The organism is Kluyvera sp. NPDC087067 (assembly GCF_044745165.1).
GTDB lineage: Bacteria > Pseudomonadota > Gammaproteobacteria > Enterobacterales > Enterobacteriaceae > Kluyvera.
Genome location: NZ_JBIUZS010000002.1, coordinates 1 through 230686, shown reverse-complemented (window position 1 = coordinate 230686; position 230686 = coordinate 1). Strand labels below are relative to the sequence as shown.

Here is a 230686-nt window from a genome sequence, read left to right as displayed (position 1 = left end):
ATGAAAAAGTGGTGGTGATGCAGACGGTGCGCGACCAGATTGGTCAGCATGTGTTTACCGCCCATCGCCTCGACCGTCCCACTTCGGGCGTCCTGCTAATGGGCCTTTCAAGCGAGGCGGGCCGCCGCCTATCGCAACAGTTTGAGCAACATCTTATCCAAAAACGCTATCACGCGGTTGTGCGCGGCTGGCTTACCGACGAAGCCGTGCTGGATTATCCGCTGGTGGAAGAACTGGATAAAATCGCCGATAAATTTGCGCGCGAAAACAAAGAAGCACAGCCTGCGGTAACCCATTATCGTGGCCTGGCGACCGTTGAAATGCCGGTGGCAACCGGTCGTTATCTGACAACGCGCTATGGGCTTGTGGAGATGGAGCCGAAAACGGGTCGCAAACATCAGCTTCGCCGCCACATGCGTCACCTGAATCATCCGATGATCGGTGACACCAAACATGGTGATTTACGCCAGAACCGCAGCGCGGCCGAGCATTTTGGCTGTAACCGGCTGATGCTGCACGCCAGCCAGCTCTCGTTAACTCACCCGTTTACCGGTGAACCGCTGGTCATTCGTGCCGGGCTTGACGATGTCTGGATGCAGGCTTTATCACATTTCGGCTGGCGCGGGCTTCTCCCTTTAAATGAAAGGGTTGAGTTTGTTGCCGACTGCGGTCAGGATGAAGCTATCCAGAAGTAAACAGGGAGTTAAATCATGGCTGAAATCGGGATTTTTGTTGGTACCATGTACGGCAATTCGTTACTGGTGGCAGAAGAGGCGCAAACTATTCTTGCGGGCCTCGGTCATCAGGCAAAAGTATTTGAAGATCCGCTGGTGGCCGATTGGGAAAGCTACACCGGGAAGTACGTTCTGGTGGTGACTTCCACAACCGGGCAGGGGGATTTGCCAGACAGTATTATGCCGCTGTTCAAGGATCTTCAGGATATGTATCAACCGCATTTACGCTACGGCATCATTGCGCTGGGTGATAGTACCTACGCCAATTTCTGCGGCGGCGGTAAGCGATTTGATACGCTGCTCCAAGAACAGGGCGCGCAGCGCATCGGTGAGATGCTGATGATTGATGCCTCTGAAGACCCGGAGCCGGAAAGCGTGTCGAATCCGTGGGTTATGCAGTGGGCGACGTTGCTTAAATAACAGGGTAGCCCTCTCCCTACGCAGAGGGCCTCCTTGCTCTTGCTGATAGCCAGTCCGTTGCAACAACGACGGTTTATCATACCAGGCCATCCTCGCTTTCCCTTCGGGCTTATGCCTGTAATGCGCTTCTTCCTATGACTTTTTCCCGGGCGTTTCCACAACGTCAAGTGAGCGCATTCACGTTCTTTCTCCAAAGGGTTAATAACTGGTGACCGTTTCAATTTCCGTGAGCCATTGCCCAGTACCCTGGACATATGTCGAAAAACACCGGTAAAAACCACTAAAATAATGTGCGTTTGAACGGTGAGTCTCAAACCTCCTCTTTTTATACTTTCCCTGCCAGTAACAAAAAAAGCAGTCGCATCATGACTGACTGCTAAAAACACAAATACGTCATTCTGATTACCCTACAGGTTGTGCTGTTCAGAATAGATGTAGCGAAAAGCTATATTTCAGGAGTACAACAATGAGTTCATTAAGTCATTCGGCGAGCGCCGTTGAAAAACGGACTAATGCTCGCTACTGGATAGTGGTGATGTTGTTTATCGTCACGTCATTCAACTACGGCGACCGCGCGACGCTCTCGATAGCCGGTTCGGAAATGGCCAGAGATATCGGGCTTGACGCGGTGGGGATGGGTTACGTTTTCTCCGCGTTTTCATGGGCCTATGTTATCGGCCAGATCCCGGGCGGCTGGCTGCTTGACCGTTTTGGTTCAAAACGCGTCTATTTCTGGTCAATCTTAATCTGGTCCGCATTTACCCTGCTACAGGGCTTTGTCGATATCTTCAGCGGCTTTGGCATCATTATTGCCCTCTTTACGCTGCGCTTTTTGGTCGGTCTTGCCGAATCACCTTCCTTCCCGGGTAATAGCCGCATCGTCGCCGCCTGGTTCCCGGCGCAGGAAAGGGGAACGGCAGTGGCTATCTTTAACTCCGCACAATACTTCGCCACCGTTATTTTCGCGCCAATTATGGGTTGGCTGACCCATGCCGTAGGCTGGTCGCATGTCTTCTTCTTTATGGGCGGACTGGGCATTATCATCAGCTTTGTCTGGCTGAAAGTTATCCATGAGCCTAACCAACACCCTGGCGTCAATAAGCAGGAGCTGGAGTACATCGCCGCCGGTGGTGCGCTTATCAATATGGATCAGAAAGGCACGGTCACTAAGGTGCCGTTTAGCCAGAAGTGGGGGCAGATTAAACAGCTGCTGGGCTCCCGTATGATGATCGGGATTTATATCGGCCAGTACTGTATTAACGCCTTAACTTACTTCTTCATTACCTGGTTCCCGGTCTATCTGGTACAGGCGCGAGGAATGTCGATTCTGAAAGCCGGTTTTGTCGCATCGGTTCCGGCTATCTGCGGCTTCGCGGGCGGCGTGCTGGGCGGGATTATCTCCGACTGGTTAATGCGCCGTACCGGCTCGCTCAACATTGCGCGCAAAACCCCTATCGTACTGGGCATGCTGCTGTCGATGGTGATGGTGTTCTGCAACTATGTGAACGTCGAATGGATGATCATTGGATTTATGGCCATGGCGTTCTTCGGTAAAGGCATCGGCGCGCTGGGCTGGGCGGTGATGGCGGATACCGCACCGAAAGAGATTAGCGGTCTATCCGGCGGTCTGTTCAATATGTTCGGTAACATCTCCGGTATCGTGACGCCTATTGCTATCGGCTACATTGTCGGAACTACCGGCTCTTTCAACGGCGCGCTGATTTATGTTGGTATCCATGCGCTGGTGGCGATTTTAAGCTACCTGGTGCTGGTCGGCGATATTAAACGCGTAGAGCTGAAACCGGTGACAGGAGCCTCATCATGAGTATGCAGGCAAGCCCGATTATTACCGATATGAAGGTGATTCCCGTCGCCGGACACGACAGCATGCTGATGAATATCGGCGGCGCGCATAACGCCTGGTTTACCCGCAATATTGTGGTGCTGACCGATAATGCCGGGAATACCGGCGTAGGTGAGGCGCCCGGCGGCGAGGTGATTTACCAGACGCTGGTCGACGCCATTCCGATGGTATTAGGGCAAGAAGTCGCGCGTCTTAATAAAGTGGTTCAGCGCGTGCACAAAGGCAACCAAAGCGCCGATTTCGATACGTTCGGCAAAGGGGCGTGGACGTTTGAGCTGCGGGTCAATGCGGTGGCAGCTCTGGAAGCGGCGCTGCTCGACCTGCTAGGCAAAGCGCTGAACGTTCCGGTTTGTGAACTGCTTGGGCCTGGCAAACAGCGCGATGCGGTCACGGTGCTCGGTTACCTGTTTTATATTGGCGATCGCACGAAAACGGATCTGCCTTATCTGGCGAGTACGCCGGGCAGCCACGAATGGTATCGCCTGCGTCACCAGCAAGCGATGACCAGTGAGGCGGTGTTGGATCTGGCGCAGGCCTCTCAGGATCGTTACGGCTTTAAAGATTTCAAACTTAAAGGCGGAGTGCTGCCGGGCGAGCAGGAAATTGAGACGGCTAAGGCGCTGAAAAAACAGTTCCCGGATGCGCGGATAACCGTCGACCCCAACGGTGCCTGGCTGCTGGACGAAGCCATTGCACTGTGTAAAGGGCTCAACGATGTGCTGACCTACGCGGAAGATCCGTGTGGCGCCGAGCAAGGTTTTTCAGGCCGCGAAGTGATGGCGGAGTTCCGCCGGGCGACCGGTTTGCCCGTCGCCACCAATATGATTGCCACTAACTGGCGGGAAATGGGCCACGCGGTGATGCTTAATTCGGTCGATATTCCGCTAGCTGACCCGCACTTCTGGACACTCTCCGGCGCGGTGCGCGTGGCGCAGCTGTGCGACGATTGGGGGCTGACATGGGGCTGCCACTCCAACAACCACTTTGATATTTCACTGGCCATGTTTACCCACGTGGGCGCCGCAGCGCCAGGAACGCCAACCGCCATTGATACCCACTGGATTTGGCAGGAAGGCGACGCGCGCCTGACCAAAAATCCATTAGAAATTAAAGACGGCAAAATTGCCGTACCGGACGCGCCCGGGCTGGGCGTAGAGCTGGATTGGGAGCAGATACATAAGGCTCACGAGGCCTATAAGCGATTGCCGGCAGGCGCGCGTAACGACGCCGTACCGATGCAGTATCTAATCCCTGGCTGGACATTTGACCGTAAACGTCCCGTTTTCGGCCGTAACTAATTAATGAAAGGATTGAAAGATGACGATGCAAACTTCAACGCCAGTAGTCACCTCAATGCAAATCGTACCGGTCGCCGGTCACGACAGTATGTTAATGAATCTGAGCGGGGCGCATGCGCCGTTCTTCACGCGTAATATTGTGATTATCAAAGATAACGCGGGTCATACCGGCGTGGGGGAAATTCCGGGCGGCGAAAAAATTCGCCTGACGCTGGAAGATGCTATTCCTCTGGTGGTCGGGAAAACGCTTGGTGAGTACAAAAATGTGCTGAGCAGCGTACGCACGACTTTCGCCGATCGCGATGCGGGCGGCCGTGGTCTGCAGACTTTTGATCTGCGTACCACCATTCACGTTGTGACCGGTATTGAAGCGGCCATGCTCGACCTGCTGGGACAGCATTTGGGCGTGAACGTGGCGTCCTTGCTGGGAGACGGTCAGCAGCGTAGCGAAGTGGAAATGCTTGGCTATCTGTTCTTTGTCGGCAACCGTAAAGCCACGCCGCTGCCGTATCAGAGTCAGCCAGATGAAAAATGCGATTGGTATCGCCTGCGCCATGATGAAGCGATGACCCCGGACGCCGTGGTGCGTCTGGCGGAAGCCGCGTATGAAAAATACGGCTTCAATGACTTCAAGCTTAAAGGTGGCGTGCTGGCTGGTGAAGAAGAAGCAGAGTCTATCGTGGCGTTGGCAAAACGTTTCCCGCAGGCGCGCGTAACGCTCGACCCGAACGGTGCATGGTCGTTAAATGAAGCCATCAGCATTGGTAAATATCTCAAGGGCACCCTGGCCTATGCGGAAGATCCGTGTGGCGCTGAGCAGGGCTTCTCCGGGCGTGAGGTGATGGCCGAGTTCCGTCGGGCGACAGGTCTGCCAACCGCGACCAATATGATTGCCACCGACTGGCGTCAGATGGGCCACACGCTATCGCTTCAGTCGGTAGACATTCCGCTTGCCGACCCGCACTTCTGGACCATGCAGGGCTCCGTCCGCGTCGCGCAGATGTGCCATGAATTTGGCTTGACCTGGGGCTCACACTCCAACAACCACTTTGATATTTCGCTGGCGATGTTCACCCATGTTGCCGCTGCGGCGCCGGGGAAAGTCACGGCTATCGATACCCACTGGATCTGGCAGGAAGGGAATCAGCGTCTGACCAAAGAGCCGTTTGAAATCAAAGGTGGCATGGTTCAGGTGCCGAATAAACCCGGCCTCGGCGTCGAGCTGGATATGGATCAGGTGATGAAGGCCAATGAACTGTATAAAAAACACGGACTTGGTGCGCGTGATGATGCTATGGGAATGCAGTATTTGATCCCAAACTGGACGTTCGATAATAAACGTCCTTGCATGGTGCGCTAAGATTAATGCCGGTTCCTCAGGGAACCGGCAGTGTTGTGCACATCACGGTGTGCACAACACTGCCGTCAACTCGCATAAGGACAGCCTATGAAAATCGTGATTGCCCCGGACTCGTATAAGGAAAGCTTGAGCGCACTCGACGTGGCCTGCGCCATTGAAGCGGGTTTTCGGGAAATCTATCCCGACGCCGAATACGTTAAGCTGCCGGTGGCTGACGGTGGAGAAGGCACGGTGGAAGCGATGGTCGCTGCCACGAACGGACGCGTGATCCCGGTGGAGGTAACCGGCCCGTTGGGTGAGCCGGTAGCGGGTTTCTACGGCGTGTCAGGCGATGAGCAGTGCGCATTTATAGAAATGGCTGCCGCAAGCGGACTTGAGTTATTGTCTCCAGCACAACGTAACCCACTAAAAACGACCTCATGGGGCACCGGCGAACTGATCCGCCATGCGCTGGATCTGGGCGTCAGGCGGATTATTATCGGTCTGGGCGGCAGTGCGACCAATGATGGCGGGGCGGGCATGGTTCAGGCGCTGGGCGCAAAATTGCTGACGCAAGACCATCAGCAAATCGCTCAGGGTGGCGCAGCGCTGGCCGGGCTTATGAAGATTGATATCAGCGAACTGGATAGCCGCCTGGCGGATTGTCAGATTGATGTAGCCTGTGATGTCACCAACCCGCTGACCGGTGAGGAAGGGGCATCAGCCGTATTTGGCCCACAAAAAGGCGCGACGCCTGAGATGGTCGCGGATCTTGACCATGCGCTGACGCATTACGCCGCCTGTATTAAGCAGGATTTGGGGATTGACGTATTATCGCTCGAGGGCGGCGGCGCAGCCGGTGGCATGGGCGCGGCGCTGTTTGCGTTTTGCGGTGCTAAGCTGCGTCCCGGCATTGATATTGTGACGGAAGCGCTACATCTGGACGCGCTGGTGGCCGATGCCTGTCTTGTGATTACTGGCGAGGGGCGCATGGATAGCCAGACCATTCATGGCAAAGTGCCGGTCGGCGTGGCGCGCGTGGCTAAGCGCTACCACATCCCGGTCATTGGCATTGCCGGAAGCCTGACGGCAGATGTCGGCGTGGTGCACCAGCACGGTATTGATGCGGTGTTTAGCGTGCTGTACCGCATCTGTTCTCTCGACGACGCGCTGGAGCACGCGGGAGAGAATGTGCGGATGGCGGCACGCAATATTGCGGCGGTGATGAAGGTGGGGCAGGGTTTGTAATCGTCTTTATAAGAATGGGTTTCCTATAGATTAACATTACCCGTGATTGCAATGGCGGGTAATGTTAATCTTTCCTGATATTTTCCATATTCCCTTCTGGTAACAAAGCGACAGTGATGATTTGATTATCAATAATAATTAATAGATATATTATGCTGGTTGTTTTTTATTAAATTTATTTTTCAATGTCGATTCATTGTGTATTATTCCCTCTCTACTGCGCGCTCCATTATTTAAAAATAAAAACATCCATCCGGTTTATTTAATGTGTCGGAATCATTTTTTGTTTCTATTATTTATTTGATTCAAAAATCTTATCAGGAATTTTGCATTGATAATGCATCGTGATTTATATTTAATTTCAACTAAACACCATTTAGTTATTGATAAGTAGTTGTTTTTTTAACTGATACTCATTTGTTTTTTGTATGGTTCTGGTGGCGTTAATAAAAGTGTAAATATATATCTGCACCTTATTATTCTGTTGCCACGTCTTTAACTCTGGCGAATTCGTCGGCGGTAGTGTGTCATAACGTCAGCTTTTTTATTCATCATTTCTATTGTTCTGTAATGCAGGGAAATTATTAATGTCTACAGGATTACGTTTCACACTGGAGGTGGACGGCCTGCCGTCGGATGCGCTGGTCGTGACGTCCTTTCATCTGAGTCAGTCCTTCTCCGAACTTTTCTCCCTCGATATCTCGCTGGCAAGCCAGCAACTTCTCAGCATCGATTTCTCTCAGGTACTGGAAAAGCCGGCGCACCTTAAAATCTGGCAGGGCACGGAGATTCAGCGCCGGGTGAACGGCATTGTGACCTGGTTTGAGCAGGGAGAAAACGACGGGCACCAGATGCTGTACAACATGAGAGTGCGTCCGCCGCTGTGGCGCGCCCAGCTGCGCCATAACTCCCGAATCTTCCAGAATGAGGACATTAAAAGCATCCTCGGGACGATACTTCAGGAAAACGGGGTCACGGACTGGAGTCCGCTGTTCAGCGAGGCGCATCCGGCAAGGGAATTCTGCGTGCAGTACGGTGAAACGGATTATGACTTTCTGGCGCGGATGGCCGCGGAGGAAGGGCTGTTCTTTTACGAAGAACACTCACCGGACAGCGATGACCAGAGCCTGGTGCTGTGCGACACGGTGCGCTTTCTGCCGGAGGCGTTTGACATCCCGTGGAACCCGAACACCCGCAGCGAAGTGAGCACGCCGTGCATCAGCCAGTTCCGTCACAGCGCACAGATACGCCCCTCTTCTGTTATCGGCAAGGACTACACCTTCAAACGTCCGGGCTGGGCGGGCCGCTTTGAGCACCAGGGTGAACATCAGGATTACCAGCGCACGCAGTACGAGGTGTTTGACTATCCCGGACGCTTCAAGGATGCACACGGGCAGAACTTCACCCGCTGGCAGATGGAGGGATGGCGCAATAATGCCGAAGAGGCCCAGGGGAAAAGCCGTTCCCCGGCAATATGGCCGGGACGGCGTATCACGCTGACGGAACATCCGCAGGCGAGTCTGAACCGGGAATGGCAGGTGGTGAGCAGTGATTTGCAGGGGAGCCAGCCGCAGGCAGTGGCAGGACGTTCCGGCGCAGGCACCACCCTTGAGAATGATTTTACGGTGATCCCGGCAGACAGAACGTGGCGGCCGGTTCCCCAGCCCAAGCCGTCGGTGGACGGCCCACAGTCGGCGGTCGTCACCGGCCCGGAAGGCGAGGAGATCTTCTGCGACGAGCATGGTCGCGTGCGGGTGAAATTCAACTGGGACCGCTATAACCCACCAGACCAGGACAGCTCATGCTGGATCCGGGTGGCGCAGGCGTGGGCGGGGCCGGGGTTCGGAAACTTAGCCATACCGCGCGTGGGCCAGGAGGTAATCGTCGATTTTCTGAACGGCGACCCGGATCAGCCGATCATCATGGGTCGAACCTATCATGCCGAAAATACCCCGCCGGGTGGGCTGCCGGGGACGAAAACTCAGATGACTATCCGCTCAAAAACCTATATGGGCAGCGGGTATAACGAGCTGATGTTTGAGGATAAAGCCGGGCAGGAACTGCTGTCGATGCATGCGCAGAAAGACATGAAGACTGAAGTGCTCAATAACCGGGCCACCGACGTAAAGGTTAACCATATCGAAACGATAGGCGGCAGACAGGATGTAGCGGTGACGGGAGTGCAGAGCACCATCGTCAAAGCTGAGCAATTCACGCATGTGGAGAGCCTACGACAGGTGGCGGTTCAACAGAATCACACGTCACTGACCGGAGGGGATCATAACATTGCCGTACAGGGCATCCTGAATCTTGCCGCAGGAAAGGCCATTAATCTGCAATGTGGCGAGTCTGAGTTGGTGTTGCTGGCCAATGGTACGGTCGCCCTGTCATGTAAAAATTTCAATATCTACGCGTCTGAGCGGGGACAGCTCACCGCAGCCCAGATTCTGGATTTGAATATGGATGGTGCCAAATCGGGTATTGAACAGCCAGGCCCGCTGACGCCGTCAACGATTTCTAAGTTCATCACCGCCGAATTTCCCCCACCGAAACCGGAGAATAAATAATGCCAGTTTATCATTTTAATGAAGGTCAGCTCACATTACCGGCTTCGGGTCGGGACTGTACCACGCATATTGTGCGTATGCCGGATTTACAGGCTGTGCTGACGATTTCGCGGGACCTTCTGGCGAAAAGCATAACGCTGGAAGATTACGTCGCCGAGCAAATTGACAAAATTAAGCATGATGCGCGTGATGTGCAAATCCTGGCACTGCAGTTTACAGAGATGCATGAAGGAAAGCGTATCTGCCAGTTCCACTGCGAGGCCAGGATTGCCGGACAGGTTCATTACCAGCAGCAGCACATCATTCAGACCGGGCAGGCATTGCTTGCTCTGGCATGGACGCTTAATCATTCGTTCACTGAGCAGGATTGCCTGAGCTGGCAAAACATAGTGGACAGCTTCACCCCGCGTGAGATTTCAGTGGAGTAATATCATGGGAACGGATTACCTGGCCGCTAAAAAGGGTGATCCCCTGGAGCATTCCTCTGTCTGGGGCGATTTTTTTGGTGGCCTGGTGGAAGGTGTCTGCTACGGAGCGCTTTTTTTGGCTGCAGCGAACCCTGTTGGGCTGGCTGCAGGTATGGCCGCCGCATTTGTTTTAAGTGATGTCATTTCCGAAATAGGTGACACCGTCAGCAGCTGGTTTACGCCGGATGTTGCTGGAACGATAACCTCCGGTGCAGAAAATGTTCATATCAAATCCCTCCCGGCTGCGCGGGCGGCAGGCGTTGTTCCGGATGACATACTGCTGGCGCTGTTGCAGGCAGAGGCTGTTAATCCACCGGACGGTAAGGGAATGCGGCTTCTGAAAGGCGTTCTGGTAAAAAGCGCTATGGTTGCCAGTATTCCGTTTCTACCCGTGGTTCTGGGAAAGATGGCGGGAGAAAAAATTGCGGCTTACTTCAGGGGAGAAGAATCTCCTCCTGCCCCGGAAAATGAGCAGGGATTCTGGAGCAGGGTCTGGGAGGCTATCAGTAACCCGGTGGAGGATGGTCCTGATCCGGCGTTGCATGTCGATCCCCGGTTGCTGGATACAATTAAATGTAGCAAACATCCCCATCCACCGGGGCCTGAACAGTATCTGGCCGAAGGCTCAGAAACCGTGCGTATCAACAGCCAGCCAGCCTGCCGTAATGGAGATCGCAGTACCTGTGAGGCTGTAATCGCCCACGTGCAGACCGGTGCAAAAGTCCGTATTGGTGGGCGCAGCCTGGTGGTAAAAGAAATTCATACCGGCAAAAATATGCTCGCCTATTACCTCGGGTTAATTACCGGGGGATTACTAGTCAGTTCGGTGCAGGCATTGATATGCCGAACATCTGCCAAAGCCTTTGCCAAGGAGCTCCCCTGCCTGATTGCCGGTTCAGTGCTGGGTAATACCCTGGGGATTCTGGCCGGTGGAGTACTCTCTTCTGTTTTATCCTCCCTGACTTCGGGGCAGGCTGCCTCATCGCAAACAGCCCGGCCGGTACATATTGCTTCCGGGATAAAAGTCCTGGCGGGTGATGAAGAGCTGGATTTTGTCTGCGACGGATTACTTCCGGTGATGTGGCAGCGTGTCTACAGCAGCCATAACCGCAACGAAGGCATACTGGGGCTGGGGTGGTGCCTGCCGTTTGAAGTGTTCCTGCATCGGGAGTTTACTGCGCTGGATCAAGGAGACAGCGCCCAGATATATTTTCATGACCTGTCGGGCCGGGAACTGGGACTGGGAGATGTTCCGGTCGGGGGAGCCATGTTCTATGTGGACGAGGGATTCCGGCTTTATCACCCTCTGCCAGATACATTTGTGCTGGAAAGCGCACAGGGTGGATACCAGGTTTTTGAGGCCTGTCCGCAGCAGGAGGGGCGCTTTCGTCTGACACAGGAGTATGACCGCCATCTGAATGGCGTCCGTTATCATTATAATGACCGGGGGCAACTGCTAAAGATTGAGGATGATCTTCAGGCCATCTGTCTGCATCTGGAGTATCACCCACAGCATTCTCGTTTGCAGGCAGTCTACCAGCAGTACCGGCAGGAAGACGCCCGACCGGGCGCATTGCGTATTTGTTATCATTATAATACGCGGGGGCAACTCACTGGTGTGGTGGATGCTGATGGTGTTGTCCTGCGCCGTTTTGCCTGGGGTGCGGATCATGGGCGCCTGACGATGCACCAGACGGCTGACGGTATACAGGCGCATTACCGCTGGCAGTCTTTCTCCGGCGAGCCTGATCGTTACTATGTTCTCCGGCACTGGATGCAGGAGGGAGAACAACGTAGCGGAGAGATCCTGTTTGATTATGATCCTGGCGGACGCAGGGCCACGCTTCATTATGGCGATGGCAGACCAGACAGCGAGCACGAATGGGATGACCAGTACAATATTATTCGCTATCAGCCAGCGCCGGATATCGTCTGGCATTACGAATGGGGCGAAAACCGGGAACTCAGAAGAGCAGTCGATCCTGCACAGGGCGAGTATCGGTTTAAGTATGATGAGCGCGGCAATCTTGTTCAGGCCGTCGATCCCATCGGTCAGAAATATACGGTTGAATGGGATCGGGATTTTGCCTTTCCACTGGTAGAAGAATACCCGGAGGGACTGGTTTTACGCCATGTTTACAATACGTTTGGCGACCGTATTAAAACCATTGATCAGGCGGGCCTGATCACCCGTTTTGACTACGACGCCGCCGGACTTATTGACAGCGTGCAGGATCCGCGGGGCAACCGCTACCGTTACGGCTGGAATAACCGGGGTCAGTTAACGCACCAGACGGACTGCTCCGGGCATTCCACGTATCTATATTACGATGAGCAGGGACGGCTGAGTACCGTCACGGATGCGCAGGGTAACAGCACCCGCCAGTCATTTTCGGCGGCAGGACGACTGGAAAAACAAATCCGGCCTGACGGCGGGGAAACCACTTACCGTTATAATGCCCGTGGGCAGCTGGCGGGCATGACCGATCCGGCCCGGCAGAGCAGTCTGTTTGACTATAACCTGCGCGGGCAGGTTATCCGACACACCGATCCGCAGCAGCGCCAGCTACGCTTTGAATATAATGCTGCCGGGCAACTGGTGGCGTTATATAACCAGAAAAATGAAGCATACCGTTTTGGCTGGGACAGTCTGTCCCGGCTGGAGGAAATCTCTGATCTGACCGGCAGCCGGGAAGTGTACCGGTATGACAGCCTGGATAACGTCACCGAAATAACCCGCCATCCTGCGCCCGGCGTGTACAGCCGGGAGGTGCCTGCGCAGATAACGCGGCTGGCGTATGATGCAGCCGGACGCGTGCTGCACAGGGAAAACGAGGATGGCACGGTCATCTGGCAGTACGCGAAAAATACCCTGACCCTGCAGCGCTTTACGGCGGAGGACTGGCAGAAGAAACGGTGCGGGGATGAAAATGTCACCGTGCAGGAGACGCTGCGCCTGGTGACGGACGAGTATGGCAGCCTGCTGGAGGAACACAACCAGGCCGGGGTGTTCACGCACCGCTATGATGAACTTGGCAACCGCACGGAAACGCAGTTGCCGGATGGCCGTCGACTGAAGCGGCTGTATTACGGCAGCGGTCACCTTCAGCAGCTTAATCTGGAAGATGAGCACGGGCAGCAGACGGTGCTGGCTGAGTTTGAGCGTGACAGTCTGCATCGTGAAATCAGCCGTACGCAGGGTAGCCTGACACAGCGAACGGAATATGATGCGGCAGGGCGGATCACGGCCCGGCTGACACAGATGGCGCAGCAGCATGGCACGCCATTACTGGAAAGACGTTATGCGTGGGATCAGCGGGGTTTTCTGATCAGCCACTGGCACCGGACGCGGGATGCAGATGCCCTGCTCTCTGCACAAACCCGCAGCGGCAGCACGTACTACCAGTATGACTGTGCCGGGCAGATCCTGAGCGCACAGCAGGACATCATGGTATGGCAGTACTGTGATCTGGCCGGAAATCTGATGCGGGAGGGCGATCCGGCGATCCGCAATAATCAGCTGATGCAGTACCAGGGGTATTGTTATCAGTATGATGCTTTCGGACGAATGAAGCGTCGCACAGATGCACAGGCGCAGCGGCAGGATTACCGGTATAACAGCGATAACCGGATGGTGGAAGTACGGTTTGCGGACAGGGCCAGTTCCCGATGGCAGCGGGTGGAATATGATTACGATCTGCTTGGCCGGAGAACAGGCAAGCGGTTATACGGGTGGCCTGGCCCGGATGAAGCGGAGCCTGCCCCGGAAAGGGTGCATTTTATCTGGGACGGTATGCGGCTGCGGGGAGAATACAGCCCGGGTAAAATGACGGATGTCATGTATGTGTATAACGGTGAGGGCTATGAGCCACTGGCGCGAGTGGACAGGCTGGATTTTCGGGTGCTGGAGCCGGAAACGCCGCGTCAGGCGGAGACAAGGATTTACTACTACCACACAGGGCTGAACGGACTGCCGGAAGCGATGACCAGTGTCTCAGGAAAGCTGGTGTATGAGGCGCGTTACGCGCTGTGGGGAGAAAAAAGAGAGAGCAGAAGCGCACATACGGTGCTGACGGCCGAACAAAATCTGCGTTTTGCGGGACAGTATTTTGACGCGGAGACGGGGCTTCACTACAATACGTTCAGGTATTATGCGCCGGAGTGTGGGCGGTTTACCCAGCCGGACCCGATAGGGCTAAAGGGGGGGGTAAACCTGTATGCTTATGCACCTAATCCTCTGTCATCCATTGATCCACTGGGATTATCCCCTGTTAGTCCTAAAACGGTTTTATTCTCACAAGATAGTATTAATGCTGTCTTTGAGGACGGAAGAAACGTTAATGGGTTAATACATAGGCTTATAAATGACCCTTCATATATAAATGAAGTTGAGCCAATTAGAAAAGTCAGGATGCGGGATTTACCCGCAAATGTTCAAGAGCGTTTATTGTCTCAAGGAGCACATAAGGATTCAGTATTTAGTTTGGATAATAGACGCCTGTATGCAGCTAAGGAAGCTGGAGTACCTAAAATCCCATCCAGATGGGCAACCCCAGAAGAGTTGTCAAAAATTAATCTTGACCGAAGATTTTCAACTAGTGATGGTGGTAAATCAATAAGAACAAGAGGTTGTGGCTGACATGAATGTGACGGCAATAGAAACAAAATATGGTCTAATTTACGGGCGAGATGCTTTAATTCTATCAGGGACTGAATTAATACTCTATCCTTTTAATTTTCTCATTAAAGCGTCGTTATCTTTGTCTTCTTGTAAGCCAATTATTACAGATGCTCCTGATGTTAATATTGGATTTTTGTTTAGTAATATCAAAAAAATGTCTATATATAAAGCGGATGATTCTCCATATGAGAAATATTCTCTTTCAAGCTTTGACTTGATAGAAAATACAGATGAAGACGAACTTCAACATATAGTTCTTAGTACTTATGATCATGTTTTTGATATAGTCGGGAAGTGTGAAATTAAATATTCGTAAATAAAGTCGTTTTTTCAATAAACCGGGAAATATCTTCTGATTTTCCCGGTTTTTATCCCTGCATAAACACCACCTCCTATGGAGGTGGTCAGCAACAGGTTGGCACTGCCAGAAATGCTACTCATGGGAAAATCCGAATCTGTTATCCCCATAACTGATAAGGATTTAACCATGAGTAGATTCCAGAAAGCATCTCATGTGCTTTGGTGTTGTCAATACCATATCGTATGGACACCCAAGTACCGATTTCGCATCCTGAGGAACAATGTTGGCAAAGAGGTCTACAGACAAATAAGGATCTCAAGTGAACAGCTCGGGATAGAAGTAGTTGAGCTGAATGTGCAGGTTGATCATGTTCATTTACTGGTAAAAGTACCACCGCGTCTTTCCATTTCACATGTGATAGGCCATTTGAAGGGCAAAACAGCTCTTCGTTTGTTCAGTAAATTTCCTTACCTGCGAAAGAACAAGCTGTGGGGAAATCACTTTTGGGCCCGGGGTTATTGCGTAGATACCGTAGGTATAAATGAAGAAATGATAAGAAAGTATGTGAAATATCAGGAAAAGCATGAAGTTGAAGAGAGCCAGCTTCCACTAAAAGAGGTGTGAAGGGAAGGCTCTCAGAGTCTGGACTTAGCACGCCCCTATGGGGCGTTATCAATGCCACCTGCTATGCAGGTGGTTTTTTACTATCTAATATCAGTATGGCTGTGCCGGACAGATCCTGAGCGCACAGCAGGACATCATGGTATGGCAGTACTGTGATCTGGCCGGAAATCTGATGCGGGAGGGCGATCCGGCGATCCGCAATAATCAGCTGATGCAGTACCAGGGGTATTGTTATCAGTATGATGCTTTCGGGCGAATGAAGCGTCGCACAGATGCACAGGCGCAGCAGCAGGATTACCGGTATAACAGCGATAATCGGATGGTGGAAGTGCGGTTTGCGGACAGGGCCAGTTCCCGATGGCAGCGGGTGGAATATGATTACGATCTGCTTGGCCGGAGAACAGGCAAGCGGTTATACGGATGTCCTGGCCCGGATGAAGCGGATCCTGCCCCGGAAAGGGTGCATTTTATCTGGGACGGTATGCGGCTGCGGGGAGAATACAGCCCGGGCAAAATGACGGATGTCATGTATGTGTATAACGGTGAGGGCTATGAACCACTGGCGCGAGTGGACAGGCTGGATTTTCGGGTGCTGGAGCCGGAAACGCCGCGTCAGGCGGAGACAAGGATTTACTACTACCACACAGGGCTGAACGGACTGCCGGAAGCGATGACCAGTGAGTCAGGAAAGCTGGTGTATGAGGCGCGTTACGCGCTGTGGGGAGAAAAAAGAGAGAGCAGAAGTGCGCATACGGTGCTGACGGCCGAACAAAACCTGCGTTTTGCGGGCCAGTATTTTGACGCGGAGACGGGGCTTCACTACAATACGTTCAGGTATTATGCGCCAGAGTGTGGGCGGTTTACCCAGCCGGACCCGATAGGGCTGGTTGGCGGGTTAAATCTCTACGCATATGCGCCGAATCCTCTCACATGGATAGACCCATTCGGATTATCTAACAATCCTATTTATGGCACTCCTCTAGGCGATGTATTAGGCCCAGTATCAGCAAGGACGGGGAAAACATATCAAGGGCAGCAAATCTTTAAAATAACATCGAAAACAAATGTCGGTGGAATAAAAGTTAAACCGGGTGATTATTATTATCTTGATGGTATGCACAAAGATCATATCGAGCTTTTTGCCAAAGATAATTCAGCTAAAGGTGTATTTAATTTAGATGGCTCGCTAAACGAGGCGAAGACAGCAAAAGCAAGCGGCAGACGAGGTCCAGGATGTTGAATATGATAATTGATAAAATATTGAATAATAGAAATGATCTTATTGAAGGTACTTTTTGTTATGAACTGTTTGAAAATAGAATATATAATAATTTTCTTTTCACTGAGTTGATAAAAAATATTGAGTCTAGTTTAATCCAGAAGAGTTCTCTAAATGAAAATGATGTCAATGCATTATTGGATTTTATAGTATGGTTCGTGATGAATACGATGCATTGCATAATATGCCATAATGATAAAAATGATTCTTATTTTATCGAAAATATGGATATGGATTTATGGTATGAAAGTCATGAGAATATGTTACGTGATGTACTTAGTACAACATTAAAGAATAAATAGCTATTATATGCCGGGAATTATTGAATATTTCCGGCTTTTTATTATTCAATCCCCGTTAAATCCACTAAACCAGCACATCCTTCACGCCGCGCCCAGTCTCTAAGCCTGCTTCGTCCAGCCAGTTGCTCTTGAAGTGCAGGCTGGGATGAACAGCAGGTATTAGCTATATTCCGACGGTTTTCGTGGCGGACTCTGTCATAGCTGACTTTGTAGCGGCGCTGTGCTTTGGAAATCCCGTCTTTGGGCTTAGAATAGCTCGGTGCAGATAAGGGACTATCAGGGTGGGGCGGTAGTATATTTGTATGGTGTGTTTTTGCGGATCACGGTGAAAGCGAACGGTACGCTAGCAGTAAGTGTGGTTCCGCATAGGATCCAGCAAAGTGAGTACCATAACTCACCTCCGATGATGCCAGAGTATTACAGTTTGATTATGACATGCCGGTCAATAGCTTCGGCTGGTGCAGGTCGGTAGGGGAGAGAGCTTTTGGTGTTGGGTGAGTTCTAATGCAGACTGAAACGCCCAAGAATGGCGGTATTACTCTGCTGACTCGCTTTGAGTACGATGCGCAGGGTCGACATACGGCACCACTGCGCTGCATTTTGATTACCATCGCCGAACGGCTGCTTGCCGATCGTAATCATAGCGGTATTTACCGCTATGATTACGCCCCGCCAGGTAACCGTGCCGCCAGGCATACACTGAAATTAGCACCTACCCCAAAATCTTCCGGGTTTCCCGGGTCACATTATCCATCTCATCCAGCAGTTCCAGCAGCTCAGGCTCAAGTTCTTCCGCTGGGGTGCCGCTACGCAGTTGCCCTTCAATCAACTGGCACAGATGCTTCAGTCGTGGCACGCCGCTGTAGCCGCAGCTGCCGTGCAGCTTATGGATAGCATCGACCAGATTGTCGGGATTTTCACCCACCAGCTGTTCTTCCACTTTGTTGCGGATCTCAGGCAAGAAGGTCACCAGCATTTGCAGCATTTCACGCGCCAGGTCAGGCTTATAGGCGGCCTGTCGCAGCGCTAGCTGCCAGTCGAGCGTCGCGTTATGGTCGATGGCGGGCTCTGCCGCTTCCGGCTGTAGCGGTCGTGGCAGTGGATTGAGGCCGGGCTTATAGCGCAGCAATAAATCATGCAGTCGATACTCTTCAATCGGCTTTGCCAGATAATCATTCATACCCGCGGCGAGCAGCTTTTCACGCTGTCCGGCAAGGGCGTGGGCCGTCACAGCGATGACCGGCGTTTGTTGCTGGTGCGGCAGTTGACGAATTAACTCGCAGGCGCGCAAGCCGTCGATGTCCGGCATCTGGATGTCCATCAAAATCAGATCGAACTTCATCTGCTTCGCGCGTTCAATGGCCTGCTGTCCGCTTTCGCACAGCTCAACGTGCTGTACCTGATCGTCTAGCAATGCGCCAATCAACTTCAGGTTGGCGGGGTTATCATCCACGGCCATGACCGTCATCGGCAGACGGTGCTCGGTATTTGGCAGCGGCAGAGGAGAGGATGGCGTACGGCTAAACTCTAGCATGACGGGCAGCAGCCGCGTCGTGGTCAGCGGCTTAAGCAGACACGCCGCCGCGCCGTTTTTCTTCAGCGACTCCGCATCGACGTGCGCATGACAAGGTAGCGCTAGTATCAGCAGGTCTGTCATGGCCAGTGCGGCGCTAAGCTTATCGCGATGCACGCTAAGATCGCGTACGGATACCGGAACGGCAACCAGCAAAATATCGTATTTCTCGACCGGCAGGGCGGCAATGCTCACGGCGTACACCACTTCAAGCGGCGTTGTGGCCAGCATATCCAGGGTCGCCTGGGCCGCAGCCGCATTGGCTTCAACATACGCAATACGTTTGCCCGCCAGGCTGCGAGTATCCAGGCTGTCGGATACCACGTTGAGGTTCAAATCAAGATTGATATTAAACCAGAAGGTTGAGCCGCGATTCGGCTGGCTGTGGAAGGAGATATCCCCGCCCATCTCACGCACCAGTTTTTGCGTGATAACCAGCCCCAGCCCGGTACCGCCATGGCGGCGGGAGATACTCGCATCGGCCTGGCGGAAAGCCTGGAACAGGCGTGACTGATCGCGCTCGGGAATACCTATCCCGGTATCGCGAATCTGGACTTCAATCTGCACTTTATTGTTGCTGATAGCGCGTTGTTCAACCAGCACATCAATGTTGCCATTCTCGGTAAACTTGATGGCATTGCCGACCAGATTAGTGATGACCTGCTGTAAGCGCAGCGGGTCGCCAATCACGTTATCCGGCACGTCATTTTTAATGTTGAGAGTGAGCTCCAGACCTTTATCGTGAGCGGAATGGGCCAGTAATGTCACCACTTCATCGAGCGAATTGCGTAGCGGGAACGGAATGCTTTCCAGCAGCAGCTTCCCGGCCTCAAGTTTAGAGAAATCGAGCACGTCGTTAATAATCGCCAGCAGGTTGTTGGCCGAGCGTTCGATGGTGCTCAGGTGATCGTGCTGAGTGGGTGTGAGCTCGGTTTTTAGCGTCAGACGGGTAAAGCCAATAACGCCGTTTAGCGGTGTTCGCAGCTCGTGTGACATATTGGCGAGGAATTCGGATTTAATACGCGCGGCTTCCTGCGCGCGTTTTTTAGCCAGATCCAGCTCAACGTTCTGGATCTCCATCTGCTCAAGCGTCTCGCGCAAATCAGACGTGGCCTGATCGACGTTATGCTGCATCTCTTCATGATAGGCGGCAAGGGACATGGCCATCGAGTTGATGCCGTTTTTCAGCATATCGAGTTCGCCAAGCATAAAGCCTTCGACGCGGCTGTCGAGCTGACCGCGACGAATGCGGTCAACGGTATTCACCATATTGCGAATCGGCCCGGTGACGTCGCGCATCAACCGCCAGCCGAAAATCAGCGCGATACCGATACAAAACAGCATCATTACGCTTGAGATGAAAATTTCTTTGTACTGCTGTAAACGCACCGATTTGAGATCCAGCTCCAGCGCAACGTAGCCCAGCATATTGACCGGCGTTTTAGCGTCGGACTGGGGAGACTCATCGGGTGAATAATGTTCAGAAATAATAGGCGTACGCAGGATCATGATATCACCCTGGCGCGTCACGTTAAGCCTTCGCGGGAATGGCATACCGCGTGGTAACTGTAATTCCCCGGGATCGAGCTGATAATTCGAGGTGACGAACAGCCTGTTGTGTTCATCATACACGGAGATGGCGCGGACAATATCGGAGTGGCGGCGATGCAGAACGCTTATCAACTGACCGATCGACTCACGGTTTTGTAAATTCATACCGTATTCGCTGGAGACGGCCAGTGGCTCAATAATGCTGGCACCGGCGTCTTCCAGTTGACGCTGCAGGTCGTTATAGCGGTGTACGACGAAGAAAATGCTGAGCAACAAACCGATCAAAACGGTTGGCGCCAGGATTAAAATCATCATTCTTGCACGAAGGCTGTAGTTGGTCATGGAGGTCCGTTGTGGGAGAATTAGGGCAATATATTTTTTTTGAGAAAAATCTCTACGATGGCGCAATTCTACTCTGCAAAACGACGCGTGACGACGCGCCAGATCATAACCGTGACGGTCAGCGATCTTGATCCCTTTGGGCAAGGTGTCGCAAAACATCATGGGAAAACACTATTTATCAATGGATTACTGCCAGAAGAAACGGCGGAAATTACCCTCACTGAAGATAAAAAACAGTATGCACGCGGCCAGGTTAAACGTCGCCTGAGCAGCAGTTCGGAACGGGAAACGCCCCGTTGCCCGCATTTTGGCGTCTGCGGCGGCTGCCAGCAGCAACATGCGTCGGTTGCACTACAACAGCGCAGCAAGCGTGCGGCGCTGACGCGGTTAATGAAACGAGAAACAGACGAAGTGATTGCCGGCGAATCGTGGGGTTACCGCCGTCGTGCGCGGCTCGCCTTGAATTATCTGCCAAAGACACAACAATTGCAGATGGGCTTTCGTAAAGCCAATTCCAATGAAATCATTGATGTGGTGCAGTGCCCCATTTTGGTGCCCACTCTTGAGGCGCTGCTGCCAGCCGTGCGTGAATGTTTAAGCAGTTTAAAAGGCCTGCGGCAGCTAGGCCATGTGGAGTTAGTCAGCGCTGACAACGGTCCGCTGATGGTACTGCGCCACACGGCGGCATTCACGCAGGAAGATAAAGAAAAACTGGAACGCTTTTCGCATTCTTCCGGCGTGGCGCTTTATCTGGCACCTGAAAGCGAGATACTGGAACACGTTACCGGTGAAGCGCCCTGGTATTCCTCAGACGGTCTACGCTTAACGTTCAGTCCGCGCGATTTCATCCAGGTCAATGACGGTGTGAATCAGCAGATGGTTGCAACGGCGTTGTCGTGGCTGGATGTACAGTCAACCGACCGAGTTCTGGATCTATTCTGCGGCATGGGGAACTTCACGCTGCCGCTCGCTCAACGTGCTGCCAGCGTGGTGGGCGTTGAAGGCGTACCGGCGCTGGTCGCGAAAGGCCGCGAAAATGCAGCGCACAACGGTCTGCAAAACGTGACTTTTTTCCATGAGAATCTGGAAGACGACGTCACGCTGCAATCGTGGGCGAAGCACGGTTTTGACAAAGTTTTACTCGATCCTGCTCGTGCGGGCGCACCGGGCGTGATGCAGCATGTTATAAAATTAGCGCCAACGCGGGTGGTTTATGTTTCCTGTAACCCAGCGACGCTTGCGCGCGATAGCGAGGCGTTGCTGGGGGCAGGTTACCAAATTCAGCGTCTGGCAATGCTTGATATGTTCCCGCACACTGGGCATCAGGAATCTATGGTGCTGTTTGAGCGTAGGTAATTATAGTGGCTTGTCGACTTCGACAGGCCGGTCCCGGGAAGGAGAGGACAATGGTTGCGGTAAGAAGTGCACATCTAAATAAAGCTGGCGAATTTGACCCTCAGAAATGGATCACCAGTCTGGGAATTTCCAGCCAGCAGTCGTGTGAACGCTTAGCCGAGACCTGGGATTATTGTCGTCGCCAGACTGTGGGGCGCTCAGATGCCGAGCTGATGCTGTGGCGCGGCGTAGAAATGGTTGAGATCCTGTCAACGCTGAGCATGGATAACGACACGCTGCGTGCGGCGCTGTTGTTCCCGTTAGTTGACGCTAACGTGGTGAGTGAAGAGGTGCTTAGCGAAAGCGCTGGGCAGTCCGTTGTCACTCTGATCCACGGCGTGCGCGACATGGCGGCGATTCGGCAGCTCAAAGCCACGCATACCGATGCGGTTTCTTCTGAGCAGGTGGATAACGTGCGCCGGATGCTGCTGGCGATGGTGGATGATTTCCGCTGCGTGGTCATTAAGCTTGCCGAACGTATCGCCCACTTGCGTGAAGTCAAAGACGCCCCGGAAGATGAACGCGTGCTGGCGGCGAAAGAATGTACCAACATCTATGCCCCACTTGCCAACCGCTTAGGTATCGGCCAGCTCAAATGGGAGCTGGAGGATTACTGCTTCCGCTATCTGCATCCGGCAGAGTATAAGCGTATTGCCAAGCTGCTGCATGAACGCCGTATCGACAGAGAATCCTACATCAACGATTTTGTCGGCCACCTGCGCAGCGAAATGAAAACCGAAGGGGTAAAAGCCGAGGTTTATGGTCGCCCGAAACACATCTACAGCATCTGGCGCAAAATGCAGAAAAAACATCTCGCCTTTGACGAGCTGTTTGACGTGCGCGCGGTGCGCATCGTGGCGGAACGCCTCCAGGATTGTTACGCCGCACTGGGGATAGTACACACTCACTATCGCCACCTGCCGGATGAGTTTGACGACTACGTCGCCAACCCGAAACCGAACGGCTACCAATCTATTCATACCGTGGTTCTTGGGCCAAACGGCAAAACGATTGAAATCCAGATCCGCACCAAGCAGATGCACGAAGACGCCGAGCTGGGCGTGGCCGCGCACTGGAAGTATAAAGAAGGTGCGGTGAGTGGAATGCGCTCTGGTTACGAAGACCGTATCGCCTGGCTGCGCAAGCTGATTGCATGGCAGGAAGAGATGGCCGACTCCGGCGAGATGCTGGACGAGGTGCGCAGCCAGGTCTTTGACGACCGGGTGTATGTCTTTACGCCGAAAGGTGACGTGGTGGATCTGCCGGCTGGCTCTACGCCGCTCGATTTTGCCTACCACATCCACAGCGATGTGGGGCACCGCTGTATCGGGGCCAAAATCAGCGGTCGCATTGTGCCGTTCACCTACCAGCTGCAAATGGGTGACCAGATTGAAATTATCACCCAGAAACAGCCGAACCCAAGCCGTGACTGGTTGAACCCGAACCTTGGCTATGTCACTACCAGCCGTGGGCGGTCGAAAATCCATGCCTGGTTCCGCAAGCAGGATAAAGACAAAAACGTTATTGCCGGGCGTCAAATTCTCGACGACGAGCTTGAGCACCTGGGAATCAGCCTCAAGGAAGCCGAAAAACATCTGCTGCCTCGCTACAACTTTAACGACGTGGAAGAGTTGCTGGCGGCCATCGGCGGCGGTGATATTCGCCTCAACCAGATGGTGAATTTCCTGCAAGCGCAGTTTAACAAGCCTAGCGCCGCCGAGCAGGACGCCGCCGCGCTGAAACAACTGCAGCAGAAAAGCTATACCCCGCAGAACAATCGCAGCAAAGACAATGGTCGCGTGGTGGTCGAAGGGGTCGGCAACCTGATGCACCATATTGCGCGCTGCTGCCAGCCGATTCCGGGCGATGAGATTGTCGGTTTTATCACTCAGGGGCGCGGGATTTCCGTGCACCGTGCCGATTGCGACCAGCTTGCAGAACTGCAATCGCACGCGCCTGAACGTATTGTTGATGCGGTTTGGGGCGAGAGCTATTCGGCGGGATACTCGCTGGTGGTTCGCGTACAAGCCAACGATCGCAGCGGCCTGTTGCGCGATATCACCACCATTCTTGCTAACGAAAAGGTGAACGTGCTGGGCGTAGCCAGCCGTAGCGATACCAAGCAGCAGATGGCGACCATCGACATGACGATTGAAATCTACAACCTGCAGGTCCTCGGGCGCGTGCTCGGCAAGCTTAATCAGGTGCCGGACGTCATTGACGCCCGCCGTCTGCACGGCGGCTAATACGTTTGTAGGCCGGATAAGGCGTCAGCCGCCATCCGGCCATTTCATAACGCCGGAGGGCGGCTGACGCCTTATCCGGCCTACTTCTTCAGGATTTCCAAATGAACCAAATCGATCGACTGCTCGGGATTATGCAGCGTCTGCGCGACCCGGAAAACGGCTGTCCGTGGGACAAAGAGCAGACTTTCAGCACCATTGCTCCCTATACGTTAGAAGAGACTTACGAAGTGCTCGACGCCATTGCGCGCGAAGACTTCGACGATCTGCGCGGTGAACTCGGTGACCTATTGTTCCAGGTTGTCTTTTTCGCGCAAATGGCGCAGGAAGAAGGCCGCTTTGATTTCAATGATATCTGCCAATCTATCAGCGATAAGCTCGAGCGCCGTCACCCGCATATCTTTGGGGAGGCCAGCGCCAGCAATAGTGAGGAAGTACTTACACGCTGGGAGCAGATCAAAACCGTAGAGCGAGCGGAGAAAGCTCAGCACTCCGCGCTGGATGATATTCCTCGCGCTTTCCCGGCGTTGATGCGCTCGCACAAAATCCAGAAGCGCTGCTCGGCGGTGGGCTTTGACTGGAAAACGCTAGGCCCGGTGCTTGATAAAGTGTACGAAGAAATTGACGAAGTGATGGATGAAGCAAAGCAGGCCGTCATTGATGAAGCTAGACTAGAAGAAGAGGTTGGCGATCTGCTGTTCGCCACGGTCAATTTATCGCGTCATTTAGGGGTCAAAGCCGAGACTGCGCTGCAAAAGGCGAATGATAAATTTGAGCGCCGTTTTCGTGAAGTTGAGCGTATTGTCACCGCGCGTGGCCTGGAAATGACCGGTGTGGATCTGGATGTCATGGAAGAAGTTTGGCAGCAGGTAAAACGCCAGGAACATGATCTCTAAAGAATTTTTGCGGGAAAGGGCGAAAAGTGCGAAATCTTAAATGACAAGCGCTTGATTTGCGTCAAAAACATTTACCCAAAAGGGGCTATTTTCTCACTCCCCATGTTTGTTTCTGCGGCGATTGAGGAGCGAGAATGAAAGTTTGTGGCGCTCGCCATGTTCGGGTATACTACTTTCCCGTCTTGGTTATTCCATCGTTTCACCCTAACTTCTCAGGTCCAGCATGACAACGAACTATATTTTTGTGACCGGCGGGGTCGTATCCTCTCTGGGTAAAGGCATTGCCGCAGCATCCCTGGCAGCCATTCTTGAAGCCCGTGGCCTCAACGTGACCATGATGAAACTGGATCCGTACATTAACGTCGATCCAGGTACCATGAGCCCGATCCAACACGGGGAAGTGTTCGTTACAGAAGACGGCGCTGAAACCGACCTGGACCTGGGTCACTATGAGCGCTTCATTCGTACCAAAATGACTCGCCGTAATAACTTCACCACTGGTCGTATTTACTCAGACGTCCTGCGCAAAGAGCGCCGTGGCGACTATCTGGGCGCGACCGTTCAGGTTATCCCGCACATCACTAACGCGATTAAAGAGCGTGTTCTTGCCGGCGGCGAAGGCCACGACGTGGTACTGGTCGAAATCGGCGGTACAGTTGGTGATATCGAATCCTTACCGTTCCTGGAAGCGATTCGTCAGCTGGCTGTGGACATTGGTCGTGAGCACGCGCTGTTCATGCACCTGACCCTGGTGCCTTATCTGGCTGCGGCGGGCGAAGTCAAAACTAAACCGACTCAGCACTCCGTAAAAGAACTGCTGTCCATCGGTATTCAGCCCGATATTCTGGTCTGCCGTTCCGATCGTGCGATTCCGGCCAACGAACGTGCAAAAATTGCATTGTTCTGTAACGTGCCAGAAAAAGCCGTTATTTCAATGAAAGATGTCGATTCCATTTATAAAATTCCGGGCCTGTTGAAATCACAGGGGCTGGATGATTATATTTGTAAACGATTCAGCTTGAACTGCCCGGAAGCGAATCTGTCCGAATGGGAACAGGTTATCTACGAAGAAGCGAATCCGGGTGGTGAAGTCACCATTGGTATGGTCGGCAAGTACATTGAACTGCCAGATGCTTACAAATCGGTGATTGAAGCGCTTAAGCACGGCGGCCTGAAAAACCGTGTTAGCGTAAATATCAAACTTATCGACTCGCAGGATGTCGAAACGCGTGGCGTCGAAATTCTGAAAGATTTGGATGCTATCCTGATCCCTGGCGGCTTCGGCTACCGTGGTGTAGAAGGTAAAATCGCGACAGCGCGCTATGCGCGTGAAAACAAAATTCCTTATCTGGGTATCTGCCTGGGTATGCAGGTTGCGCTGATTGAGTTTGCGCGCAACGTTGCGGGGATGGACAACGCCAACTCTACGGAATTTGTGCCAGACTGTAAGTACCCGGTTGTGGCGCTCATTACCGAATGGCGTGATGAAGATGGCAATGTCGAAGTTCGTAGCGATTCAAGCGACCTGGGTGGCACGATGCGTTTAGGCGCACAGCAGTGTCAGCTGGGCGATGACAGCCTGGTTCGCCAGCTGTACGGCGAACCAACCATTGTTGAACGTCACCGTCACCGCTATGAAGTCAACAACATGTTGTTGAAACAGATTGAAGCTGCAGGTCTGCGCGTTGCGGGCCGTTCCGGTGATGATCAGTTGGTCGAGATCATCGAAGTTCCGAATCACCCATGGTTCGTTGCTTGTCAGTTCCACCCGGAGTTTACTTCCACACCGCGTGATGGGCACCCGCTGTTTGCAGGCTTTGTGAAAGCCGCAAGCGAGTACCAGAAGCGTCAAGCGAAGTAAGAAAAGTTAGAACGGCAGCGCCCCACGAGGGGCGTTGTTTGTCTGGAGTTTTAGTTTAACTTGTACTGAGGAAAACCTAATGTCCAAAATCGTTAAAATCATCGGTCGTGAAATCATCGACTCCCGTGGTAACCCGACTGTTGAAGCTGAAGTTCACCTGGAAGGTGGTTTCGTTGGTATGGCTGCTGCTCCATCAGGTGCTTCTACTGGTTCCCGTGAAGCTCTGGAACTGCGCGATGGTGACAAATCCCGTTTCATGGGTAAAGGCGTACTGAAAGCTGTTGGCGCTGTTAACGGCCCAATCGCTCAGGCTCTGCTGGGTAAAGATGCTAAAGATCAGGCTGGCATCGACAAGATCATGATCGATCTGGACGGTACTGAAAATAAATCCAACTTCGGTGCTAACGCCATTCTGGCTGTGTCCCTGGCTAACGCCAAAGCAGCAGCGGCTTCTAAAGGCCTGCCACTGTACGCACACATCGCTGAACTGAACGGCACTCCAGGCAAATACTCTATGCCGGTTCCGATGATGAACATCATCAACGGTGGTGAGCACGCTGACAACAACGTCGACATCCAGGAATTTATGATTCAGCCAGTTGGCGCTAAATCCCTGAAAGAAGCCGTACGTATGGGTTCTGAAGTGTTCCACAACCTGGCTAAAGTTCTGAAAGCTAAAGGTATGAACACTGCAGTTGGTGACGAAGGTGGCTACGCGCCAAACCTGGGTTCTAACGCAGAAGCTCTGGCTGTTATCGCTGAAGCTGTTAAAGCTGCTGGCTACGAGCTGGGCAAAGACATCACCCTGGCGATGGACTGTGCAGCATCTGAATTCTACAAAGACGGTAAATACGTTCTGGCTGGCGAAGGCAACAAAGCGTTCACCTCTGAAGAATTCACTCACTTCCTGGAAGAACTGACCAAACAGTACCCAATCGTCTCCATCGAAGATGGCCTGGACGAGTCTGACTGGGATGGTTTCGCATACCAGACCAAAGTACTGGGCGACAAAATCCAGCTGGTTGGTGACGATCTGTTCGTAACCAACACCAAGATCCTGAAAGAAGGCATCGAAAAAGGCATCGTTAACTCCATCCTGATCAAATTCAACCAGATCGGTTCTCTGACCGAAACTCTGGCTGCGATCAAAATGGCGAAAGACGCTGGCTACACCGCTGTCATCTCTCACCGTTCTGGCGAAACTGAAGACGCAACCATCGCTGACCTGGCGGTAGGTACTGCTGCAGGCCAGATCAAAACGGGTTCTATGAGCCGTTCTGACCGCGTTGCTAAATACAACCAGCTGATTCGTATCGAAGAAGCGCTGGGTGCACAGGCTCCGTACAACGGTCGTAAAGAGATCAAAGGTCAGGCATAAGCCTGTTCTTGCTCTGATTTGAAAATGCCAGCCTGCGGGCTGGCATTTTTTTTAGCCGTAACAAAATCCCACCCCGTGTTTGTTAACGCCAGTAAGTCCCCGGTCTTAAATCAATCTTTCACCAACGTGCTGAATGACGCCTTTAACAGCCCTTTACCACTGAGCAAGAAGTGCGAGGGATCGTTGGCGCGAAATATGCAATAATAACGGTTTACCACTACTGAAGAGTTAATGATGCAGTACCCGATTAACGAAATGTTCCAGACCTTACAAGGTGAAGGCTACTTTACCGGCGTTCCCGCAATTTTTATTCGTTTACAGGGATGCCCGGTGGGCTGCGCCTGGTGTGATACCAAACATACCTGGGAGAAGCTTAGCGATCGGGAAATTTCGCTGTTCAGTATCCTGGCAAAAACCAAAGAAAGCGACAAATGGGGCGCGGCGAGCAGTGACGATCTGCTGGCGATTATAGGTCGTCAGGGATGGACCGCGCGCCATGTGGTGATTACCGGCGGTGAGCCCTGCATCCATGATTTAACCCCATTGACGACGCTGCTGGAACAAAACGGCTACAGCTGTCAGATTGAAACCAGCGGCACTCATGAAGTACGTTGCAGCCACAACACCTGGGTCACCGTGTCGCCGAAGGTGAACATGCGCGGCGGCTACGATGTGCTGTCACAGGCGCTGATTCGTGCTGATGAAATTAAGCATCCGGTTGGTCGTGTACGTGATATTGAAGCGCTCGACGAACTGCTGGAGACGCTCTCAGACGATAAGCCGCGTATTATTGCGCTACAGCCGATAAGTCAGAAAGAGGACGCCACGCGTCTGTGTATTGAAACCTGTATCGCGCGCAACTGGCGTCTGTCGATGCAGACGCATAAGTATCTGAATATCGCCTAATCCCGGCGTCGCTTCGCTCGGCCGGGCAATTTATTGATGTAGGCCGGATAAGGCGAAGCCGCCATCCGGCAATGGCGGTCTATTCAGCCGCCTCGTTCATCACCTTCGAAAACGTCTCCATCGGGCAGAAGCCATCGGCATCCACCGGACAACCTTTAAGCGCAAGCGTCACGCGCTGCGGCGGCGTTTTCAGCGTTAATGTTTCAGCGTTGCGCAGCTGGTCGGCGCTTTGATAAACATACTCAATCTTCATCAAATCCCGATTACCTTTCACATCATGCCAGCGCTGGAACACGATTTTTCCGCCGATTGGCGTGCGTTCATACTGCCCCGGCAGCGTATAGGCATCAAAATCGAGCGCTTTCAGGAGCGAGGCAATATTCGAATCATGCCCAACCAGAACGGTAATTTTCGGCGTTTTTGTCGCCTCGGTGACCAGCGCATTATCGATGTATTTCACCAAAGGTTTTGCCACGTTACGCGCCACTTCTGATGAAGTGAAAAGACTATCCTGATAGCCGTTTTTCAGCTGAGACAGCACGCGCCACTGCTGATCGGTTTTAATTTCTCCCCATGCCACCTGATCGAGCGGGAAGCCTTCGTAATATTGCAGCGTAAATGCGTCGACCAGTGAATTACCAATAGCCAGCGGCCCTTTAACGCCGGGCTCTTTCTGATAGCTGGCGCTAAAGTCGTCTTTGGCATCGCTCAGGGAACATTGCTGCTTCTCTTTACAGGCCGGGGAGTCCTGATAGCTGACAATCTGTGAGAGCAGCTTATAGCTTTCATCAAGCTGTTTACCTTGCCGCTCTTTTTCCATCGCCTGGATGGCTTTATCGCGAAACTCGGGGGACTCATCGGTGATCACCGGATTAAAGGTGGGATCCATCGTCCCCATTTTATCCTGATGGTGAACCACGATATCGCAGCCCGGGAATGCGCCGGTGATAAAGAATTGGGCGGTGGCGACGGTGCGTTGCAGGCTATTGGCATAGGTATAAACCGTTTCCGGTGCCGGACATTCGCCGCTTTTGACCATCCCCTGCTGTGCCAGCCATTCGCGCATATAGTGGCCCATGTACACTTCCAGCACGCCGCCTTTGGTAGTCAACTGGCCGCCCGGGACATCCCATTCAGGCCAGCTATTAGGTGTTGATTGTTGCAGCACGCTACCGTTGGTGGCAAGCGGAGCGCGGAGGTTATGGCGACTCATCATCAGCACCTGCTGAAGCTGATATCCTTCCAGTGGAGTTTGCGCCTGGGCGGCACTTGAGAGTAATAACAATGCGGGCAGCATCGCCGCGAAAAGCGTTTTCTTCATCCCTATTTCCTCATTATGTATTGACCAACCCAATGAGTCTGGCACAACTCCACGCTTTTTCCGCGCGGTGTACCGCATAATGAAAAATCAGGGAAATGAATATGATAGTGAGATTAAGAAAGGGCGGGGGAGTCCGTGATTGGCCTCCCCGCGTGCGGGACAAAATTACTCGCCGCGATAAACGCAGCCTGCGGTGCAGGTTTCTTTCACCATCACCGCGCTCAGCAGCGGAACAACCGGCTTAACCTGTTCCCAGATCCAGCGTGACAATACTTCGCTGGTTGGATTTTCTAAGCCCGGAATATCGTTCAGATAGTAATGGTCCAGACGATCGTAAGTTGGCTTAAACGCGGCCTTTAGTTCGGCGAAATCCATAATCCAGCCGGTATGGGGATCAACATCACCGGTAATCTCAAGACGCACCATGAACGAGTGACCGTGCAGACGCCCGCATTTGTGTCCTTCCGGTACGTGCGGCAGGTGATGGGCGGCTTCGAAGGTGAAATCTTTAAACAGTGTGGTGGACATCATGAACTCTCAGTCTTGCGGAAAAAAACGCCGCATAGTAACGGAAAGCACATTTTTCTGCATTAACTAAAACGATCAAATAGGCAATGAGTATAAAAAATACTCGCACTGATAATTATTTTGCATATATATCAATGGTTTATTTAATCTGTTTTATTGCTATTAACTACCAGGAAAAGAGGTTAGTCCATTTGGTTATTTGATATTTCCAACCCTTCTTTAATTGTTATTATCCACATCGTTAACCTTACATTCAGTTCTGTTTTTCCTGATTAGAAAACAGCTTTGCTACTGGAACATAATAACGCATGACAACACAGTCTCCCCCTCAAGCTTTGCTTCCGCTCAATACGGAACAGCTCGCTCGCCTGCAGGCGGCAACTACGGATTTAACCCCCACCCAGCTTGCCTGGGTTTCTGGCTATTTTTGGGGCGTGCTCAATCAGCAGCCTGGTGCTACGGCCTTAACGCCGGCGCCCGTTGCGGCAGAAGTTCCGGCCATTACGCTTATTTCCGCATCGCAAACCGGGAATGCCCGTCGCGTAGCTGAAGCGCTGCGCGATGACCTGCTGGCCGCAAAACTGAACGTGAACCTGGTCAATGCTGGGGATTATAAATTCAAACAAATCGCGTCAGAAAAACTGCTGGTCATCGTGGCTTCTACGCAGGGGGAAGGGGAGGCGCCGGAAGAAGCGGTTGCACTGCATAAGTTCCTGTTCTCGAAAAAAGCGCCGAAGCTTACCGACACCGCTTTTGCAGTATTGGGTCTTGGCGACACCTCCTATGAGTTCTTCTGCCAGGCCGGTAAAGACTTCGACAGCAAGCTGGCTGAGTTAGGCGGTGAACGCCTTCTCGACCGCGTGGATGCCGATGTGGAATATCAGGCCGCGGCGGCAGAATGGCGTGCCCGCCTGGTCGACGTCCTGAAAGCGCGCGCTCCAGCAGCCCAGTCCGTGCAGGCAGTGGCAAGCGGCGCGGTAAACGAAGTACACACCAGCCCGTACACCAAAGAAGCGCCGCTTGTGGCATCACTTGCGGTTAATCAGAAAATTACCGGACGTGACTCGGAAAAAGATGTTCGCCACATTGAAATCGATCTTGGTGACTCTGGCCTGCGCTATCAGCCGGGCGATGCGCTCGGCGTCTGGTATCAGAACGATCCCGAACTGGTAAAAGAACTGGTTGAACTGCTGTGGCTGAAGGGCGACGAGCCCGTGACGGTTGAAGGCAAAACCTTGCCGCTCGCCGAAGCGCTACAGTGGCACTTCGAGCTGACGGTCAACACCGCGAACATCGTGGAAAACTACGCGACCCTGACCCGCAGCGAGTCGTTGTTGCCGCTGGTGGGGGACAAAGCGCAGCTGCAACAGTACGCCGCGACTACGCCAATCGTTGATATGGTGCGTTTCTCCCCGGCACAGCTGGATGCAGAAGCGTTAATCGGTTTACTGCGCCCACTGACGCCGCGCCTGTACTCCATTGCCTCTTCTCAGGCTGAAGTCGAGAGTGAAGTGCACGTGACCGTCGGCGTCGTTCGTTATGATATCGAAGGACGTACCCGGGCGGGCGGTGCTTCCAGCTTCCTCGCGGAACGGGTGGAAGAAGACGGTGAAGTGCGCGTATTTATTGAGCACAATGATAACTTCCGTCTGCCAGCTAACCCACAAACGCCGGTGATTATGATTGGCCCGGGCACTGGCATCGCGCCGTTCCGCGCCTTTATGCAACAGCGCGCCGCCGATGGCGCAGAAGGCAAAAACTGGCTGTTCTTTGGTAATCCGCACTTCACCGAAGATTTCCTCTATCAGGTGGAGTGGCAACGGTACGTGAAAGACGGCGTATTAAGCCGCATCGATCTGGCCTGGTCTCGCGATCAAAAAGAAAAAGTCTACGTACAAGACAAACTGCGCGAACAGGGTGCTGAACTGTGGCGCTGGATTAATGACGGGGCCCATATTTATGTCTGCGGCGATGCCAATCGCATGGCGAAAGATGTCGAGCAGGCACTGCTGGAAGTGATTGCTGAATTCGGTGCAATGGACATTGAATCAGCGGATGAATTTTTAAGTGAGCTGCGCGTTGAGCGCCGTTATCAGCGAGATGTCTACTAATGAGCGAAAAATACCCAGGGCCTTTAGTGGTCGAAGGCAAACTGACTGACGCCGAGCGCATGAAGCGTGAGAGCAACTTCCTGCGCGGGACTATCGCAGAAGATCTCAATGATGGCCTGACCGGCGGCTTCCACGGCGACAACTTCCTGCTGATCCGCTTCCACGGAATGTACCAGCAAGATGACCGCGACATTCGTGCAGAACGCGCCGAGCAGAAGCTTGAGCCGCGCCATGCGATGCTGCTGCGCTGCCGTCTGCCCGGCGGGGTGATTACCACCACCCAGTGGAAGGCTATCGATAAATTTGCTGCGGATAACACGATTTACGGCAGCATCCGTCTGACTAACCGTCAGACCTTCCAGTTCCACGGCATTCTGAAGAAGAACGTGAAGCCGGTTCACCAGATGCTGCACTCCGTGGGGCTTGATGCGCTGGCAACCGCCAACGACATGAACCGTAACGTGCTGTGCACCTCTAACCCTTACGAGTCGCAGCTACACGCTGAGGCCTACGAGTGGGCGAAGAAGATTTCAGAGCATTTGCTGCCGCGTACCCGCGCCTATGCGGAGATCTGGCTCGATCAGGAGAAGGTCGCGACCACCGATGAAGAACCGATCCTCGGGGCGACCTATCTGCCGCGTAAGTTCAAAACCACGGTGGTGATCCCGCCGCAGAACGATATCGATCTGCACGCCAACGATATGAACTTCGTGGCGATTGCCGAAAACGGCAAGCTGGTGGGCTTTAACCTGCTGGTCGGGGGCGGCCTGTCTATCGAACACGGTAATAAGAAAACCTACGCCCGTACGGCGAGCGAGTTTGGCTTCCTGCCGCTGGAGCATACCTTAGCGGTGGCCGAAGCGGTGGTGACCACCCAGCGTGACTGGGGCAACCGTACCGATCGTAAAAATGCCAAAACCAAATACACTCTTGAGCGCGTCGGCGTCGAGACGTTCAAAGAAGAAGTTGAACGCCGTGCGGGGATCAAGTTCGCGCCGATTCGTCCTTACGAATTCACCAGCCGTGGCGACAGAATTGGCTGGGTGAAAGGGATCGACAATAACTGGCACCTGACGCTGTTTATCGAAAATGGTCGTATTCTTGATTATCCAGGGCGTCCGCTGAAAACCGGCCTGCTGGAGATCGCGAAGATCCATAAAGGCAATTTCCGCATCACCGCGAACCAGAACCTGATTATTGCCGGCGTACCGGAAAGCCAGAAAGCGGCTATCGAGAAACTGGCGCACGACCACGGATTGATGAATGCGGTGAAGCCGCAGCGTGAAAATTCGATGGCCTGCGTGTCATTCCCGACATGTCCTTTGGCGATGGCTGAGGCCGAGCGCTTCTTACCGTCGTTCACCGATAAAGTTGAAGCGATTTTAGAAAAACACGGTATTCCTGATGAACATATCGTGATGCGCGTAACCGGCTGCCCGAACGGCTGTGGCCGTGCGATGCTAGCAGAGCTTGGGCTGGTGGGTAAGGCGCCGGGTCGCTACAACGTGCATCTTGGCGGTAACCGCAGCGGGTCGCGGATCCCCCGGATGTATCGTGAAAATATCACCGAGTCGGAAATTCTCGATTCGGTCGATGAGCTGGTTGGGCGCTGGGCGAAAGAGCGTGAAGCGGGTGAAGGCTTCGGCGACTTTACGGTGCGTGCGGGCATCATTCGCCCGGTGCTCGATCCAGCGCGTGATTTCTGGGAATAACCTGAATTGCCGGATGGCGGCATAAATGCTTTATCCGGCCTACCAACGGCGTAGGCCTGATAAGCGCAGCGCCATCAGGCAAGGCAAACAGCGAGGAACTTATGTCCAAACTCGATCTCAACGCGCTGAACGAACTACCGAAAGTCGAACGCGTACTGGCTCTGGCGGAAACCAACGCCCAGCTGGAAAAACTGAGCGCAGAAGAACGTGTTGCCTGGGCGCTGGAAAACCTGCCCGGCGAATATGTCCTTTCCTCAAGCTTTGGTATTCAGGCGGCAGTAAGCCTGCATCTGGTGAATCAGATTCGCCCGGATATCCCGGTGATCCTCACCGATACCGGCTATTTGTTCCCGGAAACCTATCAGTTTATTGACGAGTTAACGGACAAACTCAACCTCAACCTTCAGGTCTTTCGGGCGAAAGAGAGTGCTGCTTGGCAGGAAGCGCGCTACGGCAAGCTTTGGGAACAGGGCGTTGAAGGCATTGAGAAATATAACGACATCAACAAAGTCGAACCAATGAACCGGGCGCTGACAGCGTTAAACGCACAGACGTGGTTTGCCGGACTTCGCCGTGAGCAGTCGGGCAGCCGCGCCACCTTACCGGTGCTGGCGATTCAGCGTGGCGTATTTAAAGTACTGCCGATTATCGATTGGGATAACCGCACAGTCTATCAATACCTGCAAAAGCACGGGCTGAAATATCATCCGCTGTGGGACCAGGGCTATCTGTCGGTAGGCGATACCCATACTACCCGTAAATGGGAGCCGGGTATGGCGGAAGAAGAGACGCGCTTCTTTGGGTTGAAGCGTGAGTGTGGGCTGCACGAAGGGTAATATTTTTTTAGGTGGGCCAGCATTGCACGATTGCTGGCCCACGTTTATCGGATCCCTCCTGTCTGTTTATCGCAATAAACAGTTCTGAAAATGTCAGTTTATTCACAAATCTCTCCTCTCCATTTATCCGTATGAATTAATAACCTATGCCATTAGCAATTTAAATATTCATTCAGTTGTCTTATGGTATTTAAGTTTATAAATTCCGAATCAGGACTTACCCTTAAGAAACAATTTGTTGTCACACTTGAACTCTGCATAATTACTCAGGCTCGTTACAGAGTATTTTAAAATGGTTTTACAGTCATAATTCAGTGTTCTGAATATGATTGATATGTCCAATATGCAAGGAGTATATGTGAAGGAATATAAAGCAATCATTTACCAGGAAGGTATGCTAGGGAGTTTGTTCTTTGGTGCCTCTAAAGTGAATCCTGTCAGGTTTTCTGAGTTCCTCAATAAAAATGCGCGCGAAGGATGGCGGGTGGTCACAATGGAGAAAGATATCCGCCGCATGCTGCTGTTTTTTGCACGTGAAGCCTATCTCGTCATTCTTGAAAAAGAAGTATGAAACTAACCGTAACGCTGTGTCTGGGAATACTGGTTTTTTGGGCCGTGGTTGCGCTTTGTCAACTGTGGTTCACGCCGCTGAGTGCGCTGGCATTTGTTAAGTTATCCATCACCGCAGGTATTCTTGATATCGTTATTCTGGTGATAGGTTTGTGTCGCCGGGAGTACTGTGAAGATAGAGATATGAAGAAAGGCGGCTATCTCGATTAGTTAACGTAGAAAACGACAAGACCATATTTCATTTATACTCGTCGTCTTTCAAGTTGCAGGTGCGTTGGCTGCGTTCGCTCACCCGAATCACTTACTACAGTAAGTGATTCGGGATTCACTCGCTTGTCGCCTTCCTGCAACTCGAAATCCATAGAGTATATACATGTTTATATTGGGAAATAACATAAAGCCCGACAACCCGCGCCCTTGCATCACGGCTTCAGAACCCACATTATCCCCGCCTATTTTGATGACGTTTTCTTCTCCGCTTTCGCTAACTCCTGCACCAGCGGCATCATTACGCGTACCACGTCATGACCACGGCGTTCAATTCGCCCGGGCAGGGCTTTATCGAGATATTGCAGGCTGTCGAGATGGGCATTATGCCAACTGGTGCCGTCCGGGAAGCTTGCCGTTTTAGCGCGCTGCTGGAAGCCGTCTTTTTTGCCCAGTGACCAGTTTGTGGCTTCCACCGAAAGCACGGGGATCCCGGCTTTATCAAAAACTTCCGCATCGTTGCAGCAGCCCGTCCCCTGCGGATATTGAGGATTAAGCCCAGGGTTAGTCGCCGCGGCAATCCCCCGGCTGTGGGCGAGGGTCAGCGCGCGGTCGCGTGTGAGCTTACGCACCGAGGCTGGCGTTTTAACGCCGCTGTTGAAATAGAGTTTGTCGCCGACGACCAGGTTATCAAGGTTAATCACCAGCAGCGTGTTTTTCTGCTCGGCGCTGCTCATGCGTTTAAGCAGATTCTCCGCGCCAAGCTTGCCTTCTTCTTCACCGCTGGTGGCGATAAAACGAATACCGTACTGGGTCGGGATATTTTTAAAGCGCTCCGCCAGCTCCAGCATGACGCCAAGCCCCATCGCGTTATCATCGATGCCCTGAAGCGTCAGGCCGCCGAGGTTTTTCTCCACGTCGCTATCGCTATGGGGCGCGTAGGTATCAAGATGCGCCATGATAATAATCTGCTGGTTGGACTTGCCTTCATGCGCCGCAATCACGGTGCTGCCCTGCACATTATGCCAGTTTTGACGGTTATCTTTGGTGGTGTAGATATAACGGCTACTAAAAGTGCGGATATCGCTTTGATAGCCCATCTGCGAAAACTGCTGGCGAATATAGTCAGCGGAGAGCATTTCAGCCGGTGTCCCGGTAATGCGTCCTGGGAAATAGGTGGCGATATAACGCGCTTGAGTGTTGGCGATGGTTCCCAGTGAAGCGGTGGCTGCGTGTGCCGGGAGGGAGATACAAACGCCGAGCGCCAGGGCTGTCATGCAGCGGCGCAGTGCCCAGAACATAGATATTCCTTACAACAGAGCAAAAAATTAGACGTGCCTAGTATGAAACTGTGATGTTGATTACACAATTTCAAATGCTCTTAAATCCCAGAAAAATAGCGCGTTAAGCACTTTTTGGACTTTGCTTTTTCAGCGCGTTATTCCTTTGAGTAACAACTCATTCCTTTTAGTAATTTCATTTGCTCTAAGCCTCCCCCTATAGTCCCTGTATTGCTGATTGTTAGCGAGTTGTAGCACAACGACCCGAACAACAAAGAGATACGTGCAGACGACGCTATCAAGCCCCAACACACAACAGACATGCAATAAATCAGGCTTAAGGAACGGTTATGGACCAAAAACGACTTACTCACCTGCGGCAACTGGAGGCGGAAAGCATCCATATTATCCGTGAGGTGGCCGCCGAATTCTCTAATCCGGTGATGATGTACTCCATCGGTAAAGATTCCAGCGTCATGCTGCATCTGGCGCGCAAGGCGTTTTATCCAGGCACGTTGCCGTTCCCGCTGCTGCATGTTGATACCGGCTGGAAATTCCGTGAGATGTACGAGTTCCGCGACCGCACCGCCAAAGCCTACGGCTGTGAGCTGCTGGTACATAAAAACCCGGAAGGGGTGGCGATGGGGATCAATCCCTTCGAACACGGCAGTGCCAAGCACACGGATATTATGAAAACCGAAGGCCTGAAGCAGGCGCTGAATAAATATGGTTTTGATGCGGCATTCGGCGGCGCTCGCCGTGATGAAGAAAAATCCCGCGCCAAAGAACGTATCTACTCCTTCCGCGATCGCTTCCATCGCTGGGATCCGAAAAACCAGCGCCCGGAGCTTTGGCATAACTACAACGGCCAGATTAACAAAGGTGAGAGCATCCGCGTCTTCCCGCTGTCGAACTGGACCGAGCTGGATATCTGGCAGTACATCTATCTGGAAAATATCGATATTGTTCCACTGTATCTGGCCGCCGAGCGCCCGGTGCTGGAACGTGACGGTATGCTGATGATGATCGACGACGATCGTATCGATTTGCAGCCAGGAGAGGTTATCGAAAATCGTATGGTGCGCTTCCGTACTCTGGGATGCTGGCCGCTGACCGGTGCGGTAGAGTCCGACGCGCAGACGCTGCCGGAGATTATCGAAGAGATGCTGGTCTCCACCACCAGTGAACGTCAGGGGCGGATGATTGACCGCGACCAGGCCGGCTCCATGGAGCTTAAAAAACGTCAGGGTTATTTCTAAGGAGCCGCCATGAACACCACTATTGCACAACAAATTGCCGATGAAGGCGGGGTTGAGGCGTATCTGCACGCCCAGCAGCACAAAAGCCTGCTGCGCTTTCTGACCTGCGGCAGCGTGGATGACGGCAAAAGTACGCTGATTGGCCGTCTGCTGCACGATACCCGCCAGATTTATGAAGATCAGCTTTCATCGCTGCACAATGACAGCAAGCGACACGGTACGCAGGGTGAAAAACTGGATCTGGCGCTGCTGGTGGATGGTCTACAGGCCGAGCGTGAGCAGGGCATCACTATCGACGTGGCCTATCGCTATTTCTCCACCGAAAAGCGTAAATTTATTATTGCTGATACCCCAGGGCATGAGCAGTACACCCGCAATATGGCAACCGGCGCTTCCACCTGTGACCTGGCGATCCTGCTGATTGACGCGCGTAAAGGCGTGCTGGATCAAACGCGCCGCCACAGCTTTATCTCAACGCTACTGGGAATCAAACACCTGGTGGTGGCGGTGAACAAAATGGATCTTGTTGATTACAGCGAAGAGACGTTTAACCGTATCCGCGAAGAGTATCTGACCTTTGCCGAGCAGCTGCCGGGCAATCTGGATATTCGCTTTGTCCCACTTTCTGCCCTTGAGGGCGATAACGTCGCAAGTCAGAGCGCGAATATTCCATGGTACAGCGGCCCAACGCTTTTGGAAGTGCTGGAAACGGTCGTCATCCAGCGCACCGTTGATACCCAGCCGATGCGTTTCCCGGTGCAGTACGTCAACCGTCCGAACCTGGATTTCCGCGGCTTCTCCGGTACGGTGGCCTCAGGCCGTGTACAGGTGGGCCAGCGCATTAAAGTGCTGCCGTCAGGCGTTGAGTCCAGCGTGGCGCGGATTGTCACCTTTGATGGCGATCTCGAGGAAGCGGGCGCAGGCGAAGCCGTGACGCTGGTGCTGAAAGACGAAATCGATATCAGCCGCGGCGATCTGTTGCTGGACGCGCAAGATACGTTACCGTCGGTGCAGCGCGCCAGCGTGAACGTGGTGTGGATGGCAGAGCAGCCGCTGTCGGCAGGGCAAAGCTATGACATCAAGGTGGCCGGTAAGAAAACCCGCGCCCGCGTTGATGGCATTCAGTATCAGGTAGATATCAACAATCTGACGCAGCGTGAAGTGGACGTTCTCCCGTTAAACGGTATCGGCCTTGTTGACCTGACCTTTGATGAGCCGTTGGTGCTCGACAAGTATCAGGAAAACCCGGTGACCGGCGGGATTATCTTTATCGATCGCTTAAGCAACGTCACCGTCGGTGCAGGCATGGTACATGAACTGAATACCGACGCGGTGGGGCTGAGCACCGATTTCAGCGCTTTTGAACTGGAACTTAATGCCCTGGTGCGTAAGCACTTCCCACATTGGGGCGCGCGTGATTTGCTGGGAGGCAAGTAATGGCTCAGCATGACGAAAACGTCGTCTGGCACGCCCATCCCGTTACCGCACAGCAGCGCGAACAGCTCCACGGTCATCGTGGGGTTGTCCTGTGGTTCACCGGGCTTTCGGGTTCGGGGAAATCCACCGTTGCCGGTGCGCTGGAAGAAGCGCTGCATCAGCTTGGCGTGAGCACTTATCTGCTGGATGGTGATAACGTCCGTCATGGCTTGTGCCGCGATCTGGGGTTTACCGATGTAGACCGTAAAGAAAATATTCGTCGCGTGGGTGAAGTGGCTAAACTGATGGTCGATGCGGGGCTGGTGGTATTGACCGCATTTATCTCACCGCACCGTGCAGAACGTCAGATGGTGCGGGAACAGGTGGGGGACGATCGCTTCTTTGAGATCTTCGTCGACACCTCTCTGGCAACCTGTGAGGCGCGCGATCCGAAAGGCTTGTATAAAAAGGCCCGTGCCGGAGAGCTGCGGAATTTTACCGGGATTGATTCAGCATATGAATCTCCAGAGCGACCGGCGATCCACCTTAATGGTGAACAATTAGTAACAAATTTAGTGGCACAATTATTAGATCTGCTCAGACAGAGCGATATTATCAGATCCTGAAAAGGTGCCGGAGTTTGCCTACTCCGGCCTAACAGGATTATTTATGCGCAATACTCAGAACATCGACGTGACCCACCCCGAGTCGCTCGCCCCCGCTTATGATGAAGCCACCTGGTCTTTGTCAGGGGCGTTTGTCGGCTTTGTCGCGTGGTTGATGGCGCTGGGTATCCCCTATCTGCACTATGGCAATAACACGCTATTCTTCTTCCTGTACACGTGGCCTTTTTTCCTCGCCCTGATGCCCGTTGCCGTGGTTGTCGGCGTGGCTTTCCACTCGCTAGTGAAAGGAAAACTGGGTTACACCATTGTTGCAACGTTGGCTACCGTCGCCATACTGTGTGGCTTGTTATTCATGTGGATTATGAGTTAGTGCGTTCGTACTAGACATTCTGCGCAATTTTGCCTGCGACAACGCATGCCTCTGGGCCAGGGAAATGTGGTACATTTCAGTCTGTATGCGGTATCGCCTGCGGCCGGAGTGGAGTATGACGGCAAGTTATGGGATGATAGGGCCGTTTTTCAGGGGGCAGGATGGGTAAATTAACGCTGCTATTACTGGCATTGCTGGTATGGCTACAATATTCCTTATGGTTTGGCAAAAATGGTCTGCATGACTTTAGCCGGGTCAATGATGATGTATCTGTACAACAGGCAACCAACGCAAAATTAAAAGCGCGCAACGATCAGCTTTTTGCCGAAATTGATGACCTCAATGGCGGCCAGGAAGCTATCGAGGAACGTGCTCGTAACGAACTTAGCATGACCCGCCCGGGCGAAACGTTTTATCGTCTGGTGCCGGATGCGTCTAAACGCAACCAGAATGCGGGGCAAACGCAAACTAATCGCTAATCAGTTCCAGGATGACGACATGGCCGTAACTTCTCCGGGCGTATGCGCCGTGGTACCGGCAGCCGGGTTTGGCCGCCGTATGCAAACGGAATGCCCGAAACAATATCTCTCAATCGGTAACAAAACGATTCTCGAACACTCGGTGGATGCGCTGCTGGCTAATGCCCGCGTCCAGCGAGTGATAATCGTCGTCTCCCCTGGCGACGAACGCTTCCAGCAACTCCCTCTGGCGCAGCATCCCCAAATTACCGTCGTTGATGGCGGCGCTGAACGTGCCGACTCGGTGCTGGCTGGCCTGCGCGCGATTGATGATGCCCAATGGGTAGTGGTACATGATGCCGCGCGCCCGTGTCTGCATCAGGATGATTTAGCGCGGCTGCTGATGTTAAGCGACACCAGCCGCGTGGGCGGTATTCTGGCCGCGCCCGTTCGTGACACCATGAAACGCGCAGAAAGCGGAAAATCGGCCATTGCCCACACCGTCGAACGCAATGATTTGTGGCACGCGCTGACCCCCCAGTTTTTCCCGCGCGAGCTGCTGCTGGCGTGTTTAACCCGCGCATTGAACGAAGGCGCAACGATTACCGACGAAGCATCAGCGTTAGAGTATTGCGGCTTTCATCCCGAGTTGATTGCCGGACGTGCTGATAATATTAAAGTGACGCGCCCGGAAGACCTGGCGCTCGCCCAATTTTACCTCACCCGCTCGGGTAACCCGGAGAATGCATAATGCGAATTGGACACGGATTTGATGTACACGCCTTTGGTGGCGTTGGCCCGATTATCATTGGCGGCGTACGTATCCCTTATGAAAAAGGGCTGCTGGCGCACTCCGACGGCGACGTGGCGTTGCATGCATTAACCGATGCTTTACTCGGAGCGGCAGCACTGGGTGATATCGGCAAGCTGTTCCCGGACACCGATCCGGCCTTTAAAGGCGCTGACAGCCGCGCACTGTTGCGTGAAGCCTGGCGTCGTGTACAGGCGAAGGGCTACACCCTCGGCAACGTTGACGTCACCATTATCGCCCAGGCGCCAAAAATGCTGACGCACATCCCGCAAATGCGCGTGTTTATTGCCGAAGATCTTGGCTGCCATATGGATGATGTTAACGTCAAAGCCACTACTACCGAGAAGCTCGGCTTCACCGGTCGCGGTGAAGGCATCGCCTGTGAAGCGGTGGCGCTGCTGAATAAGGCGACCTCATGATTCAGTTCGATGCACTGACGTATTTGCACGGTAAACCGCAAAGTTCGGGGCTATTAAAAGCCAACCCGGAAGATTTTCTGGTGGTTGAAGATTTAGGTTTTGAACCGGACGGCGAAGGCGAGCATATTCTGGTACGCATCCTGAAAAATGGCTGTAATACCCGTTTTGTTGCCGAAGCGCTGGCGAAGTTTCTGAAAATTCACGCTCGTGAAGTCAGCTTTGCCGGGCAAAAAGATAAGCATGCGGTCACCGAACAGTGGCTATGCGCGCGCGTTCCTGGCAAGGAAATGCCAGATTTAAGCCAGTTCCAGCTGGAAGGGTGTCAGGTGCTGGAATATGCGCGCCATAAGCGTAAGCTGCGATTAGGCGCGCTTAAGGGCAATCAGTTCACGATAGTTTTACGCGAAGTGAAAGGCCGTGATGAGGTTGAGTCCCGTCTACAGGCGATTGTTGACGGCGGCGTGCCGAACTATTTCGGCGCTCAGCGCTTTGGCATGGGTGGCAGTAACCTGCATGGCGCTCTGCGCTGGGCGGAAAGCGGCGCACCGGTTCGCGACCGAAATAAGCGCAGTTTTTGGTTGTCGGCGGCACGCAGCGCGTTGTTTAATCAGATTGTGAGTGAACGCCTAAAAAAAACGGACTTTAATCAAGTTGTTGACGGCGATGCGCTACAATTATCCGGGCGTGGCAGCTGGTTTGTGGCAAGCCCTGAAGAACTGACTGAATTGCAAGCTCGCGTCGATGCGCGTGAACTGATGATCACCGCAGTCCTGCCGGGAAGCGGTGACTGGGGAACCCAGCGCGACGCGCTGGTATTTGAACAAACCGTGCTGGCTGAAGAGACCGCGTTGCAATCCCTGTTGCTGCGCGAAAAAGTCGAGGCCGCTCGCCGCGCAATGCTGCTCTATCCGCAGCAGCTTTGCTGGAACTGGTGGGACGACGTGACCGTCGAACTGCGTTTCTGGCTCCCGGCGGGCAGTTTTGCGACCAGCGTGGTAAGGGAACTTATCAATACAACAGGTGATTATGCGAATATTGCTGAGTAACGATGACGGGATCCATGCGCCAGGCATTCAGACGCTGGCCAGAGCCTTACGGGAATTTGCCGAGGTTCAGGTAGTTGCACCCGATCGTAACCGCAGTGGCGCGTCGAATTCGCTGACGCTGGAGTCTTCGCTTCGTACTTTCACTTTCGATAACGGCGACATTGCCGTCCAGATGGGCACGCCTACGGATTGTGTCTACCTTGGCGTCAATGCGCTGATGCGTCCGGGGCCGGACATCGTCGTTTCTGGCATTAACGCCGGGCCGAATCTGGGCGATGATGTTATCTATTCCGGCACGGTGGCGGCTGCGATGGAGGGCCGACATCTTGGTCTGCCCGCGCTTGCGGTGTCGTTAAACGGTCATCAACACTATGAGACCGCCGCCGCCGTCACCTGCTCGTTACTGCGCGCGTTAGCGCGTGAGCCGCTGCGTACCGGACGTATCCTCAACGTCAACGTTCCCGACCTGCCGCTTGACCAAATCAAAGGCATTCGCGTGACGCGCTGCGGTAGCCGCCATCCGGCGGATAAAGTCATTCCGCAGCAGGATCCGCGCGGTAATACGCTTTACTGGATTGGCCCGCCGGGTGAAAAATGCGACGCCGGCCCGGATACTGATTTTGCCGCCGTCGATGAAGGATATGTCTCCGTGACGCCGCTGCACGTCGATCTCACGGCACAGGGCGCGCGCGAGGTGGTCTCCGGCTGGCTTGAGCAGGTGAGGGTAGACACGCAATGGTAGTCAGTAAACGTATTCAGAGCCTGCTCGATCAGCTTCAGCAATTGGGGATCCGCGATGAACGGGTGCTTGATGCGATAGCGAACGTGCCGCGTGAAAAATTTATTGATGAGGCGTTTGAACACAGCGCGTGGGATAACGTTGCGCTGCCTATTGGGCAGGGGCAGACCATTTCGCAGCCTTACATGGTGGCGCGAATGACCGAACTACTCGAGCTGACGCCCGAGTGCCGGGTGCTGGAAATTGGCACCGGTTCGGGTTATCAGACGGCCATCCTGGCACATTTAGTTCATCACGTCTGTTCCGTTGAACGTATAAAGAGCCTGCAATGGCACGCACGGCGTCGCCTGAAGCAGCTTGATTTGCATAATGTATCGACCCGCCATGGCGATGGTTGGCAGGGGTGGCAAGCGCGCGCCCCGTTTGACGCCATTATCGTGACGGCGGCTCCGCTGGAAATCCCGGTTGCGCTGATGTCGCAGCTGGATGAGGGCGGTATTCTCGTTTTACCCGTAGGCGATGATCAGCAGTATCTGAAACGCGTTCATCGGCGGGGAGGCGAATTCATTATTGATACCGTCGAGGCCGTACGCTTCGTTCCCCTGGTGAAGGGGGAGCTCGCCTGAGACCCGGATTTTTCTGAAGGTTTTCGGCACAATTGGGCGTATGGTAAACACGTTTTCCAGTGTTTACGACGCGCGTTGCGCGGTATTAAGTCACTGGCAGTTAACCTATTCCTGGGGGATAAATGAGCGCGGGAAGCCCTAAATTTACCGTTAATCGTGTAGTGGCATTGTCACTGATTTCACTTTGGCTGGCAGGTTGTTCTTCATCGAATGATACCCCAGCGCCAGTCAGCTCCGTTAATAGCAATGGATCCAGCAGCACCAATTCCGGCATGCTGATTACGCCGCCGCCAAAAATGGGCACCACGGCGCAATCAACACCTCAGATTCAACCGGTACAGCCGGTTCAGACGCAGCCGGTTCAAACACAGCCTATCCAGACCCAGCAGCCCGTCGCGCAGCCGGTAGCACAACAGCCGGTGCAAATGGAAAATGGACATATCGTCTACAACCGCAAATACGGTGATATTCCAAAAGGCAGCTATGCAGGCGGCAGCACCTATACCGTTAAACATGGTGATACGCTGTTCTATATTGCCTGGGTGACCGGCAACGATTTCCGTGACCTTGCCCAGCGCAACAATATCGCTGCTCCTTACGGGCTGAACGTCGGGCAGGTTCTGCAAGTCGGCAATGCTTCCGGTCAGCCAATTACCGGAAACAACCCGGTAGCGGTAGCCAGCGCGCAAAGTAGCAACGCTAATTCCGGATTAGTCTCAAAACCTGCACAAAATTCCATCACGCCTGTTGCGTCGACTACCACAATTACGTATTCTGAGGATTCAGGTGAACAAAGTGCTAACAAAATGTTGCCTAACAACAAGCCTGCGACGACTACCGTCACAGCGCCTGTAACCGCACCAGTTGCAAGCACAGCCGTACCAACCGCCAGCAGTACATCAACCAGCGCGCCAATTTCCGCATGGCGCTGGCCGACTGACGGCAAGATTATCGAAAACTTTAGCGGCACCGACGGTGGCAATAAAGGGATTGATATCGCGGGCAGTAAAGGACAGGCAATCGTCGCAACCGCTGATGGGCGCGTCGTGTATGCCGGTAACGCACTGCGCGGTTACGGTAATCTTATTATCATCAAACATAACGATGATTACCTGAGTGCCTACGCTCATAACGATACGATGCTGGTAAAAGAGCAACAAGATATCAAGGCGGGGCAGAAAATCGCTACCATGGGTAGCACTGGTACCAGTTCGACACGTTTGCATTTTGAAATTCGTTACAAGGGGAAATCCGTCAACCCGCTGCAGTATTTACCGCAGCGATAATGCGGCAAAGTCCTTCACATGAACGCTTTCAGGTGGCATCGGCAGTCGTAGAGGCCACCTGATAAGTGACATGCTAAGGTGCATTGCCTGGGGATCACGGGTAGGAGCCACCTTAATGAGTCAGAATACGCTGAAAGTTCATGATTTAAATGAAGATGCGGAGTTTGATGAGAATGGAGCAGAGACTTTTGATGAGAAAGTCCTGAATGAAGAGGAACCCAGTGACAGCGAACTCGCCGAAGAGGAGCTTTTATCGCAGGGTGCTACTCAACGTGTACTCGATGCGACTCAGCTTTACCTGGGTGAGATCGGTTATTCTCCATTATTAACCGCAGAAGAAGAAGTTTACTTTGCTCGTCGTGCCCTGCGTGGCGATGTGGCCTCGCGCCGTCGGATGATTGAAAGCAACCTCCGTCTGGTCGTGAAAATTGCTCGCCGTTATGGCAATCGTGGTCTGGCGCTGCTGGATCTTATCGAAGAGGGCAATCTGGGGCTGATTCGCGCCGTAGAGAAGTTCGACCCTGAGCGTGGGTTCCGTTTTTCAACCTACGCCACATGGTGGATACGTCAGACAATTGAACGGGCTATCATGAACCAAACCCGTACCATTCGTCTGCCAATCCATATTGTTAAAGAGCTGAACGTCTATCTGCGAACCGCTCGTGAACTGTCGCATAAACTGGACCACGAGCCGAGCGCCGAAGAGATAGCCGAACAGCTGGATAAGCCAGTTGATGACGTAAGCCGTATGCTGCGTCTCAATGAACGCATCACTTCAGTTGATACGCCGCTTGGCGGAGATTCTGAAAAAGCGCTGCTGGACATCCTGGCCGATGAAAATGAAAACGGCCCGGAAGACACCACGCAGGACGATGATATGAAACAAAGCATCGTCAAATGGCTGTTCGAACTGAACGCCAAACAGCGTGAGGTGCTGGCTCGTCGCTTTGGCCTGTTAGGCTATGAAGCAGCGACGCTGGAAGATGTTGGCCGTGAAATTGGTCTGACCCGCGAACGTGTGCGTCAGATTCAGGTTGAAGGCCTGCGCCGTCTGCGTGAAATTTTGCAGACTCAGGGGCTAAGCATCGAAGCGTTATTCCGCGAGTAAGTGACTTTTCTCAAAAAGGCTCAATCATTGGATTGGGCCTTTTCCTTTTCTATTTTCCGCCGTTACCCCTGAGCCGTTTCATGCAGATGTTGCCAGAGGGTTTTGTCGTCCTGCAGGCGAAATATCGCCGTCGACCAGCGCTGTGTTGTCGGCTTACCGGGTAAATGCTGGGTTTCCTGATAGATAACGGCTGCACCGTCGTGCCATTCGCTGAGCACAGCAGCATTATCGACAACAATCTTTAACCCCGGACGACATGCGCCAGCTCCCGCGAAAAAGGCGCTGACTGCCTGGTAGTCCATTCGTGTTCCGCCCGGCGGAATCATCGTAAAATCGTGATTAAAGCGCTGCATTAAAGCCTTTGCGCTGCCTTCACCGCGCCCCAGCCAGTTTTCGATAACCACGTGAGCGTCGAGGACTTCTTGAATATAGCGATTCATTTATTCTCCATTTTGCGGTGCAGGTGAGGGAAAAGGTTAATCTTTCGCCTCGGATGATATCAGGGTGTGGATCAGCCGCGATAAATGCTGGCGCTCATCAGCGCTTAATCGACCTAAAAACTCTTCATCAACGGCGTTACCCAACGGGATAGCGTGAGCGAGTAAGGCTTCCCCTTCGGCGGTTAAAAAGACAAATCGGCGCCGCTTGTCCGCGGGATCGTGCTCGCGGCGCACAAGTCCTCGCTGCTCCATCCGGCTTAACATTTCTGCCAGCGTCGCTTTCGTACTGACCGCGGCAGCCGTCAGCGCGACCTGTTCAATGCCGGGATGTTCTGCAATAGCGCGCATCACCGCGTACTGAGGTTTGGTGAGTTCCGGCAGTTCATGCTGCCAGCGGGCGGTATGCTGCTGGAAAAGCTGACGCAGTAGGTGGAACGCCTCGTTTCTTAATTCCATGAGAACTCCATAAAAATCATCGCTTCTATGATAGCCGTTCGCGATGCTTTTGCGCATATTTCCTGTTTTGATTAAAAATGTGATCGTGTACGAACAAACTTGCACTTCGTGAGGATAAAGGGTACTTTTATTCAAAATGTTCGTGTACGAACAAAGTGAGAGGTGATGATGAAACTGATTGTGGGGATGACCGGGGCGACCGGAGCGCCGTTAGGGGTGGCTCTACTCAAGGCACTACGTGAAATGCCGGAAGTAGAAACCCATCTGGTGTTATCGAAGTGGGCCAAAACGACTATCGAACTGGAAACGCCGTTAAGCGCACGTGAAGTGTCTGAAATGGCGGATTTCACGCATAGCCCTGCCGATCAGGCCGCCATCATCTCCTCCGGCTCCTTCCGTACCGACGGCATGATTATCATCCCATGCAGTATGAAAACGCTGGCCGGCATCCGCGCTGGCTATGCCGAAGGGCTGGTGGGGCGTGCCGCCGACGTGGTGCTGAAAGAGGGGCGTAAGCTGGTGCTTGTGCCGCGCGAAATGCCGCTTAGCACCATCCATCTTGAAAATATGCTGGCCCTGTCACGCATGGGCGTGGCGATGGTGCCGCCAATGCCAGCGTATTACAACCACCCGGAAACAATTGATGATGTCACTAACCATGTGGTGGCGCGCGTGCTGGATCAGTTTGGTCTTGAGTACCACAAAGCACGTCGCTGGAGCGGGTTACGGACAGCGAATTTTTCACAGGAGAATGCATAATGGCTTTTGATGATTTACGCAGTTTTTTGCAGGAACTGGAAGACCAGGGCCAACTGCTGAAAATCAGCGAAGAGGTAAATGCCGAACCGGATCTGGCAGCGGCCGCGAATGCGACCGGCCGTATCGGTGACGGTGCCCCGGCGCTGTGGTTTGACAATATTCGCGGCTTTACCGACGCCCGCGTCACCATGAACACCATTGGCTCCTGGCAAAACCATGCCATTTCAATGGGTCTGCCGATGAACACGCCGGTCAGAAAGCAGATTGATGAATTCATCCGCCGCTGGGATAACTTCCCGATTGCCCCGGAAAGACGCGCGAACCCCGCATGGGCTGAAAATACCGTCGATGGTGAAGACATTAACCTGTTCGATATTCTGCCGCTGTTTCGCTTAAATGACGGTGATGGCGGTTTTTATCTGGATAAAGCCTGCGTGGTATCCCGCGACCCGCTTGATCCAGATAACTTCGGCAAACAGAACGTCGGTATCTACCGTATGGAAGTCAAAGGCAAGCGCAAGCTGGGCCTGCAACCCATCCCTATGCATGATATCGCGCTGCATCTGCACAAAGCGGAAGAGCGGGGAGAAGACTTACCGATTGCTATCACCCTCGGCAACGATCCCATCATCACGTTGATGGGCGCCACGCCGTTAAAATACGACCAGTCGGAATACGAAATGGCCGGCGCGCTGCGCGAAAGCCCTTATCCGATTGCGACCGCTCCGCTGACCGGGTTTGACGTGCCGTGGGGTTCGGAAGTGATTCTGGAAGGGGTTATCGAAAGCCGCAAGCGTGAAATAGAAGGGCCGTTTGGCGAATTCACCGGTCACTACTCCGGCGGTCGTAACATGACGGTAGTGCGTATCGATAAAGTCTCTTATCGCACTAAACCGATTTTCGAATCCCTCTATCTTGGTATGCCGTGGACTGAAATCGACTACCTGATGGGCCCGGCAACCTGCGTGCCGCTGTATCAGCAGCTGAAAGCCGAATTCCCGGAAGTGCAGGCGGTTAACGCCATGTACACCCACGGACTGCTGGCCATTATCTCAACCAAAAAACGCTACGGTGGTTTTGCCCGCGCGGTTGGCCTGCGTGCGATGACCACGCCACACGGCCTGGGCTATGTGAAAATGGTGATTATGGTTGATGAAGACGTCGACCCGTTCAACCTGCCGCAGGTGATGTGGGCGCTGTCGTCGAAGGTGAACGCAGCGGGCGATCTCGTGCAGTTGCCGAACATGTCGGTACTGGAGCTTGATCCTGGTTCTAGCCCGGCGGGGATCACCGACAAACTGATTATCGACGCCACCACGCCGGTTGCGCCGGACAACCGCGGTCACTATAGCCAACCGGTACAGGACTTACCTGAAACCAAAGCCTGGGCTGAAAAACTGACCGCTATGCTGGCTAACCGTAAGTAAGGAGGAAAAGATGATTTGTCCACGTTGCGCTGATGAACATATTGAAGTAATGGCGAAATCGCCGGTAAAAGATGTCTGGACCGTATTCCAGTGCCAGCATTGTCTGTACACCTGGCGCGATACTGAACCGCTACGCCGCACCAGCCGCGAACATTACCCGGAAGCGTTTCGCATGACGCAAAAGGATATCGACGACGCGCCGATGGTGCCAAGCATCCCGCCGCTGCTGGCGGCAGATAAACGCTAATGCCATAAACTGCGATGAGATGTGAACCTCATCGCATTTTTTTATCCGAAACGCGGCTGATATCCTGAGTCTGATCTTATTTATTGTGATGCTCGATATCTCAGGATATGTAAATTTAAACATGCTTTTAAAAACAGTATTGACTCTTCTGACTAAATGAGTAAATTAGGTTTTAACAGCACAAGAAAAGTAAGTGTTTATTCAGAAGTACTGGGGTAAACCATTTTGCAATAAGGCCACGAAGTTTGTAGTTTGGGATGCAGTATGTTTTAAGGCCTCGTAGTAATTGTGCTGGAAAGCAAAATGGTAGAGTATGCGCGACGATGTAACGCCTTGTTTTAAATTCATTTTCTGCGATTATTGCATCATGATAAACGCAACGGTAATAAGGCAACGCATCAAAGAGTATATGTCGCGATGGGGATGTACTTGTTTAAGGCGCCACGCTTAAGTTCTTTTTAACGCTGGCGATGTGTATAACAGGATAACTAGAGGGAGGTTTTTTAGTTTTAATGCCCAATATTATCTGTAGTAAACGGGTGCATTTGTAAGTAGTATAAATTGTAGTAGCAATTCAATAAGTTAATTAATGTTAAATCTGAAGTTCGTAGTACCTTAAAAGCCCTTGCCGTTCCGGTGAGGGCTTTTTTTTACCCTGAGTTCGCTCCGTCGATAAATTCACCATCGAGTCATTTACGCGATGTGATTTTTTGAAGGCGCCGCTTCAGCTCAGGCGAAGCGGCGCAGATGATGAATTACACCATACCCTTCAAACGATAAATCCACTCCAGCGCCTGACGTGGCGTAAGCGAGTCCGGATCCAGATTCTCCAGCGCCTCAACGGCAGGTGAAGCCTCTTCAGGTACTGACAACAGCGACATTTGTGTGCCATCTACCTGTGTTGCCGCAGCATTTGGCGACAGGCTTTCCAGCTCCCGCAGTTTCTGACGCGCGCGCTTGATAACCTCTTTTGGCACTCCCGCCAGTTGGGCAACCGCCAGACCGTAGCTTTTGCTTGCCGCGCCATCCTGCACGCTGTGCATAAAGGCGATGGTATCGCCGTGCTCCAGCGCATCCAGATGCACGTTGGCGACACCTTCCATTTTCTCCGGCAGTTGAGTCAGCTCGAAGTAGTGGGTGGCAAACAGGGTTAACGCTTTGATTTTATTTGCCAGGTTTTCGGCGCAGGCCCACGCCAATGACAAGCCATCGTAGGTGGATGTGCCGCGTCCAATCTCATCCATTAACACCAGGCTGTGCTCGGTTGCGTTGTGCAGAATGTTTGCGGTTTCGGTCATTTCGACCATAAAGGTCGAGCGGCCCGAGGCCAGATCGTCTGCTGCGCCAACGCGGGTAAAGATTCGGTCGATAGGGCCAATCTCGACGCTTTGCGCCGGTACGTAGCTGCCAATATAGGCCAGTAACGCAATCAACGCGGTTTGTCGCATATAGGTACTTTTACCGCCCATATTCGGGCCGGTGATGATAAGCATCCGCCGCTGCGGTGCCAGATGCAGCGGGTTAGCGATAAACGGCTCGTTGAGCACCTGTTCAACCACCGGATGACGACCTTCGGTAATACGAATGCCGGGTTTGTCGGTAAAGCGCGGGCAGGTGTAGTTAAGCGTCCAGGCGCGCTCGGCCAGATTGACCAGCACGTCAAGCTCGGCCAGCGCGTTGGCGCTCTGCTGCAAATCACCCAGATGCGGCAGAAGCAGCTCGAACAGCTCGTCATAAAGCTGTTTTTCCAGCGCCAGCGCTTTGCCTTTCGAGGTCAGAACCTTGTCTTCGTACTCTTTAAGCTCGGGAATAATATAGCGTTCGGCATTTTTCAGCGTCTGGCGGCGCACATAGTTGATAGGCGCCAGATGACTCTGCCCACGGCTTATCTGAATGTAGTAACCGTGTACCGCATTAAAGCCCACTTTTAAAGTATCAAGGCCGGTACGTTCACGCTCGCGGATCTCCAGACGATCAAGGTAGTCGGTCGCGCCGTCAGCCAGCGCGCGCCATTCATCCAGCTCTTCATTATAACCTGTCGCAATCACGCCGCCGTCACGCACCAGTACCGGCGGTGCTTCAATAATGGCGCGTTCCAGCAACTCGCGCAGTTCGGTGAACTCGCCCATTTTTTCCCGCAGCATTTGTACCGGGGCGCTTTCAACATTCAGCAGCTGCTCGCGCAGTACCGGCAATTGCTGGAAAGCATGACGCATCCGCGCGAGATCGCGTGGGCGAGCGGTACGCAGTGCCAGACGAGCCAGGATACGCTCCAGGTCGCCGACCTGCCGCAGCACGGGCTGTATTTCTGCGGTGCTATCCTGCAGAGCACCGATGGTTTGCTGGCGCTCGGTAAGAATTTTTGTATCCCGCACCGGCATATGTAGCCAGCGCTTAAGCATACGGCTGCCCATCGGCGTCACGGTGCAGTCGAGGACGGACGCGAGAGTATTTTCGAAGCCGCCCGCCAGATTCTGGGTGATTTCAAGATTACGACGCGTGGCAGCATCCATCACGATGCTGTCCTGCTGGCGGTCCATGGTGATGGAGCGAATATGCGGCAGCGATGTGCGTTGGGTGTCTTTCACGTATTGCAGCAGACAGCCCGCAGCGCACAGGCCACGCGGTGCGCCTTCAACGCCAAAGCCGACCAAATCGCGCGTACCAAACTGCATATTGAGCTGCTGGCGCGCGGTATCGATTTCAAACTCCCACAGCGGGCGACGGCGCAGGCCACGGCGACCTTCAATCAATGCCGTTTCGGCAAAGTTCTCGGCATACAACAGCTCTGCCGGATTGGTGCGTTGCAGCTCGGCGGCCATGCTTTCCCGGTCTGCGGGTTCGCTGATGCGAAAACGCCCTGAGCTAATGTCCAGCGTCGCATAGCCATAACCTTTGGTATCCTGCCAGATGGCGGCGAGCAGGTTATCCTGGCGCTCCTGTAACAGCGCTTCATCGCTGATGGTGCCGGGCGTAACAATACGCACGACTTTACGTTCAACCGGCCCTTTACTGGTTGCCGGATCGCCAATCTGCTCGCAGATGGCAACGGACTCGCCCTGATTGACCAGCTTTGCCAGATAGTTTTCCGCAGCATGATACGGAATGCCTGCCATCGGGATAGGCTCACCGGCAGAGGCACCACGTTTGGTTAACGAGATATCTAATAGCTGCGACGCGCGCTTGGCATCGTCATAAAACATCTCGTAAAAGTCCCCCATCCTGTAGAACAGCAGGATTTCAGGATGCTGTGCTTTGAGCTTCAGATACTGCTGCATCATTGGGGTGTGGGCGTCTAAATTTTCTAATGTACTCATTGATTTGTGATGTCCATTTTCTTAATTTTTAATGAGTTAGTGATTGTTGTGGTTATCATTATGTTTCACGTTATCTCATTGAATATCATGAAATTCTACATTTAAGGCCAGGTTGAAATGTCCCAGGGCGTTAATCGCCTGGCGCAATAGGGCTGCCTACAGCACAACCTACATTTTTCATGACTACGTAAGGTGCATGATAACGGAGTCTGAATGCGGGGAAAACAACTGGAAAAGCCACTTTTGCCCAAAGCGTTAAAAATAATGAAATCGAACGATAAAGTTAAGGCGGGCAGGGACAAAAATCAGACTATTTGCGCCTTCAGCGATGCAAATGAAGGGCACTTTTTTCTAATCTTATACAAAACCTCATCCACGCATTATTACCGTATTGCACTGATACTGCCTTGCGATATCTCTAACCGTTTCCTGAGTAAATACGTTAGCTGCTGAGATTTTCATATTTGGCTCAATCAATGTGTTAGAGCGTTTTTTGAAATTAACCACAAATTTATTCTGCTAACTTACGCCATCAAAATGTTCTTTGAGATAATGCTGATGGAGTAATGAATTTGGTAACCAATGGGCTGGCCCTCTTAAATAAGAAATCAAGAATTCTAAAAAACACCATTTTAGGAGCCATGATGAGTTTACTGGTGACACCAGCAAGCGGCATAAGTCTACCGGTTCATTTGCAATGCGTGGGCAAACAGGATCAAGTCGTTTCCGTAAGCTGGGAGGATTATCCGCACAAACTGGTCGTGCAGAATCAACGGCTGGAGATGTACCTGGCGCAGAAAACTAAGTTTGGCCATATGCTCCGCTTTTACCAAATTCCAGACAGCGGCACGAAACTGGCACTTATTGAATCAGATGATGAAATAAAGATTATCTATGCAGAAAAGGGGCAGGAGATTGAAGTGAAGTGCTCATAGTATTAACTCAGTTTTTATTATATGGCCAGTAGTTGGTCAGGATCGTTATTGCGACAGGCTAAAGGAGTAGAGACGTGTCGTCAGATTTAAAGTTTTTATTTTCCGTTCTCAGGAAAGATTTTGTTAACTATTTCCTTTCTGTTAAATTGACCTATAAACAAGTTTTACAACTATCGCTTACGATGTTTTTTACCGGCTTAGCCGGAACCTTTGGTTTGTTTTTTTACATTTTAAGTGAGTCTGGCTTATTTGAATATTAACATCTGTCACGATGCTGTACTGAGGGATGTACATTAAACGCTAGTTTTATTACCGACTGCGCTATCAGCAGAACAAGGGTTTGCCCGAAAGTCGTACCCAGCTCTTTGCCTGAGAGTTATTGCCGCCAGGATAAAGCGGCCTCGCGTCGTGGTGTGCGCGAATGAAAATTGATCTAACCGATCTTTTACTGAAGTTGTCAGCATTCTGGATGATATATCCGCTATAATCCCCCGCTTTCCGCACCACTATCCTTCTGAGTTCAGAGGCTAATCTTTATGACCTGGCACCAATTCAAACAAACTTATCTGATCAAATTCTGGTCACCGGTTCCGGCCGTGATCGCCGCAGGTATTCTTGCCACCTATTATTTCGGCATCACCGGTACTTTCTGGGCCGTCACCGGCGAATTTACCCGCTGGGGTGGACAGCTGCTGCAGCTGGCGGGCGTAAATACCGAAACCTGGGGCTACTACAAGCTTATCGGTCTTGAAGGTACGCCGTTGACGCGTATTGATGGCATGATGATTATCGGCATGTTCGGCGGCTGCTTTGCCGCGGCGCTGTGGGCGAATAACGTGAAGCTGCGTTTACCTAAAAGCCGCATTCGTATTTTGCAGGCGATTATTGGCGGTATGATTGCCGGTTTTGGGGCCCGTCTGGCGATGGGTTGTAATCTGGCGGCATTCTTTACCGGGATCCCTCAGTTCTCGCTACATGCCTGGTTTTTTGCCCTGGCGACCGCTATCGGTTCATGGTTCGGTGCGCGCTTCACGCTACTGCCTATGTTCCGTATTCCGGTGAAAATGGTCAAAGTCTCCGCCGCATCTCCGTTAACCCAAAGCCCTGATAAAGCGCGTCGTCGTTTCCGCCTGGGGATGCTGATTTTTGTCGGTATGATCAGCTGGGCACTATTCACGGCGGCGGGTAGCCCGAAACTGGGTCTGGCGATGCTGTTCGGCGTAGGTTTTGGTTTACTGATTGAACGTGCGCAGATTTGCTTTACCTCGGCCTTCCGCGACCTGTGGATCACCGGGCGCACGCAAATGGCGAAAGCGATTATCTTTGGCATGGCGGTTAGCGCCATCGGCATCTTCAGCTATGTGCAGTTGGGCGTTGCGCCAAAAATTATGTGGGCAGGGCCGAATGCCGTCATCGGCGGGTTGCTGTTCGGCTTTGGTATCGTGCTCGCCGGGGGCTGTGAAACCGGCTGGATGTATCGTGCGGTAGAAGGGCAGGTGCACTACTGGTGGGTTGGGCTGGGTAACGTCATTGGCTCAACGATTCTGGCTTATTACTGGGACGATATCTCCCCTGCGCTTGCGACCCATTGGGATAAAGTGAACCTGTTAACCACCTTTGGCCCGCTGGGCGGTCTGCTGGTGACTTACGGCCTGTTATTGCTTGCGCTGTTGCTGATTATCGGTTGGGAAAAACGCTTCTTCCGCCGCGCAGCGACCGCTAACGTTACCGCGAAGGAGAGTGTATGAGCGCGATAGTTCCTGATTACCGTCTGGATATGGTGGGGGAACCTTGTCCGTATCCCGCCGTGGCAACCCTTGAAGCGATGCCGCAGCTGAAAAAAGGCGAAATACTTGAAGTGGTCAGCGACTGTCCGCAGTCGATAAATAACATTCCGCTTGATGCCCAGAACCACGGTTACACCGTGCTGGATATCCAGCAAGATGGCCCAACCATTCGCTATTTGATTCAGAAATAAAACGACGCTCTCGCCGCTCGGCGAGAGCGTGGCTTTTTAACTGATGTCCTGAAAATGAATTAAACGTGCTGTAAAAAACGTAAAGCGCAATCATCAATCCTAAGCACAAATCACCTCCAATTGATTGTATTTAAAGGTATTTAGATAGCATCTTTTCTTTTAATAATTACCATCGCAAATGATTTACAAATAATCATTCCTCGCACAAATAATCAATTTAAAAAAGAAACAGCTTGTTAGAATTTCCTAAATAACTTCATAACCCATACAAAATGCAACCTGCCAAACTTAAACCTCCGCTCATTTTCTTTTTTATCCTTATTATCGTAATGGGTAATAATTTCATAATAAACAACGTGATAAAAAAAGCCGATTTAGATGCTAGCCTGGCCATTAATAGAGCCATAAGCAGTATTTCAATCGACGATCGCGATAACTTATTATTAGCAACTGCGCTATCTTTCGCGATTGCTGGTAACAAGTATCCGACCCCGACGACTGGCCGGGCCTATGGCAATGGCGATTTTGTGGGAACGAAAAAAACGCTGGACTTAAACGGTAACGTCATCAATAACATTGGTGGGATATTGCAAATAGCGACAGGTTTGAATAAGAGAATCGCGTTAACGAAATATTTTGTTCCGTTAGACCATAGCTTTTTGTTTGTGTTCTCAAAGGCTAAAGGCATTAACAAGGAGAAGCTAAAGTTACTTAACAATGCCCACTATAGCTTCATTCCCAAAATTTCTGTTTCACACAACTTAACAGCAAAAAGGTATGTGAGTGAGATTTATAAGGATGCGTTTACTGCGGAGAAAACCATCAGCACAATCCAACCGGTGATTGAAAACAACACTAACGCCATGACCAATAAACTCCTTGGCTATGTTGTGAGTGATTATACGCTGGATACCTTGAAAAAAATCATGCTCACAAACGGCATGCCGATTCATGAACAGATCATATTGCACAAGAAAACAAATAACATTGATCTGGCAAAGTCGGAGCAAGGCCTTTTCACCCCATGGACATCTCATGAGTTTATTTCTGATTCAGCCGTTTTAACAAAAACATCAATTAAATATGCTATTCTTAGCTGCATTAATAAGCTAATTGTTTTTAACATGATTTGCGTTATCGCTTTCATCATTGCGCTGTCAGGCATTAATCATGTTATTTCACTCAACAATGATATTGATGTTGACCTGTTGACGGGAGCGGTCTCAAAAAGAAAGGGTATGCATATATTGAAAAGAGCCATCGGCACCAACTCCATCATTGGTGTTATTGACGTGAACTCCTTTAAATACATCAATGATACCTATGGGCATTTAGTCGGCGATAAAATTCTTATCCTGATTTCCACAATTTTCTTAAAAAATATAAGGTCGCTGGATTCATTTATTCGAACGGGGGGCGATGAGTTTATCTTATTGCTGACTAAGACGGATATCAGACAGGCTGCCATAAGAATGAATCAACTTCTGGAAAAGATAAATCAGGATCACCATGTTGATGGCGAGTTAGTGAGCACCTCAATCAGCTTCGGCTTTGCTGAGCTAACTGAAAATATCGAGAAAAGCATTTCCGCCGCGGACAATGAGATGTATCGCTACAAAAAACTCCATTACACCACCCGCAAAGATAATGAAGATGCATTCGCCTGATGAGAGAACATCGCTGGGCGCAGCGTGCCGCCCAGTGAGTTAAGGGGCCAGATAAACCTGCGGCACCGCCGCCTGCGGGTGTTGGCTTAAACTGATATCCGCGCCGTACCAGCGCTGAATAACGGACTGTTGGATTACCTCACATGGCGTACCTTCGGCGACCAGTCTGCCTTGATGCAGGAGCAAAATCGTATCCGCCCACAATGCGGCAAGATTAAGATCGTGCAGCACGATGCACACGTGCAATCTTCCGGGGCGGGTAAGCTTTTTTAACAGCCGTAGTAAATGCTGCTGATAAAATAAATCCAGCGCCGACGTCGGTTCATCCAGAAACAGCCAGCCCTGCGGGCCGTCATCACACCATAACTGCGCCAGACTGCGTGCGAGCTGCACGCGTTGCTGCTCGCCGCCGGAGAGAGCAGGGTAGAGGCGACCCGCCAGATGAGTGCAGCCTGTCTCAGCCATCACGCGCTGAATTAGCGCCGAGTCCACCGCTGTACCCCACGGCGCGCGTCCCATGGCAATCACCGTTTCGACCGGCCAGTTAGCGTTAAGCTGTGTGCGTTGCAGCATTACCGCCCGGCGACGTGACAGGGCGTTTGCCGACCATTCGCCGAGTGCGCGACCCTCCATATACTGCTCGCCGCCATCCGGGGATAAAAAGCCGGTCAACAGGCGCAACAGTGTCGATTTTCCTGCGCCGTTCGGGCCAATCAGCGCGGTCACTTCGCCACGGCGCAACTGCACGGAAACGTCGTCAATAACCTGTCGCTTCCCGAGTCGTAGCGACAAAGAACGGGCGGAGTAAAGGTTATCCATGCGTTGACCTCTGCTGACGGAAAATAAGCCACAGGAACCACGGCGCGCCGAGCACGCTGGTGAGCAGTCCTACCGGCATTTCAGCGGGCGCGGCCACGGTGCGGGCGAGGGTATCGGCAATGAGCAGCAAAATGGCGCCCGCCAGAAGCGAGCCGGGAACCAGCCCACGGTGATCGGGCCCCAACCACATCCGCATCAGATGCGGCACCACCAGCCCGATAAACCCAATCACGCCGCTAATGGCAACCGCTGCCGCCACCAGCACCGCGCTACACAGCAGCAGAATGCGCTGAAGCAGACGGACATTGACGCCAAGATAATGCGCCTCTTCATCGCCTAATTGCAGCAAGTTAAGGCGGGCTGCCAGCCACCACACCACGAGGGATGATGGGATAATCAACGTCGCGGCAACCAGCAGCGTTGACCACTCTGCCTGCCCTAGGCTGCCCATACCCCACAGCGAAAGCTGACGCAGTTGCGCGTCATTACTGACCCACGACAGCATGCCAACCAGCGCGCCGCACAGGGCGTTAATCGCAATGCCGACTAACAGCAGGCGGGAGAGCGAACCGTCTCCCGCTTTGCTGAGGACGAAAATCACCGCCATCACCGCCAGGCTGCCGATAAACGCAGCCAGCATGGGCGCATACAGCGCCACCAGCGCCGGAACCGACAGCGGCAGCACCAGCCAAAAGGCCACCGCCAGCGCCGCGCCGCTGCTGATCCCCAGCAGGCCCGGGTCGGCCAGCGGATTGCGAAACAGCCCCTGCATCACGCAGCCGGAGAGCGCCAGCGCGCTCCCCACCAGCAGTGCCAGCAGGACTCGCGGTAGACGAATGGTGAGCCAGATATGGCGCAACACTTCATCGCCGGAGCTCCAAAGATTGGCAAGCGGCAGCCGCATGGCACCCAGCGTGGTGGCGAATAGCGTCAGGCCGACCAGCAAAATCACCATCAGCCACAGTTGCCGAGAGGCGCAGACAAACATCAGGGCAGTTGCTCCGCTTTTTGCCGCAGCTGCTGTAGCGCCTGCGGCGTGCGTGGGCCAAAGCCGAGCAGCGCCATATCATCCACCACCAGCACCTGCTTATTACGGCCCGCCGGTGTCTGTGCCAGACCCGGCAGCTTCCACAGCGATGCTTCACCGCCCATGCCTTTCAAACCTTCAGCGGAGATAACCACCAGATCTGGCAGGCTGGCGATGACGCCTTCCTGCGATATGGTGCGGTAATGGTCAAATCCCTGCATGGCGTTCTGTAATCCGGCAAGCTTGATAGCGCTGTCCGCCGCCGTTTGTTGACCAGCAACCATGGCACCGGAACCCCCGTGGCTGAGAATAAACAGCACGCGTTTATTCAGCGGCTGCGTCGGGATTTTTGCCATTTCAGCGTCCAGCGTCTGGCGCAGAGTTTCGCCCTGCGCCTGTTTACCTAACGCCTTAGCAATCACGCTCACTTTGCTGTCCATTGCCTCTGCGTTATATCCCCCGGGCACGCTGACCACCTTCACTTTGCTCTCCTGCACTTTCTGCAAGACCAGTGACGGCTGTGCCTGGCTGCTTGCGAGCACCAGCGTCGGGCGCAGCGAGAGAATGCCTTCGGTATTGAGCTGACGCAGATAACCGACGTCAGGCAGAGAGGTGGCTTCCGCTGGCCACTGGCTGGTGCTGTCGCGTGCGACGAGCGCCGACTGTGCCCCAAGGGCGTAGACAATCTCAGTGACGTCGCCTCCCAGCGTCACGACTCTCTCTTGGGGGGCCGCAAAAGCCAATAATGGCAGCGCGGCAATCAGGGCAAGCAGGCGTCTCATGCAGGCTGTCCTTCTGCGGTCAGTGCGTCAACCTGCGCCCGCCACTGCGCCTGCTCCGGTTGTCCTTCCGTGCGTTGGCCAAACAGCTGGGCAATCTGCGTCCCGTCTTTAGCAAACAGCTCAAGGCTTGTCACATGACCGTCGACGGTTGGCTTACGCGTGACCCAGCTTTCGGCAATGTGCTCTTCCATCAAATGAAGGGTAAAGGTCGGGTTGAAGATGTTCAGCCAGCCTTTCATCGGCACCACTTTTTCAATTTTACCGGTGAAGATCTGCACGCAGCCGGTGTTGCCGACGAACACCATGATCTCGTTAGCCTCCTGATGCGCGGCGTCAAGAACCTGCGCCAGTGCGCTGTTTGGCACTTTACAGGCGAGATCGTCGCCGACCAGTTCAAAGGTCTGCTGGCGGGTCAGATTATGGCGTTTCATCAACATGAAGAACTGGTGAACGTCGGTCATGGCGCGCCATTCTTGATCAACCGTCTGCGCATCGGCGGTCGTCGCTGTACTCACGGCCTCTTTGGCTTTCAATACCAGCGGTGCATTTTCGGCGCTCATAAAACGCTGTAAAACCTCGTCCCAGGCAGCGTTATCAGTGTTGTCGGTAGCATAGACCTTCAGCACCGCATCACCCTGATGGTCAAAGAATTGCATGCTCTGGCGTTCGCCGCGTGCGGTGGTTTCTTTCACATGGAATGCGCTCGCCCACTGATGTAAGAACAGGCGCAGGTCGAGCGCGCGCGGATTTAGCACCAGCCCAGCATGGCCGCTCAGGTGCTGATTGGTGAACGCACCCACCTGCTCGTGCACCGCATACTCGTTACGGCAGATGCATTTGGTTTCGCCCACGGCCTCCAGCGCACCCAGAATCTCGCGAACTTCGCCCTGCAAACGCTTCGCATCGTGGCCGACGCGAGCAAACGTCAGTTCGGCTTCGCTGATATTCATTAAACCTGCGATGTCGCGGGCGTATTTGCCTGGGTTTTGTTCTTTTAGCTCAAGCCAGCGCGTGTAGTGGTTCATTGTCTCTTCCTTCCAGATAATGGCCCGGCAAATTACCGGGCCGAGTGATTACCATTGATAGCTTACGAACAGTTTGCCGCTGCGGCCGTCCTGCGGAATGCCCTGCGGTGACCAGTACTCTTTATCGAATGCGTTGCCCAGCACCAGCGTAGTGGTCATGCCTTTGAGCGCCTGCTGTCCCTGATAGCTGACGTAGAAGTCGTTCACCGCGTAGCCCGGCTGCTTGCTATAAGTGCTGCTGACGTGCGTTGAACGGTCGGCAAAGGTGCCAATCCAGCCCACTGAGAAACCGCTATGCGCGACCGGAATATCCAGTTTGCTGGTAACGGTGTCCGGGTTAATACTGGAGATGTATTCCCCTGTCTCTGTATCTTTGCCGCGCGTACGGTTATAGGCCACGTCGAGGCTGAACAGGTCGGCGGTGTATTTGGTCATCACGTCCCAGCCCCAGATTTTGGCGTCAGGGACGTTATAAGACATGGTGGTTCGGGCGGCGAAATCGACGGTGGTCGAGATATAGTCTTTCGCTTTGGTATCAAAGTAGCTGGCTTTGAATTCCAGCGCGTCGTTGGACAGCATCAGGTTGTCAAAGCGCAGGCCGAAACCGTATTCCTGAGTTTCGTTGGTTTCCGGGCGCAGATTCGGGTTAGGCACCCAATAGTTAGTGTAGAAGCTGCCGATGGAGAAGTGCTTCTCATCGTTATACATCTCACCCATGGTTGGCGCGCGGAAGGCCTGTGCGTATGAACCAAACAGCATCAACCAATCGGTTGGGCTGATGGTCATGCCGCCGCGAGATGACCATTTATCGGTATCCACATCCGCATAGCCGTCGCTGCTGCCGCGATAGTTATCGTAGCGGGTACCGCCGAGTAAAGTGATGGGCAGGTCGCGTAAGGTGATTTCATCTTGTAACCAGCCGGAGCTGAAATCGATTTTGGCATCCGGGAAGCCGGTAGCCGCACCGCTTGGGCTCTGCTCCTGGCGATAGTACTCGCCGCCGTAGGTCAGCAGGTTTGAGGCAAACGAATCGCTGAACAAGCGGGTACGGTTTTCAACTTTCCCGCCTTTGGTGGTCTGCTCGCGGTACTCATTGGTGTTATCGAGATTTTGCGCGTTGATTCGGGCTTCCGACCAGTAGACTTTGGCATCGGCATTCAGCCAGTCGTTACCCTGTGGAGCGATTTTGTACGCCAGCTGTGCATCGCGCTGAATGGTTGAGCGGTCAACCATTGGGTTGCTGGTGGTGGAGGCTTCAATTTCCTGCGGATTTTTCGGTTCTTGCGCTTTATTGTTGTAGTAGCGGAAGGAGCCGGAGAGCGATTGCGCCTCGTCCATCTGCCACGTACCTTTCGCCAGCATATTGTTGATGGCTTCATCGTTAGGCGCGGTAGAACCGTCACTTTGTTTAAGATCGCCACGATCGCGGCTGGACCAGGCGACTAAACCGTCGAGGTTATCAGTACGACCAAAGGCGCTGGCGCCCATGCCCAGGCTATGATCGCCGGTAGCCCCCATGCCAAACACGCGGAAACCGCTGCTCTGGCCTTCCATCAACAGATCTTTCGCATCCACCGTGTCGTAAGAAATCACCCCGCCCAGCGCGCCGCTGCCGTAGAGCTGTGCCGATGGCCCGCGCACCACTTCAATACGCTTAATCAGCGCCGGATCGAGGAAGGTGCTGTTGAGGTGACCGGTATCGGTTCCCTGGCGTACGCCGTCGACCAACACCAGAACCCCGCGACGATCGTAACCGCGCATGTTGATGTCCTGACCGTTGGTGCGGCCCGTACCGCTGAGCATAATGCCCGGCACGCTACGCAGCAGATCCGCCGCCGAACTGGCGGTCTGGTTTTCAGGCGCAGAGGTATCGATAACGCTCACCATCATCGGCGCTTCAAAGGTACTACGCGCGTTGCCCGTCGCGGTGACGGTAAGGGTCTCTGTTTGAGCAAAAGCGCAAGCCGGGAGGAAACTACTGATGGTCAGCGCTAACAGTGAAGGGCGCAGCGGGGCGTATTGCAGGCGTAACATAACAACTCTCCATGAGAAATTGAAAAGCGCTTGCTGCCTGGGATAACCTGGGTGGCTGGCGGAATTGAAAACGTTTGAGTCTTTATTTAGTCAAAATGAGCTTGCCGGACTGCGTCTGACGAAGCAGATAGTGCTGATCGTTATGTTCAATTAGCACCCATCCTTCCTCACCAAGCAGCGCCTTACTCTTTATCATCGGCTTGGATCGAGAAGGGGAAAGCGGCGCATTTTCTTTTTTTATTGCTGCCGGGGATTCGTGCATATTGTCGTCACTCGCCATAAAATGATGATGAAATGTAACTATCGAGAATGATTATCGTTAGGATAAGCATTCGCATCAAGAACTTTTTCGTAAATCTGTGTCTAAGGCGAAATTAGCGATGAACAAGCAAAATTTTGCTTTAAAACTCGCGGTTTTGTTCTGATTTGTTCTTTTAACTGAGGCAGTAAATTTCGCTTAGAGAGCGACGATGCTGCGATTATCGACCGATCGAGCATCACGGGATGCTCCCCGGCAGCGAAATTTTGCACAGTGCGTTACATGAAGTTAACAATTGTGTCGGCAAGTCGTGGGATAATGCGCCTGCATTTCGCGCTTTAAATGTGTATTATTAATGCATCTTTATTGGTGAGGAACAGGCAATGGCAGGCAAACGCATCGACCGTGAAAAACGGACAATCCGCAGCATGGTGAAACTCTATCAGCACCGCTGCCCGGATGCGCTGGCGGATGCCGCACACTATCAGGCGCTTAACGACTACGCCGATAAACGGCTGGATAAATGTGTGTTTGGTGAAGACAAGCCCGCCTGCAAGCAGTGCCCGGTACATTGCTATCAACCCGCTAAGCGTGAAGAGATGAAGCAGATCATGCGCTGGGCGGGGCCACGAATGCTCTGGCGCCACCCGATCCTCACCCTGCGCCACCTGATAGATGACCGCCGCCCCGTTCCAGAATTACCGGAAAAATATCGGCCGAAAAAATAGCGCTTACACGGTGCGGCAGTGGCGTCGATATTCCGAGGGCGACCGGGCCGTATGCTTGCGAAAAATTCGGCAGAAATAGTTGCTGTCCTCAAAGCCGCAGTGGTGGGCAATTTCTTTGATTTTCATCTCATAGCCGCGCAGTAATTTCTTCGCCAGCTCCAGACGCACGGCGGTCAGATACTCGTTAAAACCCACGGTGCTGGACTTCTGAAACAGATGGGACAGGTAGTTTGGCGTGATGTGGAATTTCTTCGCCACCGTCTCCCGGCTTAACGCTTCGGCCGCATGCTCATCAATATATTCCCGAATCGCCATAAACAGCTCTTTACTCTTGCTGACCGTATCTGCGAGATGCGTGAGCTGGTCAATGCAGTGGCTCAGTAAACCACTCAGCACTATCTGCGCCGTGGGCATTACCGGGCGGATCGCCAGCTCGTTCATCGCCAGCAGCAGATACGACCCGACCCGTGGCCCCAGGCGCGCGACGTGCTGCTTGCGGATCTCAACAAATTTTTCGCCATCAAAGCGTTGCAGGCTAAAGCCCAGTTTTTGTTTGCTGAACAGAATGCTTAATGTGCTCGCTGGCCCCTGCCAGTGCGGGGCGTTCCAGCGGCCGCTGGGGATATACAACGCCTGGAGTGGGGTAAGCGGTGCGCTCAGACAACCATCCGCCAGTTCGCCCTCCAGCACAATCTCAAGCCGTGGAAACGGTACGCTCATCGCCAGCTCGGATGCGGGCTGGGCGGTTTGTGGAAAACGAACGACAAGGTCACCTTGCTGAGCCAATAACTGCTCTAACACGGCAACCAGGGAGTGCTCTGACATGCTCATGTCCTGGTTATTATTCTGGATTATGAATCTCATCACACTTTATTTTGCTGCACACAAAAATCCAGTGTTGTGTAGCTATCTCATACAGAAAGCCACTCCGCTGTGCAGTAACTTTTCATACATGTTGTGAAATAGTTAACAAAAGAGAGGCGATATGGACAAGCAAGCGGCATTCTGGCTGGAAGCATTGGGCGCCAACGGCGAACTGTCAGCCACCATGAAACATGAACTCGACACTCAGGGCTACACCATTGTCCACGGCATTGCCGATGCCGACTGGCTGACGGCAATACGTGAACGAATTGATTATCTGGTCGAGAAAGAAGGGGAGAATCTGGCGGTTGAACACCATCAGGAGGAGACGGCGACGCGGGTCGCCAATCTGGTGAATAAAGGCGTGGTGTGGGAAAAGGTGTGGGCGCATCCGCTGGTGCTATCAGCGTGTCGCTATATCTTCGACGGTGAGTTCAAAATCTCCAGCCTTAACGCCCGTGAAGCGCTGTACAACGGCGGCCACCAGCCGCTGCATGCCGACTGGAAAAAGCCACGCCCGGACTTTCCCAAGGTTCACCTGGTCAACACCATCTGGGCGATTGACGATCTGTACGCCGCCAACGGTGCGCCACGGATCATCCCCGCCACCCATTTGCGCCCGGAACTGCCGGAAGATGTGTTAGACGATGTGGGTCTGCCGCACCCGGATGAGGTGATTTTTGAAGCCCCGGCGGGCAGCGTGATGATCTATAACGCCCACGCCTGGCACGGCGGCACTACCAACCGCGAAGGCTCGCGCCGCCGCGTGCTGCACGGGTTGTATATCGACCGGGCAGATACCGCCCAGCAAGACCAGCGCCGCTGGCTGACGCCAGAAACGGCGAGCCGTTTAACGCCTGCGCAGAAGTGGTTGCTGGATGTGGAATAACGCCATGCATTAGCGTTTTTTGTAGGCCCGATAAGCGTAGCGCCATCGGGCAATTTGTTGCGCCGTGCCGGATGGCGGCGTAAACGCCTTATCCGGCCTACCGGTTTTATGCAGGTCTAGCCTCCTATTACTACCCGATACCCCGCCCGCTCCACCATCGCCTGAATCGGCGCAATCTCCTCGGGCTCCGGCGCTTTTATCCCCGCCATTGCCCACTCGCGCTCCAGCAGAGAATACTTCGGCTCGCCGTACTGATGGAACGGCAGCAGATGCACTTCCTCAACCGCTAGCGGTGCCAGAAACGCCAGAATCTGCGCGACGTTCTCGGTGCTGAGGGTGTAACCGGGGATCAGCGGCAGCCGCGGAATGACCTTAATCCCTTCCGCGACCAGCAGACGAAAATTCTCCAGCACCCGCGGCTGATTCATACTCAGCACCTGCCGCGCTTTTTCTGTCTCCATGATTTTTAAATCAAACAGCACCTCGTCGCAGGCCTGTGCCAGCGGCAGCAGGCGGCGAGGGGAGGTGTCGCCGGCGGTTTCGATGGCGGTGCGGATCCCCCACTGCTTCAGGCGCTGTAAAAAGCGGGTCGCAAACTCGGCCTGCATCAGCACTTCACCGCCGGAAAGCGTCACGCCGCCGCCGGATGCGCGAAAAAACACCTCATCTTTCAGTACTTCCCGCTCCAGCTCATCCAGCGTGACATCGCGACCGATTTGTTCCCACGCCCCTGACGGGCATTCGACCGCATCTTGTTGGCAGGTGGCGCAATGTAAGCATTTACTCTCCCGGCGCACGGTCTCAATTTTCGGCGACAGGGATTCCGGGTTGGCGCACCACGGGCAGGAGTGTGGGCAGCCTTTGAAAAAGACCACTGTGCGGATACCGTGACCATCGTTTAACGAATAGCGCTGGATATTGAAAATGCGCGCCGTGTCGGCGCGCGTCTCAATCACCTCACAGCTGATGCGCGGTGCGGCGGATAATGTCATCCTGAATCTCCTTCGACAGCTCGACAAAGAAGGCGCTGTAGCCCGCGACGCGTACCACCAGCCCGGCGAAATCCTGGGGACGTTGCTGCGCTTCGCGCAGGGTCTCGGCGTTTACCACGTTGAACTGAATATGCTGCAATTTCAGCTTGGTAAAGGCGTGCAGGAAGTCCGCCAGTTTATTGAGTCCGCTTTCTCCTTCAAGCGTTGCCGGGGTGAACTTGACGTTCAGCAGCGTGCCGTTGGAAAGCAAATAGTTATCGAGCTTACTGACCGACTTTAAGACCGCCGTCGGCCCCTGACCATCCTGACCGACCATCGGTGACAGGCCGCCATCTGCCAGCTGTTCCCCGGCAAATCGCCCGTCCGGCGTCGCGCCGACGACTGAGCCCAGCGGTACGTGGGCGGAGACGGTATATGACCCCGGCGTAAACTGGCCGCCGCGAGGGTTGCGGTAGTTCTCCACCTCTTTGCAGTAAAAACGCAGCAGATCGGCGCTGATATTGTCGACATCGTCAATATCATTGCCGTACTTCTCAAAGCGGTTAATCAAACGGGCACGAACCTTTTCGCCATCTGGCGTGGCGAAGTTGGCTTTCAGCACCGCCAGCAGTTCGTCAAAGCTCATGCGCTGTTGGTCAAACACCATGCCTTTCAGGGCGTGGAGTGAATCGCTGAGGTTAGCGATACCAATTCCCTGCACACCGGAGAAGTTATAGCGCGCGCCGCCTTCGGTAATGTCTTTGCCGTTAGCGATACAGTCTTCAACAAAAGAGGAGAGCAGCGGCACCGGTGCCCAGTCGCGGTGGCCGATATCGCAGATATTGCTGCCTTCGACCATCAGCTTAATGTAGTGACGAATTTTGTCGCGAATGCTCGCCAGCAGGCCATCATAGGTGATTTGGCTATCACCTTCGTGCTCCAGCATCACGATTTCCATCACCTTCAGCAGGTTAAACATCGCGATGTCGTGCAGCCCATAGGTGCGACCGGGAATCGACAGCTCCACGCAGCCCACCACCGCGTAGTCGCGGGCATCTTCCAGCGACACGCCGCGGTTGAGGAACGCCGGAACCACCACCTCATCGTTGAAAATCTGCGGAATGCCGGTGCCGAGGCGCACGGTTTCGGCGGTTTTACGCAGGAACGGGCGGTCAATCAGTTCGTTAACGCGAACGCCGAGATTCGGCTGCGGCAGGCGCACGTTCTGATAGGCATCAAGGCAGGCGAAGGAGAGGACGTTGACCGCGCTGCGCCCGTTTTCGGTCAGGCCGCCGAGCAGGGCGGTATAACCCGTCGGGAAACCGGCAAAATAGCGCGCACTGCTGGTGGAACGCAGCAGTACGATATCGTTGCACTTCACCCACAGCGATTCCAGCAGCTCCTGCATAAACGCCGGGTCTTCCCCGTGGTTCAGCGACGCCTGCCAGAACGGCAGCATGTACTGGTCAAAGCGGCCAAGCGAGATGGAACTGGCGTTGGATTCGTATTGCAAAATGATGTTCATGTACCAGAAAAGCTGGCAGGCCTGGCCGAAATTCTGCGGTTTTTGTCCGGCGTTGTGGCGGGATATTTGGGCGATAGTTTCCAGCTCCTGACGGCGCTGCGGGTTATCGCAAACGGCCGCCATCTCATCGGCAAGTGCTGCGTAGCGCAGAATATGGCGCTGGGAGGCTTCGAGTAAAATCAGCACCGCCTGATAAAACACGTTTTCCGGCTGCTGGCGCAGGTGATCGCGCATCTCGATAATCAGCGCATCCAGGCCGTTACCCAGCAGGCGAGGGTAGTCGATGATGATGTGGCCCTGGCCTTTATCGGTCTGGTTGACGCTAAAAATCTGCGTGCTGACGGCGGCTTTCACCTCGTCGGTCATCTGCGCGTTGATGAAATCCTTCATCGAGCGCTTTTCCCAGTAGGGGAACAGCTCCTCGCGGTACAGTCGGCGATCGTCATCGCTGATGTTAAAGCGATCCTGCGGACGGCTCGCAAACTGGTCCAGCTCTTTTAGCAGCCAGTATGGGTCCATCTCGGGAGACATAATTCCGGCGCGCGGCTTGATGGTGCGGTTCCCGGCAATCAGTTCGTCGTCGCGAATGCTGATGGCGACGTTATCGAGAATATGGGCAGTCGCTTTGGCGCGGCGAATAATCACCGGCTCGCCTTCGGTCTGGCGATGGCTTTCGGTATAGAGCACGGCGCGCTCAAGCGAGATTTCACGCGGATTGGCAAAGAGGGCGTCTTTCAGGCGCTGGATTCGAGTCGTCATTGTGCGGGCTCCCTATGGATTAACCTGACGTTTGTTATGGGATCTACGTTAGGCAAATGCGCGGGCGGGAGACAGTAGAGAATGGGGTGATTTACTGGATTATTGTGATCAAAAATGAAAAATGGGGTCTAAGTTTTGTCTGGGTGATATTCCCGGCGGCGCTGCGCTTGGCCGGGCTACGCTTGTGGGGATGATTTCGGCGGCGCTGCGTTTGGCCGGGCTACTCTACTGGGGATAATTTCGGCGGTGCTGTGTTTTACCGGCTACGTTTTTTATGTAGCCCGGCCAAGCGCAGCGCCGCCGGGAGTGCTCACGGGTAAACTACAGCACCGTGTCCTTATCAATCCCCAACCGCTTCATTCTCGACAGCAGCGTCGTGCGTTTGAGCCCCAGACGCTGGGCCGCGCCTTTGGCTCCCGCCACCACGCCGTTGGTTTCTTTCAGCACGCGGACGATCAGTTGGTATTCGTCTTCGCCCTCTTTGGCCTCAGCGGTCGCCGGGGCGGGATCTGACTTCTCGCTGGCAAAGGTGAGCTCCGGCATTGAAAGCTGCAGCACGCTGCCGCGGGTCAGGAGTACCGCGCGCTCAATCACGTTCTCCAGCTCGCGCACGTTACCCGGCCACTCCATCTGGCACAGGGTGCGCAGCGTTTCGGCGGGAATACTGTCGATATTGCGCCCCAGGCGGCGAGCGATCTTAAAGGTGAAAGCTTTCACCAGCAGCGGAATATCTTCCGGGCGCTCGCGCAGCGGCGGCAGGTGGATCGGGAATACGTTCAGGCGATAATAAAGATCGCTACGGAATTCGCGATCCAGCACCATTTGTTTGAGATCGCGGTTCGTCGCGGCGATCAGGCGCACATCGGTCTGGATCAGCTTATTGCTGCCCAGACGTTCGAACTCCTGTTCCTGCAACACGCGCAGCAGCTTCGGCTGTAGCTCCAGCGGCATATCGCCCACTTCATCGAGGAACATGGAGCTTTTATCAGCCAGTTCAAAGCGACCAATGCGCTGCGTGCTGGCGCCGGTAAATGCCCCGCGCTCGTGGCCGAACAGATCGCTTTCCAGCAAACCGGCTGGCATCGCGGCACAGTTCATCTTCACCATCCGACGGCTATTACGCCCGCTCAGATTATGAATCGCGCGGGCAATCAGCTCTTTACCGGTGCCGGTTTCGCCGAGGATGAGCACGGTACTGTCGCTTGGCGCCACCATCTCAACTTGCTTAAGCACGTTGAACATCGCTTCGCTGCGACCGATGATTTCGCCAAACTCACCGTCTACGTTGTTCAACTGCTCGGTCAACGCCAGGTTTTCATCCACCAGACGTTCTTTCAGACGGTGAATTTCCTGATAGGCGAGGGCGTTATCGACGGCGATAGCCACGCGCTCGGCAATCTGTTTAAGCAGCTTGAGGTTTGCCGCGCAGAAGACTTTTTCATCACACTGGGCAAGCTTCAGCACACCAAGCATTTTGTCGCCCGACATCAGCGGCAACAGGCACAGAGTCTGGATTTTATCGTCCCACATCTCAAACAGCTGACGCTCGTAGGGGGCCAGATTGTCCTGCTTATTAAGATTAAGCAGCAACGTCTCTTTGCTCTTAAATACCCGCTCGCTCAGCGTGCCGGCCTCATTGACCTCACTTTGATCGTGTACCGGATCGTTGACGTCAATATAGTGCGTTGAGTAGATATTGAGTTTGCCTTTGCGATTGCTGTGCAGCACCACGCTAATGGCATCAATATCGAAATAATAGTGGATCTCTTTAGCCACCGAACTGACCAGCTCATCCATATCCAGACGCGACAGCACGGCGTTGGTGATAGCCACCAGAATGCGGAAATTATCGCGCTCGCGGCACAACAGATCGTAGTCGACGTTATTGGTGACCCGGCTTTGAATTTGCTCGGTGACGACCGCGACAATCTGGGTGAAAGTATGCAGGCGCTGATACTCTTTTTCCGTCCACGGCTGGTCATTCTGACGAATAAACTCGCAGCCGCCGAAAATGCGTCCTTCGGCGGCCAGCGGCAGCAGGCAATAGTGACCAAAGGGTGGGTACAGCTCACTTTTGGCAAGTTCTGGCCACGCTTCGCTAAACTCGCTGTAGCTGCAATGTAGCGCATCAGGACGCGATAACAAACGTCTCACCGGGCCGTTGGCCAACAGGTTGTCGTCCTCATAGGCCAGCGGTTGTCCGGCCTCGCGCGTGGCGTGGTAACCCGCCCGCAGGTTGCCCGGCTGCAACAGGATTATCGCCGCGCTATCGGCCAGCGCAGAGTGTTTTGCCAGCTGCGCCAGCGTTTCGCTGAGCGCAGCAAGATCGGGTTGTTGGAGAAGCGTCCGGGTAATATCAAACAGCCCTTGCTGTGCGAGATCGCCCATCGGTGTATACGACATGTCACGTGCCCATAAATGCACCTTATTCGGTGCGATAAATAATAATAATAAATTTCAGACCTTACGCGGTCTGTTAACAAATTCGCGGCAGCGGCTCCGCGTGAGGGAGATCTAATGTACGTTTTACGCCGTACAATCCGGCAACGCGTACCCCACGGCGCTCCGTCATTTCACCAATGATAGACGCATCGCGTCCTAACGGATGGGCGCGCAGTGCTGCCAGCACCTCATCGGCCGCTTCGCGATTAACGCCAATCACCAGTTTACCTTCATTGGCAAAGTTAAGCGCGTCAAGCCCCAATAATTCGCAAACGCCGCGCACCGCGTCTTTGAGCGGCAGGTTTTGCTCGCTTAGCTCCACGCCGTATCCGCAGGCGGCGGCAAACTCGTGGGCCACGGCATTCACCCCGCCGCGAGTGGCATCGCGCAGGGCTTTCACGCCGGTGAGGCTGCGTAGACGCTGAATCAACGGCGTTAATACCGCGCAGTCGCTTTGTAATTCCCCATCCAGCCCCAGCTGTTCGCGCAGGTTGAGAATGGTGGCCCCGTGGTCGCCCAACGTGCCGCTGACGATAAGCACATCACCCGGTGCTAGCGTCGCCGCACCCCAGTGAATATCCGCCGGAATCGCGCCCATACCGGCGGTGTTGATAAACAGCTTATCCGCAGCCCCTCGTCCGACCACCTTGGTGTCGCCGGTGACGATAGCAATATCGGCGGCTTTTGCCGTCGCCGCCATGCTGTTAACCACCGCTTCCAGCGTCTCCATCTCCAGCCCTTCTTCAATAATAAACCCGCAGGAGAGATAGCGAGGGATAGCGCCGCTGACCGCTACGTCGTTGGCGGTGCCGCAAACGGCGAGCTTACCGATATTGCCGCCGGGGAAAAATAGCGGGTCAATCACGTAGCTGTCGGTGGAGAAGGCGAGACGGTCGCCGTGCGCGGTGAGTGAGTCCAGCGAAATTCGCGCCTGATCTTCCTGCTCTGCCAGCCACGGGTTGGCGAAAGCTTTCATAAACAGACTGTCGATTAACTGCTGCATCGCCAGGCCGCCGCTACCGTGGGCTAATTGAATGCTTTTCATACTTCTGCCTCCTGACTGCGATATTGATACCAGGCGGCGCAGGCCCCTTCGGTGGAGACCATCAGCGCGCCGAATGCGCTCTGCGGGTTGCAGGTAGCGCCAAACAGCGGACACTGATGCGGTTTACAGCGCCCGGTGAGCACGTCGCCACAGCGGGCGCGCGGGTCGTCGCAGACGCGCTGCGGCTGCGGTTTGAAGTGCGCTTCGGCATCAAAAGAGTGATAAGCGGGCGTCAATTGCACGCCCGAGTCGTTAATCAGCCCCAGACCACGCCATTCGCTTTCGCCTTTGACTTCAAAGACCTCGGCAATCGCTTTTTGCGCAAGCCGGTTACCGTCGTCTGGCACCACGCGACGGTACTGGTTTTCGACGCTGGAATCACCGGCAATCTTCTGCTCCACCAGCATATTCACGCCCTGTAGCAAATCGACCGGCTCAAAACCTGCCACCACCAGCGGACGCTGATAGTCGCTGGCGATAAAACCGTAGGCGTGAGTACCGATAACCATGCTGACATGCCCCGGCGCCAGGAAGGCGTCGATGCTGTTGTCCGGCTGGTCAAGCAGGCTACGCAGCGTGGGAATTAATGTAATATGCTGGCAGAAAAAGAAAAAGTTACTGACATTCTGCGCTTTTGCCTGTTGCAACGTAATGGCGGTGGTCGGCATGGTGGTTTCAAAGCCGAGACCAAAGAACACCACTTTACGCTGCGGATTCTGCTGCGCCAGCTTTAAGGCATCCATCGGGGAATAGACGATGCGAATATCCGCGCCGCGCGCTTTCGCCTGCATCAGCGAACCATTTTTTCCAGGAACGCGCATGGCGTCGCCGAAGGTGCAAAAAATCACCTCGGGTTGGTCGGCGATTTCAATACAGGTGTCGATGCGTCCCATCGGCAGCACGCACACCGGGCAGCCCGGCCCGTGGATAAATTCGATATTTTCCGGCAGCAGCTGGTCGAGCCCGAATTTGAAAATCGCATGCGTGTGGCCGCCGCACACTTCCATAATGCGCAGCGGACGTTCGGCGGTATAGGCCAATAGCGATGCGCGAGACTTCAGGTGTGCAATCAGCTGCATCACCTGCTCTGGCGCACGGTACTCATCAACAAAACGCATTACCGTTCCTCACCGTACAGCAGCGCGCCGACGTCCGGCTCGACTTCAAACATATTTTCCAGCGCCGCGAGTGTATCGCGCGCTTCCTCTTCGTTAATGATGCTCATGGCAAAACCGACATGCACCAGCACCCATTGACCGATACGCGACTGACCGTTTTCATCCGTCGCGCCAACCAGCGTCAGGTCAACGTCGCGCTTAATGCCGCAGACATCGACTTTCGCCTGTACGCCGTCAATGGCCGAAATTTGTCCTGGAACGCCTATGCACATCGTTGTGTCTCCAGCCAGTTCAGCCACTGGTCCATCCCTTCACCGCTGGTGGCGGAAAGCAGGATGATTTCAATATTCGGGTTTACTTCACGCGCGCAGGCAATGCACTGTTCCACATCGAAATTCAGGTACGGCAGCAGGTCGATTTTGTTGAGCAGCATGACGCTTGCGGCGGCAAACATATGCGGATACTTCAGCGGCTTGTCTTCGCCTTCGGTGACCGATAGCACCGCCACTTTATGGCGCTCGCCGAGATCAAAGCTTGCCGGGCAAACGAGGTTGCCGACGTTTTCAATAAACAAAATGCTGTTGCTTTGAAGCGGCAGGCGCGGCACGGCGTCAGCAATCATCTGCGCATCAAGATGGCAGCCTTTGCCGGTATTCACCTGAATGGCGGGTGTGCCGGTGGCGCGAATGCGCGCGGCATCGTTGACCGTTTGCTGATCTCCTTCAATTACCGCGCAAGACACACGCTCTTTCAAGCGCATCAGGGTTTCGGTGAGCAGGGTGGTTTTACCGGAGCCGGGGCTGGAGACCAGATTTAACACCAGCTGTTCGCGGGCGGCAAAGCGCGCGCGGTTACGGGCGGCAATCTGGTTGTTTTTATCCAGCACGTCGATTTCCACTTCCAGCATCCGCCGCTGGCTCATGCCCGGCGCGTGGGTACCGGCTTCGCCGTGACCATAATGCAGATCGCCATTGTCAGCCGCTTGCGGCTGGAATTCCTGGGTTCGGACGCCGGTAATCGACAGGGCCGGACGGCCTGCCGGTGCGAAAGGGGCGCTGCGGAACAGGGAATGCGGGTTACGTTCATCGCCCTCTATATAGAGGTTGCCTTCGGCACAACCACAGGTGCTACACATACTTTACTCCTGATCAATTTCAATTCGCTGAATCTGTAAACCGTCGTCGGCGACGATGCGCAGGTTATCGCTATGACACTGCGGGCAACGGCGCACATGGATGGACAGCAGCTGGACATACTGCTGGCAGGATTCACACCAGCACTCCGCTTCTTGTTCCTCGACGTGCAGTTCACAGCCTTCAGCCAGCGTGCCGCGGCACACCAGGTCAAAACAAAAGGTCATCGCGCTGGTCTCTACGCAAGAAAAGGCGCCGACCTTGATCCAGACGCCGGTCACGCGCGTCGCGCCGTTTTGTTGCGCCTGTTGTTCGACAATCTCCAGCGCCCGCTGGCAGAGCGTAATTTCGTGCATGATGCCTCCGGTTTTCATTACTCGCAGGAGTAATGCAATAACAATGCCAGAGATGGATGCTGGTGCCTGAGGACTGTCGATGACGATGTCATTCTGACGAAATGACATGTCACGCCCGACGTGTCATTTCAATAAAACTCATATTAATCAGCAAATTAAAAATATGGCATGAAATGTGCTTAGAAGGCTTGTTTCTATTAACCGGGTAACCGACATGACTATTTGGGAAATTAGCGAGAAGGCCGACTTCATCGCCGATCGTCACCGCCGCCATCAGGATCAATGGCGTGTGTACTGTAACTCACTGGTTCAAGGGATAACGCTGTCAAAAGCGCGGCTGCATCACGGTATGAACTGTGCGCCGGAAAAAGAGCTGAGCTTCGTGCTGTTCGAACACTTTGTGGTGTCCGTATGCCTGTCTGACGGCTTTAACAGCCACACCGTTGAGTACCACGTGGAAACGCGCGATGGCCTGAATAAAGAGTGCATTGCACGCGCTGAGCTCAGCAACAGCGGCTTTATCGATGGCACCGTCAATATCCGCGACCGTGAGCAGGTGCTGGAACACTACCTGGAAAAAATTTCGCCGGTTTACAACACCTTGTATGCCGCGCTCGAAAGCGACAGCCCGGTTAATTTCGGCCAGCTGGCTCGCGCTCCTCAACGGGCAAATAATGCCTGAATAATGGGTGTGTCGACGGGTGTCGAAATGACACCTGCTCTGCATGATTTCGTCAAAAATGACTATCACCTGAGGAAGACCTGGTGAATCGTTTTGTAATTGCTGACTCTACCGTCTGTATCGGTTGCCGCACCTGTGAAGCGGCGTGCGCGGAAACGCATCGCCATCACGGCCTGCAATCAATGCCACGGCTAAAAGTCATGCTCAATGAAAAAGAATCCGCGCCGCAGATGTGTCACCACTGCGAAGACGCGCCGTGTGCCGGGGTTTGCCCGGTCAATGCAATCAACCGTGTTGATGGCGCCGTACAGCTTAATGAAAGCCTGTGCGTAAGCTGCAAACTGTGCGGCATCGCCTGCCCGTTTGGCGCGATTGAATTTTCCGGCAGCCGCCCGCTGGATATCCCGGCGAATGCCAACTCCCCGAAAGCGCTGCCGGCACCTCCGGCCCCGGCGCGCGTCAGTTCGCTGCTGGACTGGGTTCCGGGCGTGCGTGCTATCGCGGTGAAATGCGACCTTTGCTATTTCGACGAAGAAGGCCCGGCCTGTATCCGTACTTGCCCAACCAAAGCCCTGCACCTCGTGAATAACATGGACATCGCCCGCGTCAGCCGTCGTAAACGTGAGCTGACCTTCCATACCGACTTAGGCGATCTGTCGCTGTTTCAAGCGCAACAAGGAGAGTCGAAATGAGCGTGATGACGTTAATCAATAGCGCAGTGGCCTGGTTTGCCTTTTCTGCGGTGCTCTCCTTTTTACTGTCGTTTAAAAAACCGCTGAGCGGTTTTGTCGCCGGTATCGGCGGCGCGGTGGGCAGCCTGTGCGCGACTCTCGCAGGCGTTTGGGTGTTAGTCCACGCTTTCCCGGTGATGGGAAAGTTGTCGCTGGTGCATTTGGGCGTATTGGTCACCCCGCTTAACGCGGTCTGGCTGATTGCGCTGGGGCTGTGCGGTCTGTTTGTCAGCCTGTACAACATCGACTGGCATCGTCACCCGAACGTCAAAAATAACGGCCTGTTGATGAATGTCCTGCTGGCCGCGGCGGTTTGCGCGATAGTCGCCAGCAGCTTTGGTTCGCTGGTGGTAATGGCTGAAATCATGGCGCTGTGCGGGGCGTTCCTGACCGGATGCGTATCGTCCGGCAAGCTGTGGTTTGCGCTGGGGCGTCTGGGCACCATTCTGCTGACGATTGCCTGTCTGCTCATGTGGCAGCGTTACGGCACGCTGGATCTGACCATGCTAAACGAGCGCGCGCAGGCGTTGCCAATGAGCTCAGATATCTGGGTGCTGTGCGTGTTGGGCTTTGGCCTGCTGGCAGGGATTATCCCGCTGCATGGTTGGGTGCCATCGGCGCACGCTAACGCCAGCGCACCGGCTGCCGCACTGTTCTCCACCGTGGTGATGAAAGTGGGGCTGCTGGGCATTCTCACCGTTTCGCTGCTGGGCGATGTGCAACCGTTGTGGTGGGGCATTGCGCTGCTGGTGCTGGGCATGATCACCGCGTTTGTTGGCGGCCTGTATGCGCTGATGGAGCACAATATTCAGCGTTTACTGGCGTACCACACGCTGGAAAACATCGGCATCATCCTGCTGGGCCTTGGCGTCGGTGTGACCGGTCTGGCGTTACAGCAGCCGGTGATGGTGGCGTTGGGTCTGGTCGGTGGGCTGTACCATCTGCTCAACCATAGCCTGTTTAAAACGACGCTGTTCCTCGGCGCGGGCGCGGTCTGGTTCCGTACCGGTCATCGCGATATCGAGAAGCTGGGCGGTATCGGTAAACGTATGCCGATGATTTCGCTTGCGATGCTGGTGGGGCTGATGGCGATGGCTGCACTGCCGCCATTAAACGGCTTTGCCGGTGAGTGGGTTATCTATCAGTCCTTCTTCAAACTGAGCACCAGCGGCGCGTTTATCGGTCGTCTGCTCGGGCCGTTGTTGGCGGTGGGCCTGGCCATTACCGGCGCGCTGGCGGTGATGTGTATGGCGAAAGTTTACGGCGTCACCTTCCTTGGCGCGCCGCGCACTAAAGAGGCGGAAAACGCCTGCTGCGCGCCGCTGCTGATGGCGGCATGTACCGTGGCTATGGCGCTGCTGTGCATCATTGGCGGGGTAGCTGCACCGTGGTTGCTGCCAATGTTGAGCGCGGCCGTACCGCTGCCAATTGAAACCGCACATACCGTGGTCTCTCAGCCGATGATTACCCTGTTGCTGATTGCCTGTCCGCTGCTGCCGTTCATTATCCTCGCCTTGCTTAAAGGCAACCGCCTGCCAAGCCGTTCACGCGGTGCGGCGTGGGTGTGTGGTTACGATCATGAACAATCAATGGTCATTACCGCGCACGGTTTTGCCATGCCGGTAAAACAGGCCTTTGCGCCGGTGCTGAAATTGCGCAAATGGCTCAACCCGGTCTCTCTGGTTCCGGGCTGGCAGAACGCGGCGGCGCCGCTGCTGCTCGCCCGTCTGGCGCTGGTTGAACTGGCGGTGCTGGTCGTGATTGTCATCTCTCAAGGAGCCTGAACATGACGGTCTTATTTGCTTTATTGCAGGCGCTGGTGCTGTTTGCCGTCGCGCCGTTGCTCTCCGGGATTACCCGCGTGCTGCGCGCGCGGTTACATAACCGTCGCGGGCCGGGCGTGATGCAGGAGTATCGCGACATCATCAAACTGCTGGGCCGTCAGAGTATTGGCCCGGACGCTTCCGGCTGGGTGTTCCGCCTGACGCCGTTTGTGATGGTGGGCGTGATGCTGACCATTGCGACCGCGCTGCCGGTGGTGACCGTCGGGTCGCCAATGCCGGGTTTAGGAGATCTGATTACCCTTATCTATCTGTTTGCGGTGGCGCGTTTCTTCTTTGCCATCGCTGGTCTGGATACCGGGAGTCCGTTCACCGCCATCGGCGCAAGCCGTGAAGCGATGCTCGGCGTGCTGGTTGAGCCGATTCTGCTGCTCGGCCTGTGGGTGGCGGCACTGGTTGCTGGTTCAACCCATATCAGCCATATCACCGACACGATTTACCACTGGCCGGTCAGCCGCAGCATTCCGCTGGCGCTGGCATTCTGCGCCTGTGCTTTCGCCACCTTTATCGAAATGGGCAAACTGCCGTTCGACTTAGCGGAAGCGGAGCAGGAATTGCAGGAAGGCCCGCTGTCTGAGTACAGCGGCAGCGGCTTCGGCGTGCTGAAGTGGGGCATCAGCCTGAAACAACTGGTGGTGCTGCAGATGTTCGTGGGGGTGTTTATCCCGTGGGGACAGATGACCAGCTTTAGCGTCAGCGGCCTGATTTTTGCGATGGTTGCCGCCATCGTCAAGCTGGTGGTGGGTGTGCTGATTATCGCCCTGTTCGAAAACAGCATGGCGCGTCTGCGTCTGGATATTACGGGTCGCGTGACCTGGGCCGGGTTCGGTTTAGCCTTTTTAGCCTTCGTCTCCTTGCTGGTGGCGTGATAAGAGAGTTTGAGCATGTCTGAAGAAAAAGTGGGTCAACATTACCTCGCTGCGCTGCACCAGGCCTTTCCGGGCGTGGTGCTGGACGAAGCCTGGCAGACCAAAGACCAGTTAACGGTGACCGTAAAGGTCAACTATCTGCCGGAAGTGGTCGAGTTTCTTTACTACAAGCAGGGCGGCTGGCTGTCGGTGCTGTTCGGCAACGATGAGCGTAAGCTGAACGGTCACTACGCGGTCTACTACGTGCTGTCGATGGAGTCCGGCACCAAGTGCTGGATCACCGTGCGCGTGGAAGTGGATCCTAACACCCTCGAATATCCGTCCGTCACGCCGCGCGTACCGGCTGCCGTATGGGGTGAGCGCGAAGTGCGCGACATGTACGGCCTGATCCCGGTGGGGCTGCCGGACGAACGTCGTCTGGTGCTGCCGGACGATTGGCCGGACGAGCTGTATCCGCTGCGTAAAGACAGCATGGACTACCGTCAGCGCCCGGCACCGACCACCGATGCGGAAACCTACGAGTTCATCAACGAGCTTGGCACTAAGAAAAACAACGTGGTGCCGATTGGCCCACTGCACGTCACCTCCGATGAGCCGGGCCACTTCCGTCTGTTCGTTGACGGCGAGAACATTATCGACGCCGACTACCGTCTGTTCTATGTCCACCGCGGCATGGAAAAACTGGCGGAAACCCGTATGGGTTATAACGAAGTGACGTTCTTGTCCGACCGCGTGTGCGGCATCTGCGGCTTTGCCCACAGCACTGCGTACACCACCTCCGTCGAGAACGCGATGGGCATCGTGGTGCCGGAACGCGCGCAGATGATCCGCGCCATTCTGCTGGAAGTTGAGCGTCTGCACTCGCACCTGCTGAACCTCGGCCTCGCCTGTCACTTCACCGGTTTCGACTCCGGGTTTATGCAGTTCTTCCGCGTGCGTGAAGTCTCCATGAAAATGGCGGAGATCCTCACCGGCGCGCGTAAAACCTACGGCCTGAACCTGATTGGCGGCATCCGCCGTGATTTCCTGAAAGACGACATGATCCAGACTCGTCAGCTGGCGCAGCAGATGCGTCGTGACGTGCAGGATCTGGTCGATATTCTGCTGAGCACGCCGAATATGGAGCAGCGCACCGTCGGTATCGGTCGTCTGGATCCGCAAATCGCCCGTGATTTCAGTAACGTAGGCCCGATGGTTCGCGCCAGCGGCCACGCTCGCGACACCCGCGCCGATCACCCGTTTGTCGGTTACGGTCTGCTGCCGATGGAAGTGCACAGCGAGCAGGGCTGTGACGTTATCTCGCGTCTGAAAGTGCGTATCAACGAAGTGTTCACGGCGCTGAACATGATTGATTACGGCCTCGATAACCTGCCGGGCGGCCCGCTTGCGGTAGAAGGTTTCACCTACATTCCTAACCGCTTTGCGCTGGGCTTCTCGGAAGCGCCACGCGGTGACGATATCCACTGGAGCATGACCGGCGACAACCAGAAGCTATACCGCTGGCGCTGCCGCGCGGCGACCTACGCCAACTGGCCGACGCTGCGCTACATGCTGCGTGGTAACACCGTGTCGGATGCGCCGCTGATTATCGGTAGCCTCGATCCTTGCTACTCCTGTACCGACCGCATGACCGTGGTCGATGTGCGTAAGAAGAAAAGCAAGGTTGTGCCGTACAAAGAGCTTGAGCGCTACAGCATCGAGCGTAAGAACTCGCCGCTGAAATAATTGGGGTATTGCGTGGGGGGCGCCCCTCACCCCGACCCTCTCCCCAAAGGGGCGAGGGGGAAGGGCAGACAGAGTGCGTACTTACTGACGACGCCGTTCTGTCCCCTCTCCCCAAAGGGGCGAGGGGGAAGGGCAGACAGAGTACGTACTTACTGACGACGCCGTTCTGTCCCCTCTCCCTTAGGGAGAGGGCTAGGGTGAGGGTAAAACCCCCACGCAATCCGGGAGACACTATGTTTACCTTTATTAAAAAAGTCATTAAAACCGGCGTGACGACCTCGTCTTATCCGCTGGAACCCATGCCGGTGGATAAAAACTTCCGCGGCAAACCGGAACACAACCCGCAGCAGTGCATCGGCTGCGCGGCATGCGTTAACGCCTGCCCGTCGAACGCGCTGACGGTTGAAACCGACCGCGTCAGCAATCAGCTGGCGTGGCAGTTCAATCTGGGTCGCTGCATCTTCTGCGGTCGCTGCGAAGAAGTGTGCCCAACGGCGGCGATTAAGCTGTCGCAGGAGTACGAGCTGGCGGTATGGAAGAAAGAAGATTTCTTGCAGCAGTCACGCTTTGATATCTGCAACTGTCGCGAATGCCAGCGTCCGTTTGCGGTGCAAAAAGAGATTGATTACGCCATCGCGTTGCTAAAACACAACGGCGATAGCCGCGCGGAAAATCACCGCGAAAGCTTTGAGACCTGCCCGGAATGCAAGCGTCAGAAATGTTTGGTGCCTTCCGACCGTATTGACCTGACTCGCCACATGAAAGGGGCTATCTGATGAGCAACTTAATCGGGCCACGCGATGACAACGGCATGCCGGTGCCGATGACGGTAGAAGAATCTATCGCCAGCATGAAAGCGTCGCTGTTAAAAAATATCAAACGTTCTGCCTACGTTTACCGCGTTGACTGCGGCGGCTGTAACGGCTGTGAAATCGAAATTTTTGCCACTTTGTCGCCGCTGTTTGATGCGGAACGCTTCGGTATCAAAGTGGTGCCGTCGCCGCGTCATGCGGATATCTTGCTGTTCACCGGTGCGGTCACTCGCGCCATGCGCTCTCCGGCTCTGCGCGCCTGGCAGTCGGCGCCCGACCCGAAAATCTGTATCTCTTACGGCGCCTGCGGCAACAGCGGTGGTATCTTCCACGACCTGTACTGCGTATGGGGCGGCACCGACAAAATCGTGCCGGTAGACGTTTATATTCCGGGGTGCCCACCGACGCCTGCGGCAACGCTGTACGGTTTTGCCATGGCGCTGGGGCTGCTGGAGCAGAAAATCCACGCGCGTGCGCCGGGTGAACTGGATACCCAGCCTGCTGAAATTCTGCATCCTGATATGGTACAGCCGCTGCGCGTCAAGATTGACCGTGAAGCGCGCCGTCTGGCGGGCTACCGCTATGGTCGTCAGATTGCCGATGACTATATGGTGCATCTGAACCAGGGCGAAACTCAGGTTCAGCAATGGCTGGCAACCGAAAACGATCCGCGCCTGACGGAAATCGTCACGCATTTGAGTCACGTAGTAGAAGAGGCACGTATTCGATGAGCGAACAGGTGGTGTTCAGTCAACTGAGCCGTAAATTTATTGATGAGAACGATGCGACGCCATCGGAGGCGCAGCAGGTTGTCTATTACAGCCTGGCGATTGGCCACCACCTCGGGGTTATCGACTGTCTCGAAGCCGCGCTGACCTGCCCGTGGGACGAGTATCTCGCATGGATTGCGACGCTTGAGGCGGGCAGTACGGCGCGGCGTAAAATGGAAGGTGTGCCGAAGTACGGCGAGATTGTTATCGACAGCAATCATGTGTCGATGCTGGCGAACGCCTTTGATAAAGCGCGTGTCTCACAAACGCCGCAGCAAAAAGAGTGGAGCCAGGCGATGCTCAATATGCTGCACGCTATCCATCAGGAGAGCGCCATCTATCTGATGGTGCGCCGCCTGCGCGACTGATTTTTAAAGATTGAGGAATGAACATGACTGACGTTTTACTCTGTGTCGGCAATAGCATGATGGGCGACGACGGCGCTGGCCCGTTACTGGCAGAAATGTGCGCGGCCCAGCCGAAAGGGGCGTGGGTTGTGATTGACGGCGGCAGCGCGCCGGAAAACGATATTGTGGCGATCCGCGAGCTGAACCCGGCGCGGCTGTTGATTGTTGATGCCACTGATATGGGGCTGAACCCGGGCGAGATTCGCATTATCGACCCGGACGATATCGCCGAGATGTTTATGATGACCACCCACAATATGCCGCTGAACTACCTGGTCGATCAGCTGAAAGAAGATGTGGGTGAGGTGATTTTCCTCGGCATTCAGCCGGATATTGTCGGTTTTTATTACCCGATGACCCAGGCGATTAAAGACGCTGTTGAGGTGGTTTATCAGCGTCTTGAAGGGTGGCAGGGGAACGGCGGGTTTGCGCAGTTGGAAGCCGAGGACGAAGAGTAGGCGCCGTTTGTACCCTCACCCCGGCCCTCTCCCTGGAAGGAAGAGGGAGAAAATAGTCCCCTCGCCCCTTCGGGGAGAGGGTTAGGGTGAGGGGAAAAACCGCACCTACGCCAAATCTTCCCCGTTGCTGGCAATCACCTTCTTATACCACCAGAACGACTTCTTCCGCGTCCGCGCCAGCGTCCCATTCCCCGCGTCATCGCGGTCAACATACACAAACCCGTACCGCTTACTCATCTCACCGGTTGATGCCGACACCAGATCGATGCACCCCCAGGTGGTATAACCGATAACCGGGATCCCATCCTCAATCGCCTCACCCATCGCCTGAATATGCTCGCGCAAATAGCTGATGCGATAATCGTCGTCAATCTGCCCGTCGGCGTTCACCACGTCCTTCGCCCCCAGCCCGTTTTCCACCAGGAACAGCGGCTTCTGATACCGGTCGTACATCATATTCATGGTGATGCGCAGGCCGAGAGGATCGATGCCCCAGCCCCATTCGCTGGCTTCGATATACGGGTTTTTCAGCGATTTGACGATATTCGCCGCGTTGGTGTTGTTGGCGTTCATCTCCGCCGACGCACAGCGCGAGGCGTAGTAGCTGAACGACACGAAATCCACCGTGTGCTTTAACACCTCATCATCACCCGATTCTTTAACAATCGTGACGCCTTTGTCGCGGAACACCCGCGCCGAGTAGGCCGGATACGCACCACGCGCCTGCACGTCAATAAAGAACAGGTTCTCCCGGTCTTTCTCAAGCGCCGCCCACACGTCCTCAGGTTTGCAGGAATACGGGTAGAAGTTGCCGCCAGCCAGCATACAGCCGACCTGATTTTGCGGGTTGACCTCATGGGCAATTTTCGTTGCCAGCGCGCTGGCTACCAGCTCATGGTGCGCGGCCTGATACTTCACCTGATCCTGATTTTCGCCTTCCTCAAACACCAGCCCTGCACCAGAGAACGGGCTATGCAGCATGATGTTGATTTCGTTGAAGGTCAGCCAGTACTTCACCAGCCCATCGAATGCTTCAAAGCAGGTGCGCGCGTAGCGGGTGAAAAACTCCACCATTTTGCGGTTGCGCCATGAACCGTATTCGGTGACCAGATGCATCGGTACATCGAAGTGGCAAAGTGTTACCAGCGGTTCGATGCCGTACTTTTTGCATTCGCTAAACAGGTCACGATAAAAGGCAATGCCTTCCTCGTTTGGCGTTAATTCATCGCCGTTCGGATACAGGCGGCTCCAGGCGATTGAAGTCCGAAATACGCTAAAGCCCATCTCAGCCATCAGCGCGATGTCTTCTTTATAGCGATGATAAAAATCAATCGCCTGATGGCTTGGGTAGAACTCATCGTCACGCAGGGCAAAGCGTTTCTCCTGACCGAGTTTGACCGGCAGACGGTTGACGCCGTGCGGGATCATATCCACGGTGGTCAGCCCTTTGCCGCCCTCAAGATAAGCCCCTTCGGCCTGGTTGGCGGCAATAGCGCCACCCCAGAGAAATCCTTGCGGAAATGTCGACATGCGTTACCTCGCTTACAAAAAAATCATTAAATTTGAGCGGCTTTTACGCCAGCGGTTGGCGTGGCTTGACGCTTGCGGGCCTCAGCGGCGGCATCTTCAACCGGAATATCCTCAAAGCCCAACAGCAGCGTCAGCACAAAGGAGATCACCACTGCCAGCGCCATCACCCCAAACACCCACACGATGGTCATCGGATTGGCCGGATCGAAAAACTGCACGCTGGTGAAAAGCCCTGGTGCTGCCATCGAGTGGCTGGCAAGCCCAACGGCACCGGCAATACCGCCGCAAATAAAGCCGCTTATCAGGCTGGCAATCAGTGGACGTTTCAGGCGGATCGCCACGCCGTACAGCGCCGGTTCGGAAATGCCGGCCAGAATGGCCGAAGCGGCGGCCGCCAGCGCGGTCTGGCGCAGCTCCGGGTTTTTGGTTTTCCATGCCACCGCCAGCGATGAGCCGCCAAGCGACAGATTCGCACCGATTTCCGACGGCATCACCATGCCTTCTTTGCCGGTTTCGGCGATGGTCTGGATGATGGTTGGGGTAAAGACGCGGTGCATCCCGGTCATCACCAGCAGCGGCCACAGCGCCCCCATAATGGCGACGGACAGCCAGCCCAGATAGCCATGGATGGTGTAGACCAGCGCAGAAATGGCGCTACCAATCCAGATACCAATCGGGCCTATCAGCAAGATCGCCAGCGGTGCGGCAATCAGTACAATCAGCATAGGTTTAAGGAAGTTTTTGGTGACCGCAGGCGTGATGGCATCAACCCAGCGTTCAATGTAGGAGAGGCACCAGGTCATCACCAGCGCCGGGATCACCGTGTAGGTGTATTTCACCGCGGTGACCGGAATAAAGGCAAATTCGACGTGCTCGCCCTGGGCCGCTTTCGCCATCAGTTCAATAAAGCTTGGGTGAACCAGCACGCCTGCGATGGCAATCGCCAGCGACATATTGGTTTTGAATTTTACCGCCGCAGAGGCGGCAACCATCAGCGGCAGGAAGAAGAATGCGCCATCGCCAATGACCGTTAAGATGGTGAGCGTCGGCGCACCCTTTGGCAGTACGCCGGTCATCTCCAGGATCATCGCCAGCAGCTTAACCATCGATCCGCCGATAATTGCCGGGATCAGCGGCGACATCGTGCCGATCAAGGCGTCGAGGATCCCCGCACCTATACGGCGCAAAGTCAGCTTCGGTTTGCCAACCGGCGCGGCGGGCTGCATCTCGTTTGGCAGCAGGCTGACCACCTCGCGAAAGGCCTGTGAAACGGTATTGCCAATAATCACCTGACACTGGTTGTCGTTACGTACCACGCCCATGACGCCGCTGATGTTCTTAAGCGTGGCGCTGTCGATTTGCGCGTCGTCTTTCACCACGAAGCGCAGGCGTGTCATGCAGTGGGTGACGGCGGCGATGTTGTCGACCCCGCCCAGTGCACCGACGATAGATTGCGCCAGAACCGCATAATTTTTAGACATCGGATTTTATCCTGTTTTATCAGTAGGGTACTTATCGTCCCTCGCCAGCAAGTCTGCGGGGATGAAACGCTGCATAGGAAACCGGTTCCACATAATCATCTTGTGTTTATTTTGTTGCATCAAGATCTAAATTTTGTTTTTAAATGATTCGTGAAACCGATCACAGGAAAGCGCGTGGCTGAAAAAATGAGCGCCACCGCAAATGCTGAAAATAGCCAAACGGTGCAGTACACTGCTGCCAAATAGAATTCTCAAGGATAACCATCATGACGACGATGCTGGAGGTGGCGCGACGGGCAGGCGTCTCGAAAGCCACCGTCTCCCGGGTGCTGTCGGGGAACGGCTATGTCAGCCAGGAGACCAAAGACCGGGTATTTTTGGCGATTGAAGAGAGCGGATATCGGCCGAATCTGCTGGCGCGTAATCTGGCGACCAAAAAGACGCAGACCTTAGGACTGGTGGTGACCAACACGCTTTATCACGGCGTCTACTTCAGCGAGCTGTTGTTTCATGCGGCGAGCATGACCGAAGCGCAGGGGCGGCGGCTGATTCTGGCAGACGGCAAGCACAGCGCCCAGGAAGAGCGTGAAGCGATACAATATCTGCTCGACCTGCGTTGCGACGGCATCATTATTTATCCACGCTTTTTAAGCGTCGACGAAATTGACGATATTATCGAACAGCAACAACGACCGGTGTTGGTGATTAACCGCAGGCTTAGGCGCAACAGCAGCCACTGCGTTTATTGCGATCAGAAATCCGCCAGTCAGCGGGCCGTGGAGACTTTAATTGCCCAGGGGCATCGGGACATTGCGTTTATTACCGGTTCACTGGATTCCCCAACCGGTATCGAACGCCTGGCGGGATACAAAGATGCGCTGGCAAAACACGGTATCGCGCTTCGTCATGAGCTGATTGTTGAAGGCAGGTGGACGCCGGCGACCGGCGCGGCAGGCGTCGATTTGCTGCGCGAGCGCGGGCTCGTCTTTAGCGCGCTGGTTGCCAGCAATGATGATATGGCCGTCGGGGCAATAAAGCGTCTGCATGACCACGGAATCAACGTCCCAGGGCAGGTGGCAGTGATTGGTTTTGATGACATCGCGCTTGCGCCCTATATGATCCCGTCGCTTTCCAGCGTGCGTATTCCGGTGACGGAAATGATTAAAGAGACCATCAACCGCCTTATTTTTATGCTCGATGGCGGTGATTTTAAATATCAACAAACCTTCCCCGGCGAGCTGATTGCGCGCGACTCGATTATTCCCGGCCCGCACGCCTGATCTCGTCAGCTGTCATCGTCATTTGTGTCGATGACAGCGCCATTCTTTGCTGACCTCCAAAAAAATCATTAAAAATCAGCCAACTAAAAGTTGGCTCGAATAATGCATTCTCTCGCACAATTCATTGTCATTGCTGGAGAAGTTGATGAACCGTTTCATCATTGCTGATGCGAGTAAATGTATTGGCTGCCGGACATGCGAAGTCGCATGCGTGGTTTCCCACCAGGAAGAACAGGATTGCGCCGCGCTGACGCCGCAATCTTTCCTGCCGCGTATTCACGTTATTAAAGGAATGGATGTATCTACCGCCACCGCCTGTCGTCAGTGCGAGGACGCCCCGTGCGCCAACGTCTGTCCGAACGGGGCGATTATTCGCGATAAAGGCTTTATCCACGTCATGCAGGAACGCTGCATTGGCTGTAAAACCTGCGTGGTGGCATGTCCTTACGGCGCGATGGAAGTGGTCGTTCGCCCGGTTGTCCGTAATAGCGGCGCAGGTTTGAAAGTCCTCGCCGAAAAAGCGGAAGCCAATAAGTGCGACCTGTGTTTCCACCGTGAAGCCGGCCCTGCCTGTATGGAAGCCTGTCCAACCCACGCGTTGTTCTGCGTTGACCGCGACAAGCTCGAACAGTTGAGCGCGGAAAAACGTCGTCGTACGGCGCTGGACGTAGCAACGTCTTTATCTTTCTAAAATCCCTTAATTTCTCTTTTAACAGGTCTGTTACTGATGAAAAAAATCACGAGTGTGTGCCCTTACTGCGGCGCAGGTTGCAAAATGAAGCTGGTTGTCGATAACGGTAAAATTATCCGTGCCGAAGCCGCTGATGGTAAAACCAACCAGAACGAGCTGTGTCTGAAAGGCTACTACGGCTGGGACTTTCTTAACGATACCAAGCTACTGACACCGCGCTTAACGCAGCCGATGATCCGCTATGAAAAGGGCGGCAAACTCACTCCTGTGAGCTGGGATGAGGCGATTCGCTACACCGCGAAACGTCTTGGCGATATCAAAGCCAAATTCGGGCCGCGCGCCATTATGACCACCGGGTCATCGCGCGGCACCGGCAATGAAACCAACTATGTGATGCAGAAATTTGCCCGTGGCGTACTGCATACCAATAACGTCGACTGCTGTGCCCGCGTGTGCCACGGCCCGTCGGTCGCCGGGTTGCAGGAGGTATTAGGCAACGGCGCGATGAGCAACAGCATTGGCGATATTGAAAACTCGCGCTGCCTGCTGGTGTTTGGCTACAACTGTGCGGACTCGCACCCGATTGTGGCGCGCCGCGTTATTAAGGCCAAAGACAAAGGCGCCAAAATTATCGTCTGCGACCCGCGTCGTATTGAAACCGCGCGGATCGCCGACCAGCATTTACAGATGCGAAACGGCAGCAATATGGCGCTGGTGAACGCCTTTGCCCACGTGCTGCTTGAAGAGAGTCTGTATGATAAAGAATACGTTGAACGATATACCACCGGGATTGAAGCATTACGCGACGTGGTAAAAGACTACGCGCCGGAAGCGGTAGAAACGCTGACTGGCGTCCCGGCGCAGCAGGTTCGTCAGGCCATGCGTACCTACGCGGCGGCACCTTCCGCCACCATCATGTGGGGCATGGGTGTCACCCAGTTCGGCCAGGCGGTGGATGTGGTGAAAGGGCTGGCAAGCCTGGCGCTGCTGACCGGCAACCTGGGGCGTGAAAACGTCGGCGTCGGCCCGGTGCGTGGGCAAAACAACGTGCAGGGCGCGTGCGATATGGGCGTGCTGCCAAATCAGTTCCCGGGTTATCAGGATGTGGTGGACGCTGCCGTGCGCGAGAAATTCGCCAAAGCCTGGGGCATTGACGCCAGCCTGATGGACGACAAAGTCGGCGTGCGTATTACCGAAGTGCCGCATCTGGCGATGGATGGGAAGGTGAAAGCCTACTACATCATGGGCGAAGATCCGCTGCAAACCGAGGCTGACTTAGGGCTGGTGCGCAAAGGTTTTGAAGCGCTTGATTTTGTGGTGGTGCAGGACATCTTTATGACCAAAACCGCCGAGCAGGCCGATGTGCTGCTGCCTGCTACCTCGTGGGGCGAACATGGCGGCGTCTTTACCTGTGCCGACCGCGGCTTCCAGCGTTTTGAAAAGGCCATTGAGCCGACCTATAACGTTAAGCGTGACTGGGAAATTATCAGCCTGATCGCAAGCGAGATGGGCTATCCGATGCACTACGACAATAACCAGCAAATTTGGGACGAAATGCGCGAGCTGTGCCCGCTGTTCTACGGCGTCACCTATGAAAAAATGGGTGAAATGGGCCACGTACAATGGCCGTGCCCGACGCTCGATCATCCCGGCACGCCCTATTTGTATGAAGGCAGCCAGTTCGACACGCCGGACGGCAAAGGCCATCTGTTCGCCGCGCCGTGGCGTGCGCCCGCTGAAACGCCGGACGCCGATTTCCCGCTGGTGCTTTGCACCGTGCGTGAAGTCGGGCACTACTCGTGCCGTTCAATGACCGGCAACTGCGCGGCGCTGCAATCGCTGGCCGATGAGCCGGGCTTTGTGCAAATCAACCCAACGGACGCGCAACGGCTGAACGTTCGGGATAAACAACTGGTATGGGTCTCCTCACGGCGTGGCAAGGTGATAAGCCGCGCGAGCGTCAGTGAGCGGGTTAACCACGGCAGCGTTTACATGACCTATCAATGGTGGGTGGGAGCCTGTAACGAACTGACTCAGGACAACCTTGATCCCATCTCCAAAACGCCGGAAACCAAGTATTGCGCGGTGAAGGTTGAGGCGATAGAGGATCAGAACTGGGCCGAAAACTACGCGCTGGAAAGCTATCAGTCGATGAAAACGCGTCTGAAAGTTGCGGCAATCGGGTAATCAAAATGAGCGCAAACGGTGTACAGATCCGCATCTGCGGCAAAGTTCAGGGAGTGGGGTTTCGCCCCTTTGTCTGGCAACTGGCCCAGCAGCGAGGCTGCGTCGGCGATGTCTGTAACGACAGCGCCGGGGTATTGCTGCGTCTGTACGGTGATGAAGTGGACTTTATCGCCGCGCTATATCAGCACTGTCCGCCGCTTGCGCGCATTGATAGTACCCACGTTGAGCCATTTGACTGGCCGACAATTCCTGTAGATTTTGTTATCCGCGAGAGTGGCACCGGGGCGATGAGTACGCAAATCGTCCCGGATGCGGCAACGTGCCCGGCCTGTCTTGCTGAAATGAACGATCCTTTAGAGCGGCGTTACCGCTACCCCTTTATCAACTGCACCCACTGTGGGCCGCGTTTTACCATCATTCACGCCATGCCGTATGACCGACCGTTGACGGTGATGGCGGCATTCCCGCTGTGTCCCGACTGCGAGGCGGAGTATCGCAATCCTTACGACCGCCGTTTTCACGCCCAGCCTGTGGCCTGCGCCAAATGCGGCCCGTGGTTAATGTGGCAACAAGGCGAGCAGCATTTAGAAAAAGAGGCGGCGCTTCAGGCGGCCATTTCCATGCTGAACGCAGGCGGCATTGTGGCGGTGAAGGGCATTGGTGGCTTCCACCTGGCCTGTGATGCGGGCAACCCTGACGCAGTGGCGCGTCTTCGTGCGCGTAAGCATCGTCCCGCCAAGCCGCTGGCGGTAATGCTGCCGGGCATCGACGCCGTCACGATGGATGCCCGATCGTTACTGCAAACTCCCGCCGCACCGATTGTGCTGGTGGATAAGCACTGTGTTACCGGCGTGTGCGATGGCATTGCGCCAGATTTAGCTGAGGTTGGGGTGATGTTACCCGCCAATCCGCTGCAGCATTTGCTGATGCAGGCGCTTAAACGCCCGCTGGTGATGACTTCCGGCAATCTCAGCGGCAAGCCGCCAGCGTTAACCAACCACCAGGCGCTGGCGGATCTCGTAGAGATTGCCGACGGTTTTCTGCTGCATAACCGCGAGATTGTCCAGCGTATGGACGATTCGGTAGTACGCCAAAGTGGGGAAATGCTGCGCCGTTCGCGAGGCTATGTCCCGGACGCGCTGTCGCTTCCGCCGGGATTTCAGGACGCGCCACCGATGCTATGTCTCGGCGCGGACATGAAAAATACCTTTAGCCTGACGCGTGGTGACCAGGTGGTGGTGAGCCAGCACTTTGGCGATCTTACTGATGACGGCGTCGAAAATCAGTGGCAGCAGGCGCTGCGTTTGATGCAGTCAATTTATGATTTTACGCCGCTGGCGGTAGTGGCTGATTTTCATGACGGCTACCGCTCATCGCAATGGGCTGCGCAAAGCGGTCTGCCCATGCAACGGGTGCTGCATCATCATGCGCATATTGCGGCCTGCCTTGCGGAACACGACTGGCCGCTTGACGGCGGTGATGTTATCGCCATGGCGCTTGATGGTATCGGCATGGGCGAGCAGGGTGCGCTGTGGGGCGGCGAGTGCCTGCGCGTCAGCTACCGCGATTGTGAACGCTTAGGCGGGCTGCCCGCCGTCGCGCTGCCGGGCGGCGATCTGGCGGCGCGCCAGCCGTGGCGTAACCTGTTAGCGCAGTGTCTGGCTTTTGTGCCGGGCTGGCAGGATTTTGCCGAAACTCAAAGCGTACGGCAACAAAACTGGCCGCTACTGGCGCAGGCGGTTAATCGTGGGATCAATAGCCCGCAGGCTTCTTCCTGTGGTCGCCTGTTTGATGCCGTAGCCTGTGCCGTTGGCTGTGCGCCGCAGACGCTCAGCTATGAAGGAGAGGCCGCCTGTCGTCTGGAAGCGCTGGCGGTAACCTGCCCTGGCGTGGCGCATCCGGTCACGATGCCGTTGGCGGACAATCAGCTCGACCTTACCACCTTCTGGGCGAGTTGGCTGCGCTGGCAGGCCACGCCTGCTCAAAAAGCGTGGGTGTTTCACGATGTGCTGGCACAGGGTGTCGCGAGGTTAATGCGCCATCATGCCGCAATTGCCGGTATGACCACGCTGGCGTTTGGCGGCGGTGTGCTGCATAACGCGCTATTACGCGCTCGTCTTACCCACTATTTATCCGATTTCACCTTGCTCTTTCCCAAGCGTTTACCCGCCGGTGATGGGGCGATTTCTTACGGGCAGGCGGTGATTGCCGCCGCTCGCGCTCAGATTTAAGGAGTTCTCATGTTGTTGAATGCGCTTCGTCAGCAGCCGCGTGCGACGTTGCTGGTGCTGGTTTTGCTGTTAGCCAATCTTCTGGCCTGGGGCTGGGCGTGGCAGGCGTTTGGCCATAACGGTGCGCTGATGGCAGCCAGCCTCCTGGCGTGGGGCTACGGCTTGCGCCATGCGGTAGACGCTGACCATATTGCGGCAATTGACAATGTCACCCGCAAAATGATGCAGCAGGGCAAGCGGCCGTTTGGCGTGGGCGCGTGGTTCTCGCTGGGGCATTCATCGATTGTGGTGCTGGCATCGGTGGCGATTGCCGCCACGGCAACGGCGTTCCAGAGCAAGATGAGTTGGTTCCACGATACCGGCAGTATTATCGGCACCGCCGTGTCGGCGGTATTTCTGCTGGCGATGGCGCTGGTGAATCTCCTCATCCTGCGCAGCGTGTGGCGCAGTTTTCAGGCGTTAAAAAAAGGGGAGAGAGTTTCAGCCGACGTCCCGGTCACCGGTGGGGTGATGAACGCGCTGTTTAGCCGCACGTTCCGTTTGATTGGTAAGAGCTGGCACATGTACCTGGTGGGCTTCCTGTTCGGCCTGGGGTTTGATACCGCTACGGAAATTGGCGTGCTGGGGATCTCGGCCGCCAGCGCCTCCAGCGGGATGTCGATGTGGTCGATTATGGTGTTCCCGGCACTGTTTGCCAGCGGTATGGCGCTGGTGGATACGCTTGATAACATTCTGATGGTCGGCGCCTACGGTTGGGCATTCAATAAACCGCAGCGTAAGCTTTATTACAACATGACCATTACCGGCGCATCGGTCGTGGTGGCGCTGTTTATCGGCGGGCTGGAAGCGCTTGGGTTAATCATGGATAAGTTCGGTCTGAGCGGTGGCCTGTGGAGCGACGTGGCGCTGTTGAGCGATAATCTTGGCAACGCGGGTTTCGTGGTGATTGGGCTGTTTGCGCTGTGCTGGCTGGTGTCGATGGTGAATTATCGCTGGCGTAATTATGACGCGCTGGTGGTGCGGTAGGTTGGAATTGTGCCGTTCCCGGCGGCGCTCCGCTTGGCCGGGCTACAAATGACCCCACACGTTGCCTGAACGTAGCCCGTCCAAACGCAGCGCCGCCGGGGATACCGGTGACAAAGCCCCCCGCCTGCATATAAACGTAGCCCGGCCAAGCGAAGCGCCGCCGGGGAATACCGCTGACAAATCCAAAAAAAAAGCCCCGGGGCAGCGGGGCAAAAACCATGAGAGTTCGCGCTTCCTTGCGCTTTGGATTAAATCAAACAGTGGACAGAGACTCGACTTCTTAACTCACAAGCGACTTCAACAAACCAAAGGCTTCTTTCATCCGCTCTTCACTTACCACGAACGCCCGTAACTGCTGGCCTTCGTCGTAACCTTGCGCCAGCATGCCGTCGGCGCGCGTTTCAATCGTCCAGTTCAGATCCTGACGACGCGTTTCACCCGCCAGGTGCAGCGGCAGATCCGGTGTTTTCACCTTCACCAGCATATTCGGCAGCTTCAGCTCGCCAGACTGGCCGAGGATGTTCTTCGCCAGACACATGGCGCTCATCAAAATCGGTTGCAGGAAGGGCATCACCGTGCCGTTGATCTCCGCGCAATCACCCAGCGCATAGATATCCGGGTTGCTGGTTTGCAGCATACTATCGACTTCGACCCCGCGATTGATCTTAAGCCCCGCCATGCGGGCCAGCGCGGTTTCAGGGCGCAGACCGGTGGCGGCCACCACCGCATCAACTTCAACGTGGCGATTGCGGTCAAAGCTGGCACGAATTCCGGTGGCGGTCTGTTCCAGCGCCTGCAACTGACTTTTGAGCAGCAAATGAATGCCCATATCGGTCAGCCGATGTTGCAGACGACTGCTCACCTCCGGTGGCATCAACGACGCCAGAATACTGGCGGAATTATCGACTACCGTGACCGCTTTATCCGCGCGGCAGAAATCCATCGCCAATTCGCTGCCAATCAAACCACCGCCGATAATCAATACGCGTCTGGCATCCCGTAGCGTGCTCTGCGCGGCACCGAACTCCTGCTGGCTGTTGAGGGTCAGCATCAGCTCCTTGCCCGGTACCGGCGGGATGATTGCCGCCGCACCCGTTGCCAGAACCAGTTTGTCGTACTGCCATTGGTGATTCTGACTTCTCACCACATGGGCCTCGGCATCAATGCCGGTGACCCAGGTTTGAGGAAACAGGTTCAGGTTATACTGCTCGGCAAACTCGCCTGCGGTCTGCAAGGTGAGGTCGGCAGCGGTTTGCCCCCGGCTCACCACGTGGCTTAAATCCGGTTTGTTGTACTCGTCGATACTGTCGGCGGCGATGAGCGTCAGTTTGACGCTCGCATCCTGTTTACGAATGTTTTTCACCAGCTGGCGGGCGGCAAAGCCCGAGCCGATGATGACGATACCGTGATTCATTTTGCCTCCGTTGCCATCACATCAAAGACATCTTTACCTAATGAACATTCCGGGCACAGGAAGTTATCGGGGACTTCGCTCCACGGTGTACCCGGCTGAACGTCCTGGTTTGGTTCACCTTTCGCTGGGTCATAAACCCACTGGCAAACGCTGCACTGCATGCTTGGGCCGAGGTCGGCTGCGGCTGCGGCGGCACAAGCGCAGGCTTCTTTTACCGCGTCCGCTTTTGCCGTGGCTTCTGGCAGCGGCGCTAACGCCCACTGGCGCGCAATTTCACGACCGTGCTGACGGCACACTTCCAGCGCGTCAACGTCAGGGCGCCATTTGGCTTTCAGGCTCAGAGACATTTCCAGACCGGCATCCTGCAAACGCGTGGACAGACGGTCTACCGCACCGCCGCTCCAGCCGTGGGAACCAAAGGCGCTGGCGCGTTTGTTACGAAAACGCAGGCCGGTAATCTCCTCAACCAGACCGGCGATTTTCGGCATCATTACGTTGTTCATGGTAGACGTGCCGACCAGAACCCCTTTAGAACGGAAGACGTTGGTCAGAATTTCGTTTTTATCGCTGCGGGCAACGTTAAAGATTTTCACCGCCACGTTCGGGTCAACTTCGTTGATCCCTTGCGCAATCGCATCCGCCATCATGCGGGTATTATTGGACATGGTGTCGTAGAAGATGGTGATACGGTCTTCCTGATAATCCGCCGCCCATTTCAGATACAGTTCGACGATCTGAGTTGGGTTATCGCGCCACACCACGCCGTGGGACGTCGCAATCATGTCCACCGGCAGATTGAAGCCGAGGATTTCAGTAATTTTTGGCGTGACCAGACGGCTGAACGGGGTCAGGATGTTGGCGTAGTAGCGCTGGCACTGTTCGAACAGTTCGGTCTGGTCAACTTCGTCGTTGAACAGACGTTCGTCGCAGTAGTGCTGGCCGAAGGCGTCGTTACTAAACAGTACCGCGTCGCCGGTCATATACGTCATCATGCTGTCAGGCCAGTGCAGCATGGGCGTTTCAACGAAGATCAGCTGTTTGCCATTGCCAATGTCCAGAGTGTCACCGGTTTTTACCACGTGGAAGTTCCATTCCGGGTGATGGTGGTGACCGTTGATGGAGTCAATAGCGTTGGCGGTGCAGTAGATTGGCGTGTCCGGGATCTGCGACATTAACTCGGTCAGCGCACCCGCATGGTCTTCTTCGGCGTGGTTAATGATAATGTAATCGATATCCGCCAGGTCGATTTCACCGCGCAGATTCTGCACGAATTCGCGGCTGAATTTGTGGTCGACGGTATCAATCAGGACGTTTTTCTCTTCACGGATAAGGTAGCTGTTGTAGCTGCTGCCGCGCAGCGTTTTGTATTCGGTACCGTGAAAATCACGAACTTCCCAGTCACGTTGGCCAACCCAATGAATGTTATTTTTAACCAGAATAGACATAGCAACCTCAATATTTAATTCAGCGTTTTTCAAAAAAGATGTTTTGCTTATTGCAGGTGCTGTGCCAACTTTTTAATTTATTGATTTTTATAGATTAAATAAATTTTACCGCTTTAGGGTTAGTCAAAATGACTATGCTTAATATTGTCAATATGACATCATGTATTGTCAAAATGACTGTGAGGTAGCCATGAGCTTTTCCGTTGATGTGCTGGCAGGCATCGCCATTGAATTACAACGCGGTGTTGGTCATCAGGACCGTTTTCAGCGTTTAATCACCACGCTGCGCCAGGTGCTGGAGTGCGACGCCTCGGCGCTGCTTCGCTATGACGCGCGGCAGTTTATTCCGCTCGCGATTGATGGGCTGGCAAAGGACGTGCTCGGCAGGCGCTTTACGCTGGAAGGGCATCCGCGGCTGGAAGCCATCGCCCGTGCGGGTGATGTCGTGCGTTTTCCGGCCGATAGCTCGTTGCCCGATCCCTACGATGGCCTGATCCCCGGTCAGGAAAGCCTGAAAGTTCACGCCTGTATTGGCTTACCGTTGTTTGCCGGGCAAAACCTGATTGGCGCGCTGACGCTCGATGCCATGTCGCCGGATCAGTTTGACGTTTTCAGCAATGAAGAGCTGCGGCTCATTGCCGCACTGGCAGCTGGAGCGCTCAGCAATGCGCTACTCATCGAAAAACTGGAAAGTCAGAACATGCTTCCCGGCTCGGCTACCGACTTTGAGCAGGTGAAAGAAACGCAGATGATTGGCCTGTCGCCGGGCATTATGCAGTTGAAAAAAGAGATTGAGATAGTCGCCGCCTCTGATCTTAACGTGTTGATTAGCGGTGAAACCGGCACCGGGAAAGAGCTGGTGGCGAAGGCGATTCATGAAGGTTCGCCACGGGCGGTGAGTCCGCTGGTCTATTTAAACTGCGCCGCACTGCCGGAAAGCGTGGCCGAAAGTGAACTGTTTGGGCACGTCAAAGGCGCGTTTACCGGCGCCATCAGCAACCGCAGCGGCAAGTTTGAAATGGCCGATAACGGCACGCTGTTCCTTGATGAAATCGGTGAGCTATCGCTGGCGTTACAGGCCAAGCTGCTGCGCGTGCTGCAATACGGCGATATTCAGCGTGTTGGTGACGATCGCAGCCTGCGCGTTGATGTGCGCGTGCTGGCGGCCACCAACCGTGATCTGCGGGAAGAAGTCCTGGCGGGTAACTTCCGCGCCGATTTATTCCATCGCCTGAGCGTGTTTCCGCTTTCGGTGCCGCCGTTGCGTGAACGTGGCGACGATGTGGTACTGCTGGCGGGGTATTTCTGCGAACAATGTCGGCTACGTTTGGGATTGTCACGCGTGGTGCTGAGCGCTGGCGCTCGTGCACATCTGCAAAGCTACGCCTGGCCGGGGAACGTGCGCGAACTGGAGCATGCGGTGCATCGCGCGGTGGTGCTGGCGCGGGCGACGCGCAGCAGCGGTGAAGTGGTGCTTGAAGCCCAGCATTTTGCTTTTCAGGAAGGCGGGGCGAGCGCGGTGACGGCGCACGCGCCATTACCCGTTGCCACGGTAGGCAATCTGCGTGATGCCACCGAGCATTTCCAACGGGAGATGATTCGCAGTGCGCTGGAGACGCATCATCACAACTGGGCGGCTAGCGCGCGGGCGCTGGAGACAGACGTCGCCAACCTGCATCGGCTGGCGAAACGTCTGGGGCTGAAGGATTAAAGAATCCCGGCCTGGTAGAAGTTTTGCAGGTTGATTGCGCCCACCAGGCGGTGATTACCATCCACGACCGGGGCTGCGCTGATTTTGGCTTTCATCAGCTGTTCTTTGGCGTCAATTGCGCGCGCCTCGTCATTGAGCGTCACGCCGCCCTGAGTCATGGCTGCGGTGACGTTATCGGCAAGCGTGCCGCCGCCAACCAGCCAGCGACGCAGATCGCCATCGGTAAAGATCCCCTGCACTTGAGATTGGTCGTTGCAGACGGCGACCATTCCCATCCCGGTACGGCTAAGCTCCAGCATAGCGTCCATGACGCTTGCATGAATGGTCACCTGCGGCGTTTCAGCGCCCTGACGCATCAGATGGTGAACGCGGTTCAACAGGCGTGCGCCAAGGGCTCCGGCTGGATGTGAACGCGCAAAATCTTCTTCGTTAAAGCCACGGGCCTGCATCACGGCAATGGCCAGCGCATCGCCCATCATCAGCGTGTTGACGGTGCTGGAGGTTGGCGCCAGATGCATCGGGCAGGCTTCACGTTCAACGCTGATATCCAGTACGGCGTCTGCCGCCAGCGCCAGCGGTGAGTTGGCTTTACCGGTCATTGCCAGCAGTACGACCGATTTCTCTTTAAGACGCGGAATAATATGGTCGAGCTCTTTCGCACCACCGGAATAGGAGATGAACAGCATGACGTCACGGCTTTCCACCATGCCTAAGTCGCCGTGTAGCGCTTCTGCCGGGTGAACAAAGAAGGCAGGGGTGCCGGTGCTGGCGAGCGTCGCGGCAATTTTTTTGCCGATATGGCCTGATTTCCCCATACCGGAGACAATCACTTTGCCTTCGCAGTGGATAACGGCTCTGGCGGCGCGAACAAAATCATCACCCAGACGTTCAGGCAGACGGCTTGCTTCCTGCAACTCCAGTATTAATGTCTGGCGGCCAGCGTTCAGTAGTGCATCACTCATGACTTTCTCCGGTTATGATTACGGTAATCCCTTTTTCTTCCAGTGCCTGACGAAACGTCGGGTCGATCCCTGAGTCGGTAATCAGCTTATCGACGCTTTCCAGACTACATACAACATTGTTGCTCTCGCGCCCGAATATAGTGCATTCAGCGACAGGGGATCATGTGGAAAGATCACATCCGGCTGTCATTCATCGAGATATTTTCCTTTATTGCTCCAATTTTCATTGGCTTCGGTGCAGCAAAAGAATATCGCTCAACCTGCCGGTTAACATCTCAGCACCTTTCTGGAACCTGTGCCGTGAGAAATTCTTGTTACCTTACCAGACGGTGTAGTGTTTTCATCAAAACGAAAGTTTTAAACGTATTTGTTGGCTTTCAACATGAAAAATAAGTGTTTTTGCTGGAAGGTCTTTGCGAGAAGGGCCGTAAAGTTTGCTGAAAAAATGATAAGTGAGGAGAAATTATGCGAGGGAGCACGACAACCGCTTTCTTGTGTAGTGGCGGATGCTTTACCATATTTAACTCTTGCTGATATTGTTAAATGGAAGTCTCATGTTGAAGCGTCGTGTTCTGGCTTTACTCCCTTTGTGTGTCCTGCTCGCTGCCTGTAGCAGCAAGCCTAAAACGGCTGAATCACCGGCCACTACCTCCGGCGGTTTTCTCCTTGAACCCCAGCACAATGCGTTGATTCCGACCGGTGATTTTGCCAATAACCCGGCGGCGGAGCAGTTCATCGACAAGATGGTCAGCAAGCATGGCTTTGACCGTCAGCAACTGCACGACATTCTTTCGCAGGCCAAACGTCTGGATTACGTTTTACGTTTGATGGACAGACAGGCACCGACCGGACAGCCGCCAACAGGCCCGAATGGCGCCTGGTTGCGCTATCGCAAACAGTTTATCACCCCGGATAACGTGCAAAACGGCGTTGCATTCTGGAATCAATATCAGGATGCCTTGCAGCGTGCGCAGATGGTCTATGGCGTACCGCCGGAAATTATCGTCGGTATTATCGGTGTGGAAACGCGCTGGGGTCGGGTGATGGGGAAAACCCGGATTCTCGATGCGCTGGCGACGCTTTCGTTTAACTATCCGCGTCGCGCCGCGTACTTCTCCGGCGAGCTGGAAACCTTCCTGCTGATGGCGCGTGACGAAAAAGATGATCCGCTGGATCTGAAAGGTTCCTTTGCCGGGGCGATGGGGTACGGGCAGTTCATGCCATCGTCTTATCGTCAGTATGCGGTGGATTTCAACGGTGATGGTCACATCAACCTGTGGGATCCAGAAGATGCGATTGGCAGCGTGGCGAACTACTTCAAACAGCACGGCTGGGTGACCGGCGATGCGGTTGCGGTGCAGGCGATGGGCCAGGCGCCCGGGCTTGATAACGGTTTTAAAACCAAATACAGCGTATCGCAGCTGGCGGCGGCGGGATTAACGCCAATGCAGCCGCTGGGCAATCATCAGCAGGCCAGCCTGCTGCGCCTGGACGTGGGCACCGGCTACCAATACTGGTACGGCCTGCCTAACTTCTACACCATCACGCGCTACAACCACAGCACCCATTATGCGATGGCCGTCTGGCAGCTTGGGCTGGCGGTAGCTCAGGCTCGCGTACAGTAACGCCTTTCTTCGACTCCCCTTCGCCCGAAGGGGAGTCAGTTACATTTTGCATCATTTCCTGCCGTTTACATCTTACATCTAATCTCATATTGTTATGTTATAACATATTGTAATGAGGTGGGGATGTTGACTCCTGTTTTTATGGCTTCCAGCCTGTCGCGGGCTATTTGGGCCTGCATATTGCTGGCGGCGTTATGGCTGGCAGTCTGGTGGGCGGTGTCGCTGCCATGATTGAACTCGACAACCTGGTTGCGGGCTATGAAGGGATGGCCATTACACCGGCGCTCAGCGGCGTTATTCATCAGGGAAGCATGACGGCGATTATCGGGCTGAATGGCTGTGGTAAATCGACGCTGTTAAAGACGCTAGCCGGCTTTATTCCGCCGGTGAGCGGGGTTATCCGTTGGATGCCGACGCGCCCGGTAATTGGCTGGCTGGCGCAGCGTCATGCGCTGGAGTCGCAGTTTCCACTCACCGTGTTGGATGTCGTCAGCCAAGGAGCCTGGCCGCAGGTCTCTTTGCTTCGCGGTCTTCGCGGGGATGTTCGGGCGCGCATTTATTCGGCCCTTGAACAGGTTGGGCTGACGACGTTTGCCAAAACGCCGATTGAAGGGCTTTCCGGCGGCCAGTTTCAACGCATGCTCTTTGCCCGCGTGCTGGTACAGCAGGCGCCGTTGGTCATGCTTGATGAACCCTTCACGGGCATTGACGAAGCGACCATCCATGACCTGATGGCGGTCATGCAACAGATGCACCAGCAAGGGCAAACCCTACTGGCGGTGCTGCACGATAACCAGCGCGTGGCGGAATACTTCCCGGAAACTCTGCTTCTGGGGGCAAAAAACTCCTGCTGGGGCGCGACGGCTGACGTTTTACCGGCCTTTCAATCCGTGAGGCGGGCATGATCTGGCATACCTTCTTCCAGCCGTTTATTGAATTCGGCTTTATGCGCCGCGCTCTGGTGGTTTGCCTGGCGCTCTCGCTTAGCACCACTGTGCTTGGCGTCTTTTTACTGCTACGTCGTATGAGCCTTATGGGGGATGCGTTATCTCATGCCATTTTACCCGGCGTAGCGGTGGGCTACCTGGTGAGTGGGATGTCGTTGCTGGCAATGACCGTCGGCGGGTTTATCGCAGGGATTGTGGTGGCGCTGGTGGCGGGGTGGGTCAGCCGACGCACCCCGCTTAAAGAGGACGCCAGTTTTGCCGGTTTCTATCTGGGGTCGCTGGCGTTGGGCGTCACGCTGGTGTCGCTGCGTGGATCCAATGTCGATCTGTTGCATCTGCTGTTTGGCTCCATTCTGGCCGTGGATAACGACGCTGCGCTCTTCGTGGCGGGCGTTGCCAGCCTGACGCTTATCTGCATTGCGCTGTTTTACCGCGGGTTAGTCAGTGAGGCGTTCGACAGCGCCTGGCTTCAGGTGAACGCCCGCTGGCTTCCGGCGCTGCTGCATGGCCTGTTTCTGGCGCTTCTGGTGCTTAATCTGGTAGCGGGATTTCAGGTATTAGGCACGCTGATGGCGGTGGGGGTGATGATGTTACCTGCCGTGGCGGCACGCTGCTGGGCGCGCACGTTGCCTGCCATATTACTGCTGGCGGCGGCGATAGGCAGCGTTTGTGCCTGGATGGGGCTTAGCCTGTCCTGGGGCGCTAATCTACCGGCGGGGCCGTCCATAGTCCTTACCGCCAGCGGCGTTTTTGTGATTTCGGTTTTTTTTGGCACGCACAGCCGGTTAACCGTCGGCTGGCGAAAGTTAATAGGGTGAGGAAAATAATGCAAAAACGTATGGGCATGATTCTGGCGGTCGCGCTGGCGCTCGGGTTGACCACGCAAGTGGCGGTAGCAAAAACGCTTAACGTGGTCAGCAGTTTTTCGGTGCTTGGCGACATGGTGCAGCAGATAGGGGGCGAGCATGTGCACGTCGATACGCTCGTCGGGCCGAACGGCGACCCGCACACGTTTGAGCCATCGCCTAAGGACAGTGCGTTGCTCAGCAAGGCGGATGTGGTGGTGGTGAACGGTCTGGGGCTAGAAGGCTGGCTTGACAGGCTGATTACGGCCTCGGGATTTAAAGGTGAGCTGGTGATAGCCTCGACGGGCGTGAAAACGCATACGCTTGATGAGGACGGAAAAACGGTAACCGATCCCCACGCCTGGAACAGTGCTGCGAACGGCGCGCTCTATGCACAAAATATTCTCAATGGGCTGGTTAAGGCAGATCCTGAGGATAGCGTGGCGCTAAAGGCATCCGGCGAACGCTATATCGGTAAGCTTAATGAGCTGGACAGTTGGGCGAAAAACCAGTTTAGCGGTATTGCTCCTGAGAAACGTAAAGTGTTGACCAGCCATGATGCATTTGGCTATTTCTCACGGGCCTACGGTGTGACGTTCCTCGCTCCGCAGGGGCTGTCATCGGAAAGTGAAGCCAGTGCTGCGCAGGTGGCGGCGCTGATTAAGCAGATTAAGGCTGATGGCGTACACACCTGGTTTATGGAAAATCAGCTCGACCCGCGTCTGGTAAAACAAATCGCGACGGCGACCGGCTCACAGCCTGGCGGTGAACTGTATCCTGAGGCGCTGTCGAATCCGGGTGGCGTTGCGGATAGCTATGTGAAAATGCTACGCCATAACGTGAAGTTAATTGCGGCCAGCATGCGCTAATCAGTAACCGGCCCCAGGGCCGGTTATCCTTTCGATTGCGCCATTCGTGGTATTGGTCATCCTTTTGCGAAAATGGCGATTCACGCGGTTGACGCCATTTTCTGAATGCCCCTCGTAAAATCGTTATCCCGTCCCCATATCTCTTCTGAAAGTGCTATCTTTGATGGCCTCTTTATCTGGCGAGTCGGAGCGATAATGACAGATAGCGAATTAATGCAACTGAGTGAGCAGGTTGGGCTGGCGCTGAAGGCGCGCGGCGCAACGTTGACGACAGCGGAGTCCTGTACCGGCGGCTGGATTGCGAAAACCCTCACTGATATTGCCGGGAGCTCGGCATGGTTTGAGCGCGGTTTTGTCACCTACAGCAATGAAGCCAAATCGCAGATGATTGGCGTGCGTGAAGCGACGCTTATGCAGCACGGCGCGGTCAGCGAACCGGTGGTGGTTGAAATGGCGGTTGGTGCTCTGCGGGCGGCGCGGGCCGACTTCGCGGTTTCGGTTAGCGGTATTGCCGGGCCGGACGGGGGGAGCGCAGAAAAGCCGGTGGGAACCGTGTGGTTTGGCGTAGCCAGCGCCACTGGGCAGGGCATTACGCAGTGTGAATGCTTCTCCGGCGACAGGGAATCGGTACGCCGACAGGCGACAGCATATGCGCTAAATCTTCTCTGGCAACAATTTCTACAAAATACTTGATACTGTATGAGCATACAGTATAATTGCTTCAACAGAACAGAATTCACTTTCCGGTAACACCCGGTATGACAGGAGTAATAATGGCTATCGACGAAAACAAACAGAAAGCGTTGGCGGCAGCGCTGGGCCAGATCGAAAAGCAATTCGGTAAAGGCTCCATCATGCGTCTGGGTGAAGACCGTACCATGGACGTGGAAACTATCTCTACCGGTTCGCTTTCACTGGATATCGCGCTGGGCGCAGGTGGCCTGCCAATGGGCCGTATCGTCGAAATCTACGGGCCAGAATCCTCCGGTAAAACCACGCTGACGCTGCAGGTTATTGCCGCGGCGCAGCGTGAAGGTAAAACCTGTGCGTTCATCGATGCTGAACACGCGCTGGACCCAGTTTATGCTCGCAAGCTTGGCGTTGATATCGATAACCTGCTGTGTTCTCAGCCGGATACCGGTGAACAGGCGCTGGAAATTTGTGACGCACTGGCACGTTCAGGCGCAGTAGACGTTCTCGTCGTCGACTCCGTGGCGGCACTGACGCCAAAAGCGGAAATCGAAGGCGAAATCGGTGACTCCCATATGGGCCTTGCGGCACGTATGATGAGCCAGGCGATGCGTAAGCTGGCCGGTAACCTGAAACAGTCCAATACGCTGCTGATCTTCATCAACCAGATCCGTATGAAAATTGGCGTGATGTTCGGTAACCCAGAAACCACGACCGGTGGTAACGCGCTGAAATTCTACGCCTCTGTCCGCCTCGACATCCGTCGTATTGGTGCCGTTAAAGATGGCGATAATGTCATCGGTAGCGAAACCCGCGTGAAGGTGGTGAAGAACAAAATTGCTGCACCATTCAAACAGGCTGAATTCCAGATCCTCTACGGCGAAGGCATTAACTTCTTCGGTGAGCTGGTCGACCTGGGCGTGAAGGAAAAGCTGATTGAAAAAGCCGGTGCCTGGTATAGCTATAACGGTGACAAAATTGGTCAGGGTAAAGCGAACGCAATTTCCTGGCTGAAAGAGAACCCGGCTGCGGCGAAAGAAATTGAGAAGAAAGTGCGTGAACTGCTGCTCAATAACCAGGACTCAACGCCAGACTTCGTTGTGGATAACAACAGCGTTGAAGAAACCAAAGAAGACTTCTGATAATCTCGGAACTCAGAATTGAAACAAAGGGCTGCTTATGCAGCCCTTTTGCATTTATTACGTTGGTGGGAAAACGATGACTGAACAATCACCACGCCGTTCCGCCTATGCCCGTCTGCTGGACAGGGCTATCAGGATCCTTGCGATGCGCGACCATAGCGAACAGGAGCTGCGGCGTAAGCTCACCGCGCCGGTGATGGGGAAAAATGGCCCTGAACCCATTGATGCGCCGCCGGAAGACGTTGAGAAAGTGGTCGCCTGGTGTCATGAAAATCGCTATCTCGATGATGGCCGATTTGTACAACAGTTTATGGCTGGGCGTAGCCGCAAAGGGTATGGGCCTGCGCGTATTCGTCAGGAGTTAGGACAGAAGGGCATTGCGCGCGAGGCCATTGAGCAAGCGATGCGCGAATGTGATATTGAGTGGGCGCAGCTGGCGCGCGATCAGGCGCTGCGTAAATATGGCGAGCCGCTGCCAACCACCTTCCCGGAAAAGGTCAAAATCCAACGCTTTTTGCTCTATCGAGGCTACCTGATGGAAGATATCCAGGAAATATGGCGAAATTTTGCGGATTGAGCGCACTCGGGATTTTACTTCCCTCTAAAGAAAACTTATCTTATTCCCACTTTTTCCGTCCGACGCGAGTCGTTTTTTCCAGAACTCGCGTCTGCGACGAACGTCCCTTAGCTTGATTTCAGGATAATTATGAGCAAGAGCACCGCTGAGATCCGTCAGGCGTTTCTCGACTTTTTCCATAGTAAAGGCCATCAGGTTGTTGATAGCAGCTCCCTGGTGCCACATAACGACCCAACGCTGCTGTTTACCAATGCTGGGATGAACCAGTTCAAGGATGTGTTCCTTGGCCTCGACAAGCGTAATTACACGCGTGCGACGACCTCGCAGCGCTGCGTACGTGCCGGTGGTAAACACAACGATCTGGAAAACGTCGGCTATACCGCCCGTCACCATACCTTCTTCGAAATGCTGGGCAACTTCAGCTTTGGCGACTATTTCAAGCACGATGCCATCCAGTTTGCATGGGAACTGCTGACCGGTGAAAACTGGTTTGCGCTGCCAAAAGAGCGCCTGTGGGTGACCGTGTATGAAACCGATGATGAAGCTTACGAAATCTGGGAAAAAGAAGTCGGTATCCCGCGTGAGCGCATTATCCGTATTGGCGACAACAAAGGTGCTGCGTACGCATCCGATAACTTCTGGCAGATGGGCGATACCGGTCCTTGTGGCCCATGTACCGAGATTTTCTACGATCACGGCGATCATATCTGGGGCGGCCCTCCGGGAACCCCTGAAGAAGATGGCGATCGTTACATTGAGATCTGGAACATCGTCTTCATGCAGTTCAACCGTCAGGCTGACGGCACCATGGAACCGCTGCCTAAGCCATCCGTCGATACCGGTATGGGGCTGGAGCGTATCACTGCCGTACTGCAGCACGTTAACTCCAACTATGACATCGACCTGTTCCGTAAACTGATCGACGCGGTTGCCAAAGTGACCGGCGCGACCGATCTGGGCAACAAGTCACTGCGCGTGATTGCTGACCACATCCGTTCTTGTGCGTTCCTGATTGCCGACGGCGTAATGCCATCCAATGAAAGCCGTGGCTATGTGCTGCGTCGTATCATTCGTCGCGCAATCCGTCACGGCAACATGCTGGGCGCGAAAGATACCTTCTTCTACAAGCTGGTTGGGCCGCTCATTGACGTGATGGGTTCTGCGGGTGAAGAGCTTAAGCGTCAGCAAGCTCAGGTTGAACAGATTCTGAAAACCGAAGAAGAGCAGTTCGCCCGTACGCTGGAGCGTGGTCTGGCGCTGCTTGATGAAGAGCTGTCAAAACTGTCTGGCGACACGCTGGATGGTGAAACCGCTTTCCGTCTGTACGACACCTACGGTTTCCCGGTTGACCTCACGGCGGACGTTTGCCGCGAGCGTAATATCAAAGTTGATGAAGCCGGTTTCGAAGCGGCTATGGAAGAGCAGCGCCGTCGTGCGCGTGAATCCAGCGGCTTTGGTGCTGACTACAATGCCATGATCCGCGTTGATGGCGAGTCTGAGTTTAAAGGCTACGACCATCTGGAACTGAACGGTAAAGTCACCGCGCTGTTTGTGGATGGTAAGCCGGTGGATTCTATCGCTGCTGGTCAGGATGCGGTGGTTATCCTCGATCAGACGCCATTCTATGCAGAATCCGGTGGTCAGGTTGGTGATAAGGGTGAGCTGAAAGGCGCGGGCTTTAGCTTTGCGGTCAACGATACTCAGAAATATGGTCATGCGATTGGTCATCTTGGTCAATTGGCTAGCGGTTCGCTGAAAGTGGGTGATGCCGTGCAGGCTGACGTTGATGAGGCACGCCGTGCCCGTATTCGTCTGAACCACTCTGCCACGCACCTGATGCACGCAGCGCTGCGCCAGATTCTGGGCACCCACGTTGCGCAGAAAGGCTCATTGGTTAACGACAAACTCCTGCGTTTCGACTTCTCCCATAATGAAGCCATGAAACCGCAAGAGATTCGCGCGGTTGAAGATCTGGTTAACGCGCAAATCCGCCGTAACCTGCCTATCGAAACCAACATCATGGATCTCGACGCGGCGAAAGCGAAGGGCGCAATGGCGCTGTTTGGTGAGAAATATGACGACCACGTGCGCGTACTGAGCATGGGCGACTTCTCAACCGAACTGTGCGGCGGTACTCACGCTTCACGTACGGGTGACATTGGTCTGTTCCGCATTGTCTCTGAATCCGGTACAGCGGCAGGCGTGCGTCGTATTGAAGCCGTCACTGGCGAAGGTGCAATGGCGACCGTGCATGCGCAAAGCGATCGTTTAGGTGAGATTGCCCATCTGTTGAAGGGCGATAGCCATAACGTGACCGAAAAAGTACGTAGCGTAATGGAACGTACTCGTCAGTTAGAAAAAGAATTACAGCAACTTAAAGAGCAGGCGGCAGCACAAGAGAGCGCTAATCTTTCCAGCAAAGCTGAGATGATTAGCGGTGTTAATCTATTGGTAAGTGAGCTTGTTGGCGTTGAGCCAAAAATGCTGCGTACCATGGTTGACGATCTCAAGAACCAGCTAGGTTCTGCCATTATCGTCCTGGCGACGGTTGATGAAGGTAAGGTTTCTCTGATTGCAGGCGTGTCTAAGGATGTGACAGACCGTGTGAAAGCAGGGGAGCTGATTGGTATGGTTGCTCAGCAGGTAGGTGGTAAAGGGGGCGGACGTCCAGACATGGCGCAAGCTGGCGGTACCGACGCATCTGCACTTCCTGCTGCATTGGCCAGCGTGAAAGCCTGGGTAAGCGCTAAACTGTAATAACGATAACGGCATACGGGCGCCTTAGCGTATTCGGATAAGGCGCCTTGCATATGCGGTACTGATAACGATAAAGTCAGGTTGAAGTCATGTAGATCGGCTAGACTTACATCTAACAGAATGTGATGCCGTGACTGCTTACACATAAGGTGTTTGTCATCGCTGACCTTTTGGCGTTATATGATGGAGAATGCCGGGATACAGAGAGACCCGACTCATTTAATCTTTCAAGGAGCAAAGAATGCTGATTCTGACTCGTCGAGTTGGTGAAACCCTCATGATCGGAGATGAGGTCACTGTGACTGTTTTAGGGGTAAAGGGTAACCAGGTACGCATCGGCGTTAATGCCCCTAAAGAGGTCTCCGTTCACCGTGAAGAGATCTACCAGCGTATCCAGGCTGAAAAATCCCAGCAGTCCAGTTACTAAGTTATCGCGTCTCACCCAGTGGGTGAGACGCAACTCCCCTCGGTTTTTCGTTTTACCCTCTCATTTTTCCCCTTTTTCTTTCTGTTGCCTCATCCTATGCCATTATTTTGTTATGCCAGTTTGTGGTGTAAATCGCGTTTTGTCTGTTGATAAAATGCCCGTTTTGTCTTTTTTAACACCTTATTGCGCGTGAATTGTGCAAACGAAAAAAAACTGCGGAAAATTGTTTGACTTATAAGTCCCAGAAAGTAATATGTGCGCCACGCAGCGACGAAGAGCAACTAACAAGTTCTTCGAAGCACTCGCAAGAGGCGTGTTGGTGAGGTGGCCGAGAGGCTGAAGGCGCTCCCCTGCTAAGGGAGTATGCGGTCAAAAGCTGCATCCGGGGTTCGAATCCCCGCCTCACCGCCATTTGCATCCATAGCTCAGCTGGATAGAGTACTCGGCTACGAACCGAGCGGTCGGAGGTTCGAATCCTCCTGGATGCACCATCTTTATCAGTGTTGCGGCTTGTTGAGCGACATTGAATCGGTAGTAAAGCAGTAAATCCTGATGCATCCATAGCTCAGCTGGATAGAGTACTCGGCTACGAACCGAGCGGTCGGAGGTTCGAATCCTCCTGGATGCACCATCTTTTATTCTGTGCGGCTTTTATGCGGTACAGAGTATCGGCAGTAAAGCAGTAAATCCTGATGCATCCATAGCTCAGCTGGATAGAGTACTCGGCTACGAACCGAGCGGTCGGAGGTTCGAATCCTCCTGGATGCACCATCTTTTATTCTGTGCGGCTTTTATGCGGTACAGAGTATCGGCAGTAAAGCAGTAAATCCTGATGCATCCATAGCTCAGCTGGATAGAGTACTCGGCTACGAACCGAGCGGTCGGAGGTTCGAATCCTCCTGGATGCACCATCTTTTATTTTGTGCGGCTGTTATGCGGTACAGAGTATCAGCAGTAAAGCAGTAAATCCTGATGCATCCATAGCTCAGCTGGATAGAGTACTCGGCTACGAACCGAGCGGTCGGAGGTTCGAATCCTCCTGGATGCACCATCTTCTTATTCCCTCTCTCGTGTAAAACTTCTCAGTTCAGCCCTTTTATTCTCACTTTTCTTCTCAGCAACTCATTCTTTCTTCTATAATTTATCCTTGTTTACGCCCTTATTCCGGCGATATCACTGCAAGGAAAGAAATCCATGAAATGGTTCAAAGCAATGGCCGCTGCTAGTGCAGCGCTTCTGGTGGCTATCTCGCTGTCCGGCTGTGCGGGCTCGTCAACCAAAGAGAGTACCGGTGGCTATATTGATGACACTGTCGTCACCACCAAAGTCAAAACGGCGCTGTTTAGCGACAAAGAGATAAAATCCAGCGAAATTAATGTGCAGACCTTTAAAGGCCGCGTGCAGCTGAGCGGTTTTGTATCGTCAGCTGACGACGCAAAGCGGGCGGTAGAGGTAACGCGTAAAGTACAAGGCGTTAGGATCGTTGAAAACGACATGAAAATTAAATGATTTTCTGCATGCTGCAGAGACCAGGGCGCCTTCGGGCGCCTTTGTCGTTTCCGCGGCTTTCAGCGACAACCCGGGCCTTTTGCGATAAAGTAACATGACATTATCCGATGGGTGAGAAGACGATGTACGAGCGCTATGCTGGATTGATTTTTGATATGGATGGCACCATCCTTGATACGGAACCTACGCATCGCAAGGCCTGGCGGGAAGTTCTCGGGCGTTATGGTATGCGCTTTGACGAGCAGGCGATGGTTGCGCTTAACGGCTCTCCAACCTGGCGTATTGCACAAGCAATTATCGAAAGTCATGAGGCGGATTTAGATCCTCACTTTCTGGCGCGTGAAAAAACGGATGCCGTGAAAGCGATGCTGCTCGATTCTGTTACGCCATTGCCGTTGATTGAAGTGGTCAAAGCGTGGCACGGTCGTCGCCCTATGGCGGTTGGCACCGGGAGCGAAAGCGCGGTTGCTGAGGCTCTGCTCGCGCATTTAGGCCTGCGACACTATTTTGCGGCCGTGGTCGCCGCCGACCATGTTCAACAGCATAAACCTGCACCGGATACCTTTTTACTCTGTGCTGAACGCATGGGCGTTGCGCCTGAGCGCTGTGTGGTGTTCGAAGACGCTGATTTTGGTCTTCAGGCCGCCGCCGCCGCGGGGATGGATGCCGTTGACGTTCGCTTGCTGTGAGTGAACTTCTGGCGCTGGGATCGCTGTTTGCGAGCAGCTTCCTCAGCGCGACGCTGCTGCCAGGAAACTCTGAAGCGGTATTGGTTGCATTGCTACTTTCCGGGGCCAGTCAAGCCTGGCTTTTAGTCGCAATAGCAACAATGGGTAATAGCCTTGGCGGGGCAACTAACGTTATTCTTGGTCGTTTTTTTCCACTACGCAAAACATCGCGTTGGCAGGAGAAAGCAGTGGGTTGGTTACGCCGTTATGGCGCTGTCACGCTACTGTTGAGTTGGATGCCTGTTATTGGCGATTTGCTGTGCCTGTTGGCAGGGTGGATGCGTATGTCATGGGGACCAGTACTCTTTTTTTTATGCCTTGGGAAAGCGTTACGCTACGTTGTTGTGGCGGCGCTGACGCTCCAGGGCATGACGTGGTGGCACTAATTGGATGGCTTGTGGACTCTTTTTCATCATCCACGATGACAATTATGCTTAATACAATAAATTCGACAGGCGGGAGGTCAATTTGATCCCGGACGTATCACAGGCGCTGTCCTGGCTGGAAAAACATCCTCAGGCTCTGAAAGGGATCCAACGTGGTCTTGAGCGTGAAACTTTACGCGTGAATGCCGATGGCTCATTGGCAACAACCGGTCATCCTAAGGCGCTTGGCGCCACATTGACCCATAAATGGATAACCACCGATTTCGCCGAAGCGTTGCTGGAGTTTATTACGCCGGTCGACGGCGATATCAACCACATGCTGACGCTTTTACGCGATGTGCATCGCTATACCGCACGTCACCTCGGTGACGAGCGGATGTGGCCGCTGAGCATGCCGTGCTACATCGCGCCGGGCCAGGATATCGAGCTTGCGCAATATGGCACCTCGAATATTGGCCGTCTGAAAACGCTGTACCGTGAAGGGCTGAAGAACCGCTACGGCGCGCTGATGCAGACCATTTCAGGCGTGCACTATAATTTCTCCCTGCCAATGGCATTCTGGCAGGCGAAGTGCGGCACTGATGATAAAGAGGCGATTTCAGCGGGATATTTCCGACTGATCCGCAACTACTATCGTTTTGGCTGGGTGATCCCCTATCTGTTTGGCGCCTCTCCGGCTATTTGCTCCTCGTTCCTGCAGGGCAAGCCGACGACGCTGCCGTTTGAAAAAACCGAATGCGGGATGTATTACCTGCCTTACGCGACCTCTTTGCGTTTGAGCGATCTTGGTTATACCAATAAATCGCAAAGCAATCTCGGAATTACGTTTAACGAATTGCACGAGTATGTGGCAGGATTAAAACGGGCCATCAAAACGCCATCGGAAGAGTATGCGCGCATTGGCCTTGAGAAGGACGGTAAGCACCTGCAAATCAACAGCAACGTTCTGCAAATTGAGAATGAGCTGTACGCGCCGATTCGTCCAAAACGCGTAACCCGTGATGGCGAAACGCCGTCTGATGCGCTGCTGCGCGGCGGTATTGAGTATATTGAAGTGCGCTCGCTGGACATTAACCCGTTCTCACCGATTGGCGTTGACGAGCAGCAGATTCGCTTCCTTGACCTGTTTATGGTCTGGTGCGTGCTGGCCGATGCGCCAGAGATGAGCAGCGAAGAGCTCAGCTGTACGCGCACCAACTGGAATCGAGTGATTCTTGAGGGGCGTAAACCGGGTCTGACGCTGGGTATTGGCTGTGAAACAGCACAGTTCCCGCTGAGCAAAGTCGGTAAAGATCTGTTCCACGATCTTAAGCGCGTAGCCCAGACTCTGGATGGGATGAACGGTGATACCGAGTATGAGAAAGTCTGCGACGAACTGGTTGCCGGTTTTGATAATCCAGATTTGACCTTCTCAGCACGCATTCTGAGTTCTATGCTTGAGAGTGGGATTGGTGGTACTGGCAAAGCGCTGGCGGAGCAGTATCGTTCAATGCTGCGTGAAGAGCCGCTGGAAGTTCTGAGTGAAGAAGATTTTGCGAAAGAACGAGATGCGTCGATAGCGCGTCAGCGTCAGATTGAAGAGGCGGATAACGAATCGTTTGAAGCACTGCTGGCGAGACATGCCTGATACAAAAAGAAAAGGCCACATCACTGTGGCCAAAATATACATCTCTGAATCAGGGATGATGATAACAAATGCGCGTCTTTCATATAGTAAGACTGGCATTGAGACAAAGAGTTCAGTTTATTTTCAAAAAAATCACATCACCCAGTAGCGGAACGTGGTGAATCGCATAAAGTTTATTCTATTCAAATGGTTAAGTGTTTAACTGGATAGAAAAAAGTGCAGCACCCGGGAGCATAAAGGTGATATCGGAGGTAATGAAATGCCGTTGTTAGATAGCTTCACAGTTGATCATACCCGTATGGAAGCGCCAGCCGTTCGCGTAGCGAAGAAGATGAACACCCCACACGGTGACGCCATCACGGTTTTTGACCTACGTTTTTGCGTACCAAACCAGGAAGTCATGCCAGAACGTGGGATCCACACTCTGGAGCATCTGTTTGCTGGCTTCATGCGTGACCATCTAAACGGTAACGGTGTGGAAATTATCGACATCTCACCAATGGGTTGCCGTACCGGTTTCTACATGAGTCTGATTGGCACGCCTGATGAACAGCGTGTGGCCGATGCCTGGAAAGCCGCGATGGCCGACGTGCTCAAAGTTCAGGATCAAAACCAGATCCCGGAACTGAACGTCTATCAGTGTGGGACTTATCAGATGCACTCGCTCACCGAAGCGCAGGATATCGCGCGCCATATTATTGAGCGTGACGTGCGCATTAACAGCAACGACGAGCTGGCATTGCCAAAAGAGAAATTGCAGGAACTGCATATCTAGCCGCTCATCTGAGTTTACGCTAATACAGTTAATAGGCCCCGGAAGCACGCTTTCGGGGTCTATTTATTTGTTATTTGAATAAGTGTATTTCATGTATTTTTTATTTGTATATTTTAATTTTGTGAGCCGCTGAACAAAAAATATTTCATTGCATATGCTTACCCCTTTTGCGATCACATAAAAGGAAAAACATAATTCGATAGCCGAAAAACATAATAGATCCCTTTTTCAGACCTGTAAAAATACCTCCCGCAGAAACCGGTTTCATTCAGAAAATCAAAACGGGAGTTTATATGTCTTCAGGGGATAGAGTTTCTATTAGAGAAAAGATTGGCTACAGCCTGGGTGATGCAGCCAGTCATATTGTGTTCGATTCTTCAGTGGCCATTCTTGCCTATTTCTACACCGATATTTACGGTTTGCCACCGGCAGTGATGGGCACCATGTTCCTGCTGGTTCGCCTGCTGGATGCAATTACCGACCCCATCATGGGGGCGATTGCCGATGCGACGTCAACTCGCTGGGGACGTTTTCGTCCGTGGCTGCTGGCGATATGCGTCCCGTTCGCGGTCAGCTGTGTGCTGGTCTACTCTGTCCCTTCATTTGGCGATACCGGCAAAATTGTCTATGCGGTGGCCGCCTATATCTTTATGACGCTGATGTACACGGCAATTAACATCCCTTACTGCTCGCTGGGCGCGGCCCTGACTTCCGACCCGCGCGAAAGTTTGTCCTTACAGTCATGGCGCTTTGCCATCACCCCTATTGGCGGTGCGCTGGGTACGGCGCTGATTCTGCCGCTGGCGGACTTCCTCTATCCCGGCGATCGTGCGACCGGTATTCAGGTCTCTATGGCAATCTTCGGCCTGATTGGCTGCCTGATGTTTGTTGTCTGCTTCTTCACCACAAAAGAGCGCGTCCAGCCGATAAAAGAGGAAAACCTCAACATTGCGCGCGATGTGAAAGTTCTGTTCAAAAATGACCAGTGGCTGATTCTCTCGGTCTACAACTTTATGATGCTGGTTGCGGTGGTATTGCGCGGTGGCGCAGTGGTGTATTACATCAATACCGTACTCAATAAAGGGGCCGATATTATTACCCTGTTTATGCTGGGCGGGATGTTTGCCTCTATGGCGGGTTCCGTGCTGGCAAAACCTTTTGGCACTTGTTTTTGTAAAGTTAAACTTTCATTCTGGATTAACTTATTAACCGCAGCATTTGGTGTGGCTTGCTTTATAGTGCCGCCACAGATGTGGATTGTCATATTTGTTATCCATATTATTATCTCAATTATTCAGGGCGGTAATGGCGCACTGCAATGGTCAATGATTACCGATGCAAATAATTATGGTGAATGGAAAACGCAGCGTCGAATTACTGGTATGAATGTCGCAGCCAATATATTCGTCATTAAGCTGGGCGTTGCCGTCGGTGGTGCCATTCTGGGTTGGGTGCTGGCGTATTTCAATTACGAATCCGGCGTGGCGACGCAATCCGCTTCCGCGTCTCAGGGCGTAATGCTGCTGTTTACGCTGGTTCCTGCGGTGTTCTATGTGCTGACGGCGTTCTCAATCAAGTTCTATGGCTTGAACGAAGCCAGAATGGATCGTGTGGTAGATGACCTGAAAAAAGGCACATTTTCTCGCTCGTAAGCTAAATGGCCGCAAGGAATAATCAATTATGCATCAGCATCTGGTAGGCAAACCCCTGGAGGGGTTTGCTGAGTTCGCGATGGCTGTCGCGGCACAAGGCGCGGTATTACTGAAAAACAGTCCACAGGCCCTTCCTTTGGATGAGTCGGATACCGTGGCTATTTTTGGTCGCACACAAATTAATTACTACCGTAGCGGCACCGGTTCCGGCGGCGCGGTTAACGTAATGTCTAGCTGTAACCTACTGGATGCGATGCGTGCCCGCTGCGGTACGCGGGTCAATGAGGGGTTAGCGCAGCACTACGCGCAGTGGGTCAGTGCACATCCGTTTGATAACGGTGGCGGTGGCTGGGCGCAGGAGCCGTGGTTTCAGCAGGAAATGCCGCTTAGCGACGAGGTGGTCCGCAAGGCCCGGCTGACGTCGAATAAAGCGGTGGTGGTTATTGGGCGCACCGCCGGGGAAGATAAAGATAATGCCGATGTACCCGGCGGATATCGCTTAACCCAGCAAGAGCTCGACATGCTGGGCGCGGTATGTCTGCACTTTAACCATGTCATTGTGGTGCTCAATGTTTCCTCAATTATCGATATGTCCTGGGCTAACGCGCCGCAGCTGCGCCCGCATATTGGTGCGATCCTCTATGCCTGGCATGGTGGGCCGAATGGCAGCAAAGCGGTGGCATCTCTGCTGTGTGGTGATATTACGCCTTCCGGAAAGCTGACAGACACCATTGCCTGCTCACTGGATGATTATCCTTCAACCCCTTGCTGGGGCGATAGCGCGCAGAATATCTATCAGGAGGATATCTACGTTGGCTATCGTTATTTCGAAACCTTCCGCCCGCAGCGGGTTCTGTATCCTTTTGGTTTTGGCCTTTCCTATACGTCTTTCGCCATCCATTCACTGAGCATGAAGCGGGATACTGACAACCCTTTATGCTTTCAGATTACGGCCAGAGTGGACAACGTGGGGGCAAAATATGCGGGCAGTGAGGTGGTACAAATCTACCTCGAAGCCCCGCAAGGGCAATTGGGTAAGCCGTCACGGGTTTTGGTGGCGTTTGCTAAAAGCCGGGTGTTGCAGCCAGGGGAACATGAAACGCTCACGATGACGGTATCGCTTGAGCAATTGGCATCATGGGATGATAGCGGCGCGACCGGTAATCCCAACTGCTGGGTGCTGGAGGCGGGACTTTACCGTTTCTGGGGCGGCAACAGCGTGCGTCACCTGCAACCCATCACCGTGGAGGGCGAAGCGGGTTACACCCAGCCGATGTTGCGGATCCTCTCCTGTCACGAAGAAGCCCTCGCGCCAACCGTGCCGTTTTCACGACTGCGCCCCGGTAAACGCTTGCAGTCAGGCGTCTGGCTGGAAGAGTGGGAGGAGGTGCCGCGGCGGAAAACGTCACTGCGCGACCGCATTGTTGCGCGGCTTCCTGCGGCGCTGGAGGTTGTCGGCGATAAAGGCATAAAACTGGATGATGTCGCGCAGGGTCATGCCGCGATGAACGATTTTATTGCCCAGTTGAGCGTAGAGGAGTTGGCCTGTCTGGTTCGTGGTGAAGGGATGTGTAGCCACAAAGTGACCCCCGGTGTGGCATCCGCGTTTGGCGGTACCGGGGATAGCCTGCTGGAGAAGGGGATACCTCTGGCGGCGACGGCAGATGGGCCGTCCGGTATTCGCATGGACAATGGCGCCTATGCCACGTTGATGCCCAGCGGCACGCTTTTGGCCTCCACCTGGGATCCGGTGCTGGTTGAGCGTCTGTACGTGATGGAAGGCAAAGAGCTGCAGCAAAATCAGATAGACCTTCTGCTAGGCCCTGGAATGAACATCCATCGCCACCCGCTTAACGGGCGCAATTTTGAGTATTTCTCAGAGGATCCGCTAGTGACCGGTACGATGGCGGTGGCCATGGTTAACGGTATCCGCAGCGGCGGTGGCATTGCCACGTTAAAGCACTTCGCCTGTAATAATCAGGAACATGCGCGGGCACAGGCTGACCCGGTTGTTTCCGCGCGAGCCCTGCGAGAAATCTACCTTAAAGGTTTTGAGTATGCGGTGAAGCAGGGCGGAGCGCTGGCGATAATGACCGCCTATAACCCGATTAACGGGCACTGGTCTGCGTCCAACTATTGTCTGAATACCACCATTTTGCGCGATGATTGGGGATTTCGTGGCATCGTCATGACCGATTGGTGGGCCAAAATGAACGATGCTATTAATGGTGGAATGGCAACGGTTAACAACACCGCGGCGATGATCCGGGCGCAAAATGACCTGTATATGGTCGTCAATAACAATGGTGCGGAGATAAACTCTGGCGATGACAACACCGTAGCGGCTCTGGCTGACGGCACGCTGACGCTCGGCGAACTCCAGCGCTGCGCGCACAATATTCTGTCGTTTATGCTGCATACTCAGGTGGTTAAGCGCGGTGATAAACCGCAGGTTAATGTGCCGACCATTGCCGCCGACAGGACGTTATTTATTGCCGAGGCGATTAAAATCGCGCCGGAATCACGCTTACGGTTTAGCGATACGCTCGCTATCTATATTGAAAATGACGGCGTGTTCGATCTGTTAGTGAGCGTTAACTCAGCGGCGATGCCGTTGGCGCAAACGGCGACCAATTTATTGTTTAACGGCAAGTTTGTGGCAACCGTCCAGACGCGTGGCACGCTGGGGCAAAGAGTCACGCAGAAGCTGTGTCGCGTGAGGCTTGAACCGGGCTACTATCGGGTCGAGACAGAGGTAATTAATCCGGGATTGAATATCGATTGGCTGGAATTACGCAACGTGGGGGCGTCGGTATCCCGTTAGCAGATGAATTCAGCGAGGATAAAAAAAGCCAGCTCTTAGAGCTGGCTTTTTACTAGTGAGAACCACCGCCGCCGCCGGCGCTGAACGGCGGTCTGGCAAACCATACGAGACCGAGCAGTAGCAAGAAGATCCCCGCAGAAACCCAGAAGATTTCGTTGGCGGAGATAATCAACCCCTGGTTGGTTATCTGCTGCGCAATCCAGCCGGAGGCCTGCTGCTGGCTCATTCCCATGCCCTGCAACTGATCGTAAATCTGCTGGGCGTTAGGGTTAAATGGCGTTACGGACTCCGTCAACTGCGCATGGTGCAACGCTTCGCGGTTAGTCCAAAGCGTCGTGGTAATTGACGTGCCGATGGAACCTGCCAGCGTTCGCGTAAAGTTCGACAAGCTCGATGCGGCCGCCAGACGCTCAGGCGGTAGCCCGGAGAGCGTGATTGCGGTCAACGGCATGAAGAAGCAGGCGACGGCAAAGCCCTGAATAAACTGCGGCCAGGCCGATGCGCCGAAGTCCATGCCCGGCTCGAAGGTATAGGCGCGCCAGTAGAAACAGACGGCGTACATAATAAAGCTGAAGGTGACCAACCGGCGCATATCCAGCTTATGCGCAAAGCGACCGATGATGGGCGAAAGGATAACCGGAATCACCCCCACCGGTGCCGACGCCAGACCTGCCCAGGTGGCGGTGTACCCGTAGACCTCCTGCAATAGCTGCGGCAATAGAACAATCGCGCCGAAGTAGAGCATGTAGGCCAGACTGATACACAGACAGCCGATGGTAAAGTTTCGCGACTTGAATAACGACAGGTCGACGATGGGGTTGTCATCGGTTAATTCCCAGACAATCAGGAAACTCAGCGACACGACCGCCACTACCGTCAGCACGATGATTTCGGTCGAGTTAAACCAATCCAGTTCTTTACCCTGGTCGAGCATCACCTGCAGGCTACCGATCCCCAGAACCAATAGCGCCAAACCAATCGCATCGATTCGCCGCTGTTCGGTTCGCGTTTCACGTCCGCGCAGGGTTTGCAGGCTTAACATCACCACCAGCGCACCAATCGGGACGTTGATGTAGAAGATCCAACCCCAATGGTAGTTATCGCTAATGTAGCCGCCAAGAATCGGCCCACAGATAGGCGCCACAATCACCGTCATTGACCACAGCGCCAGCGCCACGGAGCGCTTTGCCGGTGGGTAGTTACTGAGCAGCAAACTTTGTGACAGCGGGATCAGCGGCCCGGCGACAATCCCCTGGATGACGCGGAAGAAAATCAACATGCCCAGGCTGTTGGACATCCCGCAGGCCCATGAGGCAACGGCGAAAGCGACGGTTGACCACATGAACAGCTTCACTTCGCCAACGCGTTTTGCCAGCCAGCCGGTAATGGGAATGGAGATGGCGTTTGCCACCCCAAACGAGGTAATTACCCATGTCCCCTGGCTCAATGATGAGCCAAGGTTCCCGGCAATCGTGGGGATAGCCACGTTGGCGATAGTGGAGTCCAGCACCTGCATGAATGTCGCCAGCGACAGCGCAATGGTCATAATGACCAGCTGCGCGCCTTCGAGCGGTTTTTGCGGTTGCATTACACGCACCCCAGCATTAGTTGGCGTTAGCCTGGACGATATCGTTAATCAGCTTGTTCACCGGTGTGAGGCTTATCTCACGCGCGTTACTTTCGTAAACCGGGCTGGAACGGAGCTGGTTTGCCAGTATCTGCCCGTCGCGGTTGGTGGTGTCCACTTTCACCAGCGTCGACAGTCCGATACGCAGCGGATGTTTAGCTAACTGATCGGCGTCCAGCTCAATACGAACCGGCAGACGCTGCACCACTTTAATCCAGTTACCGGTGGCGTTTTGCGCCGGCAGCAGGGAGAAGGCGCTACCGGTACCCATATCGAGACCGACCACTTTACCGGTGTATTTCACATCATCGCCGTAAATGTCGCTGACCACGGTGACCGGTTGGCCGATACGCATATGTGCAAGCTGCGTTTCTTTAAAGTTGGCGTCAACCCACAGGTTGCTGGCGGGAACCACGGCCATGAGCGGAGTTGTCGGGCTAATCTGCGCGCCCGGCTGTACGGAGCGACGGGAGACATAGCCGCTCATCGGACTCACAATTTTGGTACGTTGCAGCGCAAGCCACGCGTTACGCACATCGGTTGCGGCCTGGCGCACGGTTGGCTGCTCTTCAAGTTTGGTCCCCAGAATCATCGCCTGGTTGGCGTTGTATTGCTGGATTGCGACGTTTAGCGCAGCCTGGGCGCTGGCGACAGCGTCTTTGGCGTGCTGCAACTCTTCGCGACCAATCAGGTTAGCGCTGCCCAGCGGTACGCGGCGGCTCAGGTCAGTTTGCGCCTGCGATAGCGTGGTTTTACGAATGTCGATATTGGCCTGGAGCTGCTTGTTGTTGATCATCAACTGGCGCATTTGACGCACGCTTGAGGCAAGCTCAGTCTGCGCTTTTTCAAAGGCCTGCTGAGCATCGGTCTGATCCAGCGTCACCAGCACATCGCCTTGCTGAACATAGTCGGTGTTATCGGCCCAGACTTTCGTCACACTGCCGGACACCTGAGACATGATTTGAACCTGGTTACCGGCTACGTAAGCGTCATCGGTTTCCTCGAAGTGACGCAAGACTAAGAACCAGTAGCTGCCATAAGCCACACCAATAATAACAAAGAGCAAGGTCAACAAGATGAGGGCGCGTTTACGCTTGCCTTTCTTGTTGGCGGGTTGCTGCGGGGCTTGAGTCTCCGCATTTGTGCTCATGTGATTCTCCACATTCTTATTATGTAAATCGACTTATGCCGACCTGTTTATCACAAAAGGCCAGCAGGGGTTATCTGCTGGCCTGTTCGTTTTCTTTTCAAGCGCGGTAGTTTTAACGCACGGCGCTAAGCACTGTGCCATCCTCTTCCATCTGGTCCAGACGGGTAAGAAGTTTGCGGGTGATATGTTCGAGCTGATCTTTCTCGGCCAGACTTAATGATGACCAGAGTTGATGCAGGCAGTCATGCTGCGGAGGCAGCACTTCGTTCAGGAACTGATGACCTTTCTCGGTGAGCTGCAAATGCAGGCAACGGCGGTCATTGTCGCTTTCACGACGTTCAATCCAGCCGCGCTTTTCCAGCTCATCGGCAATGCGGGTCGCATTGGTACGCGATGAGCCCAGCGCGCAGCTGAGTTCAGAAGGCTGAATACTGTGATTTTCCTGAGACTCCAGCGTGATTAGCGCCATAAACAATGTCTCGTTGATTCCCTGAGCTTTCAGCATCTTATTGCGATTATCCAGCAGCTTGCCCTGCATGTGCATGCAAAGACGAGTCAGAAGAATTTCCTGAAATGGGAAATCTTCACTGCGGCTGGCGCGGAATTTCAGCATTTGTTCAATGGGCGTAAAAGAACTATCCATCTGGCGTTACCTCATTAGTTACAGTCGATATAGTAACGACGGTGACAAATAAAGTAAATGAATTATTGACCGTAATTTATGTGGCTAATCTATGACATAAGAATGACGGGTACGTATACCCGTCATTGTCTACCCTATTCGGCCTGCTGACGATGATAGCCTGACCACCACACCAGCAGGTTGACGACTGCGACCAGGCCGCCCGCCAGACAGACGCCCATCCAGCCCGCGTGCTGCCACGCCGAAGCTGAAACCAGAGAACCTGCTGCGCCGCCGATAAAATAGCTGGTCATGTAACCGGCGGTGAGACGGTTACGCGCATCGGGCTGCACGCGGTAGATAACGGTCTGGTTGGTAATGTGGACGCCCTGCACCATGAGGTCGAGTACCACAATGCCGATAATTAAAGCGAGAGCGGAGGTGTGCCCGAACCAGATGGCGACCCAGGAAAGCAGCAACAGTAGCAATCCCCAGGTCGTGGTCAGATGCGACTTACCTTTATCCGCTAAACCGCCAACGGGCCGCGCGCCGAGCGCGCCTGCTGCACCGGCTAAACCGAACAGGCCAATGGTTGCTTCGGAGTAGTTAAAGGGCGCGCTGGAGAGCAAAAACGCCATGGACGTCCACAGAATGCTGAAGTTAGCAAAGGTCAGGCAGCCGAGCAGGGCGCGGGTACGCAGCACTTTATCCCTTGCAAACAAGCTGAAAATTGACCCAAGCAGCTGACCATAATTGAGATGATTTTCCTGCTTGAGCTTTGGCAGTCCTCGCCATAACGCAAACGCCAGCAGCACCATCAGCACGGTCGCCACCCAGTAAACGGTGCGCCAGCCGCCAAGGCTTGCCAACAGACCGGCGACGGTTCGTGCCAACAGTATCCCAAGCAGCAATCCGCTCATCACCGTTCCCACGACTTTACCGCGTTTTTCCGGGGCGGCGAGCGTGGCGGCCAGCGGAACCAGTAGCTGCGCGACGACCGAAAACAGCCCGGTAAGCGCGGTGCCGAGGATCATCATCGCTAAAGAGTGGCTGTTGGCGGTAATCAGCATCCCGCCCGCCGCGAGCAGCGTCATGGTGACGATAAGCCGACGACGTTCGAACATATCCCCCAGCGGCACGAGGAACAAAAGCCCGGCGGCATAACCCAGCTGCGCCGCGGTGACGATAAATCCGGCCTGACCGGCGGTTAGCGAGAAGTGGCGGGCGATGGTGTCCAGCAGCGGCTGGGCATAGTAGTTACTGGCAACCGCGAGGCCCGTAGCGACGGACATTAAAGCGATCAAAGCTGGGCTAAGCCCGTGAGCAGGTTTAGTCATGATATTGAGAGATCGGGGAAAGATGAGCTCGATAATAACGAAAGGCGTGGCGGAGGGGGAAAATGATGCGTAGCGGATTGTGCTTTTTATCTGGAGACGTGCCTTCATGGCCTCTCATTTCTCCCCCAGCCTACCAACGGGGGGAACTCTACCGTAGCCCGGCCAAGCGCAGCGTCGCCGGGAAGCGGTGGTCAGGGATCGGCGATAATCCCGGGGTCGCATGCGCTCGCCCGGGCTACCAATGGATGCATGCACTCTACCGTAGCCCGGCCAAGCGCAGCGCCGCCGGGAAGCGGTGGTCAGGGATCGGCGATAACCCCGGGGTCGCATGCGCTCGCCCGGGCTACCAATGGATGCATGCACTCTACCGTAGCCCGGCCAAGCGCAGCGCCGCCGGGAAGCCGTGGTCAGGGATCGGCGATAATCCCGGGGTCGCTTGCGCTCGCCCGGGCTACCAATGGATGCATGCACTCTACCGTAGCCCGGCCAAGCGCAGCGCCGCCGGGAAGCAGGGGGGCAGGGATCGGCGCTAATCCCGGGGTCGCTTGCGCTCGCCCGGGCTACCAATGGATGCATGCACTCTAACGTAGCCCGGCCAAGCGCAGCGCCGCCGGGAAGTAGGGGGGCAGGGATCGGCGCTAATCCCGGGGTCACTAGCGTTCGCCCGGGCTACCAATGGATGCATGCACTCTACCGTAGCCCGGCCAATCGGAGCGCCGCCGGGAAGCGGTGGCAAGGGATCGGCGATAACCCCGGGGTCGCTTGCGCTCGCCCGGACTACCGATTGGCATAGACCAGATAAAGCAAAGCCGCCATCCGGTAACCGGTGGCGGCTTTGCTGTTAGCCGGCGTTAACCGGAGGCATTACAGGTTATTTTTGTGCAGCCAGCGCTTCTTTAATCCAGCCGTCAAATACCTGCTGGTGGGCCTGAACCCAGCCATCGACCTGACCCTGCACGTCCGCTTCAGATGCTTTACCATCATGCATCATGGCGTTCTGGGCGTTAATGTCGGTCAGCGGCAGTTTCATAATGGCAAACAGCTTCGCTGCGGCTGGGTTTTTCTCAGCCCAGGCCTTGTTGGCAACAATGTGCATGGTGCTGACAGGGAAACCGTAGTTTGCGCCGTTAGACAGCTTGGTATCGATATTTTTCTGCACGCCTGGCAGGGAAGAGAACGGCACCTGCAGCCAGACCACATCTTTACCCGGTTTCAGCACATCGCTCACCCAGTAAGGCGTCCAGGTATAGTACAGAACCGGCTTACCTTCCTTAAAGCGGGTGATGGTATCGGCCATCATGGCAGCATAGTTACCCTGATTGTGCTCGACCGATTTGGTCAGCCCATAGGCATCCAACTGGTGGTTAATCACCGCTTCACAGCCCCAACCAGGGTTACAGCCGGTGAGATCGGCTTTGCCGTTACCGTTGGTATCAAACAGCTTGGCAATCTTCGGATCTTTAAGCTGCTCAATGTTAGTGATGTGATATTGATCGGCGGTCTTTTTATCAATCAGATAACCCTGCGCCGCGCCGTTAACCAGCGTACCTTCACGATAGAATTTCTTGTCGCCACCCGCTGCGGCATACATATCATCATGCAGCGGGATCCAGTTGACGGCGGTGAAGGTGGCATCACCGGCGGCAAGCGAGGTGTAGGCAACGTTGTAGTCTACTTCGTTAGGCTTATCAACGGTGTAGCCCAGTTTTTCCAGCGCGCGGCTGACCAGCAGGGTCTGGAAGGTTTCTTCAGAAAGGGTGCTCTGAATCGGTTGAACGGTAATGCCTTTACCCGGCAGGTCGGCGGCAAATGCGCTGGAGGAGACCAGGGTGGCAAAAGCGGTAGCAAAGACGAATGAGTGTCGCATCGTTGTTCCTTTAATAGTGATTGTTGCGGAGCATTGGCCCGACGTGCGCCGGGCCAATACGATGGTTACTTAGAGAAGGGGCGCATCAGAAGGCCTACCGGGCCGGTATTGAACCAGCGACGGTTACCTTTACTGCGAGAATCGCGGCCCACGGCCTGCGTCAGGCGGTCGAGGATAATCGCGAGGATAACGATCCCGACGCCACCGACGGTAGCAAGACCCATATCCAGACGACCAATACCACGCAGAACCATCTGGCCCAGACCACCCACGGCAATCATCGAGGCGATAACCACCATAGACAGCGCCAGCATCAGCGTCTGGTTCACGCCTGCCATAATGGTTGGCATCGCCAGCGGCAGCTGGACTTTAAACAGCATTTGTCGCGGACTGGCACCGAATGAACGTGATGCTTCAATCAGGTCTGCCGGCACCTGGTTAATCCCAAGGATGGTCAGGCGCACAATTGGCGGCAGGGCGAAGATGATGGTGACCACCACGCCCGGCACGTTACCGATACCGAACAGCATGACGATAGGAACCAGATACACGAACGCCGGGGTGGTCTGCATAGCATCAAGCAGCGGGCGAATAATTTTCGCCGCCCTCGGGCTACGCGCAAGCCAAATACCTAGTGGCAGTCCAATCACCACACAGAACAACAGCGCGGTCAGTACCAGTGCCAGGGTGATCATCGCCTGTGACCAGGCACCAATGGCGCCAATCGCAATCAGCGAGATTAAAGTGGCAATCCCCATACCGACGCTGGAAATCTGCCAGGCTATCAGGGCGAAGACAATAATGGCCACCGGTGCTGGCATGCCCAGCAGCAATTGCTGAAAGGCGCTGAGGATGTAATCGATTGGAACTCGAATCCCCTGGAACACCGGACGGAAGTGGGTAACGACCCAATCAATCCCTTCAGTTACCCAGCTATCGAGCGGGATAAGCGTCTTATGGAATGGATCCATAATATCGAAATGCTCTGGCTTCGGTGCCGGTGCATTGTGAAGCCAGTCGCTGCTAGCGGGTGCAGATGAACCGCCCCACGCATCGGCAGAGTTTGCCGCACTGTCTGCGGCCGGTGTGGTATCCCACGGATTAGTTTGATCAGCCATTGTTTGCCCCCTCGCGATCTAATGCCTGTAACAGCATTCTTTTTGAAATTACGCCGACGTACTGCTGTTCTTCTCCAACAACCGGTACGGCGCAGGGGGCCTGGCCCACCTGAGAGAGCAATTCGCTAAGCGGGGTCTGCGCATCGACAGCCACAGGCTCATCAATGAGTGCCGCCTCAATGCCTTGATTCGCTTTTAACGCTTCTTTCAGCGAATCAATTGACACCGTGCCGACAAACATATTACCGCGCTCAATAACGTAACCGTATTCACGGTCATCATCTTGCAATAATTTCAAAGCCGAACGAGGGCCGAAGCCTGGGGTTTTACGGATAAGCGCATCGGGATTACGACGAGCAATATCTTTCGCGCTAAATACCTGGCTGATATCTACGCCACGGAAGAAGGTGCGGACATAATCATTCGCCGGATTATTCAGAATTTCGTCTGGCGTTCCGACCTGAACCACTTCGCCATTTTGCATAATGGCAATACGATCGCCAATTCGCATGGCTTCATCGAGGTCGTGGGAAATAAAGACCACGGTACGCTGATGTTTGGCCTGTAATTTTACCAGCTCATCCTGCATCTCGGTGCGGATTAATGGGTCGAGTGCCGAGAAGGCTTCATCCATTAATAGAATGTCGGGGTTAATTGCCAGCGCGCGCGCAAGACCGACGCGCTGACGCATCCCGCCGGAGAGCTCGTCCGGGTAGGCATGAGCGTAGTTTTCAAGCCCAACCTGACGCAGCGCATCCAGGGCTTTTGCCTGGCGCTCCTGAATTGGCACACCGGCGAGATCCATCCCGAAAGCGGCGTTATCCAGTACGCTCATGTGCGGCATTAGCGCAAACGACTGGAAAACCATCGCAATTTTCTTGCGACGAACTTCACGCAGTTCAGCATCGGATATTTTTGCAATATCGATACCGTCAATCAGAACCTGCCCGCGAGTGGGTTCAATCAGACGATTGAGAAGGCGTACCATGGTGGATTTGCCGGAGCCAGATAACCCCATGATGACAAATATCTCGCCTTCTTCAATGGCCAGACTGGCGTCTTTTACGCCAAGAGATAACCCTGTTTTATCAAGAATTTGTTCTTTGTTGAAACCCTTCTCGATATATTTAAATGCTCGCTGTGGATGCTCGCCAAATATTTTATAAAGATTCTTAACTTCTAATTTAACTGCCATGCAATATGAGATTTCCTGTTTTTGTTTATGTCGATATGCTACCTGATGAAAATAGTGACCTGTTTATACCCTAGCATACTGAGTCGATGTGACAACCCTCTCTGTGTATACAAAAGAAATATGATACATGCAGAATTATGCTGAATTTCCCATGATATAAGGGCTGAGGGCGAATTGACGGCGGCAGAATTTTTTATGAAATTAATTGCCCCTGTCGGCATAAATCCAGGATTTGCCGGGAATAGAGCATGAGAATGCACACAAATTTCTTACGGATTATTTGTATGATGATGGCAATTTTCCAGGAAATATCGGGGCGGAAAATTAATAGATATATTTGATAGGAAACATTGAATATTCTTAAATTATATACGCCCGCAACCGGTAATTATTTGCGGGCGAGGGCACTACATTCGCATGCTGACAGCCAGACGATTGAAAGCGTTCATCATGCTTATGGCAAAGGTCATATCACTGATCTGTTCAGCGCTGAAATGCGCCAGCAGCGGCTCATAAACCGAGTCTTCGGCATGCGTCTGTGCAATATGCGTCAGGTCTTCGGCCCACGCCAGCGCTGCCCGCTCAGCTTCACTGAAGTGATTGCTTACACGCCAGCCTGCCAGCGCATCCAGTTTAATCTGCTCAACGCCGGATTTACGTAAGGCTTTGCTGTGCATTTCAAGGCAAAAAGCACAGCCGTTTATCTGTGATACGCGCAGATAAAGCATTTCCAGTAGGGGGCGCTCAAGCGAGCTTTTTTCCAGCGCGATGCTTGCCTGAACCATGCCCGCGTACACGGTTGGGCTCAGTTCACTATAGGGTTGGCGTAATGCAGTCATAATGTCACTCCTCGTTCAAGATGAAAGCAAAATAGCACTATAATGGTCTTAAAAAGATAGCCATATTGAGCGTAATAAATAAGACCATGAAAGCAGAAAGCCTACCGCGTTATCAGCAAATTGCCCGACAACTCAAGGCGGCAATCGAAAATGGAGAGCTAAACGCCGGCAGACGTTTACCCTCAAGCCGGATGTATGCGCAGGAGCTGGGCGTTTCCCGAGTGACGGTAGAGAACGCTTACGGTGAGCTGGTGGCGCAGGGTTGGCTTGAACGGCGTGGGCAAGCGGGGACATTTGTAAGCGATCACTTAACGCTGCCGCCTGTGGCCGCGCAGCCGCTGGGTTTTGGGGGTGAACAACCCCAGCCTCAACCTTTCCAGCTAGGGTTACCTGCGCTGGATCTCTTCCCCAGAGGTCTGTGGACGAGAGTGATGGGGCGGCGGCTGCGGACACAAACCCGATTCGATCTTGCGCTTGGCGATGTTTGCGGTGAATTGGCTTTGCGTCAGGCGCTGGTCGAATATTTACGCCTGTCGCGCAGTATCGAATGTCAGGCTGAACAGGTATTTATTACGTCAGGTTACGCGGCGTCGATAAGCCTTATTTTTCGATCGCTGGGCGGGCGCGGCGAGTCAATGTGGGTCGAAGACCCGGGCTTTCCGCTGATTCGTCCAGTGGTTCAGCAAGAAGGTATAACGCTCTCCCCCGTACCGGTTGATGCGCAGGGTATGGACGTCGAGTGGGCTATCCAACACGCCGGGGACGCGCGCTTTGCATTGCTGACACCGGCTCACCAAAGCCCGACCGGCGTGTCGCTGTCGCTCCCCCGACGTCGGCAGCTGCTTGATTGGGCGGCGCATCATAAAGCGTGGATTATTGAAGATGACTACGACAGCGAATTTCGCTATCAGGGAAAGCCGCTGCCGCCGCTGAAAAGCCTGGATGCACCGCAGCGGGTTCTCTACGCCGGCACGTTCAGTAAATCGCTTTTCCCCGCTTTGCGCACCGCCTGGCTAGTCGTGCCTTTGCCGCTGGTGGAGATATTCCGCCAGCAGGCGCAGCATCTCGCCTGCCCGGTGCCGCTTCTGATACAGCAAACGCTGGCCGATTTTATGCTCGAGGGCCATTTCTGGCGACACCTTAAGAAAATGCGCGTGCATTATGCCCAACGGCGTCGCTGGCTTGAGGAGGCATTAGTGGCACACGGTTTTCAGGTGGTGGAACAATTGGGCGGCATTCAGCTGCTAGTCACGGTGGCAGGTGACGACCGGGAAATGGCGCGAAGGGCAAGAAAGGCAGGGCTCGCGGTGCAGGCGATAAATGACTGGCGCATGGGCAGTTCCGGGCCCGCGGGGCTAATTATGAGCTTCACTAATATCATGACCCGGCAAATGGCCGAGGCGCAGGTCGCCGCATTAAGTGTGGCCATAAAATAAAGCCCCGGATTATTGGGATAATCCGGGGCAGACGCGTTTTTATTATCTACATCGTTGTGGTGATATTATCGACGGCATCCTAATAATATGCCAACAAATATCCCCACTGCCGCGGCAGCGCTCACACTTTGCCACGGTTTATCGTGAATATAGCTGTCTGCCGTATCGGCGACATCATGCACGCTTTGATGCAGACGGCTGCGACCATTGATGCGAGCGCGGGTTTCACTCAGCAGTGATTTTGCTTTGCGGCGTGCGGTCTCTACTTCATCTTGATTATCGCTGGCCCAGCTCTTTAGAACATCCTCAAGGCTGTCGGCTAATTGACTGACGTCACTCTGAATATCCTGAATTTCGTCATCAGCGTCATTGCGATTTAGTGACTTAAACATTCTAGCCTCCACGAATTTTGATAGAAAGTTAAGTGTAGGACATCCCGAATAATTTGCCGTTAATTTATGTGTTTATGGAATTATCTGAAAGCGAGGCGAATGCTGATTACGGTAAGGTGGCGATGCAGTAAAAGATGACGAGGATAAAATATGTATTTACGACCTGACGAGGTGGCGCGTGTTCTTGAAAAGGCGGGCTTTACCATGGATGCGGTAACCACGAAGGCCTACGGCTATCGCCGTGGTGAAAATTATGTTTACGTTAACCGCGAAGCAAGAATGGGGCGTACCGCGCTAATCATTCATCCGGCCCTGAAAGAACGCAGCTACAAATATGCTGACCCGGCTTCTGACATCAAAGCCTGCGATCATTATGAGCAATTCCCGCTCTATCTTGGCGGTGCGGTTGAGCAGCATTACGGTATTCCACACGGATTCAGTTCGAGGCTGGCGCTGGAGCGTTTTCTGGATGGACTGTTTGGCGAGAACGCATAAATAAATGACTGGCCTGGCCAGTCATTTATTTTACTTCGATCAGGCTTTTACCTGCGTGTACTGTGCAACCCGGAACAGGCGGCGACAAAAATCGAGGAAGTAGCCGTATGCGGCACCCATCACCAGCGAAACTACCGCATTAGAACTGACTGCTGCCACAATCTGGTGCCAGTCAGCCCCAACGCTCAGCAGAATTAACACGTACACCGGCGACTGGAAGGTCACATAGGCAACGGGGTCGGCTAACCGCTTCATCCAGCCAGCAGGGCTAATACGCCCGGCCTGTCGCATAATAAAGTCACGATAGATACCGTATGGCCAGGCAATAATAATGTTGACTGGGATAGCGACCAGACGGGATGAAAGTGACTGTTCAAAGGTCATTCCTGAGAGAAAAATTTCAATCATCATGTTCACGACGGAACAGTAGACCACCATGGCGAAAGTGTCTGCTGCCGCATGACGCAGGCGTGACTGCGCAGAGAACATCGGTATGCTCCTCGAAAATGAACGGTTAACACAAAGGTAAGTGTGTTTTCTGGCGTTTTGGGTTGGTTTAATTGACGTGTATAGATTATCCATCTGCATTAAAACAAACAACTAGTGAAACATTTTTATTTAATGCGTTTTTGTCAATAAAATACTCTGTTTGTGAGTGAATTATCGCCGCTGCGCTATTTTTGTTTTCATTCGGTGTTTTTTTCATGAAAATCATGTCGTTGTAATTTGTTTCGGCGGGATGAAAAAAGATGAGTTATGGTGTTTTTGCGGCGGAAATCTGGCGGGCGATTTTTTATTGTGAGTTTCGTCACGTTTGGTTTTTTAAACCGGGTTTTCGCGAATTAATTAGCATTTAATTCCGCTGAAATGATTTTGAGAGTATGCGCTATTTATGGGTAATCATGCACTGTAAAGGGAGAGTGCGGTGAGCGATGCCCACCGCTGAAGACGATCAGCAGACGCCAAAATCACCCTCTTCCTGATATGGCGCAACGTCCGCGTTTTCCAGCGTGTATTGCTTACCGTGTTCATCGCTAGCCTGCACGGCCACAATGCTCTCTTCATGTACTTCAATGACTTTTAATTTTGGTCCGCCATTTTTTGGTTGAACCAGATCGCCAGGTGCAAACATTTCCGTGCTCCATTGTTATTCAGTGCATTAATACCTTAGCAGGGATGACGATAAATGGCTGCAAGCATCAGCGTCGATTCCACGGCATGACGGCAAGCAGGCGTGCCATGCCGCAAAAACCGGTAATGCCCGCAAAGGTCAAGCCAGCGCCGACGAACGCGCTTAACAGGAAGAACGCGCTGGATATGCTATAGCCAAGCACGACGCCCAATAAAATGAGCACGCCAGCGGCAATCTGTACCTGACGCATCAGGGGTAGAGGGGCGGAGGTGTCTTTTACCGTCACCAGACCGGCCTGTCGCCAGGCATCAATGCCACCGTCGACGATTTTGATCTGCGCTGGTGCGGCTGCTGCGATGAGTCGTGACAGATTGTTGCGGGTGCGATTCCCCGACTGGCAGTGAAAGATGACGACGGAATCGACCGTTGCCTGTAGCGTCGCTCCTTGTTCCATCGCGCTAAGCGGAACCAGACGGGCTTCAGGAATATGTTCACGGGCGTATTCATCGGCATCGCGAATATCAATCAGGGTGGCACCTTGCTCAATGAGAGCAAAGGCCGCTTTGGGGGCGAGGTTCTCGGCGGTCAAAATATCCATCCTTAGGGCTGGCGGTATCGGGCAAATTATTGCCAGTCTACTCCTTTTTCCCCAACAGGGCGCGCGCGAAACCATCAGGCTGGCGGCTGCGCGCGTAAGATCCGCTGCGCCTCGTCAACGGTGAGCGGGTAATTGAAAAACTGGCGATAAAACGCCTGCGTCACTTTTACCATGTCCACCTCAGTGAAACGCTCTGGATGCAGTAGCTTTGCGGCCCACTGAATTTGTAATGCGCTTTCGGTTCCGTAGCGATCCCATGGAAAAACGCCTGCCGGATTTTGCCGCACGTTGCCATTTTTCACCGCCTTGAGGCCAGCGAACAGCTCTGCGTAGGGGGAGTCAGCCAGCGTGCCGCTGTGGGCGCCGAGAATAATCACATCGGGTTGCCAGGCAAGCACCTGCTCCGGTGAAATCTCTTTCATGTTTCCCTGGATTTCTGCCGCGACATTTATTCCTCCTGCGAGCTTAATCCAGGTGTCGATTAACGTATGGCTGCCATCCACTTTTAGCGGTTTCAATGACTGAATATGCAGGACACGCGGACGCTGTGCGGCGGTCAGATTTTGCGTTTTGCGCAGCACCCCCTCCAGCGTCGTTTGCAGATACTGGTTATAGGCTTTTGCGCGGGCGCGCGCATCGGCAGTTCCCAGAACTTCTGCGGTTGTCGTCACCGATTTCATCAGTGATGGATAATCGGTAAAGGCCATTTCGAGCGTCGGCAAACCCGCCTGGCGATAGCTTTCCGCTTTATCATTGCCCTTTGAGGTAAAGACCACATCCACCCGCTTTGCCAGCAGGCTTTCGGGGTTAAAGGTGGTGCCGCGTACCTGCAACGCTTGATGTAACGTTGGCGTAATCTTAAACATCCACGGCTGACTCTCGGGATGGTTAACGGTGGCGACAATTTGCCTGCCTGCACCCAGCGTCATCACTACAGAATGGTGAGCGAACCAGCCGTCGGCAATGGCGTGAACCTGGTCGGGAACGGTCACGGTGTGGCCGGCATCGTCCACCACCTGGCGCGCGGCCAGGGCGGGGAAGGCCAGCCACGCGCAGAGTAACCACGCATGGCGACGTTTCATATTATTGACTCCTTAAAAATCAATCTGCATGGAAAGCTGGGCCTGACGCGGTGCGCCTAACTGGGCGCTGGCGTTACCCGCGCCGGTATAACCGGTTAGCGCGCCCGGCACCACGTTTGTCCAGTAGTGGCGGTTAGCCAGGTTGGTGACGTCCAGTCGGAAGGTTACCGGCGTATCTGAGATACGCGTGGCATAACTGCCGCCAATATCTACGGTGGTATAGCTGCCAACCCAGCTGTCATTGGCATTATCGGTGGCGCGACGGCCCACGTAGCGCACGTTGGTGTCGATATCGACACCCGGCAGTTGTTCAATGCTATAGACCGCCAGCATACTGGCGGTGAAGCGCGGCAGGCCGACCACCTGTTTATCGTTCGCGCTGGCGCTGGCGGTATCGTGAAGACGAGGATCAAGCCAGGTCGCGCCGCCGAACAAACGCAAATTACGGGTGACGTGACCGTCTGCCATCAGTTCCAGCCCGCGATTTTTCTGCGTGCCGTCGTCGGCGAAGTTGCCGTCTTCGTTGGTGTAAGCGAACGGGCGTTCGGCCTGGAATAACGCCGCGGTGAGCAGCAAATCATTCATTGGCGCATATTTCGCGCCGACCTCAATTTGATGGCTGCGATACGGATTAAGCACCTGGCCTGCGTTGTTCGCGCCCGCAGGCGCGGTATCACCCTGCTGCATGCTGTCAGCCCAGGTGGTATAAAGCGTCACGTTATCGACGGGCTTATACATCAGGCTGGCGGAACCGCTGGCGCCGCTGTCTTTGTTATCGCTGGTCTGTTTGCCCGTTTTATTGTAATTGCTGACGGTAAACAGGTTTTCGCTTCCAGACAGCAGCAGGCTCCATTGCGGACTGAAATGCAGCGTATCGCTCAGCAGGAAGGCATGCTGAGTGGTTGTTGCGGATTGATAGCGGGTATTAAAGTCGGGATACGGTGGGCGCGGATAAACCGGATTATCATCGAGCGAGGATTTACCCAGGGTAAACGTCCCCCCGTTGACCGGGTTGTAGTTCTTCCAGACAAAACCACGCACTCCGGCGCTGATATCGTGGCTTAACCAGCCGGTATCGACGCTGCCGGTCAGATTTGCCATATAACTGTTGATGGTAAAACGGCTGGCCGCAGAGTTAGCGGTGGTGGTGGTGTAATTACCATGATTATCGGTCAGCGTATTGGTCACCGTAGTGGACTCACGGTCGGCAATCTGGCGCAGTACGCCAATATCCAGTAACCAGTTACCGTCAAAATCGTGCTTCAGGTGCAGGCTGGCGGTGGTCGTTTCATCATCGTTTCCCGCATAGCTCTGACCGTATTTCGATTTTGTTGGGTCAAGCGGAGAGGGGAAATGCACGCCTTTTGCCAACGCAAACGATCCGGGCATCCCTTTCTCATAATAGTGGTAGTAGCTGAAGTTACTCTCCAGCACCGTTGTATCGGTGAGCTGGAAGTCCAGCCCCAGGCTGGCTAGCTGGCGGCGTTTATGGCTGCCGCTGGTGTAGCCGTGACCTTCATCGTTGAGCAAGTTGAGGCGGTATTTTATACGGTCGCCTGCATCAATCGGACCGCCAAAATCCAGCGCGGTTAAGGTGCCATTGCCGGTACTGCCGCCAACGGTAAGTCGGTGAAGCGGCGTATCCGTCGGGCGTTTTGAGACCAGGTTAAACATTCCGGCGGGGTTTGCGGGGCCATACAATGAGCCGGCAAGACCGCTTAATACCTCCACGCTCTGAAATTGTTCGGCGGCGTATTCGGTGGTGGAGACGGCATTCAGGCCGTCAATCATGTGGTTTTGTACCACGCTTCCCTGCATCCCGCGCGTTTGGGGGCGCACGCCATCACCTTGTACCGACGGCATATAGCGATAAACGTCCTTCACGCTTTTTAGCTGCTGCTGGCTTATCAGTGGAGTAGAGAGTGTTTGCACAGACCAGGGGACATCAATCACTGCGCGTTTACCCAGATTGCCGAGGGTGGCCTGCTTTTCAGCCGCCGGAGTTTCCTGCGAGATGCCGTCGGCAGTTGGGCTGGCGGAAACCACCATGGTGTCGTCGGCGTAGCCCGCTTTGCTGATGGCCAGGCACGACAAGGCGAACAACCCGGTGGCTAAGGGTGTTTTTTTATGATTAAACATTTTTAAATTCAGTTCGTTAACAGAAAGACTGGTGGTAACGGCGTTACCATCTACGCATGAGGGGAACAGCTATTATTATTTGTGTGATGAATATCATGCGAGTAATCGTTATGTATGTCAATATATAGCGAGGTGGTAAAAGATGGGCTGGAAAGGGGTAGCGGAGAGCTAAAATAAAAAAAAGCCGGGTATTTCCACTCGGCTTTTTTATTGAAAATTAACGAATTATTCGCTGGCTTTCTTCTCAAGTGACTCAGCGCCGGCTTTGGTTTTATCCCAGCCTTCCTGAGCGCCTTTTTTAGTGGCATCCCACCCTTTTTGGGAGGTCTCTTTGGTTTTATTCCAGCCTTTCTGAGTACCTTCTTTGGTGGCATCCCACCCTTTTTCGGTTCCCTCTTTGGCTTTATTCCAGTTTCTCTGAGCGCCTTCGCTCACCTGGCTGCCTACGCTGTCACTTTTACCTTCCGCTGCGTGCTTAGACTTCAGCTTCAGTTCTTCACCCTGGTTTTGGGCCTGATGTAATTTCTCTTTTGCAGTATTAGCATTGGCCTGTGCGGCAGCAACCGTTTCATCTGTAGCGTGTGTGGTCGCGGCAAAAACAGGAGAAGCCAGCAGAAGAGCGGAAAGTGCAATTGTTGTTGTTTTCATTAAAAATCCTCATCAGTTTGTGAGCATGAGAAAGCATGACACAGACATTCTGATGAGGCTTTAGGAATAAACTGTAATTGAATCATGGCGTTTCAAAGGCTCTTTCCCGGCGTTATCTGTCCAGCACAATTAATGGCGCGCGATCCGCTGTGCGGGCAATGCTGATTTCAGCCTGATAAAGACGGCGTAGCGCCGGTTCGGTTAACACCGTCTCCGGCGTGCCGTTATCCACCACCTGACCGTCTTGCAATAAGATGATGCGGTCAGCGTAGCGCGCCGCCAGGTTAAGGTCATGCAGCACGCAGCAGACGCTAAACTGCCTCTCCCGCACCAGCTGGCGTAGCAGGCGAAACAGATGTTGCTGGTGGTGGATATCGAGCGCCGAAGTGGGTTCATCCAGAAACAGCCACTTTGGTGACGGTTCTGGCTCCCACAGCTGAACCAATAACCGCGCCAGCTGTACCCGCTGCTGCTCGCCGCCTGAAAGGTGACGATAGTCGCGGGAAGCCAGTTCGCTACAGCCGCACAGCGCCATAATGTGTTCCGTTTCATCGCGCGGATGACGCGAACGATGAGGGTGGCGGCCCATGCGCACCACCTCCATCACGCTAAAGGGAAATGCCATATGGCAGTTTTGACGCATCACCGCCCGCGTTTTTGCCAGCTCCGCCGTCGGCCAGTCGCTTAATGGGCGACCAAACAATGAACAGTCTCCGCTATCCGGCTTGAGATAACCGGTTAGCTGTCGCAGCAGCGTCGATTTTCCTGCGCCGTTTGGCCCGAGTATCGCCACAATTTCACCGCCGGGGAGCGTCAGCGAGACATTGTGGGTCAGACGACGACCGTTAATGCTGAAGGTCAGATTCCGGGCGTTAATCATAGTGCTCTCCGTGTGCGCAGGATAAGCCATAAAAAGTAGGGGCCGCCAATCAAGCTGGTTAACAGACCCACCGGCATTTCGGCTGGCTGCACCAGAGTCCGTGCCAGCGTGTCCGCAACCAGTAACAGGCTGGCACCGGCAAGCGTTGAACAAGGTAGCAGCCAGCGGTGATCGGCACCGATGGTCATGCGGATAAGATGCGGGACAACAAGGCCAATAAAGCCAATAACCCCGCTCACTGACACGGCCGCCCCCACCAGAAGTGAGCTCAGCAGTAAGAGTTGCTGGCGCTTACGTTTGACGTTAACGCCGAGGTAGTGTGCTTCTTCATCGCCAAGCTGAAGAAGATTTAAGGTATTTGCCAGCCAGCCGGTGGCAACCATGGCTGGAAGGGCAAAGGAGGTGGCGACCAGCAGCGTCGGCCATTGCGCTTGTCCGAGGCTGCCCATCATCCACAGCGTCAGCTGCCGCAGCTGTTGCTCGTCGCCCACATAGCTCAGCACTCCGATAGCGGCGCCGCATAGGGCGTTAATGGCGATACCGGCAAGCAGAAGCTGCATCATTCCGCCGTGGGTATGACGCAGGCTAATCAGGAAAATCACCGCGCAGACCACCAGGCTGCCCACTACTGCGAAAATCATCTGTTCATACAGCAGGAAAACCGCCGGCAGCGAAATGGGAAAAACGATCGCCACACCAACCATCAGCGCAGAACCGCTGCTGACGCCAAGCAGGCCGGGGTCGGCCATCGGGTTACGAAACAGCCCTTGCATAATCACGCCCGCCGTTGCCAGCGCGCCGCCGACCAGCACCGCCAACAGGACTCGCGGGAGGCGAATGTTGACCCAGATATCGAAATATTGGGCGTCTCGTAAAGAAGCGAAGCTAATTTTGAGCGCACCCTGACTGGCGCCAACCAGCACAAGCGTCGCCAGTATTAATAGCAGGCCAATAAAAACGCTCAAGGAAGACAGAGAATCCTTAAACACGCAAATCTCCAAAGACATCATTGCGACGCCGTTTGCCAGCGCCGCATGGGGATCAGACTGGTTTAAGCTCAGGCTCAACCAGGCTATAAACCTGCTGGTTAAGCGCCGGGGCGCTCGCCAGCGCCTGAATGTGCGCGGCGACGTCTGCGCGCTGCACAAAACCGTGCACTTCCTGCTGCTGGATGCGCTGCGCTTTACCGCTGGCCTCGCCATTCTGCAAGCCACCAGGACGGAGGATAGCGAAGTCCAGCGTGCTGGTTTGCAGCCAGCTTTCCGCCAGCGATTTTTCTCTGACGGCCTGGCCAAACGCGGCTTTCGCGCGCGCCGACAGGAAGGGCCAGCTATCGCCGCAGCCTAACGAGGTGACGAGGATCATGCGGCGGATACCCGCTTTTTCTGCCTCATCAATAACCGTGCGATGCGCCAGATAATCCTGTGCGCCGCCCATGGTGGAGATAACGGTAGCCGCCGCTCCGGCAGCCTGGCAGGCCTGGGCAACGATATGGCAGTCGCAGGCGTCACCGATAAAGACATCGACGCCTTTGGCCTTCAGGCGTGCGGCTGCTTCGAGATGACGCACCAGCGCCACCACCGGACGGTTTTCGGCCAGCGCCAGCTCGACGGTTAATGCGCCGACACCGTTGCCGCCCGCGCCAAAAATCAACCACGGGTTCATCAGGCATCTCCTTTCAGCACGGTTGCCAATGTGCGGAAGGCATCAACCTGTTCACCCAGCAGTTGGCGGTGGTCATCGCGTCCGAGGAAGATTTTAAACATCGCGCTCCCGGCGGCGTTAAAGAACAGGATTGAGGCCGTGTCCATCGCCATAAATTTGCGCTCTACCAGCGCGATGTGGGTGCAGTTTTCCGCTTTGATGTGCCCGGTCATGCCTTTTTTACCGCGCAGGTTAAAGTAACCGTGGCGGTGGAAGCCGGACGGCAGTTCGCCGGTAAATTCCAGAATCACGTCAGCGGAATGCACAAGCGTCGTCACTTTGCCCCACTCGCAAACGGTATCCCAGACGAGGTCGAATTTGTCGCCCGTCACAAGCGTATGGGAAGGCAGGTTTTTGACCACCTCCAGCAGCGTGGTGTTGTACTGTCCGGCGATAGCTTCCAGCGTGCCGTCCGGCTCAGTTTTTAAAAATTCAGCTAAGGAAACGTTGCTCATCATCAACTCCTGTTATGGGGTTTCTACCGCAATGCGCGGCGCGTTAAGCTCCTGAATAAGTTCATCAAGAGACTGTAAAATATTGCTCGCCCAGAAGCGACCTTCATTGGTCAGCCGCAGGCAGGTTGTCTCGTCCTGCGTTAATCCGGCCCGGTGCCACTGTGCCAGCAGCGGCGCGAGTCTGGCAGCGTGTGGGGTTAACGCATCCAGCGGGACACGCGCGGTTTCCACCCCGGCCTGCAAGGTGTGGCGCCACTGGAAGTGACCCCCTGCGGTACGCATCATCATCATCAGCGGCTTTTGTCCGTCGGCGATGGACTGGTGCCATTTTTCGAGATTGCGCTCCACCATCCAGGAATAGCCGTTGATTGAGCCACCGGCCCCTGAGCCGATTGCCAGACAATCAGCGCCTTGTTTAATGAGTAAATTGTAGAGGTTGCGCTCGCGCGTCGTGCGTGCCCAGTGGCTGTTGCTAATGCAGCGCCAGCCCGCTTGATCCATAAAATCACACCCCTGAAGATACAGATCGCGGCGCTCAGCCGGTTGCGGCACGGCGGTACGTCCATTTTCAACGGCTTTGCCGAGCGGCGTGTTGGGCAGCAGGTTGAGGGCGTAAAGATCAACGCCGTCGAGTCCGATATCGCGGGCAATCGCCAGATCCTCGCCCCACAATCTGGCGTCCTGACCCGGCAGGCCGAATAGCAGGTCACAAACCACGGCAGCGCGATCCCGGCGCACCAGCCCTTCCATAAAGGCGATAGCGGTGGGGCCATCGGAGGTGCGGGCCATCTTTTTACGGATTTTGCTGTTAAACGACTGAATGCCAATAGAGAAGCGGTTGGCCCCGGCGTCCAGACAGGCGTCAATACGCGAATCGTCGAAATTCAGCACCCGGCCTTCAATGGTGATTTCACAGTCCGGGGCCAGCGGCAGGCGTTCACGCAAAGTGGTAATGATCCGCGCCAGACTGCGAGCGCTGAGGGCCGATGGCGTACCGCCGCCAAAATAGACGGCGTGAATCGGCGCGGACTGATGCAGCACGCTATCGGCTTCCATCTCAATTTCCCGCAGCAGCGCGTCGGTGTAGCGTTCACAGCGATCTTCTTCATAACGGTTCTGATAGAAACCGCAGAACGTGCAGTGGGTCGCACAGAACGGAATATGCAGATACAGCAGACGTTTACGCGGTGGCGTGGTCTGACTGAGAACCTCCTGCCAGGTTTGCGCCAGCTGTTCTTTGGCAATCGGAATAGCGCCGCGCCAGGGCATGGTTGCCCGGCGATCCTTAAAGGGTTGACCGCCTTCCAGAGCAAAGTGAGGCGTTAAATCCAGTTCGTTTGTCGTAGTGTCTCTCACGGGTATATCAACGTCCTTTAGTGTGGCCAGAACTGGCGATGCAATGTTTCAACGGCGTCGGCGACGCGTGGGCCCATCCCCAGGATGAGCGCCTGATCGATGATGACGATCCGCTGATTTTTCCATGCGGCGGTGTGGGTGATCCCCGCAATCGTGCTCAGGCGGTTGAGATCGCCGCCGATCATTTGCGAGGTGACGATAATGACTTCCGGGTTGGCGGCAATCAGGGCTTCTGCGCTATAGCTGCGGTATTGCGGGTGCTTCGCCACGTTTTGCGCTCCGGCAAGCGTCATCACGGCGTCGGCAACGCTGCCTTTTCCCGCTACCTGCGGTGCACTGCCGCCTGCGCTTAAAATAAACAACGCTTTAACCGGTGCCGGTTTGCTGGCGCTGCTTTGCGCAACTTTTGCCAGACGTTGGCGAAGATCGTTTATCAGGGCTTTTCCCTGTTCTTGCGCGCCAAGGCTTTCTGCCAGCGTATCAATATTGGCGTACATCTGATCGACGGTAGCCGGGATGCGCGGCAGAGTAATCACCTGCACTTTCTGCGCCCGCAGTTGGTCAAACACCAGCTGCGGCCCGGCATCCTGCCAGGTGATAAAACTATCCGGGCGCAGTGACAAAATGCCTTCGCTGCTAAGCTGCTTCCAGTAGCCGATATGCGGTAGTGCATCGGTTTGCGGCGGGAATGACGTGGTTTCATCCACCCCGACCACGCGGTTGCCTGCGCCTATGGCATAGATCAATTCGGTAAGCGAACCGCCGGCAACCACTATCCTCTGTGCCGCCTGCACGTTGAATGCGCAGACCAGCGCCAGTAATCCGAGAGCCAGTTTTTTCATCATCAGAAGTTCCACGCAAAGCCAACAGCCGCATTAAAGCCTGCCGCAGGAATGGATTCATGCGCCGTGCGATAGCGTTTGTCGGTGAGGTTGTTGAGGGCCAGATTGACTTGATACTGGTCGTTCGCCCCGAATTCGGTATTCACCGCCAGGTTTAGCGTCGCCCAGCCCGGCGAGCGGACTTCTTTTGTCCCCGTGTCATCTTTGGCGCTGGAGGCCGCGCGGATGTAAACGTCAGAGGTGACGTTCGCGACGTTTAGCATCAGCGTGTGCTTGAGGCCTACGCGGCCGTTAACGCTGGGTTCACCGGTGTTAGTGGTTTTTAGCGTCTGGCCTTCATACTGACGACGGAGAAGGTTGCCGCTGATGTACGGCGACACGGCCCAGCCGTTGTACTCTGCGCTCAGCTCTACGCCCCAGGTTTTGGCGCGGTCGATGTTGTCGTAGTAGTAATAGCCCCCGCGCGAGGAGGTGCTGTTTCCGTTGCACACTGCCTGGCCTGAACAGGCGAGGCTGGCGATGTAGTCTTTGGCTTCTGAGTAATAGACCGCGCCATCAACCATCCATAAATTGCCGTTGTAACGGGCGCCCAGCTCGTAGTTGTTGGAGTGTTCGGCTTTGAGCTCCGGGTTGCCATAGGTGGTGCCGCCTCCGGCTGCGGTTTGCATAAACAGCTGGTTGAGCGTGGGGAAGACGTAGCCTTGCGCAAAGGCGGCGCGCAGTTCTACGTTGTCAAAACCGGCGTAGCGCAGGCTGGTGGCGGTGACCAGTTCATTATCATGTGCTGATTGTTCGGCGAGAGAGGTATCGGTAGTGATGCCTTTGGTGGTGGATTGCGCATCGCCGCGCGTGAGTTTTGATGATAGCCAGTACTGGCGAGCCCCCAGCGTCCACGTCCAGTTGTCGGCAAAACGCCAGTCATTTTGGGCGAACAGCGAGGTGTTGCTTTGTTCAGACTCATTGTAAGCGAGGGTACGCGTTTCGACGTTTACCAGGCCTGTGAGTGATTTCTGGCTGGTGAAGCCGTTGGAAGTCTGGGATACCCGGTCGCGTTGGTACTGCGCGCCCAGCACGAGGTCGTTATTGGCGGGCAGGGTGAAATTACTCTGTAATGTCACGCCCTGGGTGTACTGCTTATCATGCGTCTGGGTCTGGTTATGTACCGTCAACGCCTGGATCATCGGGCTTGGGATAATCTGGGTAGTGGCGACTTCGTTTTCAAATTTCCGGTCGATAGTTTGTTCGTAGGCGTCGATATGGATTTTTTTCAGGTAATCGCCGTCGACATCAACGTCGTAAAACAGACCGATCTTCTCACGCTCAAGTTTCGGGATCTTAACGCTAAAGGCATCGTATTCACCGTCTGGATCCTCAAAATAGGTTTGCGTGCTGAGCTTATAGCGGTCCAGCGATAAGCCAAAATGCTGGTTATCGAGGTTGTAGCCAAGCCAGACGCCCTGACCATTATTGCGGAAGTGGGTATTGGGTAAACGGCCATCCGGCGTATCGCGATCGCCCTGATCGGAATAGCTACCGTTAATGCGGTAATCCAATTGCCCGATGTTACCCCACGCTGCGGCGGACTCTTCCCAGCCAGCATTGGCCGAGTTGTAGACCGCTTTTACCGTCCCGGCGAGCGGCTTGTCGCCACCTTTTTTGGTAATAAAGTTCACCACGCCGCCGATAGCCTGCGAGCCATACAGTACGGAGTAGGGCCCTTTTACAACCTCAATACGTTCAAGCGATGATTCATCAATTAGCAGGCCACCGCCATAGTTCTGCCCAGCGCGCTGGTAGGTCACTTCCTGCCCGTCGATAAGAATCAGTACGCGCGATGAGGCCTCGCCGCGGATGCGGATTTGCTTACGACCGGCCAGCGCATTGTCGGTCACTTCCACGCCCGGAATGTCCTGAAGATCATCAGCAATGGAGGTGTTGGTCGAGTTTTTAAGCGTCTGCTGGTCGATAACCTGCATGGTTGCCGCGCTTTCCCAAAGGCTGCTCTCTGAGCGGCTGGCGGTAACCACCAGCGTTTCATCTTTCTGGGAAGCGGAAGCCGTCGCGGCGCAAACGGCACCAGAGATAAACAGTGGCAGGGCGGAGAGTACCCATGATCCCCGGGTAATGGAGTGCTGCATCGTTAACCCTATGAATAATTATTGAATGATAATAAGAATTAATATCAATAAGATTCTCATATGAAGATATTGGACGTCTAGCAAAGAAGGTATAAACGAAATGCATCTTTGATTTGTATCAATTTATGAATGAGACTGGGCAGTGAATTGTGATGTCGATCACTGCAATAGTGAGGATAATGAACGGGTTATTGGGGGAAGTTTAATGTCAGAGGGAGGCGGTAATAAAAGATAAGACAGCAGTACCCGGATTGAGTCACCCGGGATCGCGGCAGGAGAGCTTCATTCGTTTTCAGTTAACCACATTTCTGCTTCTTCAAACATCTCCTGAACGGTGCGGCTGATTTGCTCTTTCTCGTGCTTGCTGGCATCGGTGTTAATGCCCGGCAGCGTCATCATCGGTTTAACGCGTACGTCTGCATCCGGGAAAATGCGATGCACTCGTTTGGTTAATTCATTGAGAATAGTTTCTTTGGCGCCGGGAAGACCTTCAAAATTACGCTTGTCATAAACGAGCTCGACGAACATGTTGCTTGCATCCTAAGGTTAAGTAATCACGGGATATTTATACTGTGTTTTTATCCAGTGTCAAGCGCGATGATACGGTTTAGGATGGTGTGCGGTTGGGAGGGGCGGTATGGAGACATGGCACAGGCCTTTATTGCTTCCTGGAGCCACACTGTTGAAAGCTCTCAATGTCCTGAATCACAGATATTGCATTCAATAACTCATTTGATAAAAGCTTTTGAGCATATAAATGTATACTCTTATGAGAATAAAATTTTGCCAGTCGTCATGAACTCACCGTTGTGTTGATCTGGCACTCTTAAGGATAAACATCATGCCTAAAACATCAGCGTCCTCTCGCTGGCAACATTCCGATCCTCGCTATATCTATTCCTTAGTGGCCAGACGCTATTTTGCTGAGATGAAAACCAAGGTTGAAATCGCCGAAGAGCTGGGAGTTTCGCGCTTTAAAGTTGCCCGACTGCTTGATGAGGCCATTGAACAGGAGTATGTCAAATTCCTCTTCCCGAAACAGCAGGCGCTTGATGAAGAAATTGCCCGTAATCTTTGCGATAAATATCAGCTGACAGAAGCGGTTGTGCTCCCGGCTTCGGAGATGTGGTCCACACAAGAACAGCTAAATGTGAAGCTGGGTGGGATTACTGCACATTATCTGAGTGAAACGCTCAAGGAAGGGATGAAGTTTGGTATGGCCTGGGGGAGGGTATTGTCCAGCACCGTCAGCCAGTTGGTTTCTTTGCCGTCACTGGATGTCGTCCAGCTTTCTGGCGTTCATCCGGGTATTGAGTTTAGCCAGGGGCCTGTGGATCTCATTCATAAAATTGCCGCTATCTCTCATGGTAAAGCGCACCCCATGTATGTGCCAATGTGGGTTGATGATGAAGTTCTGGCCGAAAAATTGGCAGGCGATCAAGCCGTGCTGGATACGCAGAAATTTTATTCCAGTATGGATGTGGTTATCACCGGTATTGGTGCCTGGAAAACGGGTTCCTCCAGCTTATGCGATATTTTCCCTGCTTCCTGGCGAGATGCGCTAATGCAGCAGGATATTGCTGCAGATATCTGCGTCACTTTAGTCAGCAGTGAGGGGGAGATCCTGAAAAGCCCGATGAACCGATTGGGCTTTGGGATTACCACTGAGCAGCTGAGGTCAACTAAGAAGTTGATCGGTGTGGCGGGTGGGGAGGAGAAGTTTGAAGGCATTGTCGCTTCGCTAAAATCCGGGCTTCTGAACGTGCTGATCACAGACTTTGATACGGCCATTAAATTACTTGATTAATGGCCGCTCCAGATGCGTTCTGCGCCGATGTTATTCAATATCGGCGTGGCGGGCTTTCATTGTCTGATTCGTCTCGTTAAGGTTTTCCATCAGCGCTAATACCATGCTGTCATACGTCAGCAAGCAGGCTTGCTCAAACAGCGAACCCATAGGCTGTACGCTATCAGCGGCCGGAATCGTCAGTATGCGGTCTGCCAGACCTGCCAACGTGGAGTGGGGTGAAGTGGTCACCAGGACTATCTGTACGCCATTTTTCCTGGCAATATTAACCTGATTAATCAGACGCTGAGTTTCACCTGAGCCGGAACCCACAATCATCAGATCGCCAGGCTTTGAATGTGGCGAGCTGATTTCCCCCACAACGCTAACCGACATTCCCAGGTGCATCAGTCGGTTAGCCAGCGCATTGATCATCTGACCGGAGCGACCGGCACCCGCGAGGAAAATATGGTTGGCGGTGGTAATGGCATCAATAACCGCGTTCAATTCCTGCTCATCGATTTTGTTATTGAGCGCTGCGAGTTCGTTCAGAACGAGTGAGTAATTTTTCATCTTGTCATTCTTCTTTGAAAAAAGGCAGATACCGGAGTATCTGCCTTTTATTTATCAGGATGCAGAAAGCATCTCTTCGACGTATTTCCCGACTTCGTGCGTTTTAAGATGACGACACGATTCAATGAAAGAGAGATCCTGGAAAAGTGTGAACAGGCGACGCAGTACAGACATATGCTGGTCGCTAGTCGCGAAAGCCAGGTTGAACATGATGCTGCATTCAACGCTCAGATCAGCGTCTTCCATTTGCCCGAACGTTACGCCTTTGTCAAAACGCACAATGCTAATGCTGTTGGTCTTCACCAGGGTGTAGTCAGCATGTGGGATAGCAATCCCCTGACCATTGGCCATCATTAACCCCGTTGGATAGGTTTTTTCACGCACCAGGCAAGCCTGAATATACTCCGGCGTGATGTAGTCCTTATCCAGTAGCTTCTGCCCAGCAAATTCAATAGCCGTCTGCCAGTCAGTGATGGTTCCTTCAACGTCGTTGACCAGAATTTCGAGTTTCATCATCCACCTACTTCAGCATTTCTTCTTTAACAGCATCAAAGATTTCATCTTCACCAAGACCCGTTAACAGGCCAGCACCAACGATAACGCGCGTGGTGATGCCTGGGTTATCCAGCTTGGTGGAAGAGACGACCAGGTCGTACCCGTTAAAGGTGTCGGTGGTACACGCCATCAGCGATGACTTATCAACCTGAGCTTCAATTTTCTGCTCCTTCAGAAAGTCCTGTAGTACGGAAACCATGATGGAGGAGGAGGCAATACCGTTACCACATACGACTAAGATCTTTTTCATTTTCAATTCCTTCTAAAGGGTTTAAGCCGTTTTTTCTGCTTCAGTTTTTAACTGACGGCGTGATTTCTGTTTAAGCAAGTATCCCACTGATAACAGCAGAATTGCTGCGAGGACATAACCGAATATGCCGACATGGCTGAGTGCGGCAAAGAGACCTGTGAATGGGTTGGCTGACGGGTTGAGTGATGAATACATCACGCTAGCGTCTGGATTAGTACCAAACTTCTGGAATACTTCGTTGGTTGCCGGTGCCATCCAGGAAGCAATATAGAGGCCGCCACCGAACAGGATGATTGAAGTGACCCAGGTACGGATGATGTTGCCGTTAAATACTGGAACCATGCAGGCAATAAAGAATACGAACTGCGACAGGTCACCTAATGGCATCACGCGGTTACCGGGTAGAACGACTGCAAGGATAACAATCACCGGGATCAGAAGCAGTGCAGGAGCAATGACGGATGGATGGCCAACGATCAGTGCCGTATCCATACCCACGGTAATTTCGCGATCCGGGAAGCGTTTTACCAGTTTCTTACGGGCAACGTTTGATAATGGAACCAAGCCTTCCATCATAATGGAGGTCATGCGTGGCAGCAGAAGCATCACGGCTGCAAGATACATCCCCAGCTGAAGGCTGGCGATAATGGTGTGGTACGGAGACTCCCAGCCATAACCGCAGAAGCCCAACAGGATACCGATGATAAAACCAACCATCGTCGGATCACCGAGAATACCAAAGCGTTTCTGGATGCTCTCGGCGGTCACGTTCAGATTACGGAAGCCCGGAATGCGATCGTAAACCCAGTTAAACGGGTAGGCGAACAGCAGGTAAGTATTCGCAACTGGGTGCGAGATGGCCACACCTTTTGGCAGATTGAAGAACTCTTCATTCTTTTTCGCGCCCAGGTCCGCTGCAATCAAAGCCCAGACGTGGAACAGTGCTGCGGTCAGCACACCGTAAAGGAAGCTGCCGGAATAAGCGCCGACGATAGCACCCATGGAAGCATTCTGGTGCAGGTTAAACACATCAACGTTTACGCAGTCGGTCAGTCGAGCGACCAGCATGGCAATGTTTACCGCTACGCACAGGGGGATGATTATCGCTCCCATGCTCGAGCCAAAGCCCATTACCGCTGTGGCTGCACCACCCACGTCAATGGCGCTGAGTGACGATCCAGTGGCTTCAGCCAGACCGGTTACCGCGGGCTGCATTTTCTCCAGCATCAACATGATGGTCATGGTTAATGCAATAAAGCCAATACCGACTTTAATGGCAGATGAAATACATTCGGACAGAGGACGGCCCAGAAGTTTCATCAGTACAAGGAAAATGATGGGTATAAAAATAAAGTTACCCAGGTCATTGATAAACTGTGTGATCAGTTCCATTTTTTAGCCCTCAGAGCGCTCATCATCTGGTCTGAAACCCATATTCCAGCGAACATTGTCCGGTTTTGTCAGTAACGCGTTGTCGCTGCGTTCAGCTTCCAGCAGGTTCTTTTTGGAATTCTCTCTTGCTGTGGCAAAGTCGAACGGATTGTCATACCACCCGTCTACGATCATTTTGGTGTATTCAAGGTCGTTAACCCGGCATCCCAGACCAATAACCTGCGCATTGTTGCTCAAACGTGCACGTTTTGCTGAGTATGGATTGGTGACCGCAACTGCGCGGATACCCCAGTGCTTATTCACCTGACAGGTAAACCCAATGCCGGTCCCGCAGATATAAATCCCTAAGCGGCATTCGTCACGCTGGATAACCCCTGCCATTTCATCAGCCAGACGGGCGAAGTTATTGACGCCGTCTTCTTTGGTTTTTACCGGATCGTACACAATCTCCGCGTTTTTCTCTTCAACGAGATATTTTTTGATTTCCTCCTTGCGATCAAACCCCACGTCGTCGCACGCAATTGCAATTTTCGTTTTCATCTCAACCCACCTCATTAGTAACTTAAACCAAGTATGGGGTTGGTAAATATTGGTTGTCAACTGAGATCAATATCACAAAAATCGTATCTATCTGATATTTAAGCAATTAAAAACCAATAAAAACAAATAAAAGCTAATAAATGGCAATGTATGAATAATCTGGAATAACCAATAAAACGCTATCTGTCTTACAATTTATACTATGAATTTTGTTTTAAGTGATTAAATATCAGTTGGTTATATCACTACTGGTCGTTGTCTATGAGGGATAGTTCTTCGGGGGGATTTGGCTTTACAACTCTCCAGGGTTTGCTTTTGTTTGCATATTCTGTGCTATGATCTCAACAAAATCACTCGCAATGCTGTTCAGGAGGAAGGATGTACCTGGTTGAAGAAAGGAGGAAGCTGATCCTTGAAGAGATCATGTCGGCAGGTACCGTGTATGTCAGCGACCTGGCGAAAAAGTACGAAGTTACCTACGAGACGATAAGAAAAGATCTGACAAATCTTGAGAAGAAAGGGCTGCTGGTCAAAAGTCATGGTGGCGCAACGCTTAGACAAGGTGCGATTGAACATACCTTTCAGGTCAGGGAAAAAGAGAACAGTACCTTCAAACAGGCGATTGCCAGGAAAGCCCTTGAGTACATTCCGCCAAACAGCTCGATGATAATTGGCACCGGTAGCTCCAACTATGAACTGGCCAATTTGTTGTGCATGAAATCTGGCTTCAAAATCTTCACTGACTCATTACCCGTGGCCAGCGTTCTCATCGAATCAGACAATCAGGTCTTTCTCTTTGGCGGGGAGTTGAGGAAAAAAAGTTCTTCTGTATTTGGTGGATGGGCTGTTTCGATGATCAACGATATCAACGTTGATTTATGTTTTATCGGTACAGACGGCTTTAGCAAAATGGGGGGGCCATCGACACCTTCATCCTCTGATGCCTTCCTGGACCGGACGATCATCGCCCGCTCCGAGAAAAAATACATATTAGGCGACTATACCAAGTTCCAGCGGAGCAGCTTGTTTAAGATTTGCGACTGGTCGGAAATCACTGCGCTCATTACCAACGACATTGCTGATAAAGACAGTGTTGCAGAAGTATCGAAGTTCACTACGGTCGTAACGTGTTGAATTTTTCCACAGACGGCGTCCATCAACGCCGTCATCACTCTATTTACGCCATCTGATTGCTCATACGAGCAAAAGCTGATGACTTGAAACCTTCAGTTATCTCTAACGTCATCATTTGACTAATCTTCAATAAAATCAATGTGTTAATTTATTTATCATTATTGAACTTTCTTTTATTGCTCGTTTGAGCGTTATTATTTTTGCGCTTATGTGATTTATTGTGATCGACTTCTACCTTTTGAAACCTCTTTAGTTCACTTCATATGCGATGTGCTATAAATGCTCATATGATAAATCAAAGGCTCACATGAGCAATTCATGTGTGGTGAGGAGAGGAAGACGTGAGCAAGATTACGGTCAATGTCGCGGATGGTGCCAACTTTCAAAATTATGATGAAGTTCTGCAGCACATCCATGCAACGCAGACAGCCGCAGGAATTGTTAAGGAAACCTATCTTAGTGGGCTTCGTGAGCGTGAAGCTGATTACCCAACCGGTATTCAACTCGATGGATATTCTGTAGCTATTCCACATTGTGATAGCAAGCACGCTATTAATCCGGCCATCTATATCATCCGACTACCAGAAGCTATTGAAGTCAATGAAGCTGATGGGGATGGAAAATTGTGGGTGAATCTGGTGATTAATTTAGTTGTCACTGACCCAAGCGATCAGCTGCAATTGCTGAAAGCGCTTTTTAACCATCTTCAGATGAGTGATTTTTACGAGAAGTTGCTTTCGCTTCCGAAAGAAGAAGCTAAAGCCATGTTCATCAACACCATAATTAAATAACAAACACCCGGAGTATTATTATGATTACTATCCTCGTAGCCTGTGGTAGCGGCGTAGCAACATCAACATTAGCAGCTGACGAAGTGAAATCAGTCTGTGCCGAATATGGTATTGCAAACTTTAAAATCAACAAATGCAGCATGTCTGAATTATCTTCAGAAATGCAAAGTGCAGATGTTGTACTCACTACCAATAACTATAAAGGTGATATTGGTAAACCTCACATGAGCGTTGCTGGGTTTATTACCGGAATTAACGAAGCCGCTCTCCGTCAGAAATTAGGCGCGTTATTAACTGATATCGCCAGGAACTAAAGTCTACTCAATGACGGGGATGGTTAAATGGAAATGTTAAAAAGCATCATGTTTACCATTACAAGCATGGGCGCTACCGCAATATTGCCGCTTGTTATTTTCCTTTTAGGTTTGGTTTTTCGGATGAAAGTCGGTGCTGCCATAAAATCGGGTATCACCGTTGGTATTGGTTTTATCGGTCTGGGGCTGGTTGTCGGGCTTTTAAATACCTCTTTGCATCCAGCAATTGAGTACTACTCTAAAGTTGGTAGCGGTTTTACCGTTGCTGATATTGGATGGCCAGCCGTAGGTGCTGCCGCATGGGTTGCTCCTTTTGCTGCGATGGTTATTCCTATCGGTATCATCCTTAACCTGATTCTGGTGCGTCTTAAACTGACCAAAACACTGAACGTGGATATCTGGAACTATATGCACTTCCTGGTTCCTGGTGCGCTGGCGTATTTCGTGTTTGACAGTTTTTTCCTGGGGCTGGGTGTCGCGGTAGCGTTGAGCGTTGTCGCGTTATTTATTGGTGACCTGATTGCGCCAAGATGGCAGAAGTATTACGGGCTGGAAGGAACGACATGTACCACGATGATCCATATTGGCTGGACACTTCCATTCGCCTGGGTGGTTAATAAAATCATCGATTATATTCCAGGTCTGAACAAGCTGGATGTCGATCTGGAAAGTGTCCAGAAACGCCTTGGTGTATTCGGTGAACCAGCCATTATTGGCGTCATTGTGGGTTGCCTTCTGGGCTTATTAACCAAGCAGCCAATCACCACTATCGTACCGATGGCTATGGGGGTTGCGGGCGTTATGGTACTGCTGCCAAAGGTGGTTGGTGTCCTGATGGAAGGGCTCAATCCAATTGGTAAGAGCGCCAAAGAAATTATGCAAAAGCAGATGGGTAAAGATGCTGAGCTTAATATCGGTATGGACTGCGCTTTGGCACTGGGTGATCCGGCAACCGTAACGGTCACCGTTATCACTATTCCGCTGACTATGCTTTGCGCGCTGGTATTGCCTGGGATTCAGATTTTCCCAATCGGCGTACTGATGTCAATTATTTACATGACAACCATGACCGTTATGGTCAGCAACGGCAACGTCATCCGCTCAATTATCTCAACCTTACTTTTCTGTGTAGTCGTTATGTACCTGGGTGGGTATGTAGCACCGGGAGCAACTCAGTTCCTGAATGGCGCTGGTGTTGGTCTGAATGGACAAGGTACTGACTTCGTATTAACTGGCCCGTGGGAGATCCTGACCTACTGGTTGAGCACGATTACTCACTAATTCATGGAGTTGACTACAATGGTACAAATTCTACCCTCAATTTTTGGCGCAAACCTTTTACGTTTGCAGGAAGAAATTCAGTTTCTGGAGGCGGAGAAAACAGAGATTCTCCATGTGGATCTAATGGATGGAACTTACGTCAGTAATATCGCATTCGGCCCTAATCAGATTGCTGCGATGAAAAAAGCGAGTTCCATGATATTTGATGTCCATATGATGCTGGCAAATCCAGAAAGACATATAGACGAGGTCATCAAAACTGGTGCTGAAATGATTTCAGTTCACTATGAATCCACACCGCATGTTCATTATATTCTGCAGAAAATCAAAAAGGCAGGGCGTAAAGCCGGTGTCGTTTTAAATCCGGGCACTCCTGAAAGTGTAATTGAATATCTCCTCGATGATATCGATTATATTCTTATTATGACAATAAACCCAGGTCAGCCTGGACAGACATTCATTGAAAAAAGTCTGGAAAAAATAAGAAACACTAAAAAATTAATTGCCGGGCGTAACATCCAGATTGAAGTGGATGGTGGCGTGAATACTGAAATTGCGAAAAAAGTTAAAGACGCAGGCGCTGATTTAATTGTGGTAGGTGGCGCGTTATTTAACGGCAATCCAAAAGAAAGCTATGAATCATTAAGAGCATCAGTTCAGTAAATAATAACAACCGAAACGCCTGCCAGATTTATTTAATAGTCATTTTAATTACCAACGTGGGGAGGTAAGCCCTCCCTTTGTTATAAGCTTCAGGAGTAGATAAAAATGAGTAATTTTGAAGGTAAAGTCGCATTAGTCACAGGCGGGGCACATGGCATTGGGAAAGGTATTGCCAAACAATTTGCAGAGCGTGGTGCACATACTGTCATCGTCGATTACAACGAAGAAAACGGAAAGAAAACCGCTGCCGAACTGACGTTTGGCAATGTGAAGTCCTTATTTGTTAAAACAGATGTATCTGACCCACAGGCGCTGAATAATGTGCGAGAAAAAGTCTTCGAGACTTTTGGTCGTATCGATATTTTAGTGCTTAATGCAGGCGTAGCATTCGCGAACAAGGTCAATGATATTACCTTTGAAGAATGGAATAAAACTATCGCCATCAACCTGACCGGACTGTTCAATACCGTGAAGGCGTTCTACAACGATTTTACGACTAACAACGGTTCTATCGTTTATATCTCTTCTGGTTCAGCTCTTTCTGGTACGGGTGGTGGGGTGAGTTACCCGGCAAGCAAAGCCGGTGGTGAAGGGTTGATTCGTGGCCTGGCCAAAGAATTAGGGCCAAAAGGGGTGAATGTGAATGCCATTGCACCTCGACTTATTGATACCGGCGAAATGATGCGCGTGAACTACCCAACTCAGGCAGACCTTGATGCGGTATTGCAAAAAATACCGGTGCGACGCCTCGGTACCATCGATGACGTTGCCAATCTGGCAATCTTCCTGGCTGACAAAGATAACTCCTACATTCAGGGCCAGACTATTTTGATGGATGGTGGTCGTACCATCGCATAACAGGGAGAAGATGACATGAGCGTTCAACAGAACACCTTCGATATTCTGCGCGAGCTGCAGCAAAATGCATCAAAAATTGACGATGCTCAGGCAGCGCAATTTGTTGCTCAGATTAAAAATGCCAGACATATATTTTTGCAGGGGGCAGGACGAAGTGGTATCGCCATCCGTGGGTTTGCAAACCGATTACTGCATCTTGGATTCTCAGTGAGTGTCGTTGGTGATATTTCATCGCCCCATACTCAGGCAGGGGATCTGGTTATCATTGGCTCCGGGAGTGGAGAAACAGGCAGTCTCGTCAGTCTGGCGCAAAAAGCCGTTTCCTGTGGTGTAAATGTAGCCCTTGTCACGATGAAAGCGGAATCTACGATAGGCAAATTAGCCAATAGCGTCCTTGTGCTGCCCGGCACGGTGAAAGAAGACAATAGCCGTGAAGAAGGCTCATTTTCCCAACCAATGGGTTCTGCTTTTGAGCAGCTATGCTTCATCACTTACGACGCCATCGTGCTTGAGCTAATGTCCCAGCTCGGCGAAACGAGTGATACGATGTTCAAGCGACATGCGAACCTTGAATAACCATAAGAAAACGTCCCGTTAGGGACGTTTTCTTTTTGTGATTAACGTTGTCAGTACTATGAGCGATTAGAGGCTATTGAACTCAAGAAAGTCTGCTTCTGGCCGGCCAGGTAATGCCCAAAGGAATAAGGTTTTCTCAAGGAATATGAGGGAGCATGTCGGTAGGTCGCTTGCTGAGGTTGGGGGCCCATTATTAGGGGGATAAGCGGTAATCCTGAGTAGAGGATAATAGACACAAAAAAGCCCGCAGGGCTTGCACCGTGCGGACTCTCAGGACTTCATCGGATGACTCTGGTAATCACCGATGGAGAATTTTGGTGCTGGCGTCCTTGTAATTGGTGGGGGAGGTGGTTGAGTTTGTTAGGGATTTTGATTTTTTGCGGGGAAGGGAAGGCGCAAAAAGAGTGGCGATGATGTTGATATGGAAGGCATTTTTGTAACATCATGATTTTTAAGTTGATTGTTGAGGGCTGTGTTTTGCGTGTTGGTTGAGGCTTTGGTGGACGTTGTATAACAGATCTGACTGGTCTTACAAACAGGCCGCTCTGTGCCAGGAGCGGACCTTTTTAGACTGTCATTCAATCTTTCAGAGAGCTCAATTCTTCAGAGAGCCATTGTCTTAGAATGCTTATTTTAAATACTGAACGGTAGACTAAATCGTATCCTGGCTCAGCCTTAAGTTTGTACTGTGGAAACGCAACAACAAGCCTTCCTGCAGCCACATCATCCGCAATCTGAGATCAAAAGCGCTTATGACAACGCAAAACGAGCACTGTCGGGCGGACTGGTGAAAATCAAAGAACAGATGAACAAAGAGGCCCGAAAAGCTTCAGGTGGAGGTAGATCGCCTCAAGGCCGAGCTAGAGGCCTACAAGGGAAAGGAAGAACAATGGCTACGCCGCTGGCAGCAAATCGCCTTTCATGTGCGGCAGAAAGGCATACAGATGGCTAGTGTGGATAAAACCTCTACTCAAAGGGCTGAGCTGCCTTATAATACTGAAACCGCGCAGACACACCGGCCTTTTGATAAAGAAATTCCACCTTCAGGGAGAATATAAAATGAGTCTAGAAATAAAAAAACAAAGTAACCCGTTTTCTACTGGCGGTGGGGGAGTTAATTTTGAAACAAGAGTTCAAGCAGCTTTCGCACTATCCTTATTGACTAAATCTTGTGTTCCTTGTTTGAGTAACTACATGAGGGCTAAAGAGTTAAAATTCCAGAACAAATATGATGGTGTAAATACTGATGATTTTGTATTGACTGCCACAGACAACTCAAATAATGAAAGTAAGATCTTTGCTCAGATTAAACATGAAATAACTATTAGTGGCTCATTAAACTCAGTATTTGCAGAAGTTATAAATAGTGCTTGGGCGGACTTTAAAAGTGTGGGCTTTAAGTCAGAAAGAGATTCTATCGCGTTAATAACAGGTAATTTACCAAAAACTGACATAAATAATACTTTGCCGTTACTTGAATGGGCTAAGTTTTCATCGAACTCAGAAGATTTTATAAAGAAATCTCAAACCCAAGGATTTACCAGTGAAGCAAAGCTCGAAAGATTAGGGATATTTAGAGATCAGCTTACTCATGCGAATAACGGGGTAGCTATCTCAGAAGAAGAATTGTGGTCTTTCTTAAAATCGTTTCAGATTTTACCTTTTGACTTAGATGCAGAACATTCAATCGTAGCAAACTTACTTTGCTCATTGATTCAGTGTTACTCAGACGTATTACCTTCTCTAGTCTTAGCTAGACTTGTTTCCTGCGTTCAAAGTTTCAACCAGAATGCGGGGGTTTTAACTCAAAATAATATACCAGAAGACGTTAAAGGATTATTTAATAAATCAAGCCACTTATATTTCGAGAATGACTTGATAAAGCTTTATGAGCGCAGTCAGCATATTTTTGAAGGTATTTCTACAACTATAAATGGACTCCATGTTGATAGGACAGAACAACTAGCAGCACTATCTAACTGCTATAGCGATAGTGAGTTTGTATTTGTTACCGGTGCAAGAGGGGCTGGAAAGTCAGGCGTTGTTAAAGATTTTATCACAACAAAAAATTTAGATATTCCAGTCTTCTACTTAAGAGCTGAAGATTTAGATAAAAGTAACTTAAATGAAGTTTTCACTTCCATGGGAATTACATCTTCTTTGGGAGAAATTGAAAGTCATTTCTCATTGCTTCACGAAAAAGTACTCGTAATAGAGTCCCTAGAAAAAGTTTTAGAGCTAAATTATCCAAATACTTTTGTTGAGTTATTGCAATACATTAGAAAACAGTCTGGTTGGACTATCATTGCAACTGGCCGGGACTATGCTTATCAACAATTGTTATTTAATTTCCTACAGCCTTGCTCTATAAATTTTAGCAGCATGAATATTGAAGGGCTTGAAGATAGTCAAGTCGAGCAAGTTTGCGAGCATATTCCAGAGCTAAAATCTTTAGTATCTAATAACTCATTAGTAGAAATACTAAGAATACCATTTTTTATTGAGATTGCTGTAAGAGCTATAAAAAATGGCGCTCAATTTGGGATTGGAGATACTGAAGAAGACTTTAGGGATACAGTGTGGCGGACTGTCGTTGCAAAAGAAGCTGATAGAAAGTCAGGGATGCCAGATAGAAGAAGAGCAACCTTTATTAAAATAGCAATAGAGAGAGCTAAAAAGATGCTTTTTGGTGTCAGAGCAAGCGGTTTTGACCCGGAAGTAATCGCAAAGTTGGAAGAAGACAATTTGATCTACAGAGATCAAAAATCATCTTGTGTAAGTCCTATGCATGATGTTTTGGAAGATTGGGCTTTAGAGGAGTTCATCGATAGAGAGCATTTTGATAATTCTCATAATGTTGCAAGCTTTTTGTTAAATATAGGAAATGAACCTGCGATAAGTAGGGCATTCAGGTTATGGCTGTATAGGAAGCTAAAATTTGATGATACAACTAATGAATTCGTAGAAGGTTTATTATCTTCGGACGAGATAGAGAGTTATTGGAAGGACGAGGCAATTTCTGCAATCATGCAGCATGACTCTCCCGGGATATTTCTTAATTCACTCAAACGCCAACTTCTTAAAGATGATTGTGCTCTTTTGACACGGTTTTGTTTTATTCTCAGAATAACGTGTCAAAGACCAATATCTCTACACAACGGACTATTGATAAAAGATAAAAAATCGGGATTGCTCAAATCCCTTTTCCTGAAACCATATGGAGAAGGTTGGGGAGCACTATTCCATTTTATTTATCAGGAAAGAGATAATTTGAGTAGTCTTGTGCGCACTCAAGTTATTGAATTAATAGATGAATGGACTGGTCTCATTAATATACATGATGAGTTGCCAAAAGCGTCTGAAAAGGTTGGTTTTTTAAGTTTATGGCTCCTTGAAAAGGTTAAAGATTCATATAGTGGTGAGGGGCAAAGAAAAAAAATATTAAATGCTTTATTAAAAGTTTCAACGGCTATTAAAGATGATTTTGATGAATTGATGAAACAGGACGTTTTCACCTCAAAGATAAAGCCTAGACGATTAAGTTATGTTGATGAACTGAGTAGTTTGGCACTTATAGGCTTCAATGTTCCTATGTTGTGTAAGTTTTATCCTGACTTCGTAGTTAAACTTTCAATGCATGAGTGGCTGTTGGAAGAATCCGAAGAGAACGATTATGGCTACGGGTCATATCGAGTAGACGTAGAGGAATCATTTGGGCTAGATACAGAACGAGATTTTTTCCCTGCAAGCGGTGCCAAAGGCCCTTTCAAATATCTTCTTCAATTCAAGCCAAGGCTAGGCTTGGATTTCATTATTAGATTGTGCAATTTGACAGCACAAAAATACTCAGAATCGGATTTTTCTAAAACTCAAGACAATGAAGAAGACACTATTTACGCCTTCGAAACAGTAGCTAAACAAGTCGATATAACCCTGAATGATGGCACAGTAGTTAAACAGTATGCATCTCCCCACCTCTGGAAGGGATATAGAGGACAGTCTACGTTGCCCTACTTATTACAGAGTGCTCTTATGGCATTGGAGAACTGGTTAGTTGAGTACGTTGAAAATTGTGGTAAGAATAATGAAATAGATTGGATTTTTGATTATGTTCTTCGCTCTAGTAATTCAGTAATGCCTACATCTGTTTTATCTTCTGTGGCCACAGGCTTCCCTAATAAAGTAGGTAAAGCAGCCTTTCCTTTGCTTAAAACTGCTGATTTATACCATTTAGATTTGATTCGAATGACACAAGAAATGGGTGGAAATGAGATGCATTTCTTTGGTCTTAATAGGGATGCATTGTCGAAAATATACCTAGAAGAGAGAAGAGAAGCAGCACTTCGACCATGGAGAAAAGAGTCATTAGAAACCTTATTAACAAGGCTTCAGTTCGTAAATGAGTTAAGGGATGATATTTTAAAAATTGTTGATGAACTGAAAAATGAAGCTACTGCAAGTAATGAAAAAAGCCTTCGGTATATGGTGCACAGAGTCGATACAAGGACTTGGAAAGTAGTTGAAGACAAAGAAAATGACAGAGTATTGTTTCAAAGCTCATCAGAGCTTCCGGAAGATTTAAAGCTGGATCAACAAGAATTTAATGAAAAGCACGCAATGGATAACACCGTAACTAGTTTAAACTTATGGGGTAAAAAACTATTCGATGAGCAATTACTAGAAGAAAAATACTTCTCTTCATATCAGGATGCATTAATAGCTACTAAGGGATTGCTCAGCGCCCTCCAAAAAGGTGAAGTACACAACTTTGCTGATATGGCGGTTGGCACAATCACAACTGTTGCAGCGGTTTGTGTTCGTGATGTTCTTTTAGAATTGAGCTATGAAGATAAAAAGTGGTGCTTAGAAATCATCCTAGAATCAATATTCATGCACGCAGACAATATGAATGGGACAGCTGCACATGATAAGACTGATTATTATGGCTCTGGAGCATGCGCATTTGTCTTACCTAAGTTATTTGATTTAGATCTAGATTCAGAACAAATAGAATATTTGAAGTTTGCGTTAGCTACAGCATTAACGCATGAGAACCTAAACGTTAGTGCTTGTGCTGCTAAGGGAGTAAGAGAGTTTCTTTGGTCTAGAGACGCTGAATTAGCATCCCGTTGTATAGGTGGAATAGTTGAGTATGCCAGATTACGAAGGGAAGATAGTGAGGTACGTAGGTTTTATCATTTACAAGGTGCTGAATTGCAAGCCGCACTCGAAAAATGGAATGATCTTTTAACAAGTTTTCGTAACGACTTGATTGAGGGAAAGTTTAATCTTTCAGTTAACGATATATCTTTGGAAAGCCACTGTTCGTGGTTTATTCATTTACCAATGCTAATGGTTCCTTACTGTACTAAGGATGAGATACAAATTCAGTTGGTCAATAGGTTAATGAGTTTTGTATTTGATACGGAGTATCAAAACCATCGTTCGAGTGATGATGAAAAAATAAATCATGAAATTAAAAAGCAGATTCAAGACTGTCTCTCTGAACATGTTGTTTCTTCAAGAAAAAATAACTTCATGCCCTTTAAAGATCTATTGGTGTTAGGGTGTACAAAAGCTCCCGGCTTCATTTATTCTTTAACACTCTCCTATCATGTCGCTGTAGAAAAAGAAGGTGATTATGATGCTATATGGGCACTTTGGTGCCTGTTAGCACCAGAAGCACACAAGATAGCTTTGAATGATGTTAATGATCGTTATATCGGTTTACAGAATGACCTAAATCAGCTCCTGCGTGGAATGATGTATGCGGATTGCCCTTGGCAAGGACATGAGAATGAAGAGAAAGATATGAAGCGAGGTGCTAAATATTTGCTCGATTTTGCTAGGCAATCTGCACATAATAGCCATGTGTTTGAAGCCTTGTCTTCATTGATTTATAACTTCTACAACGTATTCTTCGAAGAAGGCATTCTGATTTTAGCTGAGCATTATAGTGCCAATCGACATATTATCGGGAAGCAAGTCAATACAGCATTTTATATAGAAATGGTTGTTGGAAGATTTTTGCAGATAGAAAATCGCGGAACTCTCAATAGAAAAATGTACGATATATGCCTGCTTCTCTTAACAGGAATTGTAGAAACTGGCTCTGCTAGAGCTTATTACTTACGTGAAGAATTGATTCGTTCTCGAAAGATTTCAGCCTAGAGGGTAACAGTGACAATTTTTTAAAAAATGGTGATGGCTCAGCTGAGTATAAAGAAGCGATTCTTCGATCTTTTATTAGTCAATGACTAGATCAAAAGTTCAGTATGCTCAGACAGATAGGTTCATTGAGCTTTGATGGATTTGCACTGGAAAAGAGGCTAGTCCATCACATCAATGCCCAATGGTATCTCAATAACCACCAAACTGTATCGAGATTAAGGTGATGAGCGAAATTCTGACCTTCGGTTTGATGGTAGGCCAACCGGCATTGCGTAATCTGTGCCTCGCGGGTTCACCTAGAACGCTGTTAGCAATGTCCGCTCTTCGCTCACAGCGGACCTTCATCTTAGGTAACTTGCTCGCTTCGTGCCTGGAGCGGACATTGCTAAAATCAACGAGATATATGCAACCTTAATACGGAGCTCTTGATGGTCACCACACATGTTTTCATCGCGGTCAGTCTTGATGGTTATATCGCCCGACAAGATGGCGATATCGACTGGCTGTTGAAGCGCGATGACCCGACAGAAGACCATGGCTATGCCGCATTCATCGCGGACAAAGATTGGATCACTATGGGGCGAGGCAGCTTTGAGAAGGTGCTGACTTTTGACGAATGGCCTTATGATCGACCCGTGCTGGTACTTTCCCGGCAGCTAACCAATACCCCGGTGCCTGAGGCGCTGAAGGGCAAAGTGCAGTTTTCATGCCGCACGCCCAGGGAAGCTCTTACTGACCTGATGGAGAAGAACGTGCACCGGGTCTATATCGATGGTGGGCAGTTAATACAGTCGTTCCTGCGCGAAGGTCTGGTCGACGATATCGTTATCACTACCGTTCCTGTCCTGCTCGGTTCGGGAAAACCGCTGTTCGGAGTGCTGCCCCATGATATCGATTTGACGCTATTATCCAGCCGCAGCTTCCCTTCGGGTCTGGTGCAGTCGCACTATCGGCTGACGTCATAAGCTGAATCTAAGCACAGTGGTAGAACGAGAAAATGCCTCAGTTGCCAGCGATACCGTTTTACTTCTACAACCTTGCTTCAGTTCGCTGAAAAAGCAGTGCATCAGAAAACGGTCCTACAAAACCCAGGATCTGGATCATGCAGATATCTTCGATGACATTGACCTGTTCAGCAATCGGAGCTGGAGGTAAAGTTTTCTTGGGGCGTAAGTACAGAGGCCTTTGAACAGTCTCCGTCGTGAGGACATTGCCAATGCAGATGACCAAACGTTCCCCGAACCCAAATCCCGCACTTCCCTCCCTTACCCTTAAAGGCCCTTAAAGGCCCTTTAGCGAGCTTTTGCGGGCGTAGCATTATTCGAGCCAAAGTTGGCTAAAATCCGGCCATCCCAGCGTATTTAAATCCCGCCAGGTAAATGACTTCTCGGTCGCAAATTCCATCCAGTGATGCAGCAAAGGAATGACATATCGCTGATGGGTCATCTCATGGAAAAAGGCGGCAATGGTTGCGAACGCCTGTTCATTATCGCTGTTCAGAATGGTCGGCAACAGGGTGTTCAGGTTTTGTCGCTGGGCTTCAGGCAGTCGCGTAAACAGCGTGGTGGAAGCCAGCCATTCCAGAAACGCCGGAACCGAAAGGGTATCGAGCATAAAGTTGCTGAGCCAGATGTCCGCAGGCAGGCGCGGCTGGCTGTTGAAGTGGTCAAATGGGTCGATCCGTATTTCGGCGCGAATATGCCAACGCTCAAGCAAGATGCGAATCGCCCCGGCAAGTTCCACCAGTTCCGGCTGCTGAAAGGTGCTGATGATAACCCGCTGACGCAGGTTAAACGGCGCGGTGATCCCGCCATAATCCACCGGGCGGTGGTTCCACTGCGGTAGCATACCCTGAGCCACGGAGAGGATGCGCGCATATTCGTCGGGAAGCTGCGTCTGGCTGAGGAGTTCGACAGGTTGTAGCAGGTAATTGATAAACCGTCTTCCGGCCTCATCTGCAAAGGCCCCGTCACTGTCGAGCAGCACAAAGCAGCACCCCTGCTCCAGACTGCGCTTGTTGAGCGGGCGGTCATCCTGCGCCTCTTCGCCCCGCAGCAGGGGAATAAAGCTCATGCTGATATGCTCCGGAGCCCAGGTGAAAATGGTGATCTCATCCAGTCCGGGCCGCGCCTGGTGCCAGTGTTGATTGCGCCGCAGAACCATAAAGTTGTCGCTGTGTTCCTGCAGGTGGAAAGCGCCGGTACAGCGGATGTGTCCGTGCTGGTAATCGAACAGCATCGTCGGCTGAGTGGCGAGCAGGCAGTCGAGACGTCTGACCGGATGATGCGTTTCAATCACCAGATGCCAGGGGGCGTCAGCGGTGATGGTTTTGATTGGGCTGAAAAGCGGGGCGAATTGCGGGCTCTGGCTGGCGGCGAGCAGGCAGCGCTGAACGGTGCTGGCATCCAGTTCGCTGCCATCGGCAAAGCGGGCGGTGGATTTCAGCCAGAACTCCCAGCGGGTAAAGTCCTCGTTGTGGGTCCAGTAGTGGGCGATATCGGGGACGACCCTGCCCTGCACGGCGTCATAGCGCGTCAGACCGCTCAGGCACTGGCGCAGGAGATGACGTTCGGTCCGCCGCAGGGGAACGAGCGGATTAAGCGGATCCAGATTGCGATAGTAGGGGATGCGCACCCGTGTTTCACTGCTTTTATCCTGTACCCCAAAGCGCCACAGGCTCAGGCGATCCAGCAGATACTTGTCGTTGCCGATAAACCGCAGCACGTTGCCGTAATCCTGCTTCTCCAGCAGCTTATTGACGTTCTGGCTGAACAGCTTTTCCGGCGAGGTTAACAGATGGAGTCGTGAGCGCTTGCCGCGTCCGCGCTGCGGCTGCCAGTCGAGCCATTTTTCCTGGTGCATCTTTTTCAGCGCAATTCGGCAGTTACGCACCGAACAGCCGAAGATGGCGGCGATCTCGTGCATCTGTAATTCGTGCGTCTGACCTGCGCCGTAGCGGGCGTGTAGTCTGCGAAAATGCGCCTCGAAGATACTCATGTGATGGCCTCCCACCGAACGCGATTTCCTCTTTTATCCCTTTCTGATGGCTTCTGGCGTGATTGTCCTCATAAATTTTCCGGTTTTAAGCGAAAACCGGAAATAACTTTCGTCTTCGATTGCTGTTTTTTTAAGCATCTCGGGTTCGGATACTGAAGGTGTTCGGAGCAGAACCTGCTGTTGTGCGAATCCCTGTCATAAAGACGCGCTCAGGAGATCGAGATGAAAAGATTCAACCTTCTGCAAATGTTACAAAGCATCGGGCGATCGTTAATGATCCCCATTGCCATGCTGCCTGCCGCCGGTATTTTGCTGGCCTTCGGCGTCAGCTTTCAGGATCTCAATATTGTCGCCAGCCTGCCGTTTCTCGGCGCTGACTGGCTGGTTCACGTGCTGAAGCTGATGGCGGAAGCGGGCAGTGCGATTTTCGCTAACCTGCCGCTGCTGTTTGCGGTCGGCGTGGCGGTAGGGCTTAGTGACGATCAGGGGATTGCCGGGTTGTCGGCGATCGCCGGTTTTCTGATTATGAACGTCACCATCGGCCAGTTTCTTGGGATCACGCCCGAGTCGGTGGCGCAGGTGCGTGACTACACGATGGTGCTGGGCATCCCTTCGCTGCAGACCGGCGTGTTTGGCGGCATCATTATCGGGATTATCGCCGCCTGGCTGTATAAACGCTATTACCGCATCCAGCTTCCGTCATGGCTGGAGTTCTTTTCCGGCAAGCGATTTGTGCCGATAGTGACCTCCTTCGTCGCGCTGTTTGTCGGGCTGGTGATGGCAGTGGTCTGGCCGCCGGTTCAGCATTTGATTAATGGCCTGTCGAATACCATGACGGTGCAGGGGCCGGGCGTTTCCGCCTTCCTGTTCGGTTTTGTCGAGCGGCTGCTGATCCCGTTTGGTCTTAACCATGTCTGGTGGCCGACGTTCTGGCTGCAGTTTGGCGAGTACGTAAACAAGGCCGGGCAGGTGGTACATGGCGACCAGCTTATCTTCTTTGCCCAGTTGAAAGACCAGGTGCCGATTACCGCCGGAACCTTTATGGCCGGGTTGACGCCCATCAAAATGTTCTGTATTCCGGCGATTGCGCTGGCGATCTACCGCTGCGCCAGCCCGGAAAACAGAGCGCGGGTAAAGGGTATTATGCTCTCTGGTGCGATCACCTCCATCGTCTGCGGTATCACCGAGCCGATTGAGTTCTCCTTCCTGTTTGTTGCGCCCGTGCTGTATGGCATTCACGCCGTCCTGGCGGGACTGGTATTCCTGCTGATGGAGTGGTTCAGCGTGCACATCGGGCTCTCTTTCTCCGGCGGGCTTATCGACTATCTCTTCTTTGGCGTCCTGCCGCGCGCGCCTCACTGGTACATGCTGTTCCCGGTCGGGCTGGTGATGGGGGCGCTGTACTACGTCCTGTTTACCTTTGCCATTCGCCGCTGGAATTTGCTGACGCCGGGGCGTGAAGTCGAAGAAAGCGCAGTGACTCAGGAAAGCGAACAGAACGACCTGGTGAGCGGCATCATTCTGGCCTATGGCGGGCTGGAGAATATGACCAGTATCGAAGCCTGCATGTCGCGTCTGCGCATTGACGTGACGGATAAGACGCTGGTGGACAAAGCGCTGCTGAAACAGCTTGGCGCGGCGGGCGTCGTTGAGGTCGGGAACAACATTCAGAGCGTCTTTGGCATGAAATCCGATCGGCTGAAAGAGGCGATCCGCGCAGCTAACGCGTATACACAGGAGGCAAAATGAAACAGCTACACCACAGCGGCCTGCCGCTTTATCTCGATGACGATGGCGTGATGGCGCTGAAACCGCCGCTGAACTATCTCGGCTTTGGCCGTAAAAGCGCCGGGCAGATGGCGGTGGTTTTACCGGAGTTCACCGAAGCGCAGCGTGATGAACTGGCTTACGATGTCTATCGCGGGCTCAGCTTTGCGGAGGATCAGGAACGGCTTGCTGCTGACCAGTATCAGTACGACATCACCATCATCATGCCGGGAACAATTGGCAAGGAGCGCAAGAAAACCAGCGGTCACTATCACGGCTATAACGACACGCGGCGCAACACCCATCCGGAAGTGTATGAAGTGATTAAGGGCACGGCGGCATATATCCTGCAAAAGTCGCCGGATTTTGCCGTCGCGCCAAAAGATCTGCTGGTGGACGATCTTATCGTGGCGGTGGTGAAGGAGGGGCAGAGCATTATCGTGCCGCCGAATTACGGCCACTGCTCCATTAATATCGGCGACGGGCCGCTGGTGTTCAGCAACCTGGCCTATAAACCCTGCGCGGTTCACTACGACACGGTGCAGTTTTACCACGGTATGGCCTGCTACATCGTGGAAGAGAACGGGCAGCTCTGCGTGCGCAAGAATCACTACTACCCGCGTATTCCGCGCATCAAATTCGCCACCGTCAAAGAGAACCCGCATCTTGGCATCACCTTCGATACGCCGCTTTACCTGCGCTACCGCGCCGCACCGGAACGTTTTCATTTTCTGGGGCATGTCGATAACTATGTCCGGGAAATCACGGGGATGCTCCAGTATGAGGATGATTTATTCCCGCTCTTTCAGGAGGACGCATGATGGAAACGCAATCTGTTGCAGGCGTTGCCTGTAGCGACCTGAATCAGGCGATGTCGCGGATTGATGGCGCTGCGCTGGCGCGTCTGGAGCAGGCCATCGCTGAAGCGAACGCGATATTTGTTTTTGGTGCAGGGCGTTCGCTGTTGATGCTGAAAGCTTTTGCGATGCGCCTGATGCATATCGGCCTGAAGGTGCATGTGGTCGGCGATGTGGTGACGCCTGCGCTGCAAGAAGGCGACCTGCTGCTGCTGGCCAGCGCATCGGGTGAAACGGCTTCGCTGGTGAATGTGGCTACAAAAGCGAAGAAGCTGGGCGGCACAGTGGCCCTGCTGACCATTTTCCCCGAGTCCACGCTGGGGAAACTGGCGGAGGTGGTGGTCAGGATCCCGGCCTATACAGACAAACTCCCGGATGGGCCCGATAACGTGAAAGGCATTCTGCCCGGCGGCAGCCTATTTGAAGAGGCCGTCATGGTGCTGGGCGACGCCATGATAGTGAATCTGGCGCAGTCGACGGGATATCGTTTAACCAAAGGTTTTGCGCTACACGCCAACCTCGAATAGTCATTCGACACAAGGAAACCAACATGAAATTACAGCTTGCCCTGGACGAGTTAACCCTGCCTGAAGCGCTAGCATTTATCGATAAGGTGGTTGACGACGTTGATATTATTGAAGTGGGCACGCCTTTTCTTATTCGGGAAGGCGTGAATGCAATTAAAGCCATTAAAGAGAAATATCCGCATAAGGAAGTACTGGCGGATGCGAAAATTATGGATGGCGGCCATTTTGAGTCGCAGCTGCTTTTCGACGCTGGGGCAGACTATGTCACGGTGTTAGGTGTGACCGACGTGCTGACGATCCAGTCCTGCATCCTCGCGGCAAAAGAGGCCGGAAAGCAGGTGATGGTGGATATGATCTGCGTCGACGATCTCCCAGCGCGGGTCCGAATGCTGGAGGAGGCGGGGGCAGATATGCTGGCGGTACACACAGGCACCGACCAGCAGGCAGCAGGGCGCAAACCGATTGATGATTTGATAACGATGTTGAAGGCGCGCCGGAAAGCGCGGATTGCCGTGGCAGGCGGTATAAGCAGTCAGACTGTGAAGGACTACGCACTGTTAGGCCCGGATGTGGTGATTGTGGGATCTGCGATCACGCATTCGGCGGATCCGGCGGATGAAGCGAGGAAGATTTCACAGGTGTTGTTGCAGCAGCACTGAGATGAAGGCGCAGGTGACTCTGCGCCTGATTTCACACTTTTAAAGTTATGAGCCGGAGGTTGTCGAAACTATTAAGCAGGTTCTTCCAGATCGAACCTAACAACGTAAGCACAAGGGGACATTTCACTCTTAGTGTAAAGATCTTGAGCATGTTTTACATATAGATTGCATGGCTCTCCATCTTTCCCATACTGTACAAGATAAAAATAATAGTTTTTACGGTGGTTACTTAAATTAGAAACGGTGAGTTCATTTCCTGAGAGGAAAAAACGGAATGCTCCCTCTTTTCCATCTCGGCCAATTGATTTAACTTCGATGTATCGCTCATCACCTGGGGCATTAAAAGAAAGAAAGTCGTAACCATAAGTTGGACGATTACGGCGATCATCTATTTCCTCAGCTAGTTTTGAATAGCCGAGACCGATTAGGCGGTTTTTTTCCCAGTTTAATGCATATTCTTCGCTTTTTTTGCCTATTAAATCACGATTGTCCGTTATTTCTTCGAAATTGACTTCGGGATGGTTTCTTTTTTGTGGTTTTTTAACTATCACAGCAGGAGTACTGCTAAGATCCTTACGTATGAACTGGGCATAAAGGAAGGACATATATTTTGGATTGCTCCAGTTTCGGGTGATTTTATGCTCTAGTTTTTTCTTGAATAACAAATGTTGATATTTACTAATAAACTGTTGCTCTTTTATACCCATTTCCATAGCAATTTCTTTAAGATGATCTTTGCTGCAAATGTTTATAAAGTGTTCTGGAAAGTAAAGGCTCAATATTTTAGCCTTAAACATCTGGGATAGGGGGTTCTCGTCAATCGCTCTAAAATCTAATTCTTTCCCTGACTGTATTAGGTCTAGTAAAGCGTCTTTAACATTAGCGAAAACTTCTTTATTAGTACTATCATCATCGCCAAATTTCTGAGTAAAACGATAGCGGACGGTTGGATCTGATTTTGATTTTCCATAATAAATACCAAATTTGAGAGCCGTCGCACCTTGCATATTTGCCCATGTTCTGGTTTTTACTTCAACACAAGCACAAAATGAGGCCGTGCCTTTGCCGATGACATAGTCATCAAGCGTCATTTTTTTTAGGCGATTAAGGGGGTAAAGTTGCAGAAATTGGCCGCGTGCACTTAAGGCATTATCTTCTTTGGCTGTATCGTAATCTTTTTCAAAAAGACGAAGAATATCATTAAAATTTGTAGGGAGGGACATAATAGCTCTTCTTAAAATGGTTTTTAAAGGGACATTATGAAACTCCAGCATTATAATTTGCTTGGGACTTTTTTGAAATACTTGTTGACTATTATTGCCGCAATAAACATAGATGAGAGGTTTAGCATGATACTATTGGCAGGAAGGTGAAAAAGGTCATAGCCATAAAATACCTCTATTCACCTTGATGACTAAAAAACATACAATCGTGTGTGGGGTTTTGTTGCGGCAGGATGGAAAACATTAATATATCTGCGGGCCAAAGCCTAACGAGTGAATATACCAGTGAGTAGAATTAGCAAAATCATATGGAACTGGCACAGGGAGCTACCCTGCGCCGTTTGTTTAAACATCTTCAGGTTTCCCGCTCTCCAGACTGCGGTGCACCGCCTCGCAAATCCGGCTGACCGCCAGCCCGTCCTCTGCCGTCACCGGGTACGGCGAACGGTTCCTGACCGCGCGAACAAAGTCGTTTATCGGATCGATACCGAAACCGCTGGCGACACCGTTGCGGTAGTTGATGAAGTAGCTGTTGGGCGTGAGCGTCATGCCTGGCGTGGTGATTTCCAGCCCGCGATGCTGCGAGGTGCTGCGGATATACGTTGCCTCACAGAGAATATCAATGCGCCCGTCGTTGTCCTTCGGGAAGCCCTCCGGCAGCACCCACGAGTTTTCCACCACCCACGAACTGCCGTCGGCCATCGTCAGCAGGCTCTGCACGCTGTCGAAGGTGTCGAGGCCGCATTCAGCCATCAGCCGCTTCTGCCCGACGGCGTACACCGACACCACCTCCTGTCCGGAAAGATGGCGCACCAGGTCAAAGCAGTGCGAGCCGAGAAACCACACCGGGGAGCTTGCGCCCGCCCAGTTCAGCCACTCCGTCGGCACGCTGATTACGTCATCCATGCTGATATGGCCGCGCAGGATGCGCCCGGCTTCCGGCTTCTCCAGTTCAGCTTTGATGCGCATCACCGCCGGGTCCCAGCGCTTGTGGAAATCGACGCCGACCAGCAGGTCCCGCTGCTGCGCCATCTCCACGATAAGCTCGCACTCGCGTACCGAGGTGGCGAGCGGCTTTTCCGCCAGCACATGCTTGCCTTGGCGCAGGGCAGTGAGGATGGATTCGGTGTGGTACGGGTCAGGTGTCGCCACCGAAACCACGTCGATGGCTTCCTCCTGCAGCAGGGCATCCAGCCGGGTATAGCCGATTACGCCGTAGGCCATGGCAAGGTCGTCACAGCGTTCTGTGTCGGTGTCGCAGATGGCGACCAGCACCGTGTCCGGGTTGTGGCGGTACGCGTTCATATGATGTCTGCCGTAGATACCTGCGCCGACCACGGCGGCTCTGATTTTGTTCATCATTGAGTCCTCAGAATAAGCCCAGGGAAAACAACCAGCCGACTATTACCGCCAGCGGCCCGGTTAACTGACGCGAGAGCAGAAAGGCGGGGACACCTTTCGCGATGGTCTCCGGCTTTGCCTCCTGCATCGAAAGACCAACAGGCACGAAGTCGCAGCCGACCTGCACGTTAATGGCGAACAGCGCGGGCAGGGCGAAGGCCGGAGATATCGCCCCTGAGCCAATCTGTGTGCCTATCATCACGCCAATCACCTGCGAGATGGCCGCGCCCGGTCCGAGCACCGGGGAGAGGAACGGAATGCCACAGATGAGCGACAGCAGCACCAGCCCCCACAGCGAGTTCGCCAGCGGCGTCAGGGCGTGGGCAATCAGGCTGCCGAGTGCGGTCTCCTGCACCAGGGCTATCAGCAGCGAGACAAAGGCCATAAACGGGATGATGTTGCGCAGGGACACGTCCACCGCTTCACGGCTGGCGGCAAACAGCAGGGCGATAACGTGACCGACGGCGGTGCCGGTCTGCTCGACCATGCGCACCAGTTTTTCCGCGCCACGTGGAGGCGGTGGCGTGCTGATAACCTGTGGCGCAGCGACAGGCACGGATTCCGGTTCACCGTCCGGGGCTTCGGCGGTATCCACCAGAACCAGTTGCTCCATCGTCACGCCGGAGACGTAGTTATCCTCGTTAATAAACTGCGCCAGCGGTCCGGCCCGCCAGGTGGGGAGCACGTTGATGGTCGGGATGCCCTTCTGCGGGTACAGGCCGCAGCGCAGGGACCCGGCGCAGTTAATTACCACGCACAGGATGTCGTTATCCGGTGGGATATCAGCGAAGCCGTTGACGATTTCCGATTCGGTGAGTGCGCCGATTTCGATGGCGACGGGATGGATTTCGCGCCCGGTTAGCGACAGCACCTTTTTGCCGCTGCCAACGGGCAGCCACAACCCTTTACCGTAGCCACCGGGACCGGGAGGAATAAGCACCGTATTCATGGCCGCCCCTCCTCTATCACCAGATTGCCGTGCAGGTCATGGAGTTTCGGCACCGGGCCGGAGAGATGAACCGCGCCGACGTGACAGGGATTCAGATCGCCGTTGAACACCAGCGTCAGGTGGCCGAGTTCAAAAAGCGCCTGCTGTGCCCCCTTGCCGACGGCAGTCACCAGATAATCATGCCCTGCCAGCAACAGGCGGTCGCCAGGGAGTATCATCAGGCTCTCTTCCCGGAACGACGGCTCCAGCGACAGGGAGTAATCGAGGCAGTCTTTCGGCCCGTTGCTGTCGAAGGTGATGAGCATCTTGTCGGTCAGGCCGTCGGCGACAAACAGCCCGATAGCAGTAATACGTGCGCAGTAAATCATCATGGCGCATTCCCCCGTTTGCTGAGCCGCAGGAACAGGTACTCGGTGATAATCCCGCGTATCAGGCCAATCAGCATGGCGGCGGCGATATAGCGCAGCGCCAGCGAGGTGACGGGCAGGCCGAGCGCCTTAACCCCGGCGGCCACGCCGAGCCAGACGAACAGCTCCGACGGCACCACGTGGGGAAACAGGCTGGTGAGGGGATGGGCAGTGGTGCCGAGCGCATCCTCATAGCCGGGCTTGCTCTTTTCGGGCAGGAGTTTGCCTAAAGTGAGCGCACCGGGGCTGCTCATAAAAAACCAGCCGAGCACCGGCAGCACGCCGTAGGTGAGGATGCGCGAGCGGCCGAGCAGGGCGGCGATTTTCTCTATCCGTACGGTGCCGACCAGCTTCATCAGGAAGTTGATGGCCAGCAGCAGGCAGATGAGCATCGGGATAAGCCCGGTCATCATGTCGAGGAAGATTTTGCCTGCGGCCTGGAACAGGTGGATAAAGCCTTCAGCCAGGGAGACCAGAAACATGGCGGCCTCCTGTACTCAGTGCGATGGTGCATGGTTGTGGTTCGGTGTGCATAAACAACTCTCCTGTCAGGTGTCGTTGGTTAATGCGTCCTGCCACTCACAGCGCGGGTCGTTATGTCCCGGAGTTGTCGGTTGTTGTCACGGTTCATATCAAAAGCTTTTTTCTCGTTTCAACAGCGATAAATCATGTAATTCATGAATTTTGCTCTTTATTTACCCTTAATTCAAGTAATTCATTAATTTTCAATGTAAGTCTTGAAGATGGGTTTAGCTAAGAAAGGGATAATCTTGGTGTGTTTAATCGGGTGGATTGTAGCTGTGATCGGTAAAAGACTTAAGATTTCAAGGGTTAATGCAGGCCTGACACAGACGGAGTTGGGGGTACGAGCTGGTCTTGAGGAAGATTCTGCAAGTGCTCGCATAAGTTCTTATGAAAAAGAAGTTCATGCGCCGGACTTTAAGTTGGTCTGTAAATTTGCAGCAGTACTTGATGTGCCTGAGGCTTATTTTTACACAGTAGATGAAGACCTTTCTGAATTAATACTACAATATCATAGATATAAAAAGAGTAATCCTAACTCTACCATTATAATATCCTTTCAATGACTATGTTTTATTAAGGAGGGAGCGCTGAACTCCCTCCGATAATACTCTATTCTCGTAATATTCTATCATAATCAGAACGAACACCGCTAGAAATACTGGCTGGATCGAGTGTTCTTAAATACTCTTTAAATCGTTCTCTTCCCCTGGAGTATGTAGCTATACGATATCCTACAATATTTGTTCTATCGGAATAGAGTCTAATCATAGTCGCTATTTCTCTAGGGGAAAATGTTCTAATCATTTCAGTGTAATATGATAATGCACCATGCGATACACCATATCCATTCCCAATCGCACATGCCACTACAACCTGAACAAAATATTCCTGTACTGTTTCAGGTACTGCTCCGTGAGTTGCTAGCTCACAAAGCCTTTCAGCGAAGGGGGGTTCATTATAAAAGTTATTCATTCCATTATGAGCATTCCAAAGTCTTTCTATTGCTCGATAGAATATGATGTGCTGATCGGCTTCACTTAGGTATCTTATCTGACCGAGTTTTTCAAAAAATTGAGTAGATGCTGTGTGGCGTTGTTCATCTCCTTTAGCAGCATATTCAGCATGTTTGTTGATCAAGTCAGAGCGAATTGCCGCAGTGAACTGTTCACTGATAGCGGAGCATAAATCAATTGCATTTAATCTGGCTGGTTCTGATGTATTGGGATCGCAATATATGCCATGAACCATTCCAATAAGAATTTGCCTCTGTGCTGCATGTGTATCATTAATTCGCTGAATCCAAATAGCACATTGTTGCCCTGTAAAACGAGCACTTTTTATTGATGCTATGAAATCTGCAACATTTACTCCTCTTGGAGAAGAAGCATCAGCCAAGGCATATCTAACACATCGATTTAGGAATGTTGTGAATTCTCTATCATTAATATTTCCGATAGTTGGGTGAGCGGCAGAGAAATTATTCCTCATTTCTCTGCAATGATCTAAGAAGAAATAACCATCTTCATTTACTAAATTTAATTTTAATGCAAGTTCTAAAAGTTTACTATCTTGTAAGTCGATCAAGTGCTTCTCTTCAAAGTCGGATTGAAGCATCTGACTTACGATGGGCAAACCAAAATTCCTTACCTTTTGTCTGATTTGTAAAATTGCGGCATTCCATATGTAATTCATTGCGCCATCAAATAAGCCAGCGCTTACTGCAACACACATACGGGCGACGAGTTCACCTCGAAGATCCGAAGGAATTAGTCTTAGTTCCCTTGGTAAATCCTGCCAAGCAAAGCTTATTTCTTCATCACTAGCTAATACATTTCTTGGGATTCCCAGTGCAGCGGTAAGTTCGGCAATTGCAGGTAGAATTGTTGTTGGAACACTGGGAAGTTCAGGAAGTGAAGGAACCGAAGGAGTTGTAGCCATAGACACGATCTCTTATCCTCAACGATGGGTATGATGTATCCATCATAGCGAAAATTACTGATATAACCATGTTGAATTTGTTGTTTTTTTTCAAAAAAAGCTTTGTTATTTACTTATCTCAAATATTTCTCAAAATAATGCTTGCTGCGCCACTTTAGTGCAAAAAATCTCTCCGGCAAGCTGTATTCTCACCATTTCCTAAACTTTTTACACACCTAGTACCAGATATAGTGCTGGTGTCATTACCTAAGATAAATCTTCCACCCATAGAGTAGGGTTTTGTATTGCTCTGCCGTCTTATGTGGATTTGTCGAGGTACTTGTTGCAACCAATTGAAAATCTGCCTCCTTTTTTTGATCCTTTCAGGGCAGGCCCGTTCCCCTTATCCCCCCATTCCTTTCAGCCTTTGCAGTCCCTTTTCGCCATTTTCATTTCTTCTTTTTTTGAGGTGGTACAGGTGGGACAAGTGGTACAACCGCGCCAGCCATGGCTTTGCGCTGTACCATCTGAAAAATGTCAGCCTGAAAAGTGGGACAGACTCAGCAACGGCTGTCCCACCCTGTACCACTTTTTTTAAACTAGATTCTCTAAGGTGGGACGCTGTAACCCGCACCAGCCCTGCGTGTACCACTTGTCCCACCCTGTACCACCTTTTTTTGAAACACGCGAGACCGCACTCAGATACTGAGGATGCGGGAGGTGAGCCGATAGACCCTGGTTTTGCCGATCTCCGGCAGGCGAACCTGCGACTGGTATTTCCCGTCGCTGCCGGGCAGAAGGCATTCCGCTTCCAGACATAATCTGGCTGCTCTGGCGGGACTGAATCCCCGGCACATTTCCCGCCAGCCCTCCGGCAGGATGAAGAACAGTGTGTGCTCTTCACCCGTCAGAGGATCTTTTTCCACCCGGCGAAAGCCCACCATATTCAGCGGGCGGTCCGGGCCATCCCACGAGGCAAAGCGGCTGTACTGGTGCGCGGTGATAAACCGTTTGATCTGCGCCAGCACGCCTTCATCCTCCTGGTTGGCAATATGGCCGCGCTCGTTCAGCCAGGCGTGCAGGCAGATCTGCACCGCCTCATATGCCGTGCCTTCCTGCCAGCCCGTGATACCCTGCAGCGTCGCCATCTCTCCGGCCACCGCCAGCAGGGCAAATCGGGCCACGATGCGCTGCACCTGGTTTCCGGCATTCTCCGGCGTCAGGGCGGTCTGGTAGCGGCGAAGTAACTCTCTTGCTAGGGTGGTGCTGGCGTCCAGGTTGCTGGTAAGGAAGGCCAGCCAGGCACGAAAAGCGGTGCCATGGAAACGGGCCACCCGGTCGCAGAGGGCATCGGCGAACTGCTGGCCGCTGGCAAACCCGTGCAACTGTTCAAACGCACCATGCTGTCCGGTGTCGCTGGGGATTTGTACCATGCGCACGTCCATCCCGGCGTAGAGGCGCTCCCCGGCGCGTTCGGTATGTTCCGCCAGCGACAGCTCCCCGGTGGAGAACAGCAGCAGCGTCCAGTGCCTGCGGTTACGTACCTCGCCGTCGGTGCGGGCGCGCCCCTTGCCCTGACCGTTCGCCAGCATATAGGCAATCATCCCGGCCTCACGCGGGTCCACTTCGCGCAGTTCATCGAGCGGCAGCAGGGCATCGTTGTGGCGGCTGGCAATTCCTTCCAGCGCATTCCCGGTGGCCCGCCAGGAGTGCCAGTAGTCCGTGCCGCCACAGACGGAGGCGGCCACCTTCATCACCGTGGTTTTGCCGTCGGTGGACTCACCGCGCAGGTGAAAACCGCCACCGCCCGTTCCGGTCAGGCGCAGCAACGGGGCGGCCAGCGCACAGCAGACGGCAAAGACCAGCCGTGAATTGCCTGCACAGAGTGCGGCGACCTGCTCCTGCCACTCTGCCAGCGTCCCTGCCTGCGCAAAGCCACCAGTCAGGTAGTGGCTGCCCTGAAGGATAACGCTGTCGCCATCCGGACCGATAACCTCATCCGGGAGCACGTAAACCCCGTTGTGCCAGCCGGTTTTCTCCACGCAGGTGACCCGGCGTCCGGGGAGTGACCGTGAGATGTATTCGCACAGCAGGCTGCGCAGGGCGGGGCGGGTGGAGATATAGGTCAGGCCGTTTTCCAGCAGGATGCGCCGCAGCTCCTCGCCGTTGCCGCTGAGCATTGCCATTGGCATGGCCCAGCGCCGTAACTGCCCGGTGGTGGTGTGCCATTCCAGCAGGCGGCCATAGCTGCCGTCATGGCTGTCGCAGGTGATAGCGGTAACGCGCAGAGGGGAGCAGATGCGCTGGGGCTGGATGTCGCTTTCGCCGTCGCGTCGCTCGGTCAGCTTGTCAAACCACAGTGCCTCTTCATCGAGACGAAAGTGATCCGGCAGGATGTCGGAAGGCCTTTCCTGTCGCAGGCGTTCAAGCTGTCCGGTCCAGTTCTCCAGTACCTCACCGTCAGGGGTCATCAGCCGGGCCATCTGCACACCCGCGTGCGCCAGTTTTACGGCGATTTTCAGCAGATCTTCTTCGCGGATATCGCCGGTGCGGAATACGCGGGCGTAGAGTGTGTCGGGCCTGATAATGGTCAGGTTGTCCAGATCGGCCAGTTCATCCGGGCCGAGTACCACTGGAGGTACATCATCTTCTTGGTCGGGATCTTTTCGCCACTCGCGTGAGGTCTCCCATGCCAGGCTTCCGGCAAGGATTACCACCTCGAGCGTGCGGTCCGGAGACTGCTTACAGAGAAAGGGGGCGCGTTTCATGATGAGGTATCGGTCGGCTCATCCCTGAGCGTGGATTAGCGGATGGCGGTGCGGCGCTGCTGCCACTGACGGATTTCAGCAGCATCGAAAACCACCAGTCGGGAAGAGAGGTGGACGGGGCGGGGAAAGTCGGTGTTTTTAATCAGGCGGTAAACCGACGATTCACTCATCGCCAGAAACTGGACCACCTGCCGCATACGCACATTGCCGCTTTCGGGAAAAGCATCGTTGCTGTCAGCACGGGTTTTCATGATTGCACCTCACGGGAACAGAGTGTCGAGGCGGTTATAGCGCGGAAGGGTGGGGAGAGGTATAGGTCCGGATGAAAAAGTGAAGTCCGGATAGAAAGTAATGAGTCCGGAAAGAGTTTCTTTGCAATCAAAACCGATGGCGTTAGATTAATTTATTGAAAATAAATGGTTTTTATTCAGTTGAGTCCCGTCGAGATAAGATTTGCTATGGTTAACGAATGGCAACGCACGACCACAAACGCTTCACAAAAGATGTCGCTATCTCACCGTCAGCTCTGAGCGCAGGCTGTGTGAAAACGTTAGCGATCGTAGAAAGGGTGTAGAACAGAGTCGAAAAATGCACTCCTACGTAAAATTTGACGTAGGTTGACCAGTCGATCGACTCCAGATTTTGCATAACCTCACGCACTTCGGTTTTTAGGTAGGGTTTTCACACAGTCTGAGCGATTAACCGACGGACTAAGCGTGTCGGTACTTGTAGATCGGTTATCCGCAATCCCCGGGGTAGCTGTTACTTCCGGTTTTTGCGGTTTTCAGATCTGCGGCGCAGAATAAAGAACTTAATTCGATAATAGCAATATAATTTAACTGCAATTGGCTTCATAAACATATTTGATAACAAAAACAAACATTCTATTTCATATATAAATCATGTGGATGTAGGGAGAGCGAGTCGGTAGTGGATTTGCGGTATCAGGAGTAAACTACTCAGGTTCTACCTTAGCGTTGAAGTATTTAACTATGCGTCAGCGCCCCGAACTTTCTGCATTAAAAACCAAAGGACTGAATATGGTCACTACAGTAGTAGCTGCCTTTAACGAATTTATGAAAGATACTGTGAATCTCAGAAAGGCAGATACCGATGACGCGCGTGCAAGTCGCGACTGGCTTATCGGTAAGATTAATGATTTTGAGAAGGACAATGCATTTCCTGTGAGTTATCCCGCGATCCATATTGCCTTTGGATCGTTTGCCAGAAGAACTAAAATCCGTCCTCTGGATGATATCGATCTGATGTTTGGCTTATCTGCGCAGGGGGCCACCTATAACATTCTGAGTGACCGAATCACACTGACCTCTTCCGGAGAGGGATCGCGGCTGCACGGGTATCGACACTCGGGAGCTGATACTATCTGCTCCGTCAGAATTCTGAATGCCTTTAAAAGCCACCTGCAGGATATTGTCCAGTATGCCCAAGCTGATATCAGGCGTAACCAGGAAGCCGTCACACTGAAGCTGATCAGCAAGGACTGGAATTTTGACATCGTGCCCTGCTTCATGACCAGCGAAGACGTTTTTGGACGGACTAACTACCTGATCCCCGACGGCAATGGACACTGGAAGTTTACCGATCCCCGCAAAGACAGGGACAGAGTAACAACTATCAATGTGCAGAATGACGGCAATGTGCTCAATGTCATCAGAGCTGTCAAGTACTGGCAGCGGCGACCAACGATGCCCTCCATGAGCTCCTACCTGCTGGAGACGCTGATTCTGGACTATTACGCCAGCAGGACATCCTGTTCATCGTTTGTCGATATAGAGCTAGAGGCGCTTTTCCGCCATCTTGGTCTATTCGTGCAGTTCTCCGTCAACGATCCCAAAGGTATACAGGGAGATATCAACTCTCTTTCAGCCGAGGCACGCCAGGCGATTTCGGACAGATGTTATCTCGATGCGCAGAAGGCTTCGGAGGCGAGATGGTTTGAAAAGGGTAAAGAGTATGAAAAATCCATCAACAAATGGCGCGACGTGTTCGGGCCCTTCTTTCCGATTTACGGGTAAAGCATGAATACCATTTATACAAGCCAATCGACCAGGGAAAACCTAGATTTGCTTTATGCGCAGGCCTGCATTTACGACAATGTGAAAAACTGGAATAAGTTAAATTTCACCTTCAGTATTATCATACCACTCCTACTTTCGGTCTTGACGGTTTACAACCGAAGCCTGAAATTTGTCGATATAGAGCTGCTATCTTCCCTGTTGGGACTGTACGGGTTGCTCGTGCTCACTTTGAACATTGCCGTCAGTAGTCACATTGCGTCACTACGCAGAAAGGCCGCGTCGGTTCAGGAGATGTACGACTGTCGGGTGCTTGGCATACGGCGTAATGAACTGAAAGTGGAGGAGATCCCCCGGGACGAGATCTGCAGGGCAGCTGAACGTTTCAAAAATAATCAGGCAAAAGCAAATAAGCGATTTGGCGATGAGGGATGGTACGTCAGTAAGGTGTATGACGCGCCGCATAGTGTGATGGCACTCCTGTGTCACGGGAAAAATCTCGGCTGGGACAGGTCGCTTAGGGAAGTAATGCATGTGTTTTATCTGTCAGCTTTCATTATCGCTCCAGTGGCCATGATTATTTACGGCATAGTAATGAAATCAGGAATGAATGAAATCCTTTTCTATATAGTGTTTACGATGCCGGTTATCCGCTATTTTTTGCTTCAGTTTCTGGATAACCGCAGCAGCATGAAGAGAAGTGAAAAACTGAAAAAGTATGTTGAGAAGGAAATATCCAGTATCAGAGTGTCTGGCCGCATTGAAGAGGAGAAGCTTGGATATACACTCAGGAATATTCAGGATGAAATTTTTTCCTATCGAGTTTCATGTCCACCCGTTCCGAACTGTATCCAGAGGCTGATGAAGGGCAAAAATGAGCGGATTTATGACGATTATTTCGAGTCAAATCTGAAAATGATGCACCTGTCAGACTGATCGCAATCCCTCCGCTCCGGTGTAACATCACTTAAACCGGAGCTAATCAATATATACAATCAAAGGTGCGAAAAACCACTAAACACTGCCGATTCACACACAATTAACACTTAATCTTCTGAACCGGTAGCAATTTTCCGAGTTTACCTTTTTTGGATCTTCGCAGACAAAGAATGGAAGATCCGGACGCCGCATTACAACAGATGTACCGCAAAGTTATGCCTGGCCGGACCTTCGACTTGCTGCAGGTTATTGCAACCAACGCCGTATTGGTGTGGACTGAGCCCACCACGGTAGACAAATTCTGTCCTTACGACGAGGCCTGTTCAAAGGCTATCGGACTGATACACAAGCTCTCCATCGTTTAAAAAATTTCCGCTTTTGGCACGAAGCGGACCGCCTAAAGCGCAGCAAGGTCTGCTTTGATCGAAGACCTGAATTGTATTCCGCATAATCGTGCCATTCACATTTAGAGATTATATGCATTCAAATCTAATTATATTTGTTCTGTAGCAACGAGCATATGTTCCATATTCATGATTGTGTCTATGAATTAAGGCTTCAAGCTCGTCGCTAATAAAGAAATTAATTTAAAATAAATGGAATGTCCTTTCGAAGCTTATGCGAAAGCTCATGTTCGGGATAATACGCCACAGCCAACTTCCAGACGCGACTTGCTTCATCATAATTTCTCGAATTCCAGTAAAGACCTCCAAGGTTGAATAATGCCAATTCATTTTTATTATTTATTGATAAGCATTTTTCATAAGAGTCGATTGCCTCTTGAATATATCCTTGAAATTCGTAGGCAACAGCGACCTGGAACCAGCTAAAATCATCAGGTTGGATTTTTTCAGCTTGCTCAACCAAAATAGGCAAGCTTTCCTGGAAGCGACCAAGATGATTCAGAGCTACTCCAAGACAATATCCATATTCGCCACCCGCAATTTCATATGCTTTACGGAAATGCATCTCTGCATCTTCCCACTCGTCTTCATCTTGTGCCCAATGACCTATACGATCCCACAAGAAAGCACTATCTTCATTACTAACATTATTTATTCGTAATTCAAACTCCTTCTTAAAATCATGGTACGAATATTTAGTTAAATTATCATTAACTCTTAAGTAATTTTTCGCCAATAGAATCTCTCTAGATGCATCAGGGTGATTAGGGTAGAATTCTAAAAAACGAGCCCAAAAAGGCAAGCTAAGCTTAGCAGACGCAGTCGAAGTTCGACAGAACGATGCAACTAGCATTAAGCACCATTTCCATAAGTCCTCTTTATTATCATTCCGAGTTAATAGATTATTTATCTCTCTATATGCCGAACGATAATCCCCTATATTGAAAAGAGTGTTTATTCTCCATTTATCAACATAAATTATTTTATGTTGATAATTTCCCGGGAAAAGCACTCTATCTAAATATTCTAATGACAATTCATAATTACCCCTACGATTATGAATTACTCCCAAAGCCAAATTAGCTTCACTTAAGTTTGGTTCTAACTCAAGAGCCTTCTTATAGCATTCATATGCTTCATTTTCATTCCCTAGCCTTGAGTAACTACTACCCATATTTTTGTAGCATTGCGCAGCTAATTTATCTGCTTCGATTATATGCTCAAGAGCAGTTTTATACTCTTGAATAGCTTCTTTGTCCCTGTCAAGTGCCGTAAATCCATTACCTATTGAATAATATAAACTTCCCTTTGTTATATTACCCTCTTCCAATCTATCTCTAAGATATTGTATCCCATTTAAAACCCTTGCTTCATTGCCATTAACTCTATCCATAGCTTTATTAATTTCCGACATATATGGAATGATCATCGCCGGATGGTCAGGGCCGAAAATAGCCAAAAACTCATAAAAATTAGCACTTATTACATCATCATGGTTATTTTCATACAATGAATTAAGCAATTCATAAGCTAATTTTTTATCCTCTGGTATATGTATCTTCGGTATGGCTTTATTAATAACATTGCTAACATTTGAAATATGATTTGTTATCAACTCGATTCTAGCATTACGGTCATTCATGGCATTAAATCTAGCCAACTCTGCAATTTCATGCAAACGAGAGTCAGAAATATTCTCAATGAATCTTACTGTGAGTGTTTCTTGCTCTATCCATTGTTTTTCAGACTGTTCATAGCTTCGAATTACGCTTTCAGCGAATGTTATTTTTAGACTATTACTTGGTGCATGGAAACACACATAAAAAGAATAAGGGTGCATTAATAAATAATTCAGGTTGGCTCTATTAACAGATATACTGACCGATCCATCATTATTCAATTCTTGCTCAGTACCTTTTAGTTGAACAAACAATCTAATATTAGTTGCTTGACCATTTGTTGTGATTTCGAGTTGATAGTCTACGCCGTAATCATTTATATCCTGACTTTGAATGAAGAAATCATTTGAATCTCTAAGAAAATTTTCAAAAGCGGATATCGCAAGTCTTTCAATCCTGTGGTTTCTATCTCTTTTGGGGAAATCATTTAAATGATGCATTTTGTGTCCCTGTATACTGTTTGCTGAGATATCATCCCCCTATTAAACTCGATTTAAGTATTTTGGCAACTATTTGAAGCAACTGTAACTTAGAGTGCGTAAACTTAAGAATCTCCGATGGAGATGGTCGCGGGCGACAACTTTTGACAACTCACTCCCATCACCAAATGACTGGCATGCTCCGCGTTGATAGGTGTAGTTATGTCAACTTTGTCCGCTTCTGGCACGAAGCCGACTATACGCCCAAGGTTTCAGAGCTTAATCGGTTCGCTGTATGGCGGTACAGGCAGTAACTACCTACGTTCCCTTTTCCCGCCCCATCTTTAACACCTCATAAAAGGTCCCTCGCCCAAGCCCGTCTGACGGCAATTCCCGCTCCTGCAGCAGTGTTTTCAGCTTACGAAGTATCCGATCCGAAGCCGGTTTATCAGACGTGCCATACCGTCCGTCAGTCTCCTCAACCAGGAGCTGAACCAGTAGCCAGCAGAGTCGGGCAGTATTCTCCCGTGCCTTGTCGCGTTTATGCATCCCACGCTGGGAAGGTTGTGCTGAAGCAGTGAGATCCGGTAGAGCGTCGTCACCGAGCGTCTTCAGCCACTTGCGGCCACGGCTGTTACACGACAGTTTCATCACCGCCTTCAGGCTGCGGGCCTTAATTTCTGGCGGCGTAAGTTCGTCATCAATAAGTCGCCATGCCAGGGCGAACATCTCATCGGCATAGAACATGCGTTTATTAGCCGGGGCGCTGACCATGCCTGTAGCTTTGATGGTGCGGCTGATGGCGTCGTGCAGGATACGGTAATTTTCCTGATGTTCTTCCGGCAGGGCGTTTGCCGGTTGGGAAGCATCGAGGCCGAGAAGCAGAAGGGCGAGATGCCGCGCTTCCAGCAGCGGCATATCACATTCCCGTTCAAACAGATTCTGACGAATGGGACTGGTCACATTATTCTCCTTCCACGATCCGCAGCGGTTCTTCTGCACCGAGCAGCGCCTGCCGTCTGGCGGCATCAACGTAGTTTCCCCACCACTGCATGAGCGGCCGCCTTTGTTCCAGGTAGTCGCTGCGGTTATAGGCCGCTTCGATCTCGTCTTCTTTCTGGTGCGCCAGCGCAGACTCCAGGACTTCACGGGGGAAATGACCTGCTCCCGCCGTTCTGGCAATGCTGCGCATACCATGGGCAACCAGCTCACCGCCGAACCCCATACGGATAAGCGCGGCGTTAGCGGTCTGCTGATGCATATGCTCCAGCGGTTTGCGGATGCTGGGGAAGACCCACGGGCGATGGCGGCTGACTGGCTCCATGATCTGAAGAACGCGCAGCGCCTGTTTGCTGAGCGGCACCGTATGCGAACGGTTCATCTTCATAAAGGTGTCAGGGATACGCCATTCCGCTTTTTTCATATCGATATCGCACCAGCGGGCGCTGACGGCTTCGCCGGGGCGAACCCAGGTCAGTAGCTCCCATTCGATAAGGCAGCGTGTTTCCTTGCGGATAGAGGCGTTCTGTAGCGCCAGCATTAGCCTGCCCAGTTCGCTGGGGGGAAGGGCGGGCATGTTCTGCTTTTTCGGTTTCTTGAAGCGGGCGACCAGGTTGTCTGCTGGGTTAAACTCGATAAGCTCTTCGGAGATGGCGAAGCGGAAGATTTCATTGAGCCGTGAGATAACACGCCGCAGTGTTTCGAGAATGCCTTGTTCTTCCAGTGGTGTGAGGTGCTCCTTGAGCATCTTAGGACGGATCTCGGTGACGGGCGTACTGCCCAGAGAAGGGAAGACATGCATCTCCAGCGAGCGCCAGACATCTTTGGCGTGATCTTCGCTAAGATCGCTGGTCCGTTTTTTCTCTTTGAGCCACTGTTCCGCAACTTTTTCCAGCGTGCATTCATTCTGGATGCGTTTTTCTTCAGCTATCCCTGCTAAGTGTTGACGGGGATCGATGCCCTGCCAGAGCAGTCGTCTGTATTTCGTGCGAGTTTCGCGAGCCATGGCCAGTGTAACGACCGGGTAAGGGCCAAGGCTGGTTTTGGTGCGCTTTTGGTGACGGGATGATAATACTCGAAATGCCAAGCCTTCCTCCCTGAAGTCTTAACCAGCAAGTACAGGCCTTCACCGTCCCGCAGCTCATAATCCGTGCTACGGGGCTTCGCGCCAGCGATCTCCACATTTGTTAAGGGTTTCAGTTGCTTAGGCATGTTTTAGCACCACGCTTTTTTAGCCCCACGATACCGTGGTGCTAAACATGGTGCCAAAAGGTTAAGATTCATACAGAGATCATGACCACACATGCAACAAAAAAGCCTGCAACTCGTTGAAGTTACAGGCTTTTTTAAGGTTCATGATGCATCATGAATGAATGTTTGGTGGAGCTGGGGGAGTCTGAATTGGTTTTGTAACTTGTTGTTTATCAGCTGATAACCTTCAGTTCAATTATCATTTTGGTCCCATTGTTGGTCCTAAAAGAAAATGTCAGGTTTTTTGCAGGGGAGGGGAGGTTACAGTAGAAGTCTCTTCGTCTGTGAGATTAACATTTTGCTTTCCTTTGGTCTGCTCTGTATGTAAGCGTTCATTTCACGTTAGTTTTTAGCAAGCCGGTAGAGCGCCTTGCTCGCAAAATATCCACTACGGAAAGATACGGGGTCTGCTCTTGCCACGAAAATCCTTTCCGATCGATACGGACAAGCCCGTATTTTTCTACCAGAAAGTTCACCGCATCGCTGAGCGATATTCCTGCATCAATATGTTCTCGTATGGTGGTTTCATTACTGAACGATGTGTCATTAAGCGTCAGGCCATAGTGCGGCGACAACAGATGAGTTAGCAGGCACTGCCAGATTTCAATGGGTGACAGGCAGGGCTGAGCCGCCTGCGTCGGGTGTGATGATAAGGTTTGCATGATGTTTACTCTATGATGTTTAGGGAATAAGTGGTGAGTTAATGCGGCTCAGTCTGCTCAGGATAGATAGCAATGTAGACATAGCCACAGGAGCCGAGTGTGTCGGCTTCGCAGGTGAGTCCGTTGTGGTAAAGCGTGACGCAGTGCTGATAGCGGGGATTGAGCTCGCTGCTAATCAGCATCAACTCCAGTTGTTTGAGCATCAACGGAAAGGCCTGGTCGAGGCGCAATACATCGTTGTCACTGAAAGCACCGTTAAACCCGGCACGGTCAGCGAGAAAATGTACCCGATTGCCTTCCTGTACCAGACGAGCCCCAAAACAGGGGGTAATAGCACGTTTAAGTCCCCACAGCTGGCAGGCGGGACTCTCCGGCTTAGTACCGGATTCGGAGTGATTGTTCATTATTGTTCCTGATAAAAGGGAAGGATTAATTGAGAGTGACGCTACGAAGAATCACATAGGGACCATTGCGGTCCTGACGACGTTCAGCAAACACGGCCAGAACGCCACGTATGTCCTGAACTTCCCGGCCAGCATAATGGCAGATACTGCCAGACCATTTATATTTGCCGGTACAGAAGCGAAACAGCCGGGAGCCTGGATGCTGTCGGTACAAGGCCATTGCCTGGCGTTTACTGATGATTTTCATATCCACCCTCGCTCCGCAAACGACACAATACCCTCCTGGCCGACAATCAGATGATCGAGCGTTTTCACATCAACGAGCGCCAATACTTCTTTTAGCCTGCCCGTAATATTGCGGTCGCATTGGCTGGGCTCCGGATCACCGGATGGATGGTTATGCGCCAGCACGACAGCTGCAGCATTGAAGCGAAGCGCTGACTTCACTACCTCTCGAGGATGGACCTGGACATGGTTAATCGAACCGGCAAACAGCGTTTCGCTCTCCAGTAAACGATGCTGATTATCAAGATAGAGCACCATAAACACTTCCCGTTCTTGTCCTGCCAGCTGTAACCGAAGCCAGTCACGGGCAGCAGCACTTGAGGTAAAAGATATACCGGGCTGACGCAGATATTTATCCAGCAGATTGATAGCCCGGCGAATGGTCTGTTGGGCATAGGGTGTCAATCCGGAAGTCGCGGGAAGTAGGCAACCATGTTGAGCCATAACCGACAGCGGAAAGAGTTCAGGCTGTGATGACAATGGGGATAACGCGGTACTCATGCTTGGCTCTCCTCAGTCGATGAGATGCATAATGGAGTTGCACTCTGGATGGTTCAGCGCGAAGTCGCGTAAGCGATAATAGTGCTCAGTCATCGCATCACACTCGGTGCGACAGGCGTGGTGACTGTATGTCATCAGACAGGCGACTATTCCTGCTGCTTCACTGGTGAGTTCTGCTCCATTGCCGTTCATGCTGTTAAACAATGCCCACTTTTCATCATCCTCCGACTCAGGAGACATAAAAACGCCACCGTTGCTGAGCGTCGAAAAGTTCCAGATACCGCCGTGATAGTCAGTGCACAGGCGGTCCATCCAGGCAAATATTCGGGGTTCAAGGGTTATCCATTGCGGGATGGAGCCAAAATGTTTCGGCCAGAAGCTAATGCGTAACTCATCAGGGACCACTGAGGCGGTAATTGCTGTCAGCTCAGCGAACTGATGATTTTGTGTATCCATTAAATTATCTCCCTTATGCCGGAAATGTTGTTTAACGCCCGAAAAACTCGAGCATGTTTTCTGCCATAACCCACAGGGCGCGATTGAGCTTCACATCGCCATCAATACCGGTAACGGCACGGGTGCGGTTGCTTTTCCCCTGTGCAGTTCGCCCTGACAGACCACCTTTCATCAGGTTCTCTTGCACGCGCTGGTAGACTGTCCACAGGTCGTCGCTGTAGTCCTCCCGGCGACGTGGGGTCAGCAACTGCGATACCGTGACCGGCTGATGGTCCTCACCAAATCGATACTTCAGTGCGGCATTTGCCAGCGCGTGACGGGCCGGGGCTGGCAGCGCCAGCGACTGCATTGCATCGCGTTTCTCATCCACCCGGTCAAAGACCCCGAGCACTTCGTAAGCTCCTTCAATTACCTTCTCGACGACATTGCCTTTATGCGGTACCCGCACTTCTCCGAATGACTGGCCGCAGACCAGACCATTGGTACAGACGCCTCGAAATAGCCCCGGCAACATCTGGTAGCTTGATGAGCCGTCATGGCTGTTAAGTAGAATGATTTCCGGCACCTGATGTCCTGTCAGTTGACCGGCACGACGCAGGCGAAGCATGTGTTTGGTGTGTTCCCGCTTGCTCTGGTCACGAACCTTTGTCTGACAGGCAAAGAACGGTTCAAAGCCTTCACGCTGCAGGCTTTCGAGGATGGTGATGGTAGGGATGTAGGTATAACGTTCTGAACGAGATTCATGCTTGTCGCTCCCGAACACGCTGGGGACATGGCTCATCAGCTCTTCGTGGGTCAGAGGCTGGTCACGGCGTATCTGGTTTATACGGCCAAAGCGGCTGGCTAATCGCATAGGTAACTCCTTTAAATTGGGCATAAAAAAACCACTCCGAAGAGTGGTTCTGGCTTGAGAGGAAGTTTTCAGGGCAATGACGTGGGTTGTTGCTGTTCGGCCGATGCATTCTTGGGTAATGCAGAGGAATTTTCAGTGTGGGCTCGAAGATTCTGTAATCGTCTCAGAATTATGGGCTTACTGTACTGCAGATATTGAAGACACCATTCACACTTAACGACTCTTCTGATGGGCAGCGGCAAGCGACGGTAGACTTTAGTGCATACGGATAACATAAAGACATCATCATTGAGTGTTTTCTCCGCAACGACGGAAAGTCCGTCGATAGTAGCGAGTTGCAACCAGCGTTGATATTTCATCAGCGATTGAGTTTTAGACACAGATATAGACCGCTTGCCTGAAAACGAATTTGTCAGGCAAGGGTGGCGAGTTTTTTTATAAGTCTTATCAGGCTGAGCGTTGTCAGGGTTGCGCCGAGCATCTGGCATACAACTGATTTGCTTCGCAGCAGCGTGAGTCCGGCGACACTGAAAACAATGGGCCAGGTCAGATCCAACGATTGATCTTCTGGCACGGCATCGCCCGGCGATTTTGCGTTTTTCATTGGTAAGTCCATAAGACGTCCGGCATCGCAGGAAGCGTATACCGGACAGGGTGAGTGATTAGGGAAGATCTGCGGAGGCTATTTCCTGAGAAGCGTTAGTGGGGCCACTGTAAACGCCGACGTATTCATTTTGGGTAAAGATGATGACTGCATTGGTCTTTGGATCAAACGTGCACCCGTTTAGTCCTGCAATTACAGCGCTTTTCCCCGAGCTTGTATTTTTCACAATGAGCTTGTTGTCTGCGCAGTTGCTGGCTTTTACAAAACTCACCACATAACCGTCCTGCTCTGTAACGGTTTCCGCAGGCGTTGGTTTTGGCTCAGGATTATGTTCTTTCTGCCCATTCATGCGTTCGCGGTTGTAAGGAATATATTGAACAGTATCGTTACGCAGGGTTGGCGGGTCGTTGTTCATGCTCAGGTAAACAGGGCAATCAGCAGCGCCCACGGCACAGCTCTTACTGAAAATAGTGCGAGACGGCCAGCCTTTAGTGCCAATGTAGGCCGCACCAGTTTCATCCAGGCAGTAGGTTTCCTCCCATGCATAGTTTTTGTTCTGGCCCGGCATGGTGCGGGTGGTGATGAGGCAGGTCAGGGCTTTTACAGGCTTTCCGTCGTAGCGGATAAAGTTCTGTTCAAGCGGTGAGGCGGCATACAGCAAGGGAGATATATTTGCCGCCGCAGCCTTACTTTGTGCCTCAGCGTTGAAACCGGCTTTATTGTTGAGTTTGACGCTGACTGCCTCATTGTTCATATCACGCAGCATTTCACCGCCTTTCTCCGTCAGAAAGAAGGTGAAGCGCTCAGGATGAATATTGCCTTGAATGGTGATGGCAAAGCTGAATGCCGGAAATGAAAGAGCACAGAATAAAATCATGCGTGAAATTAATGTCGTCATAAAGACATCCTTATTCATTATTGTTAACGGCACGGGTGAATTTGTAGTGGGGGAGAGGATTAATGGCTAATGCAGTCTTCCCAGGTCAGGTCCTGCAATGCGTCATGCAGTCCTGTAGTTTTAAAGGGGTGAGATAAAGGCTCGTTCATCTGGGTGACTTCAATTCGACCATCATCATTTGTATTTTTAAGCGCCATAAAGGCCGCCTCGCCAGGCTGGTAATGTACTGCGTTGATATTCAGTCCCACCGTTTTTTGTCCGTCGTCGGGCGTTTCCGCATGAGCTTTATCTGGTGCGCTGTAACCCACGACCAGCTGATTGTCTTGGCAGGTCAGAGTCATGCGTTCGCCTGCGCTGTTATCGGTGTTAAGTTCAAACTCCATCACATTGATAGTGCCAAACCAGCTACCCCATTGCTGCTCCCGACCCATGGCGTGCGAAGCGGCGCTGAACAGCGTGGCACTCAAGAGCAGTGCAGTGGTTATCTTCAACATAAAAAATCCTTACTGAGTGTTTTATAAGATAAAAATGGCCTTTGAGCTTTGTCTGAGGCCATCCAATCGTATGCATTTGGCAGGGGATGGGATAATCGTTAATACAGATCGATTTGCTGAAATTGATCGCTTTTATCTATCATAAAAACGATCAATAATATTTAATTGATAGTCAGTGACTATCTTAATTTGAGTATCGATCGGAGTTGCAGATCAACAAGATACAAGCTGGAAACGAATATCTGTTGTGGTTCGTTTTAGTGATATAGGTGTGAAATTTATTGGGATACGTATTAATCGAGATATTAAGAATCAACAAGATTAATACAGGTTTGTATTAGTTGTTTTAGATGTTCTAACTTCGGAGTAATTACGTACTATATTATGCAAGTTAATTGACGTTTTTAGATGTTTCCTTCTTCTATTGCAAATTTAACATGCAGAAGAATAACTGTGGTTGATTGGTATTATAATAATAAAGAAGTATTGTGTTTAGTATTATCACGCTCCCATGGCAATGATACCAAATATAAATAACAGTAATAAATTACATATCCAGTCTATTGTATTGAGATGATTAACATCAGGAGCTAAACGTGAAAACATTCATCAGTCCTTTTGGACTGAGTAATCAGCATCATATGGATCGTATTCGTGAAACACTTGATAAGTCTTTACAGGAATACCCAAGGACGTTTGTGTTAAATGTCATACTAAGATTGCCTGATGAGAATTATGAACATTACAAGGCAGACCCTAAATTGATAACCCGGTTTATTGAATCTTTAAAATCTCAGATTGAACATACGCAGAGACGTAAAGCCGCAGAGGGTAAACGTATTCGCTCCTGTAATGTTCGTTATGCCTGGTCGAGAGAGTTTGGTGAAGAAAAGGGCAAGAAGCATTATCATGTGGCATTGATGCTGAATAACGATGTGTACTGCAATGCGGGTACCTATTACCCCATACAAGGCCTGTATATCCATAATCTGGCATTAATGATTATGGAAGCCTGGGTGAGAACGCTGAGTCTCAATGTCACGCCTGATTATCAAAAGTATTACCCGCTGGTGCATTTTGTTAAGGAAGGGGATTTCAGGCTGGATAGGAAGGGTAAAAACTTTGAGTACTATTACAGTCAACTTGATCGCAGTTTGTCATATTTAACAAAGCTCGCTACCAAAGACAGTTCTGATGGTATGCGTAATTTTGGTTGTAGTCAGTCCTGATTATTTACTGTATCGGCTTACTGTGATTTGAAAGAGGGTGTAGCAGGGTTGTAGCGGTTCCAACGGTGAGCTGTCGCACTGTGTCACAGTCTGGTATCTGGATGTCTGATTAGCGACAAGGCTGGCTGATTTATGAGCTGATTAGGGTGTTTTATTTTACCTTGCAAGCATTTAGCCTGCTACACCCGCTACAGGTAGCAATTGTAGCGGGGTAAATGAAGTTGTCGATGTACATTTTTGAGACTCCAGTGTGCTGCATTCAGCATACCGGAGAGCCAGCTTGGGTCAAAAGCCAGCCGGTCGAGCAGGCTGGTATGGTGGCAGTATGACAAATTGCCCCAGTGGTGGCATATCTGGCGGTGGAAGGATAATACCCGCAGCGTTCGGGGCTGAAATATACACTGGATTGTTAGGATGACTCTGAACACTGCACACCAACCCGTTGCTGGCTAAAAAGCCGAGCAGAGAATCCAGCTTATCACTTTTACGCAGGCGGTTTGGGCCGTATTTCAACACGAAATTCTTTTTGACAGGGACGCCGTTATTATAATGGATTTTCTCGTAGATCCACATCTTGAGTTCCTGTGCATCCAGCTCAAACTGATACTCAGGCGTAAACTCATAAAAAATAGATGCGGCATGATTGAGATACCACTCCATAATGCAGGCAGCACGCTCCATGGTTGCAAGCGTAATAATCGGACTGCTGGAGTTGCAGTAATAATGGAACATTCCGGCAATGCGGAGCGCGTTTGTATTTGCCTTTTGGACCATGTCAGATATGTATGACCACTGCTGATGAGGTTTCGACATATTAACCCAATGCTCGCGTTTCATTTCCCAGAAGGCACAGGCCTCAGCATCGAGAGTTAATTGTGTTTTGTCCATTTTCCCTGATTCGATCTGGGCTTTCTGTGCTGCCAAAAATGTATTGATCTTATTATGAAACCCGATGAGCACAGTTTCATCGTTGAAGTGAGGAGTGGCATTATAGCGATACCCGAAAGCAACGGTTTGATGCTGCGAAGGCACCCGGATAAACAATATCCTGGATAAAAAACCGCTGGCTTTGGCCGTAGTACCCTGCTTTTTCAGGTAATCAAAACAGATAGCAGGTTGCACCATCAGCAACATAGTGAGTATAGGTGCGATGCTACAGCTCTCACGATTGCCCCGGCTGTAATTATAGATGCCGCCATCCCAGGCTGAATTCAGGAAACGAATGAAATCTTTGAGGTTGTTGCTAAAGAAGGTGATGGCTTCGTCGGTAATCAAACCCGCACTGGAATAACGACGCATTCCCTCAATCAGGGCCACTGGGGAGACATCGTTGAAGATAATATCTGGGTCCAGGGGTTTTTTCGGGGCTTTTAAACCATGCAGTTTCAGTTTTGTCTGCTCGTCGTCGACATTGCCACCTTTTTTTATGGCGGCACGAAGGTTATTTCTTAACGCCTGGAGGGTGGTATTCCAGACCTCAAATTCATGCTCATAAGCTGCAAACTTAGATTTGTAATCCTGCTTGATTGCTGCCGCAAAAATGTAAAACGGAGCCATCACCTGATCCTTGATGGTCGTTTTACCCATGCCTGATTCTGCAAGTGTCGCCAGATACAGCGCACAGGGTTCTGTTTTGAAGTTCCATGGGTTTTTGACTTCAGCCAGGGACTGACAAGCGAGAGATATAGATGCCAGCAGGATGTTCGCAATGAGTTCAGACGGAACTTTATTCCCGCCCTGAAGAAAGCGAAAAACATCTTGCAGGTCGGCTGGAAAAGCATCAATGGGAAAGGCAGACGTTGGGACTTGAAGGCCTATTTCGGCCAGCGTGGTGGCAGGTTTCTGAATCATGTGATTTATCCTTTTAAAAATGTAGGTACGAGTGAATGCCCTTACCCGGGCAGGTAAGGGCATTCAATGGTTGTTGATTTCGGGAAAGTGAGGGCTCTGAACAGCAATTGCTGTGAAGACGAGGTCAGGCTGCTTTGCGTCGCAACACCCATTCATCCAGCTCGGACTCGAGCCAGCCAACAGATTGTCTGCCGAGGGGGTAAGGCTTTGGGAACGCCGGATCGTGACGTGGTGATTTGGCATTAAGCCAGTCGTAGATAGTCGATCTGGCGATGCCGAGTTTGGCCGCAACGGCTCGCATGCGCAGGATTTTTACCGTCTGGGTGTAGGTGGTCATCTTTCTACCTCATTGAACTGTAAGGATGTAAGTTATTTGTTTAATAACGGCTCTCCGTTATTCAATACCTGGGCCGAATGGCTGGTATGCGATGGATTGTAATGAAGTCGAATGGTGTCTAAAATTGGCAATTACTATCTACTTTTTTTGACACTAACTTATGCCAGCCACAACATCCGTACAGAAAGCAGCGTTTGATGCTATCGACAGTCTTCACTTCAGTCAGGTGGTGATGAGTCTCATATGCGCAGACCCCGTTGCAGAAGAGTGGTATCGTCGTATTTTTGGCAGAATCAACAGTATCCTTCAGAAGGCAGGGATAACTGGAAAACAGGCCCAGATAGCCAAGCATTATTTACTGAGTGCTCTTGAAGTCCACTTGTCTATTGATAGCAACTATTTTTCGGATACAGTTGAGCACAATAATAAAGATGTTGATGGTGGTGCACCTTATAACAGAGAACTTCTCGAGCAATTTATTGAACACAACCGAAATTATAGTGTCGCTTTACTTTGCAATATTGCTGATTTTAATGGTGTCGACAGAGAGTTCTTTTTTCAGGCAACGGAAGAGTTATTTAATGATAAGATGTTATCTGCCATGCCGCGTTTTATCAGATATCGTCTTACCGAATGTTGCTATGCGCTTGAATATCCTGACGCTCCTCTCTTTTTTTATCGGGAGTTGGTGAGTCTGGGTATTGTTTTGTGTGGGAAATACTCACATCATCGTGACCAATTTGTGAAAAAGTCTGATTCAGAATTATCACTTTTGTTCATTCGTGCAGGATTACTTTTTGAGTTTAAGATGCTGCAAAGAGCAGTGCAGGTGATAACCTCCCTCAATAAAAATGGTACTCTTGTTTTACCCGCTGCAGATCTCCGAATGTCCTTTACAGAGCGCAAGAACATTGCTGATTACTATAAAAGACTTGTTGATGTGTGGTTGCTGGAAGATAAGCCTGGCTCCTTTGTGGTTTTTAAGTGTAAAAGCGATGTTTCGGATTTAGATGTTAAAATACTTCTTAAAAATATGAACAAATTTTATTTTCATAAACGAATGTTTGATGGTACACAGGGAAGCTGGCTGGGAACACTGGGAGCATTTGATATTGAGGTTAGCCGTTGGATAGAACCAGAGTTGGCGATTTATTACGAGGGTAATAATAGTCTTACAATTTCAGAAAAAATTAGATCTAAGTTTATGGGGTTTGGTTTTAGTGTATCAGCTAGAAATTTGTATTTGCGGCATAAAGCGGTAAGAAAAAATAGTTACCCTAAAATTCGATATTATTATACCCATTTATTGAATCAGCCATGCATATTCCCTTGGTATCTTAATGACAATAGTTGTTACGACATGGCTCTGGAGTTTGATGGTTATCAAGACTTTGTTGGATAAATAAAATTTAAGGCGAGTCCACTGTAAAAGATTCTCGTTCAGGCGATACACAGGCCTTCAGGCATCCCCGTCTTCGTCATTTTGCTCGGCGCACGCATCATGGCCAAAGCCTCTGCAGCCTTACCGTCGTAGTCATGCAACATCAGTGTTCCGTCGAATAACTGTTTTATGTGTCTGTTGGTACTTATCAGCGCCTTCTGGCGCTGGGGTAGGATCACTCTCAGGAAGGATTTATATTTGAACATAGTTCTTAAACAAGTGGGTTTACGTCATTACGCGAATCTACAGGCCATGCCGATTGCTAACCCGATGCCCAAAAAGACTGTGACATGAATCAGTTAGAGTATATTTAAGGATTGGCATTTTTTAGCGAAGCGGTAATATGACTTGCCGTGTCAATTCTTTCTAATTGTGTCTCAACAGCATCAAGGTGGAAGGACTCGAGCTTACGGCGTGGCGCTAAGCTGCTACAGGTTGGCGCATCCCTATACGGATTGAGAGGAGCCACAATGTCAGCAGCAGACGCCACCACATCATTAACTGGGCAGATATCCCTTCGGTTTGTTGAGCTTCGCCAGTTCCGCCGACTTGGTAAGGTCCAGCTTGAGATTGATCCAAAGACTACTATTCTCGTCGGTGCTAATAATAGCGGCAAAACATCAATTCTGGCAGCGCTGCGCCATTTCCTCGCAGATGGCTCACCATTTAGTGCTTTCGATATCAGTATTTCTCAATGGCCAAAATTGCGGGAACTTGGAAGAGCTTGGGACGCATTAGGGGAAGATCCGTTTACGTCTGGCGTATCCGAAGATGAATGGGGAGAGCAACTTGGAACCTTACTTTCGGCGATGCCAACGCTAGATCTATGGTTCGATGCTAAGGCTGGTATGTTCCACTACGTCTCCCCGTTCTTGTCAAAATTCAGTTGGAAGGGGGGCGGGGTAGGTGTCCGATTGCGTCTGGAACCTGCTACGAACATTGAGGATCTGAAGCATCTGGCTTGGAAGTATCACTTGGCGAGAATACCTGTGAAGGATATGGGAAAGGATTCGCTTGCGTGGCCGATTGATCTTCTTGATTTTTGGCTGCGAGAACCTTCTCTACTCGGCCAAGTTCGGGCCTATAAGTTGGATGCAGATAACAACCCTTTGGACGGAATAAAGACCTATGTTAGCCAGATACTTGATGCTGACTCCAGCCCAATTGATCGTAAACATCTGCAGAAACTCATAAAAGTAGACTTTGTGGCTGCACAGCGTGGTCTTGGTAGTGAGGAGGCTGATTCCCGGTCTGCTTCTGGCCCCCATCGCGTAGGTTTATTCTCCAATCAGCTTCTCAAATTTGCTCGACAGCATCTAAATGTGGCAGCAACAGGTCATGGGCATCGAGCTGACCTCATAAAAGCGGTTGCTGATGCCCAGCAGGAACTAGATAAAAAGATTCATGAGGCTATTGGACCATCCGTAGAAGAGGTTAAAGAGCTTGGGTACCCCGGCTTGCATGACCCCCAAGAGATTCGTTTCCGCACGCGCATACAGACTGCCGAATTACTCGACCATGGGACAGCTGTTCAATACAGCATGCAGAAGGATTCATTAGAAGAGCTTCTCCCGGAATATTCCATTGGTCTCGGTTATCAGAATTTACAGTCCCTTAGTTACCAACTAGTTTCTTTCAAAGCTGCTCGCCTAAATCCTGAAAAGGGCGCTCCAGCACCTGTTCATCTGGTTATGATTGAAGAGCCCGAGGCTCATTTGCACGTACAGGTACAACGTATTTTCCCGGGTAAGGCACATAAGCTAATCAGTCCTAACGATAGAGATGAGTCAGGTCTTAAAAGCCAATTGATTATCAGTACTCATTCTAGTCATCTAGCACATGCTGAGAATTTTGACCGGCTACGATACGTTCGCCGCATTGCTAAGAGTGAAGAACAAAACATGCCTACCACTGAGGTGGTTAATCTTGGGCAAGTTTTTGGTGATGACAAAACGACCCGACAATTCGCTGAGCGTTATTTTCGCGTTCAACACACAGATCTTTTATTTGCCAATGCAGCAATCTTTGTCGAGGGGGTTGCTGAGCGAATGCTGTTACCTCTTTTCATTGAAAGAGATTTTGCAACACTCAACAGCCGCTATCTGTCCTTCCTTGATATTGGTGGCAGCCATGCTCATCGGCTAAGATCTCTCGTTGAAAGACTCCGTATTCCAACTGTAATTATTACTGACATCGATCCAGTTGAAGAAAGACCAGGTAAGCCTAAAAAAAATGGGGACCCGACTACAACCTTAGTTGCTGTAGCTAATACAGGACAACCCGGCCTGCAATGTGGAAACCCGACTCTTTGCGGATGGCACCCTAAGCTGCGACAGCTTGATGATTTCAAGAACCCGAAAAATGAGCATCTTGTCTGGAACGAAATTGCCGAATGTTCTGTACGTTTCGCATGGCAATTGCCTGTAGCCGAAGCTGGTGGTCAATGGCCAAGTACTTTTGAAGACTCTCTAATTCTTAGAAATATCCCTTGGTTTAAGCAACTTAATGATGAAAAAGTCGATGGCGATGGGAAGCAAATCAAACCGCCGAAGGGGGCGCTGGGCTCAGTAGCAAGACAGGTCGCTGAAAATGAGAATATTCCAGAACTGCTCGCGGCTCTGCATAAATTAATGCATGGGTCTTTTAATAAAGGAGACTTTGCCGCAAGCATCTTTGAAATGGTCGCTGCGGAAGAGCCGATTGTCTGTCCTAAATATATCGAGGATGCATTGGAATGGCTCCAGACACAGCTTGAGCCAAGCAAGGAGGTGATGCCATGATTAATTCACTAACTCTTGACGGCAATGAGCGCGATTCAGGGGTAGTAGAAGAGATTTGCGGCTACCTTACGGACATTCCACCTCGTAACTACTTCCTTTTTGCGGGGGCTGGTTCTGGTAAAACACGAACATTGGTAGAAGTTTTACGTCGCCTTACTGGTGTGACCGAGCATAAGAAGGGGGGACAATTGGCACGGTCCCTGAAGATGTATGGGCGTTCGATTAGAGTTGTGACCTACACAAAGAATGCTGTCTCCGTAATTAACGGACGTCTTGGGGACAATAGCTTAGTCAGTGTATCTACCATCCATTCATTTTGTTGGGAGTTGATTAATGGGTTCAACGATGACATTCGCGAATCCCTAATAGCAGTAAAAGAAGCTCAACTAGCTAAAGAGACTGCAGAGGCACAAGCGAAACCTAAGGGTATTACTGCAGCAAAACAGCGTGACCTTGACGAAATCACGCATGAAATCGAGGTTCTTCGTACAACTGAAGTATTCAAATACCATCCTGATCGCAATACATATGGACCAGGTGCATTACCTCACAATTACGTACTCGATGCGACAGCTTGGTTGCTTCAAAATAAGCCAACACTCCAATCCATTCTCAAAGATCGACATCCAATCATACTTATTGATGAGTCGCAGGACACGATGAAAGGTGTATTGGACTCCTTGATGTTACTAGTCAAAAAGCCGGAGAGAGATTTGACTCTTGGTCTGCTGGGAGATCATCGACAACGAATTTATATGGATGGTCATGCCGATCTTCCAAGCATTGTTCCTGAAAATTGGGCAACGCCTGAGTTACAAATGAATCATCGTAGCCAACGACGTATTGTCACTCTGATCAATAAAATCTGGGAAACTGAACTGGAAGGGAGGACGCAACCAGCAAAGGGGTCAGCACAACATCCCCGAACAGAAAAGGCTGGTGGAACGGTTCGGCTCTTCTTGGGGGATACATTGCAAAGTCCAGACGATAAAGTGCTCAGCGAACGCTGGTGTGCTGAACAGATGTTCGAAGTTAGTGGTTCAGTAGCCTGGAATCAAGAGCAATATAAGCTGCTTGCGTTGGAGCATAAGCTCGTTGCCACTCGTGGTTCGTTTCTTGATGTGTATGAGGCAATGTTTCTGTTAGATCCCCACGCCGCAGCGCCATCTGGCAGTGGGGACAACAAGGGGCCTTCAACAGTACAAATTTTGCTTAATGAGCTTGCGCATTTAGAAGCTTGCGTCAGTAATGAAGGAATTGTGAATGAGTTCAAGGCAACCGAGGTTTTACGGCGTTATGGCGCTTTAGACAATATGCCTGAGGACTCAGAAGCAAGAGCTGAACGTACTGATGAAATGCTCGAGGCAATAGCTATATTTGCAATGGCTTGCGCCAACCCTGAGTCAACGGTCGCGGAAGTATTAGCACCAGTGTTAAGTGCAAAATTATTTGAAGTAGATCATCGCCTTCAGGAGGCTTATGCCGACAAGTCACCAGCCCCGCAAGTTCCTGGACGAGGTGAGGATGAGTCAAAGCAAACAAGAATGCGCCGTGGATGGTGTGCACTGTTTGCTGCTCCATGGAAACAGCTTAAGTGCTATCGAAATTACCTTGCTGGGATTTCAGAGCTCGCAACACATCAGGTAGTTAAAGGCTCTGAGTTCAAGCACGTCATGGTTGTAATGGATGATGCTCTTGCTGGTGGGACTCGCTTTAAGTACGACACGATTTTTGGTGGTACGCAGTTAAGCCCAAATGACAAAAAGAATGCAAAGTCTGGTAAGGAGACAACCATCGACCGGACTTTACGTTTGCTGTACGTGACTTGTAGCAGGGCACAAGAATCGCTCGCTTTAGTGCTTTGGTCGTCCGATCCTGCTGCAGCAATGGCTCGAATCAAGGAGAGTCAATGGTTTGCTGAAGATGAAATACAAATAATCACATAATGCTACAGACATAATTGATATTAGTTGGCAGATATCGTACCTAACGACTGGTTTCGTTGTAGCTTTTTCCTGCTATGCGGGATGTGAAGATTAAAGGATTGATAATGGTAGGAATTGAAGATGTGCCTCAGCTCGAAGGAATGTGGGCACCACTCGATGTCCGTCGTGGGCTCAGGCAAATGTTTAGGCTAGCAACGATTCAATAATGCCTGTAACTCTAATTTTTTGTATAATACATACTAGGGAAACATATGTTTAGCCAAAGTTGGTTAGATACTGAAGCCTAATATTCATGCTCTATGGGGGGCGAATGTTCACACGTTTAAGATTGACTAATTTTAAAGCTTGGTGGGATACAAATTCTATAAATTTGAAACCTATTACGATGTTACTTGGGACAAATTCATCGGGTAAATCATCTCTTATACAAAGTTTACTTTTGCTTAAACAAACAGCCGAGTCACCTGATCGTACTGTACATCTTAATCTTGGTGGGGACGAAGTAAATGATCTCTTTAGTTTTGGCTCTTTTGAGGATGTGCTTAACCAGCGACCAGAATCTCAAAGGCAGTTTACTATAGAGTTTGATTTTGAAAGAAAAGTATCCGCCAGAGTGGGAAAAGGTGAGTTTTTTTGTTCATACGGTCAAACCTCCTCGAAAAGTGTTGCAATAGAATCGCTTAAACTTAGCACCAATTCGCGCACATTCCGAGCTACACGGAGAGAAAAGGGGGCTTTTTCTATATTCTTGGATGAGCATTCCCAACCAATCTATAAAGGGCGAAATGGCGCACCAGAGAGATCTATAGCTTTTTCTGTTGAGGCTATTTCCGCTATGGGCCAGGATGGACAGTTAGTTGAAGACCTAAGCTTGTCTATTCGACGAGAGCTGGAGGAAATTAGTTATCTTGGACCATTAAGACGAAAACCTGAACGTGATTATCCTTGGAATAGAACAAAGCCTGGAGATGTAGGCATTGATGGGAAGGGCGCAGTTGATGCTTTACTTGCAAGTGCACTGCTCAGAGGGGAAGAACAAAACTATATCCTGAATGGTGTGTCAAAATGGTTGGCACGAATGGGAATAGCAGATCGTCTTGTGGTGCATCAGCAAGGAAGATCTAATAGATATGAACTCATTGTTGAGAGAGGCGAAATAAAAAGTAATCTGAGAGATGTGGGAATTGGAGTGTCTCAGGTATTACCTGTTTTGGTTGTTGCATATTTTTCCCCACAAGGAAGTACTATTATTTTAGAGGAACCAGAAATTCATCTTCATCCACTTGCTCAGGCTGTTTTGGCCGAGTTTTTCGTGGAGGTTAGTAATGAACGTAATATTCAGTTTATCGTCGAGACGCACTCCGAGCATTTATTTAGGCGAATGCAAACATTGATCTCTAGAGAAACGATTAATCCGGAAGAAGTTGGGATGTACTTTGTGGAACGTGGAGAGGAGGCGACTCTGCGTAGGTTGGAAATTGATGAATTTGGTCGACTTCACAACTGGCCTCAGGACTTTTTCGGGGATGCTTTGGGTGAAACAAAAGAGCAGGCAAAATTATTCTTTGAGCGCAAGAAGGCTTCAATTAAATGAAACAGAGATACATTGTTGATACTAATGTTCTGATTGCTGCGAGTGCTGGTGACCCGAGTAATATAAGAGGAATTGATGCGACACCTGAAGATCCTGGACAGAGGAAAATTGTTTGGGAGTGGGTGAATCGTTTTATTGAAAGTGAATCTAACATGGTGCTTGATAAAGGATTAAAAATTTATGATGAATATAATAACAAGCTTACATTTAATGATTATGGCATACAAGCTGTTATGCGGAAGTGGGATAAAGCACAAGTTGATAATGTTGACATAGGGTATGATGAAAATGGAAATGGTAAGATTCCAGAAGCTTTAGAGTCAGTGGTTCATGATTTAGCGGACCGGAAAATGGTTGCTGCAGCGATAGCTTCAAAAACACTATATGATGAGGGTTGTATTGCTTTTGCTGGTGATACAGATTGGCATGAATGGGAAAACGATCTACTAGGGCATGAAATATTGCTTGAACCCATTATTGAGGATTGGTCTCGAGCTAAGTTTAGAGAAAAGCAAGCGCGAAAGGCAGGTAATTAATGTCAGATTTTTTTAGATTCCCTTCTACTCCCCATTTAGCTTGGCTAGGCCATTCTCGCGTCCCTCGGGAGGATAAGATTTTATCTCCAGAGTCGATGCGTGATTTTCTATCTGGTGAGGTAAAAATTGAAGAGAAACTAGATGGGGCTAACCTGGGAATATCAATAGGAAATGATGGCAAACTGCGAATTCAAAATCGTGGTCAATACCTAAAAGAACCATATGCGGGGCAATTTTCTCGTCTTTCTCGGTGGCTTGATCTGCACTCTACGGCCCTGATTTCTGTTCTAACTCCAAATCTAATTATTTTTGGGGAATGGTGCGCTGCTCGTCATTCATTAGAATATTCAAGATTACCAGATTTTTTTTTGATGTTCGATGTCTATGATAAAAGCGAAGGGCGTTTTTGGAGTTCGCCAAAAAGAAACGACCTTGCACAGCAAGTTGGATTAATTACTGTACCCCAAATTGGCATCTATTCATCCATATCTCTTACCGCACTTAAGAGTTTAATTACAACAAAATTGAGCAAATACAGAAACGGACAGCCATTAGAAGGGATTGTATTGCGAAAAGAATCATCTGAGTGGTGCGAAAGTAGAGTAAAGCTTGTGAGACCTGACTTCACTCAATCAATAGTTCTACACTGGAGTAAACGTGCTATAGAATGGAACCAAATTGATTATTCGAGCCCTGATAGGCGATGATGTTTACAGTTTAAAGCTGACTATTAAAAAATAGCGTCTAATCGGACGCTATTTATAATTACGTAGGTAGAGTGAATCATTATCCAGCCAATCGCATTCCTTTCATCCCACCTTCAATCGTACTTCCACGATCCGCAGCTATCACAAAATCAGCCCACCACTGCATCATTGGGCGACGCTGTTCAAGGTAATCGCTGCGGTTGTAAGCGCGACGTACCTCATTTTTGTCTACATGAGCCAATGCTGCCTCAATAACATCAGACGGAAATCCTTCCTCATTGAGTGCCGTACTAGCGATAGAACGTAAACCGTGTGATACGAGTACGCCTCCTAAGCCAGCACGTTTGAGCGCTGCATTCACTGTTTGGCTATTCATCGGCTGGGTTGGTTTGATGCGACTGGGAAAGATAAACTCCCGGCCACCACTGAGTGACTTCATCAATTCCAGAATAGTGAGAGCTCCATCAGATAATGGAACTGTATGGTCCCGATTCATCTTCATTCGAGCTGCTGGAATTTTCCATTCGTTAGCATCAAAATCGATCTCATCCCATCGAGCTTCAGCAGCTTCGGCAGGGCGTGTAATGGTGAGAAGCTGCCACATGAACAGGCATCGTGTGGACAGGCTGATACTTGCCGTGCGCATAGTCTGCATTAGTTGTGGTAGTTGATCCGGGCGGATACTAGGCATGTTTTTCTTCTGCGGTTTCTCGAACGCTTTCCCTATGTTTACGCTGGGAACTGCATCAATCAAGCCTGTGTTCTGCGCATAAATCATGACTTCGTTAATACGCTGACAAAGGCGGCGAACAGTCTCTAATGCACCTCTTGCCTGAACCGGCTGAACTGCTTTAACCAGAGTATGAGCCTTAATCTCAGTGACACTGATATCACCGATTGCCGGGAAAACATCTCTCTCAAGCGAGCGCCAGATATCGTCGGCATAGTCCTCTGTTACGCTGGCTTTCTTCACATTCCACCAACGTTCGGCGACTAACAGGAAAGTGTTGGTTTTGGCCTCTTGAGAATTTCTTACCTGTTCTTTCTGATGTTCCTGCGGATCAATGTCTTTCGCCAGTAAAACTCGAGATTCAGCTCTGAGTTTACGCGCATCAGAAAGTGAGACGGCAGGGTAGGCACCGAAGCTCTGTTTGGTTCGTTGCTTGGTCAGAGGGCGATAGTAACGGAACTGCCAGAGCTTACTACCGCTGGCCTTGATTAGCAGAGTAAGCCCGTCGCCGTCATACAGCTGGTAATCGGCATCTTTAGGTTTGGCGGCTTTGATTTCCGTATCGGTTAACGGCTTAGTTTTTCTTGCCATGGGGAGTCTCCATGCGTTTAGGCCCAACGAAAAGCTCTATTGTTTTCGTTGGGCCTATCAATGGGCCTAAAAGGTTCGGATTTAATTAGTTCTCTTCGGACTTCGCGGAACAAATTGAGGGCACAAAAAAGCCCGCAGGGCTTGCGCCGTGCGGGCTCTTAGGACTTCATCGGATGACTCTGGTAATCACCGATGGAGAATTTTGGTGGAGCTGGGGGGATTTGAACCCCCGTCCGAAATTACTACATCCTCAGTACTACATGCTTAGTCAGTCTTTACATTCGCACGCCAGCTGCGGACAGACACGCCACTAACGAACTAGCCTGATTAGTTTTAGCACTTCAGCCCCAGGCAGGACATCCATGCGATCTCTTTTGGGTTTGACCTCTCTTTATCCCCGTCTTAAGAGCGGAAGCTAGGGAGAGAGGGCTCTTAGCAGGTTATTAAGCTGCTAAAGCGTAGTTTTCGTCGTTTGCGACTATTTTTTTGCGGCTTTTTACGAGGCAAACCGCCCCTCGGCATGCACCTTGGGTTTCGCAAATCCCGTCGAATCCAGAATCAGCCCCAATAGCGTTACATCAAGTATAACAGAGTTACGTTATTCGTTACCAGTGAAAAACGTGCCTCAACAAGCCGTTAGCTGTGCGTTTATTACCCATACAGCCGTACCGGGCATCATTCTGTGACGCCTTGTGCGTTCGTAACAGCTTAATGTTGATTCAATGACCAACAAAATACGGCTTAACGTCCAGCGTGTTTCATAATACGAGCTTTGTCGACCTGCCATTCACGATCTTTAACGTCATCACGTTTATCGTGCTGTTTCTTACCTTTGGCGACACCGATTTTGACTTTGCACCAGGCGTTCTTCCAGTACAGAGAAAGCGCTACGACGGTGTAACCTTCGCGGTTAATGCGACCGTAGAGGTTATCCAGCTCGCGCTTATTCAGTAACAGCTTACGCGTACGGGTTGGGTCGCATACGTAGTGGGTGGAGGCCACCGCCATCGGCGTGAAGTTAGCGCCAAACAGATAGGCTTCGCCATCTTTTAGAATGACGTAGCTATCGCCAATGTTGGCTTTACCGGCACGCAAGGATTTGACTTCCCAGCCCTGGAGAGCGAGACCCGCTTCAAACTCTTCTTCAATAAAGTATTCGTGGCGGGCGCGCTTGTTCTGCGCAATGGTGGCTGATCCAGGTTTGTGTGCTTTTTTCTTTGTCATATTATCCTGAAATTATCGCTTATCTGATAAAGATAGCCTCAAGCTCCCGCGAGGCGTAATAGGTTATCTTAGCATGATATAGACAGTGTCCGTTTTTTTTAACAGTAGATAAATGATACTATTTACGTCGTGTTCGATCATGGAAATTGCTATGCCTCAGATTAGCCGTACTGCACTGGTTCCGTACAGCGCAGAGCAAATGTATCAACTGGTGAATGATGTGAATGCCTACCCGGATTTTATTCCCGGTTGTACTGGCAGCCGTGTTCTGGAGTCGGGGCCGACGCAAATGACGGCGGCGGTCGATGTCTCTAAGGCGGGTATCAGCAAAACCTTTACCACGCGCAATACGTTAACCGATAACCAGAGCATCCTTATGCATCTGGTCGATGGCCCGTTCAAAAAATTGATCGGCGGTTGGAAATTTACGCCGTTGAGTCAGGATGCCTGCAAGATTGAGTTTCAGCTCGACTTTGAATTTACCAATAAGCTCATTGAGCTGGCATTTGGTCGCATCTTTAAAGAATTGGCGCTGAACATGGTGCAAGCATTCACTATGCGTGCCAGAGAGGTTTACAGTGCCGGGTAACATTGCCGTTGAAGTGGTTTATGCGCTGCCGCAAAAACAGTATTTGCAGCGGGTGACGCTCGAGGAAGGCGCGACGATTGAGCAGGCCATTCTGGCAAGCGGTCTGCTGGCGCTGCGTGATGATATCGACCTCGATAAAAATAAGGTCGGTATTTATAGCCGTCCGGCTAAGTTACAGGACGTTGTTCACGACGGCGATCGGGTTGAGATTTATCGCCCACTAATTGCTGACCCGAAAGAGCTGCGGCGTAAGCGCGCTGAGAAGTCGGCGCAAGAAAAAGAATAGTCCTTACCGCCAGCTGTTCAGATAATAAAAAAGCGCTCATTGAGCGCTTTTTTTGTCGCCGCTGATCTTACTTGGTCAGATTCGGCTTGTTATCAATGTTTGTCAGAATGCCGCTGCTGTTGAAGGTCAGGGTCAGCGTTTGCTGAGTGACTTTCTCATGCCCTGGCTGCTGGCGGAAAACGTAGAACCAGGTGCTGGTGCCGAACGGATCGGTCATCATTGGTGTGCCCAGAGTATAGGCAACCTGTTGTTGCGTCATGCCGGTATGGATTTTGGCAATATCGTTAGGTACCAGGTAGTTCCCCTGACTAATATCAGGACGGTAAACCACTCGCTCCAGAGTGGAACAGCCTGCAGTCATCATCAGAAGAACCGCTGCGGCGGCAGTCAGCGTTTTACAGCGCATAGTGATTTGATTCCTTTTCGTGCCCGAACAGTACGCGGCTCATAAGTATATGCCGATGATAATAGACCTGACGTGACTTGGAAACCTTTGCGATCGGGTCTTACGGCGTTTTATTGTGAACTGAGACTCCCGGAAACCCAAAAAGTTTATGCAGCCAGCAACTCTTTCGCATTCGCAAGGGTGTTTCGCGTGACTTCGCTGCCACCAAGAAGACGTGCCAGTTCTTGCAGACGAGCGCGTTTGTCGAGCGGCTGCATGTGCGTTTCGGTCATTTCACCATCGGTTTCTTTACTGACGTAGAAATGGTGGTGTCCGCAACCCGCTACCTGAGGCAGGTGGGTGACGCACATGACTTGCGTCGATTCGCCTAACTGACGCAGCAGTTTACCCACTACCGCAGCGGTAGGGCCGCTAATCCCGACATCGACTTCATCGAAAATAAGCGCCGGAGTTTCCATTTTACGTGCAGTAATCACCTGTATGGCTAAGGCAATACGTGACAGTTCACCACCAGAGGCGACTTTGGCGATGGCTTGCAGTGGCTGTCCTGGGTTTGTGGTGACGCGGAATTCAATGCGGTCTGCACCTTCTGCCGTCAGATGCTGCTCTTCAAAGCGGACGTCGATATCAAAAACACCGTGCGGCATAGAGAGCATATGCATACTGTCGGTAATGAGCTGTGCTAATTCGTTCGCGCTTGCCTGACGCTGGGCATGTAGCTGCTGGGCCGTTTCAAGCGCCATTTGATGGTAGCGCGCAACGGAGAGCTTCAACGTCTCAAGCGAATCCGTTTGGTCATCAAGCTGCTGCTGTTCGTCCAGCAACGACTGGTAATATTCCGGCAGTGCTTCCGGTGAGATCTGGTGCTTACGCGCCAGCGAGATTTGCTTAGACAGACGCTGCTCAAGTTCATACAGTCGGTTTGGGTCAAGGTCGAGACGATCGCAATAGTGGCGCAGTTCATCGCTGGCTTCACTTAACTGAATGGCCGCTTCTTCCAGCATATCGAGTACGCCGGAAAGCTTTCCATCCATACTGGCCAGCTCACCGGCAAGCTGGCGGGCGGTGTAAAGCTGACTCTGCAGGTTAACGTCATCGCCGTCGGCCAGAATCGCTAAGGCGTGCTGGCTGGTGGTGATTAACTGCCCGCTGTTGGCGAGGCGTTTGTATTCTTCATCAATTTGTTCGTATTCCCCCGGCAAAGGGTGAAACTCAATCAGTTCTTTAAGCTGATATTGCAGGAGTTCGGCACGGGCGATGCGTTCCTGACTCTGCTGCTGATGCATGGCGAGATCGCGGCAGCTTTGATTCCACAGGCGATAATGCTCTGCCATTTTCTGCGCAAGGTCACTTTCGCTGGCATAGGCATCAAGCAGGCTTTTTTGATGCTCAGGTTTCACCAGTTGCTGATGCGCGTGCTGCCCGTGGATTTGGATAAGCAATTGCCCCAGTTCGCGAAGCTGCGAGAGAGGGACAGCGGTGCCGTTGATAAAACCGCGGGAACGGCCGTCGCTGCTGATTACGCGGCGCAGCAGACACTCGCGGCCATCTTCTAGTTGGTTTTCTTCCAGCCAGCGCAATGCCGCGGGGGTGTCTTTTAATGCGAAGCGAGCACAGAGGTCTGCACGGCTGGCACCAGCACGCACCATGTCAGATTCGGCGCGGCCACCCAAGCACAGACCAAGCGCATCAATAGCAATAGATTTACCGGCACCGGTTTCCCCGGTGATTGCCGTCATGCCACTGTTGAAGTCGATCTCAAGTTCACGAACAATCGCAAAATTACTGATGGTCAGTTGTGCCAACATAGCCGCTTTCCTGTATGAAAATACATAACTGGTTTTTCATACAGTATAGACTGGTTTTTTATACAGTAAAGAGGCTAAGTTAAATTTAGAATAACTTTTTTGACCATCCGAGCTTAGTGCTTAATGTATTGAAATAGCTGTAGTCTTTAGGATGAATCAGGTTGAGATGGTATTCGCTGCGGCGAATTAAGACATCCTCGCCCTCCTGGATAGGCAGCGCAATCTGGCTGTCACAGCTGATTTCCAGATCGTTACGACGATGGGAGAAGCGCAGGCGAATGGTGCTGTTGCTGTTTATCACCAACGGACGCGCCGACAGCGTGTGCGGAAACATCGGCACCAGCGTAATGGCATCGAGTGATGGCGTGAGAATTGGGCCACCCGCCGAAAGTGAGTAGGCCGTTGAGCCGGTAGGTGTTGAGATAATCAGCCCGTCAGAGCGCTGCGAGAAGGCAAAGGTCTCATCGATATAGACTTCAAATTCAATCATGTGCGCAACTTTGCCTGGGTGTAGCACGACCTCATTAATGGCGGTGCTGATGCGTTTCTGGCAATTTTGCTGACAAACCTGCGCTTCCAGCAGGAAACGTTTTTCGGCGATGTAATTGCCCTCCAGAACGTCGGCAAGCTGCTGGTGAGCATTATCCGGGTCGAGGTCGGTCAGAAAGCCCAGGTTGCCACGGTTAATACCGATAACGCTCACGTCGTAACGGGCAAGCGTGCGGGCAGCCCCGAGCATATTGCCGTCCCCTCCGACAACAACGGCGAGGTCTGCTTTCTGGCCTATTTCCGCCAGCGTACCGGTTTTGACGTTATCAAGCTTTAGCTCCTGGGCTATCTGGCGCTCAACAATCACATCGTAGCCTTTGGTGCAAAGCCAGCGATAGAGCATTTCATGTGTCGTCAGGGCCGTCGGGTGCCGCGGGTGTCCTACAATACCGATACACTTGAAATGATTGTTCATTTTCTGAATGTCCTTGTGCCGAAGATTGGTGACAATGTGAGAGCTTCCCTTGAAACCTGGAATCTGATCCCCATAATAATCCAGGTTAGCGAGATGATTGTGAAAAAACGCGGAGAAATTCATGAGTAGTAAAGAACAGAAAACGCCTGAGGGGCAATCCCCGGAAGAAATTATCATGGATCAGCACGAAGAAGTTGAGGCGGTTGAACCAAACGCTTCTGCTGAGCAGGTGGATCCGCGCGACGAAAAAATTGCGAACCTTGAGTCGCAGTTAGCGGAAGCCGAAACCCGCGAACGCGAAAGCGTACTGCGCGTGAAGGCAGAAATGGAAAACCTGCGTCGTCGTACTGAGATTGACGTCGAGAAGGCCCACAAATTCGCGCTGGAGAAATTCGTCAACGAACTTCTGCCGGTGCTGGATAGCCTGGATCGCGCCCTGGAAGTTGCCAACAAAGACAATGAAGCAATGGCGGGGATGATTGAAGGTATCGAATTGACCCGTAAGTCTATGCTGGATGTAGTGGCGAAATTTGGCGTGCAGGTCGTTGCGGATACTAACGTTCCGATGGACCCGAACGTTCACCAGGCTATTGCAATGGTAGAGTCTGACGAAGTTGCTGCTGGCAACGTGCTGATGGTGATGCAAAAAGGCTATACCCTGAACGGTCGTACCATTCGCGCGGCGATGGTTTCCGTTGCAAAGGCGAAGGGCTAACCTTTGCCTTTAACCCTCTCCCCGCCAGGGGAGAGGGGATTGATTATTCCGCCACGCTTTCGCGAAGCGGCCTTATTGGGCTCACCTGAACCTGCTTAATCACATTATCCTGCACGTCGAGAATATCGATATCGTATTGCGCGATACGCACCCGCGTACCTGCCGCTGGGATCTCTTCTAACGCTTCCACAATCATACCGTTAACCGTCCGCGCTTCATCTTCCGGCAGATGCCAGTTAAAGGCTTTATTGAGTTCACGAATATTGGCGCCACCGTCGATAATGACCGAACCGTCGTTCTGCGGATTAACTTCTTCAGCAAGGGAAGGGGACATGGAGGTGGTAAAGTCGCCGACGATCTCTTCCAGAATATCTTCGACGGTAATCAGCCCCTGGATATCGCCGTACTCATCCACTACCAGGCCGACTTTTTTCTTATTGCGCTGAAACTTGACCAACTGGATGCTCAGCGGGGTGCCTTCAGGCACAAAGTAGATTTCATCCGCCGCGCGGAGCATCACTTCTTTAGTGAACTCCTTTTTCTCGGTCATCAGGCGGTAGGCTTCGCGCAAGCGCAGCATGCTGATGGCGTCATCCAGGGAATCGCGATACAGAACGATGCGGCCGTGTGGAGAGTGCGTCAATTGGCGGACGATGGATTTCCAGTCATCATTGATGTTGATGCCCACGATTTCGTTGCGCGGCACCATAATGTCGTCAACGCTCACCTTTTCTAAATCCAGAACCGAAAGCAGCATGTCCTGATTACGGCGCGAGATTTGCGTGCGCGATTCGTTCACGATAGTGCGCAGTTCATCTTTGCTAAGGGCGCTGCTAATCGTGATATCCGTTTTGATGCCCATCATACGCATCAGGATGCGGGTAATAATGTTAAGCAGCCACACCAGCGGCATCATGATAATTTGCAGCGGTGCCAGCAGGAAGCTGCTGGGATAGGCGACTTTCTCCGGGTAGAGCGCGGCAATGGTTTTCGGCAGAACTTCCGCAAAAACCAGCACCACGAAGGTCAGGACCCCGGTAGCAATCGCCACACCCACATCGCCATACAGGCGCATGCCGACAATCGTCCCCAGCGCAGAAGCCAGAATATTGACCAGGTTATTGCCGATAAGCACCAGGCTGATTAAGCGGTCAGGCTTTTTCAGCAGCTTCTCGACGCGACGAGCCCGGCGATCCCCTTGTTTTGCCAGATGCCGCAGACGGTAACGGTTAAGCGTCATCATGCCGGTTTCAGAACCGGAGAAATAGGCGGAGATGACCACCATGATGATCAATGTGACGATCAGCGTGGTAGTTGAAATATGTTCCAAGAGAAGTCCTTAGTCCTTAACTCACAAATTGTTGGATGATACGGCTACCGAAATAGGCAAGGGTCAGGATGCCGGCGCCAGCCACGTTAAACCAGACGACTCGACGTCCGCGCCAACCTTCATGATAGTGGCCCCACAACAATACGATATAGACAAACCAGGCGATGATAGAAAGGACGGCCTTATCAATATTTTCCATGCTAAAGAGATTATGCATGTAAAACAGACCGGTGCAGAGCGTGAGGGTCAGCAGTACGACGCCAACCTGGGTGATGTGAAACATTTTGCGTTCGATAACCATCAGGGGCGGCATTTCATGACTGAACGCCAGCTTTTTGTTCTTCAGTTGATAGTCTATCCACGCCAGCTGTAGCGCGTATAAAGCGGCGATAATCAACGTGGCATAGGAGAACAGCGACAGGCCAATATGCACCAGCATCCCCGGAGTGGCCTCCAGATGAGTGATGAATTCATTGGGCATAAAGGTAGCGAACGCGAGATTAATCAGCGCAAACACATAAACGATGGGCAACAACAGCCAGCCGCGATTCCGTGAGGCGACGATGGTCATCACCGTACAGATCATCAGGCTCACCAGTGAACCGACGTTTAGCAGGCTGAGATTTTGCCCAGCCTCACCGCCCGGCAAAATACGCGCCTCCAGCGCAAACGCATGGCACACCAACGCGACGGTGGCGGAGAGAATAGCCATACGCCTCCAGCCGCTGTTTTTTTGCAGCAGACCGGGGATAATCAGCGCAAGGCTGATGGAGTAGGCAACAAGCGCGAGCAGGGCAAAAACAGGCATAAAGTGTCGGCGGTCGTCAAATAGAAGAAAGAGATGCAGTATATACGCAAATTCCTTCGAGTTGTATCAGGCGCATAGCCAGCATGTGTTGCGTTACGTGACGTCAGTGTCAACCGCAGCCTCACAACTCGCTCTGTGTCGTGTTATACTCCCGCAAATTTCCGTTTTTTGGTCGCGTTAGCGACTCACCGTTTCCACCCCAGGCGAGAGACAATGTTTGATAATTTAACCGATCGTTTGTCGCGCACGCTGCGCAACATCAGTGGCCGTGGACGCCTTACTGAAGAGAACGTCAAAGAGACGCTGCGCGAAGTGCGTATGGCGCTGCTGGAGGCTGACGTTGCGCTGCCGGTAGTGCGTGATTTTATCAATCGCGTAAAAGAAAAAGCGGTTGGTCACGAAGTAAACAAAAGCCTGACGCCGGGCCAGGAATTCGTCAAAATCGTTCGTAGCGAACTGGTTTCGGCGATGGGCGAAGAGAACCAGAGTCTGAATTTGGCCGCTCAGCCTCCAGCCGTTGTGCTGATGGCGGGTTTGCAAGGTGCGGGTAAAACCACAAGCGTTGCGAAGCTGGGTAAATTCCTGCGTGAGAAGCACAAGAAGAAGGTGCTGGTTGTCTCTGCCGACGTTTATCGTCCAGCGGCGATCAAACAGCTGCAAACTCTGGCTGAGCAGGTTGCCGTTGATTTCTTCCCGTCAGACGTTGGCCAGAAGCCTATCGACATCGTTAACGCGGCGCTCAAAGAAGCGAAGCTGAAATTCTACGACGTGCTGCTGGTGGATACCGCCGGTCGTTTGCACGTTGACGAAGCGATGATGGATGAAATCAAGCAGGTTCACGCGGCGATTAAGCCGGTTGAAACCCTGTTTGTGGTCGATGCGATGACCGGTCAGGATGCGGCAAATACCGCTAAGGCCTTCAACGAAGCGCTGCCGCTGACCGGCGTGGTGCTGACCAAGGTCGACGGTGATGCGCGCGGCGGTGCGGCGCTCTCAATTCGTCACATTACCGGTAAGCCAATCAAGTTCCTCGGCGTCGGTGAAAAAACCGAAGCGCTGGAGCCGTTCCATCCCGATCGTATCGCCTCCCGTATCCTCGGCATGGGCGACGTGCTGTCGCTTATCGAAGATATCGAAAGCAAGGTTGACCGCGCACAGGCTGAAAAGCTGGCGACTAAACTTAAGAAGGGTGACGGTTTCGACCTGAACGACTTCTTAGACCAACTCAAGCAGATGAAAAACATGGGCGGCATGGCGAGCCTGATGGGCAAACTGCCGGGCATGGGGCAGCTTCCAGACAACGTCAAATCCCAGATGGACGATAAGGTGCTGGTGCGTATGGAGGCGATCATCAACTCGATGACGCTGAAAGAGCGCGCGAAGCCGGAAATCATCAAGGGTTCCCGCAAGCGTCGTATCGCTCAGGGCTGCGGCATGCAGGTTCAGGACGTTAACCGTCTGCTCAAGCAGTTTGATGATATGCAGCGCATGATGAAGAAGATGAAGTCGAAAGGCGGCATGATGAAAATGATGCGCGGCATGAAAGGCATGATGCCCCCAGGATTCCCGGGTCGCTAATCCCTTTGGCCGGGGTGTGCAGGCTCATGAACTGCATACCCCGGAGCTGACAAACACATCGACTTAACGCTGTCTATTACGGTAACGCCCCGGTTATCGTGCGGTAAAAGACAGATGTTGATTGCAATTCCCCCAGAAATGAGTAAAATTTTCGGGCTTTTAATATGACACCGGGCCCCCTCCCTCGATGGGGCCCGGTTGTTCTATTCACACAAGAGGATGTTATGGTAACTATTCGTTTAGCACGTCACGGCGCTAAAAAGCGTCCGTTCTACCAGGTTGTTGTCACTGACAGCCGTAACGCACGTAACGGTCGCTTCATTGAGCGCGTTGGCTTCTTCAACCCGCTGGCAAGCGAAAAAGAAGAAGGCACTCGCCTGGATCTGGATCGTGTAGCTCACTGGGTTGGCCTGGGCGCTACTGTTTCCGATCGCGTAGCAGCGCTGATCAAAGCCGCTAACAAAGCAGCTTAATCTGTCACGGTGGTCATGATGAGCAAACAACTCGCCGCAAAAGCACCTGTTGATCCGATCGTATTGGGCAAAATGGGTTCTTGCTACGGTATCCGTGGTTGGCTCAGAGTGTTTTCCTCCACCGAGGACGCCGAAAGCATTTTTGACTATCAGCCCTGGTTAATCCAGAAGGCGGGTCAGTGGCAGACCGTTGAGCTGGAAAGCTGGCGCTACCACAATCAGGATATCGTCATTAAGCTGAAAGGCGTTGACGATCGCGATGCCGCGAATCTGCTGACGAATTGCGAAATTATCGTCGATTCATCGCAGCTGCCGGCGCTGGATGATGGAACCTACTATTGGAAAGACCTTATGGGCTGCCAGGTAGTGACCACAGAAGGCTACGGTCTCGGTAAAGTCATCGATATGATGGAAACCGGGTCGAATGACGTTCTCGTCATTAAGGCAAACCTGAAAGATGCATTTGGCATCAAGGAACGTCTCGTACCGTTCCTCGATGGGCAGGTTATCAAGAAAGTCGATCTCACTACTCGTACTATCGAAGTAGATTGGGATCCTGGTTTTTAAACCTCCGGATAAACGGTAAAAGACGGCGCTATGTGGATTGGCATAATTAGCCTGTTTCCTGAAATGTTCCGCGCAATTACCGATTACGGGGTAACTGGCCGGGCAGTAAAAAATGGCCTGCTGAACATCCAGAGCTGGAGTCCTCGTGACTTTGCTCATGACCGGCACCGTACCGTGGACGATCGTCCTTACGGCGGCGGACCGGGGATGTTAATGATGGTGCAACCTTTGCGGGACGCCATCAATGCAGCAAAAGCCGCGGCAGGTGAAGGCGCGAAGGTGATTTATCTGTCACCTCAGGGACGCAAGCTTGATCAAGCAGGCGTCAGCGAGCTGGCCACGAATCAAAAGCTGATTCTGGTATGTGGTCGCTACGAAGGCATAGATGAGCGCGTGATTCAGACCGAGATTGACGAAGAATGGTCAATTGGCGATTACGTTCTCAGCGGTGGTGAGTTACCGGCAATGACGCTGATCGACTCTGTTTCCCGGTTTATTCCGGGAGTTCTGGGTCATGAAGCTTCAGCAATCGAAGATTCGTTTGCTGATGGATTGTTGGACTGTCCACACTATACTCGCCCTGAAGTGTTAGAAGGGATGGAAGTACCGCCAGTTCTGCTGTCGGGGAACCATGCCGAGATACGTCGCTGGCGTTTGAAGCAGTCGCTGGGCCGCTCCTGGCTTAGAAGACCTGAACTTCTGGAAAACCTGGCTCTGACTGAAGAGCAAGCAAGGTTGCTGGCGGAGTTCAAACAGGAACACGCACAACAGCAACATAAACATGATGGGCTGGTTTAAGACCCCCAAATATCAGTTTACCCAGGATAAGAGATTAAATTATGAGCAACATTATTAAGCAACTTGAAGACGAACAGATGAAGCAGGACGTACCTTCATTCCGTCCGGGTGATACCGTGGAAGTGAAAGTATGGGTTGTTGAAGGTTCCAAAAAACGTCTGCAGGCATTTGAGGGCGTGGTTATCGCTATTCGTAGCCGCGGTCTGCACTCTGCATTCACTGTTCGCAAAATTTCCAACGGCGAAGGCGTTGAGCGTGTCTTCCAGACTCACTCTCCAGTAGTTGACAGCATTGCTGTTAAACGCCGTGGTGCTGTACGTAAAGCTAAACTGTACTACCTGCGTGAGCGCACTGGTAAGTCTGCTCGTATCAAAGAGCGTCTTAACTAAGATTCGCGCAAGCGACATCCTGTTAGAAGGGGCTGGCCGAAAGGCTGGCCCTTTTTTTATCTTCTAAAGCACCTCTCGTTAACATCTGACTGATAAATCATTTACAATGCCCCCGGTTATCGGGAGGGTAGGGTGAACGGAAAAACCGTCAGCATAGCAGCATTGAAACAGCGAGCCGCCTGGCTTGCGCTGTTTGCTATGGCGCTGATTATCTTTGCTCCGCTGGTCTCCATTTCGTTACAACAGCCGCCGATGAGCGCGATGCCGGGCATGCACCACGATATGAGTATGCCGATGCCTGGGCACCACTCGACACCGGAAAGCATGCCCATCGATCACGGTGAGGCCTGCGGTTACTGCGTACTGTTAGCGCATGCCCCGGGTCTGATCCTGGCGCTGTGTATCCTGTTGTGCGCATTACTGCTGCGCGTGACGATCGTGTCTTTGCCGCCGGTGGTGAACCACTGGCGTTATTTCCCCTGGCTATTCCCCGACACCCGCGCACCGCCGCAACGTTCTGCTTTACCTGCTTAATAACGATAAATGACGCATCAGCGTCACACCTCTTTTCGTAAAGATGAAGGAAGAGTATGACAACCTGCACCTCGCGGGCGGCATGGGTGCACCTGCTACGCCGCCTGCACTTTTTTATCGGCCTGTTCGTTGGGCCATTTATCTTCGTGGCTGCGCTTACCGGCACGCTGTATGTGGCAACACCGCAACTTGAAAACCTGATGTATCGACAGGCATTACACGCTAACGTGGAGGGCGAGCATCATTCGCTGGCGGACCAAATCGCGGTGGCGGAGCGCGCGCTTGCGACACCGCTGCGGCTGAATGCGGTGCGCCCGGCGCTGGAAACGGGTGAAACTACGCGGGTTATGTTTGCCGATCCTGCGCTCGGGGAATCGGAAAACCGCGCGATTTTTATCGATCCGGTTACGCTTGCGGTCAAAGGCGATATGACGGTGTACGGCACCAGCGGAATATTACCGCTGCGCCAGTGGATTGATTATGCCCACCGTTCGCTGCTATTAGGTGATTTTGGCAGGCTTTACAGTGAACTGGCCGCATCATGGATGTGGATTGCAGCGCTAGGCGGGATTGTGTTGTGGGTCTTCACCCGCCCGAAACGACGCATCAAAAACCGCCTGCAGAATACTCGCCGGGTTCACGTTACCCTGGGCTGGTGCCTGCTGGCCGGGATGCTGCTCTTCTCCGCGACCGGGTTAACCTGGTCGCAATGGGCGGGGGCCAATGTCGATAAAATGCGTGCGGCAATGAGCTGGATGACGCCGCAGGTGAATACGCATTTGCAAGGTGGAAAGAAGGTGCTGGATCCGCATGCCGAGCACCACGAGCATCATAGTGAGATGACGATGGGCGAGCCGCCGAGTGCCACTGATAAGATTGATGCTGTGCTGAAGGCCGCGCAGCTGGCAGGGATTACCGCCACGCATCTGGAGATCCGTCCGCCGCGAAGTGACGATCGTGCGTGGACGGTGACGGAAATCGACAGACGATGGCCAACGCAGGTTGATGCCGTTGCGGTTGATCCTCACTCGCTAGCGATTCTTGATAAGACACAGTTTGCCGATTTTCCGTTGATGGCGAAATTGACGCGCTGGGGCGTGGATTTTCATATGGGCGTGTTATTTGGTCTGCCGAATCAATTATTGTTGATCGCGTTCGGCGTTGCCTTGTGCGTCGTAATCATCATGGGGTATCGCCTGTGGTGGATTAAACGACCGGGTCAGTCCTCGGTAAACCCGCTGCAAACGCTAACGCAAAGCTGGCTGGCGCTTGCCTGGCCTGCCCGCATCATCACGCTCTTGCTTGCCGCTGCATCAGGAGTGGCTATGCCGGTGATGGGCGTTAGCCTGGCGCTGTTTGTGGTCATTGACTGGCTGCGCTGGCGTAATGCGCTGGTTCGCGCGGTAGCACCAGAATTTAGATAAGCCAGTACAACCGAAGCGATATCTGAGGGTGAGCGCGTAAGCGTTCGCCCTTTTTTTGGTTTAAATTTGCAGGTGTAATTATAAGTTTACGGATTTGGCGCATTTATTTTGCTATGAATGGGCATGTGTAAATAATAATTTACGGATTTTGGATTGAAATCTTTACTGATTATGATATTGTGACTTCACCTCATTGAGGAAACCACTATCGCAAACGAGCCATAACAGGTAATGCCATCATGCAAAAAGACGCGCTGAACAACGTAAATATCGCCGATGAACAGGTGTTGATCACCCCGGATCAACTGAAAGCTGAATTCCCGCTTACCGTACAGCAGGAAGCGCAAATCGCCCAATCACGTAAAACGATTTCTGACATTATCGCCGGTCGCGATCCGCGCCTGTTGGTAGTGTGTGGGCCTTGCTCGATTCACGATCCTGAAGCTGCCATCGAATACGCGCGTCGATTTAAAACCCTTGCGGAAGAGGTCAGCGATAGCCTCTACCTGGTTATGCGTGTCTATTTTGAAAAGCCTCGTACCACTGTTGGCTGGAAAGGGCTTATCAACGATCCGCATATGGATGGCTCGTTTGATGTTGAAGGTGGTTTGAAAATTGCGCGTCGCTTGCTGGTTGAATTGGTCAGCATGGGGCTGCCGTTAGCCACCGAAGCACTGGATCCAAACAGCCCACAGTACCTGGGCGATCTGTTTAGCTGGTCAGCGATCGGTGCGCGTACCACCGAATCCCAGACTCACCGCGAAATGGCCTCTGGCCTGTCGATGCCGGTTGGTTTTAAAAATGGCACCGACGGCTCTCTGGCAACGGCCATCAACGCGATGCGTGCGGCGGCTATGCCTCACCGTTTCGTCGGGATTAACCAGGCTGGTCAGGTTTGTCTGCTGCGCACTCAAGGTAACCCGGATGGCCACGTGATCCTGCGCGGCGGTAAAAAGCCAAACTACGGCCCGGAAGATGTGGCGCAGTGTGAAAAAGAGATGGAACAAGCAGGACTGCGCGCATCGCTGATGGTAGATTGCAGTCATGGTAATTCCAATAAAGACTACCGCCGTCAGCCTGCGGTGGCGGAATCCGTTGTCGCACAGATCAAGGACGGTAACCGTTCTATCATTGGTCTGATGATTGAGAGCAATATTCACGAAGGCAATCAGTCTTCCGAGCAGCCGCGCTGTGAGATGAAATACGGCGTGTCTGTCACCGATGCGTGCATCAGTTGGGAAGCGACGGATGCGCTGCTGCGTGAACTCGACAAGGATTTACGCGGCCATTTGGCGGCTCGTCTGGCGTAAGAGGATTGTATGGTTGCTGAACTGACCGCGCTGCGCGATCAAATTGATGCTGTAGATAAAGCGCTGCTGGATCTGCTGGCAAAACGTATGGAACTGGTGGCGGAAGTTGGCGAAGTCAAAAGTCAGTATGGCTTGCCCATTTACGTTCCAGAGCGTGAGGCTTCAATGCTGGCCTCACGCCGCAAAGAAGCTGCGGCGATGGGCGTACCGCCTGATTTGATTGAAGATGTTTTACGCCGGGTGATGCGCGAGTCCTACTCCAGCGAAAACGACAAGGGATTTAAAACTCTTTGTCCTTCGCTGCGTCCGGTAGTGATTGTCGGCGGTAATGGGCAGATGGGGCGGCTATTTGAAAAGATGCTGACGCTATCTGGCTATCAGGTTCGTACGCTGGAAAAAGAAGATTGGGCGCGCGCGCCGGAGCTGGTTGCCGATGCGGGCATGGTGATTGTGAGCGTACCGATTCACGTTACTGAACAGGTGATTGCGAAACTGCCACCGTTGCCGTCAGACTGCATTCTGGTGGACTTGTGCTCGGTGAAAGCCGGGCCGTTGCAGGCGATGCTGTCGACGCACTCGGGCCCCGTTGTTGGGTTGCACCCGATGTTTGGCCCAGACAGCGGCAGCCTGGCGAAGCAGGTCGTCGTTTATTGTGATGGCCGCCAGCCGGAAGCCTACCAGTGGTTCCTCGAACAAATTCAGGTTTGGGGGGCGCGCTTGCACCGTATCAGCGCCGTTGAGCATGACCAGAACATGGCGTTTATTCAGGCATTGCGTCACTTTGCGACCTTTGCTTACGGATTGCATCTGGCGGAAGAGAACGTGCAGCTCGAGCAACTGCTGGCGCTCTCATCGCCAATTTACCGTCTGGAGCTGGCGATGGTTGGGCGACTGTTTGCTCAGGATCCGCAGTTGTACGCTGATATTATTATGTCATCAGGCAACAATCTGGCGCTGATTAAACGTTATTACCAGCGTTTCGGCGAGGCGATAAGCCTGCTGGAACAAGGCAACAAGCAGGCGTTCATCGATAGCTTCCGTAAGGTTGAACATTGGTTCGGCGACTACGCGCAACGCTTCCAGAGTGAGAGCCGCGTCCTGTTACGTCAGGCGAATGATAATCGGCAGTAGCTGAAAACTGTATATACTTGAAAGCCAGGGGAAATCCTCTGGCTTTTTTTATGGGATAACGATGATGGCTGAAGCAAACGTGTTGTTTGATTACACCGGACATTTGCCGGAATGTCCGACCTGGAGCGAAAGCGAGCAGGCGCTGTACTGGGCTGACATTCTGGAGTGCGAAATCCACCGTTATGAGATTGCCAGCGGTGAACATCAGATTCTCCAGTTTCCTGAAGAAGTCGGCTGTTTCTCTTTGCGGGAAAAGGGCGGGTTTGTCGTCGCGCTGCGCAGTGCCATCTGGCTTGCCGACAGCCGCGGCCTGCTGGTGCATAAAATCTGTGATAACCCAAGCAACCCGCAGCTGGCGCGTTTTAACGACGGCGGGACGGACAGAGACGGGCGCTTTTACGCCGGCACCTTCTGGGGGCCAGGTGATTACAACGGTGCGCTGCTGGTCCGTGTTGATAACCAGCTCAAGCCGAAGGTTATTCAGTGCGATATTCATGGCGCTAACGGTCTGGCATTTAGCGACGATAAACGCTGGATGTATACCTCCGACACGCCGAATGCGGTGATCTATCGCACGCCGTTGAACGCGCAGGGTGAACCGGGTTCGCGTGAGGTGTTCCGCCAGTTTAAGGCCGGTGAGGGGATCCCGGACGGCGCGGCAATGGATGAAGAGGGTTGCTACTGGAGTGCGATGTTTGATGGCTGGCGGGTCGCGTGTTTCTCGCCTGAAGGTGAGCAGCTTGCTGAATATCGACTGCCGGTGCGTTGTCCGACCATGGTCTGCTTTGGCGGGGCGGATATGCGCACGCTGTATATCACCACGACCCGTGAAAATATGTCGGCGGCAGAAGTGGCGCAGTATCCGCTATCTGGCGCGCTCTTCACCCTGCCAGTGGATGTGGCAGGCATGAAGAAAAGGCCCTTTATCGAGGCTTAAATCGGATCAACCGGGACCACGTTTTCGCTCGGGTAGCTTCCCAGCACTTTCATAGAACGGGTGATCCCGGACAGTTCTTTCAGCGCCTTTTGCATTGGCAGTGCTTCCAGGTTGGCCTGGATATCCAGGTAAAACATCTCTTCCCATGGATTGCCGTGGATAGGGCGCGATTCGAGTTTGGTCATGATCAGTTTATGGTTACGCAGAACCAGCAGAGCTTCTACCAATGCCCCCGCCTGTTGCCCGGTGGCAATTAACAAGGTGGTTTTTGCCGGAACCTGATCGGAGACATTCACGGCTTTACGTGCCAGCACCAGGAAGCGAGTGATGTTCTGTGACTGATTGGCCTGGCAGTGTTCCAGTACCTGTAAGCCGTAAAGCTTGCCGCCCGCTTCGCTGCCTAATGCCGCGACGGTGGGCGAGTTGGCTTGCGCCACTTTTTCCATTGCCGCTGAGGTGCTTTCCGTGTACTCAATTTTCCACTGCGGATAGTGGCTCAGGAATTGGCTGCACTGCTGGAAGGGCTGTGGGTGGCTGTAGACGGTTTCAATGGTATCCAGCGTGCTACCGCTATTGGTCAATAAGCAGTGGTCGATAGGAACCGTCATCTCGCCGACAATCGACAGGCTGGTGTGCTGCAACAGGTCGTAGACGTCATTGATCCCGCCGGAACTGGTGTTTTCGATAGGCACAACGGCATAGTCAGCCTGACCGGTTTCAACCTGATTAAAGATATCGGCAAATTTTAGACATCCACTTTCAATAAACTGCTCGAAATGGCGAGCCGCGTACTGACGGGCAGCAAGGTGTGAGTAAGAGCCTTTTGGGCCGAGGAAAGCAATTCGGGCAGAGTGAGGATTGATTTGATTCAGGTGCTGCTGAAGCAAGGTTTGCTGGGTGAGTACGGAATCTTCAATAATGAGCTGGAACAAACGCGTAATGTAGTGCGCATCAAGCTGGTGCGTTTTGCCAATAGTAATCAGCCGCTCCAGCAGGTCACGTTCACGGTCGATATCACGCACCGGCCGATGAGACGCAAGCTTTGCTTTACCCACCTCGATGGCAAGGCCGCGACGTTCTGCCAGCAAGCTCACTAATTTTTCATCCAGCGCGCTTATTTTATCGCGTATCGCCAGTAACGGGTTTTCCGAAGTCATCATGTTTGCCTTTCTTGTTATCAATAAAAAAGGCCTCCCGGTTGGGAGGCCTTAATGTTCGTCTTCGCATTCTTTATCACACGACGAAACGCCTCCCAATCAGGGGAAGGTAAAAAAGAATGCGAAGAAAAACGGCAGTAATTTCACGGTTGGCTAAATCTCTATAGTGACGAGGTTTTACAGTACCCGGTCTGTTTTCACTCTGTCAATAAAAAACGCGCCCGAAGGCGCGTTGGCGATACACATTAAAGTTTAAAGTTCGGTTTACTCTTCTTCTTCAACTTCCACGAAGCTTGCGTCTTTCACGGACGTTGCTGCGCGGCGGGCTTCCCCTTTGTGCTGCACCTTATTGAGCTGCCGTTCCAGCTTGTTGATCAATTCATTAATGGCAGTATACATATCTTCATGTTTGGCGCTGGCGACGAGATGCCCATTCGGGGTGTTCATCGTGGCATCAGCAACAAAGCCCTGTGGCTCTTTAGAGAGAATGATATGTGGGTTGATTAGCTGAGTTTGCCATTTTTCCAATTTGGCGAGACGGTCTGCGACATGCTGGCGAATAGCCGGAGTAATTTCCATTTGTTTACTGGTAATGTTCATTGTCATAAATTTTACCTCTTGTCTTTCCGTCTTGGTGATTCCAGCATACCTCGGATTTAACTAAAATGTGTGATTTAGATCACATTATTTTGTCACTTTTTGTCAGCGCCCTCATTTTGTGAGTCAGGGCAGGAAGAAGCGATTTAATACTTGTCGAATCGCAAAAATGCAGCCATATTTGACAGGATGACTTGCGGCTAAACCGCTTCAGCTTTGATGAAAAGAATAAAAAAACGGCAGCCACTCGGCTGCCGTTTTGCTTTGGGTGAAGTCTGTATCAGGACTGCGTGTTTTTGCTGTTGGCGGCAATAATCTTCGCCACTTTGTCAGCCTGCGCGGTCATCTGCATTTCACGATAAGCATTTTCCATCTTAGGCAATGCATCACGGGTTGCCTGGGTATCCGGGTAGTTACGCATCATGTTTTCTGTGCGGTTAACGACGGCAACCCACGCGCCACGCGCGGTATAGTAATCAACAACGGAAAGCTCATATTTCGCCAGACGGTCTTTTAAGAAGACCAGACGTTTATTGGCATCGGTCACATACTGACTATTCGGGTAGCCGCGCACCAGCTTCGAGAAGTCATTAAATGCGTCACGGGCATGCTGTGGGTCACGGTCAGAGCGATCAACCCCGAAGAAACCCTGCAGCGCGCTATCATCAAGCGCCATGTTCGTCAGGCCGCGCATGTACATCACATAGTCGATGTTAGGGTGCGTTGGGTTCAGACGGATGAAGCGGTCAATAGCGGCCTGAGCCAGCGGCAGATCGGCATTTTTATAGTATGCGTAGATCAGATCCAGCTGAACCTGCTGGGAATAAGGTCCAAATGGATAGCGGTTATCCAACGCTTCCAGTTGCGTTATGGCCTGTTTCCAGTTACCGTCCTGGAGCTTTTGCTGAGCAGTTGCGTAGATTTCATTAGGCGGATTATCAGGAACCTCGTCCTTTGAACCAGAGCACCCCGCCAAAGCCAGGCTCAACGTGGCCGCTGCCACCAGATATTTCATGCGCGTCATGACGTTTTGACTTTCCTCAAAATGTTTATACGGGATATTCACAGTTCCTGTTCCCGACTAAGACCAGCTACAATAGCACACTATATTAAACGGCAAAGCCGTAAAAACCCAACGTTAACGAAGAAGCTGTCTATGGCACAACAAGTACAACTCACCGCAACGGTGTCCGAATCACAACTCGGTCAACGCTTAGATCAGGCTTTGGCCGAAATGTTCCCTGATTATTCGCGTTCGCGAATAAAAGAGTGGATTTTGGACCAGCGCGTCCAGGTCAACGGCAAGATTTCAGATAAGCCGAAAGAGAAAGTCATGGGTGGCGAGACTATCGCTATCGATGCCGAAATCGATGAAGAGATCCGCTTTGAAGCGCAGGATCTGCCGCTCGATATCGTATATGAAGATGAAGATATTTTAGTCATCAACAAGCCACGTGGTTTCGTTGTGCACCCAGGCGCCGGTAACCCGGACGGTACGGTGCTTAATGCGCTGCTACATTATTATCCGCCAATTGCCGATGTACCGCGAGCGGGCATTGTGCATCGTCTGGATAAAGACACGACCGGTTTAATGGTGGTTGCGAAGACCGTTCCTGCTCAGACACGTCTGGTGGAGTCACTGCAATTACGCGAAATCACCCGTGAGTATGAAGCCGTGGCGATTGGTCACATGACTGCGGGCGGTTCCGTTGAAGAGCCTATCAGCCGTCACCCGACTAAACGTACGCACATGGCGGTACACCCGATGGGTAAACCGGCGGTGACGCACTATCGCATTATGGAACACTTCCGTGTGCACACGCGTCTGCGACTGCGTCTGGAAACCGGACGTACGCACCAGATCCGCGTGCACATGGCGCACATCACCCATCCGCTGGTGGGCGATCAGGTATACGGTGGGCGCCCTCGTCCGCCAAAAGGCGCATCTGAGGCGTTTATCGCCACGCTACGTAAGTTCGATCGCCAGGCACTGCACGCTACCATGCTGCGTCTCTATCATCCGATTTCGGGTATTGAGATGGAATGGCATGCGCCAATTCCTGAAGATATGGTTGAGCTTATCGCCGTGATGCGCGATGACTTTGAAGAGCACAAGGATGACGTAGACTGGCTATGACCAAAATCATTGTTCCGGAATGGCCGCTGCCGGAAGGCGTGGCCGCCTGTAGTTCAACGCGTGTGGGTGGCGTTAGCCTGGGAGCGTGGGATTCACTGAATCTTGGCGCTCACTGCGGTGATAATCCAGAACACGTTGAAGAGAACCGTAAACGCATGTTCGCGGCAGGTAAACTGCCCTCGAAACCCGTGTGGCTTGAGCAGGTACACGGAAAAGATGTGCTGCATCTGACCGGTGAACCGTATGCCTCGAAGCGTGCCGATGCGTCCTACAGTAATACGCCCGGAACGGTGTGTGCGGTTATGACGGCTGATTGCCTGCCGGTGCTGTTTTGCAATCGGGCAGGCACAGAGGTTGCCGCAGCGCATGCTGGCTGGCGCGGCCTGTGCGATGGCGTGCTGGAAGAGACGGTGGCTTGTTTTAACGACCGTCCTGAAAATATCCTCGCCTGGTTTGGCCCGGCGATTGGGCCACTGGCGTTTGAGGTAGGCCCCGAAGTGCGTGAAGCGTTTATGGCAAAGGATATTAACGCGGTGGATGCTTTCCGTCCGGTTGGCGAAAAGTATTATGCTGATATCTATCTGCTGGCACGCCAGCGCTTGGCAAATGTGGGTGTAACCAACGTCTTTGGCGGTGACCGCTGTACCTTCAGCGAAAAGGATGATTTTTTCTCATATCGTCGTGACCGTATTACGGGTCGTATGGCAAGTTTTATCTGGCTGATATAACCTATAGAATCAAGGCGATCCAGAACGCTGATATTTTTTTCTCATTGAATAGGTCAATTAACCTTGAATAATTGAGGGATGACCTCATTTAATCTCCTGTAGCAAATTTGACCTATTATGGGAGGAGTCATGCGTCTGGATCGTCTTACTAATAAATTCCAGCTTGCTCTTGCTGATGCCCAGTCGCTCGCACTTGGGCAAGACAACCAATTTATCGAACCTCTTCATTTAATGAGTGCCTTACTGAATCAGGAAGGGGGCTCTGTACGTCCTTTATTAACGTCCGCGGGCATTAATGCCGGGCAGTTACGCACAGCTATCGATCAGGCATTAAGCCGTTTACCTCAAGTTGAAGGCACCGGCGGCGATGTGCAGCCGTCTCAGGATCTGATTCGCGTCCTGAATCTTTGCGACAAACTGGCACAAAAAAATGGTGATAACTTCATTTCGTCAGAGCTGTTTGTTATCGCCGCGCTTGAGTCCCGAGGCACGCTGGCTGAATTATTGAAAACAGCTGGTGCGACAACTGCCAATATCACTCAGGCAATTGAAAAGATGCGTGGAGGAGAAAGCGTGAACGATCAAGGGGCCGAAGACCAACGTCAGGCCTTGAAAAAATATACCGTTGATCTTACCGAGCGTGCCGAACAGGGCAAACTCGACCCGGTTATTGGCCGTGATGAAGAAATTCGCCGTACCATTCAGGTATTGCAGCGTCGTACCAAAAATAACCCGGTATTAATCGGTGAACCCGGTGTGGGTAAAACGGCCATTGTCGAAGGGCTGGCGCAGCGCATTATTAATGGTGAAGTGCCTGAAGGCTTGAAAGGCCGTCGGGTACTGGCACTGGATATGGGCGCGCTGGTGGCCGGGGCGAAATACCGCGGTGAATTTGAAGAACGTTTGAAAGGTGTTCTGAACGATCTGTCGAAACAGGAAGGTAACGTCATTCTGTTTATCGACGAACTGCATACTATGGTGGGCGCGGGTAAAGCCGACGGCGCTATGGATGCCGGTAATATGCTGAAACCTGCGCTGGCGCGTGGGGAACTGCACTGCGTCGGGGCGACTACGCTTGATGAGTATCGTCAGTACATCGAAAAAGATGCTGCGCTGGAGCGTCGTTTCCAGAAAGTGTTTGTGGCTGAACCGTCGGTGGAAGATACCATCGCCATTCTGCGTGGGCTTAAAGAGCGTTACGAGCTGCATCACCATGTGCAGATTACTGACCCGGCTATTGTAGCGGCGGCGACGTTGTCCCATCGCTATATCGCTGACCGTCAGTTACCGGATAAAGCCATCGACCTTATTGATGAAGCAGCTTCCAGTATTCGTATGCAAATTGACTCGAAACCGGAAGAACTGGATAGGCTCGATCGTCGAATCATTCAGCTGAAGCTGGAACAGCAGGCGCTGATGAAAGAGTCTGACGAGGCGAGTAAAAAACGTCTCGATATGCTTAATGAAGAGCTGGAAGATAAAGAACGCCAGTACTCGGTATTAGAAGAAGAGTGGAAAGCGGAAAAAGCCTCGCTCTCGGGAACGCAAACTATCAAGGCTGAACTGGAGCAGGCGAAGATTGCCATTGAGCAAGCGCGGCGCGTCGGTGATCTCGCGCGCATGTCTGAGCTACAGTACGGTAAAATTCCAGAACTGGAGAAACAGCTGGAAGTGGCTACTCAGTCCGAAGGCAAAACCATGCGCCTGTTACGCAATAAAGTAACGGACATTGAGATTGCTGATGTGCTGGCTCGCTGGACGGGTATCCCGGTTGCCAGAATGCTTGAAGGTGAACGCGATAAACTGCTGCGTATGGAGCAGGATCTTCACAGCCGCGTGATTGGCCAGAATGAAGCGGTTGAAGCGGTATCGAACGCCATTCGCCGTAGCCGTGCAGGGCTGTCGGATCCAAATCGTCCTATCGGTTCGTTCCTGTTCCTGGGGCCAACCGGTGTCGGTAAAACCGAGCTGTGCAAAGCGTTGGCTAACTTTATGTTCGACAGCGATGACGCGATGGTGCGTATCGATATGTCCGAGTTTATGGAGAAACACTCCGTCTCTCGTCTGGTGGGGGCACCTCCAGGATATGTCGGTTATGAAGAGGGTGGTTATTTGACGGAAGCGGTTCGCCGTCGCCCATACTCGGTCATCCTGCTGGATGAAGTGGAAAAAGCGCACCCGGATGTTTTCAACATTCTGTTGCAGGTTCTTGATGATGGTCGTTTGACTGATGGTCAGGGTAGAACGGTCGACTTCCGTAATACGGTCGTAATTATGACGTCTAACCTGGGGTCCGATCTTATTCAGGAACGTTTTGGCGAGTTGGATTACGGTCATATGAAAGATCTGGTGCTGGGCGTGGTCAGTCATAGTTTCCGTCCAGAGTTCATTAACCGTATCGATGAAGTCGTTGTGTTCCACCCGCTGGGCGAATCACACATTGCTTCTATCGCTCAGATCCAGCTGCAACGTCTTTATAAACGTCTGGAAGAGCGTGGATATGAAACGCAGATTTCCGATGAGGCTTTACTGCTTCTGAGTAAAAACGGCTACGACCCGGTATATGGTGCACGTCCGTTGAAACGCGCTATTCAGCAGCAGATTGAGAACCCACTGGCACAGCAGATTCTCTCAGGCGAGCTGATTCCTGGAAAAGTTATCCATCTGGAAGTCAAAGACGACCATATTGTGGCAGTGCAGTAAGTCACAAAAACACAAAAACGGGCCTCTCGGGGCTCGTTTTTGTTTAAAAAATGATCAAACATAAGCGTTGTGGATGAAAAGTAAGCTAATAGAAAGTTTTTTTCGATTTATGCTTGCCACTTCTCAGTTTCTCCCTATAATGCGGCCCCACTGAGACGGAACAACGGCAAACAAGCCGCCGGGTCAGCGGGGTTCTTAAGAGAACGCCGGCAGAGAAAAGCGAAATTAAACGCTTGACTCTGAAAGAGGAAAGCGTAATATACGCCACCTCGCAACAGTGAGCGAAAGCCGTGTTGCACTGCTCTTTAACAATTTATCAGACAATCTGTGTGGGCACTCGAAGATACGGATTCTTAACGTCGCAAGACGATAAATGAATACCAAGTCTCAACGAGTGAACATACGTAATTCATTACGAAGTTTAATTCATTGAGCATCAAACACTTTTAAATTGAAGAGTTTGATCATGGCTCAGATTGAACGCTGGCGGCAGGCCTAACACATGCAAGTCGAACGGTAGCACAGAGAGCTTGCTCTTGGGTGACGAGTGGCGGACGGGTGAGTAATGTCTGGGAAACTGCCCGATGGAGGGGGATAACTACTGGAAACGGTAGCTAATACCGCATAACGTCGCAAGACCAAAGTGGGGGACCTTCGGGCCTCACACCATCGGATGTGCCCAGATGGGATTAGCTAGTAGGTGGGGTAATGGCTCACCTAGGCGACGATCCCTAGCTGGTCTGAGAGGATGACCAGCCACACTGGAACTGAGACACGGTCCAGACTCCTACGGGAGGCAGCAGTGGGGAATATTGCACAATGGGCGCAAGCCTGATGCAGCCATGCCGCGTGTATGAAGAAGGCCTTCGGGTTGTAAAGTACTTTCAGCGAGGAGGAAGGC

Annotated in this window: 207 protein-coding genes, 6 tRNA genes, 1 rRNA gene, 1 other RNA gene, 5 pseudogenes and 1 other annotated feature (1 of these 221 cut by a window edge); of the genes and pseudogenes, 126 read left to right on the top strand and 94 right to left on the bottom strand. The window is 52.2% G+C overall.

What is annotated here, in order from left to right; translation table 11 throughout:
* The 12 genes from truC to ACIPDS_RS06420 all read left to right on the top strand — a co-directional run.
* On the top strand, positions 1 to 695 hold the 3' portion of the coding sequence (gene truC / locus ACIPDS_RS06475; protein WP_400733911.1) for a tRNA pseudouridine(65) synthase TruC. It extends 88 nt beyond the left edge of the window; 695 of the gene's 783 nt are visible here — the last part of the coding sequence; its start codon lies beyond the left edge, outside the window; its stop codon occupies positions 693 to 695.
* Positions 696 to 710: 15 nt separating this feature from the next.
* Positions 711 to 1154 carry a flavodoxin gene (locus ACIPDS_RS06470; RefSeq protein WP_166515759.1) on the top strand — a complete coding sequence of 148 codons (444 nt, stop codon included), beginning with the start codon at positions 711 to 713 and terminating at the stop codon, positions 1152 to 1154.
* 466 nt (positions 1155 to 1620) lie between these two features.
* The gene (locus ACIPDS_RS06465) at positions 1621 to 2979 is read left to right on the top strand and encodes an MFS transporter (protein WP_166515760.1); all 1359 of its coding nucleotides are present in this window, start codon (positions 1621 to 1623) and stop codon (positions 2977 to 2979) included.
* Positions 2976 to 4316 (top strand): enolase C-terminal domain-like protein, encoded by a 1341-nt coding sequence (locus ACIPDS_RS06460; protein ID WP_400733906.1) that lies wholly within the window; start codon positions 2976 to 2978, stop codon positions 4314 to 4316. The genes ACIPDS_RS06465 and ACIPDS_RS06460 overlap by 4 nt, the downstream gene beginning before the upstream one ends.
* Before the next feature lie 19 nt (positions 4317 to 4335).
* Positions 4336 to 5676, top strand: coding sequence for a glucarate dehydratase (gudD, locus tag ACIPDS_RS06455; RefSeq protein ID WP_166515762.1), 1341 nt, complete (start codon positions 4336 to 4338; stop codon positions 5674 to 5676).
* 87 nt (positions 5677 to 5763) lie between these two features.
* On the top strand, positions 5764 to 6903 hold the full coding sequence (locus ACIPDS_RS06450) for a glycerate kinase (protein WP_400733901.1): 1140 nt from the start codon (positions 5764 to 5766) through the stop codon (positions 6901 to 6903).
* Positions 6904 to 7490: 587 nt separating this feature from the next.
* Positions 7491 to 9470, top strand: coding sequence for a type VI secretion system tip protein VgrG (locus ACIPDS_RS06445; protein WP_400733898.1), 1980 nt, complete (start codon positions 7491 to 7493; stop codon positions 9468 to 9470).
* Positions 9470 to 9898 carry a DcrB-related protein gene (locus ACIPDS_RS06440; protein WP_400733895.1) on the top strand — a complete coding sequence of 143 codons (429 nt, stop codon included), beginning with the start codon at positions 9470 to 9472 and terminating at the stop codon, positions 9896 to 9898. Before ACIPDS_RS06445 ends, ACIPDS_RS06440 begins: the two co-directional genes overlap by 1 nt.
* A 4-nt stretch (positions 9899 to 9902) precedes the next feature.
* A complete protein-coding gene (locus ACIPDS_RS06435; RefSeq protein ID WP_400733892.1) occupies positions 9903 to 14576 on the top strand; it encodes an RHS repeat-associated core domain-containing protein in 4674 nt (1557 codons plus the stop codon).
* Between the two features lies 1 nt (position 14577).
* A complete protein-coding gene (locus tag ACIPDS_RS06430) occupies positions 14578 to 14934 on the top strand; it encodes a hypothetical protein (protein ID WP_400734701.1) in 357 nt (118 codons plus the stop codon).
* Positions 14935 to 15105: 171 nt separating this feature from the next.
* Positions 15106 to 15543 (top strand): IS200/IS605 family transposase, encoded by a 438-nt coding sequence (gene tnpA, locus ACIPDS_RS06425; RefSeq protein WP_368287447.1) that lies wholly within the window; start codon positions 15106 to 15108, stop codon positions 15541 to 15543.
* 136 nt (positions 15544 to 15679) lie between these two features.
* Positions 15680 to 16783 (top strand): RHS repeat domain-containing protein, encoded by a 1104-nt coding sequence (locus ACIPDS_RS06420; RefSeq protein WP_400733889.1) that lies wholly within the window; start codon positions 15680 to 15682, stop codon positions 16781 to 16783.
* Between the two features lie 842 nt (positions 16784 to 17625).
* Here ACIPDS_RS06420 and ACIPDS_RS06415 read toward each other — a convergent pair.
* Positions 17626 to 17766: a hypothetical protein gene (locus tag ACIPDS_RS06415; protein ID WP_400733886.1), complete on the bottom strand. Its 141-nt coding sequence runs from the start codon at positions 17764 to 17766 to the stop codon at positions 17626 to 17628.
* Between the two features lie 70 nt (positions 17767 to 17836).
* On the bottom strand, positions 17837 to 20590 hold the full coding sequence (barA, locus tag ACIPDS_RS06410) for a two-component sensor histidine kinase BarA (protein ID WP_400733883.1): 2754 nt from the start codon (positions 20588 to 20590) through the stop codon (positions 17837 to 17839).
* Positions 20591 to 20647: 57 nt separating this feature from the next.
* On the opposite strand from barA, the gene rlmD reads away from it, so the two are divergent.
* The 6 genes from rlmD to queE all read left to right on the top strand — a co-directional run bounded on the left by rlmD (position 20648) and on the right by queE (position 29269).
* Complete coding sequence (rlmD, locus tag ACIPDS_RS06405; protein ID WP_400733880.1) at positions 20648 to 21946, top strand: 23S rRNA (uracil(1939)-C(5))-methyltransferase RlmD; 1299 nt, start codon at positions 20648 to 20650, stop codon at positions 21944 to 21946.
* 50 nt (positions 21947 to 21996) lie between these two features.
* Positions 21997 to 24231, top strand: a complete 2235-nt coding sequence (gene relA / locus ACIPDS_RS06400; RefSeq protein WP_166515766.1) for a GTP diphosphokinase — start codon at positions 21997 to 21999, stop codon at positions 24229 to 24231.
* Between the two features lie 101 nt (positions 24232 to 24332).
* Entirely contained in the window at positions 24333 to 25124 is a 792-nt protein-coding gene (mazG, locus tag ACIPDS_RS06395; RefSeq protein ID WP_400733877.1) for a nucleoside triphosphate pyrophosphohydrolase, read from the top strand.
* Positions 25125 to 25347: 223 nt separating this feature from the next.
* Positions 25348 to 26985, top strand: a complete 1638-nt coding sequence (gene pyrG, locus ACIPDS_RS06390; RefSeq protein ID WP_166515768.1) for a glutamine hydrolyzing CTP synthase — start codon at positions 25348 to 25350, stop codon at positions 26983 to 26985.
* 79 nt (positions 26986 to 27064) lie between these two features.
* Positions 27065 to 28363, top strand: a complete 1299-nt coding sequence (gene eno, locus ACIPDS_RS06385; protein ID WP_166515769.1) for a phosphopyruvate hydratase — start codon at positions 27065 to 27067, stop codon at positions 28361 to 28363.
* A 234-nt stretch (positions 28364 to 28597) separates the two neighbouring features.
* Positions 28598 to 29269, top strand: a complete 672-nt coding sequence (queE, locus tag ACIPDS_RS06380) for a 7-carboxy-7-deazaguanine synthase QueE (RefSeq protein ID WP_166515926.1) — start codon at positions 28598 to 28600, stop codon at positions 29267 to 29269.
* A 79-nt stretch (positions 29270 to 29348) separates the two neighbouring features.
* Here queE and agp read toward each other — a convergent pair whose 3' ends face one another.
* Both agp and queD read right to left on the bottom strand, forming a co-directional pair.
* Positions 29349 to 30590 carry a bifunctional glucose-1-phosphatase/inositol phosphatase gene (agp, locus tag ACIPDS_RS06375; protein WP_400733872.1) on the bottom strand — a complete coding sequence of 414 codons (1242 nt, stop codon included), beginning with the start codon at positions 30588 to 30590 and terminating at the stop codon, positions 29349 to 29351.
* 165 nt (positions 30591 to 30755) lie between these two features.
* On the bottom strand, positions 30756 to 31121 hold the full coding sequence (gene queD / locus ACIPDS_RS06370) for a 6-carboxytetrahydropterin synthase QueD (protein WP_400733870.1): 366 nt from the start codon (positions 31119 to 31121) through the stop codon (positions 30756 to 30758).
* 305 nt (positions 31122 to 31426) lie between these two features.
* On the opposite strand from queD, the gene cysJ reads away from it, so the two are divergent.
* The 5 genes from cysJ to ACIPDS_RS06345 all read left to right on the top strand — a co-directional run bounded on the left by cysJ (position 31427) and on the right by ACIPDS_RS06345 (position 36557).
* Positions 31427 to 33229 (top strand): NADPH-dependent assimilatory sulfite reductase flavoprotein subunit, encoded by a 1803-nt coding sequence (gene cysJ, locus ACIPDS_RS06365; RefSeq protein WP_400733867.1) that lies wholly within the window; start codon positions 31427 to 31429, stop codon positions 33227 to 33229.
* Positions 33229 to 34941, top strand: a complete 1713-nt coding sequence (gene cysI, locus ACIPDS_RS06360; protein WP_400733864.1) for an assimilatory sulfite reductase (NADPH) hemoprotein subunit — start codon at positions 33229 to 33231, stop codon at positions 34939 to 34941. The genes cysJ and cysI overlap by 1 nt, the downstream gene beginning before the upstream one ends.
* 101 nt (positions 34942 to 35042) lie before the next feature.
* Entirely contained in the window at positions 35043 to 35777 is a 735-nt protein-coding gene (gene cysH, locus ACIPDS_RS06355; RefSeq protein WP_400733861.1) for a phosphoadenosine phosphosulfate reductase, read from the top strand.
* Between the two features lie 358 nt (positions 35778 to 36135).
* On the top strand, positions 36136 to 36348 hold the full coding sequence (locus ACIPDS_RS06350; protein ID WP_400733858.1) for a DUF4177 domain-containing protein: 213 nt from the start codon (positions 36136 to 36138) through the stop codon (positions 36346 to 36348).
* A complete protein-coding gene (locus ACIPDS_RS06345) occupies positions 36345 to 36557 on the top strand; it encodes a hypothetical protein (protein WP_400733855.1) in 213 nt (70 codons plus the stop codon). The genes ACIPDS_RS06350 and ACIPDS_RS06345 overlap by 4 nt, the downstream gene beginning before the upstream one ends.
* Positions 36558 to 36799: 242 nt before the next feature.
* On the opposite strand, the gene ACIPDS_RS06340 is transcribed toward ACIPDS_RS06345, so the two are convergent.
* A complete protein-coding gene (locus ACIPDS_RS06340) occupies positions 36800 to 37855 on the bottom strand; it encodes an aminopeptidase (protein ID WP_400733853.1) in 1056 nt (351 codons plus the stop codon).
* Positions 37856 to 38184: 329 nt separating this feature from the next.
* Between ACIPDS_RS06340 and cysD the strand changes: the two genes are divergently transcribed.
* The 12 genes from cysD to rpoS all read left to right on the top strand — a co-directional run bounded on the left by cysD (position 38185) and on the right by rpoS (position 47998).
* Positions 38185 to 39093 (top strand): sulfate adenylyltransferase subunit CysD, encoded by a 909-nt coding sequence (gene cysD, locus ACIPDS_RS06335; RefSeq protein ID WP_166515778.1) that lies wholly within the window; start codon positions 38185 to 38187, stop codon positions 39091 to 39093.
* 9 nt (positions 39094 to 39102) lie between these two features.
* Complete coding sequence (gene cysN, locus ACIPDS_RS06330) at positions 39103 to 40530, top strand: sulfate adenylyltransferase subunit CysN (RefSeq protein ID WP_166515779.1); 1428 nt, start codon at positions 39103 to 39105, stop codon at positions 40528 to 40530.
* Complete coding sequence (gene cysC, locus ACIPDS_RS06325; protein WP_400733849.1) at positions 40530 to 41135, top strand: adenylyl-sulfate kinase; 606 nt, start codon at positions 40530 to 40532, stop codon at positions 41133 to 41135. The genes cysN and cysC overlap by 1 nt, the downstream gene beginning before the upstream one ends.
* Positions 41136 to 41178: 43 nt before the next feature.
* Positions 41179 to 41505: a DUF3561 family protein gene (locus ACIPDS_RS06320; protein ID WP_166515781.1), complete on the top strand. Its 327-nt coding sequence runs from the start codon at positions 41179 to 41181 to the stop codon at positions 41503 to 41505.
* A 161-nt stretch (positions 41506 to 41666) separates the two neighbouring features.
* Positions 41667 to 41984: a cell division protein FtsB gene (ftsB, locus tag ACIPDS_RS06315; RefSeq protein ID WP_400733846.1), complete on the top strand. Its 318-nt coding sequence runs from the start codon at positions 41667 to 41669 to the stop codon at positions 41982 to 41984.
* 19 nt (positions 41985 to 42003) lie between these two features.
* Positions 42004 to 42714 (top strand): 2-C-methyl-D-erythritol 4-phosphate cytidylyltransferase, encoded by a 711-nt coding sequence (ispD, locus tag ACIPDS_RS06310; protein WP_400733843.1) that lies wholly within the window; start codon positions 42004 to 42006, stop codon positions 42712 to 42714.
* A complete protein-coding gene (gene ispF, locus ACIPDS_RS06305; RefSeq protein WP_062775445.1) occupies positions 42714 to 43193 on the top strand; it encodes a 2-C-methyl-D-erythritol 2,4-cyclodiphosphate synthase in 480 nt (159 codons plus the stop codon). Before ispD ends, ispF begins: the two co-directional genes overlap by 1 nt.
* Positions 43190 to 44239, top strand: coding sequence for a tRNA pseudouridine(13) synthase TruD (truD, locus tag ACIPDS_RS06300; RefSeq protein WP_400733838.1), 1050 nt, complete (start codon positions 43190 to 43192; stop codon positions 44237 to 44239). Before ispF ends, truD begins: the two co-directional genes overlap by 4 nt.
* Positions 44220 to 44981 (top strand): 5'/3'-nucleotidase SurE, encoded by a 762-nt coding sequence (gene surE / locus ACIPDS_RS06295; RefSeq protein ID WP_166515785.1) that lies wholly within the window; start codon positions 44220 to 44222, stop codon positions 44979 to 44981. Before truD ends, surE begins: the two co-directional genes overlap by 20 nt.
* Positions 44975 to 45604: a protein-L-isoaspartate(D-aspartate) O-methyltransferase gene (locus ACIPDS_RS06290; RefSeq protein WP_166515786.1), complete on the top strand. Its 630-nt coding sequence runs from the start codon at positions 44975 to 44977 to the stop codon at positions 45602 to 45604. Before surE ends, ACIPDS_RS06290 begins: the two co-directional genes overlap by 7 nt.
* A gap of 176 nt (positions 45605 to 45780) precedes the next feature.
* On the top strand, positions 45781 to 46890 hold the full coding sequence (gene nlpD, locus ACIPDS_RS06285; protein WP_400734699.1) for a murein hydrolase activator NlpD: 1110 nt from the start codon (positions 45781 to 45783) through the stop codon (positions 46888 to 46890).
* 115 nt (positions 46891 to 47005) lie between these two features.
* On the top strand, positions 47006 to 47998 hold the full coding sequence (rpoS, locus tag ACIPDS_RS06280) for an RNA polymerase sigma factor RpoS (protein WP_126440982.1): 993 nt from the start codon (positions 47006 to 47008) through the stop codon (positions 47996 to 47998).
* 62 nt (positions 47999 to 48060) lie between these two features.
* Here rpoS and ACIPDS_RS06275 read toward each other — a convergent pair whose 3' ends face one another.
* Positions 48061 to 48438 (bottom strand): DUF4440 domain-containing protein, encoded by a 378-nt coding sequence (locus tag ACIPDS_RS06275; protein WP_400733835.1) that lies wholly within the window; start codon positions 48436 to 48438, stop codon positions 48061 to 48063.
* Positions 48439 to 48474: 36 nt separating this feature from the next.
* A complete protein-coding gene (locus ACIPDS_RS06270; RefSeq protein ID WP_166515789.1) occupies positions 48475 to 48894 on the bottom strand; it encodes a MarR family transcriptional regulator in 420 nt (139 codons plus the stop codon).
* A 168-nt stretch (positions 48895 to 49062) separates the two neighbouring features.
* Here ACIPDS_RS06270 and ACIPDS_RS06265 point away from each other — a divergent pair, with 168 nt between their 5' ends.
* The 3 genes from ACIPDS_RS06265 to ACIPDS_RS06255 are packed head-to-tail and all read left to right on the top strand — an operon-like array spanning position 49063 to position 51327.
* Positions 49063 to 49653, top strand: a complete 591-nt coding sequence (locus ACIPDS_RS06265; protein ID WP_166515927.1) for a non-oxidative hydroxyarylic acid decarboxylases subunit B — start codon at positions 49063 to 49065, stop codon at positions 49651 to 49653.
* Positions 49653 to 51080: a non-oxidative hydroxyarylic acid decarboxylases subunit C gene (locus ACIPDS_RS06260; protein WP_400733833.1), complete on the top strand. Its 1428-nt coding sequence runs from the start codon at positions 49653 to 49655 to the stop codon at positions 51078 to 51080. The genes ACIPDS_RS06265 and ACIPDS_RS06260 overlap by 1 nt, the downstream gene beginning before the upstream one ends.
* Positions 51081 to 51090: 10 nt before the next feature.
* Positions 51091 to 51327: a non-oxidative hydroxyarylic acid decarboxylases subunit D gene (locus ACIPDS_RS06255; protein WP_166515791.1), complete on the top strand. Its 237-nt coding sequence runs from the start codon at positions 51091 to 51093 to the stop codon at positions 51325 to 51327.
* A gap of 755 nt (positions 51328 to 52082) precedes the next feature.
* Here ACIPDS_RS06255 and mutS read toward each other — a convergent pair.
* Complete coding sequence (gene mutS / locus ACIPDS_RS06250) at positions 52083 to 54644, bottom strand: DNA mismatch repair protein MutS (protein WP_400733829.1); 2562 nt, start codon at positions 54642 to 54644, stop codon at positions 52083 to 52085.
* Positions 54645 to 55210: 566 nt separating this feature from the next.
* On the opposite strand from mutS, the gene ACIPDS_RS06245 reads away from it, so the two are divergent.
* From ACIPDS_RS06245 to ACIPDS_RS06230, 4 genes are all read left to right on the top strand, one after another.
* A complete protein-coding gene (locus ACIPDS_RS06245; protein ID WP_400733827.1) occupies positions 55211 to 55579 on the top strand; it encodes a hypothetical protein in 369 nt (122 codons plus the stop codon).
* 536 nt (positions 55580 to 56115) lie between these two features.
* Positions 56116 to 57327: a selenium metabolism membrane protein YedE/FdhT gene (yedE, locus tag ACIPDS_RS06240; RefSeq protein ID WP_400733825.1), complete on the top strand. Its 1212-nt coding sequence runs from the start codon at positions 56116 to 56118 to the stop codon at positions 57325 to 57327.
* Entirely contained in the window at positions 57324 to 57557 is a 234-nt protein-coding gene (gene yedF / locus ACIPDS_RS06235; RefSeq protein WP_166515795.1) for a sulfurtransferase-like selenium metabolism protein YedF, read from the top strand. The genes yedE and yedF overlap by 4 nt, the downstream gene beginning before the upstream one ends.
* 272 nt (positions 57558 to 57829) lie before the next feature.
* Entirely contained in the window at positions 57830 to 59224 is a 1395-nt protein-coding gene (locus tag ACIPDS_RS06230) for a diguanylate cyclase domain-containing protein (protein ID WP_400733822.1), read from the top strand.
* Positions 59225 to 59263: 39 nt separating this feature from the next.
* Here the strand turns inward: ACIPDS_RS06230 and ACIPDS_RS06225 are convergent, their stop codons facing one another.
* From ACIPDS_RS06225 to hemP, 6 genes are all read right to left on the bottom strand, one after another.
* The gene (locus ACIPDS_RS06225; RefSeq protein ID WP_400733820.1) at positions 59264 to 60043 is read right to left on the bottom strand and encodes a heme ABC transporter ATP-binding protein; all 780 of its coding nucleotides are present in this window, start codon (positions 60041 to 60043) and stop codon (positions 59264 to 59266) included.
* On the bottom strand, positions 60036 to 61031 hold the full coding sequence (locus ACIPDS_RS06220; RefSeq protein WP_400733817.1) for a FecCD family ABC transporter permease: 996 nt from the start codon (positions 61029 to 61031) through the stop codon (positions 60036 to 60038). The genes ACIPDS_RS06225 and ACIPDS_RS06220 overlap by 8 nt, the downstream gene beginning before the upstream one ends.
* Complete coding sequence (locus tag ACIPDS_RS06215; RefSeq protein ID WP_400733815.1) at positions 61031 to 61852, bottom strand: hemin ABC transporter substrate-binding protein; 822 nt, start codon at positions 61850 to 61852, stop codon at positions 61031 to 61033. Before ACIPDS_RS06215 ends, ACIPDS_RS06220 begins: the two co-directional genes overlap by 1 nt.
* Positions 61849 to 62877, bottom strand: coding sequence for a hemin-degrading factor (locus ACIPDS_RS06210; RefSeq protein ID WP_400733812.1), 1029 nt, complete (start codon positions 62875 to 62877; stop codon positions 61849 to 61851). Before ACIPDS_RS06210 ends, ACIPDS_RS06215 begins: the two co-directional genes overlap by 4 nt.
* Before the next feature lie 48 nt (positions 62878 to 62925).
* Positions 62926 to 64911 (bottom strand): TonB-dependent hemoglobin/transferrin/lactoferrin family receptor, encoded by a 1986-nt coding sequence (locus ACIPDS_RS06205; RefSeq protein WP_400733809.1) that lies wholly within the window; start codon positions 64909 to 64911, stop codon positions 62926 to 62928.
* An 82-nt stretch (positions 64912 to 64993) separates the two neighbouring features.
* The gene (gene hemP / locus ACIPDS_RS06200; protein ID WP_166515802.1) at positions 64994 to 65191 is read right to left on the bottom strand and encodes a hemin uptake protein HemP; all 198 of its coding nucleotides are present in this window, start codon (positions 65189 to 65191) and stop codon (positions 64994 to 64996) included.
* Positions 65192 to 65553: 362 nt separating this feature from the next.
* On the opposite strand from hemP, the gene ACIPDS_RS06195 reads away from it, so the two are divergent.
* Positions 65554 to 65898 (top strand): nitrous oxide-stimulated promoter family protein, encoded by a 345-nt coding sequence (locus ACIPDS_RS06195; RefSeq protein ID WP_400733805.1) that lies wholly within the window; start codon positions 65554 to 65556, stop codon positions 65896 to 65898.
* Between the two features lie 3 nt (positions 65899 to 65901).
* On the opposite strand, the gene ACIPDS_RS06190 is transcribed toward ACIPDS_RS06195, so the two are convergent.
* Complete coding sequence (locus ACIPDS_RS06190) at positions 65902 to 66723, bottom strand: helix-turn-helix transcriptional regulator (protein ID WP_400733802.1); 822 nt, start codon at positions 66721 to 66723, stop codon at positions 65902 to 65904.
* A gap of 160 nt (positions 66724 to 66883) precedes the next feature.
* On the opposite strand from ACIPDS_RS06190, the gene ACIPDS_RS06185 reads away from it, so the two are divergent.
* Positions 66884 to 67651: a phytanoyl-CoA dioxygenase family protein gene (locus ACIPDS_RS06185; protein ID WP_400733800.1), complete on the top strand. Its 768-nt coding sequence runs from the start codon at positions 66884 to 66886 to the stop codon at positions 67649 to 67651.
* 116 nt (positions 67652 to 67767) lie between these two features.
* Here the strand turns inward: ACIPDS_RS06185 and ACIPDS_RS06180 are convergent, their stop codons facing one another.
* The 8 genes from ACIPDS_RS06180 to hypA form a co-directional block, all read right to left on the bottom strand.
* Positions 67768 to 68643, bottom strand: a complete 876-nt coding sequence (locus ACIPDS_RS06180; RefSeq protein ID WP_400733798.1) for a [formate-C-acetyltransferase]-activating enzyme — start codon at positions 68641 to 68643, stop codon at positions 67768 to 67770.
* Positions 68609 to 70906 carry a formate C-acetyltransferase gene (locus ACIPDS_RS06175; RefSeq protein ID WP_400733796.1) on the bottom strand — a complete coding sequence of 766 codons (2298 nt, stop codon included), beginning with the start codon at positions 70904 to 70906 and terminating at the stop codon, positions 68609 to 68611. The genes ACIPDS_RS06180 and ACIPDS_RS06175 overlap by 35 nt, the downstream gene beginning before the upstream one ends.
* Before the next feature lie 321 nt (positions 70907 to 71227).
* On the bottom strand, positions 71228 to 73309 hold the full coding sequence (gene flhA / locus ACIPDS_RS06170; protein WP_400733793.1) for a formate hydrogenlyase transcriptional activator FlhA: 2082 nt from the start codon (positions 73307 to 73309) through the stop codon (positions 71228 to 71230).
* A 73-nt stretch (positions 73310 to 73382) separates the two neighbouring features.
* Complete coding sequence (hypE, locus tag ACIPDS_RS06165; RefSeq protein ID WP_400733791.1) at positions 73383 to 74393, bottom strand: hydrogenase expression/formation protein HypE; 1011 nt, start codon at positions 74391 to 74393, stop codon at positions 73383 to 73385.
* Positions 74390 to 75511 (bottom strand): hydrogenase formation protein HypD, encoded by a 1122-nt coding sequence (hypD, locus tag ACIPDS_RS06160; protein ID WP_400733789.1) that lies wholly within the window; start codon positions 75509 to 75511, stop codon positions 74390 to 74392. Before hypD ends, hypE begins: the two co-directional genes overlap by 4 nt.
* Positions 75511 to 75783, bottom strand: a complete 273-nt coding sequence (locus ACIPDS_RS06155; protein ID WP_062775379.1) for a HypC/HybG/HupF family hydrogenase formation chaperone — start codon at positions 75781 to 75783, stop codon at positions 75511 to 75513. The genes hypD and ACIPDS_RS06155 overlap by 1 nt, the downstream gene beginning before the upstream one ends.
* A complete protein-coding gene (gene hypB, locus ACIPDS_RS06150) occupies positions 75774 to 76646 on the bottom strand; it encodes a hydrogenase nickel incorporation protein HypB (RefSeq protein ID WP_400733786.1) in 873 nt (290 codons plus the stop codon). Before hypB ends, ACIPDS_RS06155 begins: the two co-directional genes overlap by 10 nt.
* A 3-nt stretch (positions 76647 to 76649) precedes the next feature.
* Entirely contained in the window at positions 76650 to 77000 is a 351-nt protein-coding gene (hypA, locus tag ACIPDS_RS06145; protein WP_400734696.1) for a hydrogenase maturation nickel metallochaperone HypA, read from the bottom strand.
* Positions 77001 to 77214: 214 nt separating this feature from the next.
* Between hypA and hycA the strand changes: the two genes are divergently transcribed.
* From hycA to hycI, 9 genes are all read left to right on the top strand, one after another.
* Positions 77215 to 77682 carry a formate hydrogenlyase regulator HycA gene (gene hycA, locus ACIPDS_RS06140; RefSeq protein WP_166515812.1) on the top strand — a complete coding sequence of 156 codons (468 nt, stop codon included), beginning with the start codon at positions 77215 to 77217 and terminating at the stop codon, positions 77680 to 77682.
* 83 nt (positions 77683 to 77765) lie between these two features.
* On the top strand, positions 77766 to 78374 hold the full coding sequence (locus ACIPDS_RS06135; protein WP_166515813.1) for a 4Fe-4S dicluster domain-containing protein: 609 nt from the start codon (positions 77766 to 77768) through the stop codon (positions 78372 to 78374).
* Positions 78371 to 80197 carry a formate hydrogenlyase subunit 3 gene (hycC, locus tag ACIPDS_RS06130; RefSeq protein WP_400733782.1) on the top strand — a complete coding sequence of 609 codons (1827 nt, stop codon included), beginning with the start codon at positions 78371 to 78373 and terminating at the stop codon, positions 80195 to 80197. The genes ACIPDS_RS06135 and hycC overlap by 4 nt, the downstream gene beginning before the upstream one ends.
* A gap of 2 nt (positions 80198 to 80199) precedes the next feature.
* Positions 80200 to 81123: a respiratory chain complex I subunit 1 family protein gene (locus ACIPDS_RS06125; RefSeq protein WP_400733780.1), complete on the top strand. Its 924-nt coding sequence runs from the start codon at positions 80200 to 80202 to the stop codon at positions 81121 to 81123.
* A gap of 15 nt (positions 81124 to 81138) precedes the next feature.
* Complete coding sequence (hycE, locus tag ACIPDS_RS06120) at positions 81139 to 82848, top strand: formate hydrogenlyase subunit HycE (protein WP_400733777.1); 1710 nt, start codon at positions 81139 to 81141, stop codon at positions 82846 to 82848.
* Between the two features lie 233 nt (positions 82849 to 83081).
* The gene (locus tag ACIPDS_RS06115) at positions 83082 to 83624 is read left to right on the top strand and encodes a formate hydrogenlyase complex iron-sulfur subunit (protein ID WP_166515817.1); all 543 of its coding nucleotides are present in this window, start codon (positions 83082 to 83084) and stop codon (positions 83622 to 83624) included.
* Positions 83624 to 84391 (top strand): NADH-quinone oxidoreductase subunit B family protein, encoded by a 768-nt coding sequence (locus tag ACIPDS_RS06110; protein ID WP_166515818.1) that lies wholly within the window; start codon positions 83624 to 83626, stop codon positions 84389 to 84391. The genes ACIPDS_RS06115 and ACIPDS_RS06110 overlap by 1 nt, the downstream gene beginning before the upstream one ends.
* A complete protein-coding gene (locus tag ACIPDS_RS06105) occupies positions 84388 to 84798 on the top strand; it encodes a formate hydrogenlyase maturation HycH family protein (protein ID WP_400733771.1) in 411 nt (136 codons plus the stop codon). Before ACIPDS_RS06110 ends, ACIPDS_RS06105 begins: the two co-directional genes overlap by 4 nt.
* Before the next feature lie 23 nt (positions 84799 to 84821).
* Positions 84822 to 85295: a hydrogenase maturation peptidase HycI gene (gene hycI, locus ACIPDS_RS06100; RefSeq protein WP_400733768.1), complete on the top strand. Its 474-nt coding sequence runs from the start codon at positions 84822 to 84824 to the stop codon at positions 85293 to 85295.
* Between the two features lie 105 nt (positions 85296 to 85400).
* On the opposite strand, the gene ACIPDS_RS06095 is transcribed toward hycI, so the two are convergent.
* A complete protein-coding gene (locus ACIPDS_RS06095) occupies positions 85401 to 86825 on the bottom strand; it encodes a 6-phospho-beta-glucosidase (RefSeq protein ID WP_400733766.1) in 1425 nt (474 codons plus the stop codon).
* Between the two features lie 26 nt (positions 86826 to 86851).
* On the bottom strand, positions 86852 to 88306 hold the full coding sequence (gene ascF / locus ACIPDS_RS06090) for a PTS cellobiose/arbutin/salicin transporter subunit IIBC (RefSeq protein ID WP_400733764.1): 1455 nt from the start codon (positions 88304 to 88306) through the stop codon (positions 86852 to 86854).
* Positions 88307 to 88572: 266 nt separating this feature from the next.
* Here ascF and ACIPDS_RS06085 point away from each other — a divergent pair, with 266 nt between their 5' ends.
* The 5 genes from ACIPDS_RS06085 (at position 88573) to ACIPDS_RS06065 (ending at position 95721) form a co-directional block, all read left to right on the top strand.
* On the top strand, positions 88573 to 89586 hold the full coding sequence (locus ACIPDS_RS06085; RefSeq protein ID WP_400733762.1) for a LacI family DNA-binding transcriptional regulator: 1014 nt from the start codon (positions 88573 to 88575) through the stop codon (positions 89584 to 89586).
* Between the two features lie 145 nt (positions 89587 to 89731).
* Entirely contained in the window at positions 89732 to 90277 is a 546-nt protein-coding gene (gene hydN / locus ACIPDS_RS06080; RefSeq protein WP_166515824.1) for an electron transport protein HydN, read from the top strand.
* A 36-nt stretch (positions 90278 to 90313) separates the two neighbouring features.
* Positions 90314 to 92464: a formate dehydrogenase subunit alpha gene (gene fdhF / locus ACIPDS_RS06075; RefSeq protein ID WP_400733759.1), complete on the top strand. Its 2151-nt coding sequence runs from the start codon at positions 90314 to 90316 to the stop codon at positions 92462 to 92464.
* Positions 92465 to 92469: 5 nt separating this feature from the next.
* Positions 92470 to 94695, top strand: coding sequence for a carbamoyltransferase HypF (gene hypF, locus ACIPDS_RS06070; protein WP_400733757.1), 2226 nt, complete (start codon positions 92470 to 92472; stop codon positions 94693 to 94695).
* Between the two features lie 9 nt (positions 94696 to 94704).
* Entirely contained in the window at positions 94705 to 95721 is a 1017-nt protein-coding gene (locus tag ACIPDS_RS06065; protein WP_400733755.1) for a HoxN/HupN/NixA family nickel/cobalt transporter, read from the top strand.
* A 280-nt stretch (positions 95722 to 96001) separates the two neighbouring features.
* Here the strand turns inward: ACIPDS_RS06065 and norW are convergent, their stop codons facing one another.
* On the bottom strand, positions 96002 to 97135 hold the full coding sequence (gene norW / locus ACIPDS_RS06060) for an NADH:flavorubredoxin reductase NorW (RefSeq protein WP_400733753.1): 1134 nt from the start codon (positions 97133 to 97135) through the stop codon (positions 96002 to 96004).
* On the bottom strand, positions 97132 to 98580 hold the full coding sequence (gene norV, locus ACIPDS_RS06055; RefSeq protein ID WP_400733750.1) for an anaerobic nitric oxide reductase flavorubredoxin: 1449 nt from the start codon (positions 98578 to 98580) through the stop codon (positions 97132 to 97134). The genes norW and norV overlap by 4 nt, the downstream gene beginning before the upstream one ends.
* Before the next feature lie 190 nt (positions 98581 to 98770).
* On the opposite strand from norV, the gene norR reads away from it, so the two are divergent.
* Positions 98771 to 100291 carry a nitric oxide reductase transcriptional regulator NorR gene (gene norR / locus ACIPDS_RS06050; RefSeq protein WP_400733748.1) on the top strand — a complete coding sequence of 507 codons (1521 nt, stop codon included), beginning with the start codon at positions 98771 to 98773 and terminating at the stop codon, positions 100289 to 100291.
* Here norR and gutQ read toward each other — a convergent pair.
* The 3 genes and pseudogenes from gutQ to ACIPDS_RS06035 all read right to left on the bottom strand — a co-directional run.
* Positions 100288 to 101253, bottom strand: a complete 966-nt coding sequence (gene gutQ, locus ACIPDS_RS06045; RefSeq protein WP_400733746.1) for an arabinose-5-phosphate isomerase GutQ — start codon at positions 101251 to 101253, stop codon at positions 100288 to 100290. The two genes, norR and gutQ, sit on opposite strands and share 4 nt — an antisense overlap.
* Positions 101246 to 101395, bottom strand: a pseudogene (gene srlR, locus ACIPDS_RS06040) (glucitol operon DNA-binding transcriptional repressor SrlR); the annotation flags it as partial. The gene gutQ and the pseudogene srlR, both read right to left, overlap by 8 nt.
* Positions 101392 to 101460 (bottom strand): annotated as a pseudogene (locus tag ACIPDS_RS06035) (transcriptional regulator GutM); the annotation flags it as partial. The pseudogenes ACIPDS_RS06035 and srlR, both read right to left, overlap by 4 nt.
* Before the next feature lie 347 nt (positions 101461 to 101807).
* Between ACIPDS_RS06035 and mltB the strand changes: the two are divergent.
* From mltB to ACIPDS_RS05925, 22 genes are all read left to right on the top strand, one after another.
* Positions 101808 to 102878 carry a lytic murein transglycosylase B gene (gene mltB / locus ACIPDS_RS06030; RefSeq protein WP_400733743.1) on the top strand — a complete coding sequence of 357 codons (1071 nt, stop codon included), beginning with the start codon at positions 101808 to 101810 and terminating at the stop codon, positions 102876 to 102878.
* A gap of 194 nt (positions 102879 to 103072) precedes the next feature.
* On the top strand, positions 103073 to 103783 hold the full coding sequence (locus tag ACIPDS_RS06025; protein WP_400733741.1) for a metal ABC transporter ATP-binding protein: 711 nt from the start codon (positions 103073 to 103075) through the stop codon (positions 103781 to 103783).
* Positions 103780 to 104643 (top strand): metal ABC transporter permease, encoded by an 864-nt coding sequence (locus ACIPDS_RS06020; RefSeq protein WP_400733739.1) that lies wholly within the window; start codon positions 103780 to 103782, stop codon positions 104641 to 104643. The genes ACIPDS_RS06025 and ACIPDS_RS06020 overlap by 4 nt, the downstream gene beginning before the upstream one ends.
* Before the next feature lie 20 nt (positions 104644 to 104663).
* Positions 104664 to 105539 carry a metal ABC transporter substrate-binding protein gene (locus ACIPDS_RS06015; protein WP_400734694.1) on the top strand — a complete coding sequence of 292 codons (876 nt, stop codon included), beginning with the start codon at positions 104664 to 104666 and terminating at the stop codon, positions 105537 to 105539.
* Between the two features lie 195 nt (positions 105540 to 105734).
* Positions 105735 to 106232: a nicotinamide-nucleotide amidase gene (gene pncC / locus ACIPDS_RS06010; protein ID WP_400733736.1), complete on the top strand. Its 498-nt coding sequence runs from the start codon at positions 105735 to 105737 to the stop codon at positions 106230 to 106232.
* 80 nt (positions 106233 to 106312) lie between these two features.
* Positions 106313 to 107371, top strand: a complete 1059-nt coding sequence (gene recA, locus ACIPDS_RS06005) for a recombinase RecA (RefSeq protein WP_166515843.1) — start codon at positions 106313 to 106315, stop codon at positions 107369 to 107371.
* A 76-nt stretch (positions 107372 to 107447) separates the two neighbouring features.
* Complete coding sequence (gene recX, locus ACIPDS_RS06000) at positions 107448 to 107948, top strand: recombination regulator RecX (RefSeq protein WP_166515844.1); 501 nt, start codon at positions 107448 to 107450, stop codon at positions 107946 to 107948.
* Between the two features lie 129 nt (positions 107949 to 108077).
* Positions 108078 to 110705, top strand: a complete 2628-nt coding sequence (gene alaS, locus ACIPDS_RS05995) for an alanine--tRNA ligase (RefSeq protein ID WP_400733732.1) — start codon at positions 108078 to 108080, stop codon at positions 110703 to 110705.
* A 241-nt stretch (positions 110706 to 110946) separates the two neighbouring features.
* On the top strand, positions 110947 to 111132 hold the full coding sequence (csrA, locus tag ACIPDS_RS05990; RefSeq protein ID WP_000906486.1) for a carbon storage regulator CsrA: 186 nt from the start codon (positions 110947 to 110949) through the stop codon (positions 111130 to 111132).
* Between the two features lie 318 nt (positions 111133 to 111450).
* Positions 111451 to 111543 (top strand) — tRNA-Ser (locus ACIPDS_RS05985).
* 3 nt (positions 111544 to 111546) lie between these two features.
* Positions 111547 to 111623 (top strand) — tRNA-Arg (locus tag ACIPDS_RS05980).
* Between the two features lie 63 nt (positions 111624 to 111686).
* Positions 111687 to 111763: transfer RNA gene (locus ACIPDS_RS05975), tRNA-Arg, on the top strand.
* A gap of 63 nt (positions 111764 to 111826) precedes the next feature.
* A tRNA-Arg gene (locus ACIPDS_RS05970) sits at positions 111827 to 111903 on the top strand.
* Between the two features lie 63 nt (positions 111904 to 111966).
* Positions 111967 to 112043, top strand: a tRNA-Arg gene (locus ACIPDS_RS05965).
* 63 nt (positions 112044 to 112106) lie between these two features.
* Positions 112107 to 112183: transfer RNA gene (locus ACIPDS_RS05960), tRNA-Arg, on the top strand.
* A 143-nt stretch (positions 112184 to 112326) separates the two neighbouring features.
* Positions 112327 to 112641 (top strand): BON domain-containing protein, encoded by a 315-nt coding sequence (locus ACIPDS_RS05955; RefSeq protein WP_166515846.1) that lies wholly within the window; start codon positions 112327 to 112329, stop codon positions 112639 to 112641.
* A 122-nt stretch (positions 112642 to 112763) separates the two neighbouring features.
* Positions 112764 to 113330 carry a fructose-1-phosphate/6-phosphogluconate phosphatase gene (gene yqaB, locus ACIPDS_RS05950; protein ID WP_400734692.1) on the top strand — a complete coding sequence of 189 codons (567 nt, stop codon included), beginning with the start codon at positions 112764 to 112766 and terminating at the stop codon, positions 113328 to 113330.
* Positions 113327 to 113755: a YqaA family protein gene (locus ACIPDS_RS05945; protein ID WP_166515847.1), complete on the top strand. Its 429-nt coding sequence runs from the start codon at positions 113327 to 113329 to the stop codon at positions 113753 to 113755. Before yqaB ends, ACIPDS_RS05945 begins: the two co-directional genes overlap by 4 nt.
* A gap of 82 nt (positions 113756 to 113837) precedes the next feature.
* Positions 113838 to 115382: a glutamate--cysteine ligase gene (gene gshA, locus ACIPDS_RS05940; RefSeq protein ID WP_166515848.1), complete on the top strand. Its 1545-nt coding sequence runs from the start codon at positions 113838 to 113840 to the stop codon at positions 115380 to 115382.
* Positions 115383 to 115641: 259 nt separating this feature from the next.
* Entirely contained in the window at positions 115642 to 116157 is a 516-nt protein-coding gene (gene luxS / locus ACIPDS_RS05935) for an S-ribosylhomocysteine lyase (RefSeq protein ID WP_166515849.1), read from the top strand.
* A 293-nt stretch (positions 116158 to 116450) separates the two neighbouring features.
* On the top strand, positions 116451 to 117809 hold the full coding sequence (locus tag ACIPDS_RS05930; protein ID WP_400733706.1) for a glycoside-pentoside-hexuronide (GPH):cation symporter: 1359 nt from the start codon (positions 116451 to 116453) through the stop codon (positions 117807 to 117809).
* A gap of 28 nt (positions 117810 to 117837) precedes the next feature.
* Positions 117838 to 120633: a glycoside hydrolase family 3 protein gene (locus ACIPDS_RS05925; RefSeq protein ID WP_400733703.1), complete on the top strand. Its 2796-nt coding sequence runs from the start codon at positions 117838 to 117840 to the stop codon at positions 120631 to 120633.
* Positions 120634 to 120685: 52 nt separating this feature from the next.
* Here ACIPDS_RS05925 and emrB read toward each other — a convergent pair whose 3' ends face one another.
* From emrB to ACIPDS_RS05885, 8 genes are all read right to left on the bottom strand, one after another.
* Complete coding sequence (gene emrB, locus ACIPDS_RS05920; RefSeq protein WP_400733701.1) at positions 120686 to 122221, bottom strand: multidrug efflux MFS transporter permease subunit EmrB; 1536 nt, start codon at positions 122219 to 122221, stop codon at positions 120686 to 120688.
* A gap of 16 nt (positions 122222 to 122237) precedes the next feature.
* Positions 122238 to 123410, bottom strand: a complete 1173-nt coding sequence (gene emrA / locus ACIPDS_RS05915) for a multidrug efflux MFS transporter periplasmic adaptor subunit EmrA (protein ID WP_166515853.1) — start codon at positions 123408 to 123410, stop codon at positions 122238 to 122240.
* 112 nt (positions 123411 to 123522) lie between these two features.
* Entirely contained in the window at positions 123523 to 124053 is a 531-nt protein-coding gene (gene mprA, locus ACIPDS_RS05910; protein ID WP_062779510.1) for a transcriptional repressor MprA, read from the bottom strand.
* A 134-nt stretch (positions 124054 to 124187) separates the two neighbouring features.
* Complete coding sequence (locus ACIPDS_RS05905) at positions 124188 to 125369, bottom strand: MFS transporter (protein WP_166515854.1); 1182 nt, start codon at positions 125367 to 125369, stop codon at positions 124188 to 124190.
* An 871-nt stretch (positions 125370 to 126240) separates the two neighbouring features.
* Positions 126241 to 127236 carry a glycine betaine/L-proline ABC transporter substrate-binding protein ProX gene (gene proX, locus ACIPDS_RS05900; RefSeq protein WP_166515855.1) on the bottom strand — a complete coding sequence of 332 codons (996 nt, stop codon included), beginning with the start codon at positions 127234 to 127236 and terminating at the stop codon, positions 126241 to 126243.
* 65 nt (positions 127237 to 127301) lie between these two features.
* Complete coding sequence (proW, locus tag ACIPDS_RS05895) at positions 127302 to 128354, bottom strand: glycine betaine/L-proline ABC transporter permease ProW (protein WP_166515856.1); 1053 nt, start codon at positions 128352 to 128354, stop codon at positions 127302 to 127304.
* Positions 128347 to 129549, bottom strand: coding sequence for a glycine betaine/L-proline ABC transporter ATP-binding protein ProV (gene proV, locus ACIPDS_RS05890; protein ID WP_400733696.1), 1203 nt, complete (start codon positions 129547 to 129549; stop codon positions 128347 to 128349). The genes proW and proV overlap by 8 nt, the downstream gene beginning before the upstream one ends.
* Positions 129550 to 129956: 407 nt before the next feature.
* Positions 129957 to 130388, bottom strand: coding sequence for a carboxymuconolactone decarboxylase family protein (locus tag ACIPDS_RS05885; protein ID WP_400733694.1), 432 nt, complete (start codon positions 130386 to 130388; stop codon positions 129957 to 129959).
* An 86-nt stretch (positions 130389 to 130474) separates the two neighbouring features.
* Between ACIPDS_RS05885 and ACIPDS_RS05880 the strand changes: the two genes are divergently transcribed.
* Complete coding sequence (locus ACIPDS_RS05880; protein WP_400733691.1) at positions 130475 to 131824, top strand: PLP-dependent aminotransferase family protein; 1350 nt, start codon at positions 130475 to 130477, stop codon at positions 131822 to 131824.
* Positions 131825 to 131889: 65 nt separating this feature from the next.
* Here ACIPDS_RS05880 and ACIPDS_RS05875 read toward each other — a convergent pair whose 3' ends face one another.
* A complete protein-coding gene (locus ACIPDS_RS05875) occupies positions 131890 to 132216 on the bottom strand; it encodes a DUF883 family protein (RefSeq protein ID WP_166515860.1) in 327 nt (108 codons plus the stop codon).
* Positions 132217 to 132366: 150 nt separating this feature from the next.
* Between ACIPDS_RS05875 and ACIPDS_RS05870 the strand changes: the two genes are divergently transcribed.
* On the top strand, positions 132367 to 132711 hold the full coding sequence (locus tag ACIPDS_RS05870; protein WP_400733688.1) for a DUF2002 family protein: 345 nt from the start codon (positions 132367 to 132369) through the stop codon (positions 132709 to 132711).
* Between the two features lie 39 nt (positions 132712 to 132750).
* Here the strand turns inward: ACIPDS_RS05870 and alaE are convergent, their stop codons facing one another.
* The 15 genes from alaE to ACIPDS_RS05795 form a co-directional block, all read right to left on the bottom strand.
* The gene (alaE, locus tag ACIPDS_RS05865; protein ID WP_166515862.1) at positions 132751 to 133200 is read right to left on the bottom strand and encodes an L-alanine exporter AlaE; all 450 of its coding nucleotides are present in this window, start codon (positions 133198 to 133200) and stop codon (positions 132751 to 132753) included.
* 85 nt (positions 133201 to 133285) lie between these two features.
* On the bottom strand, positions 133286 to 133417 hold the full coding sequence (locus tag ACIPDS_RS05860) for a hypothetical protein (RefSeq protein ID WP_400733684.1): 132 nt from the start codon (positions 133415 to 133417) through the stop codon (positions 133286 to 133288).
* Between the two features lie 246 nt (positions 133418 to 133663).
* The gene (locus ACIPDS_RS05855) at positions 133664 to 133843 is read right to left on the bottom strand and encodes a hypothetical protein (protein WP_400733681.1); all 180 of its coding nucleotides are present in this window, start codon (positions 133841 to 133843) and stop codon (positions 133664 to 133666) included.
* A 67-nt stretch (positions 133844 to 133910) separates the two neighbouring features.
* Entirely contained in the window at positions 133911 to 134432 is a 522-nt protein-coding gene (locus tag ACIPDS_RS05850) for a rhodanese family protein (protein WP_400733678.1), read from the bottom strand.
* An 83-nt stretch (positions 134433 to 134515) separates the two neighbouring features.
* Positions 134516 to 135523 (bottom strand): ABC transporter substrate-binding protein, encoded by a 1008-nt coding sequence (locus ACIPDS_RS05845; protein ID WP_400733675.1) that lies wholly within the window; start codon positions 135521 to 135523, stop codon positions 134516 to 134518.
* A 12-nt stretch (positions 135524 to 135535) separates the two neighbouring features.
* A complete protein-coding gene (locus ACIPDS_RS05840) occupies positions 135536 to 137662 on the bottom strand; it encodes a TonB-dependent receptor (RefSeq protein ID WP_400733672.1) in 2127 nt (708 codons plus the stop codon).
* Between the two features lie 225 nt (positions 137663 to 137887).
* On the bottom strand, positions 137888 to 138310 hold the full coding sequence (locus ACIPDS_RS05835) for a hypothetical protein (protein WP_062779533.1): 423 nt from the start codon (positions 138308 to 138310) through the stop codon (positions 137888 to 137890).
* A 112-nt stretch (positions 138311 to 138422) separates the two neighbouring features.
* Positions 138423 to 139190: a heme ABC transporter ATP-binding protein gene (locus ACIPDS_RS05830; protein WP_400733669.1), complete on the bottom strand. Its 768-nt coding sequence runs from the start codon at positions 139188 to 139190 to the stop codon at positions 138423 to 138425.
* Complete coding sequence (locus ACIPDS_RS05825; protein ID WP_400733666.1) at positions 139187 to 140179, bottom strand: FecCD family ABC transporter permease; 993 nt, start codon at positions 140177 to 140179, stop codon at positions 139187 to 139189. The genes ACIPDS_RS05830 and ACIPDS_RS05825 overlap by 4 nt, the downstream gene beginning before the upstream one ends.
* A gap of 52 nt (positions 140180 to 140231) precedes the next feature.
* Positions 140232 to 140855, bottom strand: a complete 624-nt coding sequence (chuY, locus tag ACIPDS_RS05820) for an anaerobilin reductase (RefSeq protein ID WP_400733664.1) — start codon at positions 140853 to 140855, stop codon at positions 140232 to 140234.
* Entirely contained in the window at positions 140855 to 141349 is a 495-nt protein-coding gene (hutX, locus tag ACIPDS_RS05815) for a heme utilization cystosolic carrier protein HutX (RefSeq protein ID WP_400733661.1), read from the bottom strand. Before hutX ends, chuY begins: the two co-directional genes overlap by 1 nt.
* 12 nt (positions 141350 to 141361) lie before the next feature.
* Entirely contained in the window at positions 141362 to 142705 is a 1344-nt protein-coding gene (gene hutW / locus ACIPDS_RS05810) for a heme anaerobic degradation radical SAM methyltransferase ChuW/HutW (RefSeq protein ID WP_400733659.1), read from the bottom strand.
* Between the two features lie 17 nt (positions 142706 to 142722).
* Positions 142723 to 143547 carry a hemin ABC transporter substrate-binding protein gene (locus tag ACIPDS_RS05805; RefSeq protein ID WP_400734690.1) on the bottom strand — a complete coding sequence of 275 codons (825 nt, stop codon included), beginning with the start codon at positions 143545 to 143547 and terminating at the stop codon, positions 142723 to 142725.
* A gap of 2 nt (positions 143548 to 143549) precedes the next feature.
* Positions 143550 to 145685 carry a TonB-dependent receptor plug domain-containing protein gene (locus ACIPDS_RS05800; protein ID WP_400733656.1) on the bottom strand — a complete coding sequence of 712 codons (2136 nt, stop codon included), beginning with the start codon at positions 145683 to 145685 and terminating at the stop codon, positions 143550 to 143552.
* A 282-nt stretch (positions 145686 to 145967) separates the two neighbouring features.
* Positions 145968 to 146213, bottom strand: coding sequence for a DinI family protein (locus ACIPDS_RS05795; RefSeq protein ID WP_400733653.1), 246 nt, complete (start codon positions 146211 to 146213; stop codon positions 145968 to 145970).
* 313 nt (positions 146214 to 146526) lie between these two features.
* On the opposite strand from ACIPDS_RS05795, the gene ACIPDS_RS05790 reads away from it, so the two are divergent.
* Positions 146527 to 147492, top strand: coding sequence for a sugar-binding transcriptional regulator (locus tag ACIPDS_RS05790; RefSeq protein ID WP_400733650.1), 966 nt, complete (start codon positions 146527 to 146529; stop codon positions 147490 to 147492).
* 30 nt (positions 147493 to 147522) lie between these two features.
* Here the strand turns inward: ACIPDS_RS05790 and hxlB (ACIPDS_RS05785) are convergent, their stop codons facing one another.
* From hxlB (ACIPDS_RS05785) to ACIPDS_RS05765, 5 genes are read right to left on the bottom strand one after another with little or no spacing between them, the layout of a single operon-like run.
* Entirely contained in the window at positions 147523 to 148044 is a 522-nt protein-coding gene (gene hxlB, locus ACIPDS_RS05785) for a 6-phospho-3-hexuloisomerase (protein WP_400733648.1), read from the bottom strand.
* A gap of 54 nt (positions 148045 to 148098) precedes the next feature.
* A complete protein-coding gene (locus tag ACIPDS_RS05780; RefSeq protein WP_400734688.1) occupies positions 148099 to 148557 on the bottom strand; it encodes a PTS sugar transporter subunit IIA in 459 nt (152 codons plus the stop codon).
* A 7-nt stretch (positions 148558 to 148564) separates the two neighbouring features.
* Positions 148565 to 148849 carry a PTS sugar transporter subunit IIB gene (locus tag ACIPDS_RS05775; RefSeq protein ID WP_042999562.1) on the bottom strand — a complete coding sequence of 95 codons (285 nt, stop codon included), beginning with the start codon at positions 148847 to 148849 and terminating at the stop codon, positions 148565 to 148567.
* Between the two features lie 21 nt (positions 148850 to 148870).
* Positions 148871 to 150241: a PTS galactitol transporter subunit IIC gene (locus tag ACIPDS_RS05770; protein WP_400733644.1), complete on the bottom strand. Its 1371-nt coding sequence runs from the start codon at positions 150239 to 150241 to the stop codon at positions 148871 to 148873.
* Positions 150242 to 150244: 3 nt separating this feature from the next.
* Positions 150245 to 150781: an RpiB/LacA/LacB family sugar-phosphate isomerase gene (locus ACIPDS_RS05765; protein ID WP_400733642.1), complete on the bottom strand. Its 537-nt coding sequence runs from the start codon at positions 150779 to 150781 to the stop codon at positions 150245 to 150247.
* Between the two features lie 378 nt (positions 150782 to 151159).
* Here ACIPDS_RS05765 and ACIPDS_RS05760 point away from each other — a divergent pair, with 378 nt between their 5' ends.
* The 11 genes and pseudogenes from ACIPDS_RS05760 to ACIPDS_RS05710 form a co-directional block, all read left to right on the top strand.
* Positions 151160 to 151915, top strand: a complete 756-nt coding sequence (locus ACIPDS_RS05760) for a DeoR/GlpR family DNA-binding transcription regulator (protein WP_400733640.1) — start codon at positions 151160 to 151162, stop codon at positions 151913 to 151915.
* A 341-nt stretch (positions 151916 to 152256) separates the two neighbouring features.
* Entirely contained in the window at positions 152257 to 152706 is a 450-nt protein-coding gene (gene gatA, locus ACIPDS_RS05755) for a PTS galactitol transporter subunit IIA (protein WP_400733637.1), read from the top strand.
* Between the two features lie 20 nt (positions 152707 to 152726).
* Complete coding sequence (locus tag ACIPDS_RS05750; protein ID WP_400733634.1) at positions 152727 to 153020, top strand: PTS sugar transporter subunit IIB; 294 nt, start codon at positions 152727 to 152729, stop codon at positions 153018 to 153020.
* Positions 153021 to 153047: 27 nt separating this feature from the next.
* Positions 153048 to 154301: a PTS transporter subunit IIC gene (locus tag ACIPDS_RS05745; RefSeq protein ID WP_400733631.1), complete on the top strand. Its 1254-nt coding sequence runs from the start codon at positions 153048 to 153050 to the stop codon at positions 154299 to 154301.
* A gap of 18 nt (positions 154302 to 154319) precedes the next feature.
* A complete protein-coding gene (rpe, locus tag ACIPDS_RS05740; RefSeq protein ID WP_400733629.1) occupies positions 154320 to 154964 on the top strand; it encodes a ribulose-phosphate 3-epimerase in 645 nt (214 codons plus the stop codon).
* A gap of 105 nt (positions 154965 to 155069) precedes the next feature.
* Positions 155070 to 155822 carry an SDR family NAD(P)-dependent oxidoreductase gene (locus ACIPDS_RS05735; RefSeq protein WP_400733626.1) on the top strand — a complete coding sequence of 251 codons (753 nt, stop codon included), beginning with the start codon at positions 155070 to 155072 and terminating at the stop codon, positions 155820 to 155822.
* A 15-nt stretch (positions 155823 to 155837) separates the two neighbouring features.
* Positions 155838 to 156398: a 6-phospho-3-hexuloisomerase gene (gene hxlB / locus ACIPDS_RS05730; protein ID WP_400733623.1), complete on the top strand. Its 561-nt coding sequence runs from the start codon at positions 155838 to 155840 to the stop codon at positions 156396 to 156398.
* Positions 156399 to 157128: 730 nt separating this feature from the next.
* A pseudogene (locus tag ACIPDS_RS05725) lies at positions 157129 to 157456 on the top strand (protein kinase); the annotation flags it as partial.
* A gap of 1 nt (position 157457) precedes the next feature.
* Positions 157458 to 162569: a hypothetical protein gene (locus ACIPDS_RS05720; RefSeq protein ID WP_400733621.1), complete on the top strand. Its 5112-nt coding sequence runs from the start codon at positions 157458 to 157460 to the stop codon at positions 162567 to 162569.
* 428 nt (positions 162570 to 162997) lie between these two features.
* A complete protein-coding gene (locus ACIPDS_RS05715) occupies positions 162998 to 163534 on the top strand; it encodes a dihydrofolate reductase family protein (RefSeq protein WP_049000992.1) in 537 nt (178 codons plus the stop codon).
* Positions 163535 to 163610: 76 nt separating this feature from the next.
* Positions 163611 to 163774 (top strand): annotated as a pseudogene (locus ACIPDS_RS05710) (IS3 family transposase); the annotation flags it as partial.
* Positions 163775 to 163886: 112 nt separating this feature from the next.
* Here the strand turns inward: ACIPDS_RS05710 and ACIPDS_RS05705 are convergent.
* Positions 163887 to 165566: an SgrR family transcriptional regulator gene (locus tag ACIPDS_RS05705; protein WP_400733618.1), complete on the bottom strand. Its 1680-nt coding sequence runs from the start codon at positions 165564 to 165566 to the stop codon at positions 163887 to 163889.
* A gap of 222 nt (positions 165567 to 165788) precedes the next feature.
* Here ACIPDS_RS05705 and ptsG point away from each other — a divergent pair, with 222 nt between their 5' ends.
* From ptsG to hxlA, 4 genes are read left to right on the top strand one after another with little or no spacing between them, the layout of a single operon-like run.
* Positions 165789 to 167315 carry a glucose-specific PTS transporter subunit IIBC gene (ptsG, locus tag ACIPDS_RS05700; protein ID WP_400733615.1) on the top strand — a complete coding sequence of 509 codons (1527 nt, stop codon included), beginning with the start codon at positions 165789 to 165791 and terminating at the stop codon, positions 167313 to 167315.
* The gene (locus tag ACIPDS_RS05695) at positions 167312 to 168154 is read left to right on the top strand and encodes a glucose-6-phosphate isomerase family protein (protein ID WP_049000982.1); all 843 of its coding nucleotides are present in this window, start codon (positions 167312 to 167314) and stop codon (positions 168152 to 168154) included. The genes ptsG and ACIPDS_RS05695 overlap by 4 nt, the downstream gene beginning before the upstream one ends.
* Positions 168154 to 168717, top strand: a complete 564-nt coding sequence (gene hxlB / locus ACIPDS_RS05690; RefSeq protein WP_053090257.1) for a 6-phospho-3-hexuloisomerase — start codon at positions 168154 to 168156, stop codon at positions 168715 to 168717. The genes ACIPDS_RS05695 and hxlB (ACIPDS_RS05690) overlap by 1 nt, the downstream gene beginning before the upstream one ends.
* A gap of 23 nt (positions 168718 to 168740) precedes the next feature.
* Complete coding sequence (gene hxlA / locus ACIPDS_RS05685; RefSeq protein WP_049000979.1) at positions 168741 to 169376, top strand: 3-hexulose-6-phosphate synthase; 636 nt, start codon at positions 168741 to 168743, stop codon at positions 169374 to 169376.
* A gap of 71 nt (positions 169377 to 169447) precedes the next feature.
* Here the strand turns inward: hxlA and ACIPDS_RS05680 are convergent, their stop codons facing one another.
* The 5 genes from ACIPDS_RS05680 to ACIPDS_RS05660 all read right to left on the bottom strand — a co-directional run bounded on the left by ACIPDS_RS05680 (position 169448) and on the right by ACIPDS_RS05660 (position 173838).
* Positions 169448 to 170650, bottom strand: a complete 1203-nt coding sequence (locus tag ACIPDS_RS05680; RefSeq protein ID WP_080791553.1) for a DUF3883 domain-containing protein — start codon at positions 170648 to 170650, stop codon at positions 169448 to 169450.
* 294 nt (positions 170651 to 170944) lie between these two features.
* Positions 170945 to 171958 (bottom strand): Gfo/Idh/MocA family protein, encoded by a 1014-nt coding sequence (locus tag ACIPDS_RS05675; RefSeq protein WP_080791551.1) that lies wholly within the window; start codon positions 171956 to 171958, stop codon positions 170945 to 170947.
* A 10-nt stretch (positions 171959 to 171968) separates the two neighbouring features.
* A complete protein-coding gene (locus ACIPDS_RS05670; RefSeq protein WP_080791549.1) occupies positions 171969 to 172949 on the bottom strand; it encodes a PTS glucitol/sorbitol transporter subunit IIB in 981 nt (326 codons plus the stop codon).
* Positions 172946 to 173320 (bottom strand): PTS glucitol/sorbitol transporter subunit IIA, encoded by a 375-nt coding sequence (locus tag ACIPDS_RS05665; protein ID WP_221014604.1) that lies wholly within the window; start codon positions 173318 to 173320, stop codon positions 172946 to 172948. The genes ACIPDS_RS05670 and ACIPDS_RS05665 overlap by 4 nt, the downstream gene beginning before the upstream one ends.
* Positions 173317 to 173838 carry a PTS glucitol/sorbitol transporter subunit IIC gene (locus tag ACIPDS_RS05660; RefSeq protein WP_032453758.1) on the bottom strand — a complete coding sequence of 174 codons (522 nt, stop codon included), beginning with the start codon at positions 173836 to 173838 and terminating at the stop codon, positions 173317 to 173319. Before ACIPDS_RS05660 ends, ACIPDS_RS05665 begins: the two co-directional genes overlap by 4 nt.
* Positions 173839 to 174099: 261 nt before the next feature.
* Here ACIPDS_RS05660 and ACIPDS_RS05655 point away from each other — a divergent pair, with 261 nt between their 5' ends.
* On the top strand, positions 174100 to 174444 hold the full coding sequence (locus tag ACIPDS_RS05655) for a helix-turn-helix domain-containing protein (RefSeq protein WP_075212298.1): 345 nt from the start codon (positions 174100 to 174102) through the stop codon (positions 174442 to 174444).
* Between the two features lie 46 nt (positions 174445 to 174490).
* On the opposite strand, the gene ACIPDS_RS05650 is transcribed toward ACIPDS_RS05655, so the two are convergent.
* From ACIPDS_RS05650 to ACIPDS_RS05640, 3 genes are all read right to left on the bottom strand, one after another.
* Positions 174491 to 175819, bottom strand: a complete 1329-nt coding sequence (locus ACIPDS_RS05650; RefSeq protein WP_071557541.1) for a hypothetical protein — start codon at positions 175817 to 175819, stop codon at positions 174491 to 174493.
* A gap of 677 nt (positions 175820 to 176496) precedes the next feature.
* A complete protein-coding gene (locus tag ACIPDS_RS05645; RefSeq protein WP_400733607.1) occupies positions 176497 to 178566 on the bottom strand; it encodes a DUF927 domain-containing protein in 2070 nt (689 codons plus the stop codon).
* 35 nt (positions 178567 to 178601) lie between these two features.
* Complete coding sequence (locus ACIPDS_RS05640; protein ID WP_006687292.1) at positions 178602 to 178817, bottom strand: AlpA family transcriptional regulator; 216 nt, start codon at positions 178815 to 178817, stop codon at positions 178602 to 178604.
* 789 nt (positions 178818 to 179606) lie between these two features.
* Here ACIPDS_RS05640 and ACIPDS_RS05635 point away from each other — a divergent pair.
* Both ACIPDS_RS05635 and ACIPDS_RS05630 read left to right on the top strand, forming a co-directional pair.
* A complete protein-coding gene (locus ACIPDS_RS05635) occupies positions 179607 to 180602 on the top strand; it encodes a nucleotidyltransferase (protein WP_400734685.1) in 996 nt (331 codons plus the stop codon).
* A 3-nt stretch (positions 180603 to 180605) separates the two neighbouring features.
* Positions 180606 to 181538: an S-4TM family putative pore-forming effector gene (locus ACIPDS_RS05630; protein WP_400733603.1), complete on the top strand. Its 933-nt coding sequence runs from the start codon at positions 180606 to 180608 to the stop codon at positions 181536 to 181538.
* 585 nt (positions 181539 to 182123) lie between these two features.
* Here ACIPDS_RS05630 and ACIPDS_RS05625 read toward each other — a convergent pair.
* From ACIPDS_RS05625 to ACIPDS_RS05570, 12 genes and pseudogenes are all read right to left on the bottom strand, one after another.
* Positions 182124 to 184064: a tetratricopeptide repeat protein gene (locus ACIPDS_RS05625; protein WP_049000957.1), complete on the bottom strand. Its 1941-nt coding sequence runs from the start codon at positions 184062 to 184064 to the stop codon at positions 182124 to 182126.
* Between the two features lie 297 nt (positions 184065 to 184361).
* On the bottom strand, positions 184362 to 185006 hold the full coding sequence (locus tag ACIPDS_RS05620; protein ID WP_049000956.1) for a hypothetical protein: 645 nt from the start codon (positions 185004 to 185006) through the stop codon (positions 184362 to 184364).
* Position 185007: 1 nt separating this feature from the next.
* Positions 185008 to 186254, bottom strand: a pseudogene (locus ACIPDS_RS05615) (integrase domain-containing protein).
* A 371-nt stretch (positions 186255 to 186625) separates the two neighbouring features.
* The gene (locus tag ACIPDS_RS05610) at positions 186626 to 186955 is read right to left on the bottom strand and encodes a TA system toxin CbtA family protein (RefSeq protein ID WP_400733599.1); all 330 of its coding nucleotides are present in this window, start codon (positions 186953 to 186955) and stop codon (positions 186626 to 186628) included.
* A 38-nt stretch (positions 186956 to 186993) separates the two neighbouring features.
* On the bottom strand, positions 186994 to 187359 hold the full coding sequence (locus ACIPDS_RS05605) for a type IV toxin-antitoxin system YeeU family antitoxin (RefSeq protein WP_400733597.1): 366 nt from the start codon (positions 187357 to 187359) through the stop codon (positions 186994 to 186996).
* 25 nt (positions 187360 to 187384) lie between these two features.
* Positions 187385 to 187606, bottom strand: coding sequence for a DUF987 domain-containing protein (locus tag ACIPDS_RS05600; RefSeq protein ID WP_032680445.1), 222 nt, complete (start codon positions 187604 to 187606; stop codon positions 187385 to 187387).
* Complete coding sequence (radC, locus tag ACIPDS_RS05595; RefSeq protein ID WP_400733594.1) at positions 187603 to 188145, bottom strand: DNA repair protein RadC; 543 nt, start codon at positions 188143 to 188145, stop codon at positions 187603 to 187605. The genes ACIPDS_RS05600 and radC overlap by 4 nt, the downstream gene beginning before the upstream one ends.
* A 12-nt stretch (positions 188146 to 188157) precedes the next feature.
* Positions 188158 to 188601, bottom strand: coding sequence for an antirestriction protein (locus ACIPDS_RS05590; RefSeq protein ID WP_400733591.1), 444 nt, complete (start codon positions 188599 to 188601; stop codon positions 188158 to 188160).
* A 31-nt stretch (positions 188602 to 188632) separates the two neighbouring features.
* Positions 188633 to 189454, bottom strand: a complete 822-nt coding sequence (locus ACIPDS_RS05585; protein ID WP_400733589.1) for a DUF932 domain-containing protein — start codon at positions 189452 to 189454, stop codon at positions 188633 to 188635.
* Positions 189455 to 189866: 412 nt separating this feature from the next.
* Positions 189867 to 190058, bottom strand: a complete 192-nt coding sequence (locus ACIPDS_RS05580) for a hypothetical protein (protein ID WP_400733586.1) — start codon at positions 190056 to 190058, stop codon at positions 189867 to 189869.
* 58 nt (positions 190059 to 190116) lie between these two features.
* The gene (locus ACIPDS_RS05575; RefSeq protein WP_400733583.1) at positions 190117 to 190956 is read right to left on the bottom strand and encodes a hypothetical protein; all 840 of its coding nucleotides are present in this window, start codon (positions 190954 to 190956) and stop codon (positions 190117 to 190119) included.
* Between the two features lie 59 nt (positions 190957 to 191015).
* A complete protein-coding gene (locus ACIPDS_RS05570; protein ID WP_400733581.1) occupies positions 191016 to 191450 on the bottom strand; it encodes a hypothetical protein in 435 nt (144 codons plus the stop codon).
* A gap of 596 nt (positions 191451 to 192046) precedes the next feature.
* On the opposite strand from ACIPDS_RS05570, the gene ACIPDS_RS05565 reads away from it, so the two are divergent.
* Complete coding sequence (locus ACIPDS_RS05565; RefSeq protein WP_400733578.1) at positions 192047 to 192679, top strand: inovirus Gp2 family protein; 633 nt, start codon at positions 192047 to 192049, stop codon at positions 192677 to 192679.
* 285 nt (positions 192680 to 192964) lie between these two features.
* Here the strand turns inward: ACIPDS_RS05565 and ACIPDS_RS05560 are convergent, their stop codons facing one another.
* Complete coding sequence (locus ACIPDS_RS05560; RefSeq protein WP_400733575.1) at positions 192965 to 194530, bottom strand: YfjI family protein; 1566 nt, start codon at positions 194528 to 194530, stop codon at positions 192965 to 192967.
* Between the two features lie 124 nt (positions 194531 to 194654).
* Complete coding sequence (locus ACIPDS_RS05555; RefSeq protein ID WP_060617800.1) at positions 194655 to 194867, bottom strand: AlpA family transcriptional regulator; 213 nt, start codon at positions 194865 to 194867, stop codon at positions 194655 to 194657.
* A gap of 160 nt (positions 194868 to 195027) precedes the next feature.
* Between ACIPDS_RS05555 and ACIPDS_RS05550 the strand changes: the two genes are divergently transcribed.
* The 6 genes from ACIPDS_RS05550 (at position 195028) to ACIPDS_RS05525 (ending at position 203871) form a co-directional block, all read left to right on the top strand.
* Positions 195028 to 196269, top strand: a complete 1242-nt coding sequence (locus tag ACIPDS_RS05550; RefSeq protein WP_400733571.1) for a hypothetical protein — start codon at positions 195028 to 195030, stop codon at positions 196267 to 196269.
* 509 nt (positions 196270 to 196778) lie between these two features.
* Positions 196779 to 199088: an AAA family ATPase gene (locus ACIPDS_RS05545; RefSeq protein ID WP_400733568.1), complete on the top strand. Its 2310-nt coding sequence runs from the start codon at positions 196779 to 196781 to the stop codon at positions 199086 to 199088.
* Positions 199085 to 201034: a UvrD-helicase domain-containing protein gene (locus ACIPDS_RS05540; protein WP_261126251.1), complete on the top strand. Its 1950-nt coding sequence runs from the start codon at positions 199085 to 199087 to the stop codon at positions 201032 to 201034. The genes ACIPDS_RS05545 and ACIPDS_RS05540 overlap by 4 nt, the downstream gene beginning before the upstream one ends.
* Before the next feature lie 310 nt (positions 201035 to 201344).
* Complete coding sequence (locus tag ACIPDS_RS05535) at positions 201345 to 202628, top strand: DUF3696 domain-containing protein (protein ID WP_047059531.1); 1284 nt, start codon at positions 201345 to 201347, stop codon at positions 202626 to 202628.
* Positions 202625 to 203164: a hypothetical protein gene (locus ACIPDS_RS05530; protein WP_047059533.1), complete on the top strand. Its 540-nt coding sequence runs from the start codon at positions 202625 to 202627 to the stop codon at positions 203162 to 203164. Before ACIPDS_RS05535 ends, ACIPDS_RS05530 begins: the two co-directional genes overlap by 4 nt.
* Positions 203164 to 203871, top strand: coding sequence for an RNA ligase family protein (locus ACIPDS_RS05525; protein ID WP_071842135.1), 708 nt, complete (start codon positions 203164 to 203166; stop codon positions 203869 to 203871). Before ACIPDS_RS05530 ends, ACIPDS_RS05525 begins: the two co-directional genes overlap by 1 nt.
* A gap of 79 nt (positions 203872 to 203950) precedes the next feature.
* Here the strand turns inward: ACIPDS_RS05525 and ACIPDS_RS05520 are convergent, their stop codons facing one another.
* The 3 genes from ACIPDS_RS05520 to smpB all read right to left on the bottom strand — a co-directional run bounded on the left by ACIPDS_RS05520 (position 203951) and on the right by smpB (position 206416).
* A complete protein-coding gene (locus tag ACIPDS_RS05520) occupies positions 203951 to 205192 on the bottom strand; it encodes an integrase (protein ID WP_400733564.1) in 1242 nt (413 codons plus the stop codon).
* A 203-nt stretch (positions 205193 to 205395) separates the two neighbouring features.
* Positions 205396 to 205758, bottom strand: a transfer-messenger RNA (tmRNA) gene (gene ssrA, locus ACIPDS_RS05515).
* Between the two features lie 175 nt (positions 205759 to 205933).
* A complete protein-coding gene (gene smpB / locus ACIPDS_RS05510) occupies positions 205934 to 206416 on the bottom strand; it encodes an SsrA-binding protein SmpB (RefSeq protein WP_166515891.1) in 483 nt (160 codons plus the stop codon).
* A 151-nt stretch (positions 206417 to 206567) separates the two neighbouring features.
* On the opposite strand from smpB, the gene ACIPDS_RS05505 reads away from it, so the two are divergent.
* Positions 206568 to 207005 carry a type II toxin-antitoxin system RatA family toxin gene (locus ACIPDS_RS05505; protein ID WP_400733560.1) on the top strand — a complete coding sequence of 146 codons (438 nt, stop codon included), beginning with the start codon at positions 206568 to 206570 and terminating at the stop codon, positions 207003 to 207005.
* A complete protein-coding gene (locus tag ACIPDS_RS05500; protein WP_400733557.1) occupies positions 206995 to 207291 on the top strand; it encodes an RnfH family protein in 297 nt (98 codons plus the stop codon). Before ACIPDS_RS05505 ends, ACIPDS_RS05500 begins: the two co-directional genes overlap by 11 nt.
* Positions 207292 to 207358: 67 nt before the next feature.
* Here ACIPDS_RS05500 and bamE read toward each other — a convergent pair whose 3' ends face one another.
* The 3 genes from bamE to nadK form a co-directional block, all read right to left on the bottom strand.
* Complete coding sequence (bamE, locus tag ACIPDS_RS05495; RefSeq protein WP_166515894.1) at positions 207359 to 207697, bottom strand: outer membrane protein assembly factor BamE; 339 nt, start codon at positions 207695 to 207697, stop codon at positions 207359 to 207361.
* Positions 207698 to 207843: 146 nt separating this feature from the next.
* On the bottom strand, positions 207844 to 209505 hold the full coding sequence (gene recN, locus ACIPDS_RS05490) for a DNA repair protein RecN (RefSeq protein WP_400733553.1): 1662 nt from the start codon (positions 209503 to 209505) through the stop codon (positions 207844 to 207846).
* 85 nt (positions 209506 to 209590) lie between these two features.
* Complete coding sequence (nadK, locus tag ACIPDS_RS05485) at positions 209591 to 210469, bottom strand: NAD(+) kinase (RefSeq protein ID WP_062779271.1); 879 nt, start codon at positions 210467 to 210469, stop codon at positions 209591 to 209593.
* Between the two features lie 121 nt (positions 210470 to 210590).
* Here nadK and grpE point away from each other — a divergent pair, with 121 nt between their 5' ends.
* Positions 210591 to 211184 carry a nucleotide exchange factor GrpE gene (grpE, locus tag ACIPDS_RS05480; RefSeq protein WP_400733549.1) on the top strand — a complete coding sequence of 198 codons (594 nt, stop codon included), beginning with the start codon at positions 210591 to 210593 and terminating at the stop codon, positions 211182 to 211184.
* Between the two features lie 43 nt (positions 211185 to 211227).
* Here grpE and ACIPDS_RS05475 read toward each other — a convergent pair whose 3' ends face one another.
* Both ACIPDS_RS05475 and ACIPDS_RS05470 read right to left on the bottom strand, forming a co-directional pair.
* Positions 211228 to 212514 carry an HlyC/CorC family transporter gene (locus ACIPDS_RS05475; RefSeq protein ID WP_166515897.1) on the bottom strand — a complete coding sequence of 429 codons (1287 nt, stop codon included), beginning with the start codon at positions 212512 to 212514 and terminating at the stop codon, positions 211228 to 211230.
* Between the two features lie 16 nt (positions 212515 to 212530).
* Positions 212531 to 213322: an inner membrane protein YpjD gene (locus ACIPDS_RS05470; protein WP_166515898.1), complete on the bottom strand. Its 792-nt coding sequence runs from the start codon at positions 213320 to 213322 to the stop codon at positions 212531 to 212533.
* 213 nt (positions 213323 to 213535) lie between these two features.
* Between ACIPDS_RS05470 and ffh the strand changes: the two genes are divergently transcribed.
* The 10 genes from ffh (at position 213536) to ACIPDS_RS05420 (ending at position 222463) form a co-directional block, all read left to right on the top strand.
* The gene (gene ffh, locus ACIPDS_RS05465; protein WP_166515899.1) at positions 213536 to 214900 is read left to right on the top strand and encodes a signal recognition particle protein; all 1365 of its coding nucleotides are present in this window, start codon (positions 213536 to 213538) and stop codon (positions 214898 to 214900) included.
* Between the two features lie 224 nt (positions 214901 to 215124).
* The gene (gene rpsP, locus ACIPDS_RS05460; RefSeq protein WP_166515900.1) at positions 215125 to 215373 is read left to right on the top strand and encodes a 30S ribosomal protein S16; all 249 of its coding nucleotides are present in this window, start codon (positions 215125 to 215127) and stop codon (positions 215371 to 215373) included.
* An 18-nt stretch (positions 215374 to 215391) separates the two neighbouring features.
* Positions 215392 to 215940: a ribosome maturation factor RimM gene (gene rimM / locus ACIPDS_RS05455; protein WP_166515934.1), complete on the top strand. Its 549-nt coding sequence runs from the start codon at positions 215392 to 215394 to the stop codon at positions 215938 to 215940.
* A gap of 30 nt (positions 215941 to 215970) precedes the next feature.
* Positions 215971 to 216738, top strand: a complete 768-nt coding sequence (trmD, locus tag ACIPDS_RS05450; protein ID WP_062779243.1) for a tRNA (guanosine(37)-N1)-methyltransferase TrmD — start codon at positions 215971 to 215973, stop codon at positions 216736 to 216738.
* Positions 216739 to 216779: 41 nt separating this feature from the next.
* Positions 216780 to 217127: a 50S ribosomal protein L19 gene (rplS, locus tag ACIPDS_RS05445; protein WP_166515901.1), complete on the top strand. Its 348-nt coding sequence runs from the start codon at positions 216780 to 216782 to the stop codon at positions 217125 to 217127.
* A 198-nt stretch (positions 217128 to 217325) separates the two neighbouring features.
* Positions 217326 to 217661 carry a DUF2946 domain-containing protein gene (locus tag ACIPDS_RS05440; protein ID WP_400734683.1) on the top strand — a complete coding sequence of 112 codons (336 nt, stop codon included), beginning with the start codon at positions 217326 to 217328 and terminating at the stop codon, positions 217659 to 217661.
* Positions 217662 to 217717: 56 nt separating this feature from the next.
* A complete protein-coding gene (locus ACIPDS_RS05435) occupies positions 217718 to 219085 on the top strand; it encodes a PepSY-associated TM helix domain-containing protein (RefSeq protein ID WP_400733543.1) in 1368 nt (455 codons plus the stop codon).
* 239 nt (positions 219086 to 219324) lie between these two features.
* Entirely contained in the window at positions 219325 to 220395 is a 1071-nt protein-coding gene (aroF, locus tag ACIPDS_RS05430) for a 3-deoxy-7-phosphoheptulonate synthase AroF (RefSeq protein ID WP_166515904.1), read from the top strand.
* Positions 220396 to 220404: 9 nt separating this feature from the next.
* Complete coding sequence (gene tyrA / locus ACIPDS_RS05425) at positions 220405 to 221526, top strand: bifunctional chorismate mutase/prephenate dehydrogenase (RefSeq protein WP_400733541.1); 1122 nt, start codon at positions 220405 to 220407, stop codon at positions 221524 to 221526.
* Positions 221527 to 221590: 64 nt separating this feature from the next.
* Positions 221591 to 222463 carry an SMP-30/gluconolactonase/LRE family protein gene (locus ACIPDS_RS05420; RefSeq protein ID WP_400734681.1) on the top strand — a complete coding sequence of 291 codons (873 nt, stop codon included), beginning with the start codon at positions 221591 to 221593 and terminating at the stop codon, positions 222461 to 222463.
* Here the strand turns inward: ACIPDS_RS05420 and pheA are convergent.
* The 4 genes from pheA to bamD all read right to left on the bottom strand — a co-directional run bounded on the left by pheA (position 222460) and on the right by bamD (position 225241).
* Positions 222460 to 223620 (bottom strand): bifunctional chorismate mutase/prephenate dehydratase, encoded by a 1161-nt coding sequence (gene pheA, locus ACIPDS_RS05415; protein WP_400734679.1) that lies wholly within the window; start codon positions 223618 to 223620, stop codon positions 222460 to 222462. The genes ACIPDS_RS05420 and pheA overlap by 4 nt on opposite strands.
* Before the next feature lie 23 nt (positions 223621 to 223643).
* Positions 223644 to 223768, bottom strand: a sequence feature (Phe leader region).
* Positions 223720 to 223767, bottom strand: coding sequence for a pheA operon leader peptide PheL (pheL, locus tag ACIPDS_RS05410; RefSeq protein ID WP_121497579.1), 48 nt, complete (start codon positions 223765 to 223767; stop codon positions 223720 to 223722). (Overlaps the previous feature by 48 nt.)
* A 116-nt stretch (positions 223769 to 223884) precedes the next feature.
* The gene (raiA, locus tag ACIPDS_RS05405) at positions 223885 to 224226 is read right to left on the bottom strand and encodes a ribosome-associated translation inhibitor RaiA (RefSeq protein WP_062779261.1); all 342 of its coding nucleotides are present in this window, start codon (positions 224224 to 224226) and stop codon (positions 223885 to 223887) included.
* Positions 224227 to 224497: 271 nt separating this feature from the next.
* The gene (bamD, locus tag ACIPDS_RS05400; protein ID WP_062779280.1) at positions 224498 to 225241 is read right to left on the bottom strand and encodes an outer membrane protein assembly factor BamD; all 744 of its coding nucleotides are present in this window, start codon (positions 225239 to 225241) and stop codon (positions 224498 to 224500) included.
* 132 nt (positions 225242 to 225373) lie between these two features.
* Here bamD and rluD point away from each other — a divergent pair, with 132 nt between their 5' ends.
* From rluD to ACIPDS_RS05380, 4 genes are all read left to right on the top strand, one after another.
* Positions 225374 to 226354 carry a 23S rRNA pseudouridine(1911/1915/1917) synthase RluD gene (gene rluD / locus ACIPDS_RS05395; RefSeq protein WP_166515906.1) on the top strand — a complete coding sequence of 327 codons (981 nt, stop codon included), beginning with the start codon at positions 225374 to 225376 and terminating at the stop codon, positions 226352 to 226354.
* Positions 226351 to 227082 (top strand): purine nucleoside phosphorylase YfiH, encoded by a 732-nt coding sequence (yfiH, locus tag ACIPDS_RS05390; protein WP_400733537.1) that lies wholly within the window; start codon positions 226351 to 226353, stop codon positions 227080 to 227082. Before rluD ends, yfiH begins: the two co-directional genes overlap by 4 nt.
* A 129-nt stretch (positions 227083 to 227211) precedes the next feature.
* Positions 227212 to 229785: an ATP-dependent chaperone ClpB gene (gene clpB / locus ACIPDS_RS05385; RefSeq protein WP_166515908.1), complete on the top strand. Its 2574-nt coding sequence runs from the start codon at positions 227212 to 227214 to the stop codon at positions 229783 to 229785.
* A gap of 448 nt (positions 229786 to 230233) precedes the next feature.
* Positions 230234 to 230686, top strand: a 16S ribosomal RNA gene (locus tag ACIPDS_RS05380); the annotation flags it as partial.

Bases quoted from the DNA above. Each gene is read 5' to 3' on its own strand.
- ACIPDS_RS05930 (WP_400733706.1), top strand. From the start codon at position 116,451: ATGTCTTCAGGGGATAGAGTTTCTATTAGAGAAAAGATTGGCTACAGC.
- ACIPDS_RS06340 (WP_400733853.1), bottom strand. From the start codon at position 37,855: ATGTTCTGGGCACTGCGCCGCTGCATGACAGCCCTGGCGCTCGGCGTT.
- cysH (WP_400733861.1), top strand. From the start codon at position 35,043: ATGTCCAAACTCGATCTCAACGCGCTGAACGAACTACCGAAAGTCGAA.
- ACIPDS_RS05760 (WP_400733640.1), top strand. From the start codon at position 151,160: ATGTACCTGGTTGAAGAAAGGAGGAAGCTGATCCTTGAAGAGATCATG.
- ptsG (WP_400733615.1), top strand. From the start codon at position 165,789: ATGAAAAGATTCAACCTTCTGCAAATGTTACAAAGCATCGGGCGATCG.
- ACIPDS_RS05655 (WP_075212298.1), top strand. From the start codon at position 174,100: ATGGGTTTAGCTAAGAAAGGGATAATCTTGGTGTGTTTAATCGGGTGG.
- ACIPDS_RS05775 (WP_042999562.1), bottom strand. From the start codon at position 148,849: ATGAAAAAGATCTTAGTCGTATGTGGTAACGGTATTGCCTCCTCCTCC.
- ACIPDS_RS06220 (WP_400733817.1), bottom strand. From the start codon at position 61,031: ATGTTTGTCTGCGCCTCTCGGCAACTGTGGCTGATGGTGATTTTGCTG.
- ACIPDS_RS05555 (WP_060617800.1), bottom strand. From the start codon at position 194,867: ATGACCACCTACACCCAGACGGTAAAAATCCTGCGCATGCGAGCCGTT.
- ACIPDS_RS05845 (WP_400733675.1), bottom strand. From the start codon at position 135,523: ATGAAACGTCGCCATGCGTGGTTACTCTGCGCGTGGCTGGCCTTCCCC.
- chuY (WP_400733664.1), bottom strand. From the start codon at position 140,855: ATGAACCCGTGGTTGATTTTTGGCGCGGGCGGCAACGGTGTCGGCGCA.
- ACIPDS_RS05525 (WP_071842135.1), top strand. From the start codon at position 203,164: ATGTCAGATTTTTTTAGATTCCCTTCTACTCCCCATTTAGCTTGGCTA.
- ACIPDS_RS06210 (WP_400733812.1), bottom strand. From the start codon at position 62,877: ATGAACCACTACACGCGCTGGCTTGAGCTAAAAGAACAAAACCCAGGC.
- ACIPDS_RS06155 (WP_062775379.1), bottom strand. From the start codon at position 75,783: ATGTGCATAGGCGTTCCAGGACAAATTTCGGCCATTGACGGCGTACAG.
- fdhF (WP_400733759.1), top strand. From the start codon at position 90,314: ATGAAAAAAATCACGAGTGTGTGCCCTTACTGCGGCGCAGGTTGCAAA.
- norW (WP_400733753.1), bottom strand. From the start codon at position 97,135: ATGAATCACGGTATCGTCATCATCGGCTCGGGCTTTGCCGCCCGCCAG.
- ACIPDS_RS05420 (WP_400734681.1), top strand. From the start codon at position 221,591: ATGGCTGAAGCAAACGTGTTGTTTGATTACACCGGACATTTGCCGGAA.
- ACIPDS_RS06015 (WP_400734694.1), top strand. From the start codon at position 104,664: ATGGGCATGATTCTGGCGGTCGCGCTGGCGCTCGGGTTGACCACGCAA.
- ACIPDS_RS05880 (WP_400733691.1), top strand. From the start codon at position 130,475: ATGAAAGCAGAAAGCCTACCGCGTTATCAGCAAATTGCCCGACAACTC.
- pyrG (WP_166515768.1), top strand. From the start codon at position 25,348: ATGACAACGAACTATATTTTTGTGACCGGCGGGGTCGTATCCTCTCTG.
- hycA (WP_166515812.1), top strand. From the start codon at position 77,215: ATGACTATTTGGGAAATTAGCGAGAAGGCCGACTTCATCGCCGATCGT.
- csrA (WP_000906486.1), top strand. From the start codon at position 110,947: ATGCTGATTCTGACTCGTCGAGTTGGTGAAACCCTCATGATCGGAGAT.
- luxS (WP_166515849.1), top strand. From the start codon at position 115,642: ATGCCGTTGTTAGATAGCTTCACAGTTGATCATACCCGTATGGAAGCG.
- ACIPDS_RS05520 (WP_400733564.1), bottom strand. From the start codon at position 205,192: ATGGCAAGAAAAACTAAGCCGTTAACCGATACGGAAATCAAAGCCGCC.
- ACIPDS_RS06275 (WP_400733835.1), bottom strand. From the start codon at position 48,438: ATGAATCGCTATATTCAAGAAGTCCTCGACGCTCACGTGGTTATCGAA.
- ACIPDS_RS06225 (WP_400733820.1), bottom strand. From the start codon at position 60,043: ATGGATAACCTTTACTCCGCCCGTTCTTTGTCGCTACGACTCGGGAAG.
- ACIPDS_RS06245 (WP_400733827.1), top strand. From the start codon at position 55,211: ATGAATTTGGTAACCAATGGGCTGGCCCTCTTAAATAAGAAATCAAGA.
- rpoS (WP_126440982.1), top strand. From the start codon at position 47,006: ATGAGTCAGAATACGCTGAAAGTTCATGATTTAAATGAAGATGCGGAG.
- rlmD (WP_400733880.1), top strand. From the start codon at position 20,648: ATGGCGCAATTCTACTCTGCAAAACGACGCGTGACGACGCGCCAGATC.
- ACIPDS_RS05840 (WP_400733672.1), bottom strand. From the start codon at position 137,662: ATGTTTAATCATAAAAAAACACCCTTAGCCACCGGGTTGTTCGCCTTG.
- ACIPDS_RS06175 (WP_400733796.1), bottom strand. From the start codon at position 70,906: ATGACGACTCGAATCCAGCGCCTGAAAGACGCCCTCTTTGCCAATCCG.
- ACIPDS_RS06125 (WP_400733780.1), top strand. From the start codon at position 80,200: ATGACGGTCTTATTTGCTTTATTGCAGGCGCTGGTGCTGTTTGCCGTC.
- hxlB (WP_053090257.1), top strand. From the start codon at position 168,154: ATGGAAACGCAATCTGTTGCAGGCGTTGCCTGTAGCGACCTGAATCAG.
- ACIPDS_RS05805 (WP_400734690.1), bottom strand. From the start codon at position 143,547: ATGAAAAAACTGGCTCTCGGATTACTGGCGCTGGTCTGCGCATTCAAC.
- ACIPDS_RS06190 (WP_400733802.1), bottom strand. From the start codon at position 66,723: ATGTCAGAGCACTCCCTGGTTGCCGTGTTAGAGCAGTTATTGGCTCAG.
- gutQ (WP_400733746.1), bottom strand. From the start codon at position 101,253: ATGAGTGATGCACTACTGAACGCTGGCCGCCAGACATTAATACTGGAG.
- ACIPDS_RS06430 (WP_400734701.1), top strand. From the start codon at position 14,578: ATGAATGTGACGGCAATAGAAACAAAATATGGTCTAATTTACGGGCGA.
- ascF (WP_400733764.1), bottom strand. From the start codon at position 88,306: ATGTCTAAAAATTATGCGGTTCTGGCGCAATCTATCGTCGGTGCACTG.
- ACIPDS_RS06085 (WP_400733762.1), top strand. From the start codon at position 88,573: ATGACGACGATGCTGGAGGTGGCGCGACGGGCAGGCGTCTCGAAAGCC.
- ACIPDS_RS05735 (WP_400733626.1), top strand. From the start codon at position 155,070: ATGAGTAATTTTGAAGGTAAAGTCGCATTAGTCACAGGCGGGGCACAT.
- ACIPDS_RS06420 (WP_400733889.1), top strand. From the start codon at position 15,680: ATGGTATGGCAGTACTGTGATCTGGCCGGAAATCTGATGCGGGAGGGC.
- cysC (WP_400733849.1), top strand. From the start codon at position 40,530: ATGGCTCAGCATGACGAAAACGTCGTCTGGCACGCCCATCCCGTTACC.
- ispF (WP_062775445.1), top strand. From the start codon at position 42,714: ATGCGAATTGGACACGGATTTGATGTACACGCCTTTGGTGGCGTTGGC.
- proW (WP_166515856.1), bottom strand. From the start codon at position 128,354: ATGGCTGATCAAACTAATCCGTGGGATACCACACCGGCCGCAGACAGT.
- hypF (WP_400733757.1), top strand. From the start codon at position 92,470: ATGAGCGCAAACGGTGTACAGATCCGCATCTGCGGCAAAGTTCAGGGA.
- ACIPDS_RS05530 (WP_047059533.1), top strand. From the start codon at position 202,625: ATGAAACAGAGATACATTGTTGATACTAATGTTCTGATTGCTGCGAGT.
- hxlB (WP_400733648.1), bottom strand. From the start codon at position 148,044: ATGAAAAATTACTCACTCGTTCTGAACGAACTCGCAGCGCTCAATAAC.
- hydN (WP_166515824.1), top strand. From the start codon at position 89,732: ATGAACCGTTTCATCATTGCTGATGCGAGTAAATGTATTGGCTGCCGG.
- ACIPDS_RS05660 (WP_032453758.1), bottom strand. From the start codon at position 173,838: ATGTTTCTGGTCTCCCTGGCTGAAGGCTTTATCCACCTGTTCCAGGCC.
- hypD (WP_400733789.1), bottom strand. From the start codon at position 75,511: ATGCGTTTTGTTGATGAGTACCGTGCGCCAGAGCAGGTGATGCAGCTG.
- ACIPDS_RS05665 (WP_221014604.1), bottom strand. From the start codon at position 173,320: ATGATGATTTACTGCGCACGTATTACTGCTATCGGGCTGTTTGTCGCC.
- aroF (WP_166515904.1), top strand. From the start codon at position 219,325: ATGCAAAAAGACGCGCTGAACAACGTAAATATCGCCGATGAACAGGTG.
- ACIPDS_RS05780 (WP_400734688.1), bottom strand. From the start codon at position 148,557: ATGAAACTCGAAATTCTGGTCAACGACGTTGAAGGAACCATCACTGAC.
- ACIPDS_RS05545 (WP_400733568.1), top strand. From the start codon at position 196,779: ATGTCAGCAGCAGACGCCACCACATCATTAACTGGGCAGATATCCCTT.
- ACIPDS_RS06435 (WP_400733892.1), top strand. From the start codon at position 9,903: ATGGGAACGGATTACCTGGCCGCTAAAAAGGGTGATCCCCTGGAGCAT.
- tyrA (WP_400733541.1), top strand. From the start codon at position 220,405: ATGGTTGCTGAACTGACCGCGCTGCGCGATCAAATTGATGCTGTAGAT.
- ACIPDS_RS05770 (WP_400733644.1), bottom strand. From the start codon at position 150,241: ATGGAACTGATCACACAGTTTATCAATGACCTGGGTAACTTTATTTTT.
- recN (WP_400733553.1), bottom strand. From the start codon at position 209,505: ATGTTGGCACAACTGACCATCAGTAATTTTGCGATTGTTCGTGAACTT.
- ACIPDS_RS05795 (WP_400733653.1), bottom strand. From the start codon at position 146,213: ATGTTCGTCGAGCTCGTTTATGACAAGCGTAATTTTGAAGGTCTTCCC.
- ACIPDS_RS06260 (WP_400733833.1), top strand. From the start codon at position 49,653: ATGGCTTTTGATGATTTACGCAGTTTTTTGCAGGAACTGGAAGACCAG.
- ACIPDS_RS06230 (WP_400733822.1), top strand. From the start codon at position 57,830: ATGCAACCTGCCAAACTTAAACCTCCGCTCATTTTCTTTTTTATCCTT.
- barA (WP_400733883.1), bottom strand. From the start codon at position 20,590: ATGACCAACTACAGCCTTCGTGCAAGAATGATGATTTTAATCCTGGCG.
- ACIPDS_RS05885 (WP_400733694.1), bottom strand. From the start codon at position 130,388: ATGACTGCATTACGCCAACCCTATAGTGAACTGAGCCCAACCGTGTAC.
- ffh (WP_166515899.1), top strand. From the start codon at position 213,536: ATGTTTGATAATTTAACCGATCGTTTGTCGCGCACGCTGCGCAACATC.
- ACIPDS_RS05800 (WP_400733656.1), bottom strand. From the start codon at position 145,685: ATGCAGCACTCCATTACCCGGGGATCATGGGTACTCTCCGCCCTGCCA.
- ACIPDS_RS06290 (WP_166515786.1), top strand. From the start codon at position 44,975: ATGGTAGTCAGTAAACGTATTCAGAGCCTGCTCGATCAGCTTCAGCAA.
- yfiH (WP_400733537.1), top strand. From the start codon at position 226,351: ATGACCAAAATCATTGTTCCGGAATGGCCGCTGCCGGAAGGCGTGGCC.
- ACIPDS_RS06470 (WP_166515759.1), top strand. From the start codon at position 711: ATGGCTGAAATCGGGATTTTTGTTGGTACCATGTACGGCAATTCGTTA.
- ACIPDS_RS05645 (WP_400733607.1), bottom strand. From the start codon at position 178,566: ATGAAACGCGCCCCCTTTCTCTGTAAGCAGTCTCCGGACCGCACGCTC.
- ACIPDS_RS06180 (WP_400733798.1), bottom strand. From the start codon at position 68,643: ATGACATTATCCGCCGCACCGCGCATCAGCTGTGAGGTGATTGAGACG.
- ACIPDS_RS05600 (WP_032680445.1), bottom strand. From the start codon at position 187,606: ATGAAAATCATCAGTAAACGCCAGGCAATGGCCTTGTACCGACAGCAT.
- ACIPDS_RS06105 (WP_400733771.1), top strand. From the start codon at position 84,388: ATGAGCGAACAGGTGGTGTTCAGTCAACTGAGCCGTAAATTTATTGAT.
- ACIPDS_RS05765 (WP_400733642.1), bottom strand. From the start codon at position 150,781: ATGAAAACGAAAATTGCAATTGCGTGCGACGACGTGGGGTTTGATCGC.
- hxlA (WP_049000979.1), top strand. From the start codon at position 168,741: ATGAAATTACAGCTTGCCCTGGACGAGTTAACCCTGCCTGAAGCGCTA.
- ACIPDS_RS05860 (WP_400733684.1), bottom strand. From the start codon at position 133,417: ATGAAAAAAACACCGAATGAAAACAAAAATAGCGCAGCGGCGATAATT.
- tnpA (WP_368287447.1), top strand. From the start codon at position 15,106: ATGAGTAGATTCCAGAAAGCATCTCATGTGCTTTGGTGTTGTCAATAC.
- ACIPDS_RS05705 (WP_400733618.1), bottom strand. From the start codon at position 165,566: ATGAGTATCTTCGAGGCGCATTTTCGCAGACTACACGCCCGCTACGGC.
- mutS (WP_400733829.1), bottom strand. From the start codon at position 54,644: ATGAGTACATTAGAAAATTTAGACGCCCACACCCCAATGATGCAGCAG.
- ACIPDS_RS06445 (WP_400733898.1), top strand. From the start codon at position 7,491: ATGTCTACAGGATTACGTTTCACACTGGAGGTGGACGGCCTGCCGTCG.
- ACIPDS_RS05440 (WP_400734683.1), top strand. From the start codon at position 217,326: ATGGCGCTGATTATCTTTGCTCCGCTGGTCTCCATTTCGTTACAACAG.
- ACIPDS_RS05605 (WP_400733597.1), bottom strand. From the start codon at position 187,359: ATGAACAATCACTCCGAATCCGGTACTAAGCCGGAGAGTCCCGCCTGC.
- bamE (WP_166515894.1), bottom strand. From the start codon at position 207,697: ATGCGCTGTAAAACGCTGACTGCCGCCGCAGCGGTTCTTCTGATGATG.
- nadK (WP_062779271.1), bottom strand. From the start codon at position 210,469: ATGAACAATCATTTCAAGTGTATCGGTATTGTAGGACACCCGCGGCAC.
- ACIPDS_RS06265 (WP_166515927.1), top strand. From the start codon at position 49,063: ATGAAACTGATTGTGGGGATGACCGGGGCGACCGGAGCGCCGTTAGGG.
- gudD (WP_166515762.1), top strand. From the start codon at position 4,336: ATGACGATGCAAACTTCAACGCCAGTAGTCACCTCAATGCAAATCGTA.
- ACIPDS_RS05830 (WP_400733669.1), bottom strand. From the start codon at position 139,190: ATGATTAACGCCCGGAATCTGACCTTCAGCATTAACGGTCGTCGTCTG.
- ftsB (WP_400733846.1), top strand. From the start codon at position 41,667: ATGGGTAAATTAACGCTGCTATTACTGGCATTGCTGGTATGGCTACAA.
- hypB (WP_400733786.1), bottom strand. From the start codon at position 76,646: ATGTGTAGCACCTGTGGTTGTGCCGAAGGCAACCTCTATATAGAGGGC.
- ACIPDS_RS05720 (WP_400733621.1), top strand. From the start codon at position 157,458: ATGAGTCTAGAAATAAAAAAACAAAGTAACCCGTTTTCTACTGGCGGT.
- ACIPDS_RS05640 (WP_006687292.1), bottom strand. From the start codon at position 178,817: ATGAAAACCCGTGCTGACAGCAACGATGCTTTTCCCGAAAGCGGCAAT.
- ACIPDS_RS06195 (WP_400733805.1), top strand. From the start codon at position 65,554: ATGGCAGGCAAACGCATCGACCGTGAAAAACGGACAATCCGCAGCATG.
- ACIPDS_RS05585 (WP_400733589.1), bottom strand. From the start codon at position 189,454: ATGCGATTAGCCAGCCGCTTTGGCCGTATAAACCAGATACGCCGTGAC.
- ACIPDS_RS06460 (WP_400733906.1), top strand. From the start codon at position 2,976: ATGAGTATGCAGGCAAGCCCGATTATTACCGATATGAAGGTGATTCCC.
- ACIPDS_RS05505 (WP_400733560.1), top strand. From the start codon at position 206,568: ATGCCTCAGATTAGCCGTACTGCACTGGTTCCGTACAGCGCAGAGCAA.
- ispD (WP_400733843.1), top strand. From the start codon at position 42,004: ATGGCCGTAACTTCTCCGGGCGTATGCGCCGTGGTACCGGCAGCCGGG.
- ACIPDS_RS06440 (WP_400733895.1), top strand. From the start codon at position 9,470: ATGCCAGTTTATCATTTTAATGAAGGTCAGCTCACATTACCGGCTTCG.
- ACIPDS_RS05580 (WP_400733586.1), bottom strand. From the start codon at position 190,058: ATGAAAAACGCAAAATCGCCGGGCGATGCCGTGCCAGAAGATCAATCG.
- ACIPDS_RS05435 (WP_400733543.1), top strand. From the start codon at position 217,718: ATGACAACCTGCACCTCGCGGGCGGCATGGGTGCACCTGCTACGCCGC.
- hycE (WP_400733777.1), top strand. From the start codon at position 81,139: ATGTCTGAAGAAAAAGTGGGTCAACATTACCTCGCTGCGCTGCACCAG.
- raiA (WP_062779261.1), bottom strand. From the start codon at position 224,226: ATGACAATGAACATTACCAGTAAACAAATGGAAATTACTCCGGCTATT.
- ACIPDS_RS05955 (WP_166515846.1), top strand. From the start codon at position 112,327: ATGAAATGGTTCAAAGCAATGGCCGCTGCTAGTGCAGCGCTTCTGGTG.
- bamD (WP_062779280.1), bottom strand. From the start codon at position 225,241: ATGACGCGCATGAAATATCTGGTGGCAGCGGCCACGTTGAGCCTGGCT.
- ACIPDS_RS06415 (WP_400733886.1), bottom strand. From the start codon at position 17,766: ATGATTACGATCGGCAAGCAGCCGTTCGGCGATGGTAATCAAAATGCA.
- norR (WP_400733748.1), top strand. From the start codon at position 98,771: ATGAGCTTTTCCGTTGATGTGCTGGCAGGCATCGCCATTGAATTACAA.
- ACIPDS_RS06115 (WP_166515817.1), top strand. From the start codon at position 83,082: ATGTTTACCTTTATTAAAAAAGTCATTAAAACCGGCGTGACGACCTCG.
- grpE (WP_400733549.1), top strand. From the start codon at position 210,591: ATGAGTAGTAAAGAACAGAAAACGCCTGAGGGGCAATCCCCGGAAGAA.
- ACIPDS_RS05835 (WP_062779533.1), bottom strand. From the start codon at position 138,310: ATGAAAACAACAACAATTGCACTTTCCGCTCTTCTGCTGGCTTCTCCT.
- ACIPDS_RS05745 (WP_400733631.1), top strand. From the start codon at position 153,048: ATGGAAATGTTAAAAAGCATCATGTTTACCATTACAAGCATGGGCGCT.
- ACIPDS_RS06270 (WP_166515789.1), bottom strand. From the start codon at position 48,894: ATGGAATTAAGAAACGAGGCGTTCCACCTACTGCGTCAGCTTTTCCAG.
- ACIPDS_RS05560 (WP_400733575.1), bottom strand. From the start codon at position 194,530: ATGATTCAGAAACCTGCCACCACGCTGGCCGAAATAGGCCTTCAAGTC.
- ACIPDS_RS06320 (WP_166515781.1), top strand. From the start codon at position 41,179: ATGCGCAATACTCAGAACATCGACGTGACCCACCCCGAGTCGCTCGCC.
- hycI (WP_400733768.1), top strand. From the start codon at position 84,822: ATGACTGACGTTTTACTCTGTGTCGGCAATAGCATGATGGGCGACGAC.
- queE (WP_166515926.1), top strand. From the start codon at position 28,598: ATGCAGTACCCGATTAACGAAATGTTCCAGACCTTACAAGGTGAAGGC.
- ACIPDS_RS05550 (WP_400733571.1), top strand. From the start codon at position 195,028: ATGCCAGCCACAACATCCGTACAGAAAGCAGCGTTTGATGCTATCGAC.
- ACIPDS_RS06255 (WP_166515791.1), top strand. From the start codon at position 51,091: ATGATTTGTCCACGTTGCGCTGATGAACATATTGAAGTAATGGCGAAA.
- hxlB (WP_400733623.1), top strand. From the start codon at position 155,838: ATGAGCGTTCAACAGAACACCTTCGATATTCTGCGCGAGCTGCAGCAA.
- mazG (WP_400733877.1), top strand. From the start codon at position 24,333: ATGAACCAAATCGATCGACTGCTCGGGATTATGCAGCGTCTGCGCGAC.
- rpe (WP_400733629.1), top strand. From the start codon at position 154,320: ATGGTACAAATTCTACCCTCAATTTTTGGCGCAAACCTTTTACGTTTG.
- ACIPDS_RS06205 (WP_400733809.1), bottom strand. From the start codon at position 64,911: ATGTTACGCCTGCAATACGCCCCGCTGCGCCCTTCACTGTTAGCGCTG.
- ACIPDS_RS05925 (WP_400733703.1), top strand. From the start codon at position 117,838: ATGCATCAGCATCTGGTAGGCAAACCCCTGGAGGGGTTTGCTGAGTTC.
- ACIPDS_RS05675 (WP_080791551.1), bottom strand. From the start codon at position 171,958: ATGAACAAAATCAGAGCCGCCGTGGTCGGCGCAGGTATCTACGGCAGA.
- trmD (WP_062779243.1), top strand. From the start codon at position 215,971: ATGTGGATTGGCATAATTAGCCTGTTTCCTGAAATGTTCCGCGCAATT.
- ACIPDS_RS05870 (WP_400733688.1), top strand. From the start codon at position 132,367: ATGTATTTACGACCTGACGAGGTGGCGCGTGTTCTTGAAAAGGCGGGC.
- clpB (WP_166515908.1), top strand. From the start codon at position 227,212: ATGCGTCTGGATCGTCTTACTAATAAATTCCAGCTTGCTCTTGCTGAT.
- ACIPDS_RS06095 (WP_400733766.1), bottom strand. From the start codon at position 86,825: ATGTCGACATTTCCGCAAGGATTTCTCTGGGGTGGCGCTATTGCCGCC.
- rplS (WP_166515901.1), top strand. From the start codon at position 216,780: ATGAGCAACATTATTAAGCAACTTGAAGACGAACAGATGAAGCAGGAC.
- ACIPDS_RS05680 (WP_080791553.1), bottom strand. From the start codon at position 170,650: ATGCTGGAGTTTCATAATGTCCCTTTAAAAACCATTTTAAGAAGAGCT.
- ACIPDS_RS06450 (WP_400733901.1), top strand. From the start codon at position 5,764: ATGAAAATCGTGATTGCCCCGGACTCGTATAAGGAAAGCTTGAGCGCA.
- emrA (WP_166515853.1), bottom strand. From the start codon at position 123,410: ATGAGCACAAATGCGGAGACTCAAGCCCCGCAGCAACCCGCCAACAAG.
- yedF (WP_166515795.1), top strand. From the start codon at position 57,324: ATGAGCGCGATAGTTCCTGATTACCGTCTGGATATGGTGGGGGAACCT.
- ACIPDS_RS06465 (WP_166515760.1), top strand. From the start codon at position 1,621: ATGAGTTCATTAAGTCATTCGGCGAGCGCCGTTGAAAAACGGACTAAT.
- ACIPDS_RS05540 (WP_261126251.1), top strand. From the start codon at position 199,085: ATGATTAATTCACTAACTCTTGACGGCAATGAGCGCGATTCAGGGGTA.
- surE (WP_166515785.1), top strand. From the start codon at position 44,220: ATGCGAATATTGCTGAGTAACGATGACGGGATCCATGCGCCAGGCATT.
- ACIPDS_RS05630 (WP_400733603.1), top strand. From the start codon at position 180,606: ATGAATACCATTTATACAAGCCAATCGACCAGGGAAAACCTAGATTTG.
- mltB (WP_400733743.1), top strand. From the start codon at position 101,808: ATGTTGAAGCGTCGTGTTCTGGCTTTACTCCCTTTGTGTGTCCTGCTC.
- norV (WP_400733750.1), bottom strand. From the start codon at position 98,580: ATGTCTATTCTGGTTAAAAATAACATTCATTGGGTTGGCCAACGTGAC.
- ACIPDS_RS05610 (WP_400733599.1), bottom strand. From the start codon at position 186,955: ATGCAAACCTTATCATCACACCCGACGCAGGCGGCTCAGCCCTGCCTG.
- alaS (WP_400733732.1), top strand. From the start codon at position 108,078: ATGAGCAAGAGCACCGCTGAGATCCGTCAGGCGTTTCTCGACTTTTTC.
- recA (WP_166515843.1), top strand. From the start codon at position 106,313: ATGGCTATCGACGAAAACAAACAGAAAGCGTTGGCGGCAGCGCTGGGC.
- yqaB (WP_400734692.1), top strand. From the start codon at position 112,764: ATGTACGAGCGCTATGCTGGATTGATTTTTGATATGGATGGCACCATC.
- recX (WP_166515844.1), top strand. From the start codon at position 107,448: ATGACTGAACAATCACCACGCCGTTCCGCCTATGCCCGTCTGCTGGAC.
- pheA (WP_400734679.1), bottom strand. From the start codon at position 223,620: ATGACTTCGGAAAACCCGTTACTGGCGATACGCGATAAAATAAGCGCG.
- rimM (WP_166515934.1), top strand. From the start codon at position 215,392: ATGAGCAAACAACTCGCCGCAAAAGCACCTGTTGATCCGATCGTATTG.
- cysD (WP_166515778.1), top strand. From the start codon at position 38,185: ATGGACCAAAAACGACTTACTCACCTGCGGCAACTGGAGGCGGAAAGC.
- ACIPDS_RS05570 (WP_400733581.1), bottom strand. From the start codon at position 191,450: ATGTTGAAGATAACCACTGCACTGCTCTTGAGTGCCACGCTGTTCAGC.
- proV (WP_400733696.1), bottom strand. From the start codon at position 129,549: ATGGCAGTTAAATTAGAAGTTAAGAATCTTTATAAAATATTTGGCGAG.
- alaE (WP_166515862.1), bottom strand. From the start codon at position 133,200: ATGTTCTCTGCGCAGTCACGCCTGCGTCATGCGGCAGCAGACACTTTC.
- ACIPDS_RS06185 (WP_400733800.1), top strand. From the start codon at position 66,884: ATGGACAAGCAAGCGGCATTCTGGCTGGAAGCATTGGGCGCCAACGGC.
- ACIPDS_RS05590 (WP_400733591.1), bottom strand. From the start codon at position 188,601: ATGGATACACAAAATCATCAGTTCGCTGAGCTGACAGCAATTACCGCC.
- hemP (WP_166515802.1), bottom strand. From the start codon at position 65,191: ATGGCGAGTGACGACAATATGCACGAATCCCCGGCAGCAATAAAAAAA.
- hypA (WP_400734696.1), bottom strand. From the start codon at position 77,000: ATGCACGAAATTACGCTCTGCCAGCGGGCGCTGGAGATTGTCGAACAA.
- ACIPDS_RS05695 (WP_049000982.1), top strand. From the start codon at position 167,312: ATGAAACAGCTACACCACAGCGGCCTGCCGCTTTATCTCGATGACGAT.
- ACIPDS_RS05875 (WP_166515860.1), bottom strand. From the start codon at position 132,216: ATGTTTAAGTCACTAAATCGCAATGACGCTGATGACGAAATTCAGGAT.
- ACIPDS_RS05855 (WP_400733681.1), bottom strand. From the start codon at position 133,843: ATGTTTGCACCTGGCGATCTGGTTCAACCAAAAAATGGCGGACCAAAA.
- cysJ (WP_400733867.1), top strand. From the start codon at position 31,427: ATGACAACACAGTCTCCCCCTCAAGCTTTGCTTCCGCTCAATACGGAA.
- ACIPDS_RS05625 (WP_049000957.1), bottom strand. From the start codon at position 184,064: ATGCATCATTTAAATGATTTCCCCAAAAGAGATAGAAACCACAGGATT.
- ACIPDS_RS05535 (WP_047059531.1), top strand. From the start codon at position 201,345: ATGTTCACACGTTTAAGATTGACTAATTTTAAAGCTTGGTGGGATACA.
- pncC (WP_400733736.1), top strand. From the start codon at position 105,735: ATGACAGATAGCGAATTAATGCAACTGAGTGAGCAGGTTGGGCTGGCG.
- hutX (WP_400733661.1), bottom strand. From the start codon at position 141,349: ATGAGCAACGTTTCCTTAGCTGAATTTTTAAAAACTGAGCCGGACGGC.
- ACIPDS_RS05470 (WP_166515898.1), bottom strand. From the start codon at position 213,322: ATGCCTGTTTTTGCCCTGCTCGCGCTTGTTGCCTACTCCATCAGCCTT.
- rluD (WP_166515906.1), top strand. From the start codon at position 225,374: ATGGCACAACAAGTACAACTCACCGCAACGGTGTCCGAATCACAACTC.
- ACIPDS_RS05650 (WP_071557541.1), bottom strand. From the start codon at position 175,819: ATGGCTACAACTCCTTCGGTTCCTTCACTTCCTGAACTTCCCAGTGTT.
- smpB (WP_166515891.1), bottom strand. From the start codon at position 206,416: ATGACAAAGAAAAAAGCACACAAACCTGGATCAGCCACCATTGCGCAG.
- proX (WP_166515855.1), bottom strand. From the start codon at position 127,236: ATGCGACACTCATTCGTCTTTGCTACCGCTTTTGCCACCCTGGTCTCC.
- ACIPDS_RS06025 (WP_400733741.1), top strand. From the start codon at position 103,073: ATGGCTGGCAGTCTGGTGGGCGGTGTCGCTGCCATGATTGAACTCGAC.
- ACIPDS_RS06065 (WP_400733755.1), top strand. From the start codon at position 94,705: ATGTTGTTGAATGCGCTTCGTCAGCAGCCGCGTGCGACGTTGCTGGTG.
- flhA (WP_400733793.1), bottom strand. From the start codon at position 73,309: ATGTCGTATACACCGATGGGCGATCTCGCACAGCAAGGGCTGTTTGAT.
- truD (WP_400733838.1), top strand. From the start codon at position 43,190: ATGATTCAGTTCGATGCACTGACGTATTTGCACGGTAAACCGCAAAGT.
- hycC (WP_400733782.1), top strand. From the start codon at position 78,371: ATGAGCGTGATGACGTTAATCAATAGCGCAGTGGCCTGGTTTGCCTTT.
- queD (WP_400733870.1), bottom strand. From the start codon at position 31,121: ATGATGTCCACCACACTGTTTAAAGATTTCACCTTCGAAGCCGCCCAT.
- ACIPDS_RS06215 (WP_400733815.1), bottom strand. From the start codon at position 61,852: ATGAGACGCCTGCTTGCCCTGATTGCCGCGCTGCCATTATTGGCTTTT.
- ACIPDS_RS05635 (WP_400734685.1), top strand. From the start codon at position 179,607: ATGGTCACTACAGTAGTAGCTGCCTTTAACGAATTTATGAAAGATACT.
- hypE (WP_400733791.1), bottom strand. From the start codon at position 74,393: ATGAAAAGCATTCAATTAGCCCACGGTAGCGGCGGCCTGGCGATGCAG.
- cysN (WP_166515779.1), top strand. From the start codon at position 39,103: ATGAACACCACTATTGCACAACAAATTGCCGATGAAGGCGGGGTTGAG.
- ACIPDS_RS05790 (WP_400733650.1), top strand. From the start codon at position 146,527: ATGCCTAAAACATCAGCGTCCTCTCGCTGGCAACATTCCGATCCTCGC.
- mprA (WP_062779510.1), bottom strand. From the start codon at position 124,053: ATGGATAGTTCTTTTACGCCCATTGAACAAATGCTGAAATTCCGCGCC.
- ACIPDS_RS05750 (WP_400733634.1), top strand. From the start codon at position 152,727: ATGATTACTATCCTCGTAGCCTGTGGTAGCGGCGTAGCAACATCAACA.
- agp (WP_400733872.1), bottom strand. From the start codon at position 30,590: ATGAAGAAAACGCTTTTCGCGGCGATGCTGCCCGCATTGTTATTACTC.
- relA (WP_166515766.1), top strand. From the start codon at position 21,997: ATGGTTGCGGTAAGAAGTGCACATCTAAATAAAGCTGGCGAATTTGAC.
- ACIPDS_RS05715 (WP_049000992.1), top strand. From the start codon at position 162,998: ATGGTCACCACACATGTTTTCATCGCGGTCAGTCTTGATGGTTATATC.
- ACIPDS_RS05670 (WP_080791549.1), bottom strand. From the start codon at position 172,949: ATGAATACGGTGCTTATTCCTCCCGGTCCCGGTGGCTACGGTAAAGGG.
- cysI (WP_400733864.1), top strand. From the start codon at position 33,229: ATGAGCGAAAAATACCCAGGGCCTTTAGTGGTCGAAGGCAAACTGACT.
- ACIPDS_RS06020 (WP_400733739.1), top strand. From the start codon at position 103,780: ATGATCTGGCATACCTTCTTCCAGCCGTTTATTGAATTCGGCTTTATG.
- yedE (WP_400733825.1), top strand. From the start codon at position 56,116: ATGACCTGGCACCAATTCAAACAAACTTATCTGATCAAATTCTGGTCA.
- ACIPDS_RS05575 (WP_400733583.1), bottom strand. From the start codon at position 190,956: ATGACGACATTAATTTCACGCATGATTTTATTCTGTGCTCTTTCATTT.
- eno (WP_166515769.1), top strand. From the start codon at position 27,065: ATGTCCAAAATCGTTAAAATCATCGGTCGTGAAATCATCGACTCCCGT.
- ACIPDS_RS05905 (WP_166515854.1), bottom strand. From the start codon at position 125,369: ATGACTAAACCTGCTCACGGGCTTAGCCCAGCTTTGATCGCTTTAATG.
- ACIPDS_RS06110 (WP_166515818.1), top strand. From the start codon at position 83,624: ATGAGCAACTTAATCGGGCCACGCGATGACAACGGCATGCCGGTGCCG.
- emrB (WP_400733701.1), bottom strand. From the start codon at position 122,221: ATGCAACCGCAAAAACCGCTCGAAGGCGCGCAGCTGGTCATTATGACC.
- rpsP (WP_166515900.1), top strand. From the start codon at position 215,125: ATGGTAACTATTCGTTTAGCACGTCACGGCGCTAAAAAGCGTCCGTTC.
- ACIPDS_RS06345 (WP_400733855.1), top strand. From the start codon at position 36,345: ATGAAACTAACCGTAACGCTGTGTCTGGGAATACTGGTTTTTTGGGCC.
- radC (WP_400733594.1), bottom strand. From the start codon at position 188,145: ATGAGTACCGCGTTATCCCCATTGTCATCACAGCCTGAACTCTTTCCG.